Genomic DNA, 177,180 nt, shown 5'->3' on the forward strand with positions numbered 1-177,180 from the left:
TCATCTGTAAAACGTCATAATGAATTTCATTATGTGTTCACTCGTGAGACTTGATATTTTGTTGCGTCCGGAGACGCTGATATCAATCCTGCGAGCGCCCACACAGATTGTCTGATAAATTGTTAAAGAGCAGTGCCGCTATTTCTCTAGCGGCGCGGGATGCGTATATTACGCTTTCCGCATTTTCAGTCAAGCATTTATTTTTGCTTTTCTGAAGGTTGCCTTGAAGACCACCTCCTGAACACTTCGCTTCGTAAGCCGTTGTTCCGTGTCAGTGGAGGCGCAGTATAGGGATTTCTTCAGAGCTGACAAGCGCTAATTTCAAATTAATTTCCGAGTGCTGATTTTTTCGGCGAAACGCGATTAAACTGCTAATTTTTCCAGCAACGGGAAGCCATAACGCTGCAGAATTGGTGATAATTTCGTCACCTCCGCATCCATACGCGTGCAGAACGCTAAATTCTGCCCGGATGAAACGGCATGCGGCGCTTCATGCTCTAATAACCAGACGGTACGACGCGCAATGGCGGCCCCCGAATCCACTAGCCGCGTTCCTTCTGGAAGCACCAATTGCAGCTCATCACGCAATAAAGGGAAATGCGTACATCCCAACACCACGGTATCCGGCGGCTCTTTCATACGTAGCCAGGGTTGCACAGCGCGGCGTACATCAGCGAGCTCAACATCTTCGCCATGCAGCTTCGCTTCTGCTAATTCCACCAGCTCAGCAGAACCGAGCATTTCAATTTTGCAATCGCGGGCAAACTGCGTCACTAACTCATGCGTATAAGGACGCTTTACCGTGCCACGCGTGGCCAGCAATCCCACCACGCCGTTACGCGTCAGACGTGCTGCCGGTTTGATCGCAGGCACCACGCCCACAACCGGAAATTCGAAGCGTTCACGCAGAGCCGGCAAAGAAATGGTGCTGGCAGAGTTACAGGCAATGATCACCAGCGCTAACGGAAAACGCTGCGTAATAGCCGTCACCACAGCCACCACACGCTCGACAATAAAGTCTTCGGATTTTTCGCCGTACGGAAAACCTTCATTATCGAAGGCGTAGAGATAGTGAAGATCCGGCAGTAGATGCCGGACCTCATCATAAACGGAAAGCCCACCCACGCCGGAGTCAAACACCAGCACAGTGGGGCGGAGATCAGAAGCTGTAGCTGGCGCTGAGGTAGTACTCCGTTCCTGGAGTTGGATAGCCATACACTGTCTCGTAGTTTTTATCGAACAGGTTGGCAATTCTACCACGAACGGTGAGCTGTGATGTGACCGGATACGAAACTGCCAAATCCCATAAACTTACACCGCCCAATTTAACGCGCTGCGCAGTATAGGAGTGGTTGTAGTCGGTATCGTAACGATCGCCGAGATAGTGATAAGTCACAGACCAGTCAAAATTATAGAGCGTCCAGTCGAGCTGATATTTAACCTGCTGCTTAGCACGGCGCGCCAGCTGCTGGTTGGTTTCGGCATCACGCGCATCAACATAATCATATGAAAGCTGATGACTCAGCGGACCCGTATCAAATGAAGCCGTTGCCTCAACACCTTTAATACGCGCTTTATTAATATTGTAATAAACGTAGGTACTGGGATCACTATCAATCAGATTATCGATATCGTTGCGGTAACCCGATACGCGCCAGTTCACTGGGCCGGTTAGACCTTCAAAGCCACCTTCCCACTGTTTGCTCTCTTCCGGCTTAAGATCGCTGTTGCCATAAGATCCATACAACTGGCCAAGACGCGGTGCTTTGTAGGCCGTGGCATAGTTAGCAAAGACACTGTAGCCCTCAACAAACTCCCAGGAAGCGCCACTCTGCCAGGTGCTGTGCCAGCCAAACTGACTATTATCATCACCACGTACCGCGCCTTCTACAGTGACGCTGCCAAACTGCTGCTGAGCCGTCGCATAAATGCCCGTATCGCGCTGTTCAGTGCTGTTGGTGACATACGCCGTTCCCGGCTCAGTCGTCTGTTTCTGCCAATCCACCCCACCGCTGACCGTACCTGTGCCAACCTGGAAGGTGTTGCCCCATTGCAGGTTGTACTGCTTGCTGTCATCAAGTGTGGTCGCCGGGCCATAGCGGCCGGTACGCGGGTCGTAGTTAAAATCTTTAGTTCGGCTATAGCTGGCAATCAGCTGAGTTGAATAGATGTCATGGTTGTAACGCAGGCCGGTGTCCCAGGTCTGGCTATAGAGCTGGCGAGTATCATCCAGTCCCAGGATATTGAAGCTGCTGTCATAGCTATAAGTACCGTCGTAAGCCGTGCGATTATCAAAACCGTAGCCGCGCACGAAACCGCTCAACTCATCGCTAAACTGGTGCTCCAGTGAGCCATAGAGCGATTTACTCATAAAGCCATCGCGATCTTTCTGCGCGGGATCGCCATACACGTCAGGCAGGTTAGCCACCACATCGTAGCCTCTGGTATAGGTATAATTACCCGCCATTGTCAGCTTAGTGGCATCACCGATCTGCTGCTGCGTCGAACCTTCATAACTCTGATAGCCTTTAGAGCCTACGCCCGCGGTCAGGGTGGTACCGGGTTTTGCGCGGCCGGTAATAATGTTAACCACTCCGCCAATCGCATCCGAGCCATATACCGCCGAGCGCGCACCGCGCACATACTCAATGCGCTGCACCAGCGAAAGAGGAATTTGACTGAGATCGGATGAACCCGAAACACCAGCCTGATTAAGACGAATACCGTCAATCAGCACCAGCACATGGCTTGAGTTAGTTCCGCGAATAAACAGAGAGCTGGATTGGCCCAGCCCACCGTTCTGCGCAATATCCACGCCCGGCAAACGGCGCATCACATCGGTGAGACTTTTTGACTGCCAGCGATCGATATCTTCGCGGGTAACAACGGTGGTGGGCGCCAGCACCGAAGAGACCGGCTGCGCGAAGCGGTTGGCGGTGACGATTTGCGTATCATCATTCTGCTGGGCGTAGCCAAATTGGGCCCAGAGAGACAACGCCGTTGCACTAAAGGCAAACAGCGAAGCGGGTGTTTTTTTCATTGTTATAGCATCCAAAAGACGAAGCAGGATGCCGCATGACTACAACCAATAGCACGCGATGGTCGTATGTATTGCGACGTCACACCGGCAGGTCTTCGGGCTGAGAATCATAAATGGTGAAAAACTTCCCATCCGGCAGGACAGTGTTTGTAAGTGCCATCACCACGACATTCTTTACCGCTGCGCGTCAGCTCCAGATTCACACTGGATTCCCTTTTAACTCAAGGAGGCCGGCAGGCGCAGTCTAAGGCCAGGAAGGCCGGAAATCCAGACTTCCAGCCATCGTGTGTTGCGCAGGGCTGGACATCATCAGTTGAATGCCTACAATCGCCCGGCAAGCCAGCTTATTACCAGGATTAAAGATGACACCCGAACAGCTCCCGATTGAACAATACGACGCGCAACTGGCGGAAAAAGTCAGCCGCTTACAGGCGATGATGGTGCCCTTTGCCGCGCCCGACGTGGAGGTGTTCCGCTCACCGGTCAGCCACTATCGTATGCGCGCCGAATTCCGCATCTGGCATGACGGGGACGATCTCTACCACATCATCTTTGATCAGGAGACCAAACAACGTATTCGCGTCGATCAATTCCCGGCCGCCAGTGAATTGATCAACCAGCTAATGCCGAAATTGATCAATGCGATCCGTGATAACCGTGCATTGCGTTTTAAGTTATTCCAGATCGATTACCTGTCGACCATGAGCAACCAGATCGTCATCTCGCTGCTCTATCACCGCAAGCTGGAAGAGGAGTGGACTGCAGCAGCCAGCGCCCTGCGCGACAGCCTGCGCGCTGAAGGTTTTGATGTGCAGCTGATTGGCCGCGCCACCAAAACTAAAATCTGTCTCGATCGCGATTTCGTCGATGAACGCTTGCCGGTAGCGGGTAAAGAGATGATTTATCGTCAGGTGGAGAACAGCTTCACCCAGCCTAACGCAGCGATGAATATTCAGATGCTGGAGTGGGCGCTGGACGTCACGCAGAATTCGCGCGGCGATCTGCTGGAACTTTATTGCGGTAATGGCAACTTCTCGCTGGCGCTGGCGCGTAACTTCCGCCGCGTACTGGCTACGGAGATTGCCAAGCCGTCAGTAGCGTCCGCGCAATACAACATTGCCGCCAACCAGATTGATAACGTGCAAATTATTCGCATGGCAGCGGAAGAGTTCACTCAGGCGATGAACGGCGTGCGCAGTTTCAATCGTTTAGAAGGCATCGATCTGAAGAGTTATCAGTGTGAAACCATCTTCGTCGATCCACCACGCAGCGGGCTGGATGCGGAAACCGTGAAGATGGTGCAGGCGTATCCGCGCATCCTTTATATCTCCTGCAATCCACAAACGCTATGCGATAACCTTGCGGTGCTGGCAGAAACCCATGATGTCACGCGCCTCGCGCTGTTCGATCAGTTCCCGTATACCCATCACATGGAGTGCGGCGTGCTGCTGACGCTGAAAGCCTGATTGGCAAATAAAGAGTGGGTCGCCATGAACGGCGCCCCTACAAAACCGGTGCGCCATGCGTCAGTTTTGTAGGGTGCGCATTCATGCGTACCGAAAGACTTAGTTTCTGTTTTTGCGGCGAAAACGCATGGCAATCCAGAACACCAGCGCCACCATCAGAATGGTCGGGATAAAGTTGGAGCCGATATCCGGATATTCAGCCCGCACCAGCGCGCTATACACCAGAATACCTAACAGGAAGAATGCCGCCGCCAGCGAAGGCATGCCTTCTGGCATATTGCGGTTGAGATAACGTTGATGCAGACACCAGGCGGCAAGGCCAAGCGCGATCAACGGAAAAATCGAAAAGGGAACAAACGTACTGAACAGCACCGAAAAGGAGCCGTTGATAGCTAAACCGGTGATAAAAGCCAACAAAAGCGTCCCTTTATCGCGAGGGTTTTGCTCAATCATTTCTTTATCCTTATCACATTACTCTTCGGGTTTTTCCAGGGTAACCGACAGGCGCTCTTGCTCCCGGCGATACCAGTAATACGCACCTTTGGCGATCATACGCAGCTGCAGCACCAGGCGATCTTCAAGCTTGCGTCGCAGCTCAATATCGACATCTAACGCTTCAGCACCCGCACTAAACACAATCGTCACCATGGCTTCAGCCTGCGCCTCGGTGAAACTGCGCGGCATACGATTTTCCAGCTCAAGATAATCGGCCAGTTCGGCGATAAAGTGTTGAATCTCACGCGCCACCGCAGCACGAAACGCCGCCGAGGTTCCGGAGCGCTCGCGTAGTAAGAGCCGAAAAGCGTTGGGATTGTTCCCGATGAACTCCATAAAAGTTGCCACCGACGTTTTAATGATGCTGCCGCCTTTGGCAATGCGCTGGCGCGCCTGCCGCATGAGCTGACGCAGCATCAAGCCGCTTTCGTCCACCATGGTCAAGCCAAGTTCATCCACATCGCGGAAGTGGCGATAAAACGAGGTCGGCGCGATCCCGGCTTCACGTGCAACTTCACGCAAACTCAGGCTGGCAAAACTCCTTTCTGCACTTAACTGACTGAAGGCAGCTTCAATCAGTGAACGTCGTGTACGTTCTTTTTGTTGCGCTCTGACGCCCATTTTCCCGGCCTTGTCGATGATTTGGCAGGCACTATAACAAACTTTTCAGCGTACAGCGGTGCAAACTTTGTGAATGGCTGTGAACCTCACGCTTTGTCAAACTTCAGCAATTTACGCTGTTAGAATTCAGATGTGCGCGGCGAGATGTTAGAATCTCGTTGTAAAAATGTGATAAAAAAATAGGACGTACTGGTATGCAAAAGTCTTACGATTACGATGCCATTGTGATTGGCTCCGGTCCGGGCGGCGAAGGTGCGGCGATGGGGCTGGTGAAGCAGGGAGCGCGTATTGCAGTGATCGAACGCTACCACAACATCGGCGGCGGTTGTACTCACTGGGGAACCATCCCTTCCAAAGCCTTGCGCCACGCTGTTAGCCGTATTATCGAGTTCAATCAAAACCCTCTTTACAGCGATCACACTCGACTCCTGCGCTCCTCATTCGCCGACATTCTGAACCACACCGAGAACGTTATCAGCCAGCAAACCGCAATGCGTCAGGGTTTTTATGAGCGCAACCGCTGTGAACTGTATCAGGGCGATGCGCGTTTTGTTGATGCCAACACCATCGAAGTGGAACAGCCAGACGGCACGCGCGAGCGCCTAACCGCAGAGAAATTTGTGATTGCCTGTGGTTCTCGCCCGTATCATCCAACGGATGTCGATTTTACCCACCCGCGCGTTTACGATTCCGATTCCATCCTCAACCTGCACCATGAACCTGGCCACGTCATCATCTACGGCGCCGGCGTGATTGGTTGTGAATATGCGTCGATTTTCCGCGGCCTGAACGTCAAGGTTGACCTGATCAACACCCGCGATCGCCTGCTGGCGTTCCTCGATCAGGAGATGTCCGATTCGCTCTCCTATCACTTCTGGAACAGCGGCGTGGTGATTCGTCACAACGAAGAGTTCGAGAAAATTGAAGGCGTTGATGATGGCGTGATCATTCACCTGAAATCAGGCAAGAAAGTGAAAGCGGATTGCCTGCTGTATGCCAACGGTCGAACGGGTAACACTGATTCACTGGCGCTGGAAAACGTAGGACTGGAAGCGGATGGTCGTGGCCTGCTGAAAGTAAATAGCATGTACCAAACCGCGCAGCCGCACATCTATGCGGTCGGCGATGTCATTGGCTATCCAAGCCTGGCATCCGCCGCATACGATCAGGGCCGCATTGCCGCACAGGCGATCATCAAAGGTGAAGCCACCGCACATCTGATCGAGGATATTCCAACCGGGATTTATACCATTCCGGAGATCAGCTCAGTGGGTAAAACCGAACAGCAGCTTACTGCGATGAAAGTGCCGTATGAAGTGGGTCGTGCGCAGTTTAAACATCTGGCGCGTGCGCAAATTGTTGGCATGCACGTCGGCAGCCTGAAGATTTTGTTCCACCGCGAAACCAAAGAGATTTTAGGCATTCACTGCTTTGGTGAGCGTGCTGCGGAGATCATCCACATCGGTCAGGCCATCATGGAACAGAAGAACGGTGGCAATACGATTGAGTACTTCGTGAATACCACCTTCAACTATCCCACCATGGCCGAAGCCTATCGCGTGGCGGCGTTAAACGGCTTAAACCGCCTGTTTTAACGTGGTATCCAGGTAACCCTGCATGTGGGTTTTAATTGCTTCTGCCAACTGCTCATAGCGGTTGCGCAGAGGCGATCCCGGACGGTAAACCAACGCGATAGTGCGCTGCGGCACCGGCTTATAACACGGCAGATAGCAAACACCATCACGCACGCGCTCATTCGGCACGGCCAGCGAAGGCAGCAAGGTGATGCCGCTTCCAGCCGCAACCATATTGCGCAGCGTTTCCAGACTGGTGGCGCGGAAATGCGTATCTTCATCCGCTCCGGCTTCAAAGCAGAAACCCATCGCCTGGTCGCGCAAGCAGTGGCCATCTTCCAGCATCAGCAATTTTTCACCGGCCAGATCCGACATCGGCACGCGATCGCGATCGCGCCATGGATGATCGGCGTAAACCGCCAGCGTCATAGGCTCATCAAACAGCGGCACCTCAATAAAGGCCTCGCTCTCTTTCACCAGCGCCAGAATGGCACAATCCAGCTTGCCGCTGTCGAGCTGTGCCAGCAGTTGCTGCGTCTGCGCTTCGTGCAGATACATTTCGAGTTTGGGGAAGGTCTGATGCAGCATCGGAATGATGTGCGGCAGCAGATAGGGCCCGGTGGTTGGGATCAAACCAATGTGCAGCGGTCCAGACATCGCTTCGCCCTGCTGGCTCGCCATCTCTTTAAGCACTTTGACTTCACGCAGCACGGTTCGCGCCTGATCCACCAGCAGCAGACCCGCCTGGGTAAATAACACCTTACGACTGGTACGCTCCAGTAGCATCACACCAAGTTCATCTTCAAGCTTACGAATCTGTCCACTTAAGGTGGGTTGGCTGACATGACAAGCATCAGCTGCACGCCGGAAATGGCGATGCTCCGCAAGTGAAACCAGATATTCAAGATCACGAATATTCATGCAAATCCTCCAAACCACGATAGCCCGTGGCGATAGATAGAATAGCAATGAACGATTAGCCCTATCAAGCCGCGAGCGGGAATAATACGCCCCATAGAATTAAGACCATTGAATAGTGAGGAGAAGATATGTTCGCAAGCCAGGAAGGCAAAGCCGTACCGCAGGTTACCTTTCACACGCGTCAGCATGATCGTTGGGTTGATCTCACGACTGACGCGTTGTTCAAAGACAAAACCGTTATCGTGTTCTCGCTGCCGGGGGCGTTTACACCAACCTGTTCATCGAGCCACCTGCCACGCTACAACGAGCTGTTCAGCACCTTTGCGCAGCACGGGGTCGACAGCATTCTGTGCGTGTCCGTTAACGATACCTTTGTCATGAATGCGTGGAAGGCCGATCAGCGCGCTGAACATATCACCTTTATTCCGGACGGCAACGGCGACTTCACCCGCGGTATGAATATGCTGGTAGAAAAAGCCGACGTGGGTTTTGGTCCGCGCTCGTGGCGTTATTCCATGCTGGTGCGCAACGGCATCATTGAGAAGATGTTTGTCGAGCCGAACAAGCCGGGCGATCCGTTTGAAGTGTCGGATGCCGATACGCTGCTGCGCTATCTGGCGCCTGAATATAAGGTGCAGGAATCCGTGTCGGTGTTCACCAAACCCGGCTGTCCATTCTGCACCAAAGCGAAACAGCTTCTGATTGATCGCAGCATTGCGTTTGAAGAAATCGTCCTGGGGCAAGATGCCACAACCGTGAGTCTGCGTGCCGTATCAGGCCGCGCCACGGTGCCTCAGGTATTTATCGGTGGTCGTCATATTGGCGGCAGCGACGATCTGGAGCAGTACCTGCAATCTGCTTAAAACCAATCACTGTGCCGGCTGGGAGTGGCCTGCCCTTGATGATGTGCCTATAAAAAAAGATGTAATTCCGAAGCTAGAGGTTGGCGGGCTACCGAAACGGTGCCCGCTTTTTTTTGTTTGTCGTAACCGTAATGAACATCAACTGAGCACGATAAATCGCGCCGCTACAAAAATGTGCACAAACCGTAGCGGCGCAATTTATTGCGCAATGCCTTTAACCCAAACGTTTCTGGGCTTCACCGATGGCAAATGCGACCTGCTGAGGCGACACGCCACCTTGCGCATTACGCTTATCAAGGCAAGATTGCAGCGACAGAATCGGATAGACATCATCCTCAATTACCGCGCTGAACTGCTTGAGTTGCGCCAAACTGAGCGCTTCCAGCGCCAACCCTTGCCTGATCGCTTCGACCACCGTTTCACCGACAATATGGTGCGCTTCACGGAACGGTACGCCTTTTGCCACCAGATAATCGGCCAGCTCGGTGGAGTTAGCGTAGCCCTGTTCAGCGGCTTCCTGGCAACGTGGACGTTTCACCTGAATGCCGTCCAGCACCAGCACCGACATATGCAGGCAGTCGAGCCAGGTGTCGAGTGCATCAAACAGCCCTTCTTTGTCTTCCTGCATATCTTTGTTATACGCCAGCGGCAAGCCTTTCAGCGTCATCATCATGCCGGTTAGCGCACCTTGTACACGGCCACATTTGCCACGGATCAGCTCCAGCGCATCCGGGTTTTTCTTCTGCGGCATCAGCGACGAACCGGAAGTCACTTTATCCGACAGCTCCAGGAATCCCGCTTCGCCGGTGTTGAAGAAGATCAGGTCTTCCGCAAAGCGCGACAGATGCACCATGCCAATTGAGGCATCTGACAGCAACTCCAGCACATGGTCGCGATCGGAAACGGTATCAAGGCTGTTACGCGTGGCAGACGCAAACCCTAACCAGCCCGCCAGCTGCTGACGATCGATCTCATACGCGGTACCGGCCAGCGCGCCGCAACCCAGCGGGCTGACGTCCATACGCTTCAGCGCATCCTGTAAACGGCTCTCATCACGCGCCAGCATCTCAACGTACGCCAGGCACCAGTGCGCGAAGGTCACTGGCTGCGCACGTTGCAGGTGCGTGTAACCCGGCATCACCGCATCCTGATTGGCTGCTGCGGTGGTAACCAGCGCGGATTGCAGTTCACGCGTCGCCTCCAGCAGCACGGCAACCTGCTCTTTGCACCACAGTTTCAGATCGGTCGCGACCTGATCGTTACGGCTACGGCCGGTGTGCAATTTCTTGCCCAGCGCGCCGACTTTATCGATCAGCTTGCCTTCCACCCAACTGTGAATATCTTCGGCATCGCTTTGCAGAATCTGTTCAGGATTGGCGCGTACCTCGGCCAGCAGTTCCTGCAGCGCGCTTTCCAGCTGTTGCTGCTCGTCATGGGTCAGCACGTTGACCGTGACCAGCGCTTTTGACCAGGCAATCGAGCCGGTAATGTCCTGCTCGGCCAGGCGATAATCAAAACGCAGCGAATCATTGAACTGTTTGAACCGTTGGTCTGCTGCCTGCGAAAAACGTCCGCCCCAAAGTGCCATCTGAATTACTCCTGAATCCGTTATAGAAAAGGCGGCCCGAAGCCGCCCTTGCAAAATGTGTCGCTTGCCGCGGTATTACTTCTTCTGCTCGTTCAGCGCGCGAATGCGTGATGAGAGCGAGAACAGACGGATAAAGCCGCCCGCGTGACGGTGATCGTAAACTTCGTCTTCGCCAAAGGTGGCAAACTCTTCTGAGTACAGGCTGTTAGCAGAGGTTTTCTGAATCGCCGTGGCCTGGCCTTTGTACAGCTGCAGCACCACTTCACCGTTCACCTCTTCTGCCAGTGATTCGGCAGCGGCCTGGATAGATTTACGCAGCGGCGCGAACCAGCGGCCATCGTAAACCACGTAAGACATTTCGTGGCCCAGCTGCTCACGCCATTTGAAGCTATCGCGATCCAGCACCAGCTGTTCAACCGCACGCAGCGCGTTCACCATGATGGTGCCGCCCGGGGTTTCATAGCAGCCACGCGACTTAATGCCCACCAGACGGTTTTCCACGATGTCGATACGACCCACGCCGTGTTTCGCGCCCAGCACGTTAAGTTTTTCCAGGCACTGGAACGGGCTCAGCTTCTCGCCGTTCACCGCAACGACGCGGCCTTTCTCGACGGTAACCGTGACGTTTTCTGGCTGATCGGGCGCTTCCAGCGGATCAACGGTCCACACCCAGCAATCTTTATTCGGTGCATTAGCCGGGCTTTCCAGCACGCCACCTTCCGTGGAGATGTGCCATGCGTTCTCATCACGGCTGTAGATTTTTTCCAGCGACGCGGTGGTCGGGATGTTGCGCTCTTTCAGGTAATCCAGCAGCGCTTCACGTGAACGCAGGTTCCACTCACGCCATGGCGCAACCACTTTCAGCTGTGGCGCCAGCGCGGTGTAGGTGGTTTCGAAACGCACCTGGTCGTTACCTTTGCCGGTTGCGCCGTGGCACAGCGCATCAGCGCCCACTTTCAATGCCAGCTCAACCTGTGCTTTAGCGATGATGGGACGCGCCATCGACGTTCCCAGCAGGTAAGTGCCTTCGTACAGTGCGCCGGTCTGCAGCACTGGATAAACATATTCGCTGATGAACTCTTCGCGCAGATCCACCACGTGGCACTCAGAAGCGCCGGACTGCAGCGCTTTCTTCTCAACGCCTTCCAGATCGCTACGTTCCTGACCGATATCCGCCACAAACGCCACCACTTCACAGCCGCCATAGTTCTCTTTCAACCACGGAATGATGGCTGAAGTATCGAGGCCGCCTGAATAAGCCAGTACGATTTTTTTGATGTTTTGCGTGCTCATGTCTTAATCCTTGATTATGCGAGAATCCGGGTGCCAATCGACACGCCGTTGAAAAGGGTTGGCAGTTGTTCAGCATGACGCCAGCTGGCGATATCCACCGGGCGACCGAGCGTGCGCGCCGCATCGAGCGCTGCGTTCACTTTCACGATCATGCCATCAGTGATGATGCCCTGGGCGATCAGCTGTTCCGCTTTCGCTGCAGTCATCTCTTCGATGCGCTGACCTTTGCCGTCGAGAATACCGCTGACATCGGATAACAGCACTAAATCGGCACCGAGCGTTGCGGCCAGCGCGGTCGCGGCCTGGTCGGCATTGACGTTCATCAACTCGCCGCCGTCGGTGATACCAATCGAGCTGATCACCGGCATGTAGCCTGCCGCCAGCAAGGTGTTCACCAGCGCCGGATTACCCGGCGTGGCGCTACCAACATGGCCGAGCTCTTCATCGAACTGCGCCACATTGACCAAACCGGCATCGCCCAGGCACAAACCCACGGCGCCGATGCCATATTTCTTCGCCCACGCCAGCAGCGTTTTGTTGGCGGTACCGGCTAACGCACCGGTAATAATGTCAATCTGATCGGCTGGCGTCACGCGCAAACCGTTCTTCTTTTTCACCGGCAGCGCGAGCTTCTTCATCAGCTCGTCCACCACGCAACCGCCGCCGTGCACAATGATCAGCGGACGCTGATGTTCATTGCGATACGCCAGCAGGGCATCAAACAGACGGGCCAGCGCTTCTTCGCTATCCAGCAGCACGCCACCCAGTTTAATGATTAAAGGATTCATTGCGTTATCCGTTGGTTAAATCAGAGACAGCGTTTCGGGGAAGCCGAAACGAATGTTCAAACACTGAACCGCCTGCGATGAGGCGCCTTTCAGCAGGTTATCTTCAGCGGCGACCACAATCAGGTGCTCGCCTTGCATGGCGAAGCCGATATCGCAGAACGGCAAACCGACCACCGCTTTCAGCGCCGGAACGCCTTTGTCATACATGCGCACCAGCGGTTTGTCGTGGTAAGCATGATGGAAGGCCTCGGCCACATCCTGCTGCGTCACGCCCGCTTTCAGGCGGCAGGTGGTGGTCGACAAGATTCCGCGCGGGAAGCTGCCCAGATGTGGCGTGAAGATCACTGGCGTGCCGAGATGCGCGACGATTTCCGGATGATGACGATGATTAAACAGGCCGTACGGCTGCAAACTCACTTCACAGAAGCTGGTGGCAACATTAGCTTTGCGCCCTGCACCGCTCACGCCGCTGGTAGCATTAATCACCGGCCACTGTGCATCGTTAAGCAGACCGGCCTCGATGAGTGGTTTCAGCGAAAGCTGTGCTGCGGTTGGGTAGCAACCCGGCACCGCAACCAGCTGCGCGTCTTTGATTTGGTCGTGCTGCCATTCGGCAAGACCGTAAACCGCTTTATCCAGCCAATCCTGATGCTGATGGCTGAAACCGTAATATTGCGTATAGAAAGCGTCGTCGTTGACGCGGAACGCGCCAGAGAGATCGAAGACCACGCAACCTGCTTTGAGGAATTCGGGCGCCAGATCGTGGCTGACTTCGTGGGCAGTCGCGAGGAACACCACATCCACTTTATCGGCCCATTCTGCGGCGTCGCTCAGCGGCTGCAGCGGCAAATCGACAATGCCTTTGAGCTGCGGATGCAAATCCGACAATAACTTTCCAGCATCCGGGCTTTGCGCTGAAACCGCCAAAGCGGTTATGTTCATATGCGGATGGCGATTCAGGTAGGTGGCAAGCTCTACGCCAGCGTAACCACTGGCACCAACGATCAGCGTATTCAACATCAGGCTGTATACCTTATTACAGTCACACGTATCGGGTCGCGGCCTTGCCCCGTTGCCCAGGATGCCGTTTGCAGAAGATTTGATGCTTCACATGCAAGCGACGTTATTGTATTTTTATTCACTATTAATGCATGAATATTGATACATCCTAACCCAAGGACCGTCAACAGTGAAGACAAAATTACCACCTTTTATCGAACTCTACCGCCAGTTGATTGCCACGCCATCAATCAGCGCAACCGACAGCGCACTGGATCAGAGTAATGAAACTTTAATCAATTTGCTGGCCGGCTGGTTCCGCGATATTGGCTTCAGCGTCGAAGTGCAGCCGGTGCCTGGCACGCGGCATAAATTCAATATGCTGGCGCGCAGTGGATTGGGCGCGGGCGGCCTGTTGCTGGCCGGCCATACCGATACCGTACCCTACGATGATGGCCGCTGGACGCGCGATCCCTTCACGCTGACCGAACACGACAACAAGCTTTATGGCTTGGGCACCGCCGATATGAAAGGCTTCTTCGCGTTTATTCTGGATGCGCTGCGTGACGTTGACGTGACCAAACTCAGCAAGCCGCTCTACATCCTCGCAACCGCCGATGAAGAGACCACCATGGCGGGTGCGAAGTATTTCTCTGAATCGACCCAGCTGCGTCCGGATTGCGCCATTATCGGCGAGCCAACGTCGCTCAAACCGGTGCGCGCGCACAAAGGTCATCTATCGAATGTGATCCGTATTCAGGGGCAATCGGGCCACTCCAGCGATCCGTCGCGCGGCGTGAACGCCATCGAACTGATGCATGAATCCATCACTCAACTGATGCAGCTGCGTAACACCTTGAAAGAACGCTACAACCACGACGGCTTTGCTATTCCATATCCAACCATGAACTTTGGCCATATTCATGGCGGCGACGCGGCTAACCGCATCTGCGCCTGCTGTGAATTGCACATGGATATTCGTCCGCTGCCGGGCTTAACTCTGAGCGATTTGGATGGTCTGCTGAACGACGCGTTGGCGCCGGTCAGCGCGCGCTGGCCGGGACGTTTAACCGTGGGCGAGCTGCATCCGCCTATTCCAGGCTACGAATGCCCTGCCGATCATGAGCTGGTGCAAGTGGTGGAGAAACTATTGGGTGTGCCGACTGAAGTGGTGAACTATTGCACTGAAGCGCCATTTATCCAGCAATTGTGCCCAACGCTGGTGTTAGGCCCGGGATCTATCAATCAAGCCCATCAGCCGGATGAGTTTATTGATACCGCATTTATCAAGCCGACTCATGCGCTTATCACCCAGGTTGTGCAGCATTTTTGTCATTGATGAACAACAGATGGGGCATTTCACTGTTAAATCAGCAAATTGCCCCGTCATTGTTCGGGATTTGATAATAAGAATAACTTATCTCGCTTCGCTGCAAGCAAATTCTTTGAATTTCCGCTATTTAGCCGCACATTCATGCGGATTTAAGTCAATTGACGTACAAGAAGATACGTGGCTAGATAAAAGACGATGTTATGCCCGTGGATAATTCCCGTGGGGATATTTAAAAAGATGATGAGGGTGTCAGGGTCCAATGAACGAACAATATTCCGCAATGCGAAGTAATGTCAGTATGCTCGGCAAACTGCTCGGGGATACGATTAAGGATGCACTAGGAGAGAACATCCTCGACCAGGTGGAGACCATCCGTAAACTCTCTAAGTCATCCCGCGCGGGAAATGACACCCATCGTCAGGAACTACTGAACACGCTGCAAAATCTGTCAAATGACGAGCTGCTGCCGGTTGCGCGTGCGTTTAGCCAGTTCCTTAATCTCACCAACGTCGCTGAGCAGTATCAAACCATTTCCCGCAGCGGCGATGGCGCGAATCATCCTGAGCTGCTGAAGAAGACCTTCGAGCGTCTGAAACAGCAAGGTGATATCAGCGAAGCCGCTATCCGCCAGTCGATTGAAGAGCTGTCGCTGGAGCTGGTGCTGACGGCACACCCCACCGAAATTACCCGCCGCACGCTGATCCATATGCTGGGCGAAGTGAACAGCTGTTTACAGCAACTCGATCACAGCGATATCTCTGACTACGAGCGTACGCAGGTGATGCGCCGTCTGCGTCAGCTGGTGGCACAAGCGTGGCATACCGATGAGATCCGCAAATATCGTCCAACGCCCATCGATGAAGCCAAATGGGGCTTTGCCGTGGTGGAAAACAGCCTGTGGCAAGGCGTGCCTGCCTTCCTGCGCGAGCTGAATGAACAGGTGGAAGAGACCTTTGGCATTAAGCTGCCGGTCGATTTCGTGCCGATCAAATTTACCTCGTGGATGGGCGGCGACCGTGACGGCAACCCAAACGTTACCGCACCGATTACCCGCCACGCGATGCAGCTGAGCCGCTGGAAAGCCGCGGACCTGTTCCTGCGTGATATCGGCGTGCTGGTTTCTGAGCTGTCGATGTCCGAATGCAGCGACGAAGTGCGCGAGCTGTGCGGCGATCCGGAAGCGCTGGAGCCGTATCGTATGGTACTGAAACGCCTGCGCAGCCAGCTGATGACGACACAAGCTTATTTGGAACGTCGTCTGAAAGGCGAGCGCCTGCCGCGTCCGACCGATCTGCTGGTTTCTAACGATCAGCTGTGGGAACCGCTGTTCGCTATCTATCAGTCTTTACAACAGTGCGGCATGGGCATCATCGCCAATGGCCAGCTGCTGGATACGCTGCGCCGCGTGAAGTGCTTCGGCGTGCCGCTGGTGCGTATCGATATCCGTCAGGAGAGCACCCGCCATACTCAGGCGATTGCCGAAGTGACGCGCTATCTCGGCCTCGGTGATTACGAAAGCTGGTCAGAAGCGGACAAACAGGCCTTCCTGATCCGTGAACTGAATTCTAAGCGTCCGCTGTTGCCGCATCAGTGGGAACCTGGCGATGAAACGCGTGAAGTGCTTGATACCTGCAAAGTGGTGGCCGAAGCGCCGCAGGGCTCAATTGCCTCTTACGTGATTTCGATGGCGAAAACGCCGTCAGACGTGTTGGCGGTACATCTGCTGCTGAAAGAAGCCGGTATTCCTTACGCCATGCCGGTGGCGCCGCTGTTCGAAACCCTTGATGACCTGAACAACGCCAATGACGTGATGACGCAGCTGCTGAGCATCGACTGGTATCGCGGCTTTATCAACGGCAAGCAGATGGTGATGATTGGCTATTCCGACTCGGCGAAAGATGCCGGCGTGATGGCCGCCAGCTGGGCGCAATATCAGGCGCAGGATGCGTTGATCAAAACCTGTGAGAGCGCCGGCATCACGCTGACGCTGTTCCACGGACGCGGCGGCTCAATTGGTCGTGGCGGCGCGCCAGCACACGCCGCGCTGTTGTCACAACCGCCGGGCAGCCTGAAAGGCGGTCTGCGCGTGACCGAACAGGGCGAGATGATTCGCTTCAAATACGGTTTGCCTGAAGTCACTATCGCCAGCCTGTCGCTGTATACCGGTGCGATTCTGGAAGCTAACCTGCTGCCACCACCGGAACCAAAACGCGAATGGCAGGAGATCATGGACGGTCTTTCGGCGCACTCCTGTGCCATGTATCGCGGCTATGTGCGTGAGAATCCCGACTTCGTACCGTACTTCCGTTCGGCAACGCCGGAGCAAGAGCTGGGTAAATTGCCGCTGGGCTCACGTCCGGCAAAACGTCGCCCAACCGGCGGTGTGGAATCGCTGCGCGCCATTCCGTGGATCTTTGCCTGGACGCAAAACCGCCTGATGTTGCCGGCCTGGCTGGGTGCGGGCGCCGCGCTGCAGAAAGCGATGGATGAAGGTCATCAGGATGAGCTGGAAACCATGTGCCGCGACTGGCCGTTCTTCTCGACGCGTCTTGGCATGCTGGAGATGGTGTTCTCGAAAGCCGATCTGTGGCTGGCGGAATACTACGATCAGCGTCTGGTGGATAAGTCGCTGTGGCCGCTCGGCAAGCAGCTACGCGATCAGCTGGATGCGGATATTAAAGCGGTGCTAACCATCGCCAACGATGCGCACCTGATGGCTGACCAACCGTGGATTGCCGAATCCATCGCGCTGCGTAACGTGTATACCGATCCGCTGAACGTATTGCAGGCTGAACTGCTGCATCGTTCACGCGCGCAGGAAGAGCGCGGTGATGCGCCGGATGCGCGCGTTGAGCAAGCGCTAATGGTGACGATTGCCGGTGTTGCAGCGGGTATGCGAAATACCGGTTAACAAAGAGGCATGATGTGAAAAAGGAGCCAGCTGGCTCCTTTTTTTATGGGTTCTGCACCCTGGTGTCAGGTGCGCATGAATGCGCACCCTACAGAATCAGCACTGGCAAATTGTAGGGTCGCCATTCATGGCGACCACCGCATCACCTTAGGCGCTAATCCCCGGGCGCACGCCCAGCGTGTGGCAAATGGCGTAACTCATCTCGGCGCGGTTCAGCGTATAAAAGTGGAAATCCTTCACCCCTTCGCGCGACAGGATTTTCACCATGTCCATGGCAACGTTAGCGCCGACCATTTTGCGCGTTTCCGGATCGTTATCGAGGCCTTCAAACATCGCGCTCATCCAGCCTGGCACGCGGACGTTGGTCATGGTGGCGAAGCGCTGCAGCTGCTTAAAGTTGGATACCGGCAGAATGCCCGGCACGATTTCAACGTCGATGCTGGCCGCGACGCAGCGATCGCGGAAACGCAGGTAACTTTCAACGTCAAAGAAAAATTGGGTAATGGCGCGGTTCGCACCGGCATCAATTTTGCGCTTTAAGTTGATGAGATCGGCCTGCGCGCTTTTCGCTTCCGGATGTACTTCCGGATAAGCCGCCACAGAAATATCAAAATCGCCAACGTCTTTCAGCAACGCTACCAGGTCCGAACCGTACATTTCTGGTTTGCCGCCGCCCGGTGGTAAATCACCGCGCAGTGCCACGATATGACGAATGCCGCTGTCCCAGTAATCACGGGCGATGCCACGCAGTTCATCACGCGTGGCGTCGATACAGGTCAGATGCGGCGCCGCTTCTAAACCGGTGCGATCTTTGATGCCTTTAATAATGCTGTGCGTGCGATCGCGCTCGCCCGAGTTGGCGCCGTAGGTCACGGAGACGAATTTCGGTTTCAGGCTGCTCAGCCGATCGATTGAGCTCCACAGGGTTTCTTCCATTTCGCTGGTACGTGGCGGGAAAAACTCAAAAGAGACATTAATTTGCCCATTCAGCTCAGCCAGGCTCTGGTTCAACGCTTCGCGTTGATTGGCGTGAAAGAAACTCATCCTAATTACCTCATCATCACACAGCGATTATTTTTCGATCCGCGAACATCCATACGTTTAGACGTCCAGATGCACAAAATGAACCATTACCGCGTTAGCGTCAACTTAAAATTAATCAGCAGGCGTGACAAATCTTCAAACAACGTGAAAGCGTTTCATGATGGGAGGGATAAAGTGAAAAAGGCAGACGAGGGGAGCCGTCTGCCTATTGTGGAAGGTTACAGCAGCTGTGCGAGGCGATTGATGTCAGATTGCAATGCACCCGCCGTCACATCACGACCTGCGCCAGGACCGCGAATCACCAGCGGATTATCACGATACCAGCGGCTTTCGATGGCAAACACGTTATCGCACGGCAGCAGCGCGGCCAGCGGATGCTCAGGGCGTACCGCTTCCACACCGACGCGCGCTTTGCCATTGGCATCGAAACGCGCCACGTAACGCAGCACCAGACCCAGTTCCTGCGCCGCTTCCAGACGCTGTAGCATCTGCTCATTGAGCTCATCGGCATTTTCGAAGAAGTGATCAATCGACTCACCGTCGCAAATCGACGGCACCAGCGATTCCACCCGCACCTGATCCGGCTCGATGTCGTAGCCCGCTTCGCGCGCCAGAATTACCAGCTTGCGCATCACATCCTGCCCAGACAGATCAACGCGTGGATCGGGTTCAGTCAGGCCTTGCTGCCAGGCCTGGTCGACCAGCTCGCTGAATGGAACCGTGCCGTCAAACTGCAGGAACAACCAGGAAAGTGTGCCAGAGAAAATGCCGCTGATCGCCAGAATGCTATCACCGCTTTCTCGCAAATCACGCACCGTGTGATTGACCGGCAAACCGGCGCCCACGGTCGCGTTATAGAGCCAGTGGCGCCCGGTTTTGGCGAAGGCATCACGCACCTGACGCCAGCTCTGGCCGCTGGATGCACCGGCGACCTTATTGGCGCTGATCACGTGGAAACCGTGGCTGGCGAAATCATGATACTGCTGCGCCAGCTGCTCGCTCGCCGTGACGTCCAGCACCACCAAATCATCGAACGGGTGCGCGCGCATCCACAGGAACAGCGACTCTTCATCGCGCTCAACCGCTTCGTCATCGAAAAACGCCAGCGCGCGGCTGGCTTCCAGACCGTCGTAGCTCAGCAAACTGCGGCTGCTGTCTGCCACGCCCGCCAGCACATATTCAAATCCGGTACGCGCCGACAGCGTTTCCTGCTCGCGCGCAAACAGCTCCAGCCAGCGGGATCCAATATTGCCTTTGCCGAAAAGTATCAGGCCAATGCGCTTTTCCGCGCGGAACAGCGACTGATGCAAGCCCTGAATCAGGTGCTGCGTTGGCCCAACGCGCAGTACAGCAACAATGCTGATGTGATCTTCAGACTGCCAGACAAATTCCACCGGCTGATCTTTGATCTGCTGCCAGAAGCGATGGCTATGCAGCGGATTACGCGTTACGCCCGCTCCCACTAGCGCCACCAGCGCTAAGCCGTCGCGCAGCTGCAGATGGCCCGGCAACGCGGCATCCTGCAGCAGATTAAAGGCGCTGTTCACCACTTCAGAGGTGTAACACAGCTGCAGCAGGCGGCGATCGGGATGAATCCCCATCGCCAGCGGCCGTAGCTGCGCGCGCTTCAGCAGCAGATCGATCTCTTTCTGCTGCGTTTTGAAATCGTGATTAGCCGGGATCTCAATCTCAACCAGACACACATCATCGTGGCTGGTGACAATCCGCGCACCGGTACCAGAAGCCAGCACGCGCTCGATGCGCGTTGAGCCCTGCTCCGGCTGATAGCTGCAGCGCAGCTGCAAATCGATATCGCTATTAGAAACCGGCTGCAAGGTGCGAGTGTGCAACACCGGCGCCGCCAGACGTGCCAGCTCGCTGGCTTCATCCAGACGCAGCAGCGGCAGCAGGCAGGCATCAGAGACTTTGCGTGGATCGGCGCTATACACGCCCGCCACATCGCTCCAGATGGTCACGCGACCCACACCCGCCAGCGCACCAATCTGCGTGGCCGAGTAGTCCGAACCGTTACGGCCCAGCAAGACCGTTTCACCGGCATCGCTGCGGCTGATAAATCCGGTTACCACCAAACGCTTATGCGGATGCTGGGTCAACAGCTCCTGCAGCAGCGGCCAGGATTTTCCTTCATCCACCTGCGGCTGCGCGGCACGTTCGGCACGCAGGAAGTCACGCGCATCAAGCCAGGCCGCTTCAATTTCGCGCTGGCTTAATACTGCAGCCATTAAGCGCGCCGACCAGATTTCGCCGTGGCCGACCACTTCGGCATAAACCGCGTCGGTGATGGTGCCGTCGAGCAGTGCCGCCAACCGTTCCAGATCGCGTATAAAGGTAGAGGTCAGGGTTTCGGCATATTCAGCAGGCAGCAGCGCAGCAATAAGCTCGCTGTGAAAGCGGCGTAAAGCCTGTTGCACCTGATGGGCAGATAAGCGATCGCTCTGGCTTAATTTCAGCCAGCTAATCAACTGGTTGGTGGTGCTGCCTGCGGCAGAGACCACCATTAAGTCGCCTGGCTGGCTGTAATCCGCCATGATGCTGGCTACGCGTTGATAGCAACGTGCGTCGGCCAGGCTACTGCCACCAAATTTATGCAACTGCTTGATCGGCGTTCCCGCGCCTGCTGAAATCGTCATGGTTACCCCTCGGCTGCGATCCTGAATGCATTATCCAGATCGGCGATTAAATCTTCGTGATCTTCAATTCCTACTGAAATACGCAGCAGTGTTTCAGAAATTCCCGCTGCCGCGCGCGCTTCTGCAGACATGCCCGCATGCGTCATGGTCGCGGTATGCGAAATCAAACTCTCCACACCGCCCAATGATTCAGCCAGCGTAAACAGCTGCAGTGCTTTCAGGAAGCGGCGCAGGCGCGCTTCATCAGCATCAATTTCGAAACTCAACATGGCACCAAAGCCACGCTGCTGACGTACCGCAAACTCATGACCGGCGTTTTCCGGCAGAGACGGATGATACAGTTTTTTCACCAGCGGTTGTTGCTTCAGGTAATCAACAATTGCCAATGCGTTGCGTTGTGCGGCGGCGATACGCGGCGACAGCGTGCGTAAACCGCGTAGCAGCAGGTAGCTATCAAACGCGGCGCCAGTGACACCAATATTATTCGCCCACCAGGCAAGATCGGTCGCCATCGCCGGATCTTTAGAGATGACTGCGCCTGCAACCACATCGGAGTGGCCGTTCAGGTATTTGGTACAGGAGTGAACCACCAGATCGGCACCCAGCGCCAGCGGGTTTTGCAGCGCCGGGCTAAGGAAGGTGTTATCCACCACGCTAATCGCGCCGGCTTCGCGCGCGGCGGCACAAATGCTGGCGATATCAACCACGCGCAATAGCGGATTGCTTGGGCTCTCGACCAGCACCAGCTTTGGCTTCTCAGCTAATGCAGCAGCCAGCGCGGCTTTATCGCCCTGATCAACAAACTTTACGCGATAGGCACCGCGCTTACTCAGGCTATCGAACAGACGATAGCTGCCGCCGTAGCAGTCATGAGGCGCGACCAGTAAATCGCCCGGCTTCAGGAACACGGTGGTCACCAGATGAATCGCTGACATGCCGGTATTGGTTAAGACCGCACCTGCGCCCCCCTCCAGCTCCGCCAGCGCACGCTGAACCACATCGCGCGTCGGATTACCGCGGCGTGAATAGTCATGCGCGCGCGGCTCATTGAAGTCGAGGAAGTTATAAGTACTGGAGAGATGAATCGGTGGGACAACGCAGCCATATTGCTCGTCATCATTCAAACCGCTGCGTACTGCGATGGTTGCCTGTTTGCGCGTCATGGTGCCTACTGTTCCTGAAGAAAAAGAAGAGCAACAGAATAACATTCAGCGCATAGACGTCAATACATCTGGACATCTAAATGTCTTTGCGTATAGATTGAGCAAATCATCAATAACCGCTAAAATTGTCCGTCATCGCCTGGTGTTCAGCGCGCTTTCCTTTTCAAAAGCGATGCTCAAGCATAAAACCTGCGGTTTAAGGGGTCAGGTATCGAAAAATCGGGCATAATCAACGGATTTCCCCATATTCAACTTTTATTGATTAAGGTAACCCATGGCTGAATGGAACGGCGAATATATCAGCCCTTACGCTGAACATGGTAAGAAGAGCGAGCAGGTTAAGAAAATCACAGTTTCTATCCCGCTGAAAGTGCTGAAGATTTTAACGGATGAGCGTACACGCCGTCAGGTGAATAACCTGCGTCACGCTACCAACAGCGAACTGCTGTGTGAAGCCTTTTTGCATGCTTTCACCGGGCAGCCTCTGCCGAACGATGTCGATCTGCGCAAAGAACGCAGTGATGAAATTCCGGAAGAAGCAAAACAGATTATGCGTGAGATGGGCATCGATCCCGATAGTTGGGAATACTGACGCCAGAAATAAAAAAACCCAGCCGAAGCTGGGTTTTTTCTTGCTTCCGAATCGTGATGATTCGACGGCAAATAATCTTATTTCTTGCTTGCTGGCACGCTGAAACGCTTGTTGAAGCGATCTACACGGCCACCGGTGTCAGCAACACGCTGCTTACCAGTGTAGAACGGGTGGCATTTGCCGCACACGTCCAGGTTCAGACCAGAAGCCATGGTTGAACGGGTGTTGATCACGTTACCGCAAGAGCAAGTCATGGTTACTGCTTCGTACTTAGGGTGAATACCTTGTTTCATGGGAGAACCTCATAAAAGGCCGTGTCGCTCTCCGCGCCAGGCTCTCAGCCTGCGCAGCACCACACGCGATTGAACATTAAGTGTATGCTCCGACGAGCAATCTCATCGAAGGCGGCATAGTATACAGAAATTAACCAGTTTTAGCAAATCACTACTCTAGATACCCGCTCAGTGTATCAGCGTGTACACTACTTCTCCTTAATTCAGAACCGGATAGAGATTCACATGCCCGTTGTTCAGGTTGCCCTGCCCGTTCCGCTACCTCGTCTGTTTGATTACTTGCTGCCTGCCGATGCGCCGCAGCCGGTGGCAGGCGCACGCGTGAATGTGCCGTTCGGCAATCGCAAAATGATCGGCATTGTGGTTGGTACGCGCGAAACCAGCGATCTCCCGTTAACGCAGCTCAAGCAGATTGAGAACGTACTCGACGATGAAAGTCTGTTCTCGCCCGCGCTGTGGCGCATCCTGCATTGGGCGGCTCATTATTATCACTCACCGCTCGGTGAAGTGCTGAGTCATGCGCTGCCGGTGCTGCTGCGCCAGGGCAAACCGGCGCAGGAAGCACCGCTGTGGCAATGGGTGATCAATGATGCTGGACGAGAAGTGGCGATGGAGAGCCTGAAGCGCGCGCCGAAACAGCAGCAGGCGCTGGCGATGCTGCGTCAGCAGCCGTTGTATCGTCATCAGGTCAGCGAACACGATTTTACCGATGCCGCCCTGCAAGCGTTGCGCGCGAAAGGCTTGTGCGATCTGCGTGAACACGCGCCGCAAATGCACGACTGGCGCAGCAGCTTCGCCGTAAAAGGCGAACGCCTGCGCCTGAATACCGATCAGGCGATGGCGGTGGGCGCGATGCGCAGCGAAGACGACCACTACGCACCCTGGCTACTGGCGGGAATTACCGGTTCGGGTAAAACCGAAGTGTATCTTAGCGTGCTGGAGAATGTGCTGGCACGCGGCAAACAGGCGCTGGTGCTGGTGCCAGAGATCGGCCTGACGCCACAAACAATCGCCCGCTTCCGCGAACGTTTTGATGCGCCGATTGATGTGTTGCACTCGGCGCTCAACGATAGTGAACGCCTTGCGGTTTGGCTGCGCGCGCGTAGCGGCGAAACCGCGATTGTTATCGGAACGCGTTCAGCACTGTTCACGCCGCTGGCGCGTCCGGGTGTGATCATTATTGATGAAGAGCACGATAGCTCGTACAAACAGCAGGAAGGCTGGCGCTATCAGGCGCGCGATCTGGCGGTATTCCGCGCCCATGAAGAAGACATCCCGATTGTGATGGGATCGGCCACGCCCGCGCTGGAAACCTTGCACAACGTACGCGTTGGCAAATATCGCCAGCTCAATCTCACCAAACGCGCGGGCAATGCCAAACCGGCGTTACAGCAGTTGATTGATCTGAAAGGTCAGCAGCTGAAAGGAGGATTGGCACCCGCGCTGCTCGGCAAAATGCGCCAGCATCTGCAGGCTGATAATCAGGTGCTGCTGTTTCTCAACCGCCGCGGTTTCTCACCGGCGCTGATGTGTCATGATTGCGGCTGGCTGGCAGAGTGCCAGCGCTGCGATAGCTACTACACGCTGCATCAGAATCATCGCCAGTTGCGCTGCCATCATTGCGATAGCCAGCGCCCGCTACCTAATCAGTGTCCCGGCTGCGGCTCAACGCATTTGATGCCGGTCGGCGTAGGTACCGAACAGCTGGAACAGCAGCTCGGTACGTTATTCCCTGGCGTACCGGTGTCGCGCATCGATCGCGATACCACCAGCCGCAAAGGTGCGCTGGAGCAGCATCTGGCCGATGTGCATCGCGGCGGTGCGCGCATTTTGGTCGGCACACAAATGCTGGCGAAAGGTCACCATTTCCCGGATGTCACGCTGGTGTCGTTGCTGGATGTTGATGGCGCGCTGTTTTCCGCCGATTTCCGCGCCGCCGAGCGTTTCGCTCAGCTCTATACCCAAGTTGCTGGCCGCGCTGGTCGCGCCGGGAAACAGGGCGAAGTGTTGCTGCAAACCCACCATCCAGAACATCCACTGCTGCAAACCCTGTTGCATCGCGGCTATTTTGCCTTTGCCGATCAAACGCTGCTAGAGCGTCAATCAGTTCAGCTGCCGCCGTGGACCAGCCACGCCCTGTTCCGCGCCGAAGATATGGATAACCAGCAGGCAGCGGAATTTCTTACGCAACTGCGCAATTTACTGGAAGCCAGTCCAATGAAAGATGAGGCGATGTGGCTGATGGGGCCAGTTCCTGCACTGGCGCCTAAACGCAGCGGGCGCTGGCGCTGGCAGTTACTGGTACAACATCCGTCACGTAAACGTTTGCAACAGTTGCTGAGCGGATCGCTGCCATTGATCGCTACTTTGCCCGCCGCGCGCAAAGTGAAATGGACGTTAGATATCGATCCCACCGAGAGTTAAGCCACGCTACAACTGCGAGCCAGATCGAAAAAAGTCGCACAAGTCACAATTTTTATGCAAATTAAGTAACAACCCGGCGCGACCTTGGGTTAACAATAGTGCCGACCCGGTTGAAGCCCGGCATTCTCTGTAAATCAATGCGCTGTACCGCGTCAGGAGTTATACGTTGGACCAGAAGCAATCCTCAACCGCCGCCACCATGAAAGATGTGGCTGAGAAAGCCGGTGTTTCTACCGCCACGGTTTCACGTGCGTTGATGAATCCAGAAAAAGTCTCTGCCGCTACCCGGCTCAAAGTCGAAAAAGCGGTGCTTGCCGTGGGCTATGCGCCGCACGGTTTGGCGCGCAACGCCAAACGCGGTGAAACGCAAACTATTCTGGTGATTGTGCCGGACATCTGCGATCCCTTTTTCAGTGAGATTATCCGCGGCGTAGAAGTGACCGCCGCGCAGGAAGGTTATCTGGTCCTGATTGGAGATTGTGCCCATCAAAATCAGCAGGAAAAAACCTTCCTGAATTTAATGCTGACGCGGCAAATCGACGGCATGGTGCTGCTGGGTTCACAGCTGCCGTTTGATGCAGGCATTGAAGATCAGCGCAATCTGCCGCCGATGGTGATGGGAAATGAATTTGCCCCAGAAATGGCGCTGCCAACGGTGCACATTGATAACCTGACGGCGGCATTTGAAGCCGTTAATCATCTCTTGCAGCTTGGTCATCGTCAAATCGCCTGCATCACCGGACCAGAACACGTTCCGCTCAGCCAGTATCGTTTGCAGGGCTACATTCAGGCGCTGCGCCGCAGTAGCATCGCCATCGATCCCACCATGATTGTGCACGGTGATTTCACCTTTGAAGCAGGCGCCAGCGCGCTGAAGCAGTTAATGAGCTTGCCGCAACCGCCAAAAGCCATCTTCTGCCATAGCGATTTGATGGCGCTGGGTGCCATGAACCAGGCGCGCAAACTTGGCATGCGCATTCCACAGGATTTGTCTGTGGTGGGTTTCGATGATATCGAGCTCGCACAATATTACGATCCACCCTTGACCACCGTCGCGCAGCCGCGCTTTGCTATTGGCCGCGAAGCGATGCTGCTATTACTCGATGAGCTGCAAGGGAAACGCGTGAATAATGGATCACGTCTGCTGGATGCGGAGCTGCGCGTACGCGGTAGTACCGCACCGGCGGCAAAACGCGAAAAATAGCGTAACGACCCCAGAATTTTCAGCCGATTCTGAAGGCAGACTGTGCTGGTCAAAGTTCCAGCCCTTGCGTAACATGGCGCATTCGTTGCCGGGCGATTAATCGCAATTTTTCACGCCCATTGGCATTTTTTTGAAGGGTATCAGAACGAAAGTGGCACAGAAAGATTATGTAGGCCGCGGGCGTTCAACAGGGACGCGTCGCAAAAAACCCGCCAGCCGCAGCAAGAAAAGCAAAGGCGGCTCCGGCACTTCAAAAATCATGATGATACTGGCTGTGGCCGTGCTGGTCACCTTTGCCGGTGGTTTATGGTTCATCTCGCACCATAAGAAAGAAGAGATTGAGGTTATTCCGAATCATAAAGCCAATGGTAACGGCCTGCCGCCGAAGCCGGAAGAGCGCTGGAAGTACATCAAAGAGCTGGAAAATCGTCAGATTACCGTTCCATCACCGACTGAGCCTTCGGCGGGTGGCGTACAATCACAAACTCAGCTAACCGATGAACAGCGCCAGCTACTGGATCAAATGCAGGCCGATATGCGCCAGCAGCCTACGCAGCTGAATGAAGTACCGTGGAATGAACAAACCCCGGCGCAGCGCCAGCAAACGCTGCAGCGTCAACAGGTACAGCAACAACAGCAGCAGGTGCAACAACGCCAGCAGCAACAGTTACAACAGCAGCAGCGCCAACAGCAGTTGCAGCAGCAACAGGCCGCGCGTCAGCAGCAGCAAGCTGCGCCGATCACGCGCGAGCCAACGCAACAGAGCAAGCCGCAGGAAACCGCCAGGGCGAAACCTGAAGAGAAAACCTCTTCGCAACGCTGGATGGTGCAGTGTGGTTCGTTCAAAGGCACCGATCAGGCGGAATCCGTGCGCGCCGGTCTGGCCTTTGAAGGATTTGAGAGCCGTATTACGACCGGCGGTGGCTGGAATCGCGTGGTGATCGGACCGTTTAAAGATCGCAGCAGCGCGGACAGCACGGTCAAACGCTTACACAGCTCCGGCCACGGAAGTTGTATTCCCCTCGCTTTACCTTAAATTCTTTAGGGGTTGAAACTCCCCAATCCTGCCCCATATCTGGTTGCATGATACTCCGCGCCGAGTGCGCGGAGTTCCTTTTCTACTGCAACAAGGGGTCTGCCCGTGACAACAATAGTAAGTGTACGACGCAACGGCCAGGTAGTGATTGGCGGTGATGGCCAGGCTACGCTCGGCAATACCGTAATGAAAGGCAATGTTAAAAAAGTCCGTCGTCTTTACAACGATAAAGTGATCGCTGGCTTTGCTGGCGGTACCGCAGATGCCTTCACCCTGTTTGAACTGTTTGAGCGCAAGCTGGAGATGCACCAGGGTCATTTGGTGAAAGCGGCGGTCGAACTGGCGAAAGATTGGCGTACCGATCGCATGCTGCGCCGCCTTGAAGCGCTGCTGGCGGTCGCTGACGAAAACGCCTCACTGATCATCAGCGGCAACGGCGACGTTATCCAGCCGGAAAATGACCTGATTGCGATTGGTTCTGGCGGGCCTTACGCTCAGGCAGCAGCACGCGCACTGCTGGAGAACACGGACATTGGTGCACAAGATATTGTGGAGAAGGCGCTGAACATCGCCGGCGATATCTGTATCTACACCAACCACAACATCAACATCGAAGCATTGCCGTCTAAGGCGTAAGGATCAAAATCATGTCCGAGATGACTCCACGCGAGATTGTCAGCGAGCTTAACCGCTTTATTATCGGCCAGGACGGCGCAAAAAAGGCGGTCGCCATCGCCCTGCGTAACCGCTGGCGCCGCATGCAGCTCGACGAAGAGCTGCGCCACGAAGTCACGCCGAAAAATATTCTGATGATTGGTCCTACTGGTGTGGGTAAAACCGAGATAGCGCGTCGCCTGGCTAAACTGGCTAACGCACCGTTTATTAAAGTAGAAGCGACCAAATTCACTGAAGTCGGTTATGTCGGTAAAGAAGTCGACTCTATTATTCGCGATCTGACCGACTCTGCCATCAAAATGGTGCGCAGCCAGGCGATTGAGAAGAACAAATACCGCGCCGAAGAGATGGCAGAAGAGCGCATCCTTGATGTGCTGATCCCACCGGCGAAAAATAACTGGGGCCAGGCTGAGCAAGCGGCTGAGCCCTCGGCAGCGCGTCAGTCTTTCCGCAAGAAATTGCGCGAAGGCCAGCTGGACGACAAAGAGATTGAAATCGATCTGGCCGCTTCCTCAGCCGGCGTTGAAATCATGGCGCCTCCTGGCATGGAAGAGATGACCAGCCAGCTGCAATCGATGTTCCAGAATCTCGGTGGCCAGAAGCAGAAGCCGCGTAAGCTGAAAATCAAAGAAGCGATGAAGCTGTTGATTGAAGAAGAAGCGGCCAAGCTGGTGAATCCGGAAGAGCTGAAGCAGGATGCCATTGATGCGGTTGAGCAGCACGGCATCGTGTTCATCGACGAAATCGATAAAATCTGTAAGCGCGGCGGTCAGAATGCCGGCGGTCCAGACGTTTCACGTGAAGGTGTGCAGCGCGATCTGCTGCCGCTGGTTGAAGGCTGCACCGTATCCACCAAGCACGGCATGGTGAAAACCGACCACATTCTGTTTATCGCATCCGGTGCGTTCCAGGTTGCCAGCCCTTCCGATCTGATTCCAGAGCTGCAGGGCCGTCTGCCGATCCGCGTTGAGCTGCAGGCGCTGACCGTCAACGACTTCGAACGTATCCTGACCGAACCGAACGCCTCGGTGACCGTACAGTACAAAGCGCTGATGGGTACTGAAGGGGTTAACATCGACTTTACCGATGATGCGGTGCGTCGTATTGCCGAAGCAGCGTGGCAGGTGAACGAAACCACTGAGAACATCGGTGCGCGTCGTCTGCATACCGTGCTGGAGCGTTTGATGGAAGATATCTCCTATGACGCCAGCGATCGTAACGGCGAGTCGATTACCATCGATGCCGAGTACGTTGGTAAGCATCTGGATGAGCTGGTAGCCGACGAAGATCTCAGCCGCTTCATTCTGTAAGCGTCGTCCCCGCTATTCCCGCCCGGCCACTGCGCCGGGCTTTTTATTACGCAGGATATTGATGCAGCGCTTTTTTTGGCGGTTGATGATTTTGCCAACAATCGCCAGATAGCGATATACTTAGCGCTCCTGTGGCAAACAGACGAAAACCCTCATGAAATACGATACATCTGAACTCTGTGACATCTACCACGAAGCTGTGAACGTTGTTGAACCGCTTTTTTCTAACTTTGGTGGGCGCAGCTCATTCGGTGGTCAAATCACCACAGTGAAATGTTTCGAAGACAACGGCTTACTCTACGATTTGCTGGAAGAGAATGGTCGGGGTCGCGTATTGCTGGTGGATGGCGGCGGCTCGGTACGTCGCGCACTGGTCGATGCTCAGCTGGCGACTCTGGCAGCGCAAAATGAGTGGGAAGGCATTGTGATTTACGGTTCGGTGCGTCAGGTTGATGACCTGGAAGAGCTGGAAATCGGCATTCAGGCGATTGCGGCAATTCCGGTGGGAGCAGCGGGTGAAGGCATTGGCGAGAGTGACGTACGCGTTAACTTTGGCGGCGTAACCTTCTTCTCTGGCGATCATCTGTATGCCGATAATACCGGCATTATCCTGTCTGAAGACGCGCTCGACATCGAGTAAACCGCAACAAAAACGGGTGCCGCGGCACCCGTTGGTTTAAGCGATAACGCTTAAACTTCTTCCATTTTTCCCAGCAGTGCCCGCAGACGATCCTGCCAGACGTGCTGCTCTTCTTTCAGATGCTGATTTTCACGTACCAGCGCATCCTGGTTACCTGAAGCCTGGCTGACTTCGTTTTTCAGGTTATTGTTTTGCTCTTTCAGCTCTTCAATTTCCATCTGCAGCAGAGTGATGGTATCAATCGCCTGCTGTACTTTCGCTTCCAGTTTCTCGAATACTTCAAATGACATCTTTCTGACCTCTCCTAAATCTTGCAAGGCGTTGATGGGGCTGGTGCATGCCTTATTATGGTGCGCTCAGCCACGATGACTCGATTGTATGTAGCCAAACCCAGCAAGTCCAGCGGCACAAGGCCTGCGAGGGCAGTCTGTAACACTTTTCAGTCAATGCCTAAAAAAATGCGCATCTTCGCGCATTTGTGTGGGCGATCACCTAAAGATCTTTCCGCCAGATAGGGTGAATGGGCCTTAAAGAAACGCAAAAGACGCGAAAACGCGCATTTTTATGACGCAGTACACAATTTTCAATTTCGCTATTTCTCGTTTATGCTCGTTAACGATAAATTCACATCAACCCTACATTAAAAGCTGGGCGACTCATGGATGAGAACAAAAACTGATAAAATTTAACCTCGCTTCAGGAATGCCATTATGAGTCAAACAACTAACACACTAACAGGTCAGTGCATCGCCGAATTTATTGGCACCGGTTTGATCATCTTTTTTGGTGCAGGCTGCGTTGCCGCACTGAAATTGGCCGGTGCTGCGTTCGGTCAGTGGGAAATTTGTATTATCTGGGGTTTAGCAGTATCCATGGCGGTCTATCTGAGCGCCGGTGTCTCAGGCGGGCATCTTAACCCAGCCGTCACCATCGCGCTGTGCCTGTTCGCAAACTTTGAAGGTCGTAAAGTTGTCCCGTACATCCTGGCGCAGGTTGCCGGCGCCTTCTGCGCTGCCGCGTTGGTTTACGGTCTTTACTACAATTTGTTCGTGGATTTTGAAACCAGCCACCAGATGGTACGCGGTAGCGTCGAAAGCCTCGATTTGGCCGGTATCTTCTCTACCTATCCGAACCCGCACATCAGTGTTGGTCAGGCCTTCCTGGTGGAGATGGTGATTACTGCAGTACTGATGGGCGTGATTATGGCGCTCACCGATGACGGCAACGGTGTTCCACGTGGTCCGCTGGCCCCACTGTTGATTGGTCTGCTGGTGGCCATTATCGGTGGTGCCATGGGTCCACTGACCGGCTTCGCACTGAATCCAGCGCGTGACTTCGGTCCGAAACTGTTCGCCTTCTTCGCCGGCTGGGGCAACGTCGCGTTCACCGGTGGCAAAGATATTCCTTACTTCCTGGTTCCGATTTTTGGCCCGCTGATCGGTGCCTGCCTCGGAGCCTTCGGTTATCGCTCACTGATTGGTCGTCACCTGCCAGTTAACGTTGCGGAAGCCAGCACAGCAGAAAAACCGGTTGCACGCGCTCAGCAGCGTAAAGCCTAAGTTTCATTGATACATCATCAGGAAAGCACAATGACTACTGATAAAAAATATATCGTTGCACTCGATCAGGGCACAACCAGCTCACGCGCCGTGGTGCTCGATCATGATGCCAACATCGTTGCGGTTTCCCAGCGCGAATTTACTCAGATCTACCCGAAGGCGGGTTGGGTTGAACATGATCCAATGGATATCTGGGCGTCACAAAGTTCAACGCTGGTGGAAGTGCTGGCCCATGCGGACATTAACTCTGACCAGATCGCGGCAATCGGTATCACCAACCAGCGTGAAACCGCCATCGTGTGGGATAAAGAGAGCGGCAAACCTGTCTACAACGCCATCGTTTGGCAGGATCCACGCACCGCCGATTACTGTAACAAGCTGAAGAAAGAGGGTCTGGAAGAGTACATCCAGCACACCACCGGTTTGGTGATCAACCCTTACTTCTCTGGCACCAAAGTGAAGTGGATTCTCGATAACGTTGAAGGCGCACGTGAGCGTGCTAAACGCGGCGAGCTACTATTTGGTACCGTTGATACCTGGCTTATCTGGAAAATGACGCAAGGGCGCGTGCACGTTACCGATCACACCAACGCCTCGCGTACCATGATGTACAACATCCACAAGCTGGAGTGGGATGAGCGCATGCTGGAGATCCTCGATATCCCGCGTGAAATGCTGCCAGAAGTGAAAGGTTCTTCAGAAGTGTACGGCCAGACTAACATTGGTGGTAAGGGCGGTACGCGTATTCCTATCGCCGGTATCGCCGGTGACCAGCAGGCGGCGCTGTATGGCCAGCTGTGTGTACAACCGGGTATGGCGAAAAATACCTACGGCACCGGTTGCTTCATGTTGATGAACACCGGTACTGAAGCGGTAACGTCAACACACGGTCTGCTGACCACCATCGCCTGCGGTCCGCGCGGTGAAGTGAACTATGCGCTGGAAGGTGCGGTGTTTATTGGTGGTGCGTCAATTCAGTGGCTGCGTGATGAAATGAAGCTGATCAGCGATTCGACAGACTCTGAATACTTTGCGCTGAAAGTGAAGGACACCAACGGTGTTTACATGGTGCCCGCCTTCACCGGTTTGGGTGCGCCTTATTGGGACCCGTATGCACGCGGTGCAATCTTCGGTCTGACGCGTGGTGCCAACGCCAACCACATCATTCGCGCCACGCTGGAATCGATTGCTTACCAGACGCGTGACGTGCTGGAAGCGATGCAAAACGATGCCGGCACCCGCCTGCAATCGTTGCGCGTGGATGGCGGTGCGGTTGCCAACAACTTCCTGATGCAGTTCCAGTCAGACATTCTCGGCACGCGCGTTGAGCGTCCGGAAGTGCGTGAAGTGACTGCGCTGGGTGCGGCTTATCTTGCTGGCCTGGCGGTCGGCTTCTGGGGCGATCTGGAAGAAGTGCGTGCTAAAGCGGTGATTGAACGCGAGTTCCGTCCAAGCATCGAAACCACCGAACGTAACGTGCGTTACGCCGGTTGGAAGAAAGCCGTTGCCCGTGCGAAAGCATGGGAAGATGAAGAGTAAAATCCTGCTGACCCGCGGCGCCCTGCCGCGGGTTTTTCCCCCGTCAATCTTCCCCGCTGTGGTAAACTGCCCGCCTGTTTTTTGTCAGGTGCAACCATGAAACGAGAACTCGCGATTGAATTTTCCCGCGTGACCGAAGCCGCCGCTCTGGCGGGCTATCACTGGTTAGGACGCGGCGATAAAAATGCGGCCGACGGCGCAGCCGTTCATGCCATGCGCATTATGCTCAACACTATTGATATCGACGGCCAGATTGTGATTGGCGAAGGCGAAATCGACGAAGCGCCGATGCTGTACATCGGTGAGAAAGTCGGTACCGGTCGCGGCGACGCGGTGGATATCGCCGTTGATCCCATTGAAGGCACGCGCATGACGGCAATGGGCCAGGCCAACGCGCTGGCGGTGCTGGCGGTGGGCGATAAAGGCAGCTTCCTGCACGCACCTGATATGTACATGGAGAAACTGATTGTCGGGCCTGGCGCACGCGGCGCCATCGACCTCAATCTGCCGCTCGATATCAATCTGAAAAATATCGCGCTGGCGCTCGGCAAACCACTTAGCCAATTAACCGTTTCGATTCTGGCTAAACCGCGTCACGATGCGGTGATTGCTCAGCTACAGCAGCTCGGCGTGCGCGTGTTCACCTTCCCGGATGGGGATGTTGCAGCCTCGATCCTCACCTGTATGCCGGATAGCGAAGTGGATGTGATGTACGGCATCGGCGGCGCGCCAGAAGGCGTGGTATCAGCGGCGGTCATTCGTGCAATGGATGGCGATATGCAGGCGCGCCTGCTGGCGCGGCACGTGGTAAAAGGCGACAGCGAAGAGAATCGCCGCTTGGGTGAAAATGAACTGCAACGCTGCGCCGAAATGGGCATTGAAGCGGATCAGGTGCTGAAGCTGGATCAGATGGCGCGTAACGATAACGTGATCTTCGCCGCCACCGGCATCACCACCGGCGATTTGCTGAAAGGCATCACGCGTAACGGCAACATCGCCACCAGCGAAACCCTGCTGGTACGCGGCAAATCGCGCACCATTCGCCGCATCCAGTCAATCCACTATCTGGACCGCAAAGACGCGGCGCTGCATCAATTTATCCTGTAATCGCCTGCTTGCCGCTCTCCGGATGACGCGAGAGCGGCCACCAGCACAGCAGCATCACCAGCGATGTCACAAACATCAGCATGCCGAGGCTGGATTGATCGTGCTGCGGCAGCAGAGCTGACAGCCACGCAACCACGCCAGAACCGAGGTTCTGCAAGCCACCAATCAATGCACCGGCACTGCCCGCCAGCCACGCGTACGGCTCCATCGCCCCCGACGTTGCCAACGGGAACAACATGCCCGCGCCAAAGAAGAACAGCGCAGCTGGCACCAGCAGCGTCCAGATATTCATCACGCCAAACCAGGCGGGAACCCACATCAATAAACCCGCCAGCAGGCAGCTGTTCACGCCGTACCACATCAGCGTGTGCCAGGATTTCTGCTCGCGTCCGGCAAACCACGCCCCAAAGAATGCCGCCGGAATCGGCAGGATAAACAGGACGCTGACGGTCAAACCATCCAGCCCCAATACGCCGCCCATCAGCACGCCGCAGCTGGCTTCGAATACCGCGATGCCCGCCAGCGCGCCAATCAGCAGCAGCAGATAACGCACGAAGTTGCCGTCGCTGAGCAACGTGGCATAACGCTTCAGGAACGGCGTTGCAGGCGTATCCACTGGACGGGTTTCCGGCAGCCAGCGCGCCATCGACGCGGTAACGCCGAGGCATAGCAGCAGCAGGAAGGCGAAACAGGCGTGCCAGCCAAACAGATGCGTCAGCAGCGCGCCAATCACCGGCGCCAGCAGCGGGCTAACCAGAATGCCCATATTGAGTAAGCTGTTCGCCTGGCGCAGTGCGATGCCAGAGTAAAGGTCACGCGGCATGGTACGCGCCATCACGCCCGCCACGCCGGTACCTAAACCTTGCACTGCGCTGCCCACGACCAGAATATCCAGCGAGGGCGCGAACATGGCGATCAACGCACCGCTAGCAAAGATCGTCATGCCGATAAGGATCACCGGACGTCGGCCAACGCTGTCCGAAAGTGGACCATAGATCAGCTGCGATCCGCCGTAGGTCATCAGATAGGCGGCCATCACCTGCTGAATGGCGCCGCTGTGCACATTGAGCGTCTCAGCCATATTGGCCATCGCCGGAACATAGATGGTTTGCGCCATCTGCCCCACCGCCACCAGCACGATCAGCATGAATAATAGAAAGCGATTTTGCGTTTTACTTATCAACATGGAACAAAATGTCTGCCTGAGAAACAAAGAATAAGCAGCACAAAACAGGCCGCTTCGGATTGATGGCGGCAAAAATATCAGGATTCAGTGACAAATCGAGAGGCGCCGGTAAAGCTGTAGTGTCTTAAGCCGTCAAGGTTGACGTCCAGATTGTAAACCGGCCGCTACAGTTGCTGATCTGTGCGCTGCGTTTGTCGCTAAGAGCCCTTTGCTGGACGCGAGGGTGGTAATCCGTGAGGTCAATAGCGATCATATAGCCTAAATAATTCGAGTTGCAGGAAGGCGGCAAGTGTGTGAATCCCCGGGAGCTTACATGAGTAAGTGACTGGGGTGAGCACACGTAGCCATCGCAGCTGCACCAAGAGTAGGCCCCATGAGGGGGCTTGAAGTATGACGGGTAATCAACACTAAGGAGCCAACATGGCAGAGTGGATCAATGCTGAAGTGAAAGAAGTAAAAAACTGGACCGATGCACTGTTCAGTCTGCGCGTCGAAGCGCCCATTGATACCTTTACCGCAGGTCAGTTTGCCAAGCTGGCACTGGAAATTGACGGCGAGCGCGTGCAGCGCGCCTACTCTTACGTCAACGCACCGCAGGATCCGCTGCTGGAGTTTTATCTGGTCACCGTGCCGGAAGGCAAACTGAGTCCACGTTTGCAGGCATTGCAGCCCGGCGAACAGGTGATGATTACCAAAGAAGCCGCCGGGTTCTTTGTGCTCGACGAAATTCCTGACTGCCAAACGCTGTGGATGCTGGCGACCGGCACGGCGATCGGTCCCTATTTATCGATTCTGCAACAGGGCGAAGATCTGGAACGCTTTGAGAACATTGTGCTGGTACACGCCGCGCGCTTCGCCGATGACCTGAGCTTTCTGCCCTTAATGCAGCAGCTGCAGCAGCGTTATCAGGGAAAACTGCATATCCAAACGGTGGTGAGCCGCGAAGAGATCGCCGGTTCGCTGCACGGTCGTGTACCGCAACTGATTGAGAGCGGCGAACTGGAGCGTGCGGTCGGCCTGCCGCTCACCGCAGAAACCAGCCATGTGATGCTGTGCGGAAATCCGCAAATGGTGCGCGATACCCAACAGTTGCTGAAAGATACCCGTGAGATGCGTAAGCATTTCAAACGCAAACCCGGCCATATGACCAGCGAGCATTACTGGTGATACGTGCGAGGCGAAGAATGTCAGATTTTTCCCAATGTGGGTTTTGACTTTCCCCGGTAAAAACCGTTCTAATCGTGGGCTAAGTGAATGATTTAGGGCCGAAGCAATGAACAACCTGCCAGTCGCGCTGCTGCTTGGCCTCGCACTGACATTTCCCGCCTGGGCGGAGGATGCACCTGCATTGGATCGTAGCGATCATCTGCCTGCTGCGCCCTATCTGCTCGCGGGTGCGCCGACGTTCGATATGACCGTTGCGCAGTTTCGTGAAAAGTACAATGCCGCCAATCCCAATGAACCGCTGCAGGAATATCGCGCCATTGATAATCGCGGCGATAAAAGCAATCTGACGCGTGCTGCCAGCAAAATCAGCGAAACGCTGTACGCGTCTACGGCTTTGGAACAAGGCACCGGCAAGATCAAAACCTTGCAAATCACCTGGCTGCCCGTTCCTGGCCCCGATATGAAAGCCGCGCAGGCGCGCGCCATGGATTATATGACCGCCCTACTGCGCTTCTTCATCCCTGGCTTGTCGGCCGAGGATGGGCGCAAAAAGCTCGATTCTCTGCTGAGCGCGGGTAAAGGTGCACGTTATTTTTCCCGCACCGAAGGCGCACTGCGTTTCGTGGTCGCGGACAACGGCGACAAGGGTTTAACCTTCGCCGTTGAGCCGATAAAACTGGCGCTCGCGACACCCTGATCACACCGGCAAAAATGACGAAAAGCAAAGCCAGCAACCCATTTCATCTCTATACTGTCTCGCAGACATCGCTGCCCGATGGCAGCGCTATTTCATGAATCGCGTTATGCGGAGGAAAGAATGCGACATCCACTGGTTATGGGTAACTGGAAACTGAACGGTAGCAAGCAGATCACTAAAGAGCTGATTGAAGGCCTGCGCAAAGAGCTGTCTGGTGTTGATGGTTGTGGCGTAGCGATTGCCCCGCCGGCTATCTATCTGGACCTGGCGAAACACGCCATTTCCGGTAGCCACATCGCTCTGGGTGCTCAGAACGTCGACGTGAATCTGTCTGGCGCATTCACTGGCGAAACGTCTGCAGACATGCTGAAAGACGTCGGCGCGAAATACATCATCATCGGCCACTCTGAGCGCCGCACCTACCATAAAGAAAGCGACGAGTTCATCGCGAAGAAATTTGCCGTGGTGAAAGAAGCTGGCCTGGTGCCGGTTCTATGCATCGGTGAAACCGACGCAGAAAACGAAGCAGGCAAAACTGAAGAAGTGTGCGCACGTCAGATCGATGCCGTGCTGGAAACGCAGGGCGCAGCAGCGTTCGAAGGCGCAGTCATCGCTTACGAGCCAGTTTGGGCCATCGGTACCGGTAAATCCGCTACCCCAGCGCAGGCTCAGGCCGTGCACAAATTCATTCGTGACCACATCGCGAAGAAGGATGCCGCTATCGCACAGCAAGTGATCATTCAGTACGGCGGTTCAGTGAACGATAAAAATGCCGCTGAGCTGTTCACCCAGCCCGATATCGATGGCGCTCTGGTTGGCGGTGCATCTCTGAAAGCGGATGCTTTCGCCGTGATCGTGAAAGCCGCAGCAGCAGCGAAAAACGCATAATCTTTCGTTGTTGATGCAGAAAAGGCGGCTGATTAGCCGCCTTTTTTATGGGTCGCCCTCAATGCCGCCCCTACAAGATCCTGCATTGATGATCCTGCAACTCTTCTGCTGAACCGCGGTTCAACTTCAACCAGTTACGTTCCAGTGCCAGCAGCGCTAAGCGCCCATCCGGCAGTTGCGCCAGCGCCATGCCATATTTGCCCATTTCCCTACGTGCGTTAGGCACTTCATCCGCCAGACGAATAAAAGCACTTTGTTGCGCCAACTCCGCCGTAGAAAGCGTTCGCACCCAATAGCGATGTTTCAGCAGCGTTTCGTTCTGCCACTGCGCATTAAGTCTTGGTGCCAGTGTATCCAGCTGCTGACGGACATCCGGTCGCAGGCAGGAAATATGAATATGCAGCTGATTCTGCGTGCGCCCATATTGCGCATTGATCGCCAGCGACAGCGCGCTGTCAGCAATGGGTGCGCCGCGCTTCTGCGCGAGCAAAACACGCTGTTGCCAGGCATCGGCAAACAGATTCGGCGTTGCGGGATTGAGAATGATGGGGCTTTCCATGCCGGTGATTTTTTCTATCGGCATCAGCAGATACTGCAATGGACCATTGAGATCTTTCAGCGTGACGTAACCCTGGGCGGTATTCACCTGTTGGCAAGGCGCAGGTTTGCCGCTGGCTGCCATATTCGGCACGCATTTCTCGCTAATGATCTGCCATAAGGCATCGCTGTTTTTTTGTAGGTGAAGAGCACCGCCGATCAGTCCAACAATCAACAGCACCAATAATGCGGTAAGCAACTTCAGGGTACGATGACTGCCCTGCATAGCCCGATTCCTCTGTTCATCATCTGCCAGCATCCTCGCCTGGCAGATGATGAAAGTCACGGACTAATCCTCAGCGCCTGTCTTCAGACATAAAAAAACGGCCAGCATTATCGCTGGCCGTTTTTGGATTTGTTAAGGCTTCATCACCTGGTCGTAACTGCCGCCATCGGCGAAATGGGTTTTCTGGGCTTGCGTCCAGCCACCAAACTTGCTGTCGATCGTGAACAGTTTCACCGGCGCGAATTTATCAGCAAACTTCTTTGCCACCGCTGCATCACGCGGACGGTAGAAATTCTCGGCGGCGATGGTCTGGCCTTCTGGTGAATAGAGATACTTGAGATAGTCTTCAGCCACTTTACGCGTGCCTTGCTCATCTACCACTTTATCCACCACGGAAACCGTCGGTTCAGCCAGGATCGATTCGCTTGGCGTGACGATTTCAAACTTGTCTTTGCCCAGTTTATTGACCGCCAGATACGCTTCGTTCTCCCACGCAATCAGCACGTCGCCGATACCGCGCTCAACGAAGGTATTGGTCGCACCACGTGCGCCAGAATCCTGTACTTCAACGTTCTTAAACAGCGACTTCACGTAAGCCTGCGCTTTGGCCTGATCGCCATGGTTCTGATCCAGCGCCCAACCCCATGCAGCCAGATAGTTCCAGCGTGCCCCACCCGAGGTTTTCGGGTTTGGTGTGATAACGGAAACGCCCGGTTTGATCAGATCTGGCCAATCATGAATGCCCTTCGGGTTGCCTTTGCGGACCAGGAACACGATGGTTGAGGTGTAAGGGGCGGAGTTATCCGGCAGGCGTTTGATCCAATCTTTATTAATACGACCACGGTCAGCAATAGCATCCACATCGGATTGCAGCGCCAGCGTAACCACATCAGCACGAATGCCATTGATCACGGAAGTCGCTTGTTTACCTGAACCACCGTGCGACTGGCGAATCACCACGTTGTCGCCGGTTTCCTGCTTGTAGTGTGCGCTAAACGCTTTGTTGTACTGTTCGTACAGCTCACGGGTAGGATCGTATGAGACGTTTAACAGCTGAATATCCTTTGCCAGAACACTGGTTGAGGCCAGTAACAAGGTGACACCAATACTCCACTTATTCATTGCTTGCTCTCCCGAGGTCGTTATAGAACAAGACTGACACAAAGTTATCCACGGATTAAAGAATTAAAAATAAGCTGTTATAACCGGACGGTATATGAGCAGGCATAAAAAAGGCGCGATTTACGTCGCGCCTTAATGCTGAAGAATCAGTAGAGTTTTTTCGCGGTATCCAGCCAGTCGCGTTTGAATGGACGCTTCATGTTTTCAATTGCGTCGATGATATCGTGATGCACCATCTTTTCGTTCTGAATACCCACGCAACGACCGCCGTAACCCTGCAACAGCAGTTCAATAGAGTATGAACCCATGCGGGACGCCAGGATGCGGTCATACGCGCAAGGCGCACCGCCGCGCTGGATGTGGCCAAGCACGGTGGCGCGGGTTTCGCGTTTGGTTTCTGCTTCGATGAAGTGCGCAAGATCGTCGATGTCACAGATGTGCTCGGTGATCGCGACGATGGCGTGCTTTTTACCTTTGGCAATGCCAGCCTTGATTTCGGCAACCAGCTCTTCACGGGTATACGGAATTTCCGGCAGAACAATGAACTCACAGCCACCCGCGATGGCCGCCGCCAGCGTCAAATCGCCGCAATAGCGACCCATCACTTCCACGATAGAGATACGCTGGTGGGAAGAAGAGGTATCACGCAGACGGTCAATCGCTTCCACCACGGTTTCCAGCGCAGTGAAGTAGCCGATGGTGTAATCAGTGCCCGCTACATCATTATCAATGGTGCCCGGTAAGCCGATGCACGGGAAACCCATTTCGGTCAGGCGCTTAGCCCCCATGTAGGAACCATCACCGCCGATAACCACCAGCGCATCAATGCCGCGCTTTTTCATGTTATCGATCGCGGTCTGACGTACTTCGTCATTACGGAACTCTGGGAAACGTGCGGAGCCAAGGAAGGTGCCGCCGCGGTTGATCATGTCAGACACGCTGTAGCGGTCGAGATTGATCATGCGATCTTCATACAAGCCCAGATAGCCGTCGTAAACACCAAAAACTTCCAGTCCTTCACTCAGCGCGGAACGTACAACTCCGCGAATGGCTGCGTTCATGCCTGGGGCGTCACCGCCGCTGGTCAGTACTCCGATTTTTTTGATCATGACAACCTCTGGATTGTTCAAAACTAAGGATTATTCCTGTCATGTGCCCGGCGTAGACCAGCTCGCGATCGCATGACTTAATAGTTGCAGAATAGTATATCAAAGGCCTGAAGCTGAATTGATTCAGGTCAGACAACTTTTCGCTAATTTTTTACAGAGTTGTTAGCGCTACGTCACTTTTTTTGTGTAATCGCATGATTTTAAAACGCTAACCTTGAAAAAATCCGTGTTGGTTTCCTGGCACAACAGAACAGGGATCTTGATGGATAATCACATCCGAGCCGGGAAACTTCTTCAGTAATGCTTGCTCAATTTCATCGGCTACCTGATGCGCTTGCACCAGAGGTAGCTGATCTTCCATCTCCAGATGCAATTGAATAAAACGCGTGGGGCCAGATTGCCGCGTGCGTAGAGCATGGGCACCACGAACCCCAGGCCAGCCGGTCACTACGTGAATAATCTCCAGCGTTTCATGCTCTGGCAAGGCACGATCTAATAGCGCCTGTACCGCATCATACCCCATCCGCAACGCGTTATAGAGAATGTAAATGCCGATGCCGAGCGCAAACAAAGCATCCGCCCGCACAAAACCATAGCTGCTTAAGCCGAGAGCCACCAGGATTGCGCCGTTCATTACGACATCCGATTGATAGTGCAGCATGTCAGCACGAATCGCCTGACTCCGCGTGCGCCGCACCACCCACCGTTGAAAGGCCACCAGAACCAGGGTTGAAAACAGTGCCACCACCGTCACCACAATACCTACCAGCGGCGCGTTTAAGGTCGCTGGTGATGCCAAATGCTGAATGCCCGTCAGGAAAAGAAATAGCGCTGAGCCAGAAATAAACATGCTCTGCGCCAGTGCTGCCAGCGACTCTGCTTTACCGTGACCAAAGGTATGATCGTCATCGGCCGGCTGGAGCGAATAGCGCACCACCAGCAAGTTAGTCAGGGATGCCGCAATATCCACCAAAGAATCCACCAATGCCGCCAACATACTGACCGAACCGGTATGCCACCAGGCAAAAATTTTAACAATCAGCAGCAACGTTGCCAGCGTAGTTGCCGCCACAGCGGCCCGGTTAACTAATTTTGCATAGGAAGAATCCATGCTTTGCCTCGCCAGATGGCCCACACCCAAAATGCAGCCTGATGGTCTCAAGATGGCTAAAGTTTATCACTGGAAGGAATATGCTGTGAAAAATCAATATTAAGATAAGAGCGTGAGGAGAAAATAACAGGCAAAAAAAACCCCCGCATCATGCGGGGGAAGACAGGGATGGTGTCCATTTAATTATTATATTTACCTGAAATAAAAGGATTTATTTCTCGCAGTGTCCACCTATTGACCACATCATAAAAAACCCCGCTTATCTGGCGGGGTTTGCTTTAGCTAATTAGCCATACTTTCTGGCGAAGTCTTCGTCAGAAGAGCACAGGTATAGAATGAATTCGACAAAGGCAATAATTGCTGGAATAAACGTCCAGCAGAAAATGAGATAAAGCAGCCCCTGACCAACTCGACCTAAATAAAATTTATGAACTCCAAACCCTCCAAGGAAAAATGCCAGCAGCGCTGCTGCAATACGGCTCTTATTTCCCTGTGTTTGAGTTGATTGAGTTGCACCGCAGTGTGGGCAAGCCTTTGCAGACTCGTGAATTTCCTTACCGCAACCACGGCAAAAAACCATTCCAGACATAATCACTCCATAATTAATTTGTTTTAAGTCATCCGATTATCGGCAGGCATGCGCCAAACCTTTACTCAAAAAAAACGCCCCTCTTAAGGGGCTGGGTTTACTTCAAAGAGTCAAACTCAACTGGTTTTCACCGTAGTTAGAACGCGGAAAAGCACCTGCGGGAATAATGTGTGCCTTGGCGGAAGGGGTTACATTGTTCAGGTAATTTTCTACGCTCTCCAGAGTAGTGAATGACTGCCCGCACAGCATGTTCGTGCACTGGTGATAGCTGCGACGTGTTTCTCTGCTGAGCATCAGGCTGGTACGGGTTCTTGCGGCGGCGTTACACTTTGGGCAGGTGAACATAAGACCTCACCACTTCTGATTAAACTCGCCGCATAGTTTAGGAGATGTCTGATTTATAATCTATTCAGAATTTTCATCAGACTGCTCAGCGTCCCAGTCAGTAATCCGCACTTCCAGCTCCAGCCCGGTAATAAAGCCGTTTTCATCGATAGTGTTATTCACCCGTTTAATCACCCAGTCAGCGGCATCAATCGTAGGTTTAAAGCCTGACACGTTGGCGTGCAGCTCGGGAAACAGATCCGCGCGCCCGCGTGCCAGGGTGATATTAAATTCCGCCGCTCCGCGCTGAAGCTCATTCCATTTTGCCGCAGCTGCGCGCCGGGCAGCCCGTTCGGTTTTATACGTCTGGCGCATCACGAACACGTTACCTTCAGCACCCTCAACATAGTCACCCTCTTTCTTGCTGGAAGCGGGCGCGGTCTGCACCTTTTTCTTTTTCCGCCGGCGCTTAACCGTGGTGGGCTTTTTCTTTCCGAAATTGAGATCAAGCCAGTAAGCCTGCACGCCGGTATAAGCATCCCTGTCCGCCACACGGAATGAATGACTGTCACCGCTGGCACGGGTAATGGTAATGGCCGGCAGCACGCGCCCGCTGGCAGATACCCCCTTACCCGGCACGATAAATAAAAGCGCACCGTTTTTTACAGTGGCAACCGCGCCCAGCATCTGCGCCATGCGCGTGAGAAAACTGATATCTGATTCACTGGTCTGGTCAGCGTGGTCAATAGCAATATCCTTGAGTGTCACGCTCACCGCAGGCTTCAGCCCATATCGCCCAGCAATGGCGGATACCACATCGCTAACGCTTACGTTGTGCCAGCTGTACTCACGCTTAACGTTAAAATCATCGCGAAAATCCGCGCTGCGTGCCGTGACTATCAGCCGGTCAGGCGGCCCCTGATGCGACACCTCATCAACGACAAATTCCCCTTTGCTGACCAGCGCCTGACCCTGCCAGCCAAAAGCTACTGATACCTTTGCGCCACGCGCCGGCATCGATACCAGACCGTCAGAATCATCAATGGTCAGCTCAATGCGATCAGCCTCAAACCCACGGTTATCGGTGTGCGTCAGCGACATCAGACGCGCATCAAGATTCGCGGATACTGCGCCATCAATCGTCAGCCGGTAAGCAGGTCGCGGCGTTAAATCGTCATCCAGAATATTCAGCATAATTTCCCCCTGTCGCATCCTCCCGCGTGCGCGAGAGTTACGCCAGCCAGCACCGGTTGTAAGGGGTATGTGACAACCGCCTGCGCGTGAAATCAGGGGGGCAGAAGTTGATGATTAATTCACTCATCAACGAGAGGCAATGAGACCATGAGCGACACTTATCACCACGGCGTGAAGACGACGGAAACCACCGACCTCAGCACGCTAATCCGTGATATCGACACATCAGCCATTGGTGTGGTCTGTATCGCGGATGACGCAGACGCGACAACGTTCCCGCTTAACACGCCGGTTCTTGTTACCCGCGTGAGCAGCGTACTCGGCAAAGCCGGAAAAAAAGGCACGCTGTATACCACCCTGAAAGCCATTTCTGACCAGGCGAGCCCGAAGGTTATCGTTATCCGCGTGCCGGATGCGACAACCTATGTGCCGGCTGATGGCGAAGCTGCACCTACGCAGGAACAGCTGATCATCGGCGGTGTTAACGCTGCTGGTCGCTATGAAGGCCTGTTTGCGCTGCTTTCTGCACCGGCAAGTGTTGGCGAAACGCCGCGCGTGCTGGCCGTTCCGGGACTGGATTCCGAAGCGGTTGCTGCGCAGCTTGGCGTGATTGCGGAAAAGCTCCGCGCGTTCGCCTATGTCAGCGCTTACAACTGCAACACCATCGCCGAAGCAAAAGCCTATCGCGAGACGTTTGCGCAGCGCGAACTGATGATCATCTGGCCGTCATTCATCGCTTACAACTCTGCGAGCGCCAAAAACGAAACCATTCCCGCCACCGCATACGCTATCGGCCTGCGCGCAAAAATTGACGCTGAGCAGGGCTGGCACAAAACCATTTCTAACGTGGTTGTGAATAACGTGCTGGGTATTTCCGCTGACGTGTACTGGTCGCTTCAGGGCACGGACACGGATGCAGACGAACTTAACAGCAACGGTATCACCACGCTGATTAAGCGCGGCGGGTTCCGCTTCTGGGGTTCGCGCACCTGTGACGCCGAAACCTACACGTTTGAAAGCTATACCCGCACCGCGCAGATCATGGCCGACATGATTGCTGAAGCGCACTTTAGCTATATCGATAAGCCGCTGACGCCATCACTGGTGAAAGACATTATCGACGGCATTAATCAGAAGGGCTCCGCGCTGGTCACGGCGGGTCGCCTTCTCGGCTTCAGCTGCTGGTATGACAAAAACGATAACGCTACGGGCGATCTGCGCGATGGCAAGCTGAAGATTCGCTACAAATACACGCCGGTTCCACCGCTTGAGCAGCTGGGTCTGGTTCAGGAATTCACCGATGAATACTTTGCGGTATTCGATCAGCTTGCGGCGTAACGGGAGCCATCAATGTCATTACCCAAAAAGCTATTTCTGTTTAATACCTACCTGAACGGCCTGAGCTTTCTCGGACAGGCGGAAGAGCTGACCACACCCAAGCTCACCCGCAAGACGGAGGAATATCAGGGCGGCGGCATGGTCGGCGCTGCGTCTGTATTCCTGGGCTTCGAAGCCGGCGCACTGGATATGGAACTCACCATGGGCGGCCTATCAACCGAGATGCTGAAAACATACGGTGCAAACATTGACGGGACACAGCTGCGTTTTGCTGGCTCCTATGCCGATGACGCCACCGGTGAAACTGTCGCCTGTGAAATTCAGACGCGCGGACGCGTGACTGAAATGGACTGGGGATCAGCCAAGCAGGGTGATAACACTCAGCACAAATACACGCTGAAAAACACCTACTGCAAGATCACCGTAGGCGGCGATGAATTGTTTGAAATCGACCTGCTCAACATGATCTGGAAGGTTGACGGCACTGACATGCTGGCTGAGCACCGCGCCAATATTGGCCTCTGATTTACCCCTGTTTAATTAACTCACCGGCGGCACTGCTGCCGGTCAAAAAAAGGATATCTGCCATGGGCAAGGTTGTTCTGATTACCCCGATTATCCGCAAAAGCGGCGATGTTAAAGAAATCTCTGTCACCGAAACCATGAAACATGCGGGCTCGCTGCGCGGCCTGAAGCTGTATGACGTGATGATGAGTGACGTTGACTCCCTCATTAAGCTGCTGCCACGCGTGACCAGCCCGGCGCTGACTGAAGCCGAAGTGACCATGATGGACGTACGCGACTTTGGTGCTCTGGCGAAAGAGGTTGCTGATTTTTTAGCGCCGTCCTCGGAGACGAACACGACCGAAGCGGCAGACGCGTAATTAAGTGCCCGGCGGTTCTGACCGATGAACTGATCGCAGATATCGCCGTTATCTTTCACTGGCCACCGTCCGCATTTGATGCCATGCCTGTGAATGAGCTTATGGAATGGCATTCGCGTGCGGTAGCCCGTAGCGGAAGCGAAGAATGACAGACCGTAACCTAAATATCCGCGTTGCCTTTGGCGCGGTAAACAAACTTACCAGCCCGGCCAGCGCTGCGCAGAAAAGCGCGGCTGCGCTGGCCTCCCAGATTCGTGACACTCAATCCTCACTGAAAGGCATGGAGCGCAACGCTTCAAGCTTTGACCGCCTGTCCCGCGCCGCGCAGAAGACCACACAACAGCTGGCTGAAGCCAAGAACAAAGCTAAAGAGCTGCGTGACAGCTACGGCCCAGCCAAACAGCGCACCGATGAACAGACCGCCGCACTCAAGCAGCAATCTGAAGCCATTCGCCAGCTGACGCGTGCGCAGAATGAAGAGCAGGCAAAGCTGGGCGCCCTCAGTTCTTCCATGGTTCGCCATGGCATCGTGCTGAAAACGGGTGCCAGCGCCACCGATCAAATCAGCCGTCGAACGGGTGAGTACAACCGACAGCTTTCCGAGCAGCAGCGCCGCCTGGCTGCGGTCAGCCGTGCCCAGGCTAATTACGATCGCGCCAAAGAGCGCCGCGACAGCCTGACCGGTGGCGGCATTAAAGCCATCGCCGCCGGCACAGTGGCTATTGCGCCTGAAGTCAAAGTGCTGATGAATTACGCCAGCATGGAAGACGCCATGAAGGATGTCGCCAAACAGGTTAATGACCTGCGGGACGGCAACGGCCAGCGCACGGCTCAATATTACGATCTACAAAATTCCATCAAAGCAGCGAGTGAACAGCTCCCCCTGCAAAACGGTGCTGAAGACTATGCAGCCCTGGTTGCCGGAGGCGCACGCATGGGCGTTTCCAATGGTGACGATCCGTGGGCTAAGCAGAAAGCCGACCTGATGAGCTTTGCCACAACCGCAGCCATGGCGGCAACTTCGTTTGACCTGCCCGCCGGCGAGCTGGCGGAAAATCTCGGTAAAATTGCCGGGCTTTATAAGATCCCTACGCAGGACATTGAGCAGCTCGGCGATGCGCTCAACTACCTGGACGACAACGCCAAGTCTAAGGGTTCTGAGATTATCGATGTGCTTCAGCGCGTAGGTGGCATTGCCGATAAACTGAATTACCGTCAGGCAGCCGCGTTAGGCTCCACACTTCTTACATTGGGCTCACCGCCAGAAATTGCCGCCAGTGCAACCAATGCTATGGTGCGCGAACTTTCAATTGCCACCACTCAAAGTCAGAACTTCATGGCTGGCCTAAATGAAATTGGCCTGAGTGCGGAAAAGATTCAGAAAGCGATGCCGCTTGATGCCATGGGAACAATCATCACTGTTCTTCAGGCAACAAAAAAACTCGCCCCAGATAAGCAGACATCCGTTCTCACTCAAATTTTCGGCAAAGAATTTGGTGATGATGCAGCCAAACTTGCTAACAACCTTGATGAACTTTATCGCCAGCTTGGGCTAGTTAAAGGCGAAGCTTCCAAAGGTTCAATGCGCCGCGAGTCTGATATCAATAAAGACTCGGTTTCAGCGCAGTACCTGATCGCTAAAGCGGCAATGAATAACAGCTTTAGCAGCCTGGGGGAAACCTTGCGCGGCCCCGCACTGGGCATCATCAATTACGTTACCAAAGTCACTCAAAGCTTCCGCGCGTGGGTTGAAGCCAATCCCGCGGTGGTCGCTGCACTCATGAAAACGGCGGCGATCATTGGCATCATCATTGCCACTCTCGGCGCTCTTGCGCTGGCAGTGGGCTCTGTCATCGTGCCGATTGCGGCGATGCGACTCAGCCTGACGCTGCTTAGCGGTGCCGGAGGATTCAGCGGGCTTGCTAAACTTGCCGGCGGCGCATTCCGCTTTATGTCTGGCGGCTTCACTGGCCTCGCGACAATGGCACGCGGATCACTCAGCCTCATCAGTGGTGGATTCAGCGGATTGGGTGCCGTGGTTAAAGCATCCGTCACCGCGATGGCCGGCGACTTTTCCGGCTTCGCCGCGATTGGGCGCGGTGCGATCAGCCTCCTGAGCGGTGGCTTTACCATACTGCTTAGCCCCATCGGCCTGATTGCTGCCGCTATCGTGGGCGCTGGCCTGCTCATCTGGAAATACTGGGAGCCTATCAAAGCCTTCTTTGGCGGCTTCTTTGATGGCCTGCTGGCCGGGCTTGCGCCGGTGCGACAGTCATTCGCGGCGCTGGCCCCGATTTTTGACGGCATCGGCACCGCGATTTCCGGCGTATGGGGCTGGTTCAAAAGCCTGTTTGAACCGGTCAACACGTCAGCCGAAACCCTGAAAAAATGCACCGAAGCCGGCCAGACGTTTGGCGTGGTTGTGGGCACGGCAGTTTCCGGCGTGCTCAGTGTGATCCTGAAGGTGGCGGAAGGCATCGGCTGGCTTCTGAAAAAACTAGGCGCCATTCCTGAAGCGGCCAACGCTGCCCAGGAGGTAGCCAACACGATGAACGCTGTCGCGCCTGCTCAGCCGAAAGCGCCAGTGGTTTACGTGTGGGACGCCAAGCAAAAAAAGATGGTCGCGCAGGAGTGGAAGCCAGAGCCACCGCCGGCAATCATTTCAGCAGGCCAGTCTGCACCGCAAAACGGCCCTACTCTTACGCCGCCGGTTAAGCCGCCTATCCCCGCACCGGCCACGCCACCGGGTGCCGTAATTGCGCCGCCTCCCGGCAAGGTCACTTACGATTCACTGAAAGGCATCAATCCCGGCAAAAAGAAAAAGAGCGCAGCCGACAGCGCTACGGAAGTCAGTGCAGCCGCACGAGATCCCAACAAGCTCGGTGACATCGTCTTTAAAGACCATCCGCCGGTGATGCCGGTTGTGGGTGACTGGCGGGAGCCGACAGTAAACGCCAGCGCATCGAGCATGGCCGGAATTACCCAGCGCGTAGGCGATATGGTGCGCGGCATTGCGACATGGCCAACACGGGCACTTTCAGCCGCGATGCCCGTTCCGATCACACCTGCAGCAAGGTCAAAACCGGGCGGCTTTAACTCTGCAGCCATCAGCGCGGCAGCTGGCGGCGATGTCTTCAACCTGACCATGAATTTTTACGAAAGCGCTAAGATGGATGAAAAGAGCCTGGCAACAACCCTCCGCCGCGAGCTGGATAACCTGCTGCGCGAACGTGACAACCGCCGCCGCTCCCAGCTGCGTGACAGAGAATAGGTGATTTTATGATGATGATTTATGGCATGTTCGTTTTCATGCGCCAGACCGCGCCTTATCAGTCGCTGGAACAGCAGACCGAATTCCGCCACGTTAAAAATGACCGGGTCGGTAAATCGGCAAAATGGCAGTACATCGGGGCGGGGGAGGATACGATCACGCTCACCGGTACGCTGTACCCTGAAATTACCGGCGGTGATGTTTCACTCGCCGCACTTCGTACGATGGCATATGGCGGCAAAGCATGGCCCCTGATAGAAGGAACCGGCACAATTTACGGCATGTTCGCTATTACCAGCATCCGGGAGAACCGCACGGAATTTATGCAAGACGGCAAAGCACAGAAAATTGAATTTACGCTGACGCTGAAAAAGCAGAGCGAGGATATTCGTGAAGGGCTGGGAAGCATAACGATCAGTGACGTATTGTCGATGGTGAATCCCTGATAAAATAAAGCCCGCTACCTACGGGCTTTTATCATTCTCACTACATACTTTGAAGCTCTCGCCGCCGAGCTGCTGGAATGTACTTGTAAAGTGTTTTAACTGAAACATCTAAAACCAGTGCAACCTGATGCAATGTTGCTCCCTTTACCAGCATTCTTTCCGCCCTGGCAATTACTTCTTCAGTCATTACTCTTTTTCTGCCGCCAATACGCCCTTTTAAGCGCGCCGCAGCCAATCCGGCGCGCGTTCTCTCAACAATCAATTCGCGCTCCATTTCAGCAAGCGCGCCCATGACGTGGAAAAAGAATCGCCCCATGGGCGTGATGGTATCAATGCTATCGGTCAGGCTGCGAAAGTTAACGCCTCGTGCGCGCAACTCCTCGGTAAGCATAACCAGATGCTGCATACTGCGCCCCAGCCGGTCAAGCTTCCACACAACGAGAGTGTCTCCCTGCCCGAGCGTGTGCAGCGCCTTTTTGAGTCCCGGTCTGTCACGGGATTTCCCGCTAATTTTATCCTCCAGAATCAGGTCGCAATTTGCGCTCTTCAGCGCGTTACGCTGTAAATCCGTATTCTGTTCATTTGTTGACACCCTGATATAGCCAATAAGCATGGACTCATCCCGTTAAAAGCCTCGAAGTGTGCCAGCGGGCCGCCAATCAGTACCAGGAGTATCTTTCTCAAAAACCTTGGTTTGGGCGAAGGTGCACCCATTATCGGATCGCCGTTCCCGTGGCCGCACGCCAAAATGCCCAATGAGCTGTTTCCATCAATGGCCGGCATGGTCTTTCTGAAAAGTAACGGGGCCAGTTTCAGCGACACTCTTTACCCGAAACTGGCGCTGGCTTATCCGGGGCTGAAGCTCGCCGATCTGCGTGGTGAATTTATTCGCGGATGGGATGATGGACGCGGCGTAGACGCCGGACGGGCGCTGCTGTCTGCGCAAGCCGATGCACTGCAACGCCTGACAGGCACGCTTGAATCAGGCAACGGGATCGGCATCATGACCGCCCCCCATGCGTCCACAAATGGCGTTTTCAGTGAAGGGCCGTCACGCACATATGCGCTGACAAAAACAGGCGGGGAGGCATTTGCAGTGACATTCGATTCGGCAGGCGTTGCGCGCTCAGCTGCAGAAACCCGTCCCCGTAACGTGGCGTTTAGTTTTATTGTGAGGGCTGCATAATGACTGAAATTAAAACAACAGCGCTGGATGAAAACGGGCTAGCTAAGATGGCCGGCATGCTCACAGTCTACAGTTTCGAGTCTGATACAGGCATTTTCACAGGTGCTTCCGACGAATATCTGCCCGCAGGGGTAGGTCTGCCTGCTTATGCCTGTGCTGCTGCGCCGCCCATTGCCGGAAAAGGATTCGTTGCAGTGAACCGCAATGGCCTTTGGTTTACCGAAGCAGATCACCGTGGGGAGACAGTTTATTCAGTTGCAGACGGCGCGGCGATGCTAATTGAAGTGGTGGGCGATTATCCTGAAGCCACTACGTCACTGAAACCGGTAACGCCCTGGGATAAATGGGACGGTGAAAAGTGGGTGACCAATCCGGCGGAAGAGAAAGCGGCAGACATCAAAGAGGCACAGGAACGGCAGGCCGCACTGATCGCAGAAGCGAACGCCATTACGCAGGCATGGCAAACCCAGTTGCGATTAGACATGATCACCGATACGGATAAATCTTCACTCGTGGCATGGATGAAATACGTGCAGGACGTGCAGGCGGTGAAGACGGAGGAAGCGCCGGCCCTCTCATGGCCGCAGAAACCTCAGTAACAAACAAGCCCGCTGCTGTGCGGGCTTTATCTCAGGCGGGCTTTACGGGCCAGTTGATATTCGGGGCTTGTGAAACATCAATAGCCTGAACGCTCTGAATATATTTCATCCATGTGGTAAGCGCAGCCTTGTCCGCTTCGGTAATAATTCCGAGTAGCAACTGCGTCTGCCATGCCTGTGTAACACCATTTGCCTCGCTGATTAGCGCAGATTTTTGTCTGGCTGCGCCCTCCACAGCGGCGGCCAGTTTCGCATCCGCATCTGTTACCCACTTAACCCCGTCCCATTTATCCCAGGGCGTTGCCGGGGCAAGTGGGGTAGTACCCTCCGTATAGTCGCCCAGCTCCATGACGAGCGTTGCTGAGCAGTCTGCAACTGAATAAACCGTTTCGCCGCGATGATCGCTTTCAATTATCCAGCCGCCGTCCCGATAAACTGGGACGCTACCCGCCTGCGTTTGCGGCGGTGCCTCTGCGCAGGCGCTGGCAGGTAGCCCCACACCCTGCATCAGGTATTCGTCAGTTGAACCAGTATATTCCCCGGTCATGCTGCTAAAGTTAAAAACCGTCAGCGTGCCAGAGGCTTTAGCAAGGCCATTTTTATCTAACGTTATCTTCGCCATTATGCAGCCCTCACAATGTAGTTAAACGCCACGTTACGCGGGCGGTTCTCAACGGCAGTAGGTACTACGAGAGATGCATCGAAAGTGGTATTAACTTCTCCTCCTGCTGTCCCCGCAGCACTCGTGCTACCCGCCGTATTGATGTACGTGAAAGCGCCACCCCACGCTGCTTTTGAATCCCCACCATAGTCGTAACCCAAGAACTTGCCGGTTATGTTTCGAATCGCGTCGCCCTGTTGAGAAAGAAGCGCACGCCCTGAGTCGACGCCGCGTCCATCATCCCAGCCGCGAATAAACTCGCCGCGAAGATCGGTCAATGTCAGCCCCGGATAAGCCAGAGCCAGTTTTGGATATAACGTGCCGCTGAAACTTGCTCCGTTGCTTTTCAGAAAGACCATGCCGGCCATTGATGGAAACAGCTCATTGGGCATTTTGGCGTGCGGCCACGGGAACGGCGATCCGATAATGGGTGCACCTTCGCCCAAACCAAGGTTTTTGAGAACGGTGGCAATCAGGCCTGCATCATCTTTAATTTCACTCAGTGCATTCGCTATTTGCAGATACTGACTGTGCGGGTTAGACGCATTGACGTGCTTTTTGATTACGTTGTCGGTGTAGCCCTTAACCTCTATCACTGCATCATCTACATATTTTCGCGTCGCCAGTACCACAGACGGATCAATTTTCAGCGTTACGCTTTCAGTACTGCTGACGATGATAATCATGCGTACAGTCTGCGTACGCCCGGACCCCTCAGCAAGAAGCGGCTTATATGTTTCCGGGCAGTTAGCGACCGCAATCAGTGTATCCGTATCATCATAAAGGCCTATTTCACGAATGAACCAACCGCCCTCACTCTCCGGGATTATCTGCTCAGCAATTATCTGATTACCGTTATCAGGGTCGATACTGAGTGAATTAAGTGCAGCCCGGCGCACCTCCCGCATAAGCGCATTTTTTGCGGGGTCTGGCGTTGGTAAAACGCCATTACCATCACCAACGCCCATTTTTGTAATTTTTACCTGAGTGCCAAGCGCAGCTGCGTTGGCAAGTTTTGCCGCGCCTGCATTGGTCAGAATTGCGAAATACTTTACTGTCATGCGTTCACCTCAACTTCATCGATAATGTGGACAGTGCCGCCCTGCCAAGCCGTCCCGCCCACAGAAATTAATTCCGGCATATACGGGTAAACCGTCACGCTGTCGCCGCTATAGCTCGCCACCGATACAGGCAGCGATCCTGTTACCTGAAGATTGATAGACATTCCCAGCAGGTGTCGGCTGCACGGCTTCGCGTCACTGATAAGCCGTTCAAGCTCCTGATAGGTCTCCTCTGAAATCCCTTCATCCTGCACGCCGATATCAAGCCTGAACGTTCCCGGCTCATCGTCCGTCAGCCACCATTCCTTAACCCGGATCAGAAAGCCGAAAGGCTCAACAACCCGGCGGATGGCGCTGATGGTTCCCTTGAAGCGGTGGACAAAAAACGCATCGATTACGACCTGACGCTTTACAGCTTCAGTCCAGCCTTCATCCCAGCGATCAACCGATCGTGACCACGCCAGATAGGGAAGTAATGAGACGTGGCAGGTGTAAGGATTCCAGATATCGCGCAGCGGCACCCTGAGCGCACTCAATCCGCTGCGCGCTTCAGCCAGGCGGATCTCTGTCTCAGTGGCTGTCGGTGGAAGCAGCCCGCTTTTCAGGCTCATGTGATTACCTCATCCGCTGCCAGCTCGATTGAAACCGCCGTACAGTTCCCGGACTGGGTACGGTCAAAAATGAGATCATCAGCTGGCTCGGCAAGCTCAACCCAGTCAACACCGGCCACGCGCATCACGGCGCTGTAAGAATCCCGGCGCACGCTGCGCCCCAGCTTTCTCTGCTCAACCAGATACGCCGCCAGTGCTGCCTTCGAAGCTGCAAGGCAGGGGGCACTTGCCACGTTGTCAAACAGATGCAGCTTGGCTTTTACCTGATAGCTCTGAATACCCGCGCTCTGTACTTCCAGACGATCAGCCACGGGGCGCACCTCTTCACCGTTCAGTGCAACGTTCACTGCACTCAGCAAATCATCCGGAGCTGTGCCATCGCCTTCACGGTTCAGCACAGTGATCACGACCACCGCAGGGCTCGGGCTTGTCGCCGAGATGTCCAGCACGCGGCCATCGACGCTGCGTCCGTGGAATTCATAGGCCGCAGTCGGCCCCGCAACTGACAGGCCTTCAAATGCTGCCGGCACGCGCGGGCGCAGATCACTGTCATCCTCAAGCACCGCCTCAACCGGCGGCACTGCCGTTTCATCTGCCGGCGTAATCACCAGTCGCTTCACGTTGTTGTTAGCGGCCAGATTGTCCAGGTCAGCACCCGCAGAAAAAGCCACCATGCCTGCCACTGCCGCCTCATTGATGCGCTGGCACAGCAGAATTTCCCGATAGCACCCTTCCTGTAACAGCTTCGCTGCCGGCTCCGATTCCAGCTCCAGCGTTTGCGCCACGGCCGTCTGCCGATCGGCTGGAAAGAGCGAGACGTAATAGGCTTTGCGCTCAGCCAGCAGCGCCTCATAATCCGGCACCTCAACGACATCCGGCACCGGCAATTGTGATAGGTCGATAACTCCGCTCATGAGCCCTCCCTCAGCGTGATATCAGTTGAAATGGTTGATGACGTATCGGTACGGCGCGCTTCAACGCGCATCTGCACAGCACCCTGCTCCGTGGTTTCAACGGTCACCGATACCGGCGTTAGTCGCGGTTCCCAGCGCCAGAGCGCAATGCAAGCCGCAGACATCAGCTTGAGACGGGTCGCCGGGTTATCAGGCTGGTCAATGAGAGAGAACAGAGCAGACCCGTACTCACGGCGCATTACGCGGGAGCCCAGCGGCGTCATCAGAATGTCGCTCACCGACTGGCGCAGATGCGCCTCATCGCTCAGCAACGAACCGTCATCACTGCTCATGCCCTGCCAGTTAGTGCTCATACCGGATTTCCTGAGATATCACCGCCCGACTTCACTTTGTCGTGCGCGTGCTTATCAACAATGATGCCGTTGGAACTCATCGACCCGCCGCCCTGCACCACTTCGCCGTTGATGATGGTTTCGCCGGCGTTGATAACGAGGCGGTTCACATTCAGCGTCAGCGTGTCGCTCATGCTGATCACACCTGAAATCATGCCGAGCAGGCTCAGCAGTCCGCTGGCCGGGTCATAGCTTTTCTTCGCCCCGTCCGGGTAGCGCGTGACGTGGGTTTTCTTGCCGTTGTCAGGCGGCAGCGCGTAATCGCTGTAAAGGCTGAAGGCAATAAACGCGTTCTCCAGCGCGCCGCCCGGCGCAAGCAACACAACCTGCTCACCCACTGAGGGCGCCCACCACGTCACGGCATCACCGGCACGTTCCACACCCCAGCGAATCCAGTCCGTCTGTAGCTCACCGGTCTGGACGCGTGCCACGGTCTGCACTAAATCCACCTCAATAACGGTGCCGAAACGGATCAACTGCATCAGCAGCCGGTACTGCTCAGCCAGCGTTAAATCATTCATCTGGCCCCCTTCAGCGCATCGGTAATGGCCTCAGTCACCGCATCCAGATCAGCATCAGTAAGCCCCAGCAGCTGGCGCTGCGGATAACGCGCGGTAGCGTTGTGTGCAACCCTGTCGTTTAAACCGTCCTGGTGAATGCGTGCAATTGCTGCAGCACGGCCAGAAAAGCCCACCACTGCCGCATCCGGATACGCGCTGGCCTTCAGGAAACGTGCCTGACGCAGCCGGCGAAACATCGGATCAGTACGGGTTTTGGTTTTCTCGCTGCGGCGCAGATCAACGCTGAGATAACGCTCAATGTCGTCACGCAGGAAAGAGCGGATTGAGCCGCGCTCTTCATCAAAGCCGGTGATCATGCGGTCACCGTAACGGCCTTTGCTGTGCCGCCAGTTACGCAGGCTGCGCGTCTGACCGTTCCACAGGAAACGAATGCCGCCCTGGGTGCCGATTTTCTTTTTACGGCGGGCTTTATACGCCGTGCCGTCCGGGTTCTTCTGCCTGCCGATGCGCTTTTGCTGATTGCGGCGAATGTCGCCGGCAATACGCCGCGCCATGCTGCGCCGCGTGGTGGCTTTGGTGACGCCGATAACGTCACGGATAATCGCATCAAGCTCATGGAACATCAGTACGTCAGCCATTCACGCCACCTTCCGGCAATGTTTGCGGCTCTCCGGTGTTGTCGTTGACGGCCAGCAGAGACCAGGTCTCATTCGGCGGGAACATCTCTTCGTGAAGCGGCTCATCGCGATGCTTCGCCTGCGGCTTACCATTCTCATCAAAGGTCACGATCACCATTTCGTTAGCTTTGATGACATAGAGAATGTCCGCCGTGTCGTTATTGAGCAGCTCAGCATCAAAGCTGATGCCTTCTTTACGCAGGTCAGGATTCAGCAGCAGTGCCGGCTGATGACGCCGCGCCCAACCCAGCACCGGCATCGTCAGACTGTCGAGGTCATACGGGTAATCCATCGCCAGCACGTTCAGCTCAAAGCTGTAGCTGTAAGATGGTGAAGCCCCGCCACCGGCAATCACTTTACCGCTGGTCACGTACACTTCCAGCCGGTCAGGGTTCTGCACAAACCACGGCTGATGCGCCACGATGGCCGCCCTGAGTAAATCCGCCTTCAGCATGTCAGTTCCCCGCCCTTACGCCGTCTGCTTTTTGCAAATCGGCTTTGTCTTTGTTGGCACTGTCCAGCGCATCCAGCAGCGCATCATTCCATTCGAGTGACTCGCCCCATGACAGGCGCTTGCCCACCATGCGTGGTTCAGGCACCGGCGTTGCCTGATACAGCTCCGCCGGCAGGCGCGGACACTGCGCGGGCACGTATACGGTCTGCTTTTTCGAACAACCGACGCTGAGCATCATCAGGTACAGGCTCAGCAGCGCAGCGGTCACCCGCCAGTGACGCACGGAGTGCCGTGCGGTCTTTCTCTCCCTGCTGCCTGTCAGATTCTTTTTCACTGGCTCGCTCCGCTGAAATCTGGCTGAAAATGGTCATGGTGCGCTGCACGTTCCCGATCACGGTGGCGGCGCTGTCGATATCTTTTTTCGCCTGGCTGAGTTCGGCCTGAGCACTGCGGTTAGCCAGAAATTCCCAGCCAGCAACCGCTATGGCCAGCACGGTCAGAATCATCAGGATCACCAGCGGGCTTATCTTCAGCTGGCTCATCAGTCCTCCGGCGTCAGGCATAGCCGGGATTCAGCATCACGGCGCTTTACCAGCCCGGCCAGCTTCACGCCACCGGCGTTAACGAAGTCATTCAGCCGGAGGCACATTGCATCCCACTCACGGGCCTGCGCGTTGCGCCAGATGGTTGTTTTAAGCCGCTTACCGCTGGCACGATCCGTAAACCAGATCAGATTGAGACAGCCCATGTTGAACGCCGCAGAGGTCATGGCGTCGAACTGGTTCTGATTCATCTCGCGCCCGTTGAAGTTCTGATTTACACAGCGCTCCGCCGCCTTCACATCGTCCGCCCACATCGCCGCAATCTCGTCATCGCTGTAGAAGTGATGGGCATCAATTGCCGTGGTTGAACCAATGCCGGCGGTCAGCTTGCCTGCCGGGCAGAAATAAGGATCACGGCGGCAGGATTCGGCACCGCCGATTAACTCCAGCCCCTGCGGACTGGTGCGGATTTCGCCGGCATACTTCACGCCCATCAGCCCGATGATCACGGACACGGCACACGCAACAGCCCTACGTTTCACGCTCATACGGTTTTACGCCTCTTATCCAGCCTGGCGATTTCTTCAATCGCACAGACCACATCCGGCAAATCGTGCTGTGTCGCACGCTCTGCCATCTCTTTGAAAATGGCCGTGCGCTTCTTCTCTTCGTCTTCAATCCGCTGTTTGTGCCGGCGGTTGAGCAGGTAAGTCAGGATTCCCAACACCACGCCAATCAACGTTGCCCACTGCGTCAGAGACAGCAGCCCCAGTGACGTCAGAAACGCCGAGGGAAGATAAGAGAGAAACGACACGACCCTGTCCATGGTCAGTCCCATAGCTGCACCATCTCCGCCTGTGGTGCCGGGTCGATATCCGGCAGATAGATTGCCTGCCCCGCAGAGAGAAACGGCCCGAACTCGCACAGCCCCGGATTGGCATCCAGCACTGCCTCAGTCACGTCTCGCGTGCGCCCGTAATACCGCTGGCAAACCTGATCAAGCGTGTCGCCCTGTAGCGCATTCACTATCATCAGACCAGCTCCGCCAGACCGCGCGGCGTAAACTGAAGGTCACGAATTGCCCAATTCGCATCGCGCCAGAGCGTGTCAATCTGAGAGGTCAACGCCGCCGCGTGTTTCTCTCCCTGCTCTGTCGTATCAAAATCGCGATAACCCTCAGTCAGCAGCGCTTTCGTCATGCAGTACACAGCCCGCTGGAAGCAGTAAACCCGCTCAGACTGACCGTCGATTTCATCCGACGGCACAGCTGATAGCGCCGCATATCCCTCTGCCTCCTGCATGGCCTTCCAGTCAATCAGCTGGCGCGTCACGCTTCTCACCGCTTCGCGGGTATTGTGCTGGAGCCTGTCCGTTGTCACCGTCCCGTTGAGGCGCATTGATTTACGCAGATCAGCCAGGCGGATTTCAGGCCAGAACGCGCCGGCTTTCACCGTCACGCCGCCGTCATTGATATCCGGTGCGTCACCTTCAACGGGATTGATGTCTTTACGGGCTACAAGGCTCATCGCTTCTCTCTCAAAAGTCGGGCGGTGGACGGCTGAACTAACGCAGCATCGCTGTTTACCTCAGCCGTGCCGCCCGGGTGCGCGGGGGCACATTCGTTTACTGCGGCTTGGCGGTTTTAGCCGCCGCTCCCGTTCTGGCCTTCGCCGTGCCAGTGGTTTTCTTTGCCGCAGCTGCGCTGGTTTTGGTTTTACCAGCGGCTGTTTTGGTTCCTGCAGGACGGCCACGTTTAACCGGTGCTTTGGCTGCCGGCTCCGCCGCCGGTGTTTCAGCTGCTGACACGGCTGCTTCTGCCCCGCCTGCATCTGCAACCACTGGCGCAGTGGCTGAATCAGCCGCAACCACATCAGCTGCCGGTACTGGAATTTCACTGACGCCGGTATCGAGCACGGTCGCTGCTGCCGCTGCGTTACCAGATTCAGAGCTGAGCACCAGCGGGCCATCGGCCAGCGGTATTGACTCACCCTCAACCAACGTCATGGCCGTTACGGCTGAACGCGGGATTTCTTCGCCGCTGTCACCGCCACCGGCAGGCTCTTCAGTGGATTCCGGTGCGTTCGACGCAACCTTTTTCACCAGTCGTTCAAGAATTTCGATGTCACGTTTAACGCCGATATCGCTGTACTCAGCAATGGCTTTACGCATGTATTCCAGAGCTTCATCCAGCGTTTCGGGATTGGTGCGCAGGGTGTAGCCGATGCACTTCCACAATTTCGCGCGCACCGGTTCAGGCACGTCTTCATTCGCCGTCAGGCCATCCAGCGCCTTCAGCAAATCCACACTGACGGGCACGTCTGAAAGGCTGGCTTTGAAGTGGGCCAGCACCGGATCGCAAATCTCATCCATCAGCACCACAGCCGGCGAACGCTGGAATTTGTCGCCCATTGAGAGGTGATGGCGGATGACGTACTCACCAATGCGCAGCGCCTCCGCCACGTTGCCGGCATCGACATTCCAGAGCATGACCGTGGTCAGCACCTCATCAGCCTGACCGCTGTCAGATACCAGTACGCCATCAATCCATCCCTGATAGTCCGGCAGCGCTGCGGCCTTGGTCTCCGCCTTGAGTTTGTTGTTCTGGATGCCACGAAAACGGTTTTTATCGATGCGCAGGCGATGAAGCATCTGCTCATAGGCCGTAAGGTCTGCCAGCGTGTTTGCGGCAGTGCCGCGGTTCTGCGCCATTACCGATTCAAAATGGCGGCGTGCAGGTGTCAGCATGTTTCCCCCAGTCCGCCGGGGTTCGCCCGGCGGCTCAACGTGGTTTACGCGCCACCTGCGGCAGCTTCTGCCCAGGTGATGTTTTCGATCAGGCAGCCGTAGCCGTAGTCTTCGATCACGTAGGCATCATTCGATGACTCATAGGTCGAAATACGGTTGAACTCAGGCTCTTCTTTCAACATCCGGCGCTGCTTTTCTTCCTGCCAGTAAATCGACAGGTTACGCAGAGAGGTCACGAGCATGGCGTGCTCAGGGAAGAACGGCGCAATCAGGGTTGGCAGGTTGTTAATCGACTTGCGCGACACAATCAGCTGACCGGCCAGCGCTTCGCTGTTCGGGTTGTTATCGCTGATGCCGTTAATCAGCGGGTACTCACGCGCCGTCATGATATTGCGGCCGGTAATGACCACCAGATCAGGCGCGGTTTTGTACCACTCATCCAGCAGTGACGTGGTGGCGTCATAAACCAGCGCATCAAGGTTGCTATAGTCACCTTTGCCGATGATTTTGTTTGACTCATCGCGACTGGTCAGCGTGACGCCAGACATCACGCGCTGCGGCGCGTTGGCGCGGTATTTCTGTAGCCAGCCGATGTTCACATCCTGCAATAGCGGGTTAGCCGTCAGGTCTGATTTATCTGCATGTCTCGTACCGTTGAAGCCGACCATGATGCGATCCAGCGCACGGCGGTTAACCAGCTGATTGGTAATGCGCTGCTGGAAGTCAGGAAACTTGGCCCACATATCCAGCTGTGCGTAAGAAATGTAGGTGTCAAAGTTGGTCTGCTCGCAGCGGTATTTATCGCTGTCCAGCGTCTGAACTGAGCGCGGATCACGGCGCACGGTGCTGCCGGCATTGGTGCTGGATACCGGGCCACCCACGCCTAACCCCAACTTTTCGCCTTCCTGCTCAGGCACAGGGTAAATACCAATCTGTTTCAGGAACTCACTGGACTCCTGCACCTTATTTTCCAGCGTCTGCGATACGCTCGGTGCAATCGCAAAGTGGGTGTTTACATGGTGAATCGGTACGCCGTTAAGCTCAGCCTGACGCTGGCTGTAGCCATCCCACAGCTTGCGGGTTTCTAATTTCATCTCACTATTCCTTAATCGTTTTTTCGGTTTTACCTGGCTGCCGGATTAGCAGTCAGCCAGTTGCGATGCATCCACGCCGTTACCGCCTGAAGACGGAGGACGCTGGCTGAAACTGCCATCCTGAGACGACAGCTGCGTTTTCAGCTCGGCCAGTTCACTGGTCAGCTTTGCAACGTCGGCCGCCTTTGCCATGCCGCCCTGCTGCTGGCTCAGCGCTTCGACGCGGTCAAGCACCTGCCCCTGTGACTCAGCAACGATCTCTACCGCCTCGCGGATCACGCCAGCTTCTGCGGAGAAACGGCGCTCGCCACCGGTGATAAGGTCTTTAATTCTGGAGAAGAACTTCTTCCCGCCGTCTGTCTCCGAAACTTCAGCTTCGAACTCAATCGCGGTTTCGTACGCTTCGCTGAAGAAGCAGTTTTTGTTGGTTTTGCGGTTAGCCAGCGGACTGACTGCGGCCTTTGAGGAGAACTGAAGCATTTCAGTGCCCAGGCTTGCCGGGCTGTCAGTGAAGGCCAGCCCCATCAAGTAGGCTTTGCCGCTGTCAGCAAAATTCGGATCAAACTCAATGCTGCTGTAAACCTTCTGGCGGGACTTATTGAGGGTGACCAGATCATCAGTGCCGTCGATCAGGGCATACAGGCCAAGCTTGCCGGCCAGCGGCCCCTCTTTAATTTCGATGGCCTGAACGCTATCGACATCACCGTAGATGCGGAATGTGCTGTCAGGGCTGAGGCTTTTCAGGTGCTCAAGATTGATGCGCGCACCGTAAACCTGCGGGTTGTAGGTATCTGCGATTTGCTGAATGTGCTGGCGTTCCAGCTGGCGCCCATCGCATGTCGCACCCTCGACGGCTACGCGGAATAATTTCGACTTCGGCATTCTCTTTGCTCCGGTTGATTAAGGTGCTTTCACCCTGTGCCCCTATCTTCCGAAACCGGGCAAAGCCGCGCCACATAAGGGAATTGTGAGGCGCCTGTGACAACCGCCGGCGATATTCGACCTCGCGCGGGCGCGATAGCCTGTACCCATGAAAACAGCACTCGATCCCCGCACAGAAGCCAAAGCCCTCTACTGGCAGGCATACAGCATCCCGCAAATCGCCCAGCGACTTGGGGTGAAGGCGAACACGCTTTATTCCTGGCGCCGCCGCGATGAATGGGACAAATCAACGCCCATCCAGCGGGCGCTTGAGCGTACCGATGTCCGCTATCTGCGGCTGATTGAGAAAGAGGATTTATCCGCCCACGACTTCAAGACGATTGACCTGCTTGGGCGACAGCTGGCACGCCTTGCGCGGGATGAAAGGAAGGAACAGGACAAGGAGCAGAAGAAAAAGACGCCGAAGAACCACTTCACGGCGGAGCAGATCACAGAGCTGCGCACTCTGGTGCTGGAATCGCTGTTTGAGCATCAGAAACGCTGGTACAAGCAGCGCAATCTGCGTAACCGCTTCATCCTTAAGAGCCGCCAGATAGGCGCAAGCTGGTACTTTGCCCGCGAAGCGCTGCTGCGTGCGCTGGAGACGGGCACGAACCAGATATTCCTGTCTGCATCGCGTGCGCAGGCGTTCCAGTTCAAGAAATTCATTATTTTCCTGGCACGCAGCATCGGCGTTGAGCTGAAGGGCGGCGATGCGATCATTCTGTCGAACGGGGCAACGCTGTATTTTCTCGGCACCTCAGCGGCAACCGCGCAGTCTTACACCGGTGACCTGTACTTTGATGAGGCGTTCTGGGTCGCTAACTTCCTCAACCTGCGTAAAGTCGCCGCCGGGATGGCAACGCAGGTTGGCCTGCGCCGTACCTACTTTTCCACGCCGTCCGGAGAAGAGCACGAAGCCTATAAATTCTGGAACGGTGACCTTTACAACAAGGGCAAGCCAAAGAGCAAGCAGGCGCAGATAGACCTGTCACACAAGGCGCTGAAGAATGGAGTGCTGTGCGGTGACAATATCTGGCGTCAGATTGTCACCGTGCAGGACGTTATCGATCAGGGCTTCCCGCTCATCGACCTGGAAGAGATCCGCAGCGAAAACAGCGATGAGGATTTCGACAACCTCTACATGTGTAAATTCGTCGTCGCCGGCGAACGTGCGTTTAACTACAACGCCCTGATTGGCTGCGGCGTGGATGGATACAGTGGTATCTGGCCTGACTGGAACCCCTACGCCCCGCGCCCCCTCGCCAGCCGCCCGGTATGGATTGGGTACGATCCCAACGGCAATAGTGACAAAGGCGACAGCGCCGGCCTTGTCGTACTCTCGCCACCACTGGTTCCCGGAGGCAAATTCCGTGTGATTGAGCGTCACCAGCTGCGCGGCATGGAGTTTGAAGAGCAGGCAGCATTTATTGAGCGCCTCACCCGCATGTACAACGTGCAGCACATCGACATCGACGGCACCGGCATTGGCGCAGCGGTACATCAGCTTGTGCTGAAGTTCTTCCCTGCTGCGCAGATGCACCTGTATACCCCGGCGGTTAAACGCCAGCTGGTACTCAAAGCGCAGATGGTTATCCGCGCCGGCCGCTTTGAATATGACGCCGGCATGATGGATATCGTCAGCAGCTTCATGACCATCCGCAAATTCATCACGCTGAGCGGCCAGACCTCTTACGCATCTGACCGCACACGCGGCAGCAGCCACGGCGACTTAGCCTGGGCAACGATGCACGCACTTATGAATGAACCGCTGGGCAATGACGCCGGCAGCGGCACAGACAGCTTTGTTGAGGAATTTTGACCATGAGCCGCAGGAATAAAAAAACGTTCAGCACAACCACCACGCCAGCAAACAGCCAGCCTACCGCTGAGATGGTTGAGCCGATTGAGGGGATTGAATCTTTCAGCTTTGGCGAACCTACGTCGATCATGGACAAGCGCGACCTTCAGGACTGTATGGAGTGCGCCAGCAATGGTCGCTGGTATGAACCGCCGATCAGCCCTTACGGACTTGCCCGCCTGCTGGCCGGCGCGGTTCATCATGAATCGCCGCTGGTCTTTAAACGCAATGTGATTATGTCGTGCTTTAAACCGCATCCGATGCTTTCACGTCAGGACGCGAGCGCATTCGTTATGGATTATCTGGTGTTCGGCGATGCCTATCTTGAGCGGCGCGATAACCGTCTAGGTCAGCCGCTGAAGCTGAAGCACACGCTGGCGAAGTATACCCGGCGCGGCGTGGATCTCGATCAGTACTGGTTTGTGACTTACTACCAGGAGGATTACGCCTTTGAGCCCGGCAAGGTATTCCATCTGCGAAACGCCAGCATCCACCAGGAGATTTACGGCGCACCGGAGTACATGTCTGCACTTCAGTCCATCATGCTGAACGGCGAGGCCACGCTGTTCCGCCGCAATTACTACATCAACGGCAGCCATGCTGGCGTGATTGTGTACCTCACCGATCCCGTGGCTAATACCGCAGACGTTGAAAAGCTTAAGCGCTCACTGAAAGACGCGCGCGGCGGTGGCGCGTTTAAGAACCTGTTTGTTTACGCCGCCGGTGGCAAGAAGGACGGCTTACAAATCCTGCCGTTCAGCCAGATTGCGGCTAAAGATGAGTTCACCGGCATCAAGGACGCCACGCGTGATGACATGCTGGCCATCCACCGCGTACCGCCTCAGCTGATGGGCGTCATGCCTAACAATACCAGCGGGCTCGGTGACATCGTGAAGGCTGCCAGGGTGTTTGCGATTAACGAACTCTACCCGATCATGGAATCACTAAAAGCAGTCAACGACTGGCTCGGCGTTGAGGTGTTCCAGTTCAACCCTTACGCCCTGGCTGAAGAGAAAGCCGGCGACTGACGCCCGATCCCGCCACCGCAGATCACACCCCATCTCACCAGAGACCCTCAGCGCCACGCTGCGGGGCTCTTTGCTTTCCCCCCGTCTCACTACGCCAGACGCCTGCGCGCGTCAGGGCGCGCCGTTTTTCGCCCGAATATCAACGAATAAAAGGGGTATACCTACCCCCTTGATAGCGCGACTGCTCCCCCGCCTCGCCCGCGCACAAAAATAGTGCCTTTTTTTGCACTTTTGCAGTAAGCGGGAACCCGCGTCAGTTCTGGCTTCTGCTCGACTTTTTGAGATAACAAAAGTTGTGCATAGATTGACATTTTATTGCAGTAATTTCAGATTAGAAAATCAACAGAATTAAAACGCAGCCGCTCTGTTAATTTTTTGCTAACTTTCACTTTAAAAAAGGATTTATTGTATGACCGAAAAACCCGATTTTGACCAAGGCTTTAACAATCAAAATGATACGTTTAGACGCCAACCGTTTTATGAGCAGGTAATGAGAGTCGTTAATAATGCCCCTGAAGAAAATTTAGTTTTATCTCTGGATGATAACTGGGGTAATGGCAAGACCAGCTTTGTAAAAATGATGAAAGCAGAAATTGAGAAAGAAGAGCCTAGCCCATACAACGTCATCTACTTTGATGCGTTCGAAAATGATTACCAATCTGATCCATTCATATCTCTAACAGCTCAATTCTATTCATTGATAAAAAAGGACGAGGGTAAACTAAAGCCTTTCTTAAAAAGATTTATGGATACTTCCGTCAAGGTTGGCTCCAGCCTTTTAATAGGAAGTGTAAAGGCAGTTATAACTACAGCAAGTGCAAACTTTATAAATGGTGATAAAGTTGTAGATGCTGCAATAGGAGTTGGAAAAGAAACCGCAGAAAAAATGACCGATGAACTTGAATCATTTATTCAGAAAAAAATCACATCTGCTGATGAAGAAAAATCCGACATCGAAGCATTTAAGAAACTACTATCTGAAATGCATGTTGAGTCAAACAAGAAAACGATTTTCATTATTGACGAACTCGATAGGGCAAGACCAGATTATGCTTTAGACTTACTTGAAAAAGTAAAGCATTTATTTTCCGTTAACGGAGTTGTTTTCCTCTTAGTAATGAATAGAAATCAGTTTGAGAAAAGCATTGAGCAACGCTATGGAAAAATCGATTCGCGCACATACTTGAACAAGTTCATTAACTATTGGTTAAGCCTCCCTAAAAAAAGAGCATACGAGTACACACCACATAATGGCTTAACTGAAACCACAATCAATGATCATCTGGTGCAGATAAACAAGAAAGGTGGCATGACCTCACGCAATGGCGTGTTGCTAAAATCACTTAGTTATCTACTCGATATAAATGATTGCTCACTCAGAGAAGCTGAAAGATGCTATGCATTATTGCAGATAACGAGCACCCCAAGAATAATAAATGGTACAACCGATGGATATCTTGCATCATTGGCGATAGTGCTTTTCCTCAAAGTATGGAGTCCAATTGTATTGAATGAATTCATTCAGAAAAAAATATCAATTGATGAGTTTTACGCAAAAACTAGGCTAAGCCCCCATTCAGAGCAAAAGCCTGTCGTTCACAACATGTTACTAAATGCCATTGAATATCATTATCTGCCATTAAAAAGCCTCTCAGATGAAAACATAAGAAAACAATATAGACAATTCACCAATAGTGGTTATAACGAAACGCCCATGGATGATTACTATCAACAACTACAAAATTTGTCCCTGCAATAAAAAAACCCCGCTTATGCGGGGTTTTTAATGTCACTATCAATGCACCTTTCTTGATAAACTATTTTGTTCATTTAAATTCAACTCTAAAACATTATTTCTATTCAAATGTTTATTTGATGTAAAGCCGATTTTCTTATTTTTCTCGTATCTAACTAAAACAGTATTTTCTTCATCAACGCACTCACAAATCTCTGAAATAACTACAGTATAAACATCACGCACGACACCTTTGAACATACAACTAATGCGAAGATGATCACCGATTTCTGGTTTTACATACCCTTCATAGGTTAGGAACATTTCTGTTATCAGACCCATGCTTATACGCCCGAACGTGTCAGGGTCATAATTCGTATCGTAGATTTTCATAGGAATTTCGCCAGTGGGCGGTTGGACTCAACTACGGTATAACGGCGAATCAAAAAACGTTCAACCTTGCTAACCAGCAAGCGAAGCCATTTAGGAATAATCCTGAAACCTCAGCACCACCCGCTTCTGTATTCATCTGCCGTTCCCTTCCGCTTACTCGCCCGACAGACTCGCAAAGCTCGCTAATCGGCGCTGCGTGGAGCGGTTTTATTAAAGGAAATTACAACACCACGCATAATTTCATACAGTTTACTTAATTAATATAGACTCGCGTGGAAAAATCAACAGTAAATATACTGAAATCTTAGACCCACTTTGAGATAAAGAATTCTATAACCCATAGATATTAGATGATGAACAATAAACCCTTTCATGACATTGAAGAATTGCTGTTCTGTTGTAATGAGCTAGCGCCTCAATTGCATGATCACCATTTAAAAGTAATCTTATTTCAATATTTTTAGGTAGGACATCTAAAATTGCCATTAAGTTATCAAGCGTATCTGGTCGCTCTGGACTTTTTTCCAAAATAGTTCTCACATCCATCATGGCAAGCTTTATAAAGCAATTAGCCGTGAGATTAAAAGCCATTACTAAATTACCACTTTCAGGACCTTCTAAGTCTACGAAAGATCTATCGGATAGACATACTTTTTTATCTTCGTTTTCATCAGTAAATTTATAAACCCAAACAGCTATTGCCTGTTTTTTATCAGTGATAAACTGGTAAATTATGTCATCTAGCATGTTCATCCCTTTATTTTCTGAATCCATTAATATCAAAAAAATAATCCTCATCCATTTGAAATATTCGTCTTTTTCCACGTCAAAAAGTTGGCACATTCGATCCACGCCTTTATCATTTCTTTTCTCTATTTTATCGTATTCGGTGCGTAATTGACTGTTCAATGGAAAATAGTTTGCTAAATCACCAAACGTATTCAAAACTTTTTTGATGTTAAAAGGGTTTCGTATAAAGTTAAGAAATTTCATAGCTAAGACATCGATTAATTCTTCTAAAACATCATCGCTTTTACTTTCTATTTTATTAATGAAATTCAGTGTAGCCGACTGGATTTTCTCTTCATACTTTCCAAATGCCTCCTCAAAGTTATGCCTTACTCCATTATCTAAAAACTCAAAACTATAGAGGTCAACATAGGAAAGATTAGTTGATATTCTACTACCAGTTTTGGATTCCAACTCAACTTTGCATTCATCTCTCTCTAACAATAAAAAAGAGAAGATTTTCATACTCCCTTTTTCGGAATTAACATTAATTGCATTTAATCGCTGCTCAATACGAGAGAGAAAATGTTGATTTTTAGTCTGGTTTTTAAAAATCATATCAACTCCTTGTGTGAGTTATCCAACTATCAATATTCGCCTTTAACGCCTGTTAATATATATTCTTACATTTAACACCATTAGCAACTTATATTTACCCCTAGCCTTTAGGCTTCAATCAGAACAGGTTCGATTATCCTCCATGGATATTACAGTTCAAACCTGAGCCAATACCATTGATGATGATTAACCACGCCGTTTTAATCGCAGATCGGTACCTGCCTAGCAGCATTAAGAATGTCATGGTATGATTTTTCTTTGCTGCAAAACTTCCCAAAAAATCGATACTAATTCCCATTGGCAGATAGTTATAGGCTCGCCATCATCATATGGCCTAATCATTTCAAAAATTCGTTCAGATGACACGCTCTCATTACTCTCTTTTAGGGGCATAGTCTAGGACTCTGCTGCACCAGTAGATTGTTTTCCACTGTGCCATTTTCTCTCTGCCAAAGTTGTTAAGCGCTGCCATTCCGAGTAACGATTAGACATCTTTTTGTCGACAACTGATTCAGCATCACCATTGTAATTCTCAGCCGATTCACGTTCAGTTGAGATTAATGAATGGACTCCTTTGCACTTGCAGCAGACCCGGTCTGTAAAGTGAAATTTCTCCATGTAGTCCAATTCATTACCACATTGGCTACAACGTTTAATTTTTTTGCTAATGAAGTAATCTGATTCCTGTTCTCTCTGCTCTTTATCGAACATATCTCACCCCTGAACACTCCTACCGAACAATTTTTCCCAAGCTGTCGGATCAATCTGCTTAAGCATCTTCGCATAATTTCCGACAGGGTCATGCCTGATACTGGCACTGTCGATATTATGCTGGGACTTCATATGCTCCCATAAACCAGCAACTTTAATGCCGGCGCTATCATCGGCGCGCTGTCTCAATTCACAACCATGAGTCGCAGTGACAATTTTGCCATCTATTCGCATTTCTTCGCCAGACAGCAAAAGCTTCACCTGACTCTTACTCAACTCTAATCCAACTGAATTGGCAAAATCACCCAGCTGCTGAACCTTTGGATCAACTTCTTCCTGGCGTATTAGTGCAGCACGACGTTCCCTGTTGGCATCCTTCTCTTCACGCATCTCTGAAAGTAGCCGGCGATTAATCTCTCGCCGTTCTTTCTGGCTCAATTTTTCAAAATTGATTGCCACTACTTCGCTAACAGGCGCATTAACCAACTCATTTTTACCATCCGGACTATGAATAATCGCCCTCGAGATAGGCGATTTCTTTTCCTGTAACGGCTCCGGCGTACAGTTATTGACAGAACTCCGAGGGGCGGCGATGCCGCCTGAAACTTCAAAAGCCTCATCCGTGCCGGCTTTTAATTTCGGCACGATTTTGTATTCAGTGGTGCGGGTGTAAATGATGTGAAGAGGGGCAAAAGGCGAATATACCCCGGAAACGCGACTGACCTGATCGCCATAGTCATTGCCATTTTCGGTAGTTTCATAATTCAGGCGCACGCGAAGAGCCTCACGCGATACGAGAGGGCCACCCTGCGCCATCGTGTAAGCAGGCCAGTCATAAGCGCCCGCAGCTTCCTGAGCAGGTTTAATTTCCGGGTGTAGTACCAGCTCACGATCACGCAAGCGGCCTAACTCACGATAAACCGTGACAGGCGCGCCGCCGATTTGCTGGAACTGACGTATACGCCAGCGTGAAGCCCATGCACAAACGCGCTTCGCCATGTCCCGGATATCTTCGCCAGTCTCATCATCTGTCTCGCCGTCCATCCCATGGCCGTCAATATTCTTGGAGATGTATTTAGCGATATAGCCCGTTGCTGATCCGAATTGTTCATCCATCGGGACAACCCTGAAACGCGCCTCATCAGCGCCTTTTTCGTGCCCGTCTTCAGCCAACGCGTAAGCACGGAAAATTGCACGCGCTTCTTCGATACGGTCAGGCTGGAAGAATAAAAGCAAGTGCCAGTGTGGCGTGCCATCGTGGTGAGGCTCAGTGACGCGGAAGCCAAAAGCACGAATACCATTGCGCGCCCACGCTGCGCGAACCTTTGACCATACATTGCAGAGATAACGCTGGGTGTCACGCGGGCTTGATGACTGGTATTTGTTGTTACGCTTACCCGTCATCTGCATGGAGTGGTATTTAGAAGGTGCAGTCAGGGTATAAAAATCGCCCGCCAGACCATCAGCCTTAGCCATATCCTCAAAACCGCGCATCCGGTTCATTAACTCGGCGCGACGAACAGCAGGATTGGCAACGCTGCCATCAACTTTATCTGCGAGTGACGTGCGCTCTCCGGTCTCTTTATCCTCAAGCTCCATGCCTTTGATAAATTCACGGTTTGCGCGTTTCTGTGCCACCCATTCATTCAGCGCGGGCTCACTGCAATACGGGCTCGCCTTTTTATGCACATAACCCGAAGCGATCATCAGATGTTCGCGCCACTGGTCATGCATTTTGCGCAGGCGGCGCAACCACCACGCTGGCGATTCAATACGCGCAGCAGAGCACAGCGCCTCTTCAGCCGTCAGCTCTTCTGAGCAATAACGTTGCCAGCCCGGCGCTGTCATATTGAGATGAGTTATCAGCCAGCCTGCACGGCCATAACCAGAGAGGATGGAGAATTCAGCATCACCGGTTTGTTCAATCTGATAATTGGTTTCACGCATCAGCTCATTAGTCAGAGCATCAGCCAGGCGGTAAGAGAGTTTTTTCAGCTCACGCTTACCAGCCCATGGTATGCGGTGGAAATCATCACGAAACCCCATGAGCACCGCCGGCATATTGCTATCCGGCTGATACTGCTCATTCACTGCATCAACGCGAGGAAGAACAAAGCGGCCGAAAGAGCCCTTAAGCCACTTAGCCGCTTTTTTCTTACCCTGTTTATCCTGAATTTCTGTAAGACGCTGCGCGTAGTAACGGCGAATATATTGCGGCAGTGATTCCAGACGCCGGCGCAGTAATCGCTCTTCAGGATCACGCACGCTACGCTGACCAAACAGGTCGAACACATCAACAGAACGTGATTCACCCTCATGGCGATAGCGGATTACACCTGGAGCGCGATCAACATCGAAATCAGAGGAATTTCGGGCAGCATTCCATGCATAAGCCCCTGCTGGCTCAGGCGCTTTGCCGGGGAATTTTGGAGGAGGTGATGGGGAAACCCTTCCCATTAGCCGCTCAGACATTTATAAACAAATTTCCAATGTTATTGTTTTCAACTTCAACCACAGCAAGAGCTATCAAATGGAACATAAATACCTCGGTAAGAAGGATGACGGAGATTTGCCGCCGTATGATGAAGCCATAACCAAATGGTTAAATGCTCAACCTGACACCCCGATATCAGTTCCTTACAAGATTCTGATATGCAACAGAAACGTTATGTATCGCGCTATCACTTGCCATGGTCTTGGCGAATATGTTGCTGCTTGCCAGTTTCTTGGCTCTCAGGGTCTTGTAGATACGTCAGAATATGGCAAAGGTCTGAAGGGCTATGACTCTGTTTTTCTGAGTCAGGACTACATAAACAAAGCATCTTCAGCTGCTCGATAGCCTCCAAAGGCGTTGTCTTTTCAGCATGTAAAATCACTGCTCTAGCCAGCGCCTTTGTGTCTCTGCTCATTGAATAACTCATGATTTATTAATCTCCTTCTTTAGCTTTTCCAGTGCGGTTGCGTGCTTGAGCTTCAACGGACCTGTGATAGTGAGGCAAAAATCCAAAAAGGATTTCGCCTCTTCCGGTGTTCCCTGAATTCCTATCAAAGTTGCCATTGCTAAAAATGAGGCATTAACTTCTTCAATTGCTGCCAGCGCACCCTGCTCAGCAGCAATGCCATTCATTGCCATCACGCAGCCACCTCCCCTTTATTCGCGGGGCGACTCACGGCAATAATTTCACTGGCCTTTTTACTCTTTCCAGCTGCGACACCAATACTGCGTGGGGCGCTGATGATGTGACGGTCAAACTCGCCATAAAGATTTTTAATTAGCGAGGTTTCACTGTTTGAAGCCACCACCGGGACGCCTGCGGCTGCCAGTTCGTTGAGCTGCTGCGCCAGTTGGCGCTGGTGAATTTCGGCGAATGCATTGGTGTGATATTGGGTGAACGTACCGTCATAAGGGGGATCGCAATAAACAACATCACCGGCTTCAACCTGCGCCAGCGTTTCGGTGAAATCGGCGCAAATGAACGTTGCGCGCTTTGCCTTAATTGCAAACGCCTGTATTTCTTCAGTAGGGAAATAAGGCTTAGCCGTCTTCTCATACGGTGCGTTAAAACCACCGCTCTGGTTAAAACGGCAAAGCCCGCGGTAAGCGTGGCGAGTCAGATACAGGAAGTATGCAGCGCGATAAATCAGAGTCATGCCGGCGTCATCGTTAAATGACTTGCGGATACTGTAATAACTCTCTTCATCGGCGTTCTGAGCAAATACGCTGGCGGCCAATGCGGTGAACGGCTTTTCAAACTCCTGAATCTGGCGATACAGATTGATGAGTTCAGGATTGATATCAGCAACGAGGTAAGCCGGATAATCCGTATTCATCATCACGGCGCACGATCCCGCGAACGGCTCAACCAGACGGTTACCAGCTGGCAGGTGCTTATTCAGCTCACCCATCACTTTGGCTTTACTGCCTGGCCATTTCAGAATGGTTTTATTCATAAGCGGTCACCCTGACGCATACCGGTGACCTTGGCGCGGTGTTCAATTACTTCCTGGCAGGTAGCGCAGGTTGAAACGCCAATAACCGCACGGCGGCGTGCTTCCGGGATAGGCGCATCACATGACTCACAGAAAGTGCTACTAACAGCGGCTGATTTTGGCCTTGCTGCAGCAATCTGAAGCGCCAGCATTTCTGCAGCGTGCTCTTGGGCGATATCGATAATGTCCGGCATCACAAACCCCCTACGGCCTGAGCTTCATACTTCGCGGCTTCTTTCATCAGAAGCTCATAAGTTGCAGCGGGGCTAAGCTGGTTTTTAACGATGATGATCGCCAGTGCATTGAGGCGGATTGAAACGGAGTAGGCCTTATCCTGCTGGCCCTCCTGATTGGCTTGGGAAAGCATGGAGATCATGACGTTTTCACAGTTCGTCACTTTCGACCGAGGTATTGATTGCATGTAGTCACCTTTTTTCAGGTTGCACGAAGCCCGGCGAGTGATTCGCCTAATTAAAAAATGAGTGTTTATTTAATTCAGAAGCCGAGAACGTTCAGATGTATATCCGGTGGTTCAGTAACGTTGGTAACACAGGAATTCGGCACCTCTTCGGGCTCTTCTCCTTCGCTGCCGTCATGCTCCGTAAGCCTTGCGGCTCCTTCTTCACCGGGCCGGCTATATGGAATCTTGTCGGACAATTCCTTCAGGGATTTCATGCCGGAAATAAGCGTTAACTTTTCCTGCTCTGAAAACTGGCTGTATTCAAATGCAATCTGGTTATGTCCCAGCTTCGCCATTTTTCCCGGCCATATTTCAGCTTTGGCATTTCCAAGCACAAACACGGCCTTTTTTTCTGGTGCTGATAACTTATTAAAAGCTCGCTCTAGAGGCGTTCCCGCGCATTTCTCAACTCTCGTTTTATGAAATTTGCGAAGGTATGGGGCAGCTATCGCGGCATAAGGGTTTACCGCCCCTTCTCCATTTTCGATAACAGCCATACTCACCTCACTAAGACTTATCAGGCGCACCGCTTGCAAACGATGCCTCGGATAAGTTCGTAAAATCACGTACCATCAATAATCTTAAAAAAACTATTGTTCTTGGTAACAATCACCATCCTGAACTACGGTCTACTTACAAGAACTACTACTGGCCCATAAGGCCTAATTCACCGGGAGATATAAAATGCCAACGTATACAACTGTTTCAGACCACTTCACCGAACTTATTACGACTCTTATCAATGAAGAAAGCACGATTTCAGACCCAGCCTCACAAGAGGAATTACTGGACATGTACCTCACAATTGGCGCTCTGCTTAAATGGAAGTTTGGTAGCGACAATTCTGTAGTTCATGGTGACTTTGGCTCCCTGAATAAGCCTTAGCATTTGAAACTGATGCAACCTGGAACCCGGCCATATGCCGGGTTCTTAAGAAACTGATGGCAACGGATAATCGCCACGACTACATAGAGCAACTACTTCTTCTAACTCATCAGCTGACTCAGCATCACCCGAGGCATTCGCTACAGTCACCAGACCTTCCAGCCCAATGCTCAGGCGAAAAGCGTAATCAGCCAGAGAATTTTCACGCACCAGCGGTGCCAGTGCCGTTGCAGCTTTCAGCACCATCACTTTGTTGTGATAAGAGTTCAGAAGGTTGTTAGTTAATACCTGGTACTCATGACGCATTTGATTTGCATCCTCTCTTAATAGCCCTGTAACGCTTTGCACGATTTCGCCGGCAAATATCCTGAATAATCAGCTCTATCGACTCAACTAAACCCCACCCCAAAATGGTGAGGTAAACAGCTAATTCCCATTCATTTGCTTGGAACAATTTGTCACCTCGCCTTTCACCAACGAGACACCAAGACGCTCACACCAGATTTCATGATCACGATGAAGACCATCAATGGTGCGTATCGCTTCGGCTTGGGCGAACTCTTGCCCGTAATACATCCCGTCTTTTGTCACCTGATAACGGTGATTCTTCTCAACCGCGCTGCGCGGCAAACGCTGAATTGTGAAACCGCGATACAGGCTGACGTGCTTGTTTACTTCAACTACCTGATGCGCCGCTGACATTTACAGGCCCAGCCATAGCAACCAGGCATCGCGTTGTTCTACCGGTCGGGAGTAATATGCATCGCGCATAGCACGATTAAATTCAGGCAGATACACCATTTTTTCACCAGCTCGGCCGGTAGGGTTTTCCGGGTTACGCCATTCAATCAGCGGCAGCTTATTGTTCTCAGCCATCGCCTTAATTGCGCTGACCGGCTTCCCGATCATCTCGCCAAATTTCTGGTACGTAACTGCGTCAGCGAGGCTTTTAACCTCTAAACCATCACTCATTGTGCTCATGTGATAATCTCCTGTTTTAGGTTCCAACTGCTTCTAACTGCTTCCTACGGCTTCTAGTTGCTGTTGGGTTTATTGAAACTGTCATGGTCTGAGATGTGGAACCATGGCGCTAATCTAGTCTGAGATCTGGAACGATGTCAACAGCGTATGGAAAGAAATTAAGATTAATCCGTATTGCGGAGGGGCTAACCCAGATGCAACTTCGTGATTTAACAGGGATTGGACTCAGCACCATTAAAAACTACGAAACTGGGAGAGAGGTAGGCTTAAGCATCATTGAAAAGATGTGCGCACACCCTCGGTTTCAAAAATACGTTTTATGGCTGATGACGGGTGAAACCGCGATACGTGCAGGACAAGTCGCCCCAAAAGGTGCTGAAGATTTAAACGACGAGGGCGATAACGCCGATGCTGCTAATCAGTAGCCTCGTTAATAAATCCGGTACTTTTGGGAGTTCAAATGACTCAGGACTATGGAAATAAAATACGCGCCATCAGGATGGCCGAAGGGATCACACAAACCGCGATGGCTAAAGAGTGCAACATCGCTTTAAGTAGTCTGAGAAACACTGAATCAGGCGGTGATGGCGTCGACCTTAAAACGATTGAGAGGATTGTTCGCACAGCAAGATTCGAGAAGTACACATTATGGATGATGATCGGCAAAACCACTGAAGCAGCCGGCCAGATATCGCCGGCTCTCACACACAGTGGGCCAGAAAAAACAGAGTAACGCCAATTAACAGGCATGGATGGTTAGCTGTACATTCCGCCTGGCTGCTGAGCCACAACGGCCCGGCAAACGACGAAGCAACACCATCAATCAGGAGGGCTCAGCCATGAGCATTAAACCAACTGATGATGGTCAATGGATGGTGGACATCCGCCCTACCGGTAAAGCAGGAAAGCGATATCGGAAGAAATTCAGCAGGAAATCAGACGCGAAGGCGTATGAACTTTGGGTAATGAGCAAGGCCAGCGAGCCGGATGAATGGTCTAAGCAACCCTCAGACCGCCGGCGCATCTCTGAGCTACTGGCTAACTGGTGGGAAGTACACGGGATCACGCTGAAGAATGGAAAAATTGAGCGAATGCACCTGCTCAAAACCATTGGGCACATTGGTGATATGCCGGCTAACGCGCTCAGCAAAAAGAATCTGCTTCAGCTGAGAACATCCAGGCTCGCAGATGGGATTTCGCCAGCCACGATTAACCGTGATGTTTATCGCCTTTCGGGCATGTTTACGACTCTTATTAAGCTCGGTGAATATCGCCAGCCTAATCCGGTTCAGAAGCTGCCCCCGTTAAAACAGGCAGACCCTGAAGTCATTTTCCTGATGCCGGATCAGATCACTGCACTGCTGGCCGTTCTTGAAGGGGATGAAAGAAAGGTCGCATTGGTCTGCCTGAGCACAGGTGCACGATGGAGTGAAGCGGCAGAACTGGATGCAATGCGCGTGCGTATGGGACGCATCCACTTTTTCGCCACGAAGAACGGCAAAAACAGGGTGATCCCGATTTCTGACGAGCTGGAAAAACTTATCGGCTCGAGTAAAAGCGGCAAGCTGTTCAAAGTGGATTACGAGAGTTTCAGGGAAAAGCTGAGAACCGCCGTACCGGAGTTACCACGTGGTCAGGCAACTCACGTTCTCAGACACACGTTCGCGAGTCATTTTATGATGAACGGTGGAAACATCATTACCCTGCGTGACATCCTCGGACATGCGAAAATTGAGCAGACGATGATTTACGCCCACTTTGCGCCAGACTTCCTCCAGCACGCTGTGACGCTTAATCCGCTACGCGGGGGACTGGAGGCGATTGAGATAGGGAAAAGCCGTCAGGAAGCCGCTGAGCCGGCCATAAGTTGAGATGCGAGTGTCATTCCCGAAAGCGTGTCCACCTTGTGTCCACCAGTGACCACAATGCGACCCTTTTCCAGTTGCTTTTAACTGGTTCCTGTTGGTTGATAACTCAAACTAACTGACTGTTTTAGCGTGGTTTTGTTGGTAAGTTATTGATAAAAAAAACCCCCGCATCATGCGGGGGAAGACAGGGATGGTGTCTATGGCAAGGAAAACAGGGATACTATGTTACTGGTTACTGCTGGTACTACTCACTGCTTGCAGCGGTGATGATGGCTGCAATCCTGAGAGCCGACGCATTTCTGCAAGTCGTCGCTCATAATTCTTCTGCAATTTCGCTTGCTGTGCAGGCGTTAGCAGGTGATACATCTGATTGCGAACCCGGGCCATCTCAACTTGCTGTTCGATTGCTGCGCGGGCCTGTTTTTCAGCCTGCTCTCGGATAGCCGGTTCGTTAAATTTGTCAGCAATGACAAGGTCATGCATAGTTTCGATATCTTGAACGCTGAGTGTTGGGCGTTCGTGGCGCGCTTGCTGCATTAGATCTCGCATCTGTTGCCGCTGTTGTTCAGTCAGCTCAATGCCATCGAACATGTAGCTTTGCGGATTTTGCGTCATACTGCCTGTCGCTAATACGCCGTTCGGATGCATCTCGTCAATCGTCGTCGTGTCTGCTGCTTCTGCGCTGGCGTGACTGAGAACCATCGCTGAGGCAATGACGACGGCGGTTAAGTAGCGCATCGTTAACTCCCAGTTCGTTCCGTTTTGCGATTCAACGAGAGCCAGTGTACGGCGACGGCTGCAAACATCCGTCAGGGGGTGTAAAACTACGTAAAGCGTTGGATTGCAAGTCAAGGAACACGGTATTTTGCCTGCGGAGGGCAATAAAAAATGAATAAAATCCTGTTGGTTGATGACGACCGCGAATTAACTTCGCTGCTTAAAGAACTGCTTGAGATGGAAGGTTTTGAAGTCATTGTGGCAAGTGATGGTGAGCAGGCACTAAACCTGTTAGACAACACCGTGGACTTGCTTTTGCTGGATGTGATGATGCCGAAAAAGAACGGTATCGACACATTGAAAGAACTACGCCAACAGCACCAAACGCCGGTCATCATGCTGACCGCGCGTGGCAGTGAACTGGACCGTGTTTTGGGCCTTGAGTTAGGTGCAGACGATTATCTGCCTAAACCCTTTAACGATCGCGAACTGGTGGCGCGTATCCGTGCCATTTTGCGCCGTTCAAACTGGAGCGAGCAGCAACAACAGCACGATAACAGCTCACCAACGCTGGAAGTGGATTGCCTGCGCCTGAACCCTGGTCGCCAGGAAGCGAGCTTTGATAACGAAACCCTGGATCTTACCGGCACCGAATTCACCCTGCTCTATTTGCTGGCGCAGCATCTGGGCCAGGTGGTTTCACGTGAGCATTTGAGTCAGGAAGTGTTGGGTAAACGTCTGACACCGTTTGACCGGGCTATCGATATGCACATTTCTAACCTGCGCCGTAAATTACCGGAACGTCGCGATGGCCACCCGTGGTTTAAAACGCTACGTGGACGCGGCTATCTGATGGTTTCGGCATCATGATCGGAAGTTTAACTACCCGCATCTTCGCTATCTTCTGGCTCACGCTGGCGCTGGTGTTGATGCTGGTTTTAATGGTGCCCAAACTCGATTCGCGCCAAATGACGTCGTTGCTGGAAAGTGAACAACGACAGGGCACGATGATTGAACAGCACGTCGAGGCTGAATTATCTCAGGACCCGCCAAACGATCTGATGTGGTGGCGCCGTTTGTTCCGTTCTATCGACAAATGGGCGCCCCCAGGCCAGCGCTTACTGCTGGTCACCAGCGAAGGCCGTGTGATTGGCGCGCAGCATAACGAAATGCAGATCATCCGCAACTTTATCGGTCAATCCGACAATGCCGACCATCCGCAAAAGAAGAAGTATGGCCGCGTTGAAATGGTCGGGCCGTTCGCCGTGCGCGATGGTGAAGATAACTACCAGCTTTATATGATTCGCCCTGCTACCAGCTCGCAGCTCGATTTCATCAATCTGATGTTCGACCGCCCGCTTCTACTGCTGATCGTCACCATGTTGATTAGCTCACCGCTGCTGCTGTGGTTGGCATGGAGCCTGGCGCGTCCCGCTCGTAAGCTTAAGTACGCCGCAGATGAAGTAGCGAGTGGCAATTTACGTCAACATCCGGAACTGGAATCAGGCCCGCAGGAGTTCCTTGCAGCCGGCTCGAGTTTCAACCAGATGGTGAGTGCGCTCGAACGTATGATGACGGCACAGCAGCGCCTGCTGTCCGATATCAGCCATGAATTGCGCACCCCGCTGACCCGTTTACAGCTGGCAACGGCATTGCTGCGTCGGCGCAACGGTGAAGGTAAAGAGTTACAGCGCATCGAAACCGAAGCGCAGCGTCTTGATGGCATGATCAACGATTTGCTGGTGCTGTCACGCACTCAGCATAATAACGCCCTGGTCAGCGAAGCGATGAAGGCCAATCAGCTGTGGAACGGCGTGCTGGAAGATGCCAAATTTGAAGCCGAGCAGATGGGCAAGGTTATGGATGTACCCTATCCGCCGGGTCCCTGGCCGTTATATGGTAATCCTCACGCCCTGGAAAGCGCGCTGGAGAATATCGTACGTAACGCATTGCGCTATTCAAACTCGCATATCAGCGTCAGCTTCTCGGTAGATATTGAAGGCATTACCATCCATGTCGATGATGATGGTCCAGGCGTGAGTCCAGAGGATCGCGAGCAGATTTTCCGTCCGTTTTACCGTACCGATGAAGCACGCGATCGCGAGTCGGGTGGCACCGGTCTGGGTTTAGCGATTGTCGAAACCGCAGTGCAGCAGCATCGCGGCTGGGTTAAAGCCGATGATAGTCCGTTAGGCGGCTTACGCTTAACGCTGTGGTTGCCGCTGTACTCCGCCCGTCAATAATTTGTTATGCTTCGGCCCTCGTTTCCGGGGGCCTTATGCTAAACATTGTCTTATTTGAACCTGAAATTCCGCCAAATACCGGCAACATTATCCGCCTGTGCGCAAATACCGGTTTTCAGTTACACCTGATTGAACCTCTGGGTTTTGCCTGGGATGATAAGCGCCTGCGTCGCGCGGGTCTGGATTACCACGAGTACACCGCGTTAAAAAAGCATGCTAACTACGCGGCATTTTTGACGTCCGAAGCACCGCAACGCCTGTTCGCACTCACGACCAAAGGCACGCCTGCGCACAGCGCGGTGAGCTATCAAAAAGGTGATTATTTGATGTTCGGTCCGGAGAGTCGGGGTTTACCGGCAGAGATTCTCAACGCGTTACCGGCTGAGCAAAAAATCCGTATACCCATGATGGCGGAAAGCCGCAGCATGAACCTATCGAACGCGGTATCGGTGGTGGTGTATGAAGCGTGGCGCCAACTCGACTATGCTGGCGCCCTGATTAAAGGCTAGATGCCGTCGCCATACTCAAAGCCAGCGCCGTTAAAGTGCTGATCCATATCCATCGACGGTTTATCACTGGTCGGTTTGCCAACAATACGCGCTGGCACACCGGCCGCTGTAGTGTGCGGAGGTACGGGCTGCAGGACAACAGAACCGGCTCCGATTTTCGCGCCGCGCCCCACTTCAATGTTGCCCAGAATTTTGGCACCCGCACCAATCATCACGCCTTCACGGATCTTCGGATGACGATCGCCGCTGGTTTTCCCGGTACCGCCCAGCGTTACCGATTGCAGAATTGAAACATCATTTTCGATGATGGCCGTTTCGCCGATGACGATGCCGGTGGCGTGATCCAGCATAATACCGCGGCCAATGCGTGCCGCCGGATGAATATCGACGGCAAAGGAGACGGAGATTTCATTCTGCAGATAGACCGCCAACGCACGGCGCCCCTCTTTCCACAGCCAATGCCCAATACGATAAGCCTGCAATGCATGGAAGCCTTTCAGATAGAGCAGCGGCGTGGAGTATTTGTCGACCGCCGGATCGCGCTGGCGCACCGCTTGAATATCATAGGCCGCAGAGACGATCATCTCCGGGTCTTCACGATAGGCCTCTTCCACGATTTCGCGGATGGCAATCGCGGGCATAATCGGGTTCGCCAGCTTGTTGGCAAGCATATAGCTGAGGGCGCTGCCAAGGTTTTCGTGTTTTAGCAATGTCGCATGGTAAAAGCTGGCCAGCATCGGTTCACAGTCGGCCAGGGCTCTGGCTTCGGCTTTGATATGGTTCCAGACCAGTTCTAACTCTTCAGACGACATTGCTGTTTGCTCCCGATAAAAAAAGCGCCTGATGGGGCGCTACAGGTGATGACGCTGGCGCATCCTGCTTCAGCTTTGGCTGTTTTCGTCCTTCCTTGCACGGCCAAGTAACGTCAATGCTGCCTCTCGCGCCGATTTTCCGCAATAGAGCACCTGATAAATCTGCTCGGTAATGGGCATTTCGATGCCAACTCGAGCGGCCAATGCTTTGACTTCTTTAGTATTTCTGTAGCCTTCTACAACTTGTCCGATAATGCGTTGCGCATCATCCACGCTCTCACCTTGTCCCAGCATCATGCCGAAACGCCGGTTACGTGACTGATTATCGGTACAGGTCAGCACCAGATCGCCTAAGCCCGCCATGCCCATAAAGGTGGTGGGATCGGCCCCCAGCGCGGCGCCAAGACGGCTCATTTCAGTGAGGCCACGTGTGATCAGTGCGGTCCGGGCATTAGCCCCAAAACCAATTCCATCAGAAATTCCTGCGCCAATCGCAATGACGTTTTTCACCGCGCCGCCTAACTGCACACCGATGAAATCCTGATTGTTATAGACGCGAAAACTTTTACCGCAGTGTAATTTCTGCTGCAGATCTTCAGCAAACTGTCCATCTGTCGAGGCCAGCGCGATGGCGGTTGGCATCCCAGCCGCCAACTCTTTGGCGAAGGTTGGCCCAGAAATAACGGCTAAAGGAATCGCATCACCGAGGATCTCGCGCGCCACATCCTGCAGTAAACGGCCCGTCTCTTTCTCCAGCCCTTTGGTCGCCCAAACAATCCGCGAATCCGCCCGCAAATGCGGTTTGAGCTGCGTAAGCACATCGCCAAACACATGGCTCGGTACCACGATCAGCAAATCGCGGCTCGCGCTCACTACCGTAGCTAAGTCGGCTTCAGGAACAAGATTCTCGGGGAAAGGAACATCGGGCAGGAAAGCAACATTGCAGCGGTCAGCTTGCAGCTGCGCCACACTTTGGGGATTATGCCCCCACAGCAGAACCGGATGGCCATTACGGGCCAGCGTGATGGCCAAGGCGGTGCCGTACGAACCGGCACCGATGACGCTAATTGAAGCGTTGAGGGTAGTCATCAGGCATCCTGATGTGGCGCTTCGCCTTCACCTTGCTGCTGCAGATAGTTCATGAACAGCGCATCAAAGTTAACGGGTGCCAGGTTGAGCTGCGGGAAGGTACCGCGAGACACGAGGCTAGTGACGCACTCGCGTGCATACGGGAACAGAATGTTCGGGCAGTATGCGCCCAGGCAATGTGCCATTTGCGTGCCTTCAATGCCGCTAATGGTGAAAATACCGGCCTGCTGTACTTCGCACAGGAATGCCGTTTCTTCGGCAACGGTTGCCGTTACGGTAACACGCAGCACAACTTCAAAAACGCCATCAGCCAACTGAGAAGAGGCCGTGTCGAGATCCAGCTTCACTTCCGGTTCCCACTCTTTCTGGAAAACCTGCGGCGCGTTCGGCGCTTCATAAGAGACGTCTTTGGTGTAAACACGTTGAATCTGGAACTGCATTTCGTTGGTGCTATGTTCTGACATGAGACTAAATCCTTTGAGTTAAAATTGTCTGATCGAAAAGTTATGCCTGGAGTAGAGGATCAAGTCCCTGACGTCCATCCAGCGCGTAAAGATCGTCACAGCCGCCAATGTGCTGCGCGTCTATAAAAATCTGAGGCACCGTAGTACGGCCACTTCGTTGGATCATCTCTTCGCGTTTCGCTGCGTTCCCGTCAATGGGAATCTCCTGATACGACACGCCTTTTTGATCCAGCAACGCCTTTGCCCGGTGGCAATAAGGACAAGTGACTTTGGTGTAAATCTCAACATTCGCCATACGGTTACCCCTGAGAAGTTATTTACCGCGTACCAGTGGCAGATTTTCACCACTCCAGCCGCTCACGCCGTCTTTCAACACGGATACTTTTTCAAAACCAGCAGCGCTCAATTTAGCCGCTGACTCACCTGCGCTCTGGCCGGTGGCACAAACTACAATTATGGGTTGTGCCTTGTGCTTTTCCAGCTCGCCAAAACTCTCTTTTTTAATGTCTGCGGCCGCTACATTAATTGCCCCTGAAATGTGTCCTTTGCGGTAATCGTCGCGTGAACGAACGTCTACCACCACCGCGTCCTCTTTATTAATCATGTGGGTTGCTTCACCACGACTGATGGTTTTTACTTTAGAGAACATACCTTTAACGGTGGTCACAATCACGAGAACGAGTAAAGCAACCCATGCCAGACTGAGGATGGGGTGATTGCTTGCAAACTGCATAATTTCTTGCATGAGGGGTAACGACTCCAAACCGGGCTGATAAGCTAAAACAAGGGTTCTGAGTATACCTGCGCCACTTCGCATGTACAGTCGCGAAGGGGCCAGAGTTACGATTTGTGCGTCATTTTCCAAAAAAAGTGTTCTAATCGCAAAATTAAGACAAAGTTTATGCCAGTAAGCTCGGTACAGACATTTTTAGCAAAGTAAAACCCGGCCGGGCTAACTGGTAAGCGGCTGTTCATCGTGGAATAATTATCGACTATGAAGGGAAAAGCGACCGTTACACACACAAGGACCCGTTACAGCGGCACCACACTTCCGTTGTCATTCCGCTGGTCCGAAATCTCCCTGAGTCTGCTCGTCGCGGGCGCGCTGTTAATGCCCGCAGCCGCGCGCAGCGCAGATGATAATAAAACGCAGCTAAAATCTATTCAGCAGGACATTGCCGAGAAAGAAAAAAGCGTAAAGGCGCAGAAACTGCAGCGCAGTAAGCTGCTGGATCAATTACAGAGTCAGGAAAAAGTAATTGCGCAAGCCAGCCGACAACTGCGTGAAACGCGCAATAGCCTGCGCGCGCTTGAGGGCGAAATTGCGCAGGTTACCGCTTCAATTTCTCGTCTGGAAAAGCAGCAAGCACAGCAAGAAAAACTGCTCGCGCAACAGTTAGATGCCGCCTTCCGTCAGGGTCAGCATAACGGTTTACAACTGCTGCTGGGCGGTGAAGAAGCACAACGCAGTGAACGCATCCTTGCCTATTTCGGCTATCTCAATGCCGCCCGACAGAAAAATATCGACGATCTCAAACAAACGCAGCAGCAATTGGCGGAACAGCGTCAATCCCTGCAGGGTAAACAAGAGCAGCAAAAATCCTTGTTAGCGCAACAACAGACACAGCAAAGCAAATTGGAAGTGGCCAGCGCGGCACGGAAGAAGACGCTTACCGTGCTGGAGAGTTCGCTGGAAAAAGATCAGGCCGATCTGGTTGAGATGCGTGAGAACGAAAGCCGCCTGCAGAGCAAGATTGCCAAAGCAGAACGTGAAGCACGTGAACGTGCCGAACGCGAAGCTCGCGAGGCGGAAAAAGTGCGTCAACGTCAGGCGCAGGCGAAAGCCAAAGGATCCAGCTATCAGCCAACGCAGAGTGAACGCGAGCTGATGGCGCGTACTGGAGGGTTGGGCAAGCCGGGTGGTCAAGCGGTTTGGCCGGTACGAGGACGTATTGAACACCGCTTCGGTGAATCGATGCAGGGCGAACTGCGCTGGAAAGGTCTGGTGGTTGATGCGCCTGAAGGCACTGAAGTCAAAGCCATTGCCGATGGACGCGTGCTGATGGCCGACTGGCTGCAAGGCTACGGTCTGGTGGTGGTACTCGAGCACGGCAAAGGCGACATGAGCCTTTATGGCTACAATCAAAGCGCATTGGTGAGCGTTGGTGCTCAGGTGAAGGCAGGACAGCCTATCGCCCTTGTGGGCACCAGCGGCGGCCGCGGCACGCCTTCGCTCTACTTTGAAATCCGACGCCAGGGACAGGCCGTCAATCCACTACCGTGGTTAGGAAGATAAGTTTTGTTTCAACCCTCTAAAGTTTCGGCCGCACTCTGCGGCCTGTTTTTGTCACTTTCCGCCCATGCGGGAAAACTCTCCATCGTCATTGACGACTTCGGTTATCGTCCCGCCGAAGAGAATAAAGTGCTGCAAATGCCCACGGCAATCTCCGTTGCGGTCCTGCCGAATGCGCCACATGCGCGTGAAATGGCGACAAAAGCGCATCAGGGTGGCCGCGAAGTATTGATCCACCTGCCAATGGCTCCGCTCAGTAAACAACCGCTGGAAAAAGACACGCTAACGCCGGAGATGAGCAGCGCGGAGATTGAACGGATCATTCGTGAAGCCACCAGCAAAGTGCCCTACGCGGTGGGCCTGAATAATCACATGGGCAGCAAAATGACCTCCAGCCTGCCCGGCATGCAGAAAGTGATGCAGGCGCTCAATCACTACAATTATTACTTTCTCGATAGCATGACCATTGGCAACAGCCAATCGATCCCGGCGTCTCAGGGCACGCACGTCAAAGTGCTTAAGCGCCGCGTGTTCCTCGATGATAGCCAGAATGAAGCCGCCATCCGTACGCAGTTTACTCGCGCGGTTAAGCTGGCACAGCGTGACGGTTATGCCATCGCCATCGGTCATCCGCATCCCACCACGGTACGCGTGTTGCAACAAATGCTGCCAACTTTACCAGCCGATATCACGTTGGTGCGTCCCAGTCAGTTGCTGAATGAACCGCTGCATCAGGGCACCACGCTACCGCCATCCAAGCCGGATAAACCTGAGAATCCGCGCTTCCGCGCACCGGATCTGTGTAAGCCGAGCAAGCCCGTACCGCCGGTGCCGCAGAGCCGAGCCGTTGAACTAGTCACGGAAAGTATTGAGCAAAGCCAATTGGTTAAATCCATTAAACAGCTCTTCTGATAGCGGGATGAATGAACTCAATGAGAAGAAAGATTTTGCTGTTGGATACCGGACGTGAATGGGGCGGCGGCACTAACAGTATGTTAGAACTGCTTAAACGCATTGATCGGCAGAAGTTTGCTGTCACCTGTTGTTTTTATAACAACTATTCTCGTGGCAACAGCGAAACCATTGAGTCCATCTTAAATTCAATCGGCATTCCCGTTATTTTTATCCCGCAACGTCGCCAGCCAATGTGGGCAAAACTGAGTAAAGAGCTGTTACGTACGCTGTTTTTTTTCAACAGCTCGCTGAAAAAAGAGATGATCGCTCGGGTGGACGAAATATGGCGTGTCTTACCCAATGCCAAAGCAATTTCATCAATTATGCGGGCTGGGCAATACAACGCGCTTTATATGAATAACCAGCCCAGCACCAACGTTGAAGGCTATTGCGCCGTCAACAATTTAGATGTGGCGCTCATCCAGCACTGCCGAATTGAACCGCAACTGAACGCCGCGCTGGTGAAGAGGGTTAATGAACGTGTTGATGCCGTTATCGCGGTCTCGCACGGCGTCAACCAGTCATTATGTCAGAGCGGCGTTGATGCGCAGCGCTGCTTCACCGTTTCAAACGCGATCGATATTCACCAGACATTGCCTGACCGCGCAGAAGTACGTGAGCGCCTGGGCTACGCCCCAGAAACATTCATTTTTGGTTCAATAGGCTCACTTATCACGCGTAAAGCGAACCATCACATTTTTCAGGCGTTAGGCCAGTTCAAACGCGCTCATCCTGAGGCCAAATGGAAAATGGTGGTGGTAGGTAGCGGACCCGAACAGGAAAAACTGGCTCAGCTCGCTGGTACAGAAATGATTGAATCACATATCATTTTTACCGGTTTTCAAAACAACCCGCTGGATTATCTTGCCGCGTTTGATGTCTTTATTCTTGCCTCGCGCAGTGAAGGCTTACCGCGTGTGGTGCTGGAAGCCATGCTGGTGAAAACGGCGGTGATAGGTTCGAATGTGGTAGGAACGGCGGAGTTAATTAATCACAATGAGACCGGCGTGATTTTTGAATATGGCGATATTGATCGGTTAAGCGGCTATCTGATGACGTTATGGCAAGATGCCACACTGCGCCAGCGCCTCATCGAGGCGGCTGAATTACGCGTGCGTGAGCAATACGCCATTGAGAACTATGTTTCTGGTGTCGAAATGATATTAGAAAAATGTATTGAAAGGAGAACGCATGTTTGAATTTTTAAATAAAAACTATCGACACATCCGCGCTCGCCACAATATTTCATACACGCAGAGCGATACGCAAGGTAATATACCATTAACTTCAGTGATCATTCCTTGCACAGGTTCCGACTATATCGAAGAAGCGTTATTGAGTGCAGAATTTGCCAGTCGCTTTGCATCCGGTATTGAGGAGATAGTGATTGTCAGCGATCAGCCTGAGCAGGCTTTCGGTAAACTGCCGAAAAATACCCGCGTAACGACATTGGATATTCCTTTTCGTGAGGAAAGCTATCGTTATAAACAGATTTACCGCAGTCGATTAATCAAAATTCAAGCCCCTTTACAGGCTAAAGGCGAAGGGATTTTGATGATTGACTCGGACCTCAATCTGCTTAAATCACCCACAATAAATATGCATGAAGGGCATCTTTATTCCAGTTTCCGCAAAGGAAAAATGATCGCTAAGCTGGAGGGAGCCGATGAGCATGCCATCCCTGCATATTACAAACCATCAATAAGACCGTATTTAGAAGATCACGTAAATGGTGCCTATTTAGCCGCCACGCGAAAAACCTGGAAACGCATTTGCCCACTCTGGTTAACGCTCTTTCAAGACACGTGGGAACTTATGAACGACAATCAGCCGCCAACAGACCAGCTGCCACTCTCAGTATTACTGGATATGCTAGACCTTCGTACGATCAATCTGGGGGAGTGGGCAAACTGGCCCGTTTCCAAAAAGATTGGCGGCCACGCGGCGCCCATTCCCTCTGAAGTCATTGGCGCACACGGTGGTTTTCCTTTAAGTGAATGGCAGAAATACCTTCAGGATCCCACTCAGCCGCTCACCTTCAAGGGGCAGGATTACACACGCAAAGTGCGCTACCTGACGGACGCAGAAAAAATACAGCAATGAAACTCTCCGGCCGTCTGGCCGGAGAATCGTTTAATCCCAGCTCAACACCACTTTGCCAGATCGACCCGAACGCATCTCATCAAAGCCCTGCTGGAACTCATCAATGTGATAACGATGGGTGATGATAGGCGTAAGATCGAGGCCAGATTGAATCAACGCTGCCATCTTGTACCAGGTTTCAAACATCTCACGCCCATAGATGCCTTTGATGAACAGTCCTTTGAAGATCACCTGATTCCAGTCAATCGACATTTCACCCGGCGGAATACCCAATAGGGCAATGCGGCCGCCGTGGTTCATCACCTCTAACAAGGTGCGGAATGCCGGCGGCGCGCCTGACATTTCCAGCCCGACATCAAACCCTTCGGTCATGCCGAGTTCAGCCATCACGTCACGCAGATTCTCCTGCGCTACGTTCACCGCACGCGTTACGCCCATCTTGCGCGCCAGATCGAGGCGATATTCATTGATATCGGTAATCACCACATGACGCGCGCCGACGTGCTTACACACCGCTGCCGCCATAATGCCAATCGGACCGGCACCAGAAATCAGCACGTCTTCGCCGACTAAATCAAACGACAGCGCCGTATGTACCGCGTTGCCAAAGGGATCAAAAATGGCCGCCAGTTCATCAGAGATGTTGTCAGGAATTTTGAAAGCGTTGAATGCCGGAATGACCAGGTATTCGGCGAAGCAGCCCTGACGATTAACGCCCACGCCAACGGTGTTGCGACAGAGATGAGTGCGTCCCGCACGGCAGTTACGGCAATGACCACAGGTGATGTGGCCTTCACCAGAAACGCGATCGCCAATGGCAAAGCCTTTTACTTCCTGCCCCATTCCCACCACTTCACCCACGTATTCGTGGCCGGTGATCATCGGAACCGGAATGGTTTTGCGCGACCAGTCGTCCCAGTTATAAATGTGCACGTCGGTACCGCAAATAGCGGTTTTACGTATTTTAATCAGCAGATCGTTATGGCCCGGCTCCGGAATCGGCGCGTCTTTGACCATCCAAATACCTTCTTCGGCTTTTAATTTGGCGAGTGCTTTCATTTCCCTGCTCCTGAAATAACGCCCAGCTGCTGACCAATGCGGGTAAAGGCGGCAACAGCGTGTTCCAGCTGAGCCTGGGTATGGCCGGCAGAAATCTGCGTACGAATACGCGCCTGACCTTGCGGCACCACCGGGTAGAAGAAACCGGTGACGTAGATGCCTTCCTGCTGCAGCAGGCTCGCGAATTGCTGTGCCACTTTGGCATCGCCCAGCATCACCGGAATAATGGCGTGATCGGCTCCAGCCAGGGTGAAGCCTGCCGCGGTCATTTGTTCGCGGAAGAAGCGGGCGTTTTCCCACAGGCGCTGACGTAACCCATCGCCCTCACTCAGCAGTTCCAGCACGCGCAGCGAGGCGGCAACAATTGCCGGTGCCAGCGAATTGGAGAACAGATACGGGCGCGAGCGCTGGCGCAGCCATTCCACCACCTCTTTTTTCGCCGCCACGTAACCGCCAGACGCGCCACCCAGCGCTTTACCCAGCGTGCCGGTAAGGATGTCAACGCGATCCATCACACCACAATATTCGTGCGTGCCGCGTCCGGCCGAACCGACAAAGCCCACCGCATGCGAATCATCCACCATCACCAGTGCATCAAACTCATCGGCCAGGTCGCAAATCCCCTGCAGATTGGCGATCACGCCATCCATAGAAAAGACGCCGTCGGTGGCGATCAGAATGTGGCGCGCGCCCTTGTCGCGAGCTTCCTGCAAGCGCGCGCGCAGCTCGCTCATATCATTATTGGCGTAACGATAGCGCTGCGCTTTGCACAGGCGTACGCCGTCAATGATCGATGCGTGATTAAGCGCGTCCGAAATAATCGCGTCTTCCGCGCTGAGCAGCGTTTCAAACAGGCCGCCGTTGGCATCAAAGCAGGACGAGAACAAAATCGCGTCTTCCATGCCGAGGAATGCGGCCAGCTTGTGTTCCAGCTGCTGGTGAATATCCTGCGTGCCGCAAATAAAGCGCACCGAGGCCATACCAAAGCCGTGCGAATCCATGCCGTCTTTCGCCGCCTGGATCAATGCCGGATGATTGGCTAAACCCAAATAGTTATTGGCGCAAAAGTTAATGACGGCTGGGCTGTGAGCGACATTGATTTCCGCCTGCTGTGGCGAGGTAATAGTGCGTTCTTGTTTGAACAATCCGTCCTGACGTGTTGTCTCAAGCTGTTGGCGGATTTGCGAATAAAACTGACTGGACATGATTCTGCTCCTTAGATAGCAAAATTTTGGCACATATTACTGATCGAAAAGCAAAGACACGATATTTCAGCCAGCAATATCTCGGTTTTGCAGCATAGTTCACGCTGCGAACAGGATTTGTGCAGCGCTTACGGAGTCATCTGGCTGCCTGCGTCTGGTTGAAATGTTATGATGGTAGGTATTCGTGGCTGAAACCTCCTGTTTCACCCTAACTCTTTAAAGGCAAAGCATATGATTATCGTAACCGGTGGTGCTGGCATGATTGGCAGCAACATTGTTAAAGCGCTGAACGATCGCGGTCTTACCGACATTTTGGTGGTGGATAATCTGAAGGATGGCACCAAATTCGTGAATCTGGCCGATCTGGACATCGCTGATTACATGGATAAAGAGGAGTTCCTCAGCTATATCATGTCCGGCGAAGATCTGGGCCCTATCGAAGCCGTGTTCCATGAAGGTGCGTGCTCCGCGACCACCGAATGGGATGGCAAGTACATGATGGACAACAACTATCAGTACTCAAAAGATCTGCTTCACTTCTGTCTTGAGCGTGAAATCCCGTTCCTGTATGCCTCTTCCGCCGCGACCTACGGTGGCCGCAATGAAAACTTCATTGAAGAGCGCCAATACGAGCAGCCGCTGAACGTCTATGGCTACTCGAAAATGTTGTTCGATCACTATGTGCGCCAGATTCTGCCAGAAGCCGAATCACCGGTGTGCGGTTTCCGCTACTTCAACGTGTATGGTCCGCGCGAAGGCCATAAAGGCAGCATGGCGAGCGTGGCCTTCCATCTCAACACGCAGATCAGCAACGATGAAAATCCGAAGCTGTTTGAAGGCAGCGACGCTTTCCGCCGCGACTTCATCCATGTTGATGACGTGGTCGCCGTGAATCTGTGGTGCTGGGAGAACGGCGTTTCCGGTATCTACAACTGCGGTACCGGCCGCGCTGAATCTTTCCAGGAAGTGGCGGATGCGGTGCTGAACTTCCACCAGAAGGGCCAGATTGAGTACATTCCCTTCCCTGACAAGCTGAAAGGCCGCTATCAGGCATTCACTCAAGCCGATCTGACCAATCTGCGAGCGGCCGGTTACGACAAGCCGTTTAAAACCGTGGCGCAAGGCGTGGGCGAATATATGGCCTGGCTGAATCGTAACGCATAAGGAAACCGGCACCAGCGATGAAAATTCTGGTTATTGGCCCATCATGGGTCGGCGATATGATGATGTCGCAAAGTCTCTATCGCACGCTCAAGACGGAACATCCTGACGCGGTAATAGATGTAATGGCCCCAGCCTGGTGCCGCCCTTTGCTGTCGCGTATGCCGGAAGTGAATCAGGCACTGGCGATGCCGCTCGGTCATGGCGCTCTGGCGTTAGGTGAGCGTCGACGCCTTGGGAAAACGCTGCAGGCGAGCGGTTACGATCGCGCCTATGTGTTGCCGAACTCCTTTAAATCCGCGCTGGTGCCCTTCTTCGCCGGCATCAAGCGTCGCACCGGCTGGCGCGGCGAGATGCGTTATGGCGTGTTAAATGATGTCCGCGTGCTGGATAAAGCCGCGTTTCCGTTGATGGTTGAGCGCTATGTGGCGCTCGGCTATGACAAGCCCATCGCCTCGGCGCAGCAGCTGCCGCAGCCCTTGTTGTGGCCGCAGCTGCGCGTGGATGACGACGAAAAACGCATGACGGCGGCACAGTTTGCGCTGTCAGCCGATCGTCCAGCAATTGGCTTTTGCCCGGGTGCAGAGTTTGGTCCGGCCAAACGCTGGCCACATTATCACTATGCCGCGCTGGCAGAACAGCTGATCGGCGAAGGCTATCAGGTGGTGCTGTTTGGTTCGGCAAAGGATCGCGAAACCGGCGATACCATTGTACAAACGCTGTCAGAAACAGCGCGTGCGCACTGCAAGAATCTCGCCGGCGATACGCAACTGGAACAGGCGGTGATTTTGCTGGCCAACTGCACGGCAGTGGTTAGTAATGATTCGGGCTTAATGCATATTGCGGCGGCTCTTAACCGTCCGCTGGTGGCGCTATATGGCCCAAGCAGCCCGGATTTCACCCCGCCGTTGTCCCATCAGGCGCGCATTATTCGCTTGATCACCGGTTATCACAAAGTCCGCAAAGGGGATGCCGATCAAGGCTATCACCAAAGCCTGATTGATATTCAACCGGCGCGAGTTCATCAGGAGCTTAGCGCGCTGTTGCATCCGGTGCAGGAGTAAAGATGCACGTTTTGATAGTAAAAACCTCCTCAATGGGAGACGTGCTGCATACGCTTCCGGCGCTCACCGATGCGATGCAGGCCATTCCAGGCATTCGCTTTGATTGGGTGGTGGAGGAAAACTTCGCCCAGATTCCAGGCTGGCATCCGGCGGTGGATAAAGTGCTCCCCGTGGCGATTCGCCGCTGGCGCAAACACTGGTTTGGCAGCCAGCAGCGCGAAGAGCGCGTGCGCTTCAAACGCGATCTGCAATCGCGCGACTATGATGTGGTGCTGGATGCGCAAGGCCTCATTAAAAGCGCCGCGCTGGTGACGCGCCTGGCAAAAGGGGTGAAGCACGGTCAGGATAGCCGCAGTGCGCGCGAGCCTTTCGCCAGCTGGTGGTATGACAAGCGTCATGAAATCGACAAGCAGCAGCATGCCGTGGAACGTACGCGCGAGCTGTTTGCCAAAAGCCTCGGCTATGAAAAACCGGCTACGCAGGGTGATTATGCCATTGCCGGTCATTTCCTGACGTCACTTCCGGCGGAGAGCAGCCCTTATCTGGTGTTTCTGCACGCGACCACGCGTGACAACAAACACTGGCCGGAATCGCACTGGCGCGAGTTAATCGAATTAATGCAGCCTACGGGCCTGCGCGTGAAGTTGCCGTGGGGCGCAGAGCACGAGCATCAGCGCGCGCAGCGTCTGGCGGAAGGCTTCTCACATGTTGAAGTGTTAGCCAAATTAACCCTTGAGCAGGTCGCGCAGCAATTAGCGGGCGCGCGCGCGGTGGTATCGGTGGATACCGGCTTAAGCCATCTGACCGCGGCGCTGGATCGGCCCAATATCACCTTATACGGCCCAACCGATCCGGGACTCATTGGTGGATATGGGAAAAATCAGTATGTGCTGCGCCCTGCACAAGGCCACAGCATGGCAGATATCCAGGCAAAGGATGTCGCGGCAATGATGAAAGAAATCGCGGTATAGAGGTATACCGCGTCTTGATTCAGCTCGGCTGGCGATCGCGCTTTAATAACGCATATTCTGTTAGCGTCATGCCCTGGGTACGTGACTGGAGCCAGCTGAAAAGCTGCTCTAAATCATCATAAAGACGTTCAATGTCAGCCTCATTTTTAAACGTGGGGCTACCATCCGGCATGAATTCTGAAGAGTGCAGCATAAATTCAACGTAGTCATTTCCACGCCTGAGCGTCTGCTCAGCCACCTGCTTCATCTGCGCCACATTGCCACCAACCGGCCGCAGCCAGTTGACTGAATGGCCGCGTTTCTTGCCGCGAATGTCATTCCACACTTTTTTTAACTGATTGGTCAGCGCACCGTAGCGATATTCGATGCTCATCGGCAGCTCTAAAAGCGCGCTGTCGCCCTCTTTGGAAATATCATTCACATCAAGATAATAAGCGTGATCGGGAAAGTGGCGATAATCGGTGCCGCCTTTGCCCTGAGGCGCGCCAGAAGAGGTACGCCAGTCAACGCGCGGTGTGACGGAACAATCAACCAAATAACCGTGGTCGAGCAGTGCGCGCGCATAGATTTCATTGAAAGCCCAGCGTCCAGCACGGTGACTGGTCATCTTCTGCTGAAAGGCCGTTTCCAGTAAATCTGTCATGAAAGCGACTTTTTCACGCAGCACATCTTCAGGATATTCAATTAAATAGGGCTGATAGCGCCAATCATCATTCGTTAGCGCATAGTCTGGCGGGCTATACCATGCGTGCAGATGCATGCCGATTTCACCCTGCCCCCGCGCCAGCAGATCGCGGCCAAACTCTACATAAGCGGGATCGCTCGCCATTTCAAAATTGGTTAGCCAGGTTGGTTTAAAACCGTATTTCTCACATAACGACTGAAAACGCGGCAGGAATCGAACATTATGCGTGGTAACCTTGCCGCTGCGATTGCGCCAGAGGTTATCCCCTTCAGTATCGAGAGTGATTAAAAACGCAGGCTTATCCATAACTTATCCGATAAAATGAGCAATTTCTCGTCGTTATGGTACGCAAGCCCGGGAATGAGGGCAAACATTTCATCGGACAGGCGCGGGGTATAAGTGTGTAGCAGTATAAGCACGGTTAAACTAGAGTGAATTAAACTACATAAGGTTCAGAATACGCTGGGTACTCAGCTAAAATGCCCTGCGAATTTATTTAATACCAAACACATCTAATAAATTGATTTATCTTATATTCAGTCCTGTTTTTAGCGGGGATGATAGTTTTTGTATCATTAAAAACAGGCTGGCGATTAGGAGTAACGAATTTGTCAAAGCGCATTCTGATGGTGATTGATGGCCTGCCGGGAGGAGGGGCCGAAAAAGTCGTCCTGACGCTGGCAGAAGGTTTTATAAGTCAGGGACATCGGGTGTCGCTTTTTTCATTGCGTAAGGTGTGTGATTACCCTATTCCATCCGGCGTTGATTATCAGACCATCATTGATAGCAGCTCTCGTCCATGGCGTAAGTTGACTGAAACTTATCGTCGAGCGCATCTCCTTGACGCCGCCGTGCGTGCAAGCGAAGCAACGCACGGAAAATTTGACCTGGTTCTTTCACATCTACACAAAACCGATCGCATTGTGCGGCGCGCGCACGCGCTGGATACGAATAAAACCTGGTATTGTCTGCATGGCGTATTCTCAGCCTCGTACCTTAAGCGTAAATCAGGATTCTCGCTGTGGCTTAAACGGCTCAAAATACGCCTGACTTATCAAGGCAAACAATTGATTGGTGTTTCACAATACGTCATTGATGATGTTGTTCAGAATATTGGCGTAAAGCCCAGCAAAACGCGTGTGATAGTCAACCCTTTCGATTTCAATCTTATTAGTCGCCTTGCCGCCGAACCTTGCCCTCTGGCCGGCAGTGATTTCGTCCTGCACGTTGGGCGTTTTCATGAAACAAAACGCCACGATCGCTTGCTGGACGCCTATGCTATGAGTGGTATCACCGCTCCCTTAGTGTTATTGGGTCAGGGAAGTGAAAAAATCACGGAAAAATTACGTCAGCAAACCGCTGATTTAGGTATTGCTGAGCGCGTGCGCTTCGAAGGCTTTCACGCCAATCCTTACCCGTGGATTCGCCACGCACGTCTGTTAGTGCTTAGTTCAGATAGCGAAGGATTCGGTAATGTGCTGGTAGAAGCCCTGAGCTGCGGCACTTCCATCGTCAGTACGCGTTGCCCTGGTGGCCCGGCGTCGATAATGAGCGGTGACCTTGCGCGTGGGCTTGCTGAGTTAAATGCGCAGTCACTGGCGGAAAAAATGCGCGAAATTTATGCGAACCCGCCAGAGTTGCAACATCTGGACTTAAGCATTTATAGTCTCAACGTGGTTTGTCAGCACTATTTGCAACTGGCTGAAGCGGCAAAACCCTCATATTCACATACTCAGCACGTTTCAGGTTAAACAGGTCCCCATGTCGGTGTGGCCGAACATGGGGATAGATCGTTGACGTATACCATTCTCTTCATTCTTTTTTTACCGGTGAAATGGTTGATGAAAATCTTCCATGCCAGGACCGGTAAAAATCTCGTGATTCAAACAGCGAAGATTGGTGATTTTATTAACATCACTCCGCTATTAACCCATTTGGGAAAAAGCGATGCGCTGCTAAGCCATAGCGTAGCGGCTCTGGCGACGCGTGACAGCACGCTAGAAAATATCTGGTACATCGAAGATCATCGTTCAGGACTGATTAAGAAATTCAAATTAATATGGTTATTACTTAATCGTTACGACAATATCTATCTGCTACATCCGACCAATCTCAATCTATTTATTGCCGCTTGCTGTAACGCCAGTAACAAGCAATTTCTTTCCAGCTATCGTCGCCGAAGCTATCAGAAGCTTTTTTATCTCACCGCTTCAGGTGTCGTGCAGCACGAAAAAAATACGCTCACGCTGGAAAATTATTTAAAGCTCGCCGATCGTTCTTTTACTAAAGAGAGCTATCCGAAACATGCGACACAACCGCTTTGGCAACCTCGCGCGCTGCCTGCAGAAATTTTCCAGCATGAGGGGATCCGAATTGGTATCAGTATCACCGCCGGTAACCAGGCGAAAACGATTCCTCCGCTGATTTGGCAGCGACTGTTTGACCATCTCAGCGATTTACCCTGTCAGTTCTTTGCCTTTGGCGCACCGAATGAACAATCACGTCTACAAGAGCTGTATAAAGTTGTCGGCGCGCGTGAGAATGTGATCAGTTTGGTAGGTAAAGTGCCGTTAGAAGACGTTCCCGCCGTTATCAACGAGATGGATTTCTATATCGCGTCTGATTCGGGGAACGTTTATATTGCCGATGCGCAGCACGTTCCCATTATTTTGATTTACGGTCCTTGCTGTGTAGAAGAACAGCGCCCTCTTGGCGATGTCTTGCTGATTGGCCCAAATCATATTGCGCCTTCATCATTTGTTTTCGCAGCGCAGTACAAATTTAAGCATCCCACTGAACAGCTGTTTGAACTGGATCAGCGGAAGCTGGATGATATTCATGATTTTATTACCGCGAGGCAGCAACAACGCCTGGCGCGACGGAAGAACACAAAAACAGCATGACAATGCCCCCTGCTCAATCAGCCCCTTTACTCAGCCTTATCATTCCCATGTTCAATGCGGGCAGCGATTTCACTGTCTGTATGCAAGCGCTGCTGGCACAAACGCTTAGCGACATGGAAATCATCATTGTCGATGACGGATCTACCGACGGTTCCGGCGAGCGTGCCGACGCCTATGCACAACAGCACCACCATGTGCGCGTTGTTCATCAAGCCAACGGGGGCGTATCTCGCGCCCGCAATGCCGGACTGGCCGTCGCGCGTGGTAAGTACGTGTCGTTCCCGGATGCTGACGACACCATGGACCCGGCGATGTATCAAACCCTGGTCGAAATGGCAGAGCGCGATAATCTCGACGTCGCGCAGTGCAATGCGGAGTGGTTCTTTAAAGCCAGTCAACAGGTAAAGCCGCTGATTCCCCGCGATCGCCTCACCAGCACCGGCGTGCTTAGCGGCTCTGAATGGCTCAATAAGGCACTGCAAACGCGGCGCTACATGCACGTGGTATGGCTGGGGATTTATCGCCGTGAACTGATCGAGCAGCTGCAGCTCTATTTTGAACCCGGCCTGCATCATCAGGATATCCCCTGGACCACCGAGCTGATGCTTAACGCTAAACGCGTGCGCTACACCGATAAAATCTTCTATCGCTACCATATGCACGATGCGTCAATCAGCAATCGTAAGCGCACCGGCCAGCGCAACGTCGAGTATCAGCGCCATTACCTGAAAATTGCGCGATTGCTGGAAGAGATTAACGTGCGCTATCGCGATAAAGTGAAAATCTATCCGTCATTTCACGCCCAGATTACGCATGAGGCGCTCAGCGTCTGCCACTGCATTCGTCGCGAACCCGAAGAGAGTGCGCGTCTGGCGATGATTGAAGACCTGTTTGCCACACAAACGCATAAACGCATGCTGCGTAACGCACGCGGCCTGCGGCAATGGTATCAACTGCTGTTGTGGCTGAGTCGGATTTATCGCTGGCGTAAGAAATAAGCGCTGCACCTGGCTTTCACGCTTTTGGGGTTTGCCCTACAATCAGCTGACTGAATTCTGAGATCATTTGAGTATGGCAAGCCCGATTCCAGACCCATTTACACCGAAAAATATTCTATTGATCAAGCTGCGCCATCACGGCGATATGCTGCTGACCACACCCGCTATCAATGCGCTTCGCCAGCGCTATCCGCAGGCCAATATCGACGTTCTGCTGTATAAAGAGACCCGTCCGATGCTGGAAGCGCATCCGGCCATTCGCCAGTTACACTTTATCGATCGCAACTGGAAGAAAGAGGGCGGCTGGCAGAAATTCCGTCACGAAATGCGCCTGATTTCTGCGGTACGCGCCTGCCATTATGACCTCGTGATCAACCTCGCCGATCAGTGGCGCAGCGCCATTATTACCGGCCTTTCCGGCGCCAACGTGCGTATCGGTTTTGCTTTTCACAAGCGCGACAATGTTTTATGGCGTCGAATGCACAATCAGTTGGTTAGCACCGCCAATCATAACCAGCTGCATACGGTTGAACAGAATATGGCGGCGCTGACGCCGCTGGGTATCAGCGCCGCGGGCGCGAAAGCCTCAATGCACTTCAGCGCGGTCGATTGGCAAAAGGTGCAGGACATGCTGGCACAGCACGCGGTCAGCGCGCCTTTTATTGTGGTGCAACCCACTTCTCGCTGGCAGTTTAAATGCTGGGAAGATGACAAAGTCGCACAGGTGATCGATGCGCTCACCGCTGAAGGCCGTACCGTGGTGCTTACCGCAGGACCAGACCAGAAAGAGCTGGCGATGATCGCCAATATTCAGTCGCTGTGCCGCAGCCACAATGTGGTGTCGCTGGCGGGTCAACTCTCCTTGCCGCAGTTGGCCGCACTCATCAATGCGGCGCAGCTGTTTATCGGCGTGGATTCAGCTCCCATGCACATGGCCGCCGCGCTGGAAACCCCCTGCCTTGCGCTGTTTGGCCCAACTAAGCTGCAACACTGGCGCCCGTGGGGCGAGAACAACCGCGTGATTTGGGCCGGCGATTATGGGCCGCTGCCGTCGCCAGACGCAATCGATACCAATACCCAACAGCGCTACCTTTCTGCTATTCCCGTTGAGGATGTGGTCGCTGCCGCCAGGAGTTTTTTGCATGAGTAAGTTACGCCTGGCGATAGTCCGGCAGAAATATCGTCCCGACGGCGGCGCCGAGCGCTTTATCTCACGTGCGCTGGAAGCACTGGATAGCGAACAGCTCGATCTCAACATTATCACCCGCAGCTGGCAGGGCACGCCGAATCCGGCCTGGCATCTGCACATCTGTAATCCGGCGAAATTCGGCCGCATCTCGCGCGAACGGGGTTTTGCCCGCGCCGCCCGGGCATGCTGGGAACGTGAGAAGTTCGATATTGTGCAGAGCCACGAACGCATCGCCGGCTGCGATATCTTCCGCGCGGGAGATGGCGTGCATCGCGTATGGCTGGAACAGCGCGCGCGTATTGTATCGCCGTGGCAACGTTTGAGCGCCAGCCTCAGCCCTTACCATCGCTACGTATTGCAGGCGGAAGCCGAGATGTTCAATGCGCCTGCGTTGAAGGCGGTGATCTGTAATTCCGAGATGGTGAAGCAGGATATTTTGCGGCACTTCACGCTCGATGCCAGCAAGATTCATGTGATTCACAATGCGATTGATAGCCAGCGTTTCCAGCCCGCCAGCGAAACATTGCGCCACGCAGCACGTCAGCAGCTCAACCTGCCGCACGATGCCACAGTGATGATTTATGTCGGTTCGGGCTTTGAGCGCAAAGGACTTAAGGCCGCGATTGAGGCGGTAGCGAAAAGCGATCGCTATCTGGTGGTGGTTGGCCAGGATAAGCACCTGTCGCGTTATCAGCAGTTAGCGAATCAGCTTAACTGCCTGGATCGAATGCGTTTTGTTGGCGTGCAGCAGGATGTACAGCCGTTTTACCATGCCGCTGACGCGCTGCTGCTGCCCACGCTTTATGACCCCTTTCCCAATGTAGTACTGGAAGCAATGGCCTGCGGCCTGGCGGTGATCACCAGCACCGGCTGCGGTGGCGCTGAATTTATCACTGCAGGCCAGGAAGGTTTTGTTTGTGATGCGTTAGATATCAAAGCGTTAAACGAATCCGTAATCGCCACGCCAGCACTTTCACACAATTCTGCCATGGGTGAAGCCGCACGACGTAGAATTGAACCTTTTGGTCCGCAGCGACTGGCGCTGGCGCTGACTTCACTTTATCAGCAAGTGCTGCAGAGCCGCTGACGAAGTGGTATGAGCAGGCGGCTAGTTTCTGATAACATGCCGCCTTTCATCTGTTTTTTGACGCGATTCTGTCGTAACGGTAACTATGACGACTCTATACACAGCCTTGCTCTATCTGATTCAGCCACTCATCTGGCTGCGCCTGTGGCTGCGCGGTCGAAAAGCACCGGCCTATCGTAAGCGCTGGGCAGAACGCTACGGCTACTGCGCTGGAAAAGTACTGCCGCATGGTATTGTGCTGCACTCCGTATCCGTCGGCGAAACGCTGGCGGCGGTGCCGCTGGTGCGCGCGCTGCGCCACCGCTATCCCACTTTACCGATCACCGTCACCACCATGACGCCAACCGGCTCCGAGCGCGCGCAATCGGCATTTGGCAAAGATGTGCACCACGTTTATCTGCCATACGATCTGCCTGGCTCCATTAATCGCTTCCTTGATAACGTCAATCCACGGCTGGTGATCATTATGGAAACCGAGCTGTGGCCAAACATCATCCGTATTTTGCATCAGCGCCAAATCCCGCTGGTGATTGCCAATGCGCGCTTGTCTGAGCGTTCAGCCAAAGGCTACAAAAAGCTCGGCGGCTTTATGCGCGATTTGCTGCAACGTATCACGCTGATTGCTGCGCAAAACGCCGAAGATGGCGACCGTTTCCTTAGCCTTGGCCTGAAACGTTCGCATCTTACCGTCACCGGCAGCCTCAAATTTGATATCTCGGTCACGCCGGAATTGGCGGCCAAAGCGGTGACGCTGCGTCGTCAGTGGGCATCGCGTCGCCCGGTATGGATCGCCACCAGCACCCACGAAGGCGAAGAGGCGATTGTGCTCGATGCCCATCGTCGCCTGCTGCAGCAGTTTCCCGATCTACTGCTGATTTTGGTGCCGCGCCATCCAGAGCGTTTCAAAGATGCCTGTGACCTGGCGCAAAAACGTGGCTTCAGTTTTATCTTGCGCAGCAGCGGTGAAATTCCATCAAGCTCCACCCAAGTCGTGATTGGCGACACCATGGGTGAATTGATGATGCTGTACGGCATTGCTGACCTCGCCTTTGTTGGCGGCAGTTTAGTGGAGCGCGGCGGGCACAATCCGCTCGAACCGGCCGCACACGCGATCCCCGTGCTGATGGGTCCGCACATCTGGAACTTCAAAGATATTTGCGCCAAGTTGCAGCAGGCCGAAGGTTTGATTACCGTTACTGACGTGGTGTCGTTACAAAAAGAGGTCGCTAACCTGCTGCAGGATGACGATTATCGCCGCTATTACGGTCGCCATGCCGTGGAAGTGCTGCATCAGAATCAGGGCGCCTTACAGCGTCTGCTACAGTTACTCGAACCTCACTTACCGCCGCGAGCACACTAACTCATGTCGCAACGCCAACGCCTCTCTGTGGTGATGATCGCCAAAAATGAAGCTGAGCTGCTGCCAGAGGCGCTGACCTCCGTTAGCTGGGCGGATGAGATTGTGGTGCTGGACTCCGGCAGTTCAGACCACACCGCACAAGTCGCGCGGGAGCATGGCGCACAGGTGTACCAGGCTGAAGGCTGGGATGGATTTGGCAAACAGCGCCAGCGCGCGCAGGCACATGCCAACGGCGATATGATTTTGATGATCGATGCTGATGAGCGGGTGACGCCAGAACTGCGTCGTGCCATTGAACAGGTTTTAGCTCAACCGCCGTCAGACACCGTTTACAGCCTGGGGCGCAGCAACCTGTTTCTCGGTCGCTTTATGCGCCACAGCGGTTGGTATCCCGACCGCGTGATGCGCCTCTACCCGCGCAAGCTGAATTACAACGACAACCTGGTACATGAATCGCTGGAGACGCAGGGCGCGCCGGTGGTGACGTTGCCGGGCGACCTGCAACATCTTACCTGCCGCGATCTCATCGCTTTCCAGCGCAAGCAAATGAACTATGCCGAAGCCTGGGCGCAAGAGCGTTTCCAGCGCGGCAAACGCTGCGGCTTGTTCTCTATCTTTAGCCATACGCTCGGCGCGTTCGTGAAAACGCTGCTGCTGCGCGCCGGTTTCCTTGATGGCAAACAGGGCTGGATTCTGGCGGTAGTGAACGCGCAATACACCTTCAACAAATACTCGGCGCTCTGGGCGCTGCATCACACCTCAACAAAAGGCCGCGTATGAGTACCAAAGCGATTTATCCCGGCACCTTTGATCCTTTCACCTTGGGTCATCTGGATATTGTGACGCGCGCGGCGCAGATGTTTGACCGCATCGTGGTGGCGATTGCCGCGAGCCCGAGCAAGAAACCGCTGTTCAGTCTGGATGAACGTGTGGATATGGCGCGCCAGGTAACGGCACATTTGCCCAATGTGGACGTCGTGGGATTCAGCGATTTGATGGCGAACTTTGCGCAAGCGCAGAACGCCAACGTGCTGGTGCGCGGGTTGCGTGCGGTTTCCGATTTCGAATATGAGCTGCAGCTGGCGCAGATGAACCGTCATCTGTTGCCCACCCTTGAAAGCGTATTTCTGATGCCGTCCGAGGGCTTCTCGTTCGTCTCTTCTTCGCTGGTAAAAGAAGTGGCGCGCCATGCCGGTGACGTGCAGGCATTCCTGCCTGCCGTGGTGCACAAGGCTTTACTGGCGCGACTGGCGCAGCCTTAACTCAGCGCTGGCAGCGTGGACACCAGAAGGTGCTGCGCTGGCCATGCTTGCCGCTGGCAATCGGCGTACCACAGGCGCGGCAAGGTTCTCCGGTGCGGCCATAAACCTGCAACTCCTGCGCGAAATAGCCGGGTTTACCATCCGTTTGCAGGAAATCGCGCAGCGTAGTGCCACCCTGCTCAATCGAGCGCAGCAATACGGCTTTGATGGTATTCACCAGCAGCTCGGCCTCTTCCTGACTCAAACTCATCGCCGGACGATCGGGTAAGATCCCGGCGGTAAACAGCGATTCGCTGGCGTAGATGTTACCGACGCCAACCACCACTTTGTTATCCATCAGCCACTGTTTGATCAGCGTGCGTTTGCCGCGTGACTTTTCAAACAGATAAGCGCCATCAAATTCGCTGCTTAACGGTTCCGGACCGAGATGCGCCAGCACGCTGCTGCCGGCCAGATCGCTGCTCCACAGCCAGGCGCCAAAACGCCGCGGATCGGTGTAGCGCAGCACTTTGCCGTTGCTCATCACCAAATCGACGTGATCGTGTTTGGCTGCGGGCTGTTCGCCGGGCAGCACGCGCAGGCTACCGGACATGCCGAGGTGAATGATGATCCAGCCATGCGGCAGCTCCAGCAGCAGGTATTTGGCGCGACGCTGCACGCTTAATACCGGCTGGTCGCTCAGCGCATGGATTTCATGCGAGACCGGCCAGCGCAAACGGGAATTGCGCACCACCGCATGCAGAATGGTGGCGCCCACCATATGGGGTTCAATACCGCGTCGACTGGTTTCTACCTCAGGTAATTCAGGCATCTCATCTCCTCAACGAATCGCAGAAACAAAAAACCCGGCCGAAGCCGGGTTTTTCTAAGAACACTAAAATTACTTAATTTTAGCTTCTTTGTAGATCACGTGCTGACGTACAACCGGATCGAACTTTTTCAGTTCTAATTTCTCTGGTTTAGTACGTTTGTTCTTCGTGGTGGTATAGAAGTGACCTGTACCAGCAGAGGAAACCAGCTTGATCTTCTCACGAATACCTTTAGCCATGATTCAGTTCCTTAGTACTTCTCACCACGGGCGCGGATTTCGGTCAGAACCGTATCGATGCCCTTTTTATCAATAACACGCATACCTTTAGCAGATACACGCAGAGTAACGAAGCGCTTTTCGCTCTCAACCCAGAAACGGTGAGAGTGCAGGTTCGGCAGGAAACGGCGTTTCGTCGCGTTCATTGCGTGGGAACGGTTGTTACCCGTTACCGGACGCTTTCCAGTTACCTGGCAGACTCGTGACATTTCTATTCTCCAAAAATCAAATCAGCTCGAGCTTTAAAAACTAGGTTTTGGCCGCCTCGTCAGGCCTTAGCCCGCCCAGGCGAGTTCCATGTGAACCCGCTAAGCTGGCCCAAACGCCAAACCCGAGATTCTCAAAGGTGGCGTAGTATACGCCGCTCAGCCTGAGTGCTCAAGTCCCGAACAGATAAAGATCCCTCTGGATCGCGCAAAAATGCCTCATTTCTGTTCAATTGAATCGATGAATTACAACCAACCCCGCTCAGCGAAAGAGGTAAACTCGCCGTGACCGATCACCAGATGATCAAGTAAACGGATATTGAGCAGCGCGCAGGCCTGGCCAATTTTCGCGGTAATATCGCGATCGGCCCGGCTCGGTTCAGCGACGCCCGAGGGGTGATTGTGCGCCAGAATCACCGCCGCAGCGTTAAGCTTCAAGGCTTCGCGCACAATTTCACGCGGATGCACCTCCACGCTGGCAATCGAACCCGAAAACATCTTTTGCGCCTGCAACACGCGATGCTGATTATCCAGAAATAGCGCCATAAACACTTCTCGTTCCTGATGGGCCAGCACGCTTTGTAGGTAATGGCGCGTCACCTGCGGATTTTCCATCACATTTTCCCGCGCCAGCTGGCTGGCAAAAAAGCGTCGCCCTAATTCAGCGATGGCGTAAAGCTGCGTCATCTTGGCGCTGCCCACACCTTTAATTTGCCCCAGCTCCTCTTTGCTGGCGGTCATAATGCGATATAGCGAACCAAACTCGTTCAGCATCTGATGCGCCAGCAGCAGCACGCTGGTGCCGCGCGTACCGGTGCGCAAAAAAATCGCCAACAGCTCAGCATCATTCAGCCTTTCCGCGCCTATTAACAGTAGCTTTTCCCGTGGTGCCAGTTCCGTCATGACATTGCTCTCCCTGCGTTGCGGCGATTCTGCGCGTCTGCCGCACGGTGCGCCAGCAAGCAAAACGGAATTTCAGAGCCGGCTCGCAAAGGCCGCAGGCAGTGAAAAGGCGCGTTGCGGATTTTGTGATAAAGTTGCCTGCATCTGCCGCCTGTGACGCGGCAATCTGCTTTGAGGCGAAGAACATGATGGGATTAGCCGGAAAGAAAATTCTGCTGGGCGTCAGCGGCGGCATTGCGGCCTATAAAGCGCCGGAACTGGTGCGTCGGCTGCGCGATCGCGGCGCAGACGTCCGCGTAATGATGACCGAAGCGGCCAAAGCCTTTATTACGCCGCTTAGCTTACAAGCCGTTTCCGGGTATCCGGTATTTGATGACCTGCTCGACCCCGCTGCAGAAGCCGCGATGGGGCATATTGAACTGGCAAAATGGGCCGATTTGATTGTGCTGGCACCTGCAACAGCCGATTTAATTGCCCGCGTCACCGCCGGTATGGCGAACGATTTGGTCACCACCGCGTGCCTGGCAAGCGATGCGCCTCTCGCCATCGTTCCTGCTATGAATCAGCAGATGTACCGCGCGGCCATCACGCAAGAGAACCTGCTGCGTCTGCAGCAACGCGGCGTGCTGATTTGGGGTCCCGACAGCGGCAGCCAGGCGTGCGGCGACATCGGTCCTGGCCGTATGCTCGACCCGCTGGCGATTGTTGCCCACGCGCTGGAATGGGCTGCGCCCGTCAACGATCTGCAACATCTCAACATTATGATCACCGCCGGCCCAACGCGTGAAGCGCTGGATCCGGTGCGATATATCAGCAACCACAGCTCCGGTAAGATGGGCTTTGCCATTGCCGCCGCCGCGGCAAAACGCGGCGCAAATGTGACGCTGGTCGCCGGTCCGGTTGCACTACCAACGCCAGCGGGCGTGCAGCGCGTGGATATCGATAGCGCGCTGGAGATGGAAGCCGCGGTGATGGCGCAAATCCAGCAACAACATATTTTCATTGCCAGCGCAGCCGTGGCAGACTACCGGGCGGCGACGATTGCCGCAGAGAAAATCAAAAAACAGGGTGGCGACGATAGCGTCACGCTGCAGTTGGTGAAGAACCCCGATATTGTCGCGGGCGTGGCGGCGCTGCAGGAACATCGCCCTTACGTTGTGGGATTTGCTGCCGAAACCCAGAATGTGGAAGAATACGCGCGGCAAAAACGGGTGCGAAAAAACCTGGATCTGATTTGTGCCAACGACGTGGCGCAGGCGGGTCAGGGATTCAATAGCGACACCAATGCTCTTCACCTTTTTTGGCAGGAGGGAGAAAAAGTCTTACCGCTCAGTGATAAGACGCTCCTTGGCCAACAATTAATAGACGAGATTGTCAGCCGTTATGATGAAAAAAATCGACGTTAAAATTCTTGATGCACGCGTAGGCAATGAATTCCCGCTGCCAACGTATGCAACCTCTGGCTCCGCAGGTCTCGATTTGCGCGCCTGTCTGGATGACGCACTGGAAATCGCACCGGGCATGACCACGCTGGTGCCCACAGGCCTGGCCATTCACATTGCCGATCCCAGCCTTGCAGCGGTGATTTTGCCGCGTTCTGGCCTTGGCCATAAACATGGTATCGTGCTGGGCAACCTGGTGGGTTTAATCGACTCCGATTATCAGGGCCAGCTCATGGTTTCCGTCTGGAACCGCGGCCAGGACAGCTTCACCCTGCAGCCAGGCGACCGTTTAGCACAGCTGGTATTCGTGCCGGTTGTGCAGGCGGAATTTAACCTGGTGGACGATTTTGACACCAGCGACCGCGGCGCGGGCGGCTTCGGTCACTCAGGCCGTCAGTAACACGCGACACTTTTCGCTTAGCCATCTTTTTATTTCTTGTCGCCACAGGCCGCTTTGTCTGTGGCAGATGAGGCAGTATTGCCTGTTTTTGGTGAATTTCAGGGGTGTTGAAGGTCATGGCAGAAAAAAAAGTCGCGAAACGGAATCGTCGCGAAGAGATTTTGCAGGCGCTGGCGCAAATGCTGGAGTCGAGCGATGGCAGTCAGCGCATCACCACCGCCAAGCTGGCAGCCAATGTAGGCGTTTCGGAAGCGGCATTGTACCGCCACTTTCCCAGCAAAACGCGCATGTTCGATAGCCTCATTGAGTTTATTGAAGACAGTCTGATTACCCGCATCAATCTGATCCTGAAAGACGAAAAAGAGACGCTGACGCGACTGCGTTTAATCGTGCAGCTGATTTTGGGATTTGGTGAGCGTAATCCGGGGCTGACGCGTATTTTGACCGGCCACGCGCTGATGTTCGAACAGGATCGCCTGCAGGGGCGGATTAATCAGCTATTTGAGCGTATTGAAGTGCAGCTGCGTCAGGTGATGCGCGAAAAGAAAATGCGTGATGGAGAAGGTTTCCAGAACGACGAAACGCTACTGGCGAGCCAGCTGCTGGCGTTCTGTGAGGGACTGCTGTCGCGCTATGTGCGTTCCGAATTCCGCTTTCGTCCAACCGCTGATTTCGATAGCCGCTGGCCGTTGATGGCTGCGCAGCTGGTTTAAAACATCAGGTCGGCATCAATGCCGACCTGATGTCGTAGGGTTGCCATTCATGGCAACCTCATAACAAATCGCACAATTGTCTGGTGGTTAAATCCCATACTCTTTGCGATACGCGCGTACTTTCGCCAGATGGTCGGCCATCTCCGGCTTCTCTTCCAGATAATCAATCAGCTCGGCCAGCGTGATAATCGCGGTGACTTTGCACTTATAATCGCGCTCGACTTCCTGAATCGCTGAAATATCGCCGCGACCACGTTCCTGACGATCCAGCGAAATCAATACGCCCGCTAACGTGGCGTTGTGCGCGCTGATGATATCCATTGATTCACGGATCGCTGTGCCAGCGGTGATCACATCATCCACCAGCATCACTTTGCCCTGCAGCGGGCTGCCCACCAGCAAACCACCTTCGCCGTGATCTTTGGCTTCTTTACGGTTGAAGCAGTAAGGCACGTCGCGCTCGTGATGATCGGCCAGCGCCACTGCGGTGGTGGTGGCAATCGGAATGCCTTTATACGCTGGGCCAAACAGCAGGTCGAAATCAACGCCGCCATCCACCAGCGCCTGCGCATAGAAACGTCCCAGCAGCGCTAAATCACGGCCGGTATTAAACAGGCCGGCATTAAAGAAATAGGGACTTTTACGCCCCGATTTTAGGGTGAACTCTCCAAACTTCAGCACCCCTTTGTTCAGGGCGAATTCAATAAACTGACGCTGCCAGGCTTTCATTTCTCACTCCTCAAATAAAGAAAAGGCGACTCTATGGTCGCCTGTTACATCAATTGGTTAGCGCCGCTTTCTGCGCCTGAATCAACTGCTCAATGCCGCCTCGCGCCAGCGCCAGCAGCTGCAGTAATTCGTCGTGGCTGAACGGCTCGCCTTCAGCGGTGCCCTGCACTTCAATCATGCGGCCATCTTCGGTCATCACCACGTTCATGTCGGTTTCTGCGGCGGAATCTTCTACATACTCCAGATCGCATAGCGCTTCACCGCCGACGATGCCGACGGAAATCGCCGCTACCATGCCTTTCAGCGGGCTGGCTTTCAGTTTGCCTGCCGCAACCAATGCGTTTAACGCATCAGCCAGCGCCACGCAGGCACCGGTAATAGAGGCGGTGCGGGTGCCGCCATCGGCCTGAATCACATCGCAATCCAGAGTAATGGTGAACTCACCCAGCGCCTGCAAATCGACGGCGGCACGCAGTGAACGGGCGATCAGACGCTGAATCTCCAGCGTACGTCCGCCCTGTTTGCCCTTGGCGGCTTCACGCGCCATACGGCTGTGGGTGGAACGCGGCAGCATGCCATATTCCGCGGTAATCCACCCCTGACCTTTGCCTTTGAGGAAACGCGGCACGCTTTCTTCGACGGTTGCGGTGCACAGCACTTTGGTTTCGCCGAACTCAACGAGCACAGAGCCTTCTGCGTGTTTGGTGTAGTGACGAGTAAGGGTGACGGGACGTGTTTCTGCTGCACTACGGCCTGCTGGACGCATGGTTTCTCTCCGGCTTGCTTGGGTTTGGCTGCGCATTATACGGACTTCATCTCCGGCTGTCCTGCCCGCGATCGGCACAATCCTGGATGAAATTCCGCGGCGGCTGTGGCTAAATGCGCGTTTCCTCCCTTAAAAAGATAAATGATGATAGCGATACTGCATTTCCTGCTGGCGCTGGTGGTGATCTTTGCCCTTGCGCTGTTGGTCAGCCATGACCGTAAACGGATTCGTCCACGCTTTATTATTCAACTGTTGGTCGTTGAAGCCGCGCTGGGTTGGTTCTTCCTTCACTCAGCGGGCGGACAATCGGTGGTTACCGCGGTGGGCGGCTTCTTCGAAACCTTATTAACCTTTGCGGCACAAGGCACTAACTTTGTGTTTGGCAATATGGCGAATCAGGGCCTGGCATTCATCTTCCTTGGCGTGCTCTGCCCCATCGTGTTTATTTCTGCGCTGATCGGTATTTTGCAGCACTGGCGTATTTTGCCGCTGCTGATTCGGCTGGTCGGCACCCTGCTGTCGAAAGTGAACGGAATGGGCAAGCTGGAATCCTTTAACGCCGTCAGCACGCTGATTCTTGGCCAGTCTGAAAACTTTATCGCGTATAAAGGCATTCTCGGCGATATCTCCGCACCGCGTATGTACACCATGGCGGCCACGGCGATGTCGACGGTTTCACTGTCGATTGTTGGCGCTTATATGTCGATGATTGACGCGAAATATGTGGTTGCGGCGTTGCTGCTCAACATGTTCAGCACCTTTATTATTCTTTCGATCATTAACCCGACGCGTCCGGAGAACGAAGAACATATCGCGCTGGATAAGCTGCACGAAGATCAGAGTTTCTTTGAGATGCTGGGCGAATACATTCTCGCCGGTTTTAAAGTGGCGATGATCATCCTGGCGATGCTGATTGGCTTTATCGCGCTGATTGCGGCCATCAACGCGCTGTTTGCCACGGTATTTGGCTACAGTTTCCAGCAGCTGCTCGGTTACGTTTTCTATCCGTTTGCCTGGCTGGTGGGGATTCCGTCCGCCGATGCGCTACAGGCGGCAAGTATTATGGCTACCAAGCTGGTGGCGAACGAGTTTGTGGCGATGATTGAACTAAAGAAAGTGGCAGCGGAGATGACGCCGCGCGGTCTGGGGATTCTGTCGGTGTTCCTGGTATCGTTTGCTAACTTCGCTTCGATTGGCATTGTTGCCGGTGCCATTAAAGGCCTGAACGAGAAACAGGGCAACGTGGTCTCACGATTTGGCTGGAAGCTGGTTTATGGCTCCACGCTGGTGAGTTTGCTCTCCGCCGCATTCGCTGGGCTGTTTATCTGATGTATTTGGGTGCGCAGCAATGCGCACCCTACCAAAGCCTCGCGATATAAACGTCGGGTCAAGCTCAACCGTTAAAACGCCACGCACACCAGTGAATCAACGCGCATCACGGATTCCTGCTCAAAGCGCTTTTTGTAGACCTCACGCAATCCATTAATACTGTCAGAACTGCTGCGATCTGCGTTGTGAATCAGCATCAGCGCTTTACTGTTTTCCCGCGCCAGCTTGCCGTTATCGCCCAGCCATTGCCCTTTGGCATCGTAGACTGATAATCCATCTTTGAAGCGCGGCGTGACGTCGTTATCCACGAACTGCTGCCATTCAAGGTTACTCACGGTGCCACCTTTCGGTTTATTCATGCCAAACCACAGCGTGGTTTGCATCATCACGTCACCAGAACCGCACACCGCCACCGGCGCCGTATTCGGCGGGATCTGCTGATGCGAGGTAACAGGCGTCTGACATCCAGCCAGCAGTAACGCCAATAAAGCAGGGAGAGCCACGGAGCGGAACATCACGAATCCTCAAAAGTGAACGAGGGCTAAGCATAAAGGCGCGTTGCGAAAAGCGGTAATATTTTGTTATTCAAGCTTAAGTGCGCTTATGCCTGTTAGCCTCGAGCCGGCCTCGCTATACTTCACCCAACATTTCTGAAAATGAGAAGACGACTATGATCCGCAGTATGACCGCTTACGCCCGCCGCGAAGCCAAAGGCCACTGGGGCAGCGCCGCGTGGGAACTTCGTTCTGTTAACCAGCGCTATCTGGAAACCTACATCCGTCTGCCGGAACAATTTCGTGGTCTGGAGCCGGTAATCCGCGAGCGCATCCGCAACCGTTTGACGCGCGGTAAAATTGAGTGCTACCTGCGCTACGACGCCGATGCCAGCGCGCAAGGCGAATTACAGCTGAATGAATCGCTGGCCAAACAGCTGGTGCAGGCCGCCAACTGGGTAAAAATGCAAAGCGATGAGGGCGCGATCAACCCGCTGGATATTCTGCGCTGGCCTGGCGTAATGTCCGCGCAGGAGCAAGATCTGGATGCGATTAACGCCGAACTGCTGGTAGCGCTGGATGGCGCATTAGATGATTTTATCGAAGCGCGCGAAAGTGAAGGCACCGCGCTGAAAGCGATGATAGAACAGCGTCTGGAAGGCGTATCGCAAGAAGTCAGCAAAGTGCGCGCGCAGATGCCGGAAGTGATCAAATGGCAGCGCGAGCGCCTGGTGACCAAACTGGCAGAAGCCGAAGTACAGCTGGAAAATAATCGCCTGGAACAAGAGCTGGTGATGATGGCGCAGCGTATCGATGTGGCGGAAGAGCTGGATCGTCTGGATGCGCACGTTAAAGAGACCTACAACATCCTGAAGAAGAAAGAAGCCGTTGGCCGCCGCCTCGATTTCATGATGCAGGAGTTTAACCGTGAATCGAACACGCTGGCGTCGAAGTCTATCAACGCCGAGATCACCGCATCAGCGATTGAGTTGAAGGTGCTGATCGAACAGATGCGCGAGCAGATTCAGAATATTGAATAATATCTCATCCGTTTTCATATAATGTCACAAAACCAATAAAACCCGTGAGTTACGGGTTTTATTGTCTCACCAAGAATCATCACCTCTCGCAAAATATCTCGCCTTTGCTGTACCATATGTTGTACCAACTATCCCCTTAACCGTTATCGATTTGGTACAAGCAGGCAGAATGGGAAAGCTATCAGATATACAGATAAAAGCATGGCTCAGGTCTCAGGAACGCTTCGAGGGGCGATCTGACGGAAACGGACTGTATCTTTGCCACCGTAAGGAGTTCTCCATACCAAAATGGCGTTTTCGCTATAGCTATGGAGGTAAGGCGCGTGCAATGTGGATCGGTTCGTATGGGGATCTGTCCTTGGCAAAAGCGCGCGAAAGGGCCAGAGAGCTATCGGCAAGAGTAGCTTTAGGCTATGACGTCGCCGGAGAGAAGCAGGAGCGGAAAGCCTCAACCCTTGCCAGAATCGAGAAAGAGAGGAACACTCGTCGCGTTTCTGATTTGGCGCTTGAGTACTACGAAAAGCAAATAGTTGGACGATGGAAGCACCCCGATATTCTTCGTAGGCGCATTGAAAAAGATATTAACCCCCATATAGGGAGCATTAAACTAGAAGACGTTAAGCCTGGGGACATTGATATGATGTTGCAGAGCATCGTTCAGCGTGGTGCGCCCACTATCGCTAATGACGTGTTACGTTGGATAAAGCGTATATTTAATTATGGCATAAAACGTCACTATTTGAATGTTAATCCAGCTGCAGCCTTTGATAATAATGACGCAGGCGGCAAAGAAAAATCCAGAGATCGTTTTCTTTCAGAAGACGAGATTACATTACTTTTCCGTGCAATGAAGATGGCGAAAGGTTTTAGCCGACAGAATGAAATAACCTTTAAGTTACTTTTACTTCTTTGCTGTAGGAAAATGGAACTATGCTCAGCTAAATGGGATGATTTCAACCTTGAAGAAGGCGTATGGTATTTAAAAAATACTAAAAATGGCGATAATCTAGACATTCCTCTTCCTGAATTATCTTTGACTTGGCTGAATGAGCTAAAGCAACTCTCTTTAGGCAGCGAATGGGTTCTCCCTGCGAGAAAGATGCAAAACAGGATGATACCTCATATCGCAGAAAGCACCCTTCCTGTTGCTCTGGCAAAGCTTAAACCACATATGGAAGGAGTTGAAGGCTTTACTATCCACGACTTCAGGCGAACCGCCAGAACGCATTTGGCCTTTTTAGGTATCGATCCAGTGGTGGCAGAACGATGCCTTAACCATCGCATCAAAGGCGTTGAAGGCATCTATAACCGGCATAATTACTTTAATGAAAGGAAATTAGCGCTAAATAAAATGGCTGATTTTCTGGCTAAAATAGAGGCGGCAGTATAATGCATTTAAGTTTCTCAAAAGGTAGTTCAATTGAAAGGCTAATCCACTACCCCCAAATTGAAATAAAGGAATTGGCAAGGGCATTAGCCAATGTTGACCCTAACCTTAGAAACGATGAATTACCGAAAGATAAAACTAGTATCATCGGTGATTACTGCGTATATCTTATTAGAGTTAACAGAAATTTACACGCTATCCTTAAATCACAAGGAAAGCAAAAGGAACTAGATCTACTCTACCCTAAAGCAATCGCGACTAATAGCCCTATAGAGGCAAACATCCTTTTCTCATCTTGTTTCATTCTTCTTGAAAAAGATGTAACTCCTGATTTTCTGATAGAAAGATGCACCCAATCCTTGAGTCATATATATAAGAAATATGGTGAGTCACTCATTTATCAGTGTGGAGGTGAAAAGGCACTTCTAATCGCTAAAGAAAATGCTCAGGACAAGCGTGGTGCCCATAAGAAAAATGAGGAAAATGCATCTCTTCATAAAATTATAGGTTTACTCGCGATCAATCTTGCTATGGAGAAATCAGCCAGTGGATCGACCAAGTGGATTAACAATGCTGGTTCTCCAAGCATCGAACCCTTGCACAGATTGTTGAGCGATTATGCGAAATCTAATGGCATAAGCCAAAAAGGGATCGGTAAATCTTCTTTTTACGACAAGTTGAGAACGTCTCTGAACTCACTTTATGATGAGTAATAGCGTTTTGTTGCTTGCTTTTAAGATGCATTGTCATCTCATCGGTACCGAAATGTGCCAAACAATGCCTAGGCATTACCTTCGATTGCCATTTAGTTGCCAATGTTGGCCAATAGTGTCGAACCTAAGAGTTTATAAAGGGTAATGAAGGGCAATGAAGGTTAATACAAATCCCTTTAAGATAAGTTGCTTATAAATCATAAATTTGGAATCCCTAATCTTCCCTCTCCAACAGCAATGAATCGATGGAATTCTTTTTTTTAAATGGAATTTTCTTCTTCTTGATGGAATTCCATTTTCAGTGGAATTCATCAATGTGTCTCCATTAATCTCATCCCACACCACTTGTACTCACTGAGATAGGAGATCCTAACTTGAAGCACACACCTTACGGAATCATCCCTGAAACTGGATTTATAAGACAAAAACAGTTGATGCATTGCCTGCCGTTTTCGTCAGCAACGCTATGGCGACGGGTTGCATCCGGATCATTTCCGAAGCCAGTAAAAATTTCCGCTCGTATTACTGCCTGGCGCGCTGAGGAGGTAAAAGAGTGGATAGGGCAGCAGCGCGCACATTGATAAATATGCGGCGTCGAGTCACCGCGAAAAATCATCCTTTGGGTTCAATGCCACGGCGCTTAAGTTCTTCTCTTGCAACCTCCTTGAACCAGTTGCCGAGGGTAGTTTGGTCTTTGGCTGCTTCAAGATCGAGTTGCTCTCTTAGCTCTGGATTGATGCGGATTTGGAAGGTGGGCGATTTGCCACCGGTTTTAGGAGTGCGGTCTTTAACTCTTGACATTGTACGTACCTTTTACTTTAATAAGAACTATAAGGTACGTACCTTATACAACAAGACACTTGAAAACAAGCGGCTCTGCAAGGTACTCGCAATACCTCGCAAAGCCTGACCATAAATGAACTTGGGAGTACCCCTATGGCTGCATCAAAGTCTACCTGGATATTTGCGGCAATCAACCGTTCTCAGCTGTCCTGTCGCCCCGTCATGCTGCGTGTTACCGCCAGTGACGAATACAGCGCGCGACGCCGTCTGGCGGCTGACTACATCCTGTTATTTGCGGGCCGTCTGCCGTGCCGTGGAGGTGTTAATGCGTGAATATCCGCAGCGCGGCGAAATCTGGCAGCACAGTCAGGGCTGGACGGTCACCGTCATCCGCTTCACCTCCCTGCCCGTGTCTGCGTTTACGGCCACGCCTGAATTCAGTCAGGAAGTGCTCTATCGCTATGACAGCGACGGTCAGGTGACATCGGCTCCGCTGGCGTGGTTTGAAGAAAGCTACACGCGAGTCAGCGAACCACCACGACGCATTGCTGAAATTGCCGGTGGTCAGGGCGGCTTCAGCCCGCTTGCCCTGCACCCGTCCGTGCAGTTTGAGCGCTGGCGCGAGCGGGTTGTACAGCAGCCCGCCGAACCGGACGCCAGCCACTACTCAAACTACCTCTGACACACAGCCAGCTTTAACGGAGTAAACCATGACAGTTTCAATCGGGCACAACGGTGCTCAGGGCATCCCCATGTCTGAAAACGGTAATTTTGCCGCCTTTGCCTACGGCCTGCCGGAAGACGCATTTGAAAAACTGACCCGCGCTAAGGAAGCCTGCGACCTGCTCCAGCTCCTGTTTTCCGAACATCCCTGCTCGGGTTCATTCACCACGCACAGCGTGCCCGGCGTTGCCGCGCTGATGGAGTACCTGCGCGCCGACCTGAACGACGTCACGCGCTGCTGCGCACTGATTGAGGAGGTCCGCGCATGAAGAAGCCACAGGTATCCGTATTTCCGCCGGAGCTGACCACGGCGCTTTACCGTCGCGCCATCGCCTCCGCATGGCGGGCTAAGCATCTGGCCGACACCGGCAGCGAAATGCGCGGCCCGCACCGCATGACGGTGGAACGCATTGAGATGGCCATCGCGCTGCACGTTGAGAGCGCGATGGTGAATGAGTACGGCGAAGCGCGGGGCGCGGCTGCGGCGCTGGCGTTGCTTACCGACATGGTGGAGCCGACACTGCTGACCGCGCCGCCGGCACTGACTAAGCGCGGTTGCGAGGTCATGGCCGAACTGTACCGCACGCTTCCGGCGGCCTTTGAAAAGTTCTGCGACACCGGCGCGTCGCTTTACCGACATTAAGGAGGGGTTATGACAGTACAGTCAGTATCAGACATCACTGCCGCTGCGCGCGGCCGCTGGCCGGTCATTCTTCAGATGCTCGGCGTGAACGTGCCCGACGGCGGCAGGCACGGCCCCTGCCCTAAATGTGAAGGTAAAGACCGTTTCCGTCTGGATGACATTGAGGGCCGGGGTACGTGGATTTGCAGCCACTGCGGCCACGGTGACGGCCTTGACCTGGTGAAGCTGGTGACGGGCAAAGGCGTAAAGCAGGCCGCGCAGGAGGTGGCGCAGGTGCTGGACGTTCGTGACGTGCAGGATATACCGGTTAAGCCTGCCAGAGAAAAAGCCCCTAAACGCGATATGGCCGCCGCCGTCGGCGCGCTGGTGAAAGCCAGCCACAGCGGTGAAAGTGCCTACCTCGCGGCCAAAGGTTTTGCCGGTTATCCGGCCTGCCTCACCGGGAGCACGCAGCGCATCAGCGGCACGGCCTTTCCGGCGGGTTCCCTGCTGCTGCCGCTGACCACATCAGACGGGGCGGTGACCGGCACGCAGCTGATTGCCCCCACGGGTGAAAAGAGCCTGCTGCCCGGCAGCACCATGAAGGGCGCATTTGTGGCGCTCAGCCCGCTGCCGCCTGAGCCGCCGGTGCAGCTGGTCATCACCGAAGGCTACGCCACCGCCCTGACGGTGAGCCAGCTGACCGCCGGGTGCGTCGTGGCCGCCATCTCGGCGGGGAACCTGCCGAACGTGGCGCAGGCGCTGCGGGCGCGCTGGCCGGAGGTGAAAATTGTCATCGCCGGTGACAACGACTTTCAGGATGCGGGTGAGAACCCCGGCAAAGCGTTTGCGGAGAAGGCAGCAAAAGCCGTCGGTGGCTGGGTGAGCCTGCCGCCGGGCGAAATCAAAGCCGACTGGAACGACTTTCACCGGGAGCACGGCGTGACCCGCGCCCGTGAAGCGTTCCGTAACGGTCTGGTGCTGTGCGGTGAGGGCCGCACGCAGCTGCCGCACGGGTTCCGGCTGACGCAGGAGTATCTCTGGTACGAAAAGCAGGTGCAGCGTAATGGCGAAACGGAAATCCAGAACGTCAAAATCTGCAACCCGCTGCGCGTCACGGCCATCACCTGCGACGCCGACGGCGGCAACTTTGGCCGCCTGCTGGAGTGGGAGGACACCTGGGGGGAACGTCGCCGGTGGGCCATGCCGATGGAGATGCTGAGCGGCAGCGGCGAGGAGCTGCGCCGCGTGCTGCTGGTCAACGGCCTGTCTTACATCAGCACCACCGGCGAGGCCCGCGCGCGCCTGATGGAATACATCTCGCTGTGCAAGCCGGAGCGCCGCGTGACCTGCGTGAGCCGCACCGGCTGGCACGGTCAGGTTTACGTCCTTCAGGACGAAGTGAGCGGCGACGGTGCAGACGGCGTCATTCTCCAGACCACCTCCGTGCAGGGACGGGACTTCCGCGTGTCAGGCTCCGTTGATGAGTGGCGCGAGCACGTTTCCCGCTTCTGCACCGGTAACTCACGCGTGGCGTTCGCGGTCAGCCTCGCCTTTGCCGCCCCGCTGCTGCGGCTGGTCGGCATGGACGGCGGCGGCTATCACCTCAAGGGGGAATCCACGGACGGCAAGACCACCACCATGAAAGCGGCCACCTCCGTGTGCGGCGGGCCGGACTACTGGCAGACGTGGCGCGCCACCGGCAACGCGCTCGAGGGCTGCGCCAGCCGCCGCAACGACGCGGCCATGATGCTCGACGAAATCCGCGAGGTAGACGGGCGCGAAGCGGGCAACATCGCCTACATGCTGGCAAACGGTCAGGGTAAGGGCCGTGCCGGTACGGACGGCGAGCTACGCACCCGCAAGCAGTGGCGCCTGCTGTTCTTCTCCACCGGAGAGCTGTCGCTGACCGAGCACGCCGCGAAGGCCGGTGAGCGGACCTTTGCCGGGATGGAGGTGAGGATGATCCAGATACCCAGCGATTCCGGGAAGTTTGGCGTGTTTGAGGAGCTGCACGGCTTTGAGAGCGGCAAGGCGCTGGCCGAGCATCTGGAATGGGCCACGGCCAGCTACTACGGCGCGCCGTTCCGCGAGTGGCTGAAGGCGCTGACCGCAGACCTGAACGGGCTGACGGCGCAGGCTAAAACGCTGCTGAAGGAGTACACCGCCGCCCTGACCCCGCAGGACGCGGGCAATCAGGTGGGCCGCGCGGTTAATCGTTTTGCCCTGGTGGCAATGGCCGGAGAGCTGGCGACCCGCCTTGGCATCACCGGCTGGCAGGAAGGTGAAGCGCTGCGGGCAACCCGCGTTTGTCTGAATGCCTGGCTGAAAGACCGCGGGCATACCGCCAACCAGGAAGACATTGCCGCGCTGGAGCAGGTGCGCAGCTTCTTTACCGCGAACCAGTACAGCCGCTTTGCCGACTGGCACGACGAGCGCAATCGTCCCGGCAACATGGTGGGCTGGCGAAGAGTGGATAAGGGCAACACAGCGCAGGGCACCGAGGCGGTGACGACGTTCTACGTCATGCCGTCCGGGTGGAAGGAAATCTGCAGGGGGTTTGACCCGCGCAAGGTGGCGCGCCTCTGCGCGGACCGGGGTTATCTGCAGGCCTCTGCCGACGGCAAGCTACAGACCAGCATCCGCCCGCCAGAGATGAACGTGCGCAGGCTCTACGTTTTTAACAGCGAGGTGCCGGGCTGACGTTAAGGGCTTTGCGTGAGTCTTATTTTTAAAGGGTAACAGGTGTAACTGGTGTAACAGCGGCATCCGGTAAGGGCTGAGGCTGTTACACCTGACAAAAAGGTGAGGTGTAACGGGTGTAACAGTGCCCGCCTCCTGCTGTTACACCCTGTTACCCACCGTGTTACACCGTAGAATTTATGAAAAAGCCATTTAATTCAGTGATGTAACACCTGTTACCCGTGTTACACCGGAAAAAGAAGGATAGCGGCTATAGCGACATAAAGCCTCTTTTTCTGGCAGGCCGGTTATCAGACGCAGCGGTAATGCCGCCCGGCGTTGTACCAGCCACCACACACAGCCCGCAGATGGATACACTGTGCCACCGACGGCACAATTGACTCAACTAAATGAACCCGTACGGAGCCACTATGAATGCACTGAATACCCCTAAACGAAAAAACGAAGAAGAAAACATCATCAAGACCGTTACCGCCGGGGCAGAAGTAAGCCTGAACGGCAGTCTTAAGGATCATCGGCAGGCCGTTGAGCCTGAGTTAAACGACCTGCGCAGCAACCGTAAGAAATGGCAGGCGGCCCGCGAGGCGCAGGACAAAGCCGAAAAAATTATCCGCACCATCCATCTGCGGCGTGAAGAAACGCAGGCGCAGGCCAAAGAGATGACGGAAAAATTTCACGCTCTGTTTGAAGAAACCAATGGGGAATTAACGGCAGCGCTGAAAAAGGTACGCAGCGAAGGCATGCTCGCGAAAGACACTGTCATTGAGTACGACGCACTGCTGACACGGCGTGAGGATGAGTTTACCACTGTGCCATGGGCAACCGGTCGCGCCGCACACGACTACATTCAGACTCACAAGGCTGTACTGAAAAAACACGCGCACCAGACGTTCCGCCGCTTTCTGGATAATCATGGCCCGGAGCTGTTTCAGGCGCTGGCCCTGGTCCGTCTCGCCTGCAGAAATGATGAGGCAGGTATGCCAGATAACAGCACCGGCGTGTACAGCGGTATCAACGATGCTGAAAGCGAGTTTCGCCGCTTTCTTGATGCATCGATTATCGCGCCTGCAAAATCTGCACGTCCTGAAGTCGGTGATGATGAGGTGCTGAAGGAAACAGGTGTTTATCCTGAGCCTGAAGCTCAGGCAGATGCCCGTCTGCGCCCGAGTCCAATGGATGCTCACAACCACTACGTGCGCAAGCAGGAAGAAGCAAAAAAAGCAGCACAGCAGAAGGGAAGGAACTGATGGCAATGAAATGTCCTGAGTGTGGCATGACTGCACACACCCGCACCAGTGAGTACCAGACGGGCACGCTGAAAAAGACCTGGTATCAGTGCCGTAATATTGACTGCTCCTGCACGTTCACAACAATGGAGAGCCTGGACACAATAATTATGAAGCCGCAGAAGGTTGCAGAAGAACCTGAACCAGTGCAGGCAGTTCAACAGCGTCTGCCGCAGACCCTTAATCGCTATGGCTCGGCCAGCAGGCTTTCGAACCGCCAGAAAGCCCCCGTCTGAGGTTCACAAGCGACATCTCCCCGGCCATCGCGCCGGGTTTTTTAGATCTCTTTTCCATGGTGGGTATTAAATTCACTTGACTACCCGTTTGCATTTTACTTGACCTTTGCCAACAAAATGCAACTAGGTTGACAGGCAGCTTAGAGCGAGAAGCGGACATTGCTAACAGCGTTCTGTTTGAATCAACGAGGAGCAGGTCAGCGCCTACAGCTATGCAGCTTAACTCGAAACATTAATTATTGTAGTTTTTGCAGCTTCCGTTAATACCACATACAGTGGATGCGGAGGAGCCGGACGGGCCAACATCAGTTCAGAACGCGCAGTTTTCCCTGCTGCGCTTTAATGATGCCACCAACCGCGCTAAATTTAACATTTTATGGGGGGAAGCATATGGACCAAGAAAGTTTGAAGAAGCTCACTGAAGAGTATCAATCGAAATATGATAAACACCTAACTCCTGAACTCGACATGACGTCATTAGTATTAAAGGCCCACCTTTTTTTGGAAGAGATTTTGTACGAAATTGTTTTGCTTCACTGTAAAGCTCCTAAAGCTTTAGAGGGTATTCAATTCTCATTTCATCACAAATTGAAATTAGCAGAAGCGCTTTACGGAGTTCATATGTATAAGATAGAGTTCCCTAGGGGTGTGTGGCCTGTACTTGATGCGCTAAACAAACTCAGAAATGAGTTGGCTCATAGAATAGATAGTCCAAAGCTTGAAGATAAGATTATTAATTTCTTAAGAGCATCAGAAGAAAACATGATGAAAGAAAAATCATCACGGCATTTTAATGAAATATTAAGCGACCCTAAGCTTTTAACGGAAAGAATGCTCAACGTATTATTATATGTGCTTGGATGGCTTGGTTACATGCATGGTATAATATACTTAAATCCGCCCGAAGAGTTTTTAGCACCTTTATTTCCAAAGGTTAATAAAAAAAGTTAGTTTTTCCCACAGTCCACTTTTGGCACACAGCTGTCGGTCACACAATGCCATGTCTACCCACTCAGCATCAGTGACGATTTTTAGGTTGCGAAGGTCAAGTAAAGTGCAAACGAGTAGTTAAGTCACATGCAACTACGCACCTGGCTGGCGTTCCTCTGCATAAGTGCATGACTATGCTGCATGAAAACGCATGAATAATTGCACCTTGAATTTACCTGATCAGCCCAGCAGCGGCGCGGCCTGAAGTCAGTCATGCAGCCGCATGAAAACCACTCGATTAAGCGGGCAGGCGTGGCGGGGGTACGAGCGCGCGCAATGACTTCAACCTAAGATCAGCCACTTGTTCATGCGGACTTTTCGGGTCTGTTAAGCCAGAATACAGAGGAAAAAAGGATTGACTTTTTCCAAACTAAATAATTATTGTTTTCCATGAAACACTAAAGATTTTCTGAATGATTACGATTATAACTAGCAGGGCTTTTAGCTTAAAGTTAGGGCGCTACCTACACGGCCATGCGTGGAGATGATCGTAATGCTATGTGATAACAGCTCACAAAGTTGATAAGTATGGTGGGGTTGTAATCATTACTAGCATATGTACATGCTCAAATTATGATTTCAAAAACTCAAAGGATGGTAAATGATGTCCAGAACAGCAGAGGACACAATCAAAGGGTTTGTCTATCAATTTCACAAAACAGCAAAGCAAATTCTTGTATCTGATATGGATGCTGAAATAGCCCTCGAAGGTGCTATTGAAGACATTGATATAAAGGATGTGAAAGGGGAGATAACGGCAATACAATGTAAGTACCATGAATCGCAAGAAAAATTCATCCCGAGCCTGATTTACAAAGCCATTTTGCAAATGGCTATGAATTTCATCAATAACCCTAATTTAAAAATTAATTTTATACTTTTTATCCACACTCCAGACTACAAAACCCAAACAAGCAGGAAACTTACTCAACAAGAATTTGATTCGGCTTTAGGCAGCACTCAAGAGAGTATAAAAAAGATTGCCGAGAAGATACCTTCAACATTCCCAAAAGCCAACTTCATTTCTAGTGTCGACATTGAGTTTGCACCACATTTTGACGAACTATCTGAACAAGTAAAAGAAGAATTGGGAAAGATTGGAATTAACAATTCTGATATCAATACAATCCTTTATCCTAATATAATAAACCACATAGCTTTAATTTCCACCCAAAAAGATCCATCCTTGAGAAATACCACTAAGAAAGAAGTAATTGACTTCTTAAAAAAAACTAACGACATAGCTATATCTAAGTGGACTTTATTTCTAAAAAGCAGAGACATGATACTTAAAGCAAAAAGAACACAACTACTGGAAGGCTTGAAACTAAACACGAGAACGAGGTGTTTCTATTTTAAAGAAAGAAAAATAGAAAACATCAATGATGAAATTGTAATTTTCATTAAAAATTACCTTGATAAATATCACTTTAAAGCCTTACATACAAAAACACCAACATTTGCTCTAGAATGTGATTATTCAACTCTTTGTGAAATTCAATACCGACTACACCAGAAAAAAATCACAGCAAACACTGGATACATCGGTAATAGATTTGAAGAGGCCAACTTTAACAGGGAACCCTTAACAATTAATACATCGAAATCCAAAACGGATAGAGAATTTCATGTTCGGCTACTGATGGCACCAAACGATATAACAGCTATTAACGTTAGAAAAAATGATGATATCTTCTTGATTTCTGATAATACACCTGAAGAAATAGACACTCAAGATGTACAAGTTTTTCTATCAGGTGTCGAGTCAAGAGAAGAATTAGAATATATACTCAGCATAAGGAATACCCATGAAAAATAGAATTGGCATTGTCATTTCAAGTTCTCCTGGTAGTGTGATAGTAGAAATAAATGGGCTAACTGAATTTGAAGAAAACAAGAAAAATTTGCAAATAGGAAAATACATATGCATATCTGATGGAAATCATGACTATGCAATATGCACTATAAGGAATATTAGTAGTACCAAAACTGACTTAGCAGGTAAAGATTGGGTATTTACGCTTGAGACCAGCCCTGTTGGAGCGTTAGTCAAAACTTCAGATGAAACCATATTTAAAAAAGGAAGTCCCGTCTTACCAGTACCATCTGAAGAGGCATTTATAATGGACAAGGAGGACTTTGATCTAATATTCAGAAAAAGTGAAAAACATAATTTTTTCATGGGCCATTTATCTGGCAACAAAGAAATTGAGGTTCATCTAGATGGAGATGGATTTTTTAGCAAACACATTGGTGTTGTTGGTTCAACAGGTTCAGGAAAGTCGTGCGTTGTAACGACCTTACTACAAAGGGCCGTTGGTATTAAAGATAACAATTATGAGCTATTTCAAAAACAGAACAATACTCATATTGTTATGTTTGACTTACACTCTGAGTATAAAGCTGCATTTTCAATTCCTGAAGGTAAAAACAATTTCACTCTAAACAACCTTAGCATTGAAAATTTATGCCTTCCATATTGGATATTAAATTCTGAGGAATTGGAAAGCCTTTTAATAGAGTCTTCCGAGAACAACAGTCATAATCAGATCGCCATATTCAAAAGAGCGATCACTCAAAACAAAAAAAAATACAACAGCCATTTAAACGATGTTAATTATGACACGCCATGTTACTTCTCAATGTCCGAGGTTGTCACGTTTATCGACAATGTAGACAGAGAAATCATTGGGAAAATGGACGGTGAGGGAAAACCTAAAAAGAAAGATGGAAGTTTAATTGAGGATATAGAGAAAGAGTATTTTGATTCAAGAGTTGAATTCATACAGCAATCAAACACTAAAGAATCAAAAGCATCTAATGGACCTTTCAACGGCGAATTTACACGATTTGTGTCACGCCTTGAAACAAAAATGAGAGATGAAAGACTCTCTTTCATATTAAAACCTCAAAAATTTAATGAAACAAATGCTGACTCCTCAAATTTTTTAGAAATAATAAAACAATTCATAGGTTATTCAAACAAATCTAACATTTCAATAATTGATGTAAGTGGAGTTCCATTTGAAGTGCTAAGTGTAACCATTAGTTTGATATCAAGGATAATTTTTGACTTTTGTTTTCATTATTCTAAAACGCGACACTCAATTGGCGAGAAAAATGACATCCCAGTACTTTTGGTTTGTGAAGAAGCACACAACTATGTACCTGCATCTGATTATGCAGCGTATCGTGCTTCTAGAAAATCAATTGAGCGCATTGCAAAAGAAGGTAGGAAGTATGGTTTAAGCTTGATGGTAATCAGCCAACGCCCATCCGAAGTATCACCAACCATATTCTCCCAATGTAATAACTTTGTTGCTTTAAGGCTAACTAACAAAACTGATCAAAATTATATTAAAGGGTTATTGCCCGAAAACACCAACTCCATATCAGATTTTCTGCCAAGCCTAACATCTGGTGAAGCTCTCGTTGTCGGAGACGCTGTACTCATGCCCTCGATAGTACAGCTGGAAAAGCCGTTACCAGAGCCACAATCTGCAAGTGTAGAAGTCTTCAAAGAATGGTCTTCGGAGTGGAAAGAGCCTTCATTCGATAAAGTCATTTCAAAATGGCTCAAACTTTCGACACAGTGAGCTTTACATGTACCAAATACAGTACCAAACATGCTTTAAAAGGAAAAAAATCAATTAAATTACATTAAAATCAATAATGTAATAATTTTAAGTTGAAGCAGATTCAGAATATTGAGTAACACTGCCGTGGCATGAATTAGCCGAAAGTTAAAAAGCTCGCTCAGCGCGGGCTTTTTTTATTTGCACGCTATCCAGGATGTTAAGAGCAAATCAGGCATCCTGAAAATGTTTCACTGTGACTCCTTACTCAAAATCGACCAAACGAGGGCGAACAGAAAGTAAGCACCCTATATACTTCTGCTCGTCCCTACGCATGAATTGCACTGGAGACCATATAGGACGATTGAATACACAAGGAGTGTAAAGCGATGGCCGCACTGCAATTTCCCTGCACAATACTTACCACGCAAAAACAAATGGACGATTACGGCGCCTGCGATATGTCCGGCCCTTACCGGTATATTGAGATTACTGGAGCCCGTTATGAAAGCCAGTAAAAAAAGGCTTCTATGGGTACTGATACTGCTTCCAGCTATTCTGACATCTTATGTCTTCTGGCTATCTCAGCGCTCGGTAGAAATTGTTGGCGTCCATCAGAATGGTAACCACAGCTATATTTTAGTAAAGAACTTTCCCTTTAGTGATCGAGGGAAGATAAGCTGGTGGTTAGAAAATAAAGATATGCTTAGAGTTAAGTATAAGATACCCAAGCCTGCAACATATGGATCTTACACTATTATTTTCTGGTTATTTGGTGAGGGCTATAAAGAAGAAGGTAAATATGACAGGCTCTGTTTTAATGATATGCCCCCGCCGAAAAACTGCATAGAGAAGGAAGCCATTTTTGCGGTAGAAAAAAGCACAAATTTTGGGACAGTTTTCACCGTCTATAATGGTGGCGACTATCGATTAAACAATAACGGAACGGTCGTTGAAGTTCACCGTAAATAAAAGTGATTTTTCGGTATTGATTGAATGCAACGCAGCCAACGCGCTGTGTTGCTTTATCCAGGCCCAACGGCCTAATGTCGCTCAAATAAGCATATATTCCGTAGCGGCGCGATTTATCGCGCAATAAATTATGTTTATATGCAGGTGCGCATGAATGCGCACCCTACGAAAAACCAGCTAGATAGATGTAGGGGAGCCATTCATGGCGACCGATTAACCTCAACTGACAAGCATTGCGCAATAAATTGCGCCGCTACAGTTCCTGCGCGCTATATCTGACAGGTTCTCACTTATCCAACGTAGAGCACATGGCACGCGGGAACTGGCTGCTCCCTGCGGCATAACCCCCGCGATTGATTTTAACGATCATGCCAAACGAGGTGTGACCCACTTTGAAGCCGGGATAGACATATTTTTCCGCGTCGGCATCGCTGATTTCATCCCCCTGAATACGGCTCGAAGTGAGAGTGGTGGATTTGAGCATGCCCGGTAACAGTTGATATGAGAACTCCATGGCGCGATGAATGGATTGCTTCTTCAACACCTTACCTTGTCCATCCAGGTGAAAAAGGTGCCCAACATACGTTCCCACGCCATTTCCGCTCTGATAATACGTTAGCTGCATGCTGCCTTCAGAAGCCACCGCTGATTCGCCCGTTGCACTGATGTATTTAAAGCCAAAGCGTGATTCGCAATGATACGGATAGCTGATCACCGAAAGAGTGTAAACCCGTTCTACAATCCACGGCGCAAGCGCGATAAAAAGGGTAATCCCCAGCAGCCAGACTCGCTTATGCATCATGTTCCTTCCTGGATAGAGGTGTAAGCTTCACAACCCTTCGCGTGCTGCTGTATCTCCTCGCGACAGAGAAAATAGCTAAAAACATCAGGGTTGTAGGAGCCGTTGATATAGATGAAATGCACCTCGCCCTCGAGTATGCGATGAAACCACTCATCACTCTCTAGCTGCTTAAGGGCATTCGCAAGATAGTCATTTTGCGTATCGATACTCTGGTTATAGAAGACCTGCAGCTGGTTAAAACGCGTCACCAGCGGCAGATAATGCACGGTGTGATATTGGGTGAAAATCTGCTGTACGGTGCTTTTATTGACGACCCAGAACAGGGAAAAACTGGCAAGCACGACAATGGCTGATAGCAAAGCAAGGCGCATGCGCCCCATCAGACGCGATGTTGGCTGGCGGGAAGGCGCCGCACGATAGCGTACCTGGCGTGATGATTTTGCCATGTCATGAGTTTCGTCCTCCTCGGCCATGGCGCTGATTTCTGACAAATCTGTCGAAGTCGTGACTCCCGCGCATTCAATGCTGAACATGCGCGAGATCTTATAGCCCAGCCGCGGAACCGTCATGATCAACTCGCCGTTCAGCTCCAGCTCTTTCAGCACTTTGCGCAGTTGGGTCACCGCCTGATTTAAGCTGTTTTCACTGACAATGTGTCCCATTGCGCCCCATCCGGCATAAATTAACTGCTCGCGACTCACGGGCTCACCCGCTGATTCAATTAATGCTACCAGGCAGCGTGCCGCTGCTGCGCTGATGGGGATGTTAGGCTGCGCGCTACCTAAGCCCGCTAACGACGGCATATCCGTATTAAAGGCAACCTTGCTTTCAATGATGTAAACAGACATCTCGATTTCCCGTGAAAATACCGCCACTCATAAATAAATGCCGCTATGAAAGCGATACATAGCGATTCATAACGCTCAGCTAACCTATTGAAAACGATCCTTTTTCAACAAAAATCAGCACTCTTTTTTACCCTTCACCCCCGTTACGCTTAAACAGGCGCTGCGTCTTTTATTAATCATTATTAATTAGCGATGAAGCGGATGAAAACTTATGCAAAATAATGACTGATTTGGATGAATGATAATATTGAAAGCCAAAAAGCGGCTTATTCGAGACTGTTCTTAAATTTTTGTCATTAAGAAATTCAAGGTCGCCACCTTCCTTAGCAAATAATAAACAAACCATTAACCCGGTTTATATGAAACCCTTTATAGCACAATGAGTTAACTTCTTTTCACCGCTTCACAGGCGCATTTTTGACAGCCTGATACCGCTTATTGATAATCGGCCCAACTTCAGCAGGCCGTTATACGTTGCTTAGCGAAGGGTTAAAAAACATCAATGCAATATTGGCTTAAGTCAGTTATCAGGAGCACGCCTTTAACTATTCCATACAGCTTTGCATTGAACATATCCGCGTTAATTCGCGTACATATAGGAAATCGAAAATGAAGTTGAATAAGATCATGGTTGCAATGGGTTTTGGTTTAGTGATGATGGCGGGTACAGCCAATGCCATTGATGATCAGGGCCACGGCACCGTAACAATTAAAGGTTCCATCATTGATGCACCTTGTTCCATTACACCTGAAACGATTGATCAGACTGTTAATTTAGGCCAAGTATCGAATGTGCAGCTAAAGGACGGTGGCAAATCAAACCCACAGTCGTTCAGTATTAAACTGGAAAACTGTGATTTAGCTGCTGATAAGCATACAGCTCAAATAACCTTCACTGGCATGGAATCGGCAGGGAATCCAGAATTGATCGGTATGACCGGTTCTGCGGAAGGTGCAAGTATCGGCTTAACCAATGGTGCCGGTACACTCATTAAGCTAGGTGAACCAACTGACGTAACTATTCAGAACGGGAACAACACTCTGGCGTTCTCCGCTTATTTACAGGGTGATCCTGCACCAGCAGAAGGAACTTTAGACGGCGCGAACATTGTTCCCGGTACATTCCAGAGCGTAGTTTCCTTCAACCTGGCTTATCCTTAATTAGGTTTGCCGTTTAATCAGGTATGCGCATTGGCGCATGCCTTTTTCTACGACAGACGAAAATAATAATGCTAAATAAATATCCCGGGATAAATGGAAAGCAAACCAGCAGGGTAGTTAGACCACTGGTTCTGGCTATTTCTTTAGCTTTATTTACTGCATATCCGTCACTGGCAAAAGAAGTTGAGTTTAACCTCGACAATCTTGATGTTAGCGATCGTGAAAATATTGATATGACACAGTTCGCACGCGCTGGTTTTATTATGCCAGGTCAATACGACATGGTGGTGCGGGTGAATAAATCAGACCTGCCCGCCATGCCGATCACCTTTCTACCGCCAGATGACGATCCGAAAGAGAGTGTGGCCTGCATATCTCCTGAACTGATGCAGCAGTTGGGTTTGAAGCCGCGTTCCCTCGAGAAGGTCAGCTATTGGCATCTGGGACAGTGTGCCAACCTCACCGACCTGCCCGGCACCACTGCACGTGGTGAGTTGGCGAATTCAGTTCTCACTATTAGCGTGCCCCAGGCCTACCTTGAATATCAAGCTACGGACTGGGATCCCCCTTCACGTTGGGATGATGGTATTCCAGGGGTACTGTTCGACTATAACGTGAATCTAAATTACAGCACGGCTCAGCAAGTTAGCGAAACCAGCAGTACAAGCGCCAGCGGTAATGGCGTCGCCGGGGCAAATTTAGGCCCATGGCGTATGCGCGCTAACTGGCAGGGCCAGTACAACCGTAATGAAAGCGGTAGTACCCATCAACTCACCTGGAGTCAATATTACGCCTACCGAGCAATTAAAGCCTGGCGCGCCAAGCTGTTACTGGGTCAAAACTATTTAACTACCGATATGTTTGACAGCGTGCGCTTCGTCGGTGTTAGCGTCATCTCCGATGATAGCCAACTGCCACCCAATCTTCGCGGTTATGCGCCGGAAGTCGGTGGCGTGGCGAAAACCAATGCTAAGGTCACCATCAGCCAGCTAGGCCGTGTGATATATGAAAGCCAGGTAGCACCGGGCCCTTTCCTGATTCAGGATTTAAGTGAAGCGACCAGCGGCACCCTAGACGTGCGCGTTGAGGAACAGGATGGATCGGTGCAGCAGTTTCAAGTCGAAACCGCCACCATTCCCTATTTAAGTCGTCCCGGGCAGGTTCGCTACAAAATCTCTGCTGGCCAACCGGCCGATCAACAGTTCAAGCCGCACGGTACTCTGATGCAAACCGGAGAGTTCTCATGGGGGGTCAGCAACGGTTGGTCACTGCTGGGCGGGATGGTGGCTGCCGGCAAATACAATGCCTATTCGTTAGGCGTTGGCCGCGATTTGCTGGCGCTGGGTGCCATTTCGTTAAGCGCAACACAATCGCACGTTGAGCTGCCGAAAAGTGGTAAGCAGGTTGGCAGTTCTTATAGCCTCAGTTATTCCAAACGCTTTGAAGAGTACGATACGCAAGTAACCTTCGCTGGCTATCGCTTTTCTCAACGTAACTATATGACGATAAGTCGCTATTTAGATGAGCTCAAATATGGTGAGCATAGTTATCAGCGCGGCGACGACAAACAGACCTATTCGGTGACGTTGAATAAGCAGTTTCGCTCGCTCGGGCTCAGCGCCTTTCTTAATTACTACTATCAAACCTACTGGGATCGCCCCGCCACCAGTCGCTGGAATATGTCGCTGGCACGCTATTTTGATGTGGGCAGCATAAAAAATATGAGCGTCAATCTCTCTGCATATCGCAACGAATTGCGGGGTAAAACCGACGATACCTTGTACCTCAGTTTTAATATTCCCTTAGGCGGTGCCGCCTCTATTAATTACAGCGCACAAAGTGGCAGCAGCGGTGCCACGCAAAACGTGGGCTGGTATCAACGCCTTGACGAACGCAATACCTATCAGGTCAGCGCTATTACCAGCAGCGATGAAGCCCCTACTCTTAGCGGCTACTACAGTCGAACCGGCGATATTGCGCAAGTCAATACCAGCGCTAGCTACAAAGCCGGCGTCTATCACTCGGCGGGACTATCCGCACAGGGCGGGGTTACCGCTACGACACAAGGCGCGGCGCTACATCGCACCAATTTTGCTGGCGGTACACGATTGATGGTGGATACCGAAGGCGTTAGCGATGTTCCGATTCAGGGCGGTGGTTCGGCGGCTACACACACCAATCTGTTTGGCAAAGCGGTAATTACCGACGTCAATAGCTATTACCGCAACCAGGCAAGCATAGATATCAACAACTTACCTGAAAATGTTGAGGCAGAACGCTCTATTACCCAAGTGACGCTCACCGAAGGCGCAATTGGTTACCGTAAGTTTGGCGTGATTACCGGACAAAAGCTGATGGCAGTAATACGTCGCGCTGACGGCAGCTTCCCACCGTTTGGTGCCAGCGTCCTCAACGATGGACGTGAAACCGGTATTGTCAGCGACAGCGGCAGTGTGTGGCTAAGCGGCGTCAATCCCGGCGTGAAGATGGCCGTACGCTGGAGCGGCGCAACGCAATGCATTATCACCCTGCCGGACGTACTACCTGAAGATCCGTCAGGTGAAAACAATTTGCTGCTGCCTTGTATCGACAGCGTTGAATAATTCCAAATGGCGTTATTACGTCATTAATTTTGACCTATGAGATTGAAACTATGCTCGTTTATCGCCGCTTTATCACCTGTACATCGCTGTTGATCGGTACGTTACTCGCCCATCAGGCACTGGCCGCAATCGCCATGGATCGCACCCGCGTTATTTATAACGCCAGCGAACGCTCCATTAGTCTGAATATCAGCAATGAAAATAAAAGCTTGCCTTATCTGGCACAAAGTTGGCTTGAAGATGTACAAGGCAAAAAAGTGAACTCGCCGCTATTGGTGCTGCCCCCGGTACAGCGTGTGGAACCAGGCCAGAAAGGTGCTATCAAAATCCAAGCGCTGCCAGCGGTGAAAACGTTGCCGCAGGATCGTGAGAGCCTGTTTTATTTCAATCTACGTGAAATTCCACCACGCAGCGAAAAACAAAATGTTTTACAGATTGCGCTGCAAACGCGTATCAAGCTGTTCTATCGTCCAGCAGCTATCATCGTCGCCAATGAGTCCACCATACCGTGGCAAAATCAGCTCACGCTAACTCAGCAAGGTAATGATTATAAGATTGTAAATCCTACTCCGTACTACATCACTCTTGTGGGCGTGGCCAACAATAAAGACGCAAAGAAAAGTGATAACGGCTTTAAACCAGTAATGCTGGAGCCGATGAGTAGTGCCACCTTGGGTATGAGTGCAACCGCATTAGGTTCACATCCGGTGCTGACTTACATCAACGACTACGGTGGTCGCCCAACGCTGACCTTCAACTGCAGTGCGGGAAAATGCACTGTCGTCACCGATAAAAAAGAATAACGTGATGAACAGGCTGATGGTTGCAATCCTGCTTATCTTGCTAAGTATTACGATAGCGGTAGGGAAGACACCGTTGGGAAATCGAATTGCAGGTTTACCCGATACCATTATTGAAATATCTGGAATAGTCATCGCGCCGCCGCCTTGTCAAATAAACAACGACAAACCCGCCGACGTGGATTTTGGCGATGTTACCATTCAGTACATTGATGGTGAACGCTACATGCGTGATATACCCGCTGTTATTCAGTGCCCCCCCACTTTTATCGGAGAGCTAAACTTTAAAATACGCGGCGAGCCGTCGCCTTTTGATGAGAGTGCTCTCATAACCAGCAACCCCGATTTAGCAATTCGCCTTACCCTTAACGGCGGTGCCATGAAACTGGACCAATGGCAAAGTATCAGCTGGCGCACTCCGTTAGAAATCAAAGCTGTACCGATTAAAAATTCCAATAGTATTCCTGCTGCAGGTCCGTTCACGGTAACGGCCACTATGTTGATTGCTGTTCAATAAGGAAAATATGATGCGCTTACGTCTTTTGTCATTCACTTTATTTCTTAGCATGTTTTTTACAGCACAAGCATGGGCTGCCGCCACACTCACCCTTCACGGCAAGCTGATTAATCTGACGTGTAAAATTGGCAATGACCAACCCATCGATATCGACTTTGGTGATGAAGTGGTGGTTGACCTTCTGGATGGTCAGCGCTATCAGCACGATGTACCACTTCAAATCACCTGTAACAATGATTATAAAGGTGAACTAAATTTCACAGTATCTGGCATCGCATCCTTTGAAGATAGTGTAATTGAAACCACCATCCCCGATCTTGGCATTCGATTTTTAGACGCCAGCAGTAATAAGCCAATAGAAATCAACAAAGCCTACCCATATAAAAATAACGATAACGTCGATCTTATTGTCGTTCCTGTGAAGGCACCTAATGCAAAGTTGACGGGCGGTGATTTTAACGCATCAGCACAATTGCTGGTGGAGCCGCAATAAAAAATGAAATTCTTTGCACTGCTGCTGTGGATTACCTCGTTATTCTCCTGCGCGCAGGCAGCAGAAATGGGGCTACGCGGTACGCTGGTAGTGATCAGTTGTATTATAAATAACGATAAGCCGGTAGATGTTAGCTTTGGAGAGGCGGTGGGTGTCAATAAAGTGGATGGCGTGAATTACCGCCAGAAGCTGCCGCTGGGAATCGTGTGTTCTCGCCCTCCTGGTGAACTTTTACATTTGATGTTCGTCGGCACTCAAACTGATTTCGACTTAAATGCCCTTGCCACAGACGTTAATGACCTCGGTATTCGGCTACTACAGGGTGAAACGCCCATTATGATTAATGAACCGCTGCCCCTTGATAACGACCATTTACCGGAATTCTCTGCCGTACCGGTTAAACGCCCTAACGCCCAGCTAACCGGTGGAGATTTTCATAGCCAGGTGGCATTACAGATCATGCTGGAGTGAAGGTGAAAAATTTATCTTTTACTATTTTTTTTCTGCTGCTGTTAACAACATCAAAGCTTGTAGACGCTGCAGCTGAGTTTAATTTCAGTGGTACTTTGGTAGAAGAACCCTGCCTACTGGATCCAGAAGATAGCGCGATTGAAATCGATTACGGAACAGTTATTAGTAAGCTGCTTTATAGCCATCAACGCACAGCAGGTAAACCGTTTACCTTACATTTATTGGAATGTGACTTATCTCTGGGGGAAAGTGTATCTGTTACTTTTATTGGAACTGAAGATAGTGAGCAACCGGGTTTAATTGCTCTGGATGCCTTAAGCACCGCTCGTGGTGTAGCAATTGGCATCGAAACGCTAGACAATAAGTTGATTCCGGTGAATCAAGCGACACAAGCACAAAAACTAAGCTCGGGAAGTAATGAACTTAACTTCTCTATCTTTGTTTCTGCAGCTCATGAAGCAGTTAAAAATAAAGGCATAGTATCTGGCTCGGTATATTCGCATGCCATCTTTAGATTATATTATGATTAATTAACCAAAAAAGCCATTTATAAACCGGACTGAGATAATTTATTTCAATCATAATATTTTTCCTAAAAAAAGCAACAATCATACAACTTTAAAGAAAAAACAAATGAAGAAAATGACTTTTGAAATTAAAAAACTTTTCAACATATCAATCCTAACCATTTTTTTATTAATTATTCCATTAGGTTCGCATGCAATAATTTTGGCGCACATTACTAAAGTCGAGTCTAGCTCCTCTTACATAGATTTATGGGGCTCAATCGATCTATGGGAAGAGCTTGAGGATTCACCCAATCCATGTTACCAAACTTCTGAGGCATTTTGTTATTATCATGTTGGCGTGATAAATAAAAAAACGGGCCAGGGATTTCCACGAGACAGTGACTATCTAGATGCTAAACAATTAAAAACTATGCAGCAGGTAGTCACTGAGTTTAAAAAAATCATGCCTATCCCCTTTCCCATCGTGTCTAGAAACTACAGGGGTAATAGCAATATTGAAGATTTTTGCTTCGGAATTTTGTACTGTTCAGCGGGTGCCTGTGACCAAAAAAAAATTGTTCCAGGCAATATATGTCTTCCATTTCCGCCAATAACGTTGAGCTGTACTGTCACAGGAGATACAATGATAAATCATGGTACATTACCCAGCAATGAATTGTCTGGAGCCAAATCATCTACTGTTTTAAACGTGAGTTGTAATCAGGATGGCACACTTACCATTTATGCATTGGGGCAAGGTTCAAGCGATGTGATGCTTAATAGCGAAGGGACCTTAAAATCACGACTTCAGGTTAATGGCAAAAGTGGAATAATAGGGACAATTGTTGAGATTAAAGAAGATGTTAAAACCCCATTCACAATAACATCAGAGCTGATTACGTTCGGTGAAGTTGAAGTCGGCCCTTTTCATGGTTCGGGAACAGTGACAATGAGCTACGAATAAAACGCAAGGAATTATTACAAAGTCACATCAGGCAAATTATATGTGATAAATTCAGTAGTTAATAATTTTGGCAGGCATGTCTTACCTGCTATACAAGTCACTTTTTATACACCGTGACTATATTATTTTTTTATTTAAAAAAGGTAAAAACTAAAATTGCCATTTTAAGCAATGGAGTCATAATTGAATAACAAAGCATAAATATCGTGAACACTCAGCCCTGAATCTGTATTTCTTTAAATTCCATTATCTATTGAATAATTTATATAGAATATTATGATTTTTTATTCATAGGCTAATGTAAGTTGGCTAAGAGCAGATCTGGAATGTGCCGCATCAATTGAACCCTTCAACGTCGCGGTAAAATCCAGCGTATTGTTTTTACTCAACACCAGCTGCGGTTCCGGCGTATTACGCATTTTAATCACTTTACCGTTGCTGTGTTGCAGCATCACCGCAGCATCGTCAGAGAGCGCCAGTAAACTCTCTTCGGTCTCAGGACCGGTAAAGGTCGCCGTAATGTTTTCCAGGGTTTCATGCGCGCACTGGTTTACCTTGAGGGAGAACTTGATGGCCTTCGCATTGGAAAGCTCAATCGCCTGGTCGCTGTTCTGGTGAACGATTTTGCAGGGTTCGTCGCCCTCAACAATCTGGCCACGAATAGTGACGCGTCCGCTATCAATCGCTGCCATTAATGAAGAAGAAAAAGTAAATAACGCCATCATTGCCACCGATTTAATCACATTAATTTTCATTTTAAATTCCTTGCCAAATAATCAATCAATTTCCAGGCACGCTAATTTAATGGTTTTCAACCATGCGTGATGATATGCGCTAATAATAGCGGACATCATGAATAAGTAATGCCAGGACACGTCTTAAAGAGGGAGCGCATTCTGCTGTTTTTAACGCGGTAATTTTATGTTCTAGCGCAATAAAACTCACTATTAACCCGCAACGCAAGAAATGTCTTAAATATTGGTAGGTTAGATCAATATAGCCATTATTCACGCCCAAAAACTCTCATCACTTACTTTTCATTTTAATATTAATACGGTGGCAATAAGTTCGTATGGGAAAATAAAAACAAGTAATGCATGCCTATATTAATATAGCTGCCCATGCTATTTTCTCGCACCGCTCAATTTCATCAGCAACCGATCGTGAAATAAATCAGCGCCAGGAAAAACCAGAGCGGTTATTGATCGCTATACGAATACGGCTTACTGCACTACACTGTAAATTGTGATGAAGATCACAAACCATACCCTTCCCAGGCTTGTTAAGGCCTTCCGTCGGAACGTCGCATCAGCGCTTTAGACGATATTGTGGTTTTTTCAATGTAAAGAATGTGAAAGCGTGTATGTGCATCCATGTCATTTTCTGACTGAAAATGCGGCGAGAAACGGATAGAAAAGCATCAATGCATCAGCCTAATTCGTTGTTTAGCAAACAGATTAGCGTACCTAAAAACGTTGTACGCTAAACTTAAGCCCTCATTCAATGAAACCTCTCAATCCTAAAGATTGCAGAGTTTACATAACTTTGAAGGCACTATTTGCTAAAGTGCTGGTCGTATTCAATACAGTTGTACCGCATCAGGATTCCAGGGAAATGCTTCTTGCGCGATACATTCACTTTTTCACTGAAGGCGCCATGAAGAAAACTGGTAAGTTCCGCTCAAAACTGCTCCATCCCCGCTACTGGTTGACCTGGTTTGGGCTGGGTGTGTTATGGCTGCTGGTGCAGCTTCCTTATCCTGCTTTGATACGGCTTGGCGCTTCTGCCGGCAAGCTGTCACGACACTTCCTTAAGCGCCGTGAGCGCATTACCCGCCGCAACATCGAACTCTGCTTCCCGAACATTAATGAGGAAGATAAAGAGTTGATGATTGCCGGTAACTTCGCATCGCTGGGCATGGCGCTGGCTGAAACCGGCATCGCCTGGTTCTGGTCCGATGCGCGCGTGCGTCGCCTGTTCCAGGTGAACGGCATCGCCAACCTGCAGAATGCGCAGAGCCACCAGCGCGGTGTGATGGTGATCGGCGTGCATTTTATGTCACTCGAGCTGGGCGGCCGTATTACCGGACTGTGCCAGCCGATGATGGCGATGTATCGCCCGCACAACAATCAGGCGATGGAGTGGGCGCAAACCAAAGGTCGTATGCGTTCTAATAAGGCGATGATTGATCGTCGCGATTTGCGCGGCATGGTACATGCGCTGAAACAGGGCGAAGCGGTATGGTTCGCACCGGATCAAGATTACGGCCCGAAGGGCAGCGTGTTTGCGCCGCTGTTTGCCGTGAAGCAAGCCGCCACCACCAACGGCACTTTTGTGCTGTCGCGTCTGGCTAAGCCGGCCATGCTGACCATCGTGCTGATTCGTAATGCGGATAAAAGCGGTTATCAGCTGATCATTCAGCCGGAGCTGGAGAATTATCCGTATGAAGATGAAGCAGCAGCTGCGGCTTATATGAACAGAGTGATTGAGAAAGAAATCCTGCGCGCTCCCGATCAATATCTGTGGCTGCATCGCCGCTTTAAAACCCGTCCACCGGGCGAAGCTTCACTGTATATCTAATCTGCTCTCGGCTGGTATTCTGCCCCTCATTAATGAATGATAGTCCGCACGGAATAATCACCTGCGGACTATCTTGATGGAACAGAATATTACAGCTGGCTGGTTGCGGCCTTTAATTGCCGACCGACTCACACCTTATCTCGAAATTGATGCACCGCGCCTGCAGCGTAATCTGCAGCTGATGCAGCAAAAAGCCGATGCCGCGGGCGTCGCGCTACGTCCCCATATTAAAACCCATAAAAGCGTCTGGATTGCCGGGCAACAGCGTGCGCTTGGCGCGCGCGGCATTACCGTGTCGAAGCCGAGTGAAGGCGTAGCCTTTATTTTGGGAGGTGAACGCGATCTGCTACTGGCTTATCCCATTGTGCACGCCGACACGCTGGCGGAACTGCTGGCGGTGGCGGCAGAGTATCAGGCGCGCATTACCTGCATCGTGGATGGCGAGATGGGCGTTAAGGCGATCGCGGCGGCACATCAGCGCCAACCCGATTGCTCACTGGCGGTGGCGATCAAGGTGGATGTGGGATTGCATCGCATCGGCGTTGATCCCCACAGCGATATGGCCATCACGCTGGCTCAGCGCCTTAAAAGCGCAGGCCTGCCCTTTGCCGGGTTGGTATCCCATGCCGGTCACGCCTATGGTGCGGGCAATCCTACGGCGATTGCAGAAGTCGCATTGCAGGAAATCGCCCTGATGCGCGATGTGCAGCAACGCCTGGCCGAAGCCGGCTTTACGCCCTGCCCGATTTCAGTGGGTTCCACCCCAACGGCGTTGGCGGCACCCGTGGCGTCAGGCAGCGATGAAATTCGTCCCGGTAATTACGCGCTATTGGATCTCACCGCCTGGCGGCTGGGTCTGTGCTCGCCGGATGCGCTGGCGCTGAGCGTGATCACGCGCGTGGTGGCGGTGAATCCACACTTTGCCATCATCGATGCCGGTTCCAAGATGCTCAGCTCCGACAAAGGACCACACGGCACCAATGCCAGCGGATTTGGCATCGCCGTGGATGAGCAAGGTAATCACTATGAAGTGCTGAAGCTGTCGGAAGAGCATGGCTTCCTGCAATACGGCGATCAGGCTCCGCCTGTTGGCGCGTTGCTGCGTATTTTCCCTAATCACAGCTGCGCCGTGGTTGCACAGTCCGATCGCATTGTCCTGCGTGCAGCAGACGGTTCAGCGCAAGAGCTGGATATTCAGGGGCGCGGCAAGTTTATTTGATTACAGCATTTTCACGGAAACCGCTGTTAACCCACACTTCCACTACCGGGCAATTTTCTGCCCGGTATCAGCGTGCTTTAATGGCTGTCTCACATCAGGAGGTTCCATGCTGCCATCACAGACAGTCACACTGACCGTTCCACGCAACTGGTTAGATTTGTATGAAACCATCTGGAAACCCGAGTGCTTTGCCAAATGGGCAAGCGGGCTCAGTAGCAGCACGCTGACGCAGGAAGGAAACAGCTGGAAGGCCAAAGGTCCCGAAGGCACGGTAAAGATTCGTTTTACGCCGCATAACCCGTTTGGCGTGATGGATCACTGGATTGATACCGGCAGCGGCAAAGAGATTTATATGCCGATGCGGGTAATTGCTAATGAGCAAGGCGCCGAGGTTGTGATGGTGGTTTACCGCCAGCCGCTGATGTCCGACGAGAAGTTTGCGCAGGATGTTGCCTGGGTAAAACGCGATCTTGAACAACTGCTGCATCTGTTAACTCATTAGAATCAATGCATTATGCAAACTCCCTCTCTGTAACTTGCGCTGGAATTAATTGATAAAAAGCGGTTTCTTTTTTGCACAGTAGCGTTTAACTGTTTTGGCGAAATCTTCACTCATCAATGTGTTAATCAACAATGCTGCTTAAGCTTCCTCACCGGGAAAATTCCTGGTGGGGCTTCGCGATAAAATGCTGAGTGCCTCTGATTTATCGAAGTTTTTTGTCCATTCAGTTGATGTGGCTTCATTCATCGATGCTGAAAGGCGTAAAAGACTAATAAATGGCACATCACTCGCCTTATATATTCTGATGCATATTATGAAACCATTTATTTCTGCAGTCTATTTATAGGAGTTTTCTGATGGTGTTAATTTAATTAAAACACGGTATAACTCTTCCACACACAGCAATACCCATAATAACAACAGCAGGGAAATAACATGGATCGCTCAACCTATCCTTTGTTATCAGAAAAAGAATTTGTTGAGATTGCCAGGAGGATGCTGGCCGGGGAATATATAAACTCAAAGGGATTTTATAATGATCTTATGGATTTCCTCCGCACCGGAGGTGATACCATTAAGACAAAAAAAACATTATGCGCCAGGGGCATCTTTTTAAAATCAGAACATCACTTAATTGAGTGCATCTATACATGGCTGAATCTGAAAGGTATTTCAGGATTGCGCCAGGAATCGCTGCATTAATGTGATCTGTGCCCGAGCCTGTGGCTCGGGTAACCCCTTAATTGCACTGGTACATGTACCATAAAGAGCAGGGTATGGCGATAAGAGAAAGAAATCTGACCAACGCTAAGTGGTCAGTGTTGTCATCGATTAAAATTGTCGGCATTGGTGTTTTGCAGCTTTCACTTTTGGCACAAATACTTCAGGCAAATGAGTTGAATTTACTCGCCATCGCGATTGTAATGCTATTGGTTATTGATACGTTGGCGGATCGAGGTTTTGGCAATGCCATTATCAGAAATAAAAGCCTGAATAATAGCGATCTCTCGATTTTATATTGGGGGAATGTATTATGCGGAATGGCCATTTTTGCCGCACTGTTTATTGGTAGCGATATTTCCAGTCGTATTATGAATCAACCCGAAATGGCGATTATGCTTGAGATGATTTCGGTGATATTCATTATTATTCCGCAAGGACAGCATTATCGCGCCATATTGCAACGGGAAAATCAATTTTCACGCATTGCCTTCACGGAAACCGCTTCTGTGTTAGCAGGGCTGGGTATCACACTGTTTACCGTGTGGCTGACACCTTCGGTGTTGTGCGCAATCTGGGGCTACCTCGCCATGGTATCCATCAGAATGCTGATCTACTGCTATTACGGTCGTTCCTGGTTCCAGCCAGAATACCGTTTTAGCCTGAAAAGTTTCGCCAATGTGCGAGCAAGAAACGGATAATAAAAACAAGTCTGTATGGTGGGCTCTGGGCATCTGAGAAGATGCGTTCGCGTGCTGGTTACCAGCACGCTTTTTTCTTTTTACGCTTCCAGCAATACGTCCTCTAACGGAACGATGGCTTCGCCTGCGTTGTCGCTGTGCTGCATGTGTAACCAACTCGTCAGCATGCGTAATTCATCAATCACCATGAAGAGATCGACCATATCGTTCTTACTTTTGATTTGCAGTCGTGACAGCGCAATGAGCTTATGTGCATTGACCGTTTTATGGCTGAGCCCTAAGCACGTGCCAATGTGCTCTGTACTGTAACCCCAGGCAATCATCAGCAGCACGCGCAATTGTCGATCCGGCAGCAGAACGTCAACACCTTCCACTAAATGAACCGGGCTCTGCCTGTTCATGCACGCTTTCAGGCTGCGGATAAGCTTTTGCCGCGATGATTTTAAATCCAGCACGCTGAGCGTAGGCAGATAACGACTGAGTCCATGCATCAGCGGTAATAGACGCTGGGTTAGCACCAGTATTTGCATGTCGGGGAACTGCTGCTGCAGGCCATAAAATAACTTTAACGTACCGGCCAGCGGCATGTTTTCATGAAAGATGCACACCAGCAGCCGCGGCCTGAGCGTCTCGCACTGGGCGATTATCGTGCTGAGCGACCACACTTGATGAATCTTGCTGGCAACCGGTAACGAGGTCAAAAGACTCTCCAGCCCTAATGCTGCCAGTTTGTCAGAAGAGAAAAGGAGAATGTCTTCGTTACGCTTTTTCATGCCTGTCCAATAGTTGCTTAATGCTGATAAGTTAAGCCGCATCGTGCGTGCTTCTGCCCGGTGCACATTAATGCGCACCCTACAACGGGCCGGAGAGAGAAAAGCCTGGTTAGCAGGCAATAATCAGGTACGACACAAACAGAATGGAACTTAAGAAGGCGAGTTTTAGCCCTCTTCGCATCATTTTTACTCATGCCTGATTCGCACAAAATCCCGATTTATCACGCCAGCTAGGCCTGTTAGCATGCATGCCATCAAAATGGCTAATCCGACGACACTTTCTTTAGAAAATCTCAGTGGTTTACACTCTGGGAAATCTTTAGCCTTGCCGCCAATCTGTTGGAGTGCTCTATGTTATTAACCGTTCTCTATATTATTGGTATTACTGCCGAAGCCATGACCGGCGCACTGGCGGCGGGACGTCGTAAAATGGATCTGTTTGGCGTGATCATCATTGCCTCGGTCACCGCCATTGGTGGCGGGTCGGTGCGTGATATCCTGCTGGGCCACTATCCACTGGGCTGGGTGAAGCATCCGGAATACATCATGATTGTGGCCGCCGCCGCCGTAGTGACGACCTTTGTTGCCCCGCTAATGACGCACCTGCGCAAAGTCTTTCTGGTACTCGATGCATTAGGTCTGGTGGTGTTTTCAATTATTGGTGCCCAGGTGGCGCTCGATTCAGGCCACGCATCGATCATTGCCGCCATCGCCGCGGTCATCACTGGCGTCTTTGGCGGCGTGCTACGCGATATGTTTTGTAATCGCATTCCACTGGTGTTCCAGAAAGAGCTGTATGCCGGCATCGCGTTCGCCTCTGGCTGGATCTACATTCTGCTATTGAAAACACCGCTGCCCCACGAGGCGGTAGTGATCATCACGCTACTGTTCGGCTTCTTTGCCCGTTTGCTGGCGCTGCGTTTCCGCCTCGGTTTGCCGATTTTCAACTATCCCCACCCTGAACACTGAGTTCGCAGCAGGAATATCCTGCTGCTGCAAAAAGTGAATCAACTGCTGCAGGTCTGCATCCTGCAGCATCGACACGATGCGCTGTGCCAAAATCGTGCCGACGCCTGGCAACTGCTGCCAGCTCTCTGCCGTTCGCGACAATAGCTGCGACCATTGGGAATCCGGCAATGCCTGTAGCGCCGTGCGCGGCAGCGGTATTCCCAACGCATTCACCCAGCGCCGCAGCGGCTGTTGGCGCGTGAGGTTAAAGCGATGCCAGATAAGCTGGGCACGAGCGGTCGTAATGCCGTTGGCCTGCGCGATTTGATCGGGCGTTAACATCAGCCAGGAGAAGAGATGTGTAATTGCACCGTTATCCAGCAAGCGCTGCCAGGTACTGCGCTGCACGCCCGCAATATCCAGCACCGATTTCTGGCTCAGCCAACTGAGCCGTGAAAGAAACTGTGCCCGGCAGGTTGCGCTAATTTGCAGGCAGCTTAAATGATCGAATTCGCCTTTCTGCGGCGATGCCGGATAGTCGCGCTGCGCCACTCGCCAGATCACGCGCTCCAGCCGGGGAATGCCTAAACCTGCCAGCGTAAGGGTTACCTGATCGCCCGCAATAACGTCCAGCTCCCGCCAGCGTCGCAGTGAGCCAAGATTGACCCGGCGTACGGTTTTATCTTCTAACTGCACCGGAGTCAGGTTAAGCACAACGGCCACTTTGCCGGTACGCCCGACATTAAAATCTACTGACAGCACCTCGCTGCTGACTTCCGCCGGCTGGTATTTCCACGCCGCTGACCAGCTGCCCTGCCCGGGTTGCCAATCGCGACCTGCGCTGACAGGGGATTGATGGATCACGACGCCGTCGGTGACAAACGGCAGCGATTCACGGAACCAGCGATCGCGCCATACTGCTACTTCCTCTTCATTACTCACCTGACGACTCCAGCTCTGCGCCAGACCAAATCCCCACTGCGCCAGCTGTGTTAGCCGCTCAGGCATCAACGCCGGGCCGTCTGGCCACGCCCAGATAAAAATGCCCAGTTGTGCCAGCAGCGGGCTGTTGTCATGTCGCATCATGGCGCCAGCAACCTGAGCACGGGCATTTTTCCCTCCGTCGCGCGCCTGTTGATGATCGGTCATTTGCAGAAACAGCTCACCTTGCAGCACCACTTCTTCGAGTAAGGTCGCGATGCTCTTGGGAATGGCAGGAATGTGCTCGGCTTTGGCGCGCCACTCTTCTCCACGTAAGCCATCGCCGCGGCTGATTAATGACACCAACTTACCTTGCCGATACACCAGCGTGACGGCAACGCCATCAACTTTAGGCTGCAACCACAGTGCAGATTTGTCCTGCATCCAGTACGCCACCGCGAGCTTGTCGCGCAGTTTGCGCACACCAGTGTGCGCCACAGGATGATGCGTGCTGCCATCGGTGCTGAGCTGCGCATCGTAAGCGGGCTGAGCGGGGATGAAGCAGCGCTGCCACTGCTGTAATCGCTGCTGCAGGCTGTCGTAATCCGCATCAGTTATCTGATTGATGCCTTGCCGATAGTAGGCATCATCCCATTGGCGTAGCTGGGTTTGCAGCTGCGTTATCTCCTGGCTGGCACGCACCGGCGACCAGTTCGGACACAGCGCTTCGGCCCAGCAACCGATACTGAATAAGCAACCTAGTAGACTCAGACATCCTTTCATCTTCGCTCTCCTTTTTCGTTATTGGAGAGCGCTGGACGATCTTTTACCAGCGGCAAAAGCGATGCGCTGGAGACAGATTCCAGGCTTTTCATCCGGATTGCAGCTTGCTACATCAGCCTCTGGCGCGGCTTCACAGAAAAAAGAATTGCCTCAGCCAAGCGGCAAACGCTGCGCCACCTCCCCAAGCCGTGTATACTGTGCAGGAAATCGACTCCGCTCTTTACTCAATTCAAGATAACCATGGCTCAAGGCACGCTTTATATTGTTTCCGCCCCTAGCGGCGCGGGTAAATCCAGCCTGATTCAGGCGCTGTTAAAGACACAACCGCTGTACGATACGCAGGTGTCTATTTCGCATACCACCCGTGGCGTGCGTCCCGGTGAAGCTCATGGTGAGCACTACTTTTTCGTCTCTAAGGGCGAATTCGAAACCATGATTGCAGCAGACGACTTCCTCGAACATGCGGAAGTGTTTGGCAATTATTACGGTACGTCACGCGCTGCGATTGAGCAGGTGCTGGCGACCGGCGTTGACGTCTTCCTGGATATCGACTGGCAGGGCGCGCAGCAAATTCGCAAGAAAATGCCGGCCGCACGCAGCATCTTTGTGCTGCCGCCTTCTACCGAAGAGTTGGATCGCCGCCTGCGTGGTCGCGGTCAGGACAGCGAAGAGGTGATTGCCCGTCGTATGCAACAGGCCGTGGCGGAAATGAGCCACTACGCCGAGTACGACTATTTAATTGTTAATGATGATTTTGATCTGGCGCTGTCAGATCTCAAAACCATTATCCGCGCAGAACGTCTGCGTATGGGTCGCCAAAAATCGCGACATGATGCTTTAATCAGCAAACTATTGGCAGTCTGAATTCACTTTCAGTATTATGCCCAGTCATTTCTTCATCATCTGTGGAGTAGCACACCTATGGCACGCGTAACCGTTCAGGACGCAGTAGAGAAAGTTGGTAACCGTTTTGACCTGGTGTTGGTCGCTGCACGTCGTGCACGTCAGATGCAGGTAGGCGGTAAAGATGCGCTGGTTCCAGAAGAGAACGATAAGCCGACCGTTATCGCCCTGCGCGAAATTGAAGAAGGTCTGATCACGACCCAGATTTTGGATGTGCGTGATCGTCAGGAACAGCATGAGCAGGAAGCCGCTGAGTTACAAGCCGTTACCGCTATCGCTGAAGGTCGTCGTTAATAGCACGCGGCAGGTCGCCCTTGTATCTGTTTGAAAGCCTCAATCAACTGATTGAAAAATACTTGCCTGAGGAGCAAATCAAGCGCCTCAAGCAAGCTTATCTCGTCGCGCGTGATGCCCACGAGGGACAAACACGCTCCAGCGGTGAGCCTTACATCACCCATCCTGTTGCGGTTGCCTGCATTCTGGCCGAGATGAAACTCGACCATGAAACGCTAATGGCAGCGCTGCTGCATGATGTGATTGAAGATACGCCCGCCACCTACCAGGATATGGAACAGCTGTTTGGTAAAAGCGTTGCCGAACTGGTGGAAGGCGTATCCAAGCTCGATAAGCTGAAGTTCCGCGATAAGAAAGAAGCGCAGGCTGAAAACTTCCGCAAAATGATCATGGCGATGGTGCAGGATATTCGCGTCATCTTGATCAAACTGGCTGACCGCACGCACAACATGCGCACGCTCGGCGCGTTACGCCCGGATAAAAAACGTCGTATCGCGCTGGAAACGCTGGAGATTTACAGTCCTCTGGCGCACCGCCTGGGTATTCATCACCTGAAAACAGAACTGGAAGAGCTCGGCTTTGAAGCGCTCTACCCGAACCGTTTCCGCGTGATCAAAGAGGTGGTGAAAGCGGCGCGCGGTAACCGTAAAGAGATGATTCAGAAGATCCTCGCTGAAATCGATGGTCGCTTACAGGAAGCAGGCATTCCCTGTCGCGTAAGTGGGCGTGAGAAGCATCTCTACTCGATCTACCGCAAAATGCACCTGAAAGAGCAGCGTTTTCACTCGATCATGGATATCTATGCCTTCCGCGTTATCGTGAAAGATTTGGATACCTGTTATCGCGTGCTCGGCCAGATGCACAGCTTGTATAAACCGCGTCCCGGACGCGTGAAAGATTACATCGCTATTCCCAAGGCCAACGGCTATCAATCGCTGCACACGTCAATGATTGGCCCGCACGGCGTGCCGGTTGAAGTGCAGATCCGTACCGAAGATATGGATCAGATGGCTGAAATGGGGGTGGCTGCACACTGGGCTTATAAAGAGACCGGTGAAATCAGCGGCACCACCGCGCAAATTCGCGCTCAGCGCTGGCTGCAAAGCCTGCTTGAGCTGCAGCAAAGCGCCGGTAGCTCGTTTGAATTTATTGAAAGCGTGAAATCCGATCTCTTCCCGGATGAGATCTATGTGTTCACGCCGGAAGGCCGCATTGTCGAATTACCGGCTGGCGCTACGCCGGTTGATTTCGCCTATGCGGTGCATACCGATATTGGTCATGCCTGCGTCGGCGCACGCGTCGATCGCCAGCCTTATCCGCTGTCACAATCGCTGGCCAGCGGCCAAACCATTGAAATTATCACGGCTCCAGGCGCACGACCGAACGCCGCCTGGCTTAATTTTGTCGTGAGTTCTAAAGCGCGCGCTAAAATTCGTCAGCTGTTGAAAAACCTCAAGCGTGAAGACTCCGTAAACCTTGGTCGTCGCCTGTTGAGCCACGCGCTCGGCGGCAGCAAGAAACTGGCGGAGATTCCGGCCGAGAACATTCAGCATGAGCTGGAGCGCATGAAGCTGACCGCCATTGATGATTTGCTGGCGGAAATTGGTCTGGGTAATGCCATGAGCGTGGTGGTGGCAAAGAATCTGTTGCAGTCTGGCAGTGAAGAGCCACAAAAAAACAGCAAACGCAAAAAGCTGCCGATCAAAGGCGCGGATGGCGTGCTGATTACCTTTGCCAAGTGCTGCCGTCCCATTCCCGGCGACCCGATTGTCGCGCACGTCAGTCCCGGCAAGGGATTGGTGGTGCATCACGAATCCTGCCGTAACATTCGCGGCTACCAAAAAGAGCCTGAAAAGTTCATGCCGGTAGAGTGGGATAAAGTGACCGATCAGGAATTTGTCGCCGAAATTAAAGTCGACATGTTCAACCATCAGGGCGCACTGGCCAACCTGACGGCGGCAATCAATACTGCCGGTTCCAATATTCAGAGCCTGAATACCGAAGAGCGTGATGGTCGCGTATACAGCGCCTTTATCCGCCTCACCGCGAACGATCGCGTCCATCTGGCGAATATTATGCGCAAAATTCGCGTAATGCCGGACGTGATTAAAGTTCACCGAAATCGTAACTAGTCCATGAACGCTCAACGCTTTGCTCGTATTCAGGAGATGCTGGCCCTGCGCCAGCACGACCTCACCGTCTGCATGGAACAGGTGCATAAGCCGCATAACGTTTCAGCGGTAATCCGTACCGCCGATGCGGTCGGCATCCACGAAGTTCACGCCGTGTGGCCCAGCGTGCGTATGCGCACTATGGTGTCCGCTTCGGCTGGCAGCAACAGCTGGGTGAAGGTGAAAACCCATCGTCATATTGCCGAAGCGGTGCGTCATCTGAAAGAGAGCGGCATGCAGGTGCTGGCGACCAATCTTTCGGCCAAAGCGGTGGATTTTCGCGAGATCGATTACACCTTGCCGACCTGCATTCTCATGGGTCAGGAAAAAACCGGGATTACCGCAGAAGCGTTGGCATTGGCCGATCAGGACATCATTGTGCCGATGGTGGGCATGGTGCAGTCGCTCAACGTCTCGGTTGCGTCTGCGTTGATTCTGTATGAAGCGCAGCGCCAGCGGCAGAACGCGGGGATGTATCAGCGCACCTACAGCCTGCTGGATGAAGACGAGCAGCAGCGTTTGCTGTTTGAAGGCGGCTATCCGGTGCTGGCGCGCGTGGCAAAGCAGAAAGGCCTGCCTTATCCCCGCATCAATGCCCAGGGCGAGGTGGAAGCCGACGCTAATTGGTGGGCTACCATGCAATCGACGGGTAAAAAATGAAAGGCCGTCTGCTGGATGCCATCCCGCTCAGTACCCTGACCGGCGTCGGCGCCAGTCAGTCGAGCAAACTGGCCAAACTTGGCCTGTTCACCATTCAGGATTTGCTGCTGCACCTGCCACTTCGCTACGAAGATCGCACCCAACTTTATAAAATTAATGATCTGCTGCCGGGCGTTTATGCCACGGTGGAAGGCGAAGTACTGAGCAGCGAAATCAGCTTTGGTCGCCGCCGCATGCTGGTTTGCAATATCAGCGATGGCAGCGGCATGCTCACCATGCGCTTCTTTAATTTCAATGCCGGAATGAAAAATAGCCTGTCACCGGGCCGCCGCGTTACCGCCTATGGCGAGATTAAACGCGGCCAGCGCGGTGCGGAAATCATTCATCCCGAGTATCGCGTACAGGGAGAACAAGGCGGCGTTGAGCTGCAGGAAACGCTGACGCCGGTTTATCCCACCACCGAAGGCATTCGCCAGGCCACGCTGCGCAATCTTACCGACCAGGCGTTGACGCTGCTGGAGAGTTGTCCGATTGCCGAGCTGCTGCCCACTGAACTGAGCGGCGGGTTGATTAGCCTGCCGGATGCACTGCGCACGCTGCATCGCCCACCGCCGGATTTACGTCTGAGCGAGCTGGAAACTGGCCGCCATCCGGCCCAGAAGCGTTTAATTCTGGAAGAGCTGCTGGCACATAACCTCAGCATGCTGGCGGTGCGCGCGGGTGCGCAGCGCCATCATGCGCTGCCGATGACGGCGCGCCATGAACTGGTTAATCAGCTGCTCGCGGCGCTGCCCTTCTCACCAACCGGTGCGCAAAACCGCGTGGTGGCAGAAATCGAAAAGGATCTGGCCAACGATTTTCCGATGATGCGTTTGGTGCAGGGCGATGTGGGTTCCGGCAAAACGCTGGTGGCCGCGCTGGCGGCGCTAAATGTCATCGCGCACGGCAAACAGGTGGCGTTGATGGCACCGACCGAACTGCTGGCCGAACAGCACGCCAACAATTTCCGCCAGTGGTTTGCGCCGCTGGGCATCGAAGTAGGCTGGCTAGCGGGCAAGCAGAAAGGCAAAGCGCGCGAAGCGCAGCAGGAAGCGATTGCCAGCGGCCAGGTTGCGATGGTGGTTGGCACCCATGCCCTGTTCCAGGAACAGGTGAAATTCAACGGCATGGCGCTGGTGATTATTGATGAGCAGCACCGCTTTGGCGTGCATCAGCGTTTAGCGCTGTGGGAAAAGGGCGAGGAACAGGGCTTCCATCCGCATCAGCTGATCATGACCGCGACGCCGATTCCCCGCACGCTGGCAATGACCGCTTACGCCGATCTCGATACCTCGACCATCGATGAATTACCGCCTGGACGTACGCCGGTGACCACGGTGGCAATTCCCGACAGCCGTCGTAGCGAGATCATCACGCGCGTGCAGAGCGCCTGTCACGAAGGGCGCCAGGCTTATTGGGTCTGTACGCTGATTGAAGAGTCGGAAGTGCTGGAAGCGCAGGCGGCGGAAGCCACCTGGGAAGAGCTGAAAGTGGCGCTCCCCGATTTGCAGGTGGGCCTGGTGCACGGCCGCATGAAGCCAGCCGAAAAGCAAGCGGTGATGGCAGCGTTTAAAGCCAATGAAATCCAGCTGTTAATCGCCACCACCGTGATTGAAGTAGGCGTGGATGTGCCGAATGCCAGCCTGATGATTATCGAAAACCCGGAACGTCTCGGGCTTGCACAGCTGCACCAGCTGCGCGGTCGCGTGGGCCGTGGCGCGGTCGCCTCGCATTGCGTGCTGCTGTACAAAGCACCGCTAAGCAAAACCGCCCAAAAGCGCTTGCAGGTGCTGCGCGATAGCAATGACGGCTTTGTAATTGCCCAGCACGATTTAGAGATTCGCGGTCCGGGTGAGATGCTTGGTACGCGGCAAACCGGAAACGCCGAGTTTAAAGTGGCCGATTTGCTGCGCGATCAGGGGATGATCCCTGAAGTTCAGCGCGTGGCGCGCCATATCCACCAGCATTATCCTGAGCAGGCGCAGGCGCTGATTGAGCGCTGGCTGCCGGAAACCGAACGCTACAGCAACGCTTAATCCGTGGTTTTGCGGTTATCGATGGCGATGAAATCCCCAACAAATTTTTGCAGCAAACGCGCCAGCTCGGCGCGTTCTTCATCCTGCCAGTTGGCAAACAGGTTCTGATAAATCTGCGCACGCGCCGCATCGATTTTATCTGTCATGGCCTTCCCCGCTGCGGTAATAATCGCTTCGTTTACCCGTTTATCTTTAGCATTTTTCTGCCGCTGCGCCAGTCCTGACTGTTCCAGCTTTGCCACCTGACGACTGACGGTGGTGTAATCCCGCCCGACACGCTCCGCCAGTTCTACCACGCCAATCGGCCCAAAACGCCCAATCTGGATGAGCAGCGGAAACAGCGCGCGATCGAGCTGAATATTGGATTCTTTTATCAATAATTCATCACGTTGCGGCCGGTTGAAGGTGCCGACAATCATTAGCAGCGCATTATGCAGATCATCAAATGCTGCACTATTATGTGTATTTTGCACACTTTCCATTGACGTTATCCCGAGGTAAGCCTAATGTGTGCATATTACACATATTATCCAGTTAACTGAAGGTGAAAGCATGAAAGCAGCATTTGTTTCCGCAGCCGGTGAACAGCCGGTCTACGGTGATTTCCCTGAACCGCAGGCCGATGACAGCCATGTGGTCGTCACGGTGAAAGCCGCCGCGGTCAGCCAACTAGCAAAAGCACGCGCCGCTGGCACCCATTACAGCGCAACAACGCAGTATCCCTTTATTACCGGCATTGATGGCACCGGCACGCTGAGCAATGGCGATCCGGTTTATTTCCTCGCCTTCAATTCGCCGTGGGGCAGCATGGCGGAAAGAACCTTAGTACCCGCCGACAGCATCGTTGCGCTGCCCGCAACGCTTGATCCGGTGCTGGCCGCAGCGCTGGCTAATCCAGGCATGTCATCCTGGGCGGCACTCACCCGCCGCGCACAGCTGCATGCCGGTGAGACCGTATTGATCAATGGCGCCACCGGTACTTCGGGCGGTTTAGCGGTGCGTATTGCGCAGCATCTGGGAGCCGGAAAAATTATTGCCACCGGCCGTAATCGCGCAGCCCTCGATCAGCTGCGGGCGCAGGGCGCCGACATCACCTTAACGCTGGATGAATTATCAGGCGCGTTACCGGCGCTGATGAAGGAAGGGATTGATGTGGCGCTGGATTATCTGTGGGGCCAGAGCGCGCTCGATATCATGCAGGCGGCGGTTGCGGGCGGTGAAAAAACAGTGCGCTTTGTGCAAATCGGTTCACTGAGCGGCCAGGAAATCACGCTGCACAGCAAACTGCTGCGCTCATCCGGACTGACGTTGATGGGTAGCGGTTTGGGTAGCGTATCCGATAAAGAACTGATCGCCTGCATCAGTGAAATGCTGGCCGCCGCCGCAGAGAGTGATTTTTCCATCCCGTTCCAGATGCGTCCATTAAATGAAGTAGAGCAGGCGTGGCAGGAAGATGATAGCCGCTGCCGCACCGTGTTTACGCTCTAGATCAACGGAAGTAAAAAGGGGCATTGCAAACGATTGCTTTCACAACGCAACCGTTTAAAATCGCCCCTTTGTTGTAATTGAGAACGTCCACCATGTCCGTCAACACCACTGAATCATCTCAGCCTGCCAGCGCTGCAAGCCCGAAAAGTGAACTGATTTACCGCCTCGAAGATCGCCCACCGCTGCCGCAAACCCTGTTTGCTGCCTGTCAGCATCTGCTGGCGATGTTTGTCGCGGTGATTACGCCCGCACTGCTCATCTGCCAGGCGCTGGGTTTACCGGCGCAGGATACACAGCACATTATCAGCATGTCGCTGTTTGCTTCTGGCGTGGCCTCGATTCTGCAAATCAAAACCTGGGGACCGGTCGGTTCCGGCTTGTTGTCGATTCAGGGCACCAGCTTTAACTTCGTGACCCCGCTGATCATGGGCGGGATGGCGCTGAAAAATGGCGGCGTTGATGTACCGACCATGATGGCCGCGCTGTTCGGCACCTTGATGGTGGCATCCTGTACCGAAATGGTGCTGTCACGCGTATTGCATCTGGCGCGTCGTATTATTACGCCGCTGGTTTCCGGCATTGTGGTGATGATTATCGGCCTGTCACTGATTCAGGTCGGTTTGACTTCGATTGGTGGCGGCTTTGCTGCAATGAGCGATCACACCTTCGGCGCACCGAAAAACTTACTGCTGGCTGCGGCGGTGCTGGTGGTGATTATCCTGCTCAATCGTCAGCGTAATGCCTATCTGCGCGTCGCCTCATTGGTGATCGCGATGGCGGTGGGTTATGCGCTGGCCTGGGCGCTGGATATGCTGCCCGCTACCGCTGCGCCAACCAATCAACCGCTGATTGCGGTACCTTCACCGCTCTATTATGGCCTTGGCTTTGACTGGAATCTGCTGATCCCGCTGATGCTGGTGTTTATGGTGACGTCGCTGGAAACCATCGGCGATATCACGGCAACCTCTGATGTTTCCGAGCAGCCGGTAAGCGGCCCGCTGTATATGAAGCGCCTGAAAGGCGGCGTGTTGGCCAACGGCCTCAACTCGTTTGTTTCTGCGCTCTTCAATACCTTTCCGAACTCCTGTTTCGGCCAGAATAACGGCGTGATTCAGCTGACGGGCGTTGCCAGCCGCTATGTCGGTTTTGTGGTGGCGCTGATGCTGATCGTGCTGGGTCTGTTCCCGGCAGTGAGCGGATTTGTGCAGCACATTCCAGAACCGGTGCTGGGCGGTGCGACCATTGTGATGTTCGGGACCATCGCCGCATCCGGTGTGCGTATCGTTTCACGCGAGCCACTTAACCGTCGCGCCATCATGATTATCGCGCTATCGCTGGCGGTAGGTCTGGGTGTTTCTCAGCAGCCGCTGATTCTGCAATTTGCCCCTGATTGGCTGAAAACCCTGCTTTCATCTGGCATTGCAGCCGGTGGTATTACCGCCATTGTATTGAACCTGATCTTCCCGCAAGAAAAGTAAAGCACCAGGCAGGCTTCGGCCTGCCTGATATTTATCCGCTTTTACATCCAGGCTGTTGAGGTGTAACGGTAATTCAGGCATAACAACCACTCACCGGATAAATATCGGGATGGATGAGTGCGATGAAATTTTTAGGCAAGTTTTTCCTTAGCTTACTGCTGCTGATTCTGCTGGCGCTGGTTGTGCTGTATGTGTTGCTGCAAACACAATGGGGCGCTGGCTGGTTTAGCCGTTGGGTTAGCGATAAAACCGCCTGGCATCTCTCTCTCAGCAAGATTGAGCACGACTTTACTTCCCCTTCGCACATCATCCTCGACGATTTCAGCTTTGGTCATGATGGCCAGCCCGCGGTATTAGTGGCAAAGCGCGTCGACCTTGGCCTTGCGCTGGTGCAGTTCAGCGATCCGCTGCATTTCAACAGCATTGAAGTGCGCGACGGTGAGATCAATCTCGCCAATCAAGCGCCCGATACCACGCTACCGATGCAGGCTAATCGCCTGCAGCTGAACAATGTGCGTATTGAGAATCCGCATAGCACCATGCCGATGACCGCTCAGCGCGTGAACGGCGGTCTTCTGCCGTGGAAGCCGCTGCCTAATGACGTGCTGGGCAGCGATGCGCAGTTCCAGATCAGTGCCGGAACCCTGACGCTGGATGGCGTACCGGCCAACAATGTGTTGCTGCAGGGCAGCATTAAGCAACGTCGTCTGGTATTGAGTAATATTGGTGCCGATTTAGCGCGCGGTTCTATGACCGGCAACGCCGAGCGCGATGCGCAAGGCAACTGGAAGATTGACCAGCTGCGCCTCAACGATATCCGCCTGCAAACCCATCAAAGCCTGAGCGACTTCCTCAATCCGCTGCGCGATGTGCCTTCGGTGAGCATCAATCGTCTGGATATGACCGATGCGCGCCTGCAAGGGCCTGACTGGGCAGTCACCGACCTTGATTTGACGCTGAAAAACGTTACCTGGCGCGGTGATGACTGGCAAAGCGAGGGCGGTTCAATTTCGATGAATGCCGGGAATTTTATCAACGGTGGGTTTGAATTGAACGATCCTATCGTTAATGCCGATCTTTCAGCACAGGGCATCGCATTGACGCAGTTTAGCTCACGCTGGGTCAATGGCGTGATTCGCGCCAGCGGGAGCTGGACGCGCAGCGATAAGCGTTTGACGCTGGATGAACTGGCAATTGCTGGCCTAGAATACACTCTGCCACAAAACTGGCGTGAACGCTGGCAGGAGACTTTACCGAGCTGGCTGGATAGCGTGCTGGTAACGCGCGCCACTGCTAACCGTAACCTGATAATCGATATCAATCCCACCTTCCCCTTCCAGATGACGTCGCTGGATGGCAGTGCAGATAATCTGCTGCTGGCACGCCAGCATCAATGGGGAATCTGGAGCGGCAAAGCCAGCTTCAATGCGGCCGAAGCCACCTTTAATCGCACCGATTTGCGCCACCCTTCCATTGCGCTGAATGCCAATGATCAACAGATTCAGGTCACTGAACTGAGCGCCTTTAACGGCAGCGGCTTACTGGAAGGGACAGCAACGGTGGGCCAGGATGTGCAACGTCCGCTGACGCTGAATCTGAAAGGTCAGGCGGTGCCAGCAAACGTGCTGGGGAATTGGGGTTGGCCAACGCAGCTGAGCGGCAACAGTAATTTGCAGCTGCAACTGAAAGGCTCGCTGAATGCCAGCGCGCCGCTTCGCCAGAGCGTGGATGGCACCTTGTCGGTGACCACCGATGCACAAGCGGTGCAGCAGACGATGCGTGGCGGGCAGGTTCAATAGATTAAAAACCAGGTCGCCATGAATGGCGACCCTACGATTATATCGCTGGGTTTTCGTAGGGTGCGCATTTATGCGCACCTGCATAAATAGGCAATTTTTTGCTTAAGTGAGCGGTATTAAGCCATGAATGGCGATAATACGATGCTAATTAATACGCGCCCCGGAGCCGCCTTCTTCCAGCGAGCCGTCAGAATCAGCCGGCAGCACGATATACACGCCTTCAAACACCGCGCCTAACTCCTCGTCACCGAACAATTCGACTTCCATCTGTACACGCGCTTTACGACCTCGCGCCAGACGATCGAGATCGCCACTCAGCGAGCCAAGATCGGCAATCGCCCCCGGACGACCGCTGATGGGCTTGCTATAGCGGATATGCGCATCCGCCAGAATGATGGTCCCGCCAAGATGACGCTCGCGCAGCAGCAGCCAAATTAAGCCCCAACCGGTGAGCGTGGCGAGAGAAAAAAGGCTACCCGCAAAGAGCGTATGGTGAGGATTCTGGTTGCCCGCTTCGGGCATAGTGGTCACAAATTTCTGCCCGGTATATTGCAGAATGCGCACGCCCATTTTTTCACTCAGCGGGATGTGCTCGTACCAGGCTTGCTGCAGCTGCCCGCACCAATCTGCACGATGCAGAATATCGTCGAGCGTGACTACCGGTTTGATCATCAGGAAGTGGCGCACTGGCGTGGTTTGCGGCGCAGTGATTTCGCCCTGGTTGACGTAGCCCAGCTTGGCAAAGAATTCGACGGCGTCTTCGCGCGCGCTACAGGTGACGCGTTTGGCGCCTTCCTGACGCGCGACCGACTCCAGCGTCATCGCCACCAGCGTGCCCAGGCCTTTACCCTGTACGGAAGGATGCACTGCAAGGAAGCGAATCGCCGCTTCGTTTTCCGCGTTGATGTACAGACGGCCCACCGCGACGGGTTTGCCCTGCTCATCCACCACCATTTGATGATGCGCCAGCGCATCCCAGGCATCACGCTCAGAACCCTGCGGCTGACGCAGCGGCTTTCGTAACATTTCCCAACGGAACTGGTAATACATATCCAGTTCTTCCGCCGTTTGCGGTACGCGAAGATGATACATAAAGTGATTCTCTCGTTCGGAGCTTGCGTGGCTAAGTCCTTGCCGCTCGGCTGTTAACCTCACACCTGTAACCAGAAGGTCACCGGACCGTCATTTACTAACGAAACCTGCATATTGGCGGCAAAACGCCCATTTGCGGTGGTCACACCCTGTGTTCGGCAGCAATCGCTGAAGTAATCATAGAGACGCTCGGCTTCCGCCGGTTCTGCACCACCCGAGAAGGAGGGACGCATACCTTTATTCGTATCAGCGGCAAGGGTGAATTGCGACACCACCAGCACGCTGCCGCCGGCCTGCTGCACGTTGAGATTCATTTTGTCATTCTCATCCGCAAAGATGCGGTAGCCGAGAACGCGTTCGGTCAAACGCTGCGCCTTTTGCTCGTCGTCGCCCTTTTCCACACCCAACAGCACCAATAACCCATTGCCAATTTCACCCACTGTCGCGTCATCAACGCTGACACTGGCGCGACTGACGCGCTGAATCAAAGCAATCATGTTTCCTCTCGTTCTCTTTCGCGTTCCTGCTGTTTTAACTGGCGATAGTCATCCAGCGTGACGGTGATTTCCGCGCCTAACAACACAATACACCACGACCAGTAAACCCAAAGGAACAGAATCGGGATGACCGCCAGAACGCCGTAAATTAACTGGTAAGAAGGGAACATCGTAACATAGAGCGCAAAGCCTTTTTTGCCCAGCTCGAACAGCAAACCGGCAACGATGGCGCCGATCAGCGCATCGCGCGTGGGAACGCGCCGCGTCGGCACAATGCTATACAGCAGCCAGAAGGCGAGGATAGAAAGAAACAGCGGGAAAATACGCAGCAGCTGATCGACCAGGCTGGTGACGCCGGTGACGTTCACCCAGCGCAGCGACAGCAGATAGGAGCTCAGGGCTAAGCTGGCGCCCGCTAATAGCGGACCCAGCGTTAGTATCATCCAGTACACAGCAAAGGAGTAGACCATGGGGCGCGGCTTATCGCTGCGCCAGATGGTGTTTAGCGCGCTATCCACCGAATGCATCAGCAGTAGCGCCGTGACAATCAATCCGACAATACCGACCGCCGTCATTTTGTTGACGTTGGCAACGAACTGGTCGAGATAGCGCTGAATGACGTCGCCCGTCGCCGGTATAAAGTTGGTGAAAATGAAGTTTTTCAGCTGCACGCTGATATCCGAGAACATCGGAAAGGCGGCGAACAGCGCAAAAACCACGGCAATGAGCGGCACCAACGCCAGCAATGAAACGTAGGCCAGATTACCCGCCTGCGTCGTCATGTTGTCTTCGTCAATGCGGCGCCACAGCAGTTTAATCCACAGAAAAAAGGCATGCGCCGAGTGGCGCAGTTGTCTTGGCTTTAGCACTCAGAGACGACCCGCAAACCAATCCGGCACGGTTTTCTCATCAACCACCAGCACGCTCTCAATGCCCAGCGCACGCGCCGCGTCAATGTTGGCCTGATTATCATCGAAGAATACCGCCTGATCGGCCTGGTAACCTTCGTGCTGGAGTACATAGTTATAGATGCGCGCTTCCGGCTTACGCATGCCGATATCCTGCGACATATAAAGATGATCGGCCGCCTGCTGAACATCAGGATAGTGGGTTGGCCAGAATTCGAAGTGCAGCTGATTGGTGTTCGACAGAATCACCACGCGCTCGCCATTGGCACGCAGCTTGTTCATGATCGCCAGCGTTTCCGGACGCACGCCGACGAAGACCGCCTGCCAGCCTGCCGTAAATTGCGGGTAGCTCAGGGCGATATCCAGCTGATCGCAAATGCGTGCTGCGAATTCGGGATCGCTGATTTCGCCACGTTCGTGTTTCTCAAAAGCCTCATCCATGCGGAAACGACTTTGCAGCGTTGCCAACGGCACCCGTCCTAAATCGCTCCAGACGCCGAGCACACGATTAAAATCGATATCAACAATCACATTGCCTAAATCAAAAATGTACAGCATGACGCCTCTCCTTTATGTTCCCTGGATCGTTAACTCTAGCGGTAAAAGCGTGAGCTGAACAGGGATGAGAGGCGGGAAATCAGCATTCTGGAAGCGAAGGCAAAGTTCATCAGGCGAGCGTTGCAGCGGGTTGCAGGCATAAAAAAGCCCCGCAGTGCGGGGCTCAATATCAGACTGATTCGCTTAGTCTTTGCTGCCACGAGAAGAACGCTTACGATCGTTCTCGGTCAGGTGACGTTTACGAATACGTACTGACAGCGGAGTCACTTCTACCAGTTCGTCATCATCGATGAACTCGATAGCCTGCTCCAGCGTCATTTTCTGCGGTGGAACCAGAGTGGTTGCTTCGTCAGTACCTGACGCACGCATGTTGGTCAGTTTCTTACCGGTCAGACAGTTTACTGTCAGGTCGTTAGAACGGCTGTGAATACCGATGATCTGGCCTTCATACACTTCCGCACCGTGACCCAGGAACAGCTTACCGCGATCCTGCAGACCGAACAGGGCGAACGCTACCGCTTTACCCTGACCGTTCGAGATCAGTACGCCGTTCTGACGCTGGCCCACTTCGCCTGGACGCACGTCGTCGTAGTGGCTGAAGGTGGAGTACAGCAGGCCGGTACCTGAAGTCATGGTCATGAATTCGTTACGGAAGCCGATCAGGCCACGGCTTGGGATCATGTAGTCGAGACGTACACGGCCTTTGCCATCTGGATCCATATTTTTCAGATCGCCTTTACGCTCACCCATTGCCTGCATCACAGAACCCTGATGGGTCTCTTCGATGTCGAGGGTGACGTTTTCGAATGGCTCCTGCTTACGGCCTTCATGCTCACGGAAGATAACTTTCGGACGGGATACCGCCAGCTCGAAACCTTCACGACGCATGTTTTCGATCAGCACCGACAAGTGCAGCTCACCACGACCTGACACGCGGAACGCATCAGAATCTTCGGTTTCTTCAACGCGCAGTGCCACGTTGTGTACCAGCTCTTTATTCAGACGCTCCAGGATCTGGCGCGACGTCACGAACTTACCTTCTTTACCGCAGAACGGCGAGGTGTTGACGTTGAAGAACATGGTTACGGTTGGTTCATCGACGCTCAGGGCCGGCAGCGCTTCCACATTCTGCGTGTCGCAGATGGTGTCAGAGATGTTCAGCTCGCCCAGGCCGGTGATAGCGATGATATCGCCCGCTTCCGCCAGGGTGCTTTCGATACGTTCCAGACCCAAATGGCCCAGTACTTTACCGACTTTACCGTTACGGGTTTTGCCTTCGCTATCAATGATAGTGACCTGCTGGTTCGGCTTAACGGTACCGCGCTTGATGCGGCCGATGCCGATCACGCCCAGATAGTTGTTGTAGTCCAGCTGCGAGATCTGCATCTGCAGTGGCGCTTCAACTTCAACCTGAGGTGGAGAAACGTGGTCGACGATCGCCTGATACAGCGGGGTCATGTCGTCAGCCATGTCGGTGTGTTCCAGACCCGCGATACCATTCAACGCCGAAGCGAAGATGATCGGGAAGTCCAGCTGCTCGTCAGTCGCATCCAGGTTAACGAACAGGTCAAATACCTGATCAACAACCCAGTCAGGACGCGCGCCCGGACGGTCAACTTTGTTGATAACCACAATCGGCTTCAAACCATGAGCAAATGCTTTCTTGGTTACGAAGCGGGTTTGCGGCATAGGGCCATCCATCGCATCTACAACCAGCAGCACCGAATCCACCATGGACATGACGCGCTCCACTTCACCACCGAAGTCGGCGTGTCCTGGGGTATCAACGATGTTGATACGGTAATCATTCCATTTGATGGCGGTGTTTTTTGCGAGGATGGTAATCCCACGCTCTTTCTCCAAATCGTTGGAGTCCATTACGCGCTCAGTCGCTTCGGTACGAGCATCAAAAGTACCGGACTGTTGTAGCAGCTTGTCAACCAGGGTGGTCTTACCATGGTCAACGTGCGCGATGATGGCGATGTTACGCAAATTTTCGATCACAGCTTTGCCTCAGGCATTATAGAAATAACGCGGTATTGTACACGGATTAAGCGGAAGACTGAACATGATCACAGATTTCGCCGAAAGTTTCTCGTAGCGCTGGTTTTTAGCACCATTTACGGTGCATTAATCTGCACTGTGGTGGCGTTTTGCACCAATATGGTGCTTATCTTCATCCGTGTTGCACCACAACAATGCAGGAAATCCATCCTGGTGCAGCCTTCGACTCACGAAAGCGCGCATTGTAGCGCCATTTTCGCCATTGTCATAAAGTTGGCACAGAATTCGCTTTATCTATTTCAAGCGATAACGACAGTTATAAAACGGTTGAAAGAGCTTGCCGAGATCTTTGGTTAGGAGTGGTCAGCAGTTGTGGCGCATTCCCGGCAACGAAGTTCTCTCACCATGACGATAATGACCATTTCCAGGAGAGTTGAGTATGTCCGCTGAACACGTTCTCTCGATGATGAACGAGCATGAAGTTAAGTTTGTTGACCTGCGTTTTACCGATACCAAAGGTAAAGAACAGCACGTTACTATCCCTGCTCACCAGGTTAACGCTGACTTCTTCGAAGAAGGCAAAATGTTCGATGGCTCCTCCATCGGTGGCTGGAAAGGCATTAACGAATCAGACATGGTGCTGATGCCGGATGCAACCACTGCAGTGATGGATCCGTTCTTCGAAGACTCGACCCTGATCATCCGTTGCGACATCCTTGAGCCAGGCACACTGCAGGGCTACGATCGTGACCCGCGCTCCATTGCTAAGCGTGCAGAAGAGTTCCTGCGTTCTTCCGGCATCGCGGATACCGTGCTGTTTGGACCAGAGCCAGAGTTCTTCCTGTTCGATGATATCCGTTTCGGTTCTTCTACTTCAGGTTCACACGTTGCTATCGATGATATCGAAGCCGCATGGAACACCGGTAAAGAGTACGAAGGCGGTAACAAAGGTCACCGTCCAGGTCTGAAAGGCGGTTACTTCCCAGTGCCACCGGTTGACTCCGCGCAGGACATCCGTTCTGCCATGTGTCTGACCATGGAGCAAATGGGCCTGGTGGTTGAAGCACATCACCACGAAGTCGCCACTGCTGGTCAGAACGAAGTGGCAACCCGCTTCAACACCATGACCAAAAAAGCGGACGAAATTCAGATCTACAAATATGTGGTTCACAACGTTGCTCACGCGTACGGCAAAACGGCAACCTTCATGCCTAAGCCAATGTTCGGCGATAACGGTTCTGGTATGCACTGCCACATGTCCCTGTCAAAAGGCGGCGTGAACCTGTTCTCTGGCGACAAGTACGGCGGCCTGTCTGAAACCGCTCTGTTCTATATCGGCGGTATCATCAAGCACGCTAAAGCGATCAACGCCCTGGCAAACCCAACCACCAACTCATACAAGCGTCTGGTCCCAGGCTACGAAGCACCGGTTATGCTGGCTTACTCTGCCCGTAACCGTTCTGCTTCTATCCGAATCCCAGTGGTTGCTAGCCCGAAAGCACGCCGTATCGAAGCACGCTTCCCGGATCCAGCGGCTAACCCATACCTGGCCTTCACCGCGCTGCTGATGGCGGGTCTTGATGGTGTTATCAACAAGATCCACCCTGGCGATGCGATGGACAAAAACCTGTATGACCTGCCACCGGAAGAAGAAGCTGAGATTCCAAAAGTTGCAGGTTCTCTGGAAGAAGCACTGAACGCACTGAACGAAGACCGCGAGTTCCTGACCCGTGGCGGCGTGTTCACTGATGACGCCATCGATGCTTACATCGAACTGCGTAAAGCCGACAATGACCGCGTGCGTATGACTCCGCACCCCGTTGAGTTCGAGCTGTACTACAGCGTTTAATCAGCATTAAAGATTCGCGGACTTTGCATCGCCGCAAGGCGGCAATCGAGAGGATCCCGGGGAGCTGAGATAACTCAGTGACTCGGGTGAACGAGTGCAGCCAACGCAGCGGGGTGTAAAAGACGCCGAAGATTTTATATTGCCGTGGAAACTTTAGCCCATCTCCGGATGGGCTTTTTTCTCCGCGTATTCATGGTTCGAAGCACAGATTTCCGTCCTGTAAGGCTATAATGCACTAAATTAGTGCAGAGGAACGCTGTATGGCAACTGGCACGCTGCCCGATGCGGGGCAGATTCTCAACTCCCTAATCAACAGTATTTTGCTGGTCGATAACGATTTAGTTATCCATTACGCCAATCCGGCGGCTCAGCAATTACTGGCGCAAAGCTCACGTAAATTGTTCGGCACGCCATTACCGGAATTAACCGGCTATTTTTCGCTGAATATTGAGGTGATGAGCGAGAGTCTCGGGGCTGGCCAGGGCTTTACCGATAGCGAAGTCACCTTAGTGGTGGATGGCCGCGCGCACATTATGTCGCTGACGGCACAGCGTTTACCGGATGGCTTTATTCTGCTGGAAATGGCGCCGATGGATAATCAACGTCGTCTTAGCCAGGAACAAATTCAACATGCGCAGCAGGTTGCTGCCCGCGACTTAGTCCGCGGTCTGGCGCATGAAATAAAAAACCCGCTTGGGGGATTACGTGGTGCCGCGCAACTGCTTACCCGCGCATTGCCCGATCCTTCGCTGCATGAGTACACGCGCATCATCATTGAGCAAGCCGACCGACTGCGTAATCTGGTCGATCGCCTGTTAGGCCCGCAACAGCCAGGTCTGCATGTGACGCAAAGTATTCATCAGGTGGCGGAGCGCGTGGTGAATCTGGTGTCGATGGAGCTGCCGGATAATGTTTCGCTGGTACGTGATTACGACCCAAGCCTGCCGGAACTGCCGCACGATCCCGACCAGATTGAACAGGTGCTGTTAAACGTGGTGCGCAATGCGCTGCAAGCCTTAGGTGATGAAGGTGGCACCATCGTGATTCGCACGCGTACCGCCTTCCAGCTCACGCTGCACGGCACGCGTTATCGTCTGGTCGCACGCATTGATATTGAAGATGATGGCCCAGGCATTCCGGCCCAGCTACAAGATACGCTGTTCTATCCCATGGTGAGCGGACGCGAAGGTGGCACCGGCTTAGGTCTCTCCATCGCCCGTAGCCTGATCGATCAGCATTCAGGAAAAATAGAATTTAACAGTTGGCCAGGTCACACCGAATTCTCGGTTTACCTGCCTATTCGCCAGTGAGGTTTGTATGCAACGAGGGATAGTCTGGATCGTCGATGACGATAGCTCCATCCGCTGGGTGCTTGAACGAGCGCTCACTGGAGCCGGTTTGAGCTGTGCAACCTTTGACAGCGCTAACGAGGTATTGGACGCGCTCGCAAGCAAAACCCCAGACGTATTATTGTCAGATATTCGTATGCCTGGCATGGATGGTCTTGCGCTGCTGAAACAGATTAAACAGCGCCATCCGATGCTGCCGGTCATCATTATGACCGCGCACTCCGATCTGGACGCGGCGGTTAGCGCTTATCAGCAAGGGGCGTTTGATTACCTGCCAAAGCCGTTTGATATTGATGAAGCGGTGGCGTTGGTTGAACGTGCGATTAGCCATTATCAGGAACAGCAGCAGCCGCGTAATCAACCCGTTAGCGGCCCAACCACCGATATCATCGGCGAAGCGCCAGCCATGCAGGATGTGTTCCGCATCATTGGTCGCCTTTCGCGCTCTTCCATTAGCGTGCTGATCAACGGGGAATCCGGTACCGGTAAAGAGTTGGTCGCGCATGCGCTGCATCGTCATAGTCCGCGCGCGAAGTCTCCTTTTATCGCGCTGAACATGGCGGCGATTCCTAAAGATTTGATCGAATCCGAGCTGTTTGGTCACGAGAAAGGCGCATTTACCGGCGCGAACCAGATTCGTCAGGGACGTTTTGAGCAGGCCGATGGCGGCACGCTGTTCCTCGACGAAATTGGTGATATGCCGCTCGACGTGCAAACACGATTATTGCGCGTCTTGGCCGATGGCCAGTTTTATCGTGTGGGCGGCTATGCGCCGGTGAAAGTGGACGTGCGCATCATCGCGGCAACCCACCAGAACCTTGAATTGCGCGTGCAGGAAGGCAAATTCCGTGAAGACTTGTTCCATCGTCTTAACGTGATTCGCGTTCATCTGCCACCGTTGCGTGAACGTCGTGAAGATATTCCGCGCCTGGCGCGCTACTTCCTGCAGGTTGCTGCACGTGAGTTGGGCGTGGAAGCAAAGATTCTGCATCCGGAAACCGAAACCGCGCTGACACGTCTGCATTGGTCCGGTAACGTGCGCCAGTTGGAAAACACCTGTCGCTGGTTAACCGTGATGGCGGCGGGCCAGGAAGTGTTGATTCAGGATCTGCCGCCTGAACTGTTTGAATCCAGCACGCCGGACAATCCAGTGCAGTCGCTGCCGGATAGCTGGGCCACGCTGCTGGCGCAGTGGGCCGATCGCGCCTTGCGTTCCGGTCATCAAAACCTGTTGTCCGAAGCGCAGCCGGAGATGGAGCGAACGCTGCTCACCACCGCGCTGCGTCACACGCAGGGGCACAAACAGGAAGCAGCGCGGCTGCTCGGCTGGGGACGTAATACCCTGACGCGCAAGTTGAAAGAGCTGGGAATGGAATAACGCAGAAGTTTGCGTTTTGAAGCAGGGGAGCACATTGCTCCCCTGTTTTTATATCACTCGCGAAAACTGCTGCATGCGCGCCTTTTGCCGCATATATACATCGAAGCACATACAGATGTTACGAATCAGCAATCGACCCACGCCAGTAACATGCAGGCTGCGACCGCGCTGCTCCAGTAAACCATCGGCCACCAGCGGCGCTAACAGCGCCAAATCCTCGGCAAAATACGCTTCAAATGCCACCGGGTATTGCGCCTCTATCGCCGCAAAATCCAGTGCGAAGTTGCAGATTAATGACTTAATCACATCCCGGCGCAGACAGTCATCATCGCTGAGCGTCAGTCCGCGCCACAGCGCATCACCGCGCTGCTCGACGTCCGCGTAATACGCCTTCAGCTCTTTATGGTTTTGCGCATAGCCGTCGCCCAGCATGCTGATTGCTGACACGCCCAATCCCAGCAGATCGGTTTCGCCCTGCGTCGTGTAGCCCTGAAAGTTACGATGCAACTCGCCGGCGCGTTGTGCGACCGCCAGCTCATCATCCGGCCGCGCGAAGTGATCCATGCCGATAAACTGATAACCTTCGCCGGTTAAGGTGGCGATGGTTTCCTGCAGGATTTGCAGTTTCTGCGCCGCGCCCGGCAGCTCATCATCTTTAATTTTGCGCTGTGCAGCGAACAAGGTTGGCATGTGCGCATAGTTGAAAACGCTGAGGCGATCGGGATTGAGTGCAATCACGCGCTGTAAGGTAAATGCGAAGCTTTCCGGCGTTTGCAGCGGCAGACCATAAATCAGATCAAGGCTAACCGAACGGAAACCCTGTTCACGCGCGCGCTGCACCAGCGCGAAGATGGTCTCTTCATCCTGAACGCGATTAACGCGCTCCTGCACCGCTTTATTGAAGTCCTGCACGCCCATGCTGAGGCGATTGAAACCTTCTGCCCGCAGATGATCGATCATTTCCAGCTCAATTTCGCGCGGATCAACCTCGATCGACATTTCGATATCATCGGCCAGCGTAAAATGATCGCGTAGCAGCGCCACCAGCCGGCTCACCTGCTGCGTGTTAAGGAATGTTGGTGTGCCACCGCCCCAGTGCAATTGGGTGACCAGCCGCCCAGTAAACAGCGGTGCGCGCTGGCGGATTTCCTGCTCCAGCACGTCCAGATAGCGATCGGCTTTATGCAGCTGACGCGTCACAATTTTATTGCAGCCACAGAAGTAGCAAAGACGATGGCAAAACGGGATATGCACATACAGCGATAATGGACGATCGGGATAGCGCTCAACCGCCTGCTGGAAATCTCCCTCACTAAAGTTCTCACTGAACTCCAGCGCAGTGGGATAAGAGGTATAACGCGGGCCCGCGTAATTATATTTTTCGATGAGGCTCTGGTCCCAATCAATCTGCGGCGATGACATGCTCACTCCTTACGGTGACGTCGTCTGAGAGAGGGTCGCGTAGCAGAAGAGTGGACGAAGCGATGGGCTGAACGCCGACGTAAACGCGACTTCAGACGCGACAGGCGGCGTAGTTTAAACAATAACCAGATCAGATAACATGTCAGCAGCAGCGCGAAAATTGATCCAGGCCAAAGCATAGGTGAATACCTGTTTAGCGCGGCATGCCTTTATACGCATGCCGATCAAAATTGGCCTTAATTACCTTTTAGCAGGCGCATCATATCTTCTTCGGCCTGCTCATCTTCTACTTCATCATCAAGTGCGATGCCCAGCGCTTCCATCAGTTCGTCGATGCGATCTAAGGTTTGATCCAGCCAAGCCTGATCTTCGCCGCTGAGGGTTTCACCGTTTTCCAGGCGATCCAATAAGGTATCCAGACGTTCATCATTTTCCAGCTTCGCCAGCTCTTCTTGTGGCGTCAGACGAACTTTCTCCGCTTTTGGCTTCGGTTTGGCAGCGGGCTTCTTCGCCGGCTGGGTTTTACCATCAGCAACGAGTGCAATAGGGGTTTTGCTGCCCAGGCGCGGATCCTGAACCTTTTTACCCTGGCCTTTGCCAGCAGTTTGCGTTTCTGGATTAGCACGGCTGCCAGATTTGTGGCCGCTGTGCTTTTTGTCGCGTTTGCGATCGCGCGCTTCCTGATTGAGGTCTTCACGCGATTTGCGTTTGGCTTTCGCAGCGGGTTTGCCACGCGGGGCTGATGCAGGTTGCTTCATGGTGTCCGGTCTCGGCGATGCTTTGTGAGTTCAGTATAGAATTGCGGCGAAATCTAGCAGAAAGTAAGCAAAGAAAAAAGGCGATAGCCTGTGCTATCGCCTTATTTCGCACCTTCATCCGAAGGAAACACGTGATAAATCCTTTACGGCTCACAACGTCCCGGTTGCTCCCTCGCCACATCGCTCCTGCGATTATTCCCTTTCCCTGTCCGATTCCTACCTGAATCGCTTCCTGCCATGCTCTTGGTCATCCCCGACGCTCCTGAGCTCATCATCCTGATGGGTGCTGCCGTGCACTGACAACAAATGTAGACTAATGGGTAAAATGAACAAGTGAGACTTGTCTCTAATTAAGAGCGGTATTTCCCATAAACAAACCAAGTCATTGAAAAATAACCTTTAAACTAAAGATTAACTTTCAATGAAACGGTAATAACTGGCAGTAAAAATCCTAGATCTCTTACAAAATGGCGTGTTAAGACGCTATCGGGCACTTTTGCGCCATTACAGGTATAATCAGCCCCATTGCCCGATTCATTTTGCTGGAGTTTCACTTTGTCTGCTTTGAACTATCACATGACCCATTTCATGCTCAGCGCCCCCGATATTCGCCACCTACCGGCGGATGTGGGTATTGAAGTTGCTTTTGCCGGGCGCTCGAATGCAGGCAAATCCAGCGCGCTGAACACCATTACCAATCAAAAAGGTCTGGCTCGTACCAGTAAAACGCCAGGTCGAACTCAGCTAATTAACCTGTTTGAAGTGGTTGAAGGTAAATGTCTGGTCGATTTGCCCGGTTACGGCTATGCCCAGGTGCCGGAGGAGATGAAACGTAAATGGCAGCGCTCGCTGGCAGAATATCTGCAAAAACGTCAGGCGCTGAAAGGGCTGGTGGTATTGATGGATATTCGCCACCCGCTGAAAGACCTCGATCAGAATATGATTGAATGGGCAGTTCAGAGCCAAATTCCAGTGCTGGTGCTGCTTACCAAAGCCGACAAGCTGGCATCTGGCGCACGTAAAGCGCAACTGACCATGGTGCGTGAGGCCTCGCTGGCGTTCAATGGCGATGTCCAGGTGGAAATGTTCTCTTCACTGAAGAAGATGGGCGTTGATATTGTGCGCAAGAAACTGGATAGCTGGTTTAACGAACTGGAGCCAGCACAGGAAGGCGACGGCGAAGAGAGCGAAGAGTAATTTCGCAGCGGCTTTTGAGAGAAAGCCCAATAAAAAACGCCCCAGTCATAAATGACTGGGGCGGCTAAATATTCAGCCAAATCCGATTACGTGAAGTAAAAGGTCTGAAAGATAGAACATCTTACCTCTGTACCCTACGCGATAAACTCTACCTGATTTTCTGCGCCCTACAAAGGGTTTTTTGTTGCTAACTTTCAGAGTTTGGCATCTTTTTTACTAAGCTCATCACACTTTCACGCGTGCGATGTAGTTTAATTACTAAAAAAATGCTTAGCCGTTAGGCAGTTACAAAACGCGTATCCTGAAGGCCGCTTTGTGACGTGGCTGAACCGATTAAGTAAACTTTTTTCTTATGATGGTGTCAGCGGCTGACATTTGCCGCTGACTGGCAGCATCAGTGTGCCTCATCCCAGTTATCACCGGTTCCAACTTCAACCTGCAACGGCACATCCAGCTTCATGCTGTTTTCCATCAGTGCACGGATGGTCTTTATAGCGCCGTCCACCGCATCGCTGCGGATCTCAAACACCAGTTCATCGTGGACCTGCATAATCATCCGTACGGCATCGTCCTTTTGCTCTAACAGCCAACCATCTACCGCAATCATGGCACGCTTGATGATATCTGCAGCCGTGCCTTGCATTGGGGCGTTGATTGCAGCGCGTTCGGCAGCTTTACGACGGATCGCATTGCTGGAGGTGATATCCGGCAACCATAGACGACGACCATCGAGCGTTTCGACATAGCCTTTTTCGGCTGCTTTTGAACGCGTCTCTTCCATATAGCGCAGCACGCCCGGATAACGTTCAAAGTAGAGGTCCATGTATTTCTTCGCCTCGCCCGCGCCAATATTCAACTGACGTGAAAGGCCAAAAGCGCTCATCCCGTAGATCAAACCAAAGTTGATGGCTTTAGCACTACGACGCTGCTCGCCGGAGACCTTACTGAGCGTGACGCCAAACACTTCTGCCGCAGTCGCGCGGTGGATGTCTTCCCCTTGTGCAAAGGCCTCCAGCAAGCCTTTATCTTGCGACAGATGCGCCATAATACGCAGTTCAATCTGTGAATAGTCCGCAGCAACAATAATATTGCCCGGCCCAGCAATAAACGCCTGGCGAATACGGCGGCCTTCTTCGTTGCGCACAGGGATATTTTGCAAGTTAGGATCGGTGGAAGAGAGTCGCCCCGTCGCCGTTACCGCCTGATGATAGGACGTATGCACGCGACCCGTTACCGGATTGATCATCTGCGGCAGCTTGTCGGTATAGGTCGATTTTAGCTTGGAGAGGCCGCGATGCTCGAGGATGACCTTCGGCAACGGATAATCCAGCGCCAGTTCGGCCAACACTTCTTCACTGGTGGAAGGGGCGCCACCGGGGGTTTTTTTCGTCGGCTTAATACCCTGCTTTTCAAACAGAATGGTTTGCAGCTGCTTAGGTGATGAGAGATTAAATGGCTCGCCCGCCAGCTCATGAGCCTTTAGCTCCAGTTCCGCCACGCGGGTAGTAAGTTCCTGAGAGTGTTTTGCCAGAATATTTTGATCAATCAGCACGCCATTGCGTTCAATGCGCGAGATGACCTTTAACAAAGGCATTTCAATCTCTTCAAATACCTTCTTCGGCCCGGCTTCAGGCTCCAGCTTCGCCCACATTTTCAAATGCAGTTGCAGGGTGACATCCGCGTCTTCAGCAGCATAGTGCCCTGCTTGCTCAATGGCGATCTGGTTGAAGGTGAGCTGGTTTTTCCCTTTTCCTGCGATCTCTTCAAAGGTCACCGTTTTATGGTTCAGCCAGCGTGCGGCCAGGCTATCCATATCATGTTTACCTCCCACGCTGTTGAGGCAATAGGACTCCAGCATGGTGTCGAACTTGATGCCGTTCAGCTCAATATCGTAATTCTTCAACACGCCGCGATCATATTTAAGGTTCTGCCCAACCTTTGCCGCTTTGCCATCTTCGAGCAAGGGTTTCAGCTGTTTCATTACGTCGCTACGGTCAAGCTGGTCTGGTGCATCAAGATAATCATGGCCAACCGGTAGATATGCCGCTTCTCCCGGTGCAACGGCAAATGCAATACCAACAATGTTGGCACTAAGCGTATCCAGTGAATCGGTTTCCAGATCGAAAGCGAACAGCTCGGCGCTTTTCAGCTTCTGCAACCACTCAGCAAATGTCGCCTCATCGAGAATGGTAACGTAGCCATCCGCGGAGAGTACGCTGGTGGTTTCCACTGCAGGTGTGGCAGGCTCATTAAGCTGGGTTTTCTGGGCCTGTAAATTGCTCTTTTTACCCTGTAGCCAGGATCCATCCTGCAAATCAGCGATCCAGCGTTTGAATTCAAACCGGCTGAATAACGTTTGCAGTGCGACCACGTCCGGTTCATTGACCGTAAGTTGATCGCAGGTTAGGTCAAGTTCAACGTCAGTTTTGATCGTTGCCAGCTGATAAGAAAGGAAGGCCACTTCACGATTCTGTTCCAGTTTCGCCGCCATAGTTTTCGCACCGCGGAAGGAGAGCTCGGCCACTTTGTCGAGATTATCGTAAATTGATTGCATCCCGCCCAACCCCTGCAGCAAGGCTTGGGCAGTCTTCTCACCCACGCCCGGCACGCCAGGGATGTTATCTGAACTGTCACCCATCATGGCGAGAAAATCGATAATCAATTCCGGTGGCACGCCATATTTTTGCTCAACCTCTTCCGGACCTAGCACGGTATTCGTCATGGTGTTAATCAGCGTAATCGCCGGCGTCACCAGCTGCGCCATGTCTTTATCACCGGTGCTAATCAGTACCGGACGACCACGTTTTTCCGCCTGCTGTGCCAGCGTACCGATGACGTCATCTGCCTCAACGCCAGATACCGCTAACAGCGGCAGGCCCATCGCTTTCACCATTTCATGCAGAGGCTCAATCTGCGCACGCAGATCATCCGGCATAGGTGGACGATGCGATTTGTAGTGCTCAAATAACTCATCGCGGAAGGTTTTTCCTTTGGCATCGAAGACCACAGCCACATGGCTGGGTTGATACTGCATCAGCAAGCTTTTGAGCATGTTGAGCACACCGTACATGGCGCCAGTTGGCTCGCCCGCACTGTTCGTTAGCGGCGGAAAGGCATGATATGCACGGTATAGATAAGATGAGCCGTCGACCAGAATCAGGGGGTTTTCTGCAATTTGCGCCATAGGTTCGTATTTTCTTCGTTGCGATGTTGAGGGCTATAAGGATGCCACAACCGGAGGAGAATGTTGAATGCGCTCAGAGATGTCAGGATCTTTTTCATCGTTACGCGGGGCCGATCGCAAGGATCGGGCTGTGGATAAGTTTGTGCGTAAAAATCATAACGTATTGTTATTTACGTTAATTGTAATTATATTTATTTCACAACCTGATTAAAATCAAATGGTTATTTAGTTTTTGCGACTTAACGCACCAAAATGAAAAGACGATCGTCCATGTGGATATTTAGTGAAGGAGAATAATCGAGACGAGAGAATAACAAGGCGATATATAAAATAAAAATGCCGACAATGTCGGCATTTTTATTAGGCTAAATTACTTCTTTTCAACCAGGAACTTCACTACGTTGGCGTAATCGGCAACGAAATTGTCCATTGAGCTAGTGTCTAACCCACCGTTGTTAACCATGTATTTGCCGTTAACAAAGATCGCTGGCACACCTTGAAGATTGACATCCGCAGCGGCTTTCTGTTGCTGAGCAACCAGCGCTTTTACTGCGAAGCTATTCCACGCAGCATCGTAATCTTCAGAAGAAATACCGGCTGCTTTAATAAAGGTCTCTTTCAGGCTCGCTGCATCGGTCACGGTTTGGGTCTTCTGAATACCGTCGAATATCGGTGCAGTTACTTTGCTTTCTACGCCCAGTGCCATTGCAACAGCCCATGCCTGAGTAACGACTGGACCGAATTGGCCACCAAGGAAATCAACGTGGTATTTCGTCACTTTAGTGTCAGCCGGCAGGTTCTTTTTCACTGCATCGCTCACGTGATAAACGCGTTCGAACTGGTAGCAATGCGGGCAGAAGAAGGAGAAGAACTCCAGAACCTGCGGCTCACCTGCCACTGGTTTTGGCAGAGTATTAAACTGCTTACCATCAGTGAACTGTGCCGCTGAGGCGCCAAATGCCAGCATTAGACCTACCAGCGCAAACATGATCTTTTTCATCGTGAAACTATCTCCTGAGTACTTCATTAATATTGCGGGCTAAGCTGCAACGGCGGTTCGTGTAACAGCCTTTCCTGCTCGATAAATAATACAATCTGCCGGCGCCAAAAATCCTCATCTGTCATCCAGGGAAAGGCGCGCGGAAATGCGGGGTCCTGCCAGCGGCGTACCACCCAGGCCAAATAATAAACCATGCGCATAGCGCGTAAAGGCTCAATCAGTGACAATTCATGTACATCGAAATCGCCGAATTCATTGTAAGCTTCCAGCAAAATATCCCATTGAATCAACTGTTCCTGACGATCGCCATTGATCAGCATCCATAAATCCTGCACTGCCGGTCCGCTGCGCGCATCATCAAGATCGACAAACATTGGGCCTTCACGCCACAAAATATTGCCGGGATGACAGTCGCCGTGCAACCTGAGCGGCTGCCATTCGGTGTGCCAACGCTGCTGCAGTGTCGCGGCTAGCTTATCAACGGCGGCAAGCAGTGAATCTTTGAGAGAAGTCGGTACTAATGCGCTTTGCTCCAGCTCACAACGCGGTTGAAGTACATACTCTTCCAGTCCAAATGTTGGGCGCTGTTGAAACGGACTTTGTCTGCCAGTTTGATGAATTCGCCCAAGAAAGCGGCCAACCCATTCCATCTGTTCCTCATTGTCAGTTTCATACTGCCGCCCACCCAAGCTGGGGAAGACCGCGTACATAAATCCGGCATGATGATTAAGCGTGCTCCCCTTGAGGCTCAGCGGTGCGGCTACCGGCACTTCATCGGCCAACAGATCATGAGTGAATTGATGTTCTTCAAGGATTTGTTGTTCACTCCAGCGCTGCGGACGATAAAATTTCGCCACGTAGCGTCGCTTCTCATCATCGCTAAATTGATAGACGCGGTTTTCGTAGCTGTTGAGGGCTGTTAAGCCTGATTCGACACGCAGACCCGCGTCCCAAAGAGCATCTAGAATGACATCGGGATTCAGCGTCTGGAAATTAAAGGCGGCTTCGCTCATCATTTTGCCTGTGTGTTACCTTTGCTATTAATGCGCAAGGATAACACTACTCATCATCCTTAATCACACCGCGTGCTCGTAATAGCGCGGTTTTGAAGTCCACTTCATAATCCTTTTTTAGTCCGGGGATCTCTGCATCACTACCTGCTTCTCGCATTTTGAGATGGTAAATCAATACATCATCCGTTAATTCACTTAATGGGCCACTGAAACCAGATTCTTGCGCCAGTTTTTGTAAAAATGCCAACAAGTTGAGATCGGAATCCTTTTGCCATGCAGGCTGCAGGAGTTCAAGCAGTTCATTTAGACGGTGGTATTTCATCATGGATTCCTTTATGCAAGTGGTACGCTGCCGCTATGTAAGTATCGTCCAGAATGAAGCAAGGAGACGAAGATGACAGCATTTACCGGCGTGATCCTCGCAGGTGGGCAAGGCAACCGTATGGGTGGACAGGATAAAGGGTTGCTGGTGCTACAGGGACAACCGCTTTATCAGCACGTTTTGCGGAAATTGCGACCGCAGGTCAATATTGTGTTGATAAGTGCCAACCGTAACATTGATCGCTATCAGGCAAGTGGTTGTCAGGTTGTTACAGATTCAATGCCGGATTATCCCGGACCGCTGGCCGGCGTGCTCAGCGGACTGCGCCACAGTAAAACTGAATGGGTGGCTTTCTCTGCTTGTGATACCCCGTGGCTTCCACACGATTTTGTTGCTCGTTTATGGCAGCAACGAGGGACAGCACCTGCGGTGTGGGTGAAATCTTCACAGCGCGACCATCCGGCTTTGGCACTGGTCAATTGCTCGCTAGCGGATGAGCTTGAGGCCTGGCTGCTGCGCGGTGAGCGACGTCTCATGCAGTTTTTACGTGAGCATGGTGGACATCCAGTTGAATTTTTAGACCCAGAATCATCCTTCCGTAATATTAATACGCCGGACGATTTAGCAAATGAGGAAACTTTGCCATGAACGTGCCTTTACTGGCATTTACTGCCTGGAGCGGGACCGGGAAAACCACACTCCTTGAAAAAGTCATTCCGCTGCTAAAGGCGCAAGGAATACGATCGGGATTGATTAAGCATACGCATCATCAAATGGATATTGATACGCCGGGAAAAGACAGCTATTTGCTGCGCAAGGCTGGAGCGGATCAGGTTATTGTCGCCAGTAATCAGCGATGGGCTTTGATGTCTGAAACGCCTAATCAGCCACTTAATCTCGTGGCATTAGCATCCAGAATGGAGCTTTCAACGCTGGATTTGGTACTGGTCGAAGGCTTCAAAGATGAGCCGGTACCTAAAGTTGCGCTTTGGCGGCGTGGTGTTAAGGGAGAGATTGAAGATTTACTCGATAGTCATGTGATCGCAATCGCCACTGACGAAGATTTAGAGATCAAATTGCCTCTTTTAGATATTAACCAGCCGCAAAGGGTTGCTGATTTTATTGTTGAATGGCTGAAATAATATGGAGATAGATGTTGTTTTAGCTGGTTTTGCTATTCACTGGACGTAAAAAAGCCCCGAACTTCCGTTCGGGGCTTCTTCACTTAATTAATGCCTGGCAGTTCCCTACTCTCGCATGGGGAGGCCCCACACTACCATCGGCGCTACGGCGTTTCACTTCTGAGTTCGGCATGGGGTCAGGT

Annotated in this window: 185 protein-coding genes, 1 rRNA gene and 1 riboswitch; of the genes, 98 read left to right on the forward strand and 88 right to left on the reverse strand. The window is 52.6% G+C overall.

The genetic code is table 11. The features are described 5' to 3' along the window. Positions 1–363 precede the first annotated feature (363 nt). Both murI and btuB read right to left on the reverse strand, forming a co-directional pair. On the reverse strand, positions 364–1,215 hold the full coding sequence (murI, locus tag ACIP6T_RS22370) for a glutamate racemase (RefSeq protein ID WP_097095669.1): 852 nt from the start codon (positions 1,213–1,215) through the stop codon (positions 364–366). Next, on the reverse strand, positions 1,160–3,040 hold the full coding sequence (gene btuB, locus ACIP6T_RS22375) for a TonB-dependent vitamin B12 receptor BtuB (protein ID WP_345827787.1): 1,881 nt from the start codon (positions 3,038–3,040) through the stop codon (positions 1,160–1,162). Before btuB ends, murI begins: the two co-directional genes overlap by 56 nt. 68 nt (positions 3,041–3,108) lie before the next feature. Continuing rightward, a riboswitch (cobalamin riboswitch) is annotated at positions 3,109–3,290 on the reverse strand. A gap of 112 nt (positions 3,291–3,402) precedes the next feature. Between btuB and trmA the strand changes: the two genes are divergently transcribed. Continuing rightward, a complete protein-coding gene (gene trmA / locus ACIP6T_RS22380; protein WP_400459022.1) occupies positions 3,403–4,506 on the forward strand; it encodes a tRNA (uridine(54)-C5)-methyltransferase TrmA in 1,104 nt (367 codons plus the stop codon). 99 nt (positions 4,507–4,605) lie between these two features. On the opposite strand, the gene ACIP6T_RS22385 is transcribed toward trmA, so the two are convergent. Together ACIP6T_RS22385 and fabR are read right to left on the reverse strand one after the other, a co-directional pair. Further along, positions 4,606–4,959: a YijD family membrane protein gene (locus ACIP6T_RS22385; protein WP_097095666.1), complete on the reverse strand. Its 354-nt coding sequence runs from the start codon at positions 4,957–4,959 to the stop codon at positions 4,606–4,608. An 18-nt stretch (positions 4,960–4,977) separates the two neighbouring features. After that, positions 4,978–5,622, reverse strand: a complete 645-nt coding sequence (fabR, locus tag ACIP6T_RS22390) for an HTH-type transcriptional repressor FabR (protein ID WP_097095665.1) — start codon at positions 5,620–5,622, stop codon at positions 4,978–4,980. Positions 5,623–5,816: 194 nt separating this feature from the next. Between fabR and sthA the strand changes: the two genes are divergently transcribed. Next, the gene (sthA, locus tag ACIP6T_RS22395; RefSeq protein WP_007885417.1) at positions 5,817–7,217 is read left to right on the forward strand and encodes a Si-specific NAD(P)(+) transhydrogenase; all 1,401 of its coding nucleotides are present in this window, start codon (positions 5,817–5,819) and stop codon (positions 7,215–7,217) included. Here sthA and oxyR read toward each other — a convergent pair. Then, positions 7,200–8,117 carry a DNA-binding transcriptional regulator OxyR gene (gene oxyR / locus ACIP6T_RS22400; RefSeq protein WP_097095664.1) on the reverse strand — a complete coding sequence of 306 codons (918 nt, stop codon included), beginning with the start codon at positions 8,115–8,117 and terminating at the stop codon, positions 7,200–7,202. The two genes, sthA and oxyR, sit on opposite strands and share 18 nt — an antisense overlap. Positions 8,118–8,245: 128 nt before the next feature. Between oxyR and ACIP6T_RS22405 the strand changes: the two genes are divergently transcribed. Then, a complete protein-coding gene (locus ACIP6T_RS22405; RefSeq protein WP_097095663.1) occupies positions 8,246–8,980 on the forward strand; it encodes a glutathione peroxidase in 735 nt (244 codons plus the stop codon). A 214-nt stretch (positions 8,981–9,194) separates the two neighbouring features. Here ACIP6T_RS22405 and argH read toward each other — a convergent pair whose 3' ends face one another. The 4 genes from argH to argC form a co-directional block, all read right to left on the reverse strand. Further along, entirely contained in the window at positions 9,195–10,568 is a 1,374-nt protein-coding gene (argH, locus tag ACIP6T_RS22410; protein WP_400459028.1) for an argininosuccinate lyase, read from the reverse strand. 75 nt (positions 10,569–10,643) lie between these two features. Then, entirely contained in the window at positions 10,644–11,861 is a 1,218-nt protein-coding gene (locus tag ACIP6T_RS22415; RefSeq protein ID WP_097095661.1) for an argininosuccinate synthase, read from the reverse strand. A gap of 14 nt (positions 11,862–11,875) precedes the next feature. Next, positions 11,876–12,649, reverse strand: coding sequence for an acetylglutamate kinase (gene argB, locus ACIP6T_RS22420; RefSeq protein WP_400459031.1), 774 nt, complete (start codon positions 12,647–12,649; stop codon positions 11,876–11,878). A 15-nt stretch (positions 12,650–12,664) separates the two neighbouring features. Then, on the reverse strand, positions 12,665–13,669 hold the full coding sequence (gene argC / locus ACIP6T_RS22425; protein ID WP_400459034.1) for an N-acetyl-gamma-glutamyl-phosphate reductase: 1,005 nt from the start codon (positions 13,667–13,669) through the stop codon (positions 12,665–12,667). Positions 13,670–13,838: 169 nt separating this feature from the next. Between argC and argE the strand changes: the two genes are divergently transcribed. After that, positions 13,839–14,987 (forward strand): acetylornithine deacetylase, encoded by a 1,149-nt coding sequence (gene argE, locus ACIP6T_RS22430; RefSeq protein WP_007885409.1) that lies wholly within the window; start codon positions 13,839–13,841, stop codon positions 14,985–14,987. A 253-nt stretch (positions 14,988–15,240) separates the two neighbouring features. Then, complete coding sequence (gene ppc, locus ACIP6T_RS22435; RefSeq protein WP_400459037.1) at positions 15,241–17,892, forward strand: phosphoenolpyruvate carboxylase; 2,652 nt, start codon at positions 15,241–15,243, stop codon at positions 17,890–17,892. Positions 17,893–18,039: 147 nt separating this feature from the next. On the opposite strand, the gene metF is transcribed toward ppc, so the two are convergent. The 3 genes from metF to metB form a co-directional block, all read right to left on the reverse strand. Continuing rightward, complete coding sequence (metF, locus tag ACIP6T_RS22440) at positions 18,040–18,936, reverse strand: methylenetetrahydrofolate reductase (RefSeq protein WP_097095657.1); 897 nt, start codon at positions 18,934–18,936, stop codon at positions 18,040–18,042. Between the two features lie 218 nt (positions 18,937–19,154). Next, positions 19,155–21,587: a bifunctional aspartate kinase/homoserine dehydrogenase II gene (locus ACIP6T_RS22445; protein WP_097095656.1), complete on the reverse strand. Its 2,433-nt coding sequence runs from the start codon at positions 21,585–21,587 to the stop codon at positions 19,155–19,157. A gap of 2 nt (positions 21,588–21,589) precedes the next feature. Next, complete coding sequence (gene metB, locus ACIP6T_RS22450; protein WP_345827775.1) at positions 21,590–22,750, reverse strand: cystathionine gamma-synthase; 1,161 nt, start codon at positions 22,748–22,750, stop codon at positions 21,590–21,592. 274 nt (positions 22,751–23,024) lie between these two features. Between metB and metJ the strand changes: the two genes are divergently transcribed. Then, entirely contained in the window at positions 23,025–23,342 is a 318-nt protein-coding gene (gene metJ, locus ACIP6T_RS22455; RefSeq protein WP_007885403.1) for a met regulon transcriptional regulator MetJ, read from the forward strand. 77 nt (positions 23,343–23,419) lie between these two features. Here the strand turns inward: metJ and rpmE are convergent, their stop codons facing one another. Further along, on the reverse strand, positions 23,420–23,635 hold the full coding sequence (gene rpmE / locus ACIP6T_RS22460) for a 50S ribosomal protein L31 (RefSeq protein WP_097095654.1): 216 nt from the start codon (positions 23,633–23,635) through the stop codon (positions 23,420–23,422). Between the two features lie 225 nt (positions 23,636–23,860). Here rpmE and priA point away from each other — a divergent pair, with 225 nt between their 5' ends. The 6 genes from priA (at position 23,861) to rraA (ending at position 30,924) form a co-directional block, all read left to right on the forward strand. After that, positions 23,861–26,059 carry a primosomal protein N' gene (priA, locus tag ACIP6T_RS22465; protein WP_097095653.1) on the forward strand — a complete coding sequence of 733 codons (2,199 nt, stop codon included), beginning with the start codon at positions 23,861–23,863 and terminating at the stop codon, positions 26,057–26,059. A gap of 166 nt (positions 26,060–26,225) precedes the next feature. Beyond that, positions 26,226–27,263 carry a DNA-binding transcriptional regulator CytR gene (gene cytR / locus ACIP6T_RS22470; RefSeq protein ID WP_097095652.1) on the forward strand — a complete coding sequence of 346 codons (1,038 nt, stop codon included), beginning with the start codon at positions 26,226–26,228 and terminating at the stop codon, positions 27,261–27,263. A gap of 151 nt (positions 27,264–27,414) precedes the next feature. Then, positions 27,415–28,299: a cell division protein FtsN gene (gene ftsN, locus ACIP6T_RS22475; RefSeq protein WP_400459044.1), complete on the forward strand. Its 885-nt coding sequence runs from the start codon at positions 27,415–27,417 to the stop codon at positions 28,297–28,299. 105 nt (positions 28,300–28,404) lie between these two features. Further along, the gene (gene hslV / locus ACIP6T_RS22480) at positions 28,405–28,935 is read left to right on the forward strand and encodes an ATP-dependent protease subunit HslV (protein ID WP_007885391.1); all 531 of its coding nucleotides are present in this window, start codon (positions 28,405–28,407) and stop codon (positions 28,933–28,935) included. Between the two features lie 11 nt (positions 28,936–28,946). Beyond that, entirely contained in the window at positions 28,947–30,284 is a 1,338-nt protein-coding gene (hslU, locus tag ACIP6T_RS22485; RefSeq protein WP_007885388.1) for an HslU--HslV peptidase ATPase subunit, read from the forward strand. A gap of 154 nt (positions 30,285–30,438) precedes the next feature. Then, positions 30,439–30,924 (forward strand): ribonuclease E activity regulator RraA, encoded by a 486-nt coding sequence (gene rraA / locus ACIP6T_RS22490; protein ID WP_097095650.1) that lies wholly within the window; start codon positions 30,439–30,441, stop codon positions 30,922–30,924. Between the two features lie 50 nt (positions 30,925–30,974). Here the strand turns inward: rraA and zapB are convergent, their stop codons facing one another. After that, the gene (gene zapB / locus ACIP6T_RS22495; RefSeq protein WP_097095649.1) at positions 30,975–31,214 is read right to left on the reverse strand and encodes a cell division protein ZapB; all 240 of its coding nucleotides are present in this window, start codon (positions 31,212–31,214) and stop codon (positions 30,975–30,977) included. Between the two features lie 420 nt (positions 31,215–31,634). On the opposite strand from zapB, the gene ACIP6T_RS22500 reads away from it, so the two are divergent. From ACIP6T_RS22500 to glpX, 3 genes are all read left to right on the forward strand, one after another. After that, positions 31,635–32,483 (forward strand): MIP/aquaporin family protein, encoded by an 849-nt coding sequence (locus ACIP6T_RS22500; RefSeq protein WP_097095648.1) that lies wholly within the window; start codon positions 31,635–31,637, stop codon positions 32,481–32,483. A gap of 30 nt (positions 32,484–32,513) precedes the next feature. Then, complete coding sequence (gene glpK / locus ACIP6T_RS22505; protein WP_345827762.1) at positions 32,514–34,022, forward strand: glycerol kinase GlpK; 1,509 nt, start codon at positions 32,514–32,516, stop codon at positions 34,020–34,022. 96 nt (positions 34,023–34,118) lie between these two features. After that, the gene (gene glpX / locus ACIP6T_RS22510) at positions 34,119–35,129 is read left to right on the forward strand and encodes a class II fructose-bisphosphatase (RefSeq protein WP_400459050.1); all 1,011 of its coding nucleotides are present in this window, start codon (positions 34,119–34,121) and stop codon (positions 35,127–35,129) included. Here the strand turns inward: glpX and emrD are convergent. Next, on the reverse strand, positions 35,119–36,315 hold the full coding sequence (gene emrD, locus ACIP6T_RS22515; protein WP_345827758.1) for a multidrug efflux MFS transporter EmrD: 1,197 nt from the start codon (positions 36,313–36,315) through the stop codon (positions 35,119–35,121). The two genes, glpX and emrD, sit on opposite strands and share 11 nt — an antisense overlap. Positions 36,316–36,735: 420 nt before the next feature. On the opposite strand from emrD, the gene fpr reads away from it, so the two are divergent. The 3 genes from fpr (at position 36,736) to tpiA (ending at position 39,067) form a co-directional block, all read left to right on the forward strand. Continuing rightward, positions 36,736–37,482 (forward strand): ferredoxin--NADP(+) reductase, encoded by a 747-nt coding sequence (gene fpr, locus ACIP6T_RS22520; RefSeq protein WP_345827757.1) that lies wholly within the window; start codon positions 36,736–36,738, stop codon positions 37,480–37,482. 106 nt (positions 37,483–37,588) lie between these two features. After that, positions 37,589–38,179: a YiiQ family protein gene (locus ACIP6T_RS22525; RefSeq protein ID WP_097095644.1), complete on the forward strand. Its 591-nt coding sequence runs from the start codon at positions 37,589–37,591 to the stop codon at positions 38,177–38,179. 120 nt (positions 38,180–38,299) lie between these two features. Further along, positions 38,300–39,067, forward strand: coding sequence for a triose-phosphate isomerase (gene tpiA, locus ACIP6T_RS22530; protein ID WP_008109693.1), 768 nt, complete (start codon positions 38,300–38,302; stop codon positions 39,065–39,067). Positions 39,068–39,137: 70 nt separating this feature from the next. Here tpiA and ACIP6T_RS22535 read toward each other — a convergent pair whose 3' ends face one another. The 7 genes from ACIP6T_RS22535 to ACIP6T_RS22565 all read right to left on the reverse strand — a co-directional run bounded on the left by ACIP6T_RS22535 (position 39,138) and on the right by ACIP6T_RS22565 (position 45,339). Next, entirely contained in the window at positions 39,138–39,890 is a 753-nt protein-coding gene (locus ACIP6T_RS22535) for a CDP-diacylglycerol diphosphatase (protein ID WP_097095643.1), read from the reverse strand. 132 nt (positions 39,891–40,022) lie between these two features. After that, the gene (locus ACIP6T_RS22540; RefSeq protein WP_097095642.1) at positions 40,023–41,012 is read right to left on the reverse strand and encodes a sulfate ABC transporter substrate-binding protein; all 990 of its coding nucleotides are present in this window, start codon (positions 41,010–41,012) and stop codon (positions 40,023–40,025) included. Positions 41,013–41,158: 146 nt separating this feature from the next. Continuing rightward, positions 41,159–42,121, reverse strand: coding sequence for a 6-phosphofructokinase (gene pfkA, locus ACIP6T_RS22545; RefSeq protein WP_097095641.1), 963 nt, complete (start codon positions 42,119–42,121; stop codon positions 41,159–41,161). A gap of 208 nt (positions 42,122–42,329) precedes the next feature. Beyond that, positions 42,330–43,232 carry a CDF family cation-efflux transporter FieF gene (fieF, locus tag ACIP6T_RS22550; protein WP_345827754.1) on the reverse strand — a complete coding sequence of 301 codons (903 nt, stop codon included), beginning with the start codon at positions 43,230–43,232 and terminating at the stop codon, positions 42,330–42,332. A 286-nt stretch (positions 43,233–43,518) separates the two neighbouring features. Beyond that, positions 43,519–43,821 (reverse strand): TM2 domain-containing protein, encoded by a 303-nt coding sequence (locus tag ACIP6T_RS22555; protein WP_097095639.1) that lies wholly within the window; start codon positions 43,819–43,821, stop codon positions 43,519–43,521. Positions 43,822–43,923: 102 nt separating this feature from the next. After that, positions 43,924–44,166 (reverse strand): ogr/Delta-like zinc finger family protein, encoded by a 243-nt coding sequence (locus ACIP6T_RS22560; protein ID WP_097095638.1) that lies wholly within the window; start codon positions 44,164–44,166, stop codon positions 43,924–43,926. Positions 44,167–44,226: 60 nt separating this feature from the next. Next, on the reverse strand, positions 44,227–45,339 hold the full coding sequence (locus ACIP6T_RS22565) for a phage late control D family protein (protein ID WP_400459057.1): 1,113 nt from the start codon (positions 45,337–45,339) through the stop codon (positions 44,227–44,229). A gap of 147 nt (positions 45,340–45,486) precedes the next feature. On the opposite strand from ACIP6T_RS22565, the gene ACIP6T_RS22570 reads away from it, so the two are divergent. The 6 genes from ACIP6T_RS22570 (at position 45,487) to ACIP6T_RS22595 (ending at position 51,278) form a co-directional block, all read left to right on the forward strand. Continuing rightward, complete coding sequence (locus ACIP6T_RS22570; RefSeq protein WP_400459060.1) at positions 45,487–46,677, forward strand: phage tail sheath subtilisin-like domain-containing protein; 1,191 nt, start codon at positions 45,487–45,489, stop codon at positions 46,675–46,677. A 12-nt stretch (positions 46,678–46,689) separates the two neighbouring features. Beyond that, on the forward strand, positions 46,690–47,202 hold the full coding sequence (locus tag ACIP6T_RS22575; RefSeq protein ID WP_400459063.1) for a phage major tail tube protein: 513 nt from the start codon (positions 46,690–46,692) through the stop codon (positions 47,200–47,202). A 62-nt stretch (positions 47,203–47,264) separates the two neighbouring features. After that, a complete protein-coding gene (locus tag ACIP6T_RS22580; RefSeq protein WP_400459066.1) occupies positions 47,265–47,561 on the forward strand; it encodes a phage tail assembly protein in 297 nt (98 codons plus the stop codon). A gap of 32 nt (positions 47,562–47,593) precedes the next feature. Continuing rightward, positions 47,594–47,710, forward strand: a complete 117-nt coding sequence (locus tag ACIP6T_RS22585; RefSeq protein ID WP_097097625.1) for a GpE family phage tail protein — start codon at positions 47,594–47,596, stop codon at positions 47,708–47,710. Beyond that, positions 47,707–50,832 carry a phage tail tape measure protein gene (locus ACIP6T_RS22590; RefSeq protein ID WP_400459069.1) on the forward strand — a complete coding sequence of 1,042 codons (3,126 nt, stop codon included), beginning with the start codon at positions 47,707–47,709 and terminating at the stop codon, positions 50,830–50,832. Before ACIP6T_RS22585 ends, ACIP6T_RS22590 begins: the two co-directional genes overlap by 4 nt. Before the next feature lie 8 nt (positions 50,833–50,840). Then, complete coding sequence (locus tag ACIP6T_RS22595) at positions 50,841–51,278, forward strand: phage tail protein (RefSeq protein WP_097095632.1); 438 nt, start codon at positions 50,841–50,843, stop codon at positions 51,276–51,278. 40 nt (positions 51,279–51,318) lie between these two features. On the opposite strand, the gene ACIP6T_RS22600 is transcribed toward ACIP6T_RS22595, so the two are convergent. Beyond that, complete coding sequence (locus ACIP6T_RS22600) at positions 51,319–51,891, reverse strand: recombinase family protein (protein WP_400459073.1); 573 nt, start codon at positions 51,889–51,891, stop codon at positions 51,319–51,321. 135 nt (positions 51,892–52,026) lie between these two features. Here ACIP6T_RS22600 and ACIP6T_RS22605 point away from each other — a divergent pair, with 135 nt between their 5' ends. After that, positions 52,027–52,464, forward strand: a complete 438-nt coding sequence (locus ACIP6T_RS22605) for a phage tail protein (RefSeq protein WP_400459076.1) — start codon at positions 52,027–52,029, stop codon at positions 52,462–52,464. Continuing rightward, the gene (locus ACIP6T_RS22610) at positions 52,464–53,063 is read left to right on the forward strand and encodes a tail fiber assembly protein (protein WP_400459079.1); all 600 of its coding nucleotides are present in this window, start codon (positions 52,464–52,466) and stop codon (positions 53,061–53,063) included. Before ACIP6T_RS22605 ends, ACIP6T_RS22610 begins: the two co-directional genes overlap by 1 nt. A gap of 31 nt (positions 53,064–53,094) precedes the next feature. On the opposite strand, the gene ACIP6T_RS22615 is transcribed toward ACIP6T_RS22610, so the two are convergent. The 17 genes from ACIP6T_RS22615 to ACIP6T_RS22695 form a co-directional block, all read right to left on the reverse strand. Continuing rightward, a complete protein-coding gene (locus ACIP6T_RS22615; RefSeq protein ID WP_400459082.1) occupies positions 53,095–53,685 on the reverse strand; it encodes a tail fiber assembly protein in 591 nt (196 codons plus the stop codon). Beyond that, positions 53,685–54,785: a phage tail protein gene (locus ACIP6T_RS22620; RefSeq protein WP_400459085.1), complete on the reverse strand. Its 1,101-nt coding sequence runs from the start codon at positions 54,783–54,785 to the stop codon at positions 53,685–53,687. The genes ACIP6T_RS22615 and ACIP6T_RS22620 overlap by 1 nt, the downstream gene beginning before the upstream one ends. Continuing rightward, on the reverse strand, positions 54,782–55,396 hold the full coding sequence (locus ACIP6T_RS22625; protein ID WP_400459088.1) for a phage tail protein I: 615 nt from the start codon (positions 55,394–55,396) through the stop codon (positions 54,782–54,784). The genes ACIP6T_RS22620 and ACIP6T_RS22625 overlap by 4 nt, the downstream gene beginning before the upstream one ends. Then, positions 55,393–56,310, reverse strand: coding sequence for a baseplate J/gp47 family protein (locus ACIP6T_RS22630; RefSeq protein ID WP_400459091.1), 918 nt, complete (start codon positions 56,308–56,310; stop codon positions 55,393–55,395). The genes ACIP6T_RS22625 and ACIP6T_RS22630 overlap by 4 nt, the downstream gene beginning before the upstream one ends. Then, the gene (locus ACIP6T_RS22635) at positions 56,307–56,663 is read right to left on the reverse strand and encodes a GPW/gp25 family protein (protein WP_400459094.1); all 357 of its coding nucleotides are present in this window, start codon (positions 56,661–56,663) and stop codon (positions 56,307–56,309) included. The genes ACIP6T_RS22630 and ACIP6T_RS22635 overlap by 4 nt, the downstream gene beginning before the upstream one ends. Then, positions 56,660–57,223 (reverse strand): phage baseplate assembly protein V, encoded by a 564-nt coding sequence (locus tag ACIP6T_RS22640; protein WP_400459097.1) that lies wholly within the window; start codon positions 57,221–57,223, stop codon positions 56,660–56,662. The genes ACIP6T_RS22635 and ACIP6T_RS22640 overlap by 4 nt, the downstream gene beginning before the upstream one ends. Next, positions 57,220–57,861, reverse strand: coding sequence for a phage virion morphogenesis protein (locus ACIP6T_RS22645; protein WP_400459100.1), 642 nt, complete (start codon positions 57,859–57,861; stop codon positions 57,220–57,222). The genes ACIP6T_RS22640 and ACIP6T_RS22645 overlap by 4 nt, the downstream gene beginning before the upstream one ends. Beyond that, positions 57,854–58,354, reverse strand: coding sequence for a phage tail protein (locus ACIP6T_RS22650; protein ID WP_400459103.1), 501 nt, complete (start codon positions 58,352–58,354; stop codon positions 57,854–57,856). The genes ACIP6T_RS22645 and ACIP6T_RS22650 overlap by 8 nt, the downstream gene beginning before the upstream one ends. A gap of 1 nt (position 58,355) precedes the next feature. Beyond that, positions 58,356–58,499 (reverse strand): hypothetical protein, encoded by a 144-nt coding sequence (locus ACIP6T_RS22655; protein WP_400459106.1) that lies wholly within the window; start codon positions 58,497–58,499, stop codon positions 58,356–58,358. Continuing rightward, entirely contained in the window at positions 58,492–58,896 is a 405-nt protein-coding gene (locus ACIP6T_RS22660) for a hypothetical protein (RefSeq protein ID WP_400459109.1), read from the reverse strand. The genes ACIP6T_RS22655 and ACIP6T_RS22660 overlap by 8 nt, the downstream gene beginning before the upstream one ends. Then, positions 58,896–59,444, reverse strand: a complete 549-nt coding sequence (locus ACIP6T_RS22665; protein WP_400459111.1) for a lysozyme — start codon at positions 59,442–59,444, stop codon at positions 58,896–58,898. Before ACIP6T_RS22665 ends, ACIP6T_RS22660 begins: the two co-directional genes overlap by 1 nt. Continuing rightward, positions 59,441–59,734: an HP1 family phage holin gene (locus ACIP6T_RS22670; RefSeq protein ID WP_400459114.1), complete on the reverse strand. Its 294-nt coding sequence runs from the start codon at positions 59,732–59,734 to the stop codon at positions 59,441–59,443. The genes ACIP6T_RS22665 and ACIP6T_RS22670 overlap by 4 nt, the downstream gene beginning before the upstream one ends. Continuing rightward, positions 59,725–59,928 (reverse strand): tail protein X, encoded by a 204-nt coding sequence (locus ACIP6T_RS22675; RefSeq protein WP_400459117.1) that lies wholly within the window; start codon positions 59,926–59,928, stop codon positions 59,725–59,727. The genes ACIP6T_RS22670 and ACIP6T_RS22675 overlap by 10 nt, the downstream gene beginning before the upstream one ends. Further along, on the reverse strand, positions 59,928–60,422 hold the full coding sequence (locus ACIP6T_RS22680) for a head completion/stabilization protein (protein WP_400459120.1): 495 nt from the start codon (positions 60,420–60,422) through the stop codon (positions 59,928–59,930). Before ACIP6T_RS22680 ends, ACIP6T_RS22675 begins: the two co-directional genes overlap by 1 nt. A gap of 97 nt (positions 60,423–60,519) precedes the next feature. Next, complete coding sequence (gene gpM, locus ACIP6T_RS22685; RefSeq protein ID WP_400459123.1) at positions 60,520–61,641, reverse strand: phage terminase small subunit; 1,122 nt, start codon at positions 61,639–61,641, stop codon at positions 60,520–60,522. A gap of 44 nt (positions 61,642–61,685) precedes the next feature. Continuing rightward, positions 61,686–62,735 carry a phage major capsid protein, P2 family gene (locus ACIP6T_RS22690; RefSeq protein WP_097095624.1) on the reverse strand — a complete coding sequence of 350 codons (1,050 nt, stop codon included), beginning with the start codon at positions 62,733–62,735 and terminating at the stop codon, positions 61,686–61,688. Between the two features lie 45 nt (positions 62,736–62,780). Then, positions 62,781–63,617 (reverse strand): GPO family capsid scaffolding protein, encoded by an 837-nt coding sequence (locus ACIP6T_RS22695; protein WP_400459127.1) that lies wholly within the window; start codon positions 63,615–63,617, stop codon positions 62,781–62,783. Between the two features lie 148 nt (positions 63,618–63,765). Between ACIP6T_RS22695 and ACIP6T_RS22700 the strand changes: the two genes are divergently transcribed. The 3 genes from ACIP6T_RS22700 (at position 63,766) to ACIP6T_RS22710 (ending at position 68,304) form a co-directional block, all read left to right on the forward strand. Then, on the forward strand, positions 63,766–65,478 hold the full coding sequence (locus tag ACIP6T_RS22700; protein ID WP_097095622.1) for a terminase large subunit domain-containing protein: 1,713 nt from the start codon (positions 63,766–63,768) through the stop codon (positions 65,476–65,478). A gap of 2 nt (positions 65,479–65,480) precedes the next feature. Continuing rightward, positions 65,481–66,545, forward strand: coding sequence for a phage portal protein (locus tag ACIP6T_RS22705; RefSeq protein ID WP_400459130.1), 1,065 nt, complete (start codon positions 65,481–65,483; stop codon positions 66,543–66,545). Positions 66,546–66,954: 409 nt separating this feature from the next. Next, positions 66,955–68,304, forward strand: coding sequence for a P-loop NTPase fold protein (locus ACIP6T_RS22710; protein ID WP_400459133.1), 1,350 nt, complete (start codon positions 66,955–66,957; stop codon positions 68,302–68,304). A 36-nt stretch (positions 68,305–68,340) separates the two neighbouring features. On the opposite strand, the gene ACIP6T_RS22715 is transcribed toward ACIP6T_RS22710, so the two are convergent. The 10 genes from ACIP6T_RS22715 to ACIP6T_RS22760 form a co-directional block, all read right to left on the reverse strand. Next, positions 68,341–68,673, reverse strand: a complete 333-nt coding sequence (locus tag ACIP6T_RS22715) for a hypothetical protein (RefSeq protein ID WP_400459136.1) — start codon at positions 68,671–68,673, stop codon at positions 68,341–68,343. A gap of 330 nt (positions 68,674–69,003) precedes the next feature. After that, the gene (locus ACIP6T_RS22720; RefSeq protein WP_400459139.1) at positions 69,004–70,020 is read right to left on the reverse strand and encodes a hypothetical protein; all 1,017 of its coding nucleotides are present in this window, start codon (positions 70,018–70,020) and stop codon (positions 69,004–69,006) included. 396 nt (positions 70,021–70,416) lie between these two features. Continuing rightward, entirely contained in the window at positions 70,417–70,731 is a 315-nt protein-coding gene (locus ACIP6T_RS22725; protein ID WP_400459142.1) for a hypothetical protein, read from the reverse strand. Between the two features lie 3 nt (positions 70,732–70,734). Continuing rightward, positions 70,735–73,203 (reverse strand): replication endonuclease, encoded by a 2,469-nt coding sequence (locus tag ACIP6T_RS22730; RefSeq protein WP_400459145.1) that lies wholly within the window; start codon positions 73,201–73,203, stop codon positions 70,735–70,737. Positions 73,204–73,412: 209 nt separating this feature from the next. Then, positions 73,413–73,652: a hypothetical protein gene (locus tag ACIP6T_RS22735; RefSeq protein WP_400459147.1), complete on the reverse strand. Its 240-nt coding sequence runs from the start codon at positions 73,650–73,652 to the stop codon at positions 73,413–73,415. Continuing rightward, positions 73,649–73,864: a hypothetical protein gene (locus tag ACIP6T_RS22740; RefSeq protein WP_400459150.1), complete on the reverse strand. Its 216-nt coding sequence runs from the start codon at positions 73,862–73,864 to the stop codon at positions 73,649–73,651. Before ACIP6T_RS22740 ends, ACIP6T_RS22735 begins: the two co-directional genes overlap by 4 nt. Further along, positions 73,864–74,682 carry a DNA adenine methylase gene (locus tag ACIP6T_RS22745; protein WP_400459153.1) on the reverse strand — a complete coding sequence of 273 codons (819 nt, stop codon included), beginning with the start codon at positions 74,680–74,682 and terminating at the stop codon, positions 73,864–73,866. The genes ACIP6T_RS22740 and ACIP6T_RS22745 overlap by 1 nt, the downstream gene beginning before the upstream one ends. Continuing rightward, the gene (locus tag ACIP6T_RS22750; RefSeq protein WP_400459156.1) at positions 74,679–74,915 is read right to left on the reverse strand and encodes a TraR/DksA family transcriptional regulator; all 237 of its coding nucleotides are present in this window, start codon (positions 74,913–74,915) and stop codon (positions 74,679–74,681) included. Before ACIP6T_RS22750 ends, ACIP6T_RS22745 begins: the two co-directional genes overlap by 4 nt. Beyond that, on the reverse strand, positions 74,915–75,142 hold the full coding sequence (locus tag ACIP6T_RS22755; protein WP_400459159.1) for a DUF2732 family protein: 228 nt from the start codon (positions 75,140–75,142) through the stop codon (positions 74,915–74,917). Before ACIP6T_RS22755 ends, ACIP6T_RS22750 begins: the two co-directional genes overlap by 1 nt. Positions 75,143–75,216: 74 nt before the next feature. Beyond that, positions 75,217–75,678 carry a hypothetical protein gene (locus ACIP6T_RS22760; RefSeq protein WP_400459162.1) on the reverse strand — a complete coding sequence of 154 codons (462 nt, stop codon included), beginning with the start codon at positions 75,676–75,678 and terminating at the stop codon, positions 75,217–75,219. A 187-nt stretch (positions 75,679–75,865) separates the two neighbouring features. On the opposite strand from ACIP6T_RS22760, the gene ACIP6T_RS22765 reads away from it, so the two are divergent. Next, a complete protein-coding gene (locus tag ACIP6T_RS22765; RefSeq protein WP_400459165.1) occupies positions 75,866–76,066 on the forward strand; it encodes a hypothetical protein in 201 nt (66 codons plus the stop codon). Between the two features lie 45 nt (positions 76,067–76,111). On the opposite strand, the gene ACIP6T_RS22770 is transcribed toward ACIP6T_RS22765, so the two are convergent. The 3 genes from ACIP6T_RS22770 to ACIP6T_RS22780 all read right to left on the reverse strand — a co-directional run bounded on the left by ACIP6T_RS22770 (position 76,112) and on the right by ACIP6T_RS22780 (position 77,047). Continuing rightward, a complete protein-coding gene (locus ACIP6T_RS22770) occupies positions 76,112–76,372 on the reverse strand; it encodes a hypothetical protein (RefSeq protein ID WP_400459168.1) in 261 nt (86 codons plus the stop codon). A gap of 120 nt (positions 76,373–76,492) precedes the next feature. Beyond that, positions 76,493–76,768 (reverse strand): hypothetical protein, encoded by a 276-nt coding sequence (locus ACIP6T_RS22775; RefSeq protein ID WP_400459171.1) that lies wholly within the window; start codon positions 76,766–76,768, stop codon positions 76,493–76,495. Then, positions 76,769–77,047: a Cox family DNA-binding protein gene (locus ACIP6T_RS22780; protein WP_222213505.1), complete on the reverse strand. Its 279-nt coding sequence runs from the start codon at positions 77,045–77,047 to the stop codon at positions 76,769–76,771. Between the two features lie 134 nt (positions 77,048–77,181). Between ACIP6T_RS22780 and ACIP6T_RS22785 the strand changes: the two genes are divergently transcribed. The 3 genes from ACIP6T_RS22785 to ACIP6T_RS22795 all read left to right on the forward strand — a co-directional run bounded on the left by ACIP6T_RS22785 (position 77,182) and on the right by ACIP6T_RS22795 (position 78,918). Continuing rightward, complete coding sequence (locus ACIP6T_RS22785) at positions 77,182–77,472, forward strand: helix-turn-helix transcriptional regulator (protein ID WP_222213507.1); 291 nt, start codon at positions 77,182–77,184, stop codon at positions 77,470–77,472. A gap of 35 nt (positions 77,473–77,507) precedes the next feature. After that, the gene (locus ACIP6T_RS22790; RefSeq protein WP_400459175.1) at positions 77,508–77,780 is read left to right on the forward strand and encodes a helix-turn-helix transcriptional regulator; all 273 of its coding nucleotides are present in this window, start codon (positions 77,508–77,510) and stop codon (positions 77,778–77,780) included. A 106-nt stretch (positions 77,781–77,886) separates the two neighbouring features. Next, entirely contained in the window at positions 77,887–78,918 is a 1,032-nt protein-coding gene (locus ACIP6T_RS22795; protein ID WP_400459178.1) for a tyrosine-type recombinase/integrase, read from the forward strand. Between the two features lie 222 nt (positions 78,919–79,140). On the opposite strand, the gene cpxP is transcribed toward ACIP6T_RS22795, so the two are convergent. Next, positions 79,141–79,653, reverse strand: a complete 513-nt coding sequence (cpxP, locus tag ACIP6T_RS22800) for a cell-envelope stress modulator CpxP (protein ID WP_097095607.1) — start codon at positions 79,651–79,653, stop codon at positions 79,141–79,143. Between the two features lie 150 nt (positions 79,654–79,803). On the opposite strand from cpxP, the gene cpxR reads away from it, so the two are divergent. The 3 genes from cpxR to trmL are packed head-to-tail and all read left to right on the forward strand — an operon-like array spanning position 79,804 to position 82,384. Continuing rightward, on the forward strand, positions 79,804–80,502 hold the full coding sequence (gene cpxR, locus ACIP6T_RS22805) for an envelope stress response regulator transcription factor CpxR (protein WP_084877909.1): 699 nt from the start codon (positions 79,804–79,806) through the stop codon (positions 80,500–80,502). Next, positions 80,499–81,875, forward strand: a complete 1,377-nt coding sequence (gene cpxA / locus ACIP6T_RS22810) for an envelope stress sensor histidine kinase CpxA (protein WP_097095606.1) — start codon at positions 80,499–80,501, stop codon at positions 81,873–81,875. The genes cpxR and cpxA overlap by 4 nt, the downstream gene beginning before the upstream one ends. 35 nt (positions 81,876–81,910) lie before the next feature. After that, on the forward strand, positions 81,911–82,384 hold the full coding sequence (gene trmL, locus ACIP6T_RS22815) for a tRNA (uridine(34)/cytosine(34)/5-carboxymethylaminomethyluridine(34)-2'-O)-methyltransferase TrmL (RefSeq protein ID WP_097095605.1): 474 nt from the start codon (positions 81,911–81,913) through the stop codon (positions 82,382–82,384). Here trmL and cysE read toward each other — a convergent pair. From cysE to ACIP6T_RS22840, 5 genes are all read right to left on the reverse strand, one after another. Further along, positions 82,381–83,196 carry a serine O-acetyltransferase gene (gene cysE, locus ACIP6T_RS22820; RefSeq protein ID WP_007885334.1) on the reverse strand — a complete coding sequence of 272 codons (816 nt, stop codon included), beginning with the start codon at positions 83,194–83,196 and terminating at the stop codon, positions 82,381–82,383. The two genes, trmL and cysE, sit on opposite strands and share 4 nt — an antisense overlap. Positions 83,197–83,265: 69 nt before the next feature. Further along, positions 83,266–84,285 carry an NAD(P)H-dependent glycerol-3-phosphate dehydrogenase gene (gpsA, locus tag ACIP6T_RS22825; protein ID WP_097095604.1) on the reverse strand — a complete coding sequence of 340 codons (1,020 nt, stop codon included), beginning with the start codon at positions 84,283–84,285 and terminating at the stop codon, positions 83,266–83,268. After that, entirely contained in the window at positions 84,285–84,749 is a 465-nt protein-coding gene (secB, locus tag ACIP6T_RS22830) for a protein-export chaperone SecB (RefSeq protein ID WP_097095603.1), read from the reverse strand. Before secB ends, gpsA begins: the two co-directional genes overlap by 1 nt. A 40-nt stretch (positions 84,750–84,789) precedes the next feature. Further along, entirely contained in the window at positions 84,790–85,044 is a 255-nt protein-coding gene (grxC, locus tag ACIP6T_RS22835) for a glutaredoxin 3 (RefSeq protein WP_097095602.1), read from the reverse strand. Between the two features lie 18 nt (positions 85,045–85,062). Continuing rightward, positions 85,063–85,494 carry a rhodanese-like domain-containing protein gene (locus ACIP6T_RS22840; protein WP_097095601.1) on the reverse strand — a complete coding sequence of 144 codons (432 nt, stop codon included), beginning with the start codon at positions 85,492–85,494 and terminating at the stop codon, positions 85,063–85,065. A gap of 249 nt (positions 85,495–85,743) precedes the next feature. Here ACIP6T_RS22840 and envC point away from each other — a divergent pair, with 249 nt between their 5' ends. The 4 genes from envC to ACIP6T_RS22860 are packed head-to-tail and all read left to right on the forward strand — an operon-like array spanning position 85,744 to position 90,099. Continuing rightward, a complete protein-coding gene (envC, locus tag ACIP6T_RS22845; RefSeq protein WP_400459187.1) occupies positions 85,744–87,045 on the forward strand; it encodes a murein hydrolase activator EnvC in 1,302 nt (433 codons plus the stop codon). Between the two features lie 3 nt (positions 87,046–87,048). Beyond that, a complete protein-coding gene (locus ACIP6T_RS22850; protein ID WP_400459190.1) occupies positions 87,049–87,954 on the forward strand; it encodes a divergent polysaccharide deacetylase family protein in 906 nt (301 codons plus the stop codon). Positions 87,955–87,965: 11 nt separating this feature from the next. Then, complete coding sequence (locus ACIP6T_RS22855; protein WP_400459193.1) at positions 87,966–89,195, forward strand: glycosyltransferase; 1,230 nt, start codon at positions 87,966–87,968, stop codon at positions 89,193–89,195. Beyond that, the gene (locus tag ACIP6T_RS22860) at positions 89,188–90,099 is read left to right on the forward strand and encodes a hypothetical protein (RefSeq protein WP_400459196.1); all 912 of its coding nucleotides are present in this window, start codon (positions 89,188–89,190) and stop codon (positions 90,097–90,099) included. The genes ACIP6T_RS22855 and ACIP6T_RS22860 overlap by 8 nt, the downstream gene beginning before the upstream one ends. Before the next feature lie 30 nt (positions 90,100–90,129). Here ACIP6T_RS22860 and tdh read toward each other — a convergent pair whose 3' ends face one another. Together tdh and ACIP6T_RS22870 are read right to left on the reverse strand one after the other, a co-directional pair. Continuing rightward, the gene (gene tdh / locus ACIP6T_RS22865; RefSeq protein WP_097095596.1) at positions 90,130–91,158 is read right to left on the reverse strand and encodes an L-threonine 3-dehydrogenase; all 1,029 of its coding nucleotides are present in this window, start codon (positions 91,156–91,158) and stop codon (positions 90,130–90,132) included. Further along, positions 91,155–92,363 carry a glycine C-acetyltransferase gene (locus ACIP6T_RS22870; protein ID WP_400459200.1) on the reverse strand — a complete coding sequence of 403 codons (1,209 nt, stop codon included), beginning with the start codon at positions 92,361–92,363 and terminating at the stop codon, positions 91,155–91,157. The genes tdh and ACIP6T_RS22870 overlap by 4 nt, the downstream gene beginning before the upstream one ends. 231 nt (positions 92,364–92,594) lie before the next feature. Here ACIP6T_RS22870 and rfaD point away from each other — a divergent pair, with 231 nt between their 5' ends. The 3 genes from rfaD to rfaC are packed head-to-tail and all read left to right on the forward strand — an operon-like array spanning position 92,595 to position 95,559. Beyond that, complete coding sequence (gene rfaD / locus ACIP6T_RS22875; RefSeq protein ID WP_097095594.1) at positions 92,595–93,527, forward strand: ADP-glyceromanno-heptose 6-epimerase; 933 nt, start codon at positions 92,595–92,597, stop codon at positions 93,525–93,527. A gap of 17 nt (positions 93,528–93,544) precedes the next feature. Continuing rightward, the gene (gene rfaF, locus ACIP6T_RS22880; protein ID WP_400459203.1) at positions 93,545–94,588 is read left to right on the forward strand and encodes an ADP-heptose--LPS heptosyltransferase RfaF; all 1,044 of its coding nucleotides are present in this window, start codon (positions 93,545–93,547) and stop codon (positions 94,586–94,588) included. A 2-nt stretch (positions 94,589–94,590) separates the two neighbouring features. Continuing rightward, positions 94,591–95,559, forward strand: coding sequence for a lipopolysaccharide heptosyltransferase RfaC (rfaC, locus tag ACIP6T_RS22885; protein WP_097095592.1), 969 nt, complete (start codon positions 94,591–94,593; stop codon positions 95,557–95,559). A gap of 19 nt (positions 95,560–95,578) precedes the next feature. Here the strand turns inward: rfaC and ACIP6T_RS22890 are convergent, their stop codons facing one another. Beyond that, positions 95,579–96,550, reverse strand: coding sequence for a polysaccharide deacetylase family protein (locus ACIP6T_RS22890; RefSeq protein WP_400459206.1), 972 nt, complete (start codon positions 96,548–96,550; stop codon positions 95,579–95,581). Positions 96,551–96,870: 320 nt separating this feature from the next. Here ACIP6T_RS22890 and ACIP6T_RS22895 point away from each other — a divergent pair, with 320 nt between their 5' ends. From ACIP6T_RS22895 to coaD, 8 genes are all read left to right on the forward strand, one after another. Beyond that, positions 96,871–97,995 (forward strand): glycosyltransferase, encoded by a 1,125-nt coding sequence (locus ACIP6T_RS22895; RefSeq protein ID WP_400459368.1) that lies wholly within the window; start codon positions 96,871–96,873, stop codon positions 97,993–97,995. A 42-nt stretch (positions 97,996–98,037) separates the two neighbouring features. Beyond that, positions 98,038–99,147, forward strand: a complete 1,110-nt coding sequence (locus ACIP6T_RS22900) for a glycosyltransferase family 9 protein (protein WP_345827735.1) — start codon at positions 98,038–98,040, stop codon at positions 99,145–99,147. Beyond that, a complete protein-coding gene (locus ACIP6T_RS22905) occupies positions 99,144–100,145 on the forward strand; it encodes a glycosyltransferase (RefSeq protein ID WP_400459210.1) in 1,002 nt (333 codons plus the stop codon). Before ACIP6T_RS22900 ends, ACIP6T_RS22905 begins: the two co-directional genes overlap by 4 nt. A 73-nt stretch (positions 100,146–100,218) precedes the next feature. Next, positions 100,219–101,295 (forward strand): putative lipopolysaccharide heptosyltransferase III, encoded by a 1,077-nt coding sequence (gene rfaQ / locus ACIP6T_RS22910; RefSeq protein ID WP_400459213.1) that lies wholly within the window; start codon positions 100,219–100,221, stop codon positions 101,293–101,295. After that, positions 101,288–102,421: a glycosyltransferase family 4 protein gene (locus tag ACIP6T_RS22915; protein WP_400459216.1), complete on the forward strand. Its 1,134-nt coding sequence runs from the start codon at positions 101,288–101,290 to the stop codon at positions 102,419–102,421. Before rfaQ ends, ACIP6T_RS22915 begins: the two co-directional genes overlap by 8 nt. An 85-nt stretch (positions 102,422–102,506) precedes the next feature. Further along, positions 102,507–103,781, forward strand: coding sequence for a lipid IV(A) 3-deoxy-D-manno-octulosonic acid transferase (gene waaA, locus ACIP6T_RS22920; protein ID WP_097095586.1), 1,275 nt, complete (start codon positions 102,507–102,509; stop codon positions 103,779–103,781). Between the two features lie 3 nt (positions 103,782–103,784). Beyond that, complete coding sequence (locus ACIP6T_RS22925; protein WP_400459219.1) at positions 103,785–104,561, forward strand: glycosyltransferase family 2 protein; 777 nt, start codon at positions 103,785–103,787, stop codon at positions 104,559–104,561. Further along, positions 104,558–105,043 (forward strand): pantetheine-phosphate adenylyltransferase, encoded by a 486-nt coding sequence (gene coaD, locus ACIP6T_RS22930; protein ID WP_345827729.1) that lies wholly within the window; start codon positions 104,558–104,560, stop codon positions 105,041–105,043. Before ACIP6T_RS22925 ends, coaD begins: the two co-directional genes overlap by 4 nt. A gap of 1 nt (position 105,044) precedes the next feature. Here the strand turns inward: coaD and mutM are convergent, their stop codons facing one another. The 4 genes from mutM to radC all read right to left on the reverse strand — a co-directional run bounded on the left by mutM (position 105,045) and on the right by radC (position 107,239). Next, positions 105,045–105,854: a bifunctional DNA-formamidopyrimidine glycosylase/DNA-(apurinic or apyrimidinic site) lyase gene (gene mutM / locus ACIP6T_RS22935; protein ID WP_400459223.1), complete on the reverse strand. Its 810-nt coding sequence runs from the start codon at positions 105,852–105,854 to the stop codon at positions 105,045–105,047. A 69-nt stretch (positions 105,855–105,923) separates the two neighbouring features. Next, a complete protein-coding gene (gene rpmG, locus ACIP6T_RS22940; RefSeq protein ID WP_001051798.1) occupies positions 105,924–106,091 on the reverse strand; it encodes a 50S ribosomal protein L33 in 168 nt (55 codons plus the stop codon). Between the two features lie 11 nt (positions 106,092–106,102). Then, positions 106,103–106,339 carry a 50S ribosomal protein L28 gene (gene rpmB, locus ACIP6T_RS22945; protein WP_007885297.1) on the reverse strand — a complete coding sequence of 79 codons (237 nt, stop codon included), beginning with the start codon at positions 106,337–106,339 and terminating at the stop codon, positions 106,103–106,105. Between the two features lie 243 nt (positions 106,340–106,582). Then, on the reverse strand, positions 106,583–107,239 hold the full coding sequence (gene radC, locus ACIP6T_RS22950; RefSeq protein ID WP_097095582.1) for a DNA repair protein RadC: 657 nt from the start codon (positions 107,237–107,239) through the stop codon (positions 106,583–106,585). Between the two features lie 185 nt (positions 107,240–107,424). Between radC and coaBC the strand changes: the two genes are divergently transcribed. The 3 genes from coaBC to slmA all read left to right on the forward strand — a co-directional run bounded on the left by coaBC (position 107,425) and on the right by slmA (position 109,794). Then, positions 107,425–108,645: a bifunctional phosphopantothenoylcysteine decarboxylase/phosphopantothenate--cysteine ligase CoaBC gene (gene coaBC, locus ACIP6T_RS22955; RefSeq protein WP_345827720.1), complete on the forward strand. Its 1,221-nt coding sequence runs from the start codon at positions 107,425–107,427 to the stop codon at positions 108,643–108,645. Next, positions 108,623–109,081, forward strand: coding sequence for a dUTP diphosphatase (gene dut / locus ACIP6T_RS22960; protein ID WP_400459248.1), 459 nt, complete (start codon positions 108,623–108,625; stop codon positions 109,079–109,081). Before coaBC ends, dut begins: the two co-directional genes overlap by 23 nt. Positions 109,082–109,197: 116 nt before the next feature. Continuing rightward, positions 109,198–109,794, forward strand: coding sequence for a nucleoid occlusion factor SlmA (gene slmA / locus ACIP6T_RS22965; RefSeq protein WP_097095579.1), 597 nt, complete (start codon positions 109,198–109,200; stop codon positions 109,792–109,794). 87 nt (positions 109,795–109,881) lie between these two features. On the opposite strand, the gene pyrE is transcribed toward slmA, so the two are convergent. Next, entirely contained in the window at positions 109,882–110,523 is a 642-nt protein-coding gene (gene pyrE / locus ACIP6T_RS22970; protein WP_097095578.1) for an orotate phosphoribosyltransferase, read from the reverse strand. Between the two features lie 49 nt (positions 110,524–110,572). Beyond that, positions 110,573–111,289 (reverse strand): ribonuclease PH, encoded by a 717-nt coding sequence (gene rph / locus ACIP6T_RS22975; RefSeq protein WP_097095577.1) that lies wholly within the window; start codon positions 111,287–111,289, stop codon positions 110,573–110,575. 144 nt (positions 111,290–111,433) lie between these two features. On the opposite strand from rph, the gene ACIP6T_RS22980 reads away from it, so the two are divergent. Continuing rightward, on the forward strand, positions 111,434–112,618 hold the full coding sequence (locus ACIP6T_RS22980; protein ID WP_097097622.1) for a NupC/NupG family nucleoside CNT transporter: 1,185 nt from the start codon (positions 111,434–111,436) through the stop codon (positions 112,616–112,618). Positions 112,619–112,689: 71 nt separating this feature from the next. Here the strand turns inward: ACIP6T_RS22980 and ACIP6T_RS22985 are convergent, their stop codons facing one another. Next, positions 112,690–113,133: a DUF3574 domain-containing protein gene (locus tag ACIP6T_RS22985; protein ID WP_400459253.1), complete on the reverse strand. Its 444-nt coding sequence runs from the start codon at positions 113,131–113,133 to the stop codon at positions 112,690–112,692. Between the two features lie 155 nt (positions 113,134–113,288). Between ACIP6T_RS22985 and ACIP6T_RS22990 the strand changes: the two genes are divergently transcribed. The 4 genes from ACIP6T_RS22990 to ACIP6T_RS23005 all read left to right on the forward strand — a co-directional run bounded on the left by ACIP6T_RS22990 (position 113,289) and on the right by ACIP6T_RS23005 (position 116,833). Further along, the gene (locus tag ACIP6T_RS22990) at positions 113,289–114,152 is read left to right on the forward strand and encodes a YicC/YloC family endoribonuclease (RefSeq protein WP_097095575.1); all 864 of its coding nucleotides are present in this window, start codon (positions 113,289–113,291) and stop codon (positions 114,150–114,152) included. A gap of 169 nt (positions 114,153–114,321) precedes the next feature. After that, positions 114,322–115,542: a tyrosine-type recombinase/integrase gene (locus ACIP6T_RS22995; protein WP_400459256.1), complete on the forward strand. Its 1,221-nt coding sequence runs from the start codon at positions 114,322–114,324 to the stop codon at positions 115,540–115,542. Continuing rightward, positions 115,542–116,252, forward strand: a complete 711-nt coding sequence (locus ACIP6T_RS23000) for a hypothetical protein (protein ID WP_400459259.1) — start codon at positions 115,542–115,544, stop codon at positions 116,250–116,252. Before ACIP6T_RS22995 ends, ACIP6T_RS23000 begins: the two co-directional genes overlap by 1 nt. Before the next feature lie 374 nt (positions 116,253–116,626). Continuing rightward, the gene (locus ACIP6T_RS23005; protein ID WP_096072318.1) at positions 116,627–116,833 is read left to right on the forward strand and encodes an AlpA family transcriptional regulator; all 207 of its coding nucleotides are present in this window, start codon (positions 116,627–116,629) and stop codon (positions 116,831–116,833) included. 31 nt (positions 116,834–116,864) lie between these two features. Here the strand turns inward: ACIP6T_RS23005 and ACIP6T_RS23010 are convergent, their stop codons facing one another. After that, positions 116,865–117,053: a hypothetical protein gene (locus tag ACIP6T_RS23010; RefSeq protein ID WP_060681334.1), complete on the reverse strand. Its 189-nt coding sequence runs from the start codon at positions 117,051–117,053 to the stop codon at positions 116,865–116,867. 135 nt (positions 117,054–117,188) lie between these two features. Here ACIP6T_RS23010 and ACIP6T_RS23015 point away from each other — a divergent pair, with 135 nt between their 5' ends. The 11 genes from ACIP6T_RS23015 to ACIP6T_RS23065 all read left to right on the forward strand — a co-directional run bounded on the left by ACIP6T_RS23015 (position 117,189) and on the right by ACIP6T_RS23065 (position 128,142). Continuing rightward, complete coding sequence (locus ACIP6T_RS23015) at positions 117,189–117,368, forward strand: host cell division inhibitor Icd-like protein (RefSeq protein WP_400459263.1); 180 nt, start codon at positions 117,189–117,191, stop codon at positions 117,366–117,368. After that, positions 117,361–117,717: a hypothetical protein gene (locus ACIP6T_RS23020; RefSeq protein WP_400459266.1), complete on the forward strand. Its 357-nt coding sequence runs from the start codon at positions 117,361–117,363 to the stop codon at positions 117,715–117,717. Before ACIP6T_RS23015 ends, ACIP6T_RS23020 begins: the two co-directional genes overlap by 8 nt. 28 nt (positions 117,718–117,745) lie before the next feature. Then, positions 117,746–118,027, forward strand: a complete 282-nt coding sequence (locus tag ACIP6T_RS23025; RefSeq protein ID WP_400459269.1) for a hypothetical protein — start codon at positions 117,746–117,748, stop codon at positions 118,025–118,027. Beyond that, positions 118,024–118,401, forward strand: coding sequence for a DUF5375 family protein (locus ACIP6T_RS23030; protein ID WP_400459272.1), 378 nt, complete (start codon positions 118,024–118,026; stop codon positions 118,399–118,401). Before ACIP6T_RS23025 ends, ACIP6T_RS23030 begins: the two co-directional genes overlap by 4 nt. A gap of 9 nt (positions 118,402–118,410) precedes the next feature. Further along, complete coding sequence (locus ACIP6T_RS23035) at positions 118,411–121,083, forward strand: DUF927 domain-containing protein (RefSeq protein WP_400459275.1); 2,673 nt, start codon at positions 118,411–118,413, stop codon at positions 121,081–121,083. Between the two features lie 410 nt (positions 121,084–121,493). Beyond that, positions 121,494–122,330: a hypothetical protein gene (locus tag ACIP6T_RS23040; protein ID WP_400459278.1), complete on the forward strand. Its 837-nt coding sequence runs from the start codon at positions 121,494–121,496 to the stop codon at positions 122,328–122,330. Then, positions 122,330–122,605 (forward strand): ogr/Delta-like zinc finger family protein, encoded by a 276-nt coding sequence (locus tag ACIP6T_RS23045; RefSeq protein WP_400459281.1) that lies wholly within the window; start codon positions 122,330–122,332, stop codon positions 122,603–122,605. Before ACIP6T_RS23040 ends, ACIP6T_RS23045 begins: the two co-directional genes overlap by 1 nt. A 390-nt stretch (positions 122,606–122,995) precedes the next feature. Then, entirely contained in the window at positions 122,996–123,556 is a 561-nt protein-coding gene (locus tag ACIP6T_RS23050) for a hypothetical protein (protein WP_400459284.1), read from the forward strand. A 640-nt stretch (positions 123,557–124,196) separates the two neighbouring features. Further along, positions 124,197–125,414 carry a hypothetical protein gene (locus ACIP6T_RS23055; RefSeq protein ID WP_400459287.1) on the forward strand — a complete coding sequence of 406 codons (1,218 nt, stop codon included), beginning with the start codon at positions 124,197–124,199 and terminating at the stop codon, positions 125,412–125,414. After that, a complete protein-coding gene (locus tag ACIP6T_RS23060; protein ID WP_400459290.1) occupies positions 125,404–127,191 on the forward strand; it encodes an ATP-binding protein in 1,788 nt (595 codons plus the stop codon). Before ACIP6T_RS23055 ends, ACIP6T_RS23060 begins: the two co-directional genes overlap by 11 nt. 483 nt (positions 127,192–127,674) lie before the next feature. Further along, positions 127,675–128,142, forward strand: a complete 468-nt coding sequence (locus tag ACIP6T_RS23065) for a DUF943 family protein (protein ID WP_400459293.1) — start codon at positions 127,675–127,677, stop codon at positions 128,140–128,142. A 286-nt stretch (positions 128,143–128,428) separates the two neighbouring features. On the opposite strand, the gene ACIP6T_RS23070 is transcribed toward ACIP6T_RS23065, so the two are convergent. Both ACIP6T_RS23070 and ACIP6T_RS23075 read right to left on the reverse strand, forming a co-directional pair. Further along, entirely contained in the window at positions 128,429–128,944 is a 516-nt protein-coding gene (locus ACIP6T_RS23070) for a hypothetical protein (RefSeq protein ID WP_400459296.1), read from the reverse strand. Continuing rightward, positions 128,941–129,792 carry a winged helix-turn-helix domain-containing protein gene (locus tag ACIP6T_RS23075; protein ID WP_400459299.1) on the reverse strand — a complete coding sequence of 284 codons (852 nt, stop codon included), beginning with the start codon at positions 129,790–129,792 and terminating at the stop codon, positions 128,941–128,943. The genes ACIP6T_RS23070 and ACIP6T_RS23075 overlap by 4 nt, the downstream gene beginning before the upstream one ends. Positions 129,793–130,401: 609 nt before the next feature. On the opposite strand from ACIP6T_RS23075, the gene ACIP6T_RS23080 reads away from it, so the two are divergent. The 8 genes from ACIP6T_RS23080 to ACIP6T_RS23115 all read left to right on the forward strand — a co-directional run bounded on the left by ACIP6T_RS23080 (position 130,402) and on the right by ACIP6T_RS23115 (position 137,310). Then, positions 130,402–130,953, forward strand: coding sequence for a fimbrial protein (locus ACIP6T_RS23080; RefSeq protein ID WP_400459302.1), 552 nt, complete (start codon positions 130,402–130,404; stop codon positions 130,951–130,953). Positions 130,954–131,021: 68 nt separating this feature from the next. Beyond that, entirely contained in the window at positions 131,022–133,556 is a 2,535-nt protein-coding gene (locus ACIP6T_RS23085; protein WP_400459305.1) for an outer membrane usher protein, read from the forward strand. Positions 133,557–133,606: 50 nt separating this feature from the next. Continuing rightward, positions 133,607–134,359 (forward strand): fimbria/pilus periplasmic chaperone, encoded by a 753-nt coding sequence (locus ACIP6T_RS23090; protein ID WP_400459308.1) that lies wholly within the window; start codon positions 133,607–133,609, stop codon positions 134,357–134,359. 4 nt (positions 134,360–134,363) lie between these two features. Continuing rightward, positions 134,364–134,873: a fimbrial protein gene (locus tag ACIP6T_RS23095; RefSeq protein WP_400459311.1), complete on the forward strand. Its 510-nt coding sequence runs from the start codon at positions 134,364–134,366 to the stop codon at positions 134,871–134,873. A 10-nt stretch (positions 134,874–134,883) separates the two neighbouring features. Further along, positions 134,884–135,366 carry a fimbrial protein gene (locus ACIP6T_RS23100; protein WP_400459313.1) on the forward strand — a complete coding sequence of 161 codons (483 nt, stop codon included), beginning with the start codon at positions 134,884–134,886 and terminating at the stop codon, positions 135,364–135,366. A 3-nt stretch (positions 135,367–135,369) separates the two neighbouring features. Further along, positions 135,370–135,837, forward strand: coding sequence for a fimbrial protein (locus ACIP6T_RS23105; protein WP_400459316.1), 468 nt, complete (start codon positions 135,370–135,372; stop codon positions 135,835–135,837). Positions 135,838–135,839: 2 nt separating this feature from the next. Beyond that, on the forward strand, positions 135,840–136,367 hold the full coding sequence (locus ACIP6T_RS23110; protein WP_400459319.1) for a fimbrial protein: 528 nt from the start codon (positions 135,840–135,842) through the stop codon (positions 136,365–136,367). Positions 136,368–136,470: 103 nt separating this feature from the next. After that, complete coding sequence (locus ACIP6T_RS23115; protein ID WP_400459321.1) at positions 136,471–137,310, forward strand: hypothetical protein; 840 nt, start codon at positions 136,471–136,473, stop codon at positions 137,308–137,310. Positions 137,311–137,594: 284 nt separating this feature from the next. Here the strand turns inward: ACIP6T_RS23115 and ACIP6T_RS23120 are convergent, their stop codons facing one another. After that, positions 137,595–138,065 (reverse strand): fimbrial protein, encoded by a 471-nt coding sequence (locus ACIP6T_RS23120; protein ID WP_400459324.1) that lies wholly within the window; start codon positions 138,063–138,065, stop codon positions 137,595–137,597. A 901-nt stretch (positions 138,066–138,966) separates the two neighbouring features. On the opposite strand from ACIP6T_RS23120, the gene lpxP reads away from it, so the two are divergent. The 5 genes from lpxP (at position 138,967) to ACIP6T_RS23145 (ending at position 143,032) form a co-directional block, all read left to right on the forward strand. After that, positions 138,967–139,890, forward strand: coding sequence for a kdo(2)-lipid IV(A) palmitoleoyltransferase (gene lpxP, locus ACIP6T_RS23125; RefSeq protein ID WP_097095562.1), 924 nt, complete (start codon positions 138,967–138,969; stop codon positions 139,888–139,890). Between the two features lie 76 nt (positions 139,891–139,966). Continuing rightward, positions 139,967–141,109: an alanine racemase gene (locus tag ACIP6T_RS23130; RefSeq protein ID WP_400459328.1), complete on the forward strand. Its 1,143-nt coding sequence runs from the start codon at positions 139,967–139,969 to the stop codon at positions 141,107–141,109. 106 nt (positions 141,110–141,215) lie between these two features. Further along, positions 141,216–141,611, forward strand: coding sequence for a polyketide cyclase (locus tag ACIP6T_RS23135; protein WP_097095560.1), 396 nt, complete (start codon positions 141,216–141,218; stop codon positions 141,609–141,611). A 435-nt stretch (positions 141,612–142,046) separates the two neighbouring features. Next, on the forward strand, positions 142,047–142,313 hold the full coding sequence (locus tag ACIP6T_RS23140) for a hypothetical protein (RefSeq protein ID WP_345827693.1): 267 nt from the start codon (positions 142,047–142,049) through the stop codon (positions 142,311–142,313). Positions 142,314–142,387: 74 nt separating this feature from the next. Next, a complete protein-coding gene (locus tag ACIP6T_RS23145; RefSeq protein WP_097097621.1) occupies positions 142,388–143,032 on the forward strand; it encodes an oligosaccharide flippase family protein in 645 nt (214 codons plus the stop codon). An 80-nt stretch (positions 143,033–143,112) separates the two neighbouring features. On the opposite strand, the gene ACIP6T_RS23150 is transcribed toward ACIP6T_RS23145, so the two are convergent. Beyond that, the gene (locus tag ACIP6T_RS23150) at positions 143,113–143,805 is read right to left on the reverse strand and encodes a LuxR C-terminal-related transcriptional regulator (RefSeq protein ID WP_400459332.1); all 693 of its coding nucleotides are present in this window, start codon (positions 143,803–143,805) and stop codon (positions 143,113–143,115) included. Between the two features lie 351 nt (positions 143,806–144,156). Between ACIP6T_RS23150 and ACIP6T_RS23155 the strand changes: the two genes are divergently transcribed. Beyond that, the gene (locus tag ACIP6T_RS23155) at positions 144,157–144,774 is read left to right on the forward strand and encodes a trimeric intracellular cation channel family protein (RefSeq protein WP_345827691.1); all 618 of its coding nucleotides are present in this window, start codon (positions 144,157–144,159) and stop codon (positions 144,772–144,774) included. Here ACIP6T_RS23155 and ligB read toward each other — a convergent pair. Next, positions 144,688–146,457 (reverse strand): NAD-dependent DNA ligase LigB, encoded by a 1,770-nt coding sequence (gene ligB / locus ACIP6T_RS23160; RefSeq protein ID WP_400459334.1) that lies wholly within the window; start codon positions 146,455–146,457, stop codon positions 144,688–144,690. The two genes, ACIP6T_RS23155 and ligB, sit on opposite strands and share 87 nt — an antisense overlap. 240 nt (positions 146,458–146,697) lie before the next feature. Between ligB and gmk the strand changes: the two genes are divergently transcribed. From gmk to recG, 5 genes are read left to right on the forward strand one after another with little or no spacing between them, the layout of a single operon-like run. After that, the gene (gene gmk, locus ACIP6T_RS23165; protein WP_097095555.1) at positions 146,698–147,321 is read left to right on the forward strand and encodes a guanylate kinase; all 624 of its coding nucleotides are present in this window, start codon (positions 146,698–146,700) and stop codon (positions 147,319–147,321) included. Between the two features lie 57 nt (positions 147,322–147,378). Next, positions 147,379–147,654: a DNA-directed RNA polymerase subunit omega gene (rpoZ, locus tag ACIP6T_RS23170; RefSeq protein WP_007885265.1), complete on the forward strand. Its 276-nt coding sequence runs from the start codon at positions 147,379–147,381 to the stop codon at positions 147,652–147,654. A gap of 20 nt (positions 147,655–147,674) precedes the next feature. Beyond that, the gene (gene spoT / locus ACIP6T_RS23175; protein WP_097095554.1) at positions 147,675–149,786 is read left to right on the forward strand and encodes a bifunctional GTP diphosphokinase/guanosine-3',5'-bis pyrophosphate 3'-pyrophosphohydrolase; all 2,112 of its coding nucleotides are present in this window, start codon (positions 147,675–147,677) and stop codon (positions 149,784–149,786) included. A 3-nt stretch (positions 149,787–149,789) separates the two neighbouring features. Further along, positions 149,790–150,485, forward strand: coding sequence for a tRNA (guanosine(18)-2'-O)-methyltransferase TrmH (gene trmH / locus ACIP6T_RS23180; protein ID WP_097095553.1), 696 nt, complete (start codon positions 149,790–149,792; stop codon positions 150,483–150,485). After that, the gene (gene recG / locus ACIP6T_RS23185) at positions 150,482–152,560 is read left to right on the forward strand and encodes an ATP-dependent DNA helicase RecG (protein WP_345827688.1); all 2,079 of its coding nucleotides are present in this window, start codon (positions 150,482–150,484) and stop codon (positions 152,558–152,560) included. The genes trmH and recG overlap by 4 nt, the downstream gene beginning before the upstream one ends. On the opposite strand, the gene ACIP6T_RS23190 is transcribed toward recG, so the two are convergent. Further along, positions 152,557–153,042 carry a MarR family winged helix-turn-helix transcriptional regulator gene (locus tag ACIP6T_RS23190; protein ID WP_097095551.1) on the reverse strand — a complete coding sequence of 162 codons (486 nt, stop codon included), beginning with the start codon at positions 153,040–153,042 and terminating at the stop codon, positions 152,557–152,559. The two genes, recG and ACIP6T_RS23190, sit on opposite strands and share 4 nt — an antisense overlap. Before the next feature lie 70 nt (positions 153,043–153,112). On the opposite strand from ACIP6T_RS23190, the gene ACIP6T_RS23195 reads away from it, so the two are divergent. From ACIP6T_RS23195 to ACIP6T_RS23205, 3 genes are all read left to right on the forward strand, one after another. After that, positions 153,113–154,048: a zinc-binding alcohol dehydrogenase family protein gene (locus ACIP6T_RS23195; protein WP_400459339.1), complete on the forward strand. Its 936-nt coding sequence runs from the start codon at positions 153,113–153,115 to the stop codon at positions 154,046–154,048. Positions 154,049–154,140: 92 nt separating this feature from the next. Then, a complete protein-coding gene (locus tag ACIP6T_RS23200; protein WP_097095549.1) occupies positions 154,141–155,526 on the forward strand; it encodes an NCS2 family protein in 1,386 nt (461 codons plus the stop codon). Between the two features lie 122 nt (positions 155,527–155,648). Next, complete coding sequence (locus tag ACIP6T_RS23205; RefSeq protein ID WP_400459342.1) at positions 155,649–157,325, forward strand: AsmA family protein; 1,677 nt, start codon at positions 155,649–155,651, stop codon at positions 157,323–157,325. Between the two features lie 144 nt (positions 157,326–157,469). Here ACIP6T_RS23205 and fabY read toward each other — a convergent pair whose 3' ends face one another. The 5 genes from fabY to typA all read right to left on the reverse strand — a co-directional run bounded on the left by fabY (position 157,470) and on the right by typA (position 162,384). Next, complete coding sequence (gene fabY / locus ACIP6T_RS23210; protein WP_007885253.1) at positions 157,470–158,417, reverse strand: fatty acid biosynthesis protein FabY; 948 nt, start codon at positions 158,415–158,417, stop codon at positions 157,470–157,472. Between the two features lie 59 nt (positions 158,418–158,476). Next, complete coding sequence (gene dtd, locus ACIP6T_RS23215) at positions 158,477–158,914, reverse strand: D-aminoacyl-tRNA deacylase (RefSeq protein WP_097095547.1); 438 nt, start codon at positions 158,912–158,914, stop codon at positions 158,477–158,479. Continuing rightward, positions 158,911–159,783: a virulence factor BrkB family protein gene (locus tag ACIP6T_RS23220; protein WP_097095546.1), complete on the reverse strand. Its 873-nt coding sequence runs from the start codon at positions 159,781–159,783 to the stop codon at positions 158,911–158,913. The genes dtd and ACIP6T_RS23220 overlap by 4 nt, the downstream gene beginning before the upstream one ends. Then, entirely contained in the window at positions 159,784–160,380 is a 597-nt protein-coding gene (gene yihX / locus ACIP6T_RS23225; RefSeq protein ID WP_097095545.1) for a glucose-1-phosphatase, read from the reverse strand. 183 nt (positions 160,381–160,563) lie between these two features. Further along, entirely contained in the window at positions 160,564–162,384 is a 1,821-nt protein-coding gene (gene typA, locus ACIP6T_RS23230) for a ribosome-dependent GTPase TypA (RefSeq protein WP_097095544.1), read from the reverse strand. 439 nt (positions 162,385–162,823) lie between these two features. On the opposite strand from typA, the gene glnA reads away from it, so the two are divergent. From glnA to glnG, 3 genes are all read left to right on the forward strand, one after another. Next, complete coding sequence (gene glnA, locus ACIP6T_RS23235) at positions 162,824–164,233, forward strand: glutamate--ammonia ligase (RefSeq protein ID WP_097095542.1); 1,410 nt, start codon at positions 162,824–162,826, stop codon at positions 164,231–164,233. A 260-nt stretch (positions 164,234–164,493) separates the two neighbouring features. After that, positions 164,494–165,543, forward strand: coding sequence for a nitrogen regulation protein NR(II) (gene glnL / locus ACIP6T_RS23240; RefSeq protein WP_008109798.1), 1,050 nt, complete (start codon positions 164,494–164,496; stop codon positions 165,541–165,543). Positions 165,544–165,550: 7 nt separating this feature from the next. After that, entirely contained in the window at positions 165,551–166,960 is a 1,410-nt protein-coding gene (glnG, locus tag ACIP6T_RS23245; RefSeq protein WP_008109800.1) for a nitrogen regulation protein NR(I), read from the forward strand. Positions 166,961–167,008: 48 nt separating this feature from the next. On the opposite strand, the gene hemN is transcribed toward glnG, so the two are convergent. Beyond that, a complete protein-coding gene (gene hemN, locus ACIP6T_RS23250) occupies positions 167,009–168,382 on the reverse strand; it encodes an oxygen-independent coproporphyrinogen III oxidase (RefSeq protein WP_400459350.1) in 1,374 nt (457 codons plus the stop codon). Positions 168,383–168,618: 236 nt separating this feature from the next. Continuing rightward, a complete protein-coding gene (yihI, locus tag ACIP6T_RS23255) occupies positions 168,619–169,140 on the reverse strand; it encodes a Der GTPase-activating protein YihI (protein WP_097095539.1) in 522 nt (173 codons plus the stop codon). A gap of 555 nt (positions 169,141–169,695) precedes the next feature. On the opposite strand from yihI, the gene yihA reads away from it, so the two are divergent. Next, the gene (gene yihA / locus ACIP6T_RS23260) at positions 169,696–170,337 is read left to right on the forward strand and encodes a ribosome biogenesis GTP-binding protein YihA/YsxC (protein WP_345827678.1); all 642 of its coding nucleotides are present in this window, start codon (positions 169,696–169,698) and stop codon (positions 170,335–170,337) included. 394 nt (positions 170,338–170,731) lie between these two features. On the opposite strand, the gene polA is transcribed toward yihA, so the two are convergent. From polA to ACIP6T_RS23280, 4 genes are all read right to left on the reverse strand, one after another. Further along, a complete protein-coding gene (gene polA, locus ACIP6T_RS23265) occupies positions 170,732–173,521 on the reverse strand; it encodes a DNA polymerase I (protein ID WP_400459355.1) in 2,790 nt (929 codons plus the stop codon). A gap of 370 nt (positions 173,522–173,891) precedes the next feature. Further along, on the reverse strand, positions 173,892–174,521 hold the full coding sequence (gene dsbA / locus ACIP6T_RS23270) for a thiol:disulfide interchange protein DsbA (protein ID WP_400459358.1): 630 nt from the start codon (positions 174,519–174,521) through the stop codon (positions 173,892–173,894). Between the two features lie 26 nt (positions 174,522–174,547). Next, positions 174,548–175,534: a serine/threonine protein kinase gene (locus ACIP6T_RS23275; protein WP_345827673.1), complete on the reverse strand. Its 987-nt coding sequence runs from the start codon at positions 175,532–175,534 to the stop codon at positions 174,548–174,550. A 46-nt stretch (positions 175,535–175,580) separates the two neighbouring features. Then, positions 175,581–175,856 (reverse strand): YihD family protein, encoded by a 276-nt coding sequence (locus ACIP6T_RS23280; protein WP_097095534.1) that lies wholly within the window; start codon positions 175,854–175,856, stop codon positions 175,581–175,583. Between the two features lie 72 nt (positions 175,857–175,928). On the opposite strand from ACIP6T_RS23280, the gene mobA reads away from it, so the two are divergent. Both mobA and mobB read left to right on the forward strand, forming a co-directional pair. Then, the gene (gene mobA / locus ACIP6T_RS23285) at positions 175,929–176,504 is read left to right on the forward strand and encodes a molybdenum cofactor guanylyltransferase MobA (RefSeq protein WP_400459362.1); all 576 of its coding nucleotides are present in this window, start codon (positions 175,929–175,931) and stop codon (positions 176,502–176,504) included. Continuing rightward, on the forward strand, positions 176,501–176,998 hold the full coding sequence (gene mobB, locus ACIP6T_RS23290; protein ID WP_400459365.1) for a molybdopterin-guanine dinucleotide biosynthesis protein MobB: 498 nt from the start codon (positions 176,501–176,503) through the stop codon (positions 176,996–176,998). Before mobA ends, mobB begins: the two co-directional genes overlap by 4 nt. A gap of 92 nt (positions 176,999–177,090) precedes the next feature. Here the strand turns inward: mobB and rrf are convergent. After that, positions 177,091–177,180 (reverse strand): 5S ribosomal RNA (gene rrf / locus ACIP6T_RS23295); the annotation flags it as partial.

Origin of the sequence: Pantoea sp. NPDC088449, assembly GCF_044753225.1 — a bacterium.
GTDB lineage: Bacteria > Pseudomonadota > Gammaproteobacteria > Enterobacterales > Enterobacteriaceae > Pantoea > Pantoea floridensis.

Excerpts from the sequence above, each read along its gene's own strand:
- waaA (WP_097095586.1), top strand. The coding sequence starts at position 102,507 with ATGACGACTCTATACACAGCCTTGCTCTATCTGATTCAGCCACTCATC.
- tpiA (WP_008109693.1), top strand. The coding sequence starts at position 38,300 with ATGCGACATCCACTGGTTATGGGTAACTGGAAACTGAACGGTAGCAAG.
- ppc (WP_400459037.1), top strand. The coding sequence starts at position 15,241 with ATGAACGAACAATATTCCGCAATGCGAAGTAATGTCAGTATGCTCGGC.
- ACIP6T_RS22715 (WP_400459136.1), bottom strand. The coding sequence starts at position 68,673 with ATGAAAATCTACGATACGAATTATGACCCTGACACGTTCGGGCGTATA.
- fpr (WP_345827757.1), top strand. The coding sequence starts at position 36,736 with ATGGCAGAGTGGATCAATGCTGAAGTGAAAGAAGTAAAAAACTGGACC.
- ACIP6T_RS22735 (WP_400459147.1), bottom strand. The coding sequence starts at position 73,652 with ATGAGTTATTCAATGAGCAGAGACACAAAGGCGCTGGCTAGAGCAGTG.
- glpX (WP_400459050.1), top strand. The coding sequence starts at position 34,119 with ATGAAACGAGAACTCGCGATTGAATTTTCCCGCGTGACCGAAGCCGCC.
- ACIP6T_RS22770 (WP_400459168.1), bottom strand. The coding sequence starts at position 76,372 with ATGCGTCATGAGTACCAGGTATTAACTAACAACCTTCTGAACTCTTAT.
- ACIP6T_RS23150 (WP_400459332.1), bottom strand. The coding sequence starts at position 143,805 with ATGAAAAAGCGTAACGAAGACATTCTCCTTTTCTCTTCTGACAAACTG.
- ACIP6T_RS22670 (WP_400459114.1), bottom strand. The coding sequence starts at position 59,734 with ATGGGACTGACCATGGACAGGGTCGTGTCGTTTCTCTCTTATCTTCCC.
- cpxA (WP_097095606.1), top strand. The coding sequence starts at position 80,499 with ATGATCGGAAGTTTAACTACCCGCATCTTCGCTATCTTCTGGCTCACG.
- rfaF (WP_400459203.1), top strand. The coding sequence starts at position 93,545 with ATGAAAATTCTGGTTATTGGCCCATCATGGGTCGGCGATATGATGATG.
- dtd (WP_097095547.1), bottom strand. The coding sequence starts at position 158,914 with ATGATTGCTTTGATTCAGCGCGTCAGTCGCGCCAGTGTCAGCGTTGAT.
- glnA (WP_097095542.1), top strand. The coding sequence starts at position 162,824 with ATGTCCGCTGAACACGTTCTCTCGATGATGAACGAGCATGAAGTTAAG.
- ACIP6T_RS22870 (WP_400459200.1), bottom strand. The coding sequence starts at position 92,363 with ATGTCCAGTCAGTTTTATTCGCAAATCCGCCAACAGCTTGAGACAACA.
- fabR (WP_097095665.1), bottom strand. The coding sequence starts at position 5,622 with ATGGGCGTCAGAGCGCAACAAAAAGAACGTACACGACGTTCACTGATT.
- ACIP6T_RS22695 (WP_400459127.1), bottom strand. The coding sequence starts at position 63,617 with ATGCCGAAGTCGAAATTATTCCGCGTAGCCGTCGAGGGTGCGACATGC.
- rfaC (WP_097095592.1), top strand. The coding sequence starts at position 94,591 with ATGCACGTTTTGATAGTAAAAACCTCCTCAATGGGAGACGTGCTGCAT.
- ACIP6T_RS22415 (WP_097095661.1), bottom strand. The coding sequence starts at position 11,861 with ATGAGCACGCAAAACATCAAAAAAATCGTACTGGCTTATTCAGGCGGC.
- ACIP6T_RS22730 (WP_400459145.1), bottom strand. The coding sequence starts at position 73,203 with ATGTCTGAGCGGCTAATGGGAAGGGTTTCCCCATCACCTCCTCCAAAA.
- ACIP6T_RS23095 (WP_400459311.1), top strand. The coding sequence starts at position 134,364 with ATGAACAGGCTGATGGTTGCAATCCTGCTTATCTTGCTAAGTATTACG.
- ACIP6T_RS23010 (WP_060681334.1), bottom strand. The coding sequence starts at position 117,053 with ATGTCAAGAGTTAAAGACCGCACTCCTAAAACCGGTGGCAAATCGCCC.
- ACIP6T_RS23070 (WP_400459296.1), bottom strand. The coding sequence starts at position 128,944 with ATGATGCATAAGCGAGTCTGGCTGCTGGGGATTACCCTTTTTATCGCG.
- ACIP6T_RS22765 (WP_400459165.1), top strand. The coding sequence starts at position 75,866 with ATGCCAACGTATACAACTGTTTCAGACCACTTCACCGAACTTATTACG.
- ACIP6T_RS22535 (WP_097095643.1), bottom strand. The coding sequence starts at position 39,890 with ATGCAGGGCAGTCATCGTACCCTGAAGTTGCTTACCGCATTATTGGTG.
- ACIP6T_RS22795 (WP_400459178.1), top strand. The coding sequence starts at position 77,887 with ATGAGCATTAAACCAACTGATGATGGTCAATGGATGGTGGACATCCGC.
- priA (WP_097095653.1), top strand. The coding sequence starts at position 23,861 with ATGCCCGTTGTTCAGGTTGCCCTGCCCGTTCCGCTACCTCGTCTGTTT.
- coaD (WP_345827729.1), top strand. The coding sequence starts at position 104,558 with ATGAGTACCAAAGCGATTTATCCCGGCACCTTTGATCCTTTCACCTTG.
- rph (WP_097095577.1), bottom strand. The coding sequence starts at position 111,289 with ATGCGTCCAGCAGGCCGTAGTGCAGCAGAAACACGTCCCGTCACCCTT.
- ACIP6T_RS22640 (WP_400459097.1), bottom strand. The coding sequence starts at position 57,223 with ATGAATGATTTAACGCTGGCTGAGCAGTACCGGCTGCTGATGCAGTTG.
- rpmB (WP_007885297.1), bottom strand. The coding sequence starts at position 106,339 with ATGTCACGAGTCTGCCAGGTAACTGGAAAGCGTCCGGTAACGGGTAAC.
- slmA (WP_097095579.1), top strand. The coding sequence starts at position 109,198 with ATGGCAGAAAAAAAAGTCGCGAAACGGAATCGTCGCGAAGAGATTTTG.
- ACIP6T_RS22590 (WP_400459069.1), top strand. The coding sequence starts at position 47,707 with ATGACAGACCGTAACCTAAATATCCGCGTTGCCTTTGGCGCGGTAAAC.
- rraA (WP_097095650.1), top strand. The coding sequence starts at position 30,439 with ATGAAATACGATACATCTGAACTCTGTGACATCTACCACGAAGCTGTG.
- tdh (WP_097095596.1), bottom strand. The coding sequence starts at position 91,158 with ATGAAAGCACTCGCCAAATTAAAAGCCGAAGAAGGTATTTGGATGGTC.
- ACIP6T_RS23190 (WP_097095551.1), bottom strand. The coding sequence starts at position 153,042 with ATGGAAAGTGTGCAAAATACACATAATAGTGCAGCATTTGATGATCTG.
- ACIP6T_RS22925 (WP_400459219.1), top strand. The coding sequence starts at position 103,785 with ATGTCGCAACGCCAACGCCTCTCTGTGGTGATGATCGCCAAAAATGAA.
- ACIP6T_RS22660 (WP_400459109.1), bottom strand. The coding sequence starts at position 58,896 with ATGAGCCAGCTGAAGATAAGCCCGCTGGTGATCCTGATGATTCTGACC.
- metB (WP_345827775.1), bottom strand. The coding sequence starts at position 22,750 with ATGACGCGCAAACAGGCAACCATCGCAGTACGCAGCGGTTTGAATGAT.
- ACIP6T_RS22445 (WP_097095656.1), bottom strand. The coding sequence starts at position 21,587 with ATGACGATTTCAGCAGGCGCGGGAACGCCGATCAAGCAGTTGCATAAA.
- ACIP6T_RS22895 (WP_400459368.1), top strand. The coding sequence starts at position 96,871 with ATGGTGATTGATGGCCTGCCGGGAGGAGGGGCCGAAAAAGTCGTCCTG.
- ACIP6T_RS22600 (WP_400459073.1), bottom strand. The coding sequence starts at position 51,891 with ATGCTTATTGGCTATATCAGGGTGTCAACAAATGAACAGAATACGGAT.
- ACIP6T_RS22745 (WP_400459153.1), bottom strand. The coding sequence starts at position 74,682 with ATGAATAAAACCATTCTGAAATGGCCAGGCAGTAAAGCCAAAGTGATG.
- cpxR (WP_084877909.1), top strand. The coding sequence starts at position 79,804 with ATGAATAAAATCCTGTTGGTTGATGACGACCGCGAATTAACTTCGCTG.
- recG (WP_345827688.1), top strand. The coding sequence starts at position 150,482 with ATGAAAGGCCGTCTGCTGGATGCCATCCCGCTCAGTACCCTGACCGGC.
- ACIP6T_RS22665 (WP_400459111.1), bottom strand. The coding sequence starts at position 59,444 with ATGAGCGTGAAACGTAGGGCTGTTGCGTGTGCCGTGTCCGTGATCATC.
- ligB (WP_400459334.1), bottom strand. The coding sequence starts at position 146,457 with ATGAAAGGATGTCTGAGTCTACTAGGTTGCTTATTCAGTATCGGTTGC.
- ACIP6T_RS22780 (WP_222213505.1), bottom strand. The coding sequence starts at position 77,047 with ATGAGCACAATGAGTGATGGTTTAGAGGTTAAAAGCCTCGCTGACGCA.
- ACIP6T_RS23030 (WP_400459272.1), top strand. The coding sequence starts at position 118,024 with ATGAAGAAGCCACAGGTATCCGTATTTCCGCCGGAGCTGACCACGGCG.
- dut (WP_400459248.1), top strand. The coding sequence starts at position 108,623 with ATGATGAAAAAAATCGACGTTAAAATTCTTGATGCACGCGTAGGCAAT.
- ACIP6T_RS22500 (WP_097095648.1), top strand. The coding sequence starts at position 31,635 with ATGAGTCAAACAACTAACACACTAACAGGTCAGTGCATCGCCGAATTT.
- ACIP6T_RS23085 (WP_400459305.1), top strand. The coding sequence starts at position 131,022 with ATGCTAAATAAATATCCCGGGATAAATGGAAAGCAAACCAGCAGGGTA.
- secB (WP_097095603.1), bottom strand. The coding sequence starts at position 84,749 with ATGTCAGAACATAGCACCAACGAAATGCAGTTCCAGATTCAACGTGTT.
- ACIP6T_RS22995 (WP_400459256.1), top strand. The coding sequence starts at position 114,322 with ATGGGAAAGCTATCAGATATACAGATAAAAGCATGGCTCAGGTCTCAG.
- ACIP6T_RS22855 (WP_400459193.1), top strand. The coding sequence starts at position 87,966 with ATGAACTCAATGAGAAGAAAGATTTTGCTGTTGGATACCGGACGTGAA.
- ACIP6T_RS23075 (WP_400459299.1), bottom strand. The coding sequence starts at position 129,792 with ATGTCTGTTTACATCATTGAAAGCAAGGTTGCCTTTAATACGGATATG.
- ACIP6T_RS22675 (WP_400459117.1), bottom strand. The coding sequence starts at position 59,928 with ATGATAGTGAATGCGCTACAGGGCGACACGCTTGATCAGGTTTGCCAG.
- ACIP6T_RS23040 (WP_400459278.1), top strand. The coding sequence starts at position 121,494 with ATGAATGCACTGAATACCCCTAAACGAAAAAACGAAGAAGAAAACATC.
- mobB (WP_400459365.1), top strand. The coding sequence starts at position 176,501 with ATGAACGTGCCTTTACTGGCATTTACTGCCTGGAGCGGGACCGGGAAA.
- cysE (WP_007885334.1), bottom strand. The coding sequence starts at position 83,196 with ATGTCGTCTGAAGAGTTAGAACTGGTCTGGAACCATATCAAAGCCGAA.
- gpsA (WP_097095604.1), bottom strand. The coding sequence starts at position 84,285 with ATGACTACCCTCAACGCTTCAATTAGCGTCATCGGTGCCGGTTCGTAC.
- rpoZ (WP_007885265.1), top strand. The coding sequence starts at position 147,379 with ATGGCACGCGTAACCGTTCAGGACGCAGTAGAGAAAGTTGGTAACCGT.
- ACIP6T_RS23090 (WP_400459308.1), top strand. The coding sequence starts at position 133,607 with ATGCTCGTTTATCGCCGCTTTATCACCTGTACATCGCTGTTGATCGGT.
- ACIP6T_RS23130 (WP_400459328.1), top strand. The coding sequence starts at position 139,967 with ATGGAACAGAATATTACAGCTGGCTGGTTGCGGCCTTTAATTGCCGAC.
- ACIP6T_RS23080 (WP_400459302.1), top strand. The coding sequence starts at position 130,402 with ATGAAGTTGAATAAGATCATGGTTGCAATGGGTTTTGGTTTAGTGATG.
- coaBC (WP_345827720.1), top strand. The coding sequence starts at position 107,425 with ATGATGGGATTAGCCGGAAAGAAAATTCTGCTGGGCGTCAGCGGCGGC.
- ACIP6T_RS22705 (WP_400459130.1), top strand. The coding sequence starts at position 65,481 with ATGAGCCGCAGGAATAAAAAAACGTTCAGCACAACCACCACGCCAGCA.
- ACIP6T_RS22540 (WP_097095642.1), bottom strand. The coding sequence starts at position 41,012 with ATGAATAAGTGGAGTATTGGTGTCACCTTGTTACTGGCCTCAACCAGT.
- yihI (WP_097095539.1), bottom strand. The coding sequence starts at position 169,140 with ATGAAGCAACCTGCATCAGCCCCGCGTGGCAAACCCGCTGCGAAAGCC.
- ACIP6T_RS23100 (WP_400459313.1), top strand. The coding sequence starts at position 134,884 with ATGCGCTTACGTCTTTTGTCATTCACTTTATTTCTTAGCATGTTTTTT.
- ACIP6T_RS23020 (WP_400459266.1), top strand. The coding sequence starts at position 117,361 with ATGCGTGAATATCCGCAGCGCGGCGAAATCTGGCAGCACAGTCAGGGC.
- lpxP (WP_097095562.1), top strand. The coding sequence starts at position 138,967 with ATGAAGAAAACTGGTAAGTTCCGCTCAAAACTGCTCCATCCCCGCTAC.
- ACIP6T_RS23000 (WP_400459259.1), top strand. The coding sequence starts at position 115,542 with ATGCATTTAAGTTTCTCAAAAGGTAGTTCAATTGAAAGGCTAATCCAC.
- mobA (WP_400459362.1), top strand. The coding sequence starts at position 175,929 with ATGACAGCATTTACCGGCGTGATCCTCGCAGGTGGGCAAGGCAACCGT.
- trmL (WP_097095605.1), top strand. The coding sequence starts at position 81,911 with ATGCTAAACATTGTCTTATTTGAACCTGAAATTCCGCCAAATACCGGC.
- ACIP6T_RS22785 (WP_222213507.1), top strand. The coding sequence starts at position 77,182 with ATGTCAACAGCGTATGGAAAGAAATTAAGATTAATCCGTATTGCGGAG.
- emrD (WP_345827758.1), bottom strand. The coding sequence starts at position 36,315 with ATGTTGATAAGTAAAACGCAAAATCGCTTTCTATTATTCATGCTGATC.
- ACIP6T_RS23045 (WP_400459281.1), top strand. The coding sequence starts at position 122,330 with ATGGCAATGAAATGTCCTGAGTGTGGCATGACTGCACACACCCGCACC.
- trmA (WP_400459022.1), top strand. The coding sequence starts at position 3,403 with ATGACACCCGAACAGCTCCCGATTGAACAATACGACGCGCAACTGGCG.
- envC (WP_400459187.1), top strand. The coding sequence starts at position 85,744 with ATGAAGGGAAAAGCGACCGTTACACACACAAGGACCCGTTACAGCGGC.
- rpmE (WP_097095654.1), bottom strand. The coding sequence starts at position 23,635 with ATGAAACAAGGTATTCACCCTAAGTACGAAGCAGTAACCATGACTTGC.
- ACIP6T_RS22630 (WP_400459091.1), bottom strand. The coding sequence starts at position 56,310 with ATGAGCGGAGTTATCGACCTATCACAATTGCCGGTGCCGGATGTCGTT.
- ACIP6T_RS22620 (WP_400459085.1), bottom strand. The coding sequence starts at position 54,785 with ATGACAGTAAAGTATTTCGCAATTCTGACCAATGCAGGCGCGGCAAAA.
- btuB (WP_345827787.1), bottom strand. The coding sequence starts at position 3,040 with ATGAAAAAAACACCCGCTTCGCTGTTTGCCTTTAGTGCAACGGCGTTG.
- ACIP6T_RS23035 (WP_400459275.1), top strand. The coding sequence starts at position 118,411 with ATGACAGTACAGTCAGTATCAGACATCACTGCCGCTGCGCGCGGCCGC.
- fabY (WP_007885253.1), bottom strand. The coding sequence starts at position 158,417 with ATGTATCATCTTCGCGTACCGCAAACGGCGGAAGAACTGGATATGTAT.
- ACIP6T_RS22605 (WP_400459076.1), top strand. The coding sequence starts at position 52,027 with ATGCCCAATGAGCTGTTTCCATCAATGGCCGGCATGGTCTTTCTGAAA.
- hemN (WP_400459350.1), bottom strand. The coding sequence starts at position 168,382 with ATGTCATCGCCGCAGATTGATTGGGACCAGAGCCTCATCGAAAAATAT.
- ACIP6T_RS22680 (WP_400459120.1), bottom strand. The coding sequence starts at position 60,422 with ATGAGCCTTGTAGCCCGTAAAGACATCAATCCCGTTGAAGGTGACGCA.
- pyrE (WP_097095578.1), bottom strand. The coding sequence starts at position 110,523 with ATGAAAGCCTGGCAGCGTCAGTTTATTGAATTCGCCCTGAACAAAGGG.
- ACIP6T_RS22840 (WP_097095601.1), bottom strand. The coding sequence starts at position 85,494 with ATGCAAGAAATTATGCAGTTTGCAAGCAATCACCCCATCCTCAGTCTG.
- ACIP6T_RS22725 (WP_400459142.1), bottom strand. The coding sequence starts at position 70,731 with ATGTTCGATAAAGAGCAGAGAGAACAGGAATCAGATTACTTCATTAGC.
- ACIP6T_RS23140 (WP_345827693.1), top strand. The coding sequence starts at position 142,047 with ATGGATCGCTCAACCTATCCTTTGTTATCAGAAAAAGAATTTGTTGAG.
- ACIP6T_RS22385 (WP_097095666.1), bottom strand. The coding sequence starts at position 4,959 with ATGATTGAGCAAAACCCTCGCGATAAAGGGACGCTTTTGTTGGCTTTT.
- ACIP6T_RS22575 (WP_400459063.1), top strand. The coding sequence starts at position 46,690 with ATGTCATTACCCAAAAAGCTATTTCTGTTTAATACCTACCTGAACGGC.
- pfkA (WP_097095641.1), bottom strand. The coding sequence starts at position 42,121 with ATGATCAAAAAAATCGGAGTACTGACCAGCGGCGGTGACGCCCCAGGC.
- ACIP6T_RS22700 (WP_097095622.1), top strand. The coding sequence starts at position 63,766 with ATGAAAACAGCACTCGATCCCCGCACAGAAGCCAAAGCCCTCTACTGG.
- metJ (WP_007885403.1), top strand. The coding sequence starts at position 23,025 with ATGGCTGAATGGAACGGCGAATATATCAGCCCTTACGCTGAACATGGT.
- radC (WP_097095582.1), bottom strand. The coding sequence starts at position 107,239 with ATGACGGAACTGGCACCACGGGAAAAGCTACTGTTAATAGGCGCGGAA.
- ACIP6T_RS22595 (WP_097095632.1), top strand. The coding sequence starts at position 50,841 with ATGATGATGATTTATGGCATGTTCGTTTTCATGCGCCAGACCGCGCCT.
- ACIP6T_RS22570 (WP_400459060.1), top strand. The coding sequence starts at position 45,487 with ATGAGCGACACTTATCACCACGGCGTGAAGACGACGGAAACCACCGAC.
- ACIP6T_RS22760 (WP_400459162.1), bottom strand. The coding sequence starts at position 75,678 with ATGGCTGTTATCGAAAATGGAGAAGGGGCGGTAAACCCTTATGCCGCG.
- ACIP6T_RS22985 (WP_400459253.1), bottom strand. The coding sequence starts at position 113,133 with ATGTTCCGCTCCGTGGCTCTCCCTGCTTTATTGGCGTTACTGCTGGCT.
- hslU (WP_007885388.1), top strand. The coding sequence starts at position 28,947 with ATGTCCGAGATGACTCCACGCGAGATTGTCAGCGAGCTTAACCGCTTT.
- ACIP6T_RS23135 (WP_097095560.1), top strand. The coding sequence starts at position 141,216 with ATGCTGCCATCACAGACAGTCACACTGACCGTTCCACGCAACTGGTTA.
- ACIP6T_RS23060 (WP_400459290.1), top strand. The coding sequence starts at position 125,404 with ATGAAAAATAGAATTGGCATTGTCATTTCAAGTTCTCCTGGTAGTGTG.
- gpM (WP_400459123.1), bottom strand. The coding sequence starts at position 61,641 with ATGCTGACACCTGCACGCCGCCATTTTGAATCGGTAATGGCGCAGAAC.
- gmk (WP_097095555.1), top strand. The coding sequence starts at position 146,698 with ATGGCTCAAGGCACGCTTTATATTGTTTCCGCCCCTAGCGGCGCGGGT.
- dsbA (WP_400459358.1), bottom strand. The coding sequence starts at position 174,521 with ATGAAAAAGATCATGTTTGCGCTGGTAGGTCTAATGCTGGCATTTGGC.
- rfaD (WP_097095594.1), top strand. The coding sequence starts at position 92,595 with ATGATTATCGTAACCGGTGGTGCTGGCATGATTGGCAGCAACATTGTT.
- fieF (WP_345827754.1), bottom strand. The coding sequence starts at position 43,232 with ATGGATTCTTCCTATGCAAAATTAGTTAACCGGGCCGCTGTGGCGGCA.
- ACIP6T_RS22740 (WP_400459150.1), bottom strand. The coding sequence starts at position 73,864 with ATGGCAATGAATGGCATTGCTGCTGAGCAGGGTGCGCTGGCAGCAATT.
- ACIP6T_RS23155 (WP_345827691.1), top strand. The coding sequence starts at position 144,157 with ATGTTATTAACCGTTCTCTATATTATTGGTATTACTGCCGAAGCCATG.
- ACIP6T_RS22775 (WP_400459171.1), bottom strand. The coding sequence starts at position 76,768 with ATGTCAGCGGCGCATCAGGTAGTTGAAGTAAACAAGCACGTCAGCCTG.
- ACIP6T_RS22710 (WP_400459133.1), top strand. The coding sequence starts at position 66,955 with ATGACCGAAAAACCCGATTTTGACCAAGGCTTTAACAATCAAAATGAT.
- ACIP6T_RS22610 (WP_400459079.1), top strand. The coding sequence starts at position 52,464 with ATGACTGAAATTAAAACAACAGCGCTGGATGAAAACGGGCTAGCTAAG.
- ACIP6T_RS23105 (WP_400459316.1), top strand. The coding sequence starts at position 135,370 with ATGAAATTCTTTGCACTGCTGCTGTGGATTACCTCGTTATTCTCCTGC.
- ACIP6T_RS22625 (WP_400459088.1), bottom strand. The coding sequence starts at position 55,396 with ATGAGCCTGAAAAGCGGGCTGCTTCCACCGACAGCCACTGAGACAGAG.
- ACIP6T_RS22565 (WP_400459057.1), bottom strand. The coding sequence starts at position 45,339 with ATGCTGAATATTCTGGATGACGATTTAACGCCGCGACCTGCTTACCGG.
- ACIP6T_RS22720 (WP_400459139.1), bottom strand. The coding sequence starts at position 70,020 with ATGATTTTTAAAAACCAGACTAAAAATCAACATTTTCTCTCTCGTATT.
- rpmG (WP_001051798.1), bottom strand. The coding sequence starts at position 106,091 with ATGGCTAAAGGTATTCGTGAGAAGATCAAGCTGGTTTCCTCTGCTGGT.
- glnL (WP_008109798.1), top strand. The coding sequence starts at position 164,494 with ATGGCAACTGGCACGCTGCCCGATGCGGGGCAGATTCTCAACTCCCTA.
- ACIP6T_RS22990 (WP_097095575.1), top strand. The coding sequence starts at position 113,289 with ATGATCCGCAGTATGACCGCTTACGCCCGCCGCGAAGCCAAAGGCCAC.
- argC (WP_400459034.1), bottom strand. The coding sequence starts at position 13,669 with ATGTTGAATACGCTGATCGTTGGTGCCAGTGGTTACGCTGGCGTAGAG.
- metF (WP_097095657.1), bottom strand. The coding sequence starts at position 18,936 with ATGAGTTTCTTTCACGCCAATCAACGCGAAGCGTTGAACCAGAGCCTG.
- ACIP6T_RS23280 (WP_097095534.1), bottom strand. The coding sequence starts at position 175,856 with ATGAAATACCACCGTCTAAATGAACTGCTTGAACTCCTGCAGCCTGCA.
- mutM (WP_400459223.1), bottom strand. The coding sequence starts at position 105,854 with ATGCCTGAATTACCTGAGGTAGAAACCAGTCGACGCGGTATTGAACCC.
- trmH (WP_097095553.1), top strand. The coding sequence starts at position 149,790 with ATGAACGCTCAACGCTTTGCTCGTATTCAGGAGATGCTGGCCCTGCGC.
- ACIP6T_RS23115 (WP_400459321.1), top strand. The coding sequence starts at position 136,471 with ATGAAGAAAATGACTTTTGAAATTAAAAAACTTTTCAACATATCAATC.
- ACIP6T_RS23015 (WP_400459263.1), top strand. The coding sequence starts at position 117,189 with ATGGCTGCATCAAAGTCTACCTGGATATTTGCGGCAATCAACCGTTCT.
- ACIP6T_RS22560 (WP_097095638.1), bottom strand. The coding sequence starts at position 44,166 with ATGTTCACCTGCCCAAAGTGTAACGCCGCCGCAAGAACCCGTACCAGC.
- glnG (WP_008109800.1), top strand. The coding sequence starts at position 165,551 with ATGCAACGAGGGATAGTCTGGATCGTCGATGACGATAGCTCCATCCGC.
- ACIP6T_RS22525 (WP_097095644.1), top strand. The coding sequence starts at position 37,589 with ATGAACAACCTGCCAGTCGCGCTGCTGCTTGGCCTCGCACTGACATTT.
- ACIP6T_RS22890 (WP_400459206.1), bottom strand. The coding sequence starts at position 96,550 with ATGGATAAGCCTGCGTTTTTAATCACTCTCGATACTGAAGGGGATAAC.
- ACIP6T_RS22750 (WP_400459156.1), bottom strand. The coding sequence starts at position 74,915 with ATGCCGGACATTATCGATATCGCCCAAGAGCACGCTGCAGAAATGCTG.
- ACIP6T_RS23050 (WP_400459284.1), top strand. The coding sequence starts at position 122,996 with ATGGACCAAGAAAGTTTGAAGAAGCTCACTGAAGAGTATCAATCGAAA.
- ACIP6T_RS22405 (WP_097095663.1), top strand. The coding sequence starts at position 8,246 with ATGTTCGCAAGCCAGGAAGGCAAAGCCGTACCGCAGGTTACCTTTCAC.
- ACIP6T_RS23055 (WP_400459287.1), top strand. The coding sequence starts at position 124,197 with ATGATGTCCAGAACAGCAGAGGACACAATCAAAGGGTTTGTCTATCAA.
- grxC (WP_097095602.1), bottom strand. The coding sequence starts at position 85,044 with ATGGCGAATGTTGAGATTTACACCAAAGTCACTTGTCCTTATTGCCAC.
- oxyR (WP_097095664.1), bottom strand. The coding sequence starts at position 8,117 with ATGAATATTCGTGATCTTGAATATCTGGTTTCACTTGCGGAGCATCGC.
- cpxP (WP_097095607.1), bottom strand. The coding sequence starts at position 79,653 with ATGCGCTACTTAACCGCCGTCGTCATTGCCTCAGCGATGGTTCTCAGT.
- ACIP6T_RS22580 (WP_400459066.1), top strand. The coding sequence starts at position 47,265 with ATGGGCAAGGTTGTTCTGATTACCCCGATTATCCGCAAAAGCGGCGAT.
- ACIP6T_RS23200 (WP_097095549.1), top strand. The coding sequence starts at position 154,141 with ATGTCCGTCAACACCACTGAATCATCTCAGCCTGCCAGCGCTGCAAGC.
- polA (WP_400459355.1), bottom strand. The coding sequence starts at position 173,521 with ATGGCGCAAATTGCAGAAAACCCCCTGATTCTGGTCGACGGCTCATCT.
- ACIP6T_RS22790 (WP_400459175.1), top strand. The coding sequence starts at position 77,508 with ATGACTCAGGACTATGGAAATAAAATACGCGCCATCAGGATGGCCGAA.
- argB (WP_400459031.1), bottom strand. The coding sequence starts at position 12,649 with ATGAATCCTTTAATCATTAAACTGGGTGGCGTGCTGCTGGATAGCGAA.
- ACIP6T_RS22650 (WP_400459103.1), bottom strand. The coding sequence starts at position 58,354 with ATGCTGAAGGCGGATTTACTCAGGGCGGCCATCGTGGCGCATCAGCCG.
- ACIP6T_RS23195 (WP_400459339.1), top strand. The coding sequence starts at position 153,113 with ATGAAAGCAGCATTTGTTTCCGCAGCCGGTGAACAGCCGGTCTACGGT.
- ACIP6T_RS23275 (WP_345827673.1), bottom strand. The coding sequence starts at position 175,534 with ATGAGCGAAGCCGCCTTTAATTTCCAGACGCTGAATCCCGATGTCATT.
- ACIP6T_RS22645 (WP_400459100.1), bottom strand. The coding sequence starts at position 57,861 with ATGGCTGACGTACTGATGTTCCATGAGCTTGATGCGATTATCCGTGAC.
- ACIP6T_RS23145 (WP_097097621.1), top strand. The coding sequence starts at position 142,388 with ATGGCGATAAGAGAAAGAAATCTGACCAACGCTAAGTGGTCAGTGTTG.
- rfaQ (WP_400459213.1), top strand. The coding sequence starts at position 100,219 with ATGGCAAGCCCGATTCCAGACCCATTTACACCGAAAAATATTCTATTG.
- ACIP6T_RS22690 (WP_097095624.1), bottom strand. The coding sequence starts at position 62,735 with ATGAAATTAGAAACCCGCAAGCTGTGGGATGGCTACAGCCAGCGTCAG.
- ACIP6T_RS22555 (WP_097095639.1), bottom strand. The coding sequence starts at position 43,821 with ATGTCTGGAATGGTTTTTTGCCGTGGTTGCGGTAAGGAAATTCACGAG.
- argH (WP_400459028.1), bottom strand. The coding sequence starts at position 10,568 with ATGGCACTTTGGGGCGGACGTTTTTCGCAGGCAGCAGACCAACGGTTC.
- ACIP6T_RS22915 (WP_400459216.1), top strand. The coding sequence starts at position 101,288 with ATGAGTAAGTTACGCCTGGCGATAGTCCGGCAGAAATATCGTCCCGAC.
- ACIP6T_RS22755 (WP_400459159.1), bottom strand. The coding sequence starts at position 75,142 with ATGCAATCAATACCTCGGTCGAAAGTGACGAACTGTGAAAACGTCATG.
- ACIP6T_RS23205 (WP_400459342.1), top strand. The coding sequence starts at position 155,649 with ATGAAATTTTTAGGCAAGTTTTTCCTTAGCTTACTGCTGCTGATTCTG.
- ACIP6T_RS22635 (WP_400459094.1), bottom strand. The coding sequence starts at position 56,663 with ATGAGCACTAACTGGCAGGGCATGAGCAGTGATGACGGTTCGTTGCTG.
- ACIP6T_RS23025 (WP_400459269.1), top strand. The coding sequence starts at position 117,746 with ATGACAGTTTCAATCGGGCACAACGGTGCTCAGGGCATCCCCATGTCT.
- ACIP6T_RS22615 (WP_400459082.1), bottom strand. The coding sequence starts at position 53,685 with ATGGCGAAGATAACGTTAGATAAAAATGGCCTTGCTAAAGCCTCTGGC.
- ACIP6T_RS23065 (WP_400459293.1), top strand. The coding sequence starts at position 127,675 with ATGAAAGCCAGTAAAAAAAGGCTTCTATGGGTACTGATACTGCTTCCA.
- sthA (WP_007885417.1), top strand. The coding sequence starts at position 5,817 with ATGCAAAAGTCTTACGATTACGATGCCATTGTGATTGGCTCCGGTCCG.
- ACIP6T_RS22860 (WP_400459196.1), top strand. The coding sequence starts at position 89,188 with ATGTTTGAATTTTTAAATAAAAACTATCGACACATCCGCGCTCGCCAC.
- ACIP6T_RS22905 (WP_400459210.1), top strand. The coding sequence starts at position 99,144 with ATGACAATGCCCCCTGCTCAATCAGCCCCTTTACTCAGCCTTATCATT.
- ACIP6T_RS23120 (WP_400459324.1), bottom strand. The coding sequence starts at position 138,065 with ATGAAAATTAATGTGATTAAATCGGTGGCAATGATGGCGTTATTTACT.
- murI (WP_097095669.1), bottom strand. The coding sequence starts at position 1,215 with ATGGCTATCCAACTCCAGGAACGGAGTACTACCTCAGCGCCAGCTACA.
- glpK (WP_345827762.1), top strand. The coding sequence starts at position 32,514 with ATGACTACTGATAAAAAATATATCGTTGCACTCGATCAGGGCACAACC.
- yihX (WP_097095545.1), bottom strand. The coding sequence starts at position 160,380 with ATGCTGTACATTTTTGATTTAGGCAATGTGATTGTTGATATCGATTTT.
- zapB (WP_097095649.1), bottom strand. The coding sequence starts at position 31,214 with ATGTCATTTGAAGTATTCGAGAAACTGGAAGCGAAAGTACAGCAGGCG.
- ACIP6T_RS22980 (WP_097097622.1), top strand. The coding sequence starts at position 111,434 with ATGATAGCGATACTGCATTTCCTGCTGGCGCTGGTGGTGATCTTTGCC.